Source organism: Delftia lacustris (genome assembly GCF_040267515.1).
Lineage (GTDB): Bacteria > Pseudomonadota > Gammaproteobacteria > Burkholderiales > Burkholderiaceae_C > Comamonas > Comamonas tsuruhatensis.
The window spans coordinates 3,903,272-4,132,081 of record NZ_CP141274.1; the positions used below are offsets into that span (position 1 = coordinate 3,903,272).

Below are 228,810 nucleotides of genomic sequence, written 5' to 3' on the forward strand. Positions count from 1 at the left end.
TTCTGCATCCATATGCCCCAGACCCCACCCCAGAAGCCCTACACCCCTCCCAGCAACTGCTATCAGGGCATCGAGCTCAAGCCTCACCCCGGCCTGCCCGCAGCGCGCATGTATGCCTACACGCTACCCAGCCGCGTCGGCGGCCAGCTGTATTACCCCGCGCCCGCACGCCGCATCGAGCCTTTCCCCGCCTGAACTGGAGTTCCGCCATGACGATGATCAACACCCCTCTCGTGCTGCTGGCACAGCAGTGCGGCGGCACCTTCCACACGCCCGGGCCGACGCGCGCCATTCGCGGCATGTGCTTCACCTTCGAGCAGTTGGAAACACTGGCGCAGCAGCTGCGCTCGAAAGCAGCTGCGTCGCCCAATACCCACCAAGCCCAGGCACCGGAACTGGCCGCGATGCCGAATGAGTGAAACCGCGCTCACCCTAAAACAGGCAGCCGAACGACTGCAGGTTTCCTACGGAACCATCTTCGAAAGGCGGCATGAGATCGCCTTTCGCCTACCCGGATCGCGCATATGGCGCATCTGGCCATCCGCCCTTGCTGCTCTCAACAAACCTCGCAACAATGTCACCCGGCTATCGTTGCGGAACCAGGATAGTGAATGCCCATCCGCAAAGATCAAACTTCCGGAATCTGGTGGATCGATCTACGCACGCCAAGCGGCGAAAGAGTTAGGGCTACGCTGATTAAGGTCAGCCTTGCGGGTTGATCGGGTGGCAAGGCAAGCGGTGCTTCGCGATGATGCCTGCATGAAGCAAGCAACACTCGCAGCAGCAGCCGATCAGGGCGCGGAGTTCGAGCGATTTCGCAGGCCAACGCGGCGCGATGTGTTCCTGCAGACGATGGACACCATCGTGCCGTGGGCTGAGCTGTGCGAAGTCATCGAGCCCCACTACCCGAAGGCCGGCAGGGGCCGTCCGCCCATTGGCCTGGAGCGCATGCTGCGCATGTACTTCGTGCAGCACTGGTTCAACCTCGCCGACGAGGCCTGCGAGGAGGCGCTGCTGGACAGCACGGCGCTGCGCCGCTTCGTGGGCATTGACCTGGGCCGCGAGCGCGTTCCCGACGGCACCACCTTGCTGAAGTTCCGCCGGCTGCTGGAGGACGACAAGCACAAGCTGGGCGCCGCACTGTTCACCAAGGTCGGTGAAGTGCTGCAGAGCAAGGGCATGAAGGTTGGCACCGGCACCATCGTGGATGCCACCATCATCTCGGCGCCGAGCTCGACCAAGAATGACAAGGGCGAGCGCGATCCCGAGATGCACCAGACCAAGAAGGGGCAGCAGTACTTCTTCGGCATGAAGCTGCACATCGGCGTGGACAGCGAGACGGGCCTTGCGCATAGCGCGGTGGTGACGGCGGCTAACGTTCACGACAAGCACCCGCTGCCCGAACTGCTGCACGGCCAGGAGCTGGAAGTCTTCGGCGACAGTGCCTACGCCTCCCAGCAGGCGTTGATCGCGGCCAAGGCACCGAAGGCCAAGGACCAGACGAATCAGAGGGTCCGAGGCACAGGGTATCTGGCCGACTTGGAGCGCATCGTCAACCGCATCAAGTCCAAGACGCGCTCTCGGGTGGAACACGTGTTTGCCGTGGTGAAGCGCCAGTTCGGCTTCAGCAAGGTCCGCTACAAGGGCCTGGCGAAAAACGCGACGCGAGCGTTCGTGGCGCTGGGTTTGGCGAACATCTACCTGGCGCGCAAGCGTCTGGTGGCATGAGTGCGTCCACAGTGGGCGTGCGACGCGCCTGCCACCTTGAAAAGGCTGAAGAATGCGGCGTTGACTTGGAGCAACCGGATCACGTCAGCCAAGTCGGGCGTCAGCACGACGCAGTGTCGAAATCTCAGGCTTGTTCAGCGTAGCCCTAGACGATCTTCTAAAACGACCGAGCGCAAGGCAGCTCAGGAGTACCACGACCGCCTGAAAGCGGAGATGTGGCGGCAGGACAAGCTGGGGGAGCAGCCGCAGCGGCTTTTCGAGGAAGCTGCCGTTCAATTCCTCCGCGCCTCTGCTGGACAGAGCGACTACGACACCAAGGTTCGGCACGTCGCGTATTGGCGCACCGTCTTCGGCGGCAGGCCCATCAGCTCTTTAACAAGCGACGTCATCCTTGACAACCTGCCCACGCACTTCGTGCGCCACGGCTCCACGGTGCAGCGGCCCACATCGCAGAGCACCAAGAATCGGTACATCGCCACCCTGCGGACCCTGCTCAACATGTGCGAGAAGATGCAGTGGCTGGCGCGCGCGCCCATTCTCAGCAACTACCGGGAGCCAGCGGTTCGCATTCGGTTCCTGACCCGCCAGCAGGCCCGAGCCTTCATCATGGCCTTGTCTCAGGACTGGATGCGGGACATCTGCCGCTTTGCCCTTGCCACGGGCATGCGAAGCGCGGAGATCCTCACGCTCACCTGGGACAAGGTAGACCTCAAGCGCTCCACTGCCTGGGTCAGCGCCGACGCCTCCAAATCGGGTTCCGCGCGAGTGGTCCCACTCAACAGCGAAGCGCTCGACGTGCTGAACGCGCGCCCCAAAGGCGTCAACGTCTTCACGCGGCCTACCGGGGCACCTGTGAAGCAGGTCGATGCGCGAATTCTTGCCCGGGCCTTCGCCGCTGCCGGCGTCGAAAACTTCCGCTTCCATGACCTGCGGCACACCTGGGCGAGCTGGCATGTCCAATCCGGCACACCGCTGTTCGTGCTGAAGGAGCTGGGAGGCTGGAAGACGCTGGAGATGGTGAAGAAATATGCCCACTTGGCGCCGGAGCATCTGGCCCAGTACGCAAACGCGGTCATGTTTTGGTCAGAGCAGACCCCCGACAACAAGAAAAAAGCCCCTACGCTTGTGGCGTAAGGGCTTGATTTCATTGGTATTTAGTTGGTGGGTCCTGCGAGATTCGAACTCGCGACCAACGGATTAAAAGTCAGACTCTCAACCGTTAAAAATCAAAGGGTTACGCTATTTTCCGGGAATATTCCATGGAAGCAAAGTGAACGTTGAAGCGCCTGCCAACGATTTATTCCCACACATATCTCAGATCGTCTTTTTAGCAAAACCTCAGCGATCAGGGCGCATATCTTTGTGGTAGCACTATCGAAGAAGCCACCTGTTGGCAGAGCGGCCGGAGATTTTTGAAAGACGCACGAGCGTGTGACATATCATTTGATCCCGCCATACAGTTCAGCACAAACATATGAGTCTTTGTGAAAACAGCATATATGCTGGCCGATGAATAAATAGTATCTCCAACTCGTTCTGTGGGAATTTCATATTCAATATGATATCCAGGATACGTTTCAATAGTAATCGCCTGAGCCTTTATTATTTTCGTTCTTTCTGGAACTAAAGTTTTTTGACCTTCAGGGGTTTTTATAGTCTCCAGAATGTCATCTTTGGTAATGTTGTTCGGCACAATCTTCACCATTGCAGACATACTCTCCAGACCAGTGCCATTGGCGCTAGTCCAGGATTGAACAATATTGGGTCTGTCTCCATCCTTGCCCTTCCAAGACAAAGGAATTTGAAGATTAAAAAATAACCCCTTTGCTTTCCCTTTCCCATCTCCCACATAATTCTGCCTGTATCCTTGCAGAAACTCGCTCACTGGACTTTTCTCAAACTGAACAGCGAGTAAGTATTGAAGCATCGGCGATGAGATGACTCCATCCGCTCGACCTTGTAGTTCTTTGAGGAAAACTCCAGCGACCTCCGGAGTCACATTCAAACCATCGAGTTGAGTCCTCAGGCTTTCACGGGCTACCCTTTGCAGCTCTATCCATTGATCCTCGGTAAGTTCTTCTTTCAATATAGCTTCAAGCTTTTTTTGAACGCCAGGAAAATTAGCATCGAATTTTAGTTGCGCCAAACGATATTGATGAGCGAGTTCTGGCGCTGCTTTTTTTCCAAGTTCGATTGCAGCAGATTGACCCACCAGAAACCCATACAACTGTTTCAATCCCTTTGAGGAAACCTCATTCACATTAAAAGCAAAAGCTTGAAATGAGAAAATTGAACCGATAAATAAAACAAGAAATCTATAATACATACGCACTCCTCATTAAAAGCTAATTATTATCACGTGTACCTGGCAAGTATCTCAAACATTCATCGACACAACTACTTGTGGCAGACGCACGATGCACTGATAAAATTCCAAGCCAGCGCAGTGGTTCCAGCCAAGCAACTGGCGGAATCTTGCCATATCAACTTGAAGGATGGAGATTGGCATGAGGTGGAGCTTGCTTATGTTCGCCGGTCTTCCATTCGCGGCGCAGGCCGCAATTGACCAGCCTTCTGGCCCTGCTGGCTCCATCGGGGTCGAGAACCTCATCTGGCTGGTTGTGCTGTCTTGTGCCGTGGGCTGGGTGACGAGAGAGGTGGTGCAGTCCACAGGTCGCTACACCCCCGAAGAAGAAGCCATGTTCACAGGAACTGCCGCCTTGATAGGTGGCCCAATTCTGACTTGGCTGTTTTTCTTCTAAGACTGGCTAACACCACCGATCCACGAAGCGCGCGCAGATGATCGCTGCCGCCAATTTCAGCAGCGCTTCGTGGATATCCAGCCGTCGTTCAAAGCGGATTCGCAGCTTGCCAAAGCCTGCAAACCAGCTGTGCGTCCTCTCCACCACCCACCGGTGTTTGCCCAGCCGCTCGCTGCTCTCAATGCCTCGTCTGGCAATTCGGCCAATGATGCCCCGCTGCCTCAGGTGGGCTCGGCATCGCTTGAAGTCGTAGCCTTTGTCGGCGTGCAGCTTTGCCGGTCTTCTACGGGGACGTCCTGGCAGGCCAGCAATCGCAGGAATCGCGTCCACGCACCTCTCGAACATCTTGGAGTCGTGCCGGTTCGCGCCGCTGACCAAGATCACCAGCGGGATGCCTCTGGCATCTACGACGATGTGCCGCTTGGAGCCGAGCTTGCCTCTGTCCGTGGGGTTTGGGCCCGTTTCCTGGCCCCCCGGGGGCTTGGTACCGAGGAGCCATCAATGCTGGCCCGGCTCCAATCGATTTGGTCATGTTCACGCAAGCGAGTCAGCATGGCCTGGTGCAGCTGCTCCCAGACACCAGCGGCGTTCCAGTCGCGTAGGCGCCGCCAGCAAGTCATGCCGCTGCCGTAGCCCAGGGATTGGGGAAGGTCTTCCCATGGAATGCCTGTTTGCAGCACGAACAAGATGCCGTTGAGGGCGGCCTCATCGCTGACTGCGAGCTTGCGCGCACCGCCTTTGGCAGAAGGCACGAAGGCTGGGATCAGGGGTTGTAGCTGTCGCCACAGTTCTTTGCTAACGGGTCGTCTTGCCATGAGGGCAGCGAGCATAACTGCTCTGCGGGGGCCTGTGACGAAGTGGTGTTAGCCACTCTAAGTCGAGGCACGAACGCAGTCCGACCACCCCTGGCACTCTGCCAGAGTTGAACAAAATCAAGTAGTTACCGCCGTCCTGCAGGCCCAGCGAAGGGCATCTCCGGTTCTGTGCCGGAATTAAATAAAAACAAGGACTTACGCAGTCCGGCCGCCTGCAAGATGCGCGAGCCAGCATCTCCTGCGTTCTGCAGGAGATTAAAGAAATCAAAGGGTTAGAAGGGGGCAGGTCCTGCCCCCTTCCCCTACTCCTCAACCGCGAACCGCCCAGCGTCCATGGCATCGCGCCGCTTTTTCGGCAGATAGACCCCATCCTCGGCCTCCCGGATTCGCTTCTCGCGCATGCGCACGCTCTGGGCCAGCTGCATCGGCTGGATGCGGCGTGCCGGGTTCTTCTCGTTGAAGCGCTGGATAGCCTCCCGCGCCTCGGCCTTGCCCTCCTCGTCCTTCGCCATCGCAGCCATGGCGAACTGCTCCACCAGCGCACTGCGCCGCGCCTGCAACGCACGGTCCTGGCCCACGATGGCGGCCTTGCCTTCGTAGGCGTTGCGCACGCTGGACGGCGAGAAACCCACGGCCTGCCCGGCCACGGCGGCCGCGTCCACCTGGTCCTGCACCACGATGCCGGTCTTGTCCTTGACGCCCTCCGTCTCGTAGCGCCAGGCCTTGAGCGGCCCGCGCAGCACGCTGGGCGCCATGGTCTCCAGCCCGCGCTGGTACCGGCCCTCGCTCATCTCCTGCAAACCCTTCAAGGCGTTGATGCCGATGCCGGCCACGGGGCCCAGAGCAGCAGCCATCGACGACTCACCCAGGCGCTGCCCTTCCAGCCCCTCCTGCACGTCCGGCAGGATCAGGCGGTCCAGCCCGACGCGGCCCGAGATGTCCCAGGGCGTCAGGCGGGACAGGCCATGGGACAGCACCTCGGCCGGCTTCTGCCCGAAGGCGTCAGCCAGCATGTTCTGCATGGCCACCTGTGCGTCCCAGGGCTCATCGTCATCGCCACCCAGCATCGAGGCCGCGGCCAGGAGCGTGGTCACCATGGGTAGTCCCAGCACGCCGGCTGCCATGGCATGCGTGGTCAGTAGGCCGGCCAGCGCCTTGCGCGCGGCGGCGCGGTCTTCGGGCTTGGCAGCGGCCAGGGCCTGCTGAGCGTTGCGCACCAGGGTGTAGACCATGTTCTGGCCGTACTGCTTGAACAGCAGCAGCACCCGGGCCACGTTGCCCTGCATGACGCGCGGGCGGTTGTTCGCGCTGTAGTCGAAGTGGCCGTCGTAGGTGGCCTGCACGGCCTGCTGGTAGCCCTGGTGCTGGTCGGCGCCTGCCTCGCGCGCCAGGCGGTACGCGGCCACGAAGGTCACCTGGCGGTTGAACTTCTCGGCGTGGTGGAACATCCAGCTGGCCGCGTTCATGACCGGCCGCAGCTTGTGCGACACGTTGCGGTCCTCGCCCTGGGCGATGCCGGCCAAGTCGTGCGCCATGGTCACGTCGATGACGCCCGAGCGCACGGCCTCGTCGTAGGCGGCTTTCTCATCGGGGCTCAGCGATCCGGTGATGTCGTTCTTGCCGCGCACTGCTTCCTGGCTGGCCTTGAGCAGCGCGGCGGCCGACTTGCGGAACCCCCAGCGCGCGCCCATGACCGGGTAGGCCACCAGGGCAGTCTGGGTCAGGTTGACCATGGCAGAGGCCGGGGACAGGCCCAGGTGGAACATGAAGCCCACGCTGGTCAGTGCCGTGGACAGCGCATTGGTCTTGGGGTTCATGGCCGCGTCGTGGCGCTTGACCATCTCGTCCACGACCTGCTGGCCCTTCACGGAATCGAAGCCTGCATCGCCCGCGCCCTGGTCCACGCGCCGCTGCATCTCGCCGAGCTGGTCCTGCAGCTGATCGCCATACCGCAGCTTGGCCAGGTAGCTGGCCCCGTGGAAGACGTTCTGAGCGAAGGCCCGGCGCGCATCCTGGCTGAAGCCGGCCGTGCCCTTGCGGTGGATCCCGTGCTTGGCCCAGGACAGGTCCGGCAGCGAGGACAGGTACAGCTGGCCCAGCGCATCCTCGAGCTCGGCCCGCTGGGCAGCGTCCATGCCCTGCTTGTCCAGCACGCCGTACAGCTGCTCCATGAAGCCCCTGCCCACGGTGTCGCGCTCGGCCACGAAGTCCTTGGCCTTGAGCACCTTGCCCACGCTGAAGCCCTTGTCCTTGGGGAAGGCTGCGACCATCTGGCCGCGCATGGCATCCGCCTCGGCCATGGTCTCGGCTCGGCTGACGCTGGCGGTCTTGCCCTCGGCGTCCTTGACCACCACCACGTACTGTCCGAAGCGCGCCAGGGGGAAGTACACGCCCTTGATGTGCCCGAAGAACTCGTCGTCCATGCGCTTGAGCATGGCGGCCTTGCGGTCGCTGCTCATGCCGGCGCGCTCGATGCGCTCCTTGATGGCCGAGCGAACGTCACGCATGTGCTGGCGGTAGGTGTCCCGGGCCTTGGTGTAGACCTCGCGCGCCTCGGGCGTCAGGGCCTCGAAGCGGCGGCGCAGCGCGCCGTACTGCACGCGGTTGTCGTCGGCCACGTAGTCGGCGGCCGGGTCCATCTGCGCCAGGGTCGAATCGTGCATCAGCTCGGCCAGAGCCCGCTCGTCGGCCAGCTTGGCCCAGTTCTGGGCCAGCTGGTCCGCGCCTGCGCCGGCCTCGTTCTTGTCGGCATCCATCCTGGCCATGAGGTCGCTGTACGTGCGCAGCTCGGGCAGCATGTCGCCGTACACGTCCACCAGCTGCCGGCGGCCCAGGAAGCCCAGGCCCAGGGGTCGCAGGTCCGTCGCCTTGTGGCCGACCAGCTTCTTGACGTTGGTCGCCGTCATGGCCTGCAGCGTGGCGCCCACGCGCTGGCTGGCCGGGTTGTCGCCCAGGGTGCGGTAGCGCGCCAGGCCTGCTGGGCCACCAGCCGGCGCAGAGGTGCGGCCCTCGCCCGCGCTGTCGATGGCGCGCAGCACGAAGCGCTCGGCCTCGTTGTAGGTCATGTTGCGGATGCGGCCGGCCAGGCGCTGCATGCCCATGCGCTCGGCCACGCCGGCCAGCCAGTTGGCCAGGGCGCGGATGCGCAGGCCCATCCTGGTGCCGGCCTGCTGCTGGGCGCGCAGCTCCTGAGCCACCACGGCCAGGCCCTCCTCGATGGCCAGGGCCTCGTAGCGGGCGGTCAGGTCGGAGCCACGCAAGCCCATGTCGCGCAGCACCTGCAGCTGCAGCGGCGCATCGGGGGCCTGCTCTTTCCAGTCGATGGCATACTGCCGCACCCTGGCATCGCGCTTTGCCAGATCCAGCATGGCCTGCACATAATCGGAGCCTGGCAAGATATTGCGCACACCCATGTGGAACATCTCATGAAACAGGGTCTCGACAACAGCGTCAGCACTGCGATGGGCGGAAGCCACGATGACGATGCGGCCCTCCCCGGGTATCGCCGCCCCCATTACACCGTCGGGCGCATCGACCCCAAGCTCATCGCTCCGAAGCACGACGCGAACTGGTGGCGGGGTCCGCAGACCCGAAAGGGCATCGTCCACCGCTTTCTGGGCCTGTTCAAGCGTCAGGCCTGAGCCCGGCGGCACTTCGCTGGTCGCGCTGAACAGCATCACCGAACCGTCCTCGCCGCGGCGCGTGTCCACCGTCTGGAAGAAGCGGTCGAAGGCCTCGCGGACCTGGGGCAGTTCTCCAGCCGTCGGATAGGGATAGGCGCCCTCCAGCGCGAACGCGCCGGCCGGCACCACGTTGGCCAGGAAGTCGTTGCCGGCGCTCTGGTCCTGCAGCTTGGCGATCAGGTAGCTCTCGAAGGCCCGCGCCGACATCTCGCGGCCGGTGGTCCAGTAGTCCTTGGTGCGCCGGTCGTCCAGCTTGCGTGAGCGCTCCTGCATGCCCGTGGCGTTGATGGTGTTGCGCAGGTCCCGGAAGGCGGCGCGCATCTCCTCGCGCACGCCATCGCCACCACGCTCCCCCTCCGTCATGAAGCCGGCGCCGTCGCCGCGCTGGCGGGAGAAGTAGTTGTCCATGGCGTGCCACCATTCGTGGCCCAGGGCGCCGGCCGCCTGGCGCTTGGTGAGGTTGATCACCACCTGGCCCGGCTCGTAGTGCGCTGCTGCAGCGTCCACGCCGCCCGAGCCGCGCGCGCCGAAGGCCAGGCCCAGCCGGCCGCCCAGCGACAGCGCCCGGGGCGGCAGGTTCAGCACGCCGGCCATGTCCATCAGCGCGTCATAGGCCTGGTTCAGGTCCTGCTGCCGGCGCGGCCCCTCGACATAGTTGCCGAACTGCACGCCCCGGAAGCCGAAGGCATCCTGGAACTGCTGGGGCGACACGTCGGCGCCCTTGCGGTAGTCCTCGCCGATGCGTGGCGCATTGCTGGCCGAGCGCACGGGCGGCACGGCCTTGTAGTCGGTCAGCAGGCGCTCCAGCTCGGCCTGGTTGTCGGCCAGGTACTGGCGTGCAGCCTTGATGTCCTGGAAGCCCGCCTTCAGCTCGGCAACGTTGCGCCCGATCTTCTTGCCGATGAAGAAGGCGCGGGCGCCGCCGGCGCGCTTGGCGTAGATCTCGAACGTGGCGCCACGGGCCGGCGCATCCTGCTCTGCCGCCAGCTGCGCGGCGCGGCGCTTGAAGGCCTCGATGGCCGCCTCGCGCGTGTCGCCCTTGGCCAGCTCGCGCGGCCAGGTCCCGAAGGCCGAGGCCTTGGCCTGGCGCGAGACGGTCCAGATGCTGCGCGGCGGGTCGTAGCGCACGCCGTCATACATGGAGAAGCTGCCTGCGTGCAACTCGATTCCCTTCAGCGAACGCTCGTGGCCCAGGGCCTCGTACAGCGCTGCCTGGTTGGCGATACCGGTGGGCAGGCTGGAGTTGTTCAGCTGCGTGCGTACCGCCTGCGGGTCCAGCCGGCCAGCCAGCAGCTCGTCGGCGGAATCGCGCAGCGTGGCTACGCGCTCGGACCAGCCGCGCAGCTTCCAGGAGGACTGAGGCTTGGTGGGCACGGCATCGCGCATGGCGCGCACCAGGGCCACGGTCTGGGGCTGGGTGCCGCCGTCCAGCAGCTTCTGGTAGTCGGGCTCGGGCCAGGTCTTGGAAAGCGGGTGCGCCTTCACGTCCAGCGCCTTGGCCTTGGCCATGCCGTCGGCGTAGGCCTCGGCATAGAGCATCTTGCGGGCGCCGGACAGGGTCTCGCCGAAGTCCTCGATGCGGCCCTGCTGCTGGGCGACGCGTGCGGCTGGCGAACCCGGGTTTTCCCGGTTTGGCGCAAATGTGGGATTTTCCCGTATTTGGCTCGGCGCACCCTGGCCAGCGGCCTCCGCAGCCAGGGTGGACGCGGCGGTGCTGGTTGATGCCGGATTTTCCGGCATCAAACCACGCCGGTCTTGTGCTCCTGCTTCAGTAGCACCAATGTCAGCAGTTTCCGGCTGGCGCGCGGGCTCGGGCATAGGCGGAGTGGTTGGCGTCGAAACTGCCGGTCCGCCCGTTTCCGGTGCGGGCTGCGCAGCTCGCGCGTCGTCTGCCGCATCGATGTCGGCCACTATCTGCGCCAGGCGCTTGCCACGCGGCTCCAGACCCAGGCCCCGGGCAACGCGGCCGGCCTGCATGGCGTTGGTGCGCCAGTTCGCTGGCCTGGCAGCACTACGCTGCTGGCCCACGAACCCCAGGGACGGGTCGCCCTGGGCGGGCGCAGCTTCGTGGGTGTCGCTCAGCCCCTGGCGCTGCAGCTCCGCCTGCGCCTGCTCGCGCGTGGCGAACGGGCGGCCGTCGGGCATGGCTATCGTGCTGGCCGGGCCGGCGCCGACCTCGCGCGTGGGCGTATCGATGGCTTCAGGCCCACGCAGGCGCGCTTGCTGCGCACCGGGCACTGCCCCATCCTGCTGGTCGCCCAGGGGCGTGATGCGTGTCAGGTTGCTCAGGCCCAGGTCGGCGCGGCGCGCACGCTCTGCCTCAAGCTCCTGGCGCTGCTGCCGCTGCTGGTTGATCAGCGCGACGGCCTCAGCGCGGCTCTCTGGGCGCACGCCCTCGGCGCCGGCCACCATGCGGCCCGAAGGACCGGCCTCGAACCCCAGCACCGCAGGGCCAGCCTGGGGCACCGCCGCGCGCTGTTCCTCGGGCAGGCGCACGGTGGGCTGCACGTCGTAGCCCCGGCCGCTGGGGTGCGGCACCACCGACACAGGAATGCCGGCGGCGGCAGCCTGGCGGCGCAGGCCGTGGGCCTGGTCCAGGCGCAGCGGCGCGCCGGGCTGCAGTTGCTGCGCGAGGGCCAGCTGGTTGATCTGCTCGGCCGCCGGGTCAACGATGGCCAGTGCAGCAGCGGGCGCGAAGTCGATCTCGTTGCCGAAGGCCTGGCGCTCGGCCGGGGTCAGCGTCAGCCGTTCATCCGGCCGGGCAGCGCGCGACGCCATGAAATCGTCCGGGGAGAAGGTCGCATGCAGCGCCTGTGCGGCGGCTGCACGCGCGCCGGGCGCCAGGTTCTCGTTCAAGGCGTCGGCCAGCAGGCGCCGGTACTGCGGCTGCCGCTCGGGCGTGATGGCCTGCTCGATCAGCGGGGCGTACTCGGCCACATCGGGCAGCGGCCCACGCGGCTCGAAGGTCCGCAGGATGCGCCCCTGCTCCATGTCGGCGGGGCCCAGGTCCACCGCTGCAGCAGGCACGGCGGCGGCAAGGTCGCGCGCCTCAGCCTCGCGCGCTGCTCGCACGCCTGCCGGGATGTCACGGGCCAGGTCGGCATCCACAATACGCGCTGCACGCTGCTGAGCCTCGTTCATGCGCGGCAGGGCCTCGGCCATCGTTTCCTGCGCGCTGATGGGCTGCGGAGCTGTGGGCATGGGCGCCAGGCCCAGGTCGCCGGCCATGGCAGCAGCCTTGGACAGCGGGCCAGCGTTGGGGTCGATAGCCGGAGCACCAGCAGCTGTGGGCTGGGCCGCATTGCCGGCAGCCTGGACAGCCTCGGGCGTTTCGCCAACGTTGCCAGCCTCGTCAGCAAAGAGCGGCTGGCCAGCATCCGGCACGGCCATGGTGCCAGGCTGCGCGCCGGCCTGTGCGGGAGAAGCCGTTGCTGTGGCCGCCCCTGCGCCGCCAGCTGCATCCGTCTGCAGCTGCCCTCCGGGCTCAGACTGGGGTTGCCCGACCGCACCATGACCACCGCGCATTGCAGCGCCTGTGCCGGCGCCCAGCAGGCCTCCGGCCACACCTTCGGCCACAGCCTGGCCGGCAACGCCCTGCCAGGTCGGCACGTCGCCACCTTCGCGCTGCTGAGCCACGTTGGAAGCAAAGCGCTCCTGGCCGCCCTGCACCGCCTCGGGGAGGCCTTCGGTCACGGCGCCCGTGGCCGCCCGGCGCAGCAGTGCCTGATTCGTGGCCCGGCCAGCCAGCGCGCCGCTCACCAGGCGCTCCACGCCGGTCGTGCCCGTCACCAGGCCCAAGCCGGCGCCCAAGGCCACGTTGTCCGCGTTCGGCCCGGTGTAGGCCTGAGCACGGTCGGCAGTTTGGCGCGCAGCGTCCGGCGTAGCGCCCTGATCTCGCTGCTGCTGTTCAACCGCGTCATAGATGCTGCCCTTCACAGAACCAGCTCCCTGGGCCGCGCCAAGTCCAGCGCCCAGCAGTGTCCGCGCTGCAGCGCTGCGCCCTACCGGCGTGAACATCGACGCGACGATGGGCACAACCGATCCCGCAGCCTCAGCCACCGTGCTGACCGGCGCCTCTGAGATGCCGCCCAACTGCGCGCCGACCTCACGCAGCACCGAGCCGGACTGCTCTGCCTCGCGGATGGTCTGTGCGCGCGCCGCCTTCTCGGCCTGCCGCTGCGGGCTCAGCAAGCCCTGCACAGCGTCCTGAGCCTTGCCCAGGCGCTGCGACGCCGCATTGCCTGCCCCGCCAGCATCGGCGATTGCCTTCGTCGCGCCAACGGCCCCGCCAGCGAAGGAGGCCGCGATGTCAGCCAACTTGCGGCCGGAGCTGGCGGGCTTGATCTCCTCGAACTGTGACCAGTCCACGGAAACAGGTGCCGGGGCCGGCGCAGCGCCGCTGTCCACCGGGGTGAAGTCGTTCCAGTTCACGTCTGCCATAACTCAGTTCCCCAACGGCACGGGCTGGCCGCCGCGCACCTCGTAAAGCCTGCCGTCCTTGCCACGCACCCGCGTGCCTTCCGCCGGTGCCTGTGCTGCGGGGGCAGGCGCGCCCATGCGCCGCATCTCGCCGGTGCCTTCGTTGACGGCGCCCAGGATGCTGTCGGTCTTGTTGCCCAGGGCGTCCGTGCCGCCCTGCAGCGCGACGGCTTTCCATCGGCCCTCATCCTTGCCGCCGAGGGCCAGCAGACGCTGCCGCGCTGTGCGCATCTGCTCCGGCGTCTTCGCAGCAGCCACATCGTTCTGGGCGGTCTCCAGTCGTTCGGCCGACCGGTTCTGAAACCCTGCTGCGGTTTGCTTCAGGCCGAACTCCTGGCGCGCCAGGTTGTCGGCTGAAGTGTTGCGCTGTGCATCTGCCGCGTCGCGGGAGCGCTGTGTGGCATTGGCGTCCATGCTGTTGGCGGCGCCCAGCAGCAGCTCAGCTGCACGACGGCTTCCGATTTGGCGGCTGGCCAACGTGTCCATGGCGCGCTGTCGCAGCGCCTCGGGGCTGTTGCGCGCGGCCACCTCTGCCCTGTACTGCGCAGCCTGCACGCGCTGCAGCGATTCATCCTGCTGCCGGCCCGCCAGCGCATCTGCTGCAGCCATGTTCTGGGCAGAGGGTCCGCCTGCTGGCCGTGCCGTGAAGCTCTGCAGGTCCGAACTGGAATCGGCCAGGTTCGTGTACAGAGGGGACTGGCCTGGGCGGTCGATGCGGCGAATGCCACCTGCGCCGCCCGGCTGGGCAGGTTGAGCGGTCGTGTCTGCCCCGGGCGATGCGGTGCCAGCAGGCGCGGGCGTGCTGGCCGTGGGATCTGTCGGGCGAGCCGGCGTGGCAGGCTGGGCCACATTCAGCCCGCCCGGCTCTGCCCCCATAGCGGCCGATGCGGCGGAGGAGCCTGCTCCAGCGGCCAATAGCCTGGTGGCTGCATCGATCCCGCCGCTGATCGCCCCGCCCGTCCGCGTCACCATGGGCATGAAAGCGCCCGCAGAACCAGGCAGCGCCGAGGCGATGTTGGCGAAGTTCCGGCCTGCCTCGGTGTTGCTCCAGCGGTCCTGGGAGCCGTCGGCGGCTGGGGCCGCGCGCTGACCATCGGTCGGGATCTGGGCCACTGCGCTGGAACGATCCACGGCGGACATGCCTGCGGATGCGGCGGTGGGCGGCGTCGCTGCGATTCGTGCTGCCTGGCTGGCTGGCATACCACTCGCGCCACTGCTGCCCTGCATCTGGTTCCCGGGGAAGGTGTTCGAGGGTGAGGCCATCACGTTGCCAGAGGCGCTGACCTGCGCCACGGAACTGTCTTTCGCAGCTGCGGCGGCATCGCCGAAGCTATTGGGCTTGGCGGTCTTGTCATCCATGACCGCCCCGCCATCGGCATATCGCCCGCGCCGCGCTGGCCGCCCGGTGGGCTCATGCGTGCGGGCCACCAAGTCCCGGAGGCTTTTCACGCCCACGGCCTTCACGGTGTCAGCCGGCAGGATGAACTCGCCGTCGGAGGCGCGGATGTCGATGGAATCGGAAGTGGCGGAGCCAGGGCCGCGGATGTGGCCACCGTTGCCGAGGGCCAGCAGTCGGCGCGCCGCCGGGGAATGAGTTTGTGCCATGGGAGACCTCTTGGGTGTTACCCAATGCAGTCTCTATGGCACCCGTGGAAACAGGAAACCCCAGAGGGGGCATCCAGCTACCAGGAACTGCGAATGATCGGGGGCGCCTTGTCTCGGTGTTTCCGCTGCACGTTTGCATCTGGGCGCTCGCCGAACGCCTGCTCAAACAGGCCCAGCGAAACCGCCGCCTTGTTCTCGTTGAAGATCTCGGCATCCTGGCGGAGATAGGCCCGGTGCAGGATCCAGTCCAGCAGGCGCAGGTGGTAGCGCTCGGGGATCTCGGGCTCGCTGTGGCAGGCATGTACCGGAAGATCATTCAGCGCGCCACGGTAAACAGTCATGGCAACGGTGTCAGCCTCCAACGGCTCGGGCACGAATCGAACGTGGGGGGCACCTCGGCCAGCAGCCTGCTCGAAAACGAAGTGGCGTGGCATGCCCTGGCGTGTCTCCCACCTGGAGTGGGTGCAGTCCAGTTCCTCGACGCTGGTCTCATGCAGAGGCCGTCCGCGCAGGCTCAGCCTCTTGATCTCCAGCACGCTGGGGTGCAGGGCATATGTGGATTTGCCGGGCTCCAGGGTGATGGAGCACACGGCGGGGGTGGTGCGGTCTTCCAGGAGCTTGGCCCGCTCGCAGGCCTCCTGCACGGCTTCGTTGAGGTAGCCGATGACATCTTCATCGGTCCAGAAATGCGGGGCCTCGAGGTCATCGACCGCCCGACGAAACCGCTCGATGAACTCTCCGACCCTCATGACGATTACGCCTGGGCAGCGTCGGTGATTTCGGCGAAGACTTGATCGGCCTCCTCGCGGGTGACCGGGATGCCGGTGAGAGACTTCAGGCGCACCAGATTCGGCTTGCCGTCCGCCGTGAAATCTTCCTTGCCACCGCTGGCGATCATGGTCTTCACCGCGTCCTGAATTGCCAGTTGACGCGCCATGATCTGCGTCTTCACTTCAGCGGTCCCGCCGTCGGCCAACACGGCGCCGCGCGCCATGGCCTCGCGCTGAAACTTCTGGGGCACATCGATGCCTTCGGGCGAGGCCGGCACCACCATGGTGTGGCCGGAGGTAAGGGAGACGTGCAGGGGTTGATCGCCAGGGGCGCGGAATTTCGTGTTCATGATGTTGTCCTTCGGGAGAAAAGGCCCGGCAGCTGAAAGCCGCCGGGCAAAGGGGCCACCACAGCCACCACAGAGAAGGTTCAGGTTTGGGAGAACGCAGAGCGGCCCGCGACGTAGTAGTGGATGGCGACGCGCGCCTTTCCAGCTGTGGCCGCCGCGCCAGCCTGGGCCAGCAGGGCCTTCAGGCTTTCAGCGATGGGGTGGCGGAAGCCGGTGATGGTCAGCGCCGTGCGCCCTGCAGTCTTCAGGTCGATGGGCGTGGCGGTGTAGCGGTCGTCGTCGGCCGTGTCGCCCAGCTTCAGCGTTGCGCTCGTTGCCGAGTTCCAGGCGGTCAGCACGGTGACGTCGCCGCCGACCAGGATGGCGTTGCCAGGCAGGTCGATGGCTGCTTCAGCTGTGCCGTAGGCAGCAGGATCAGCGAAGCCGATGTCCAGGTGAGCAACGATCAGCTCCTGGCGGGAGGGGTTCTTTTTGATGGTCATGGTGCGCTCCTTCAGCAACAAGGGGAGTAAGCGCCGGGGCCTCGCGGTCCCGGCAAAGGGCCGCTCAGGGCAGGTAGTGGTCGATGGAGAAGAGACCGAAGTCTTCGACCGACTTGTCGTAGATCGAATAGAACTGCGGCTTCAGGAAGCCGATGAACTTGTCGATGTTCAGGCCCACCTGGCTGTTGTACTGGAACGTCTTTTCGTCCCATTCGGCAGGGCCCAGGTCGGCCATGCCCAGCGCCTGCGCGCCGCACACCAGGGTGCGAGTGCCGTTGACGTTGCCGCCAGCACCCCACTTCTGGCCAGCGGCCGCGCCCTTGGTGTTGAACACCAGGTTGTAGTCGCAGATCACAGCGCCATCGATGGTGACCGTCGCGCCGGTGAACCAGGGCGAATCCGTGCCGTCCTTGGCGGCGACCTGAGTCACGGCCGCCAGATAGTCCTTGTCCTGCTTCAACATGGCCACGGTGCCAGGCTGCACGAACATCACGTAGTACGGCTTGCCGCCAGCCATCAGCGGCTTGACGCGATGCTCCTTGGCGTAGGCAGTCGCCTGCGTGATCATCTTGTAGCTGGGCACGAAGGACGAAGCGATGGCCCCGGTATTCGACAGGTCCAGCGTGGTGCCATCCCACATCAGCGAGCGCTTGGAGCTGGGCGCGCGCACGTCGGGCGCAAAGTCCAGGCTCGGGAAGACCGAGCCGGCATCGCGCAGGGAGCCGTCGTTGTTGAACTCGTAGCCGATGCCCGACATGGTCAGGAAGGCCAGCTGGTCACAGCGGTTGGCCAGCCAGTAGGCCAGGGCATCGCGGCCCTTCACGCGGAAGTTGATCACCGAGCGCTGGTCGGACAGCTTGCCGGTGTTCTTCACGCCGTGGCTCAGCAGGTCATAGGTGATGATCTGGCTGAAGGACTTCATGGCCTCTTCATTGCCTTCGCGCTCGTTGTCGCCGCGAACGCCATCGCCCACCAGGTCGGCGACCAGTTGGATCACGCAGGCCTCGACGCCTTTGTCGGTCTTGGTCAGTTCCTTGACCACCTGGATTACGTTGTTCTCGCCCTTGCCCGAGAACTTCTTGATGAACATCTGGTCGCGGGCTGCGGACCAGAGTTCGCGGGACCAGGCCAGCTTCTGGTCCGGGCTCAATGCTGCAAAGTTGGTTTCCATTTTCTGCTCCTGGAAGGTGTTTCACGTTTCGGGACATGACGCCGCCCAGTTGCGAGAGACATGGCTTTGGCGGCCAAGAGCGCCAGACTGCTTAACGCCCGTCCAAGGCGACAACCCGTTGAGACTTGGCCGGCAAGGAGGGTGAGGCCTTGCCGGCAGGAGGAGCCGTGATCAGTCGCCGCGCAGACGCTTGCGCTCGGCCTCAGGAAGCCTCATGTATTCGTCGTCGGTGATCTTCTTGGGGTCGATCGCCGCCGCCGTGGTGCGGTTTCCAAGGCCTGCCTGCACGTTGGGCGGCTGCAGCATCGAGTGCTCAGCCCCGCGACGTACGGCTCGCTCAGTCCGTATATCACCAGAACCACCCTGCCCCTGCATACCCCCAGGGGGGTGACCGGCCGGAGCGAAGCGCGGCGCAATGGCGTGCACAGCCTCGGTCATGGCCTGTTGAGGGGGAATCCCCCGGCCAACCTTCATCGCCACGGAAGCTTCAATCAGCTCCAACGCTTCCGCGCCCTCAGGCTCATCGAGCCACGGATAGGTCTGGATCAAGGTGACCGCAGTCTCGGCGTGCTGTGCATGCGCTGCGCTGGCTGCATTGGCTTGCTGGTAGCGCTCGAAGGCGGAGTCCTCAATGGCTGCATTGATCTGCATGCGCAGCTTGGCGGCCTCCTTGGTGTCGCCGTCCAGCATCAGCTGCGCGTACTGCTCCTCGGCCTCGGCAAGATCGAGCTGCTGGCGACTGTTGGCAGGCGCCGAGGCTGCACCAGTAGAGGCCGCCTGTCCCTGGTGGCCGCCGCGTAGCTGGGCAAGCTCGGCTTCAAGTGCAGCATTCCGCTCCAGCGCGGCCTTGCGCTCATCGTTGACAGCGTTGAAGCGAGCCCGGGGAATGCCCCCCCCGCGCGTGCCCTGGCCGCCAGTTCCATCGTCTTCGACACCGTGGGCAGCTTCGCCTTCGCTGGGCGGCTGGCCACCGCCACCACCGCCACCACCGTCCCCGCCCTCGCTGGCCACCAAGGCCTGCAGGGTTTCGGCGCTCAGGTCGTCGGCGGTCGTGTCGCCTCGCAGCTGGCGACGCTCCTCTTCTGGCAGGGCCAGGTAATCGGCCTCCGGGTCAGCCACAGCCGTGCCGGTGTCAGCACCTGTGGTATCGGTTCCGTTGTCGCCGGCAGGTGCCATGTAGCAGAACAGGATCTTCTTCAGCAGCGGGTTCATGGTGCTTCCTCTTCAGTGGTGGATTGGTGAGTCACTTCTTGCCGGGGGTCTGCAGGCTCTGCAGCTCGGCGATCTTTTCCCTGGCCTTGGCCAGGGCTGCCTTCAGGCGCTTGGGGTCCTTGCGGATCTCCTCCGCGCGCGCCAGGGTGCGCATGTCTTCTTCCACGCGCCAGTCGTCGTCCGATGAGATGGATGTGGTGCTGGCCTTGGCCATGGGGTGCTCCTTCAGTTCGTAGGGGTGTCGTAGCCCAGATCAGGGCCGGGTCGCTCGATGCCACCCTCCTGGCCAGCAGCAGGGCTGGCTGGGCCGGCGGGTGTCAGCGGGTCGGTGTTGCGCTGTGGCTCATCCAGGCCAGGCAGCGCTTGGCCGGGCTGCGGCACGATCGGCCCGGCGTCGCGGTCCACGTAGCCGGCTGAGCGCAGCATGGAGTCGGCGATGGGCGCCGCGCCCGGGTTGCGCGCGATCTCCAGGGCGGCCTGCGTACCGCTGTACTGCGACTTGATGGCCACGTCCACAGCCTGCGCATCGGTCTTGCGCGCCTGCGCGTCGATCAGCCGCGCGCGCGCTTCTGCCATAGGGTCGGCGGCCGCCCGCTGACGCTGTTGCATGCTGGCCAGAATGTCCTGCTTGTCAGCCAGATTGGAGTGCTTGATCAGCGTTGGATCGGGGATGGCGACACCGGCCTGGCGCATCTCCAGCGCCTGCTTGAACTGCGAGTTCTCGAAGGTGACCTGGGCAGGTTGCTCGGTGACCACCACGTCGTATGTTCCGATGGTCACGTCATTGATGTAGTTGCCCGTGAGAGGGTCGAAGCGGTTTATCTCCAGTTGCCGGTCAATTGGCTTGCCAGTCTCGGGATCGGTCTCGGTGATCCTGAAAACGCGGTAGCTGTCGTAGTACCGCTGGATCAGCTTCAGGATGCGCCTGGCCAGCAACCTGCGGGTATAGGCCAGGTTGTCCAGCGGCACGGCCAGCTGCTGCTGCGCCGCGAACTGCTTCGACTGGATGGCGATGCCTGGCTCGTTGGCGCCGCCAATGCCGCGCATGGCCTCGGGCACGGTGACGTCCTTCAGGGCGCGGTCTGCGCGGTCGATCAGACGATCCACGCCCGTGGGCACCTGGTTCGGCTGGATCTTCTGGGGCCGGTTCTTGGTGCCCTTGGCGACCTCGATGTGGAGCCCAGTTGCTGCCCCACGCTTCTCCAGCTCCTCCGACGTCATGTTCGTGATGCTGCCCTGCTCAGTGATCCAGCCACTGTTCGCAGAACTGCTCAGGATGTGCACGAACTGGGACATCGCTTTGTTGACGATCTCCTGCGGGCCGATGGCGTCATCCACCATGCCGCCGGTCCTGCCGCGCCGGAAGTAGGCGAAATACGGCACCACGGTGTAGTGCTCATACGGGCTGAGGGTGTCGTGCAGCGTCGCGGTCAGCGTGGTGACGGTCCACTTCACCCGGCGGCGCATGCGCTTGGCACGCACCGCGCCCTGGGCCAATGCATCGGCGATGGAGTCAGGCGCCATGTGTGCCTCGGTCTGGACATCTCCAGAGCGCGGGAAGACCAAGCAGGCGGTCGGCTCGTAGACAAAGCGCTGGCGGTCGATGATGCGGTACCGCAGCAGCCCGTCTTCAGCGATCGAGCCCGCGTCATAGGCGCCCAGGCGATTGCGGCTGGCGAACTTGTTGCGCTCGGTCTCGTCGTCCAGCTCCCCGAAGTCCACGCCAGCGTCGTGGCTCTGCTCGGCTTTTTGCCGCGCCTCCTTCCCGTACAGCTGTTCGATCTCGTCCAGCGTGAGCCACGCGTGTCACCAGCACGTCGCTCCAGTCGTCAGGGTCGTAGCTCTTCGCATCCGGGTCCGGGATCACATCCATGGGATCAAGCGTGCCGATGGCAATCTCTCCCTTGATGTTGTCGTCGAAGTTCATGCGGAGGTCGAAGTACCCACGCTGCTGGATCACGCCGTCGCTGAACACCTGGGTTTCATGCCAGTGCAGGCCCGCCATGTCGGCCACCTGCATGGCGACCTTGGACAGGATCGTGGCGCGATTCAGGTCAGCATCGCCGCCACGCGGCTTGAAGGCGATGTCGGCCCGGTTCTGGATCTGGTAGCCAAGGGCAGCATTGATCGAGGGCTTGATCTCGTTGAGTTCGTAGCAGGGCCGGCGCTCCTCCTCGAGCTGCGCGCGTGCAGCCAGCGTCCACTGTTTGCCCTGGCCCATGTACATGTCCTCGCAGCGCTGCGCCTGGGGCAGGTACTCGTCGTTGTGGCCACGGTCCTTGCCGTACTGGTAACGATTCCAGTTGGCGCGGGCCGCGTCGTCCAGGCTGCTGGTGATGGAGATGATGTTGGTCATGGTCATGCTGCTGATTGATCCCACCGACCGCTGCCGCCGCGCGCTCTGGCACGCATACGGTCATGCAGGCTCTGGCGAGGGCCGTGGCCAGGAATCAGGGGGATGGGGGCCGGCAGGTCATCCACGAAGGTCATGGCCACGCTGTCGCCCTTGTCGGGGGAGCGGCCCAGCACCTCGCGGATCTCGTCCTTGCTGTTGATCTGGATTGCCGTGCCCTTGCCCATGGTCACGACCTTGAACCGGGGCGCAGCCAGGTCACCCTCCAGCTCGGGGTCCGGCGGCAGCGCGATGGGCTCCGGGCCGTGTGGGTCCAGGGCCTCGCGCAAGCGCCAGTACATCTCGGCACGCTTGTTCCGGAAGCGCAGCTGGCCGGCCTTGTCCATCTGCTCGCTGGCGTTGGATGCGACCACAGGATGGATGTGCAGGCCCAGGCCCACCAGGAAGTCGTAGGCGCTGGAGCCGCAGCCGATGCTGTCCACCGCGATGGGCGCGCCGTCACGCACCAGGGGTGTCACGAAACCTGCGGCCGTGGGGCCGTCGTGCGTGACCACGCCCGGCGCCGTGACCAGCTTGTCGAACCAGCGGCCGTGGCGCCGCGCCGCAGAGGACTTATCCAGGCCCCCGCGCGACGGGTCGAACCCCATGGCTGTCATCGGCCCCTTCTTCTCGGGCTCCTTCCAGCGCGCCTGCGCTGCCTTGATCCACTCCGTGGGGATCAGCTGCCACACCGGGTCGGCCGCGCCCGCACTGAAGTCGCCACGCAGCATCTGGGAGCGCAAAGGCTCCTGCAGCGCCTGCAGCTGGGCCTTGTAGCCGGTGGCCATCAGGAACAGGTTGTCATCCACGCGCGAGGGGATGAACGTGCGGCTCTTGGGCTGCATCAGCTCGCCGGACACCATCACGGGCTCGGGGCCAGACACCTCCTGGTCCTCGCCCTTCTCGTTGGAGATGTACCAGCGCAGCTCGCCGGGCTTCGCTGGATTCGGGTGGCGCGGGTCCAGCCACGGCGCCCAGAAGCGCTTCACCCACTCGCCCTCCGGCCCCGTGGGCGGGTTGCCGGCGCAGACGATGCGCTGGCGCACCTTCGGGTTGTCCGTGCGCATCCAGGCGTTGAGCGTCCGGAACTGCGTCTCCGTGAAGTGGCAGATCTCGTCGTAGAGCTTGGCGTCGTGCGGGCGGCCGGCGTACTTCTCCCAGTCCTCGGGCTCGTTCACGCTACCCAGCTCGAGCAGGCGGTCGCCAGGCAGGCGCCAGAGCTTGTCCTGGCTGTTGTAGCCGTCGCGCGTGCCCAGGATCTTGGCCATGCGCGTCACCAGGCCCTTGAGCTGCACACCCTGGCGCCGGAAGATGATGGCGTGCTCCTGGGCTGTCAGAGCCAGGCCCAGCAGCAGCTCGGTCTTGCCGCCGCCGGCCGCGCCGCCGTAGAAGAGGATGTCGGCCAAGCAGTTGTAGGCCATGGTCTGCGGGCCAGGCTGGGGGACCCAGATGCCCGGATCAGCCTCGCGCAGGAACACGTCCAGTTGCGCGCGCTGGGCCTCGGGCAGCAGCTTCAGGCGGCGCAGGATCTCGGCCGAGGTGGGGATGCCCGGCGCCGTCATTCGGGCAGCCCTCCGCCCAGCACCAGGCCCAGCGTGGACATCAGCTCGGGGTTGGCGGCCAGGACACGCTGCATGCGCATCGCGCGCTCTGCGTCCGACATGTCGCGCAGCGAGAGCGGATCGGAGCGCTGGTAGTTGTCCCGGGCGTACAGGCCCAGGTTCTTGGCCAGCTTCTCCCAGGCCTCCAGCTGCGAGTGCATCTGGATCTCCACGCCGTACTTGGTCTGCTTGGCGCCGGCGTAGAGGGCCGCCGCACGCTGGCTCAGGTGGCGCGTGTCCTTCAGCACGGTGCGCGGCTCGCCGCAACCACCGCAGCCTGGGCACTCTGGATGGGGCAACAGGTGAGGGCTGTACCCCACCCCGCCCTGCTCGTCGAATTCTTCAGCCGGCTTGCCTGCCACAGCCCAGCGCTTGCGGTCCTCGGCCATCTCCAGCTCAGTGCGCTGGAACCTGTGGCCCTGGCCATGGCAGCACCTGCAGCAGCCGACACGCACCTCGATCAGTTCCCGGGGGTCAGCCGTGGCGATCAGGGCCAGCTGGCGCACAACGTGCTCGGCCTTGAGGTCCAGCTTGTCCTGCAGCTTCTTCTGGCCCGCCTGGATGGCGTCCTTGATGTGAGGTTTTCTGAGGAGGTCGTAGGCCTGCTCTGCCGCCGTGTTCTCGCTGTAGCCGGCCTTGATGACAGCCTGCGTGCCATTGGGCTCAATCAGGTACTCGCGGACAAAGCGCTGCTGCCGGGGATCCAGCTTGGCGATAGCTGGCGGCGTGGCTGCAGGCTTGTTCGGCCTGGTCCACCCCTCCCGCTTCGCACGCTTGTTGATGGTCACATGGGCGATGCCATGGCGTTGGCCAATATCGCGCAAAGACAGGTTCGTGGTGCGATAGACGTGCTCGATCCCCGCCCAGTCTATGCTGGCCGGTGCTGAGCACTCTTGGTGGGAGGCATTCGAGGAGGAGGGGGTAACAGGGGGTTCCACAGCCACGATGTTTCCCGGCTTGGTAGCGGAATGGAAACCCCAGAGGGGTGATGACACAATGCGAAAACGCAGTCGCCACCAGAGGTAGGGATGATGGACTCAGAAAAGCCGAAACACGACGCAAGCGATACAGGCGCAATCACAAGCTTGGCCCAGCTTCAAGCGGCGCTGCAGAAGCACACCGTGCCCCTTGCGGTTGATCAAACGAAGGGTGTAGCGGATGTGCTGCGCGATGACGCCGCCACGCGACTGCCGGACCTTTTCACTGCGGCCTATCCATCCGAAAGCCATCGAGCTGCTTATGAAGAAGCGCTCAAAGGTGCTTTTGCCACTTTTGACCAGAGAAAGACAGTTTCAGAATTCATCACTCGGCAATTCGATACGGATGAGAGCAGGCGTAAGGCGCTCAAATCACTATCAGACCCCTTAAACCTAAAAAGTGCGGCAGCAACTGCATTCCAGACTTCGCTGCCCGGGTTCGATCCCGCGGAGACTTTTGAAAAGAAAGCGGCAGCGTTGTACGAAGCGCAGCATGGCTTAGAAAATCTTGGAAGAGTGGCAACGGGAAACACTCCAAAGGATGCTGCGGCCATGTTTGGTCTTCGCCCTGAAGACCACGCTGCGTTGACTGCAGATGAGCTTCTACGAAGCTCAAACTGGGCTGCGGGCCACGGCGCAGGCATCGCACCTTCCGAATGGGCTGATGCGATAACTGGTGCGGCCCTATCCAAAAATGCAGCCGATATCTTCAATGATCAACATCTAAACAGTCCAGAGGCGATCCAGAAAGCAGCCGATCAAATGCTCTCGGCCATCACTGATGTGCCAGCTTTAGATTCAAAAGAATTTCAAGTCAAGCGCGAGGCCGATTTCATTCAGCAGCAGATGGATCACGCCAAATACGTAGAAGAAACCATCCACAAGCCCCAGCGCGAAAGAGTGCGGCGGGAACAGGAGCAATTGGCGCTATTGCGTCGCAGTGTGGAAATCTCAGAAGAACAGGTTGCAGAGGCCAAAGCAGATGCAAGCAAAGCCCAAAGCAATGTTCGGATATCACTGTGGATAGCCTTCGCTTCGCTCTTGGTTTCTGCGTGGCAGTTTTTGAAAGACTATTTTTAGCACCCCGGCCGCACAGCAGTAGGCATACCTCTTCAGCGGCTCCCCTTGTGCCAGTAGCCAAGCGAGGCTCCGATGCGCGAGGCTGGTGCCAGACGGGGCACGTTGTGCCCCGCTGACTCAGATCTTTCCGGCCTTCGCCAGCCGATTCAGAAATGTCGCCTTGCCAGGATCGATCCCCGGGATGCGCCGGTTCGTGCGCTCCAAGGTTACAGCGGACTTCGTTCGACCAGTTCTCCGGCCGATCTCCGCGTCCGAAAGCTTGCCGAACAGCGCTATTTCCTCCGGCGTCCACGGCCTGCGCTTGGCAAAAGCAGTGATCCCGTGAGCCTTTCTCACCTTGTAGACTGCATGCAAGCTCACTCCCAACTCCCGGCCAATCTGCGAGTCTGGCTTGGTTCCCAGAATCTCCAGGCTTTCCTCAGCCTTCGCCTTCGGCCGCCCCAGGCTGGGTATGCCTCTTTTTTTTCGAGCGCGAATAACCGCATTCACAGATTTACCAACTAATAGAGCAATTCGGCTATCCGGGATAACTCCCAACTGCTCCAATACCGCATCCACCCAGGTGTCCGATTTCCAAGGCGCAATTCCCCTGCTTCGACGTGCGTAGGCGACAGTGTCTTCTTTGAGTCCAATTTGCTTGCTTATTTCAAAATCTGGAGCTGTCCCAAGCAAGGCAACCATTTCCGCAGTCCACTGGCATCTTCCCTGATTTGCAGGTATCCCCAAGCTCTCCCGTTTCGCCTTTACTGTCCTTCTGTTGGCACCGATCAATCTTCCTAACTTAGCATCGGACATCTTGCCGAGCAATTCAATGAAATCAGGAGTCCATTTATCACTCAATCGCTCATATGGCGGAATGCCCAGCATCCGCCTCTTCATATTCACAATGTACCGGCCCACGCCCAACTTCTTTGCGATCTCGATCTCTGGCTCTTTCCCCAGCAAAGCTATCATTTCAGAAGTCCAAAATTCATCCACCGCCGGCTTACTGTGTATTTGGCTAGGTGGAATATTTCTGGCATTCCGCTCAACAAAAACTGTCCTGGCAGATAACCCCACCCTATAAGCCACCTTCTCATCGCTCATAGTGCCGAGTAATGCAATCTCTTCGGGCGTCCACAGATGATTTCTACCCATTTTTATTCTCCCTGACGATCGCGCTTGATCTTCTTCAAATCACGCATTACCTCGTTTAGAAGCATATTTACGTTTTCCCCAGCTTGGATATTGCTCAGCTGCATCGCATCCCCGGCAAGCCGAGTGGCAAGTGCCCTGCGCTCGCGTGGGTAAACTCTCGCAACCAGCTCCCCGATTTCGATAACTGATGTGCCGTCTGGAAGGTCTGTCACCGACACTGCGCGCGGCTCCGGCGGAGGTTCACACGGCACGTAAACGCCCGCCCGCACCCGGCGGAGCGTGCCGTCGTCGCTCACCATTCGGCTGACGTGATCGTCGATGACGTGATAGGACAGGCCTGTCAGCTCCATCAGCGTCTCGCGTGTAACCACCTGGTTCTGCTGAACCAACTCCTCGATCGTGTCCAGTATTCGTTGCCGCGTGGGATGCGTTGGGCGCGCAGGCTTTTGCGCGTCAGCAGGATGGGAAGGGGTCCTGGTCATGGTTGCTCCTTTTCGCGGTCTTGCCAGTGCTTGGAAACAGGTGTGGACGGCCCGCCGGCCATGCGGCGCGGCAGAGGCTCGTCCCAATCGGTGATGTGCTGGTGGCGGCCGATGAACCGCAGCGGCACCAGGCCCTGGGGGCCATTGCGGTGCGCCACGATCTCCAGCTCGCTGTAGCCCTGCAGCTCGGGCAGGCGTTTGCTCTGCGGGTGCGCCCAGTCCGTGAACAGCAGCGCGATCTGGTCGGCTGCAGCCTCGATGGCGCCCGACTCGCGCAGGTGGGACATGTTGGGCCGGCCATAGGCCTCGTCGGCCTTGCGGTTCATCTGGCTCAGCACCACGGCCGCCATGTCCAGGTCCATGGCCAGGTCCTTGATGCCGTTCACGATCAGGTCCAAGTCGCGCGAGCGGTTGTCCTTCTCGGATGCCGCCATGCGCTGGAGGAAGTCCACGAAGATCACGTCCAGGCCGGCCTCGCGCTTGACCTTGAGGGCCTTGCGCCGGATGTCACCCAGCGTGAGGCTGGTCTGGTCGTCGTGGTGCAGGTGCAGCTGCTCCAGGTGGTGGGCAGCAGCCGTCACCGCTGGCCACATGTCCGCGTCCTCGGGATCCGCAGCCAGGATGCGGCTCAGGTCGAAGGCAGCGGCCGCCGCCGTGTGCCGGTGCATCAGTTGCGCAATGGGCATCTCCTGGCTCAGGAACAACACGCTCTGGCGCTGGGCCAGGTGGCGGGCGATGGCCAGGGCCAGCGCGGTCTTTCCGTGCTTGGGGCGCGCGCCCAGCACCAGGAGCTCGCCGCGGCGCAGGCCGCCGTTCAGCAGCTTGTCCAGGCCTCGGATGCCCGTGGCCATGGCCGGGTTGCCCCCGTCGCTCAGTTGCTGCAGCAGCACCAGGTACTCGGTCACCGAATCGCTGATGCGCCTGGGGTCGCGCCGGCCCCGGCTGGTGGCCAGTTGGGCCAGCAGCATCTGGGCCTTGTCGATCTCGGTCGCCGCCAGTGCCCCCGGCTCCATGGCCGCGTCCACCATGGCCGTGCCGGCCTGGATCAGCTGCCGCAGGCGGTGCTGGTCCAGGATCTCGTCGGCGTAGCGCCGCATGCTGGCCTGGCCCGGCAGGAACTGAGCGAGGTCGGTCAGCTGCGGCAGCGTGGTGTCTGCCGCCTGGCGCCGCAGCTCCTCGAAGACCGACACCGGATCCGTGGGCGCGCCGGCCGTGGCCAGGGCCCTGACGGCACGGAACACCTCGCGGTGCATGGGCGCGTAGAACGCCATGGCGTCCAGCTCAGGCAGCGCTGCCCACGCCTCCGGGTCCAGCATCAGGCCGCCCAGAAGCGCGGCTTCCGACGCCACGCTGGCAGGCATGCGGCGCTCGGTGGGACGACTGCGCAATTCTGCGCGGTCCTGCTCGTCGGGTGGAAACTCGTCCATCAGCATTCGACAGCGCCCCCGCGGTGGCTGGGCCAGTTGCACTTCAGCGACCTCGCCCCTTCGCGCAGCCGGTCAAACGAGCGCTCGCCGACCGAGGCCTTGATGTCGTTGATCGCCAGGTTGGACAGCAACACCGTGGGCCGCTGCATGGCGTAGCGACTGTCGATCACCTCGAACAGCTGCAGGCGCTCTGCGTCCGTGCCCATGCTGGCCCCGACTTCATCGATGACCAGCAGAGCATCGCTCCCGAGGCTGGCGATCAGTTCGCTCTCAGTCTCCGGCCGGTCCCAGGAACTGGCCTGGAACCCGCTGCTGCCCCACGTAGCGCGCAGCATGCGCACGATCTGCCGGCTGCTGAGGATCCGGGCGCCCAGATCGCGCTCTTGGATGACGTGGTTCACCATGGCGCAGCCGAGGTGGGTCTTGCCAGTGCCCACCGGGCCGATCATCCACAGGCCACCACCCGAGCGGAAGTCGTTCTCCTCGGCGAACTTGCGGCACGCGGCCAGCACGTCTGCCTGGCCGGGATGGAACGGGCGATAGTTGGCAAACGAGCACTCCAGCATCCGGCCCACTAGGCCACTGCGGGCCATCCGGCTGCTCAGCCGGTCCTTTCGCTCTGCCTCTTTTTGCTCACGCATCGCTGCGGCAATGCGCTCATCGCGCTCATGCTGGAATTGATCCGTCATCGGGGACACCTTGGTCGTAGTAATCGCTGTGTTCATGGGTAAAGCCGCTGTGGCGGCCGGCATTGCTTCGGGGCTGGCCGTGGCCACCAGACGGTGCGCGGCCGCTTCCCTCCCGGTTGGCGTACCAGCCGGCGTTGAACCCCTGCCAACCAGCGGAGCAGGAGTAAGCGATGGCGTCGTTCAGCGAAAGGCCGGCCGCTTTCGCTTCTTTGGCAATGCCCTCCAGGGCGATGTCGGTGAGCGGGGCGCGTTTGGCCTTGCGTTGGGCCAGAAATGCGTTCCAGACTCGTTCTTCAACGTCGTCGGGTCGTGTCGCCTCTGCGCTGCTGCGCTTGCGTGCTCCGTCGCCCGCAGACGCGCCTTGCCTGGAGACGCGGGATGGAGGGGCCGTACCGTCAGGTACGGGAGGTATTAACTCTCCCTGTCTCTCTCCCTGTCCCTGTCCCTCTCCCTTATTAGCCGTCTCATGTGCGTCTCTGGTAGACGGTGCATGAGACGCTTTGGTAGACGGTTGAGCGTCTACATGACCGTCTACATGTAGTGAGATGAGACGTTCAAGTTCGGTCTTTGATGCATTGGCGGGAGGCGTCACGCCAGCGTCTCGCAGCCGGGCGGACAGTTCCTTGAGCTGCTCTCGCCAGCGCTGCTGGCGGGACTTCTTGGCATCCACGCCTTCCATGTGAACCTGCCGGCCGTCCCAGGCCTGGACCGCCAAGTCAGCGATCACGGGGTGATAGAGGCGGCCGTCTGAGCACTTCACCCAGCCGCGCATGGCCATGTCGCGCACCTTCTTCCAGCTGCGCGATCCGGACAGGGCCTCGAGCAGGCGCTCATCACTGGGCAGGCTGCCGCCGGGGATCTGGTTCCAGCTCTTGCACCACAGGGCCACAGCAGCCTTGAACTCATCCCCGGTGCTGAGCAAAAACAGGTCGGAGTCGAGCAGGCGCCCGGTCTCCAGGGGCATCCATGGCAGGCCGCGCAGGTTGCAGTCGGGCGGCGTCATGGGTGGGGGTAGATCTGTGCTCATCGTTTTCGAGCTCCCTTTTTCCGAGCCATCCCTCATTCAGAAACACCCGCCTGTTTCAGCAGGGCCTGGATCTGCGGGGCCAGCTTGGCCAAGGCTGCGAGTGCCTCGCGCTGCTTCACCCTGGGGTCAGCACAGAATTTCTGCACCAGATAGAGAACCGGTTGCACATCACCTGTGGAATGGATGTAGGCCTCCAAGTCATGCACCGTGAAGCGGCGCGGATCATCAGGGTTGTTGGCCAGCTTGCGTGACAGGTCAGAGGGGCTCACATCCATGTCGGCCGCGATAGTCTTCAGAGGCTTGCGGTGGCTGTACGCTCCAGCCCTGACCACCTCCAGCATGGTGGAATAGCGCTCGGACAGACCGTCAGGAATTTCGAGCTCTACGGGGCTAGTGGAAACTTGCGGATTCATTGTTTGCACTACTTTCCTGTAGGAAAAACGGGCGAAAAAAAACAATGGAGGCCATGAACACATCACGCCCCATCCATGCGAATTCGCCGGCAGCGCCGACGCCCTTCCACCGCTCCAGCCACACCGTATTGCGGGAGAACATCAACCCAGAAACCGGACGACGCATGCAGGTCATGACGACCTCGCGTCTGGAATTGGCTTGGGCCAGCGGGGAACTGGTGATCACGGCCGGGGGTGGGCGTGTCGTTGTGGATGCCGAAGCAGAACTGCGACGCGCAAAGAGACCGCCGCAAGCACGGTCCTGAAAACGGGAGGTACACAACTCAGTCACAGGCAGCACCTGCGACCACCGCCTCCATGCGGTAGGAGGGGAGCGGAAGGTCGCCGTAGACGTGATCGAACGTCAGCCTGCATCCTTTGGTCGCAGCGAACTCAATGAGCTTCTCAGCTCGTTTGCGCGGGAGATCTCTCCCACTCTCGTAGGCCGCGATCCCTCCTTGCACGCAACCGAGGGCTTGGCCAAGCACCGTTTGTGTCACGCCAAGGTGCTGGCGGATGAGTTTCAGTCTGGTCATGCAGCAAATTATCACTGATACCAATAAAAAACACCACCTTCAGTGTTTTGAAAAACCACTGATCAGCAGGATCATCACGACCATGGAAACTGAAACATCAAGGACGCAGCGCGGTGCGCTGCAAAAAGAAGAGGCCGCCAAGCTACGCGCCATCTGGGATGCGACGCCCAACCGCCCCAGCCAGGCCGAGTTCGGGGAGCTCTACAACATCGGCGGGCAGAGCGCGGTTGGAAATTTTTTGAACGGCACTTCGCCGCTGAGCCTCAAGGCAGCTACTGGCTTCGCCAAAGGCTTGGGCGTTGCGATACGTGATTTCAGCCCTCGACTCGCTGCGGAGGTTCAAGCCATCGCTCAGACGTTGCAGAGCAGTGTGCCGGCTGGAAGCCCTGTCGCACGGGAAGCGCTCACCTCTTCACCGTCTTCGGGAAAAAGGAAGTACATGGTTGCGATACACGATGCAACCACAGAGGAGCAGATTGGAATGGTGCTGCTTCAGGCCGGAGGCTTGTCAGAAGCACATGACCGAGGCGTGCGCTTGATCCAGAAGCACCAAGGCACCCTTCACATTGACATTGAAGAAGTTCAGACCGTTGTCTTTGAACTGTTCTCGCTGAGGCCAGCGCGATGGGACTGAAATTTATCCCTCAAAAATCACCAACAGTGTTGCATTGATAAACACTTGATGTGATACTTCGCCTCGACGCCCACTTCACGGGCGTATGGAGCGAAGATGTCCCCCACAGAGATCGCCGCCCTCCTCAAGGCGGCTCCCGAACGGCACGGCCAGCAATGCATGCTGGCAGCTGATGCAATCCAAGGTCGTCGCTGGCCGACTGCGGCCGCCCTGCTCAGGACCCAGGCAACGATGGTCCAGGAATGGGCTGATCAAGCCCGCGTCCTGGCCACCTGGTGCGAAGCAGAGGCCGAAAGCGGCCGCGTGCATTCCACCGTACCCACGGCGCTGGAATGCCATGCCCCGGCAGACCTGCTGGGCCCGGCCGGAGCCCCCACCCTCGAATCCCTGGAAGCCGGCTTGCTGGCCTTGGCGCATGGCCTGGGCCGCGAGCACGCCGCCCGCGTCCGCCGCGCAATGAACGGCGTGCTGCAGGCCGCCCACGCCCCCGCTGCTCTGCCGCCCCAAGCCGCCCCAAGCCGCCGCGCTCGGCGCCGCGCTGGACAGCAGCAGCCTCGAACAGGCGGACCTGTCATGAGCCGCCAATCGATTCGCTGCCTCTGGCGCCTGATGGTCATGCGCCGCAGCACTGGCGCAGGCCCCATCGCGGCGCTGCGCTGGGCCGCCGGCCTGCTGTGGCGCAACCACCTGACCAGCCAGCGTCGAAAGCACCTGGACCGCCGCGCCGAGGTTGAGCGCGCCGCCCGTCAACGTCTCTAACTCCCAGGAGCTGCAATGCCCGAAGCAAAGCTCAACGTGGCCACCTGCCCCGGCCACCCCACCCTGCTCACATCCTTCACAGCCGACGGTCCTGTCATGGCGCTGGACCTGGCCACCGTGCCGCGCGAGATCTTGGAGCGCATCACTGCACGCGCTCTGAGCGTGGAAGCCGAATGGCAGAGCGGCTCGATCACGACCGAATACCTGGGCGGGAAGGCCGCGCTGGAATGCCTCACCATCGCCGCGAATGCGCTGGACCAGCACTTCCTGCCACTGGTGCCGCGCGTCCGCGACCTGGCGTCCCACGGCATGACCTTCGAGGCCGAGGGGCAGACCTATCCCGTCATCCGTGGCGGCGAGGTGGTCTGCGTCGCCCAGACCGACCTTTCGCCCCTGGAGCTGGCCGCCGTCCGGTCATGGTTGCGGTTGAACGTAGCTGCCGCCACCGAGCGGTCTGTCACCTTTCAGCTGCGTCTGGAGCAGTTCGAGCGGGAAGGCCCAGCCCATCGCTGCCTGCAACCCACTCAGATTTGAAATCCGATCATGACCAAAAAGCCCATGTTCAAGCTGCACCCCGATGGCGAGCAGTACATCCTCAACCTCGCAGGGGTCGTGCTCATCTGCGGCAACACAATTTTCGGCGATCCAACCGAGACCACGCCTCAGGGACGCACCAACGCCATGCGATTGGTCGAGCGTTTCCTGCAGGAGGCCGAGAAGCGCGGCTTCAAGCACACCTCCACCGTGTGGGCGCTCATGCGTCGCAACACACCCAATCCGCGCCTGGCTAATTTGGTGCAGGAGGCAATGGGCCTGCTGCCGAACGATGTGCAAGTCCAGATCATCGCCAGCACAAAGGCGACGGCCAGCACTCCCGCGCCGGCCATTCAGTTGGTCACGGCAACGAGGCACCCGGGCCAGCATGAGCCCGAGACCAATCCGCATCTGCTGCGCCCCGGGCCTGATGGCATCGATCCTCGCTTCTGGGCCGCCGGCAACGAATTGAAGCGCATCGCTGAGGAGGAAGGTGAGGACGCGATCCACAAGCCAGAGCATGCCCATCTGTACGCCAAGATGCTCCGGTACGCGCCGAAGGATCTGCGCGCGGAAATGGAAGCCAAAGCCAACGAGTTGGGCATCATCCCCAAAGCCACGCACGTCAAGGCGGACGGTTCGCCGGTCTACTCGAAGGAGCAGTTGGCTGCAGCCCACGGGGTGAGCATCGAAGAAGTGGACCGCTTTCTCGCCCAGACCCAGATTGACCCGGACGACCTGTATGACGGCCCGGTGTTCCCGGTGCAGTGAGGCAACCATGGCGATTTCCACCACGGATCTTCTCCAGCGAGCCATCGCGTTCCACCTGCGTAAGCCTGGCGCCCAGCAGCCCGCGGCAGACCTCAGCGGCCCGGCCACAGCCGGCGGCTTCGACTACATCGTGCTGCGCAATCTGGGCGGCGTGCTGGCCGTCTACCACGTCATGACCCACAGCCGCACGCTCAAGCGCCTGCGCCGCTGGCCGAAGGCGGTGGAGTGATGGCAACCGTCATGATTTCCGTGATGGTTCCTGCACATGGCCCCGTTCTGGACCATGGTGTGGCTTCACGCCATGTGCGCAGACTTTTCGCCAATTTTGGCGAAAAGGTGCCGACCGCCTGTGACTCGCTCGAAGATAGCCGCACGCGCGTCCGAATTTCGGACGCGCTGGTGATGGTGCAGAACCACACCATCACCACCTTCGTCCGGAAAACGGACGAAGAGTGCCAAGGTCTGCCAGTTGGGCACTTCGTACGAAAAACGTACGAAGTGGGTTCCGATGAAATTCGTCGGAACACCCAGCAGCAGGCCATGGACCAAGCGTACGTTTTGCGTACGGCTGGGGTTCCCGGATTCGAGCCGGGAAACTGCACGACCCGAGGAGGCGACGAAATTCGTCGGCGCCTGCGGTCAGGCCTTGGGCTTGCGAGTCCGCTTCACAACAGGCGCCTGCTTCTCCGCACTGCTCGTATCCACCGCATTTCCGGACTCCACGATTTCATAGGGTGGAAGATGAGTTCTGCGACGGTATTCGTAGGTCGTTGCCTTGGGATGCGTGGGCGGCGACATGCCTTTGCTGGCGTACAGGCTGGCCACACCCGCGCGCCATATCGTTGTAGCGAAGTCGCGCAAGCTTTCGTCGTCTGCAGGCCGGCCCAGATCCTCCGCCAAGGAGGCCTGAATCTTCTCGAAGTCGGCATGGGCCACGGCGGAGGCCATAGCGGCGGTGCTCGCATCGGCCCCAGTCTCGTACCTGCGCTCATCGATGTAGGCAGCCAAGCGACCGATCACCCCTGTCAGGCGGATCCAGTCCATCACGCTGACTGCATCCAGGTTGGGAGCGAAGGATTCCTCCAAGCGCGCCGAGATCTCGGCGTTCATGGATCTCCCGTTGGCCTTCGCCGCGGCTTCGACTTTCGCCTTGAGCTCAGGGAGCATGCGCAGGCCCAGCGGGGCGATGCTTCCGGTGGGGGCGGTGGTGGTTTTGGGTGTGCGTGCCATAGCTACGCAGTGTAGTAAAAAATCGATTGCAGGCAATGGCTACAGCGCGTAATAATGACAGCGCGTAGCAATACAAGGAGGTTTGATGCAAGGAAATGGAAAGTTGGCACCGTCGCCGATCCGGCTACCGCAGCCCCTCAAGGACTGGCTGAAGCACCAGGCCATCGACAACCACCGCTCCTTCAACAGCGAGGTCTTGGCCCGCCTTGAGGAGAGCAGAGCCCGACAGGAGAAGGACACCATACAGTGACCGCCCCACACCCACCGCCCTGGCCGCAGCAGGCCACAAAAGGCGAAGCCCCGAAGCAGGTGAGAGCGCTTCAGGGCTTCTTGATCCCGAACCCTTACCAGGACTGAATCATGACCGAGATTATCGCGCGCCCAGCTACGGGCGCAAGGCCAAGCCACGCCCGCAAAAAGGCCAGGCCGGCGGAAACCACGCCCCCGCAGCCCACCAATGAGGCCGAAGCTCTGTGCCGCCAGGCAGTCGGCGTAGTCTCCACGCTTGTGGCGCGCGCTGCTGAAACCAGCAATATCCCGGCGCTTGCCCCGCCAGAATTTCTGGACGAGGCGGACTGCCTGCTGATGGAGATTCGCGACAACGGCGCAAAAACCCGTGGGCTGGTCGGTGCGCTGCAGCGGGCATACACCCTCCTGGACGGCGCGGCGTCGGAAACACCGGAGCGCTTGAGCACCGCTGTTGGACAAGCGGTGTTGGCCAGCTTGACCATCAGCAGCGCCCTGACCCTCACCAAGGCGCTGGAAACGGCTTACCAAGCAGGCGACCTACAGCGGCTGCGCGCACTGGGCACATACCAGGGCGCAATGGAGGTGGCAGTGCAAGGCCGTGCGGGAGCGTCGGCCGCGCCATCGCCCCACGCCCGCACGCAGGTCCATGAGTCCTTGGGCCAACTTGCCGCGCTGCTGAAACAGGCCGCGCGCACCGATGAACCCCACGCCCATAGCGGCGACTCCGACCGCCTACTGCGAATCGGAGGGGAACTCGCGGAGCGGGGGGCCGCTGCCGTGGGGACGCCCGACTGCGAAGACCTCGCCTTCGACATCGCCGCATGCGTCAGCGCATCCAGCCGCGTGCCAGGAGACACCCAGTCACCAAAGCGTGCGGAATTCATCAAGCTGGCAGCGGAAGTCCTGGCCGTCCTGGCCGATACGCCCATCACCGACATACTGAGGGCCGGGCTCGCCCAAAGCTCAAACCCCACGGCCAAGACAGGCCCGTCCATGCCGGGGCTGAACCTGGACCAGTTGCGGAAGGTCCTTGGACGTGTCGCGCGAGACGCCTCCACGTTGAACAATCTGCTCATGGCTGCCCAGGCCACTGATGACGGCACCATGCTGGCTTACTTGGTGGATGGAGCCCAGGCCCTGACCGAGAAAATCGGCGGAATGGCAGATCAAGCAGTTGAAGGCGATGTCATCGGGGACTATGACAGCTGGTTCTTCGGCCCCAACTTCGGCCAGCGTGGGGGTGCAGCATGATCACCGTCGCACAAAAGCCTAAGGCTCGCACGCAACAACCAGCCACGGCAACCCGGCCGGCAGCCGCATCCACCGCCCCAACCCGGACCCCGGCCAGCCTGTTGGCCGCGTTCATCAGCATGGGCGACTCCCTCGAAGTTTCAGCCAACACCTGGGCGCAGGCCGGTGGCCATCGTGATGCAGCCCGGCTCCTACTCACCGCGAAGGCGGACATCGAACACTTCGCCGAGCGCACCACCCACGCACAGGACATGGCTGGCGATTTCGCCCTGGATATCGCGGCCCTGATCAAGGCAGCTCGCCGTACTCCAGGCCCAGCAGCACCTGCCGAAGCCGCGAAGCTCTTGGATGAAGCCATGACCGATTTGGCCTGGATCGCGGACATGCCCGTGGCCGAGCTGATGGAAGACGCAGCACCATCAGCGGCGCAGCAGCAGGACCAGGAAGAACGCCTCAAGCTCGCACGCGGCGCCAACTACCAGATCGAGCGTCTGGCCCAGACCCTGATCCTGCTGGCTGACCAGCTGGACGCTGATGCACAGCCCGTCTTCCATGGAATGGCGGCTCGCATTGCCCAGCTCTCCGGGATCGTCTACTTCGCGGGCCAGCTCCACGGGGAAGACCCGGCCACCGTGGGCACCCCGCCCCAGCGCGACCTGCAGAGCGCCTTCGAGGGAGGGCTGCGCTGTGGCTGAAGCACGCAAACCCAAGAGCAGCGCCCAGGCCCTCCTGGCCACGGCGCCGCGCACGCTCAACGGAGCCGCCTGGCTGGAGCAGCATGAGGACCTGACCCACCACCTGCTGCACATGATGGCGCGCGCCCTGGCCAAGCCGGCTGGCCGTGCCACGGACGGAGCGCTGCAGCCCATTGCCCAGGCATACACGGCCCTGCGCGCGCACGCCAAGGAGGTGATGGGCGATGCAGTGCCCGTGGTGCTGGCCGCCGACGGCCGCCATGAAATCCCGTTCGAGAAGCTGTCCGAGGCTCGCGCCAAGGTGGCAGTGCTGCAGGCCGAGCTTCAGGCGGCGCACATCGCGGGCGCCCAGGCCCGGGATCTGCTGGCCATGGTGCAGTCCTGCATGGCTCAAGGCACGGAGCCTTCGGCCGAGCTGGTGGCCCGCATCCAGCAGGCCGTGAGCCAGACGGCCAGCACCACAGAACCACAGCCCGGCGAAGGCCAGGAAGCGGTCCAGGACCTGGTACGCGGGCTCGCCAGCCATGAGTTCAACGCCGGCAGGCAGGCCATGCGCACCGACATCATGTCGTTGCTGTCGCGCCGGCTGGGGGAAATGGCGGCCGCCTCGAAGCGTTACCCGCAAACAGCCGGCACGTTGAACCAGGCAGCCGGGGTGCTCAGGGTGGCACGCAAGCAGATCCAGGAGATTCAGCCATGACCTGTCTTTATGCAGGCCAGCCCCTGCACTCAGCCGGGAATTCAGTCGAATTCTTCAAAGTAACTGGTGGGCACGTCGATCACATGCGCGTAAGGAGCGCAGACTGGCCGGTACTGGAGCGCGACACTCAAGCGGATCGAGTCCAAGGCACGTTCGCGCTGCTCTTCGTTCGCGGCTTGGAAGCGCTCCCAGAAATCAGGCGGGAAAGAGGCAACGGTTCCGGATGCGCCATCTGCATCTTCAAATCTGAGGGAGCCTCGCACCCAGTTCATCGTCACGCCTTCCGCCTGCGCCCATTGAGCCAAGCGGGCAGTCAACAGCTGTTGTCCGTTCATTTGCATGATCTTGCTGTGGGGGACTCTGAAGTATGCGCGCGTAGGCATTCTCCTACCAGGGAAAAACCTGACGACAGCGCTTCATCAAGCCCGAGGCATCACCAAGTGTCGCCCCGGGCCAATGCTCAGGAGGCCTTGAAAACATGACTGCTGAAGCCATCACCACCAGCCTCTACCTGACCGAGGAAGAGATCGACGGCCTCTGCAAGCCCCTGAAACAGCGCTTCGCCCAGCGCCGGTACATCGAGCAGGTGCTGGGCCTCCCGATAGCCGGCATTCGTCCCGACGGGCTGCCCCTGGTGGGGCGCACCATGGTGGACGAAAAGCTCAACAACAAAAAGCCCTCCGCGTCCGAGCGCGGAGTCAAATGGAGTAAGTGATGGGTCGCAGAAGAGAGCGGGCATCAGGCTTCGGCCTGTTGCCCAGGATGGAAGCCAGGCCGCGCAAGAACGGGCTTGTCACCTACCGGTATCACCCCGTGGGTGGCAAGCCCATCAACCTGGGCACCGACCGCACGGCGGCCATGCAGGCCGTGCTGGAGATGAACCACGCGCCCAACTCCCAGGGCACGATCCGCGAGCTCTGGGACCTGTATCAGAAGACCGCCCGCTGGACGGCCTTGGCCGAGCGCACGAAGCAGGACTACGAGTCGTACAGCCTGAAGCTCATCGAGGTCATGGGCGAGGTGCCTGCCGCCGCGGTGCGCCCTACAGACATCGCCAGGTTCCTCCGCGTGGAGCGTGCAGACGCGCCCGTGCGGGGCAACCGAGAGATAGCCCTGCTCTCGAACCTGATGAACGTGGCCATCGAGCGCGGGCTGATCGACGCCAATCCATGCAAGCAGGTCAAGAAGAACAGCGAGCGGGCCCGGACGGAAGCGCCGGAGCCGGCCGAGCTGCGCGCATTCCTGGACTGGCTGGAGGCCGGCAGCCCAGCGCGCAAGACACTGGCCCTGATGGCGGAGTTTGCCGCCTTGGCTGGCTCGCGCCGCGTGGAGTTCCTGGCCCTGCAGGTGCCTCAGATCGACATGCAGGCCGGCGAGATCCGGCTGATGCGCGCAAAGCAGCACGGCGGCACCAAGCGTGCCGAGAACATCGCCATGGGCCCGGCCATGCTGGACCTGGCCAAGAGGCTACTGCAGCTGCCGCGTCCCGAGACATCGCTGCATGTCTTCATCAATCAGCACGGCAGCCCACTCACGGAATCGGGATTCACCACGGGCTGGCAGCGGGCCATGGTCGAAGCCCTGGAGACCAAGGTGATCAGCAGACGCTTCACCTTCCACGACCTGCGGGCGTACTACACGACCCAGCACAAGGCACGGTATGGTGCCCTGCCCGAGCTTCACGCCAGCTCGGCCACCACGGCCCGGGTCTACGACCGCTCGAAGGTCTCAAAACGGCAGTCCCTGGGCTGACCTCTATTCCCAAATTGGGAATAAAACAAAAGCCGCGCTACCTTTACGATAGCGCGGCTTCCGCGTGTTTGTTGGTGGGTCCTGCGAGATTCGAACTCGCGACCAACGGATTAAAAGTCCGCTGCTCTACCGACTGAGCTAAAGACCCGAACCACGCTTTGCATGCATCAGATGCTGCTCAGCGAAGACATAGATTCTAGCACCAAATTTTACGCCTCAATTCTTGATGCGGCTCAGTTGATCGATGACCCAGCCTGCGGCGCACTGGCCGAAGGTGGCGGTGACGGCTACCACCGAGCCGTAGCCGTGGCAGTTGAGCGTGCCGTCGCCTTCGATGGCGCAAGAGGCATCGGGCGGGGCGACGGCCTCGCGGCTGAAGACGCAGGCGATACCGATGCGCTTGCCTTCCTTGGGTGCGCCATGCTCGCGGCGCAGGCGGTAGCGCAGTTGGGCCAGCAAAGGGTCGTGCGTGGTGGCGCTGAGGTCTTCGATGTCCACCTTGTGCGCCAGGCGCTTGCCGCCGGCCGCTCCGACCGAAATGAAGCACTGGCGCGTGGCGCGCGCATGGGCGGCCATGGCAGTCTTGGCCTTGACCTGGTCACAGGCGTCGATGACGGCGTCCGCGTTCTGGGGCAGCAGGCGCAGCCAGTTGTCCGGATCCACGAAGTCGTCGATGCAGTGCACGCGGCAGGCCGGGTTGATCTGGGCAATGCGCTCGCGCATGGCTTCGATCTTGGCCTGGCCCACGGTGGTGGAGAGCGCGTGAATCTGGCGGTTGATGTTGGACTCGGCGACATGGTCCATGTCGATGAGTGTGAGCTCGCCCACACCGCTGCGCGCCAGCGCCTCGGCGGTCCACGAACCCACGCCGCCGATGCCCACCACGACGACGTGTGCGGCGCGGATGCGCGCGGCGCCCGGCACGCCATACAAGCGCTCCAGGCCGCCGAAGCGGCGCTGCAGGTCGGCATCAGAAAAAACAGCGCCTGCTTCAGGCGCTGTCTTGTCTTCTCCCGGAAGGGATGAAGAGACCGTGTCGTTCATCACTTGAGACTGGCGAGACGGTTCTTGGCCGCGGCTGCGGCTTCGGCGTTGGGATAGGCCTTGATCAGGTCTTCCAGCGTCTTGCGCGCGCCCTTGGTGTCCTTCATCTCGATCTGGCAGTTGGCGATGGACAGCGCCGCCTCCGGCGCCCGGCCATGCATGGGGGCTGCCGCCAGCAGCGCGCGGAAGTTGGAGATCGCGTCCTTGTAGTTGCGATTGGCGTACTGCGCGTTGCCCAGCCAAAAGCGTGCCGAGGGCACGTAGCCGCTCTTGGGCCACTGGTTCAGGAAGGACGAGAATGCCGTGCCGGCTTCGGCAAAGCTGCCTGCGCGGAACTGCGCCAGCGCGGCTTCGAAGTCGCGCTTCTCTGCCGGGTCGGCCGCGAATTCCTGGCCGTCCACCGTCACCGTGACCGGCTCGAACTGGCGCAGGCGCTCGTCCACGCCCTTGGCGATGTCGCGCTGGCCGCGCTGCAGCTCGGCCACATCGCGCAGCAGCTGCTCGTTCTGGCCGCGCAGCTTGGCTTGCTCGGACTTGAGCTGCTCGATCTGCGACTGCAGTTCGAGCAGGCCACGGCGCGTTTGCGCGCTTTCCTCGGTCATGCGCTGCTGCGACTGCTGCATGCTGTCGACACGCTGGCGCATTTCGAGGATGGCGCGGCGCGCCTCGTCATCGCCGAACAGCGCGGCATGGCCGCTGGCGGCGTAGCCGACCATCAGGCCGGCAGCCAGCAGCGTGCGCAGCGCGGTGCGATGCAGGATCGGGGAGCGCTGCATGTTCATCAACGGTAGGACAGTTCAGCGCGGCGGTTTTGCGCGTAGGCGTCTTCGGAATGGCCTTCGGAGGCAGGCTTTTCCTTGCCGTAGCTCACGGCTTCCATCTGCGCGTCGCTCACGCCCAGCAGGCCCAGCGAGCGGCGCACGGCTTCAGCGCGCTTTTGGCCCAGGGCCAGGTTGTATTCGCGGCCGCCGCGCTCGTCGGTGTGGCCTTCGATCTGGACCTTGCGTGCAGAAGACGCCTTCAGGAAGCGTGCATGGGCTTCTATCTGGGGCTGGGCGTCGGCCTTGACGACGTAGCTGTCGAAGTCGAAGTAGACGATGCGGCTGACGCCCTGGGGACCTGCCTTGTCGGCAGCCGAGCCGGTCAGGTCCACGCCCGAGATGCCGCTTTGCGAGGTGCTGCCGGTGCCGGCACCGCTGCCCTGGCCCGTGCTGGAGGCGCCCGCGTCGGTGACCGGGGTTTCGTCGAGCTTGACGCCCGAGCTGCAACCTGCCATGAGTGCGGTGACTGCAAGTGCCAGGGAAAGTCGTTTGATGGTGATCATGAAAAATCTCCGTATGTCCGGATGGACTTCGTGCTGAGTTGACTTGTTGACTGAAAAGAAATCGAGGAAGCCGGGCTATCACTGGCGCTGGAACGGACCCCAGTCGGGCTCGCGGATGTCTCCGCCCTGCCCTGCCAGCCGCGCCTTGATCTTGCCGTCCAGCGTGGTGGTCATCAGGGACTCGCGGCCCTGCTGCAGCGTGGCGTAGACGATCAGGCGGCTGTTGGGAGCGAAGCTGGGGCTTTCGTCCGCCGTGGTGTCGGTGATGGCATTCACGGTGCCGGTGCCCAGGTCCATGACGTGGAGCTTGAAGCCGCCGCCCACGCGCGAGATGTACGCAAGCCACTTTCCATCGGGGCTGACACTGGGCGAGATGTTGTAGTTGCCGGTGAAGGTGACGCGCTCCGCGCTTCCGCCGGAAGCCGGCACCTTGTAGATCTGCGGGGCGCCGCCACGGTCGCTGACGAAGTAGATGGAGCGGCCGTCGCTGGAGAAGTTCGGCTCGGTGTCGATGCCGCTGCTTTGCATCAGGCGGCGGGGCTCGCCGCCCTGGGCGCTGATCAGGTACAGCTGCGAACCACCATCACGGCTGAGCGTGACGGCCAGCGAGTTGCCATCGGGCGCCCAGGCCGGCGCGCTGTTGGAGCCCCGGAAGTTGGCGACCAGACGACGGCGGCCGCTGGCCACATCGTGCACATAGACCACGGGCTTGCGCGACTCGAAGGACACATAGGCCAGCTGGGTGCCGGTGGGCGACCAGGCGGGCGAGATGATGGGTTCCGGGCTGGACAGGGCGGACTGCGCGTTCTCGCCATCGGCATCGGCCACCCACAGGCGGTAGTTGCTTCCTGCCTTGGTCACGTAGGCGATGCGTGTGGAGAACACGCCTTTCTCGCCCGTGAGTTTCTCGTAGATGTAGTCGGAGATGCGGTGGGCCACCAGGCGCAGGTCGCCGGTGGTGACGGCAAAGCCCTGGCCGCCCAGGTCCTGGCCCTTGACCACGTCCCAGAGGCGAAAGCGCACGTCGTAGCGGCCATCGGCCAGGCGCGTGATGCTGCCCACGGCCAGGGAATCTGCGCTTTTCTGGCGCCACATGGCGACATCGGGGCGCGAGGTTTCATCGAGTTGCACGCCGGCCGTGTCCACGGCGCGGAACTGACCGCTGCGCTCCAGGTCGGCCTGGATGATGGCCGAGATCTTCTGGGGCGCCTGCCCTTCTCCCTTGAATGCTGCAATGGCGATGGGCAACTGGGTCAGGCCCACGCCCGTCACTTCGACGCGGAACTGGGCCAGCGCGGGAATTGCGGGAGTGGAGGCAAGAGCGGCCAGCAGGGTTCGGCGCGAAGGGCGCGGCACGGCCGCCAGGGAGGAAGGAGAAAGGAGTCGGTCAATAGTCATTGGCATTCATCAATATCTACGGGAAGACCCCGGTACTTGCACAGGTGCGAATGTTACACACACTGGATGCGTCACGATGTAAGAACGTGCACTGTAGGGTCTGTCGGCCCAGGCTTTGTCGATCCCCGCCAGCCGCATCGGTTCCCCATGGGGCAGCCCCAGGCAAGCCCGCCGTAAAATCCGCGCTTCATGCACGCACCATCCTCACCGCCGCCGGCCCCTGCGCCGTCCGCCGCACCGGCGGCCCATGATCTCGCCAGCACCCTGACCCTGTCGCAGCGCCTGAAGCGCCTGTCCCCCTATTTTGGTGGTCAGCGCCTGGCCTGGACGATGGCCGTGGCCGCCACGCTGGTGGGTGCGGTCACCGAGCCGTTGATACCGGCATTGCTGCAGCCGCTGCTGGACAGCGGCTTCACCGACGGCACGCTGCCCCTGTGGTCGGTGCCGCTGGCCATCATCGGCGTGTTCCTGGTGCGGGGCCTGTCGCAGTTCGTGGGCCAGTACGCGCTGGCGCGCATTGCCAACGAGGGCATGCTGGCGCTGCGCAGGCGCCTGTTCGAGCGGCTGCTGGCGGCCGACATGGCCTTGTTCTCGCGCCAGTCGGCCTCATCGCTGTCCAACACCGTGGTCTATGAGGTGCAGACCGGCTCCACCCTGCTGGTGCAGGCCATGCTGGGCATCTCGCGCGATGGCTTCACCCTGGTGGCGCTGCTGGGCTACCTGCTGTATCTGAACTGGCAGCTGACGCTGGTGGTGGCCGCCGTGGTGCCGGGCGTGGCCTGGATCATGAAGACGCTGTCGCGCCGCCTGTACCGCATCACCAAGATCAGCCAGGAAGCCACGGACTCCCTGGCCTATGTGGTGGAGGAGAACGTGCTGGCCCACCGCATGGTGCGCCTGCATGGCGCGCAGCAGGGCCAGCAAAAGCGCTTTGGCGGCCTGAGCGGGCAACTGCGCAAGCTGGCCATCAAGGCCACCATCGCCTCTGCGGCGATGACGCCGCTGACCCAACTGCTGGCCGCTGCTGCCCTGTCGGCCGTGATCTGCATCGCGCTGTGGCAAAGCCGGGGCACGGGAGCCGCCGCGGCCAATGTGCAGGATGTGACGGTGGGCAGCTTCGCGGCCTTCATCACGGCCATGCTGATGCTGATTGCCCCCATCCGCCGCCTGGCCGATGTGGCCAACCCCATCACGCGCGGCGTGGCGGCGCTGGAGCGCGGCCTGCACCTGCTGGAGGGCTCGGGCGACGAGACCGGCGGCACCCAGGTGCCCGGCAAGGCGCGTGGCGAGATCGAGCTGCGCGACGTGTCCGTTCAGTTTGGCGAGGACAAGGCGCCCGCCCTGAGCCATGTGGACCTGCGCGTGCGCCCCGGCGAGGTGGTGGCCCTGGTGGGGCCGTCCGGCGCCGGCAAGACCACGCTGGTGAACCTGCTGCCGCGCTTTCTGCAGCCCACGGATGGGCAGTTGCTGCTGGACGGCACCCCCCTGCCCGAATGGGATCTGGCCGCCCTGCGCCAGCAGTTCGCCATGGTCAGCCAGGATGTGGTGATGTTCAACGACACCATTGCCGCCAATGTGGCGCTGGGTGGCGTGGAAGACGAGGCACTGCTGTGGGCGGCGCTGGACGCCGCCAACCTGGGCTCGCACGTGCGCGGCCTGCCCCAGGGCCTGCAGACGGTGGTGGGACACAACGCCAGCCAGCTGTCCGGCGGCCAGCGCCAGCGGCTGGCGATTGCGCGGGCGCTGTACAAGGATGCGCCGGTCCTGATTCTGGACGAGGCCACCTCGGCACTGGACAACGAATCCGAGCGCCTGGTGCAGGAGGCGCTGACACGGCTGATGCAGGGCCGCACGACCCTGGTCATCGCCCACCGGCTGTCCACCATCGAGCATGCCGACCGTGTGGTGGTGATGGAGCGCGGCCGCATCGCCGAGCAAGGCACGCATGCCGAACTGCTGGCGCGCGACGGGCTGTATGCCAGGTTGAGCAGGAACCACGCCACCTGAGCGGACAGGATTGGGGGCGGCCATGCCGCTTTCGCTTGCGGCTTGCAGCTGGCGGCTACCAGCTCCCGCGCGATGGCTGGGTCTTGCGTTCGGCCTTGATGGCCTTGGTGAGTTTGTCGACCATGTATTGGCGGTCCACCTGCCTGGCGAAGTCGGCGGCGGTGAAGCCGCGCTGGTTGCGCAGGATGACGTCGGCGCCTTCGGCGATGAGCAGGTCCACCACGGCTTCGCTGCTGTACTGGGCAGCCAGCATCAGCGGCGTGGTGCCGTTGGGCGATTCGGCGTCGATGTAGGCGCTTTTGTCCAGCAGCAGCTTGATGATGTCCAGCGTTTGGGGCAGGTCGGCCGAGGTGGCGTAGTGCAGCGGTGTCCAGCCGGGGCGGTTGACATCGGCGCCCCGGCGGATGAGTTCCTTGGCCAGGTCCAGGTGGCCCTTGATGCAGGCCATCATCAGCGGCGTTTCGCCCTGCTGCGAGGCTTCGTTGACCTTGATGCCGGGGGACTTGAGCAGCACGTCGAAGACGCCCAGGGAGCCCTGGTGCAGGGCCGCAACCAGGCCCGGGCGGCCGCGCGTGTCGCGCGTGTTGGGATCGAAGCCGCGAAAGATCAGGTTGACCATGGCGCGCTCGTTGTCGCTGACGATGGCACGCACGTAGTCGTCGTACTGGCTGGCGTGCGCCAGCCCGGCACCGGCTGCAGCCACGGCCGTCAGGGCGCGGCCGGCCCGGGCCAGCCAGCGGCGACGGTCCACGCGGCCGACGGCCGCAGCATTCAGTCTCATGCGACAACCCCCTTGAAAAGCTGATCGAAGTTGGCACTGGTCAGGGCCGCCACCTCCTCGACCGGAATGCCGCGCACCTGTGCAATCTGCTGGGCCACGTACGGCACATACGACGGATTGTTGGTCTTGCCGCGATAGGGAACGGGCGCCAGATAAGGGCTGTCGGTCTCGATCAGCAGGCGGTCGGCCGGCACGAAGGCGGCCACGTCGCGCAGGTGCTGGGCGTTCTTGAAGGTGACGATGCCCGACATCGAGATGTAGTAGCCCAGGTCCAGCGCCGCGCGCGCGACCTCCATGGTCTCGGTGAAGCAGTGGAAGACACCGCCGGCCTGGCCTGCCGAGCCGTCCTCGCCTTCTTCACGCAGGATGGCCAGCGTGTCGTCCGAGGCACTGCGGGTATGGATGACCAGGGGCTTTTGCGTCTGGCGCGCCGCGCGGATGTGCACGCGAAAGCGCTCGCGCTGCCACTCCATGTCGGCAATGGTGCGGCCGCCTTTGCGGTCTTCCATGCCGTAGTAGTCCAGGCCCGTCTCGCCGATGGCGACCACGCGCGCCAGCGCGGCGCGCTCCACCAGGTCGCCCACGCTGGGCTCGGTCATGTGTTCAGTATCGGGGTGCACGCCCACGGTAGCCCAGAAGTTGTCGTGGTCCAGCGCCAGCTGGTGCACATCGCCGAACTCCTCCATCGTGGTGCAGATGCACAGCGCACGCGTGACACGCGCGGCCGCCATGGCCTCGCGGATCTCGGGCAGGCGGCTTTGCAGCTCGGGGAAGTTCAGATGGCAGTGGGAATCGGTAAACATGGAATCTCGTGGTTCAGAAACAGCCATGCCGACCCGGGAGCTGTCCTCCCTGTCGGCATGCATGGCAGGCAGGTGCACCTGAAACAGGTGCAGCCATCAGACCGTCTGCGTGGCCTTGTCCGAGCTCAGCGCCGCGCCCAGGATGTTCTCGATCTTGGCCTTGAGCTCGGCGGATTTCTCGTCCTTGGGAAACTGTATGCCTATGCCCTGCGTGCGGTTGCCCGAGGCGCGTGCGGGCGTGATCCACGCCACGCGGCCGGCCACGGGATAGCGCTGGGGCTCGTCGGGCAGGGTCAGCAGCACGTAGACATCATCGCCAAGACGGTACTCGCGCTGCGTGGGCACGAAAACGCCCCCTTCTGCGAACATGGGAATGTAGGCGGCGTACAGCGCGGCCTTTTCCTTGATCGCCAGTTGCATCACGCTGGGACGGGGTGTGGAGGGTGCGGTGCTCATGGATGGTTTGCAGACATTGGTTCGGTGAGCGGCCGGCGCAATCGGCACCGGGCCCAGGGCCGTAGGTTAACAGGCCGGGCTTTCATGTGGCGAAAAGCGCCTGGCCATATTCTCCCGTGCCCCGCCCTTCATGCCCGGCGCTGGCGGGCAGGCTGGCCGGACATGAGCACGCGCCGCGCCTCTGCGGCCAGGGCTTCTGCCATGAGGCCTGCGTTGAAGGGATGGTCGGCCGTGCGCGCGGCCTGGGCCAGGGTTCGCGACCATTCGGAAAGCAGGCCCATGTCCAGCGGCCGCGAAGGCAGGTCGGCCGGTGTGAAGTAGCGCGGCGCGGCGCCTGCGGCCAGTGCCATCAGGTCGTGGCAGATCTTTTGCAAGGCCTCCACGGCATGGGGCGGCGCGTAGGCGGCCAGGGCCGCCACATCGCCCTTGGCCAGCGCACGCGGCAGCTGTGACCACGACGCCATGTCGCTGCCGCCACCGCTTTGCGCCAATGCCAGTGCATCGCCGGGCCGCCCGCCTGCTGCGCGCAGCGCCACGGCGGCCGCTTCAGGGGGCACGCCCTGCGTGTCCAGCCAGGAAAGGGCCTCTTGCTGATCCGGCCAGGCCATGGTGTGGATCAGGCAGCGGCTGCGAATGGTGGGCAGCAGCTGGTGCGATGCCTCGCTGGCGAGCACGAAACGCGCATCGCCGGGCGGCTCCTCCAGCGTCTTGAGCAGCGCATTGGCCGTGATGGCATTCATCTGCTCGGCCGGATAGACCAGCACGGCCTTGCCGCGCCCGCGCGCGCTGGTGCGCTGGCAGAACTCCACGGCGTCGCGCATGGCCTCGACACGGATTTCCTTGCTGGGCTTGCGCTTCTTGTCGTCGATGTCGGCCTGGGCCTTCTCGGGCAGGGGCCAGCCCAGCGCCATCATCTGCACCTCGGGCATGAGCACGCACAGGTCGGCATGGGCGCGCACGTCGATGGCATGGCAGCTGCCGCAGTGGCCGCAGGCGCCCTGCGGCGACGGCGACTCGCAGAGCCAGGCACGCACCAGTGACAGCGACAGCGCGTACTGCCCCAGGCCCGAAGGCCCCTGCAGCAGCCAGGCATGGCCGCGCTGTGCGAGCAGGCGTGTGCGCTGTTCGGCAATCCAGGAGGTGTCGGTCTCGGCCGGCTGTGGCAGGGCTTCGTTCATGCCGCACCTCCCTGGCCGCCGACCATGATGGCCAGCCAGCCCCGGCGCACCATGACCTGCGTGATCTGCTGCCAGACCGCATGCCGGCTGGCGTTGGAGTCGATGCGGGCAAAGCGCTGGGGCGCTGCTGCAGCGCGCGACGCATAGCCCTGGGCCACGCGGGCGAAGAAGCTGCCGGGTTCGGACTCGAAGCGGTCCGGCACGCGGGCCGAGGCCAGGCGCTCGGCGGCCACCTCGGCGGGCAGGTCGAACCAGAGCGTCAGGTGGGGCTCGCGCAGCAGATCGGGCTGGGGGGCGGTGCCCGTCTGCACCATGCGCTCCAGCGTGGCCAGCGGCTGCAGGTCGAAGCCACGGCCTGCGCCCTGGTAGGCAAAGGTGGCATCAGTGAAGCGGTCGCAGAGCACGACCTCGCCGCGCGCCAACGCGGGCTCGATCACCTGCACCAGGTGGTCGCGTCGCGCGGCAAAGGCGATCAGCGCCTCGGTCAGCGGGTCCATGGCGTCGTGCAGCATCAGCGCGCGCAGCTTTTCGGCCAGCGGCGTGCCGCCGGGCTCGCGCGTGAGCGTCACCGTGCGGCCCTGGTCACGGAAAGCCTGGGCCAGCGACGCGATGTGCGAGGACTTGCCGGCGCCATCGATGCCTTCGAAGCTGATGAACAGGCCGGCGGGGGTTGCATTGGTCATATGGAAAGAGAGGATACGCAAGCGCCGCGGGAACCGCAGCAGCCCTGGGGAATATCTCAGGGCTTTTGCTCAGGGCTTTTGCTGGCCGCGCTGGTAGCGGTTGACGGCGCGGTTGTGCTCGTCCAGCGAGGCACTGAAATGGCTGGTGCCGTCTCCGCGCGCCACGAAATACAGCGCCTTGGTCTGGCTGGGCTGCACGGCGGCCATGAGGGCGGCCTTGCCGGGCATGGCGATGGGCGTGGGCGGCAGGCCCGCGCGGGTGTAGGTGTTCCAGGGCGTGTCGGTCTGCAGGTCGCGGCGGCGCAGGTTGCCGTCGAATTTCTCGCCCAGGCCGTAGATCACGGTGGGATCGGTCTGCAGCAGCATGCCGATGCGCAGGCGGTTGGTGAACACGCCTGCGATCTGGGCACGGTCGGCCGCGCGGCCGGTTTCCTTCTCGACGATGCTGGCCAGGGTCAGGGCCTCGTCGGGGCTCTTGAGTGGCGTGTCGGCCGAGCGCAGCGCCCAGACATCGGCCAGGCGCCGGTCCATGGCATGCAGGGCCCGGCGCAGCACGGCCAGGTCGGAGCTGCCCTTGGCGTAGGTATAGGTATCGGGGAAGAAGCGGCCCTCCGGCGCCACCCCGGGACGGCCCAGGGCCTGCATCAGGGCCGCATCGTCCATGCCCGCGCTTTCCTGGCGCAGGAATTCCTCGCGGGCCAGGGCTGCGCGCACCTGGCGCCAGTTCCAGCCCTCGACCAGGGTCAGCGCCTTGAGCGATTCCTCGCCACGCGCGAGCTTTTGCAGCAGCACATAGGGGGTCAGGCCCGTGGTCAGTTCATAGTTGCCGGCCTTGATCTGCCGGTCCTGCCCCGAGACGCGGAACCAGGCGTACAGCAGCCGCGCATCGGTCTGCACCCCGGCCTTGACCACTTCGCGGGCGACGCCGCGCGGCGTGGTGCCGGGTTCGACCTCCAGCTCCAGCGTGGGCTGGGACAGCGGCAGGGGCTGGTTCAGCCACCACCAGCCGGCACCGGCCAGCACGGCTGCCAGCACCAGCAGCATCATCAAAGCGCGAAAGATAAAGCGCACAACCTCGGTCCAAGCAAGCAATAGAGCGGCTGATCATAATTCAGCCATGACCCAGCCTTTACTGAACGGCATCGCCCCCGTTTCCCATCTCGGCGTGATACGCGCCCTCGGCGAAGACGCCGCCCCATTCCTGCATGGCCAGCTGACCAACGATTTCGCGCTGCTCGATCTGCAGCATGCGCGTCTGGCGGCGTTCTGCACGGCCAAGGGCCGCATGCTGGCCAGCTTCATCGGCTTCAAGCGCAGCAAGGACGAGATCCTGCTGCTGTGCGACCGCAGCCTGCTGGCACCCACGCTCAAGCGCCTGTCCATGTTCGTGCTGCGCGCCAAGTGCAAGCTCAGCGATGCCACGGCCGACTTCACCGTGCTCGGCCTGGCTGGCGATGCCGCCGTGCAGGCCCTGGGCGCGGCCGCCGCACCCTGGACCAAGACGGACGACGGGGCAGCCAGCCTGATCGCCCTGCACCCGGCCGCCGGCCAGCCGCGCGCCCTGCGCGTGGCCCCTGTCGGTGCGCCCCTGCCCGAAGGCCCCGCACTCAGTGAGGCCGATTGGCTCTGGAGCGAAGTCGCCAGCGGCATCGCCACGCTGTCGGCACCCGTGGTCGATGCCTTCGTGCCGCAGATGCTCAACTACGAATCGGTGGAAGGCGTGAATTTCAAGAAGGGCTGCTACCCGGGCCAGGAGGTGGTGGCCCGCAGCCAGTTCCGGGGCACGCTCAAGCGCCGCGCCTACATCGCCCATGCCCAGCAGCCGCTGGCAGCCGGCATGGAAGTCTTCACGCCCGAGGATCTGGAGCAGGCCACCGGCACCGTGGTCCAGGCCGCCCCGGCGCCCGGCGGCGGCTGGGACGCCATTGTCTCCATGCAGATCAGCTCGGCTGAGCAGCGCCTGCTGGCCCACGCCGCCCTGGGCGAGGGCCAGCGCGCCGATGCCGCGCAGGCCGTGGCGCTGCAGCTCAAGCCCCTGCCCTACGCGCTGCGCGAGGACATTTGAGATTTGGGCCTTGCACCGCCTGAGCTGCCTGCAGCTCAGGCGGTGAGCACTTTCCTCATGGTGATGTGGGGAATGCCGGCCTCTTCATAGGGCTCGCCCTCGGGCGTGAAGCCCGCGCGCAGGTAGAACGACTCGGCATGGCGCTGCGCGTGCAGCACGATTTCGCGGTCGCCGCGCTGGCGGGAGGCCTCCACCAGGCTGTCCAGCACGATGCGGCCCCAGCGGCCGCCGCGCACGCTGCGGTCCACGGCCATGCGGCCGATCCTGCCCGCGCCGGGGCTGTCGCTGACCAGGCGGCCGGTGGCAATGGGCTGGCCCAGGCCGTTGTAGACCACGGCGTGGCGGGCCACGGGGTCGAACTCGTCGATCTCGATCTCGCGCGGCACGCCCTGCTCGTGCACGAACACGGCCAGGCGCAGGCGCTCGGCGTCGCGGCCCAGGTCGTTCCAGCTGCCCGATGCCACGCGCACCACGCTCTGGCCGGCCTCATAGGCCGTGAGCACGTCGCGCAGCTGCTGCGGCACGGGCAGCGGCTGGCGCGTGGTGGCATCGGCGAACACATAGACCAGTTCCACGGTGTTGAGCAGTTCCATGCCCCGGAAGATGCCGGCCTCGAACAACAGCGAGGTATTGCCCTGCCTGGCACAGCGTATGCCCACATGCAGCACGTCGCCCAGCGTGGCCGATGCGTGGTAGGTGGTGGTGGCCTTCTTGACGAACAGCTCGCCGCCCAGGGCCGCGAAGGATGACTCATAGGGCATGCCCAGCTGGCGCCAGTAGTCGGTGACGGCCACGTCGGCGTACATCAGGTAGTGGGCGTTGAAGACGATCTTCTGGGCGTCCACTTCGGACCAGCGCACTTCGATGCGTTGCAGCGTGCGGAAATCTTGGCGTTGCATGGGTTTTTCTCTCCTGTTGTCTTGGGTGTCTTGGGTGCCCTGGCTCTCAGGCCGCGAAGGCGTCGGCCAAGGCGCGCGCCATGTCGGCATGTGCACGGCGCGCTTCGGCAATGGCGCGGCCCATCTTGACGAATTCATGGGTCACGCCCCGGTAGATCTCCAGATCCACGGGCACGCCCGACATGCGCAGCTTGTCGGCGTATTCCACGCCCTCGTCCACCAGCGGGTCGCATTCGGCCAGGCCTATCCAGGCCGGGGCCACGCCGTCCACGTCAGGCGCCAGCAGCGGGGCGAAGCGCCAGTCCTCGCGGTCGGCAGGGCTGTTGAGGTACTGGGCAAAGAACCAGGTGATGGCCGGCTCGTCAATGACCAGCCCGTGGGCGAAACGGCGGTGCGAGTCAGTGTCCTGGTGGGCCGTCGTGCCCGGGTAGATCAGCAGTTGCAGGGCCAGCTTCAGGCCTGCATCGCGCGCATGGATGGCGCAGGCTGCGGCCAGCGTACCGCCCGCGCTGTCGCCGCCCACGGCCAGGCGTGCAGGGTCGGCGCCCAGCAAGGCGGCCTGCGAAGCCAGCCATTGCAGCGCATCCCAGGCGTCGTTGTGGGCCGTGGGGAATTTGTGCTCGGGCGCACGCCGGTAGTCCAGCGAGACCACCATGGCGCCCGAGAGGTGGGCCAACTGGCGGCACAGCACGTCATGCGTGGCCACGCTGCCCACGGTGAAGCCGCCGCCATGCAGGTACAACAGCACGGGCAGGCCAGAGGCCGGTGCCTGGGCACGCTCCTCAGGCGCATAGAGCCGAGCGGGCAGCAAGGCGCCATCGCGCGCGGGAATCTGCAGGTCCTCGACACGCGGCAGGACGGGCTTGGGAATTTCGAGCACGCCGGCGCCCGCCTCATAGGCGGCGCGCGCACCCTCGGCGCCCAGCTGGTGCATGGGCGTGCGTGCGGCGCGCTCCATGCGGCGCAGCACATCGCGCATCTGGTGGGTCAGGGACGCCGGCAGCGGCGTGGCGTGGGGGCGGGATTCGGGCTGGGGCACGTTCAGGAGCAAGTTCAGGGACAGGTTCGATCGGAGCCATCTGGCAAGGCAATGCGGCGCGGCCGGCAAGGCACGGCAGGCGCCGCGCAGCAGGCATTGTGCCGCGAGCACAAGGCCCTGGCAGCCATGCGATGGCAGTGCACGCCCGTGCTGTCGCCCCCGTGACCGCGCAGGCGCCCTCTCAGGGTTTGCTTTGTTTGCAGTGCAGCACGCGCGGTCTAGATTCGGCGCACTCCCCCTGATCCCCACCACGGGCCGCAGCGGCCCGCAACGAGTCACCGACCATGGCTTTCATCAACTACGTCACCCAGATCCAGTTTGACTTCGGCGCCGTGCGCCTGTTGCGCCAGGAGTGCGAGCGCGTGGGCATCACGCGGCCGCTGATCGTCACCGACCAGGGCGTCAAGGCGGCCGGCGTGCTGCAAAAGGCGCTGGATGGGCTGGGCGACATGCCGCACGCAGTGTTCGACCAGACGCCCTCCAACCCCACCGAGGCCGCCGTGCGTGCGGCCGCTGCAATCTACCAGGAGCAGCGCTGCGACGGCCTGATCGCCGTGGGCGGCGGCAGCGCCATCGACTGCGCCAAGGGCGTGGCGATTGCGGCCACGCACGAAGGGCCGCTGTCGCACTACGCCACCATCGAGGGCGGCTCGCCGCGCATCACCGAGCGCGTGGCACCGCTGATTGCCGTGCCCACCACCAGCGGCACGGGCAGCGAGGTGGCGCGCGGCGCCATCATCATCGTGGACGACCACCGCAAGCTGGGCTTTCACAGCTGGCACCTGGTGCCGCGCGCCGCCATCTGCGATCCGGAACTGACCTACGGCCTGCCCGCCATGCTGACGGCCGCCACGGGCATGGACGCCATCGCCCACTGCATGGAAACCTTCATGGCAGCCGCCTTCAATCCGCCTGCCGACGGCATTGCGCTGGACGGCCTCACGCGCGGCTGGGCACACATAGAACGCGCCACCCGCAATGGCCAGGACGCCGAGGCACGCCGCCAGCTGATGAGCGCCAGCATGCAGGGCGCCATGGCCTTCCAGAAGGGCCTGGGCTGCGTGCACAGCCTCAGCCACAGCCTGGGCGGCGTGAACCCGCGCCTGCACCACGGCACGCTCAACGCCATGTTCCTGCCCGCCGTGGTGCGCTTCAATGCCGAGGCCGAGAGCGTGCGCGCCGAACAGCGCCTGCAGCGAATGGCCCACGCCATGGGCCTGGCCTCGGGCAGCGACATTCCCGAAGCCATACGCGACATGAACGCCCGCCTGGGCCTGCCCACGGGCCTGGCCGCCATGGGCGTGGAGCGCGCCCAGTTCGCGACCGTGATCGGCGGGGCGCTCAAGGACCATTGCCACGGCACCAACCCGCGCCTGGCCAGCGCCGACGACTACGAGCAGATGCTGGCCACCTCGCTGTGAGCCGCCGTAGCCGCTGTGAGCGGGCTCAGTGGCCGGGCGGTGACTGCTCCGGTGACTGGGCGGGTGGCGGCGCCGGTACAGACGCGGAAGCGGGAGCGGGAGCGGGAGCCGGCGCCGGCACTGCGCCGCTTTCCATCATGCGGCGCACTTCCACGGTCTGCATCAGCTGCTCGGCCATGACGGCCAGCAGCTCCAGATCTGCCGGCGAGACCTCGCGCGGTGCGTCGTCCATGATGCAGAAGCTGCCCAGCACCGCGCCGTGGCGGTTCCTGAGCGGCACGCCTGCGTAAAAGCGCAGCCGCATGGCCTGCAGTGCGGGGTTGCCGGCAAACCGGGGGTCGCGCGCTGCGTCGTGCACCACCAGGGGCTCGCCGCCGTGCACCACATACGAGCAGATGGACTGCCCGCGCGGCATCCCGGCCGATGCGGGGTCGCCCTGGTCCGCCACCAGCAGGCTGCCGGGCGTGTGCACGCGGTCGGCATCGACCCATGAGACCTGGGCCCATTTCACGTCGAAGGCATTGGCGGCCTGCTGGGCTGCCTCGTGGTACAGCGGCGGCAGGCCGGGCCCGAGCACGCCGCTGTCGCGCAGCTGGCGCACGCGCTGCTCATCGTCATCGGGAATGGGCGCGGCCAGGCCCTGGCCTGCCGCGTCGGGCAGGCGCAAGGCGTCCACCCACAACTGCAGCTCGCGCAGGCTGGACACGCAGGCGGCGGCGCCGCAGCGGCGCGCGAACTCGGGGTCGGACACCACGGCCGGCGCATTCCACAGCGCCAGCACCACGCGCAGATGCGGCCAGTGGCGGCGCACCCGCCGCATGATCTGGCGCGCCACGGTCTGGGGCTGGGCGCTGAAGACCGAGAGCACCAGCAATTGCGCCTCGGCAAGGGCCTGTGCGCCTGCATGGCCCTGCGGCAGGCCGCCGCCCTCGCCCTGCCCCAGCTGGCGCCATTGCGGATCGGCCGCCAGCGCCCAGTCCGAGCAGCTGACCACGTGGCCGCGCAGCGCCTCGCTGTGCGCCACCATGGCCGCTGCCAGGGCATCGACCTCCCAGCGCGCGCCCACGCAATGGATGCGCAGGGCCCGCGAGGACAGGTCTGCGGGCGCGGGATGGCTTTCCCGCAGCTCCTCGACCAAGGCATCCATGCCGCTGGACAGGCGCAGCCGGTGCTCGGCCGTGGCCGACTCCAGGTGCTGCTGGGTGGCCAGGCGCAGCGCGGGGATCGCCACCTCGTCATAGAAGCCGGCCACTGCGGCCGAGCGTTCGTCCGCCGAGGCCCGCGCCGGCAGCCTTGCGTCCACCAGTTCATGCGCCAGCGTGACAGCATCTTCCACATCGTCGGCCAGCAGGCGCTGGTACAGCCGCTGGGCCGGACCCAGCACGGGGGAGCTGCCCAGCAGCACCTCCATGAACTGCAGCGCCGGTATGTAGCGGCCCAGCACCAGCAGGCAGACCGTGAGCGGCGTGGACAGGATCAGCCCTATCGGCCCCCACAGCGCCGTCCAGAAGGTCGCGGCCGCAATGATGGACAGCGTGGACAGGCCCGTGCTGCTGCCATACAGCCAGGGCTCGATGAGGTTGTTGCTGATCAGCTCCAGCGCCATGATCAGCCCCAGCGTCATCAGCAGCATCTGCCAGCCCGGATCCACCGCAAAGGCCAGCGCCAGCGGGAAGGCGGCAGAGATCATGGCGCCCACATAGGGAACGAACCGCATGATGGCCGCCAGCACCCCCCAGAGAATGGCGCCCGGCACGCCGATGAACCACAGCCCCGCCGCCATGGGCAGTCCATAGGTGATGTTGACCACGAACTGCATGCGCAGGTACTTGCCTATGCGCTGCGAGGCCTCGTCCAGCGCGTCGGTGGCCACATGCAGGTTGCCGCCCATCAGGCGCAGCAGCCGGTCGCGCAGGTCATCGCGGTCCAGCAGGATGAGGATCACGAAAAGCAGCACGATGCCGGCCGTGGTCACGGGCTCGGCCACTCGGCCCAGCCACTGCAGCATGCGCGCCGTGGGCTTTTGCTCGGGCGACTGGATCTCCACCTTCTGCACGCGGGGCGTGGTGGCGCCGCGGGAGATCTCACGCTCCACCGTGTCATAGGTGCGCAGGGCGCCGTCCCAGGCGCTGGGCATGTTGGCATTCCTGCGCAGGCTGCGCAGCTTGTCGCGGATGGTGCTCTGGTAGGTGGGCAGGTCGGCGCTGAGCTGCTGCACCTGGCTGCCCAGATAGGTACCCATTCCGGCCAGCGTTGCCAGCGCCATGACCACCACCAGCAGCGTCGCCGCCATGCGCGGCAGGCCCCAGCGCCTGAGCCGGGAGACCGCAGGATCGAGCAAAAAGCCGAACAGCAGCGCCAGGGCCAGCGGAATCAGCAGTCCCTGCCCGAAATACAGGCCCGCGATGATGATGCTGGCCACCAGCAGGCCGGTGAGCAGGCGCAGCGCAGGCACCATGTCGGCCAGCTGTGCCAGGCCCGGCAGGGCCGAACGCACGCTGCGTGCGAAAGCCGCGTCGGCAGCGGCCGCGTTGCCGGCCGCATCGGCTGCGGCGTTCTCAGCGCCTGGTTTTCTGGAAGGCGCTGGTGTGAGGTCGGGATGTGGATTCATGGGGGGACAGGCATCAGGGCTTGGATACGTGCGTGGATGCTGCCGCACTTGCGCCCATCGTGGGATTGCACAGCGCGCTGCGGGCCGGCCCTGTCAGCGGGCACCGCAATCGCTGGAACTCCGCCGCCGCCGCTGCCACAGCGCGCCAGCTCACCAGCTCACCAGCGCACACGCACCACCGTGCCGCCGCCAGCACGCGGCGCCAGGTCCAGCGTAGCCCCTATGGCGTGGGCACGGCGGTGCATGCCTGCCAGGCCCATGCCCTGCGCCTCATCGGGTGTACGGGGCGGCAGGCCGCGGCCGTCGTCTTCCACGCGCAACTCCCAGCGCAGCTCGCGGCGCGCGCCGGGATGGGCGCCGTTCGCCCGCGCAATACCCGGCGCCAGGGGCTGCAGCACCAGCCACAGCGTGCTGGCCTGTGCGTGCTGCAGCACATTGCTCACGGCCTCCTGGGTGATGGCAAGCAGGTGCTGGGACGACTGGCCTCGAGGAAGATCGGGCAGATCGGGCAGGCCCGGCTCGGACTGCGGATCGGCCACGCTCCAGCGGATCTGCATGCCACGGCGGTCCAGCACGGGCTGCAGCCGGTGGCGCAGGCGCGCCAGGCGCACGGGCAAGGCGTCCTCCACGGCGTCCATGGCGTCCACCAGCAGGCGCAGGTCCAGCAAGGCCTGCTCCAGCAACTCCTGCGCCTGGCGCTGCCGGGTTTCGCTCGGCTCCAGCAAGGCCATGGCATTCACCAGAAGGCCGCCCACGCCGTCGTGCAGATCGGCGGCAATGCGCCGGCGCTCGGCCTGCACCTCGCGCGAAGGCCGGGGGCTGCGCCTGCGCCGCCACAGCAGCAGCCTGCGCAGGCGCGAGGCACCCATCGCACACAGCAAGGCCGTCAAGACCAGCAGGGCCAGGCTGCACAGGCGAAGCCACAGCGGAGCCTGGTCGCCCTGCTGCCAAAGCCAGGCGCAAAGCGCCAGCATCTGCAGCAGGCCCAGTGCCAGGCAGACTGCCAATGCGCGAAGGGAGTCCTTCATGGCCATGCGGTGGGAAGCGGCGGCGGGGCGGGCCGCACGGGCCCCTGCGGCGCCAGCCAATCAGAACAGGCCGCGCAGCGATGCAAAGCGCACCGCCTGGGCGCGTGTGCGCACCTGCAGCTTGCGGTAGATGTTCTTGATGTGCGTGTTGACCGTCATGGCGCTGATCATCAGGCGCGAGCCGATCTCGGCGCTGGTGTAGCCGCTGGCGACCATGCGCAGCACCTCGCGCTCGCGGGTGGACAGGCGGTCCGCCTCGTCGGGCGAGCGGCGCTTGGGCTCGGCGCCCTGGGTCTTGTCGAAGCGCTGCAGCAACCTGCGCGCCAGGCTGGGAGTGACGGATGCGCCGCCATTGGCCACCTGCAGCACGGCCTGCGGGTAGTTGCCGAACCAGGAGTTCTTGACGAGGTAGCCCGTGGCACCCAGCTCGAAGGCGCGCAGCACCTGCTCGTCGTTTTCCATCACGGAGATGATGACGGCCTCGGCCGTGGGCCGCACGGTCTTCATCATGTCCAGCAGCTCGAAGCCCTCGCCGTCGCCCAGGTTCAGGTCGACCAGCATCACGTCAAACTCGTGCTGGCGAATGGCCTTTCGACCCTCTCGAACACTTCCGGCCTGGGCCACGACCAGGGTGCGCGGGTCGTTCATGATTTCCTGGGCAATGACCATGCGGATGTGGGCATCGTCATCGACCAGCAGCACGCGCACGGGCTTGTCGGGCTGGCCGGCCAGATAGTCTGGCCACATGGCGGAACTCAGGCCCGTGCCCAGCATGGCCTGGGCGCGCGAGGAATCGGCGATCAGGGGACGGGCATCGGCGGGAACGTCGGATGGATTCATGCTGTTCTCCTCAAATGTCACGTCATGTATATGACGCAACCGATCACATACGCGCCTTTCACATTAAGAGAAATCGCCACCGATATCCACAATCTTTGACGAAGTTTGTGAAAGATTGCGTAGCTTGCAAATTAACACATTTGTGTGAGAAGCCGGGTCCGTACTTTCTTGATCACCTGACCGGCAGGCCTGTCGGGCCTGGCAGGCCATGCCCTTGCCGATGCCCGCCATCCTCCCCTGGATCCGGCCCCATGACAGCCGCCGGTCCAACGCCTTCCTCCGGCGCCTGAACCAAGCGTATGCAATTCGATACACCAGGTTGTCTGGATGGCCCCATGCCCGCCGGATCAACGGCCTGAAGCGAAGCTGCAACTGCAAATTTTCTGTCGTTACACCTTGAAACTACCCAACTTCATTCACCTCCCAATGCCGCTGCTTTAACGCGATGCAGCCCGCCAGCCAAAGGTTTGGACGGGTAAGTACCCGCCACGTGGCTCAGCGCTCACGGCTACCCCGTACAAGAGATGGAACGGCAGGGGCACCCCAAGCACATTGGAGTCCAGACAACGAGCTGGGGTCCAGGGAGACAAGGCCGGAAACCTCCGCAAAGTGTCTGAAAAACGGGTGCTTACACACCTCTTCCTGATAGTCCGATCCTTCCAAGGAGCCATCATGAAATCGCTTGCAATTCTTTCCCTGTGCCTGATCGCAACCGCCGCCATGGCAGATCAAGACAACCGCTACAGCAGCAGCTCCAAGATCGAAATCGACGGACCCAGCGTCCAGGTCACGGTGCTGAACAGAAGCGGGGTGCTGAACATGGCAACGGGTGGCGGCAAGGCCTCCCAGAATCTGGCCAGCAATGCGGGCAATGTGTCCATCGACAACGGCGGCAGCTCTCTGCAGATCGTGGCAGCCTCGGGAACCGGCATCATGAACGTCGCCAATGGCTGGGGCGCCGTGGCCGTCAACAACCTCGCCTCCAACTACGGCGAAGTCGACGTGAATGACCTGTCGATTCAGGTCGTGGCGGCCAAGAACTCTGGCATCGTCAACTATGCCGGCAACGGCTCCACCGCAGTGCAGAACATCTCCAGCAACAACGGCTGCGTGACCTGCTACAACAATCGCTGAGCCTGGCTGCCGGGTGAAGGCAACTGCCGGACGGCCCCCGGCCAACCGGCATAGCCTTCCCGGCACCGACCCAGCCCTCCGCACCAGGAGAGCCCACCATGCATAACGCCGCCATTCTCTGCTCGGCTGCCCTGTTGGCCTGGCTCGCCCTCGGAGCGTCCTCCATCCACGCAGCCGCTCCGGGCGAAGACCCGGTGGTACTGAACAAGCCCGTGGACTATCTGAGGCTGCCGACGGCCAAGCCCACGACATCGACGGGGCTGGAAACCGTGACCGACATACCCATCAACATCAAGGCCAAGATAGCGCGCTATGAAGCCATGTCGATGAACAATGCTCCGGGCGTCGCCACAGATGCCGACGTGGTGACCACCACCACGATGAGCAGTGCCGGCATGAAGCGCACCTGCACGCAGGACATTGCCAGCAATACCAACGCAAGCGCATTCAATCGCTACGGGCCACAGACCGCCAAGGACCAGATCGTGGTTCTCAAGGGTGATCTGGTCAACGTCTGCCGATAGCGCGGCCGGCGGCCAGCCATCGGGCTGTGGGCCGCCCCGCCACTCTCGTCCCATATTTCCGGCGCCGGCGCCTGTGCGCGCCTGTGCCCTGGCTCGCCGTTTTCCAGCAGAGGTCCATCATGCGCAACAGCCTCCCATCGCCAGGACTTCCCCGCCACGATGCCGCGCCCCGGCCGGCAGACAGCGGCCACGCGGACTACCGAGGGGCTTGGCGCCAGCGATGGTCTGGCAGACAGGGCTGCATGCGGGTTGTCGCCAGCGCCGTTTCAGCCTCCATCGTGCTGCTGTCGGGTTGCGCGCCGCTGGATGCGCGCAAGGATTCCAAATACCTGGAAAAAGTCTATGCAGCCGACCGCCCGGTGGTGCGGCCGGTGCGCTCCATATCGAGCTTCTCCGATTCGCTGATGTGCATGGACAGGATGTTCCGCAACAGCCACATGCCCACGGTGCTGATCACCAGCAAGCAGTTGCCCGACTACACGGGCCGCGTGGCCGTGGCCGCCAAGGAGATGGTGGTCACCGCCCTGTCCCAGATGTCGCGCGTCAGCAGCGCCTTCCGCTACGTGGACTATGAGGTGGACATCGCCCGCCAGGACACGGTGCAGAACCTCACCACCATCTTGCTCAACAACAACCAGATCCAGCTGCAGCGCCCGGCCCTGTATGTGTCGGGCGCCGTGTCCTTCATGGACCAGAACGTGCTGCGCAACAACGTGGACATAGGCACCAGCGCCTCGCGCCTGGAAACCGGCTACAGCGCCAACCGCAGCGGCGCCGTGCTGGGCATGGAGCTGCACCTGGGCGACTTCCGCACGCGCACCATCATTCCGGGCCTGGATTCGGCCAACGAAGTCGTCATCGGCAACGGCAGCCAGGGTCTGGATCTGGCCGGCCGCATCGGCTCCTACGGCGTGCAGTTCAGCGTGGGCCGCGACTATGCCCAGGGCTCGGGCCCGGCCGTGCGCACCCTGGTCGAGCTGGGCATGATCGAACTGCTGGGCAAATGGTCACGCCTGCCCTACTGGCAGTGCCTGACGCTGGACCAGACCCATCCCGACTTCCAGCGCCAGCTGCGCGACTGGTATGAAGAAGGCGGGGCCGGCATCCACCAGGAGCTGGTGCGCCAGTCGCTGATCAGCAAGGGCTATCTGCCTCCCGACGCACCGGCCTTCACCGCAGGCAACCCGCAGTGGCGCGAGGCCATAGGGCGCTTCCAGGCCGACAGCGGCATGGTGGTCAATGGCGTGGTGGACTTCAGCACCTACGAGCGCGCACTGCGAGACTTCGTGGCCGTCAGCGCCGATGGACACATGACGCGCATCGGCTGGAACACCAAGAGCGCGGCACCGGTCACCACCGCCGCCGAGAACGTGGCCGTGGCCACGGGCGACTACCGCTACGGCGCCCCCGCGCCCGACCGCAAGCTGGACCTGTGGCTGGAGAACATCACGCCCACGCGCACCTCCTTCGAGACGGGTGAGCAACTGTTCCTGTCCGCCACCGTGTCGCGCGCCTCTTATCTGTCGTGCTTCATGGCGGGTGCCGACGGCGAGGTGGTAAGGCTCTTGCCCAACGATGTGAACCGCTCGGGCTGGATCACGGCCGCCCAGTCCGTGCGCCTGCCCGACTGGATGAGCCCCAACCCCGGCTATGTGATCAATGCCGGCCCGGCAGGCAAGGAAGGCGTGGCCTGCTTTGCCACCGAGCAGAACATGAGCGACAAGCTGCCCCAACTGCTGCAGAACAAGGCCTTCATCGCCATCCCGGGCATGCGCACACTGGAGGATGTCAACCAGGCCATGGCTAGCGGACTGGGCGCCGACCAGTACACAGGCATGGCCCGCTTCTGGCAAGTGGTTCCGGCCCTGGCCAAGCGCTGATGCGCCTGACAACCGCCCCGTCCACGAACCCACCGGAGGCACACGCCATGCCGTCCCACGCCCACGAACCGCTGTGCGCCGCCCGTGCGCAGCGGCTCGCAACTGCGCTGCGGTTGTCCGTCAGGCTCGTGCTGGCGGGCCTGCTGGTCCTGCCGCCCGGCGTGACGCCCGCCATGCCGGCGCATGTGCAGGCTGCCGCACGCTTCACGCCGGTGGCCCCCATCCGGGTGGCAACCACCGGCCTGTTCAGCGCACAGCCCGGCACCAGCAATATCTCATCCACCTCCGACACCGCCCAGCAACGGGCCCTGTCCCAGCTGCGCAGCCGCGCCGAAGGCAAGGGCGTGAGCCTGGCCACGCAGCGCGAGGCGCAATGGGTGATGGGCCTGCTGGCACTGCATGGCATTGCCATGGCGCAGGACGGGCCGCAGGCCAGGCAATGGTTCGAGCGCGCGCAGCGCGCCGGCCATCCGCTGGCCAGTGCGGGACTGGCCTGGTGCGCCATGGACGGCTGCGGCCAGCCGCCCGACCCACCGGCCGCAAGACCCTGGATCGCCCAGCTGGCCAAGACCGACCCGGCCCGCGCCCAGTACCTGGAATGGCTGCTGGCGCGGCGCCTGGCACCGCTGTCCACGGCCGAACCCGTGGGCGAGGCCTTGGCCGTGGCAGGCACGCCCGACCAGGAACTGCTGCAGCGCGCAGCGCGCTCCGGCAGCCCCGGCGCCCAATTGGAATGGGGCCTGGCCCTGCTCGCGCAGGACGAGCCCGAGGCAGCGCTGCGCCAGTTCCGCGCGGCAGCGGCGCGCTCATCCAGCGCCGCGACCAATGCACAGATGCTGGGCGAGCGCCTGCGGCCCGCAGGCCAGCTGGTGTCGGCGCAGGGCAGCTCCACGCCTGCAGCGCAGGGACCGCAGGCCATGCAGCGCACGCCGCAGCTGAGTGGAGCGCCCAGCGAGCAGGACATCCAGGTGCGCCAGCCCGTCACGGCCCAGCAGCAATGGGAGCAGGCGCAGCGCTACCACCGCGGCGACGGCGTGCCGGCCAACTACACCGAGGCGCTGCGCCTGTACCAGCAGGCCGCATCCCACGGCCATGTGGCATCGCGTCGCATGCTGGAGCTGATCTACTCGCGCCCCGCACCGGGCGGCGGCGTGGACATCGGATGGATGCAGCAGCTGGCGCGCATAGACCCCATGACCATGCAGCCCATGGCGCCCGTCAGCCCCGCGCCCTACCGGCGCGATCCCACGCCGCTGTTCGACATGGTGCCGGCGCCCTGGCACAGGCACTGAGGCAGGAGCGAGGCGCTACAGCACCACGTCCAGGCCGGTGTCGGCCATCCAGTCCACCGGGTCCTGGCGCAGGACCATGTCGATGTCCAGGCCCAGGGCCACGCCCACTTCGCCGGGAAAGCTCACGGCCAGGGCACGCTCGTCCCACTGCGCCTCGCGCGAGCGGGCGCGCCAGGCAGCGATGTGCAGCACGCAGGCCAGCGGATCGAAGCCCGGCTGGGCCAGCGGCGCGTACAGGTGCTGCAGCGCATCGGCCAGCAGCGGCGGAAGGTTCCAGCGGCGGGCCAGGCCCGCACTGACATGGCTGTATGTGTAGCCGCACAGCCGCATTTCCAGCTCGGCGCGACGCGGGTCCAGCGGGCCGACCAGTTCGGTGATGGTGGCGGCGCGGCCGGGGTCGATCATGTGCATGGCCAGCTCCCCCAGGCCATGCATCAGCCCTGCGGCATAGGCCGCCGTGGGGCTGGCCTGCACGGTGCCGGCCAGCGCGCGCGCCACGCGGGCGGCTTCCACGCTGTAGCGCCAGAAGGCCGGCATGGCCATGCCCGGCACGGCATGGGCGCCCACGCCCAGCGGTATGCCCCGCACGATCTGGCGCAGCTGCGCGGGCGCCAGCAGGGCCAGCGCCTCGGGAATGCCGGTGACACGGCCCGCCATGCCGAACACCGGGCCGTTGGCCTGGGCCAGCAGCCCGGCGGCCAGCGCAGGGTCGGCTGCGAAGAGCTGGCTCAGCCGGCGCAGGCTGGGCTGCTCGGGCACCAGCTCGCGCAGCAGCAAGGCCACGATGCGCGGCTGCGCCGGCAGGGCCAGGGCCTGTGTCAACAGCGTCTGCAGGTCCAGTGCATGCGCAGCCATCGCGTTTCCTGCCTTGCCGTGCGCGGGACTACTTGCGGGTCTGCAGCTTGGCGAAGGCCGAGGCCATGGCCGATTGCTGCACCGGCTCGGGCGCACGGCGCTGCCCGCCCTGGCTGCCGCGGCCTGCGCTCTCGAAGCGGTTGTCACGGGGGCCGTCGCGCCGCGCCGGTGCCGCATCCAGCTTCATGGTCAGGCTGATGCGCTTGCGCGCCACATCGACCTCCAGCACCTTGACCTTGACGATCTGGCCGGTCTTGACCACCTCGCGCGCGTCCTCGACGAACTTGTGGCTCATCTGGCTGACGTGGACCAGGCCGTCCTGGTGCACGCCCAGGTCCACGAAGGCGCCGAACTGGGCCACGTTGCTGACCGTGCCCTCCAGCGTCATGCCTTCCTTGAGGTCCTTGATGTCCTCCACCCCGTCATTGAAACGGGCCACGACGAAGTCCGGACGCGGATCACGGCCGGGCTTTTCCAGCTCGCCCAGGATGTCCTTGACGGTGATGGCACCGAACTGCTCGCTCACGAACTGCTCGGCCTTCAGGCCCTTGAGCACTTCGGAGCGGCCCATGAGCTGGTCCACGCTCTTGCCCGTGGTGGCAATGATGCGTTCGACCACCGGGTAGGTTTCCGGGTGCACGCCCGTCATGTCCAGCGGATTGTCGCCGCCGCGGATGCGCAGAAAGCCCGCCGCCTGCTCGAAGGTCTTGGCGCCCAGGCCGGCCACGTCCATCAGCTGCTTGCGGCTCCTGAAGGAGCCGTTGGCATCGCGCCAGCGCACCACCGACTTGGCCACGCTGCCCGACAGGCCCGAGACGCGCGACAGCAGCGGCGCCGAGGCCGTGTTCAGGTCCACGCCCACGGAGTTCACGCAGTCCTCGACCACGGCGTCGAGCTGGCGCGCCAGCTCGCTCTGGTTCACGTCGTGCTGGTACTGGCCCACGCCAATGCTCTTGGGGTCGATCTTGACCAGCTCGGCCAGCGGGTCCTGCAGGCGGCGCGCAATGCTGGCGGCCCCGCGCAGGCTCACGTCCACGTCGGGCATTTCCTGCGAGGCGAACTCGCTGGCGGAATACACAGAAGCGCCAGCCTCGCTGACCACGACCTTCTCGATCTGGCGGTCGGCCTTGCTGGCGATCTTGATCAGGTCGGCGGCCAGCTTGTCGGTCTCGCGGCTGGCCGTGCCGTTGCCGATGGCGATCAGGTTGATCTGGTGCTTTTCGACCAGGCGGGCCAGCACGGCCAGCGAGCCGTCCCAGTCGCGGCGCGGCTCGTGCGGGTAGATGGTGGTGGTGTCCACCAGCTTGCCCGTGCTGTCCACCACGGCCACCTTGACGCCCGTGCGGATGCCCGGGTCCAGGCCGATGACGGCGCGCTGCCCCGCAGGGGCGGCCAGCAGCAGGTCGCGCAGGTTGTCGCCAAAGACCTTGATGGCCACCTTCTCGGCGTCTTCGCGCAGGCGCGAGAACAGGTCGCGCTCGGTGGACAGGCTGAGCTTGACGCGCCAGGTCCAGGCCACGCACTTGCGGATCAGGTCGTCGCTGGCGCGCTTGGCGTGGCTCCAGCCCAGGTGCAGGGCAATCTTGCCTTCGGCCAGGCTGGGCTGGCCGGGCTCGGGCTCCACGGGCTGGACCAGCTTGGCCTCGAGGATTTCCAGCGCGCGGCCGCGGAACACCGCCAGCGCGCGGTGCGAAGGCACGCGGCCAATGGGCTCGTCGTATTCGAAATAGTCGCGGAACTTGGCGACCTCGGGGTCGTTCTCGTTCTTGGATTCGACCTTCTTGGAGCGCAGCAGGCCGTCTTCCCACAGCCATTCGCGCAGCTTCTGCACCAGGGCCGGGTCTTCGGCCCAGCGCTCCGACAGGATGTCGCGCACACCATCGAGCACGGCCAACGTGGTCGAGAAATCGGGGCCCGGCTTGCCGTCGTCCAGGGTGGTGGCCGGCTTGCAGAAGGCCTCGGCCTCGTTGTGCGGGTCCAGCGTGGGGTCGGCAAACAGCTTGTCGGCCAGCGGCTCGATGCCGAATTCCTTGGCGATCTGTCCCTTGGTGCGGCGCTTTTGCTTGAAAGGCAGGTAGATGTCCTCCAGCTCCTGCTTGGTGGGCGCATTGGCAATGGCCAGGCGCAGCGCGTCGGTCAGCTTGCCCTGCTCGTCGATGGCCTTGAGCACCGCGCCCCGGCGGTCCTCCAGCTCGCGCAGGTAGCCCAGGCGTTCGTCGAGCTGGCGCAGCTGCGCGTCGTCCAGTCCGCCCGTGACTTCCTTGCGGTAGCGCGCGACGAACGGAACCGTGGCTCCGCCATCAAGCAATTCGACCGCGGCACCCACCTGCTGCGGCTTGACATTCAGTTCTGCGGCGATTTGGGCAATGATTTTTTGCATTCGAGAGGCGCCCCGTGGCGTGGAATCCGGTAAAGCGGCCAAGTGTGCCACACGCGATTCGGGCCGGGCCGCTCACGGCCGCCCCGCAAATGCAAGCATTTCTTGCAGGCCAATGAATTCAAGGGCTTGCAAAATCAATCCACTGCCTGCTTTTGCCGGGGCCCTGCGGCAGGCAGGCGCCCTCTGCCACAATCACCAGCTTCGAATGCAAGACGATCTGTTCGGTTCTCCCCCACCATCGGCCCCTGCCCCGCCGCCCGCGCCTGCCGGCCGCACACCGGCACCGCGCAAGGCCGCCGGCGCCGTGCAGCTGGCGCCCCAGGCCCTGCTATGGCAGGCGCTGGCGGACCAGCTTGCGCAGGGCCTGCGCATGGGAGTCTCCACCTGGTCCTACCCGGGCTGGGAAGGTTTGATCTGGGATGGCGCCTATGACAAAAGCGTGCTGGCCAAGAAGGGACTGGAGGCCTATGGCCGGCATCCGTTGATGCGAACGGTCTGCGTGGACCGCAGCTTCTGGAGGCCGTTGACGGCCAGCCAGTACCTGGCCTTCGCGGGCCAGGTGCCGGCTGATTTCCGCTTCGTGGTCAAGTGCCCATCCGTGGTTACCGACGCGCAGGTGCGTGACGAGGACGGCAAGGGCATGTCGCTGAACCCGGTGTTCCTTCAACCCGATCTGGCCGTCACCAGCTTCGTCGAGCCCACGCTCGAAGGGCTGGGCGAGCGGCTGGGCGTGCTGGTGTTCCAGCTCAGCCCGATGACCTGGGGCCTGCTCAGCCGCCCCACCGAACTGCTGGCGCGGCTTCAGGCCATGCTGGAGGCGGTGCGCGCTGCGCTGGCCGCCCATCCGCTGGGCGCGCAGATCATCGTGGCGGTGGAGGTGCGCGACCCGGAGCTGCTGACGCCGCAGTTGGCCGACACCCTGCGCGCCAGTGGCACCACCTTCTGCCTGGGACTGCACGGCAAGATGCCCCCCATCGAGGAGCAACTGGTTTTTCTGCGCGGGCTGTGGCCCACCCCGCTGGTCTGCCGCTGGAACCTGAACCGCGAGTTCGGTGCCTACGGCTATCCCGATGCGCAAAAGAAGCACGACCCCTTCGACGAGATCCGCACGCCCGATGCGCACACGCGCGCCATCCTCGCCAAGACCATCGATGGCATCACCAGCCGCGGGCTGCCCGCCTTTGTGACGGTGAGCAACGATGCCGAAGGCTGCGCGCCGCGCTCCATCGCGCTGCTGGCCGAGGCCGTGGTCCAGGCGGAGGCGGCCCGGGTTCAGCGCTTGCCGTAGGCGCGCTCCACGCGGGCCACGCGCAATTCATAGTGCTCGTACCAGGCGTCCTTGCCCAGTTGCTGGGCGACCAGGTGCTCGGCATCCTGCTTCCAGCGCGCGATGGATTCGGCCGTGGACCAGTAGGACACGGTGATGCCGAAACCGTCCTCGCCGCGCGTGCTTTCCGCACCCAGGAAACCCTGCTGCTGCGCGGCCAGGTCCACCATGCGCTGGGCCATGAAGCCGTAGCCATCATCGTCGTCCGGCGTTCTGCGCGACGAGAAGATGACGGCGTAGTAAGGCGGCTCGGGGGTGTTGGCAAAGGGGCTCATCGTGGTCGGGCGGCAAGTTCTGCGGGCCCGCAGAATACACCGCCCGCGCTCAGGAATTCGCCGGCTCAGAGGCGGACGGCGCCTGCACCTGCTCTCCGCCCAGCACCTTCCACAGCGTGACGCGGTTGAGCTGCTCGGACAGGCGCAGGCCGATCAGGGTCTGCTGGGCCGTGTAGAGGCTGCGCTGCGCATCCAGCACGGTGAGGTAGTTGTCCACGCCGGCCTTGAAGCGTGCCTCCGACAGGTCGAAGGCCTTCTGCGTGGCCGCGACCATGCTGGTCTGGGCGGCCAGGCGCTCGTCCCACTGCGCGCGGTCGGCCAGCACGTCGGCGGTCTCGCGGAAGGCCGTCTGCACGGCCTTCTCGTACTGGGCGATGGCGATGCGCTGGTTGGCCTCGGCCACCTGCACGCCCGCACGGTTGCGGCCACCGTCGAAGATGGGCAGGCGCACCAGGGGGATGAAGCTCCAGGTGCTGCTGCTGCCGCCAAAGAGGCCATCGAGCTCGCGGCTGCCCGATCCCACGCTGGCCGTGAGGCTGATGGTGGGGAACATGGCTGCGCGGGCGGCGCCGATGTTGGCCTCCATGGCGCGCAGGTTGTTCTCGGCGGCCTGGATATCGGGGCGCACCAGCAGCACGCTGGAGGGCAGCGGTGCAGGCACGGGCTGCAGCGCCGCCGCAGGCTGGGCGCCGGCGCGCAGCGTGGCGGCGCCGGGCAGCAGGCTGTCGGGCAGCGGACCGCCCACCAGCAACTGCAAGGCGTTGCGGTCACGCTCCACCTGGGAGGTGAAGCTGGCCACGTCGCCGCGCGCCGTGTCCACCGTGGTCTGGTTCTGGGCCAGCACCAGGCCCGAGGTCGAACCTATCTCATGCATGCGCCGCGTCAGCTCGTAGGCCTTCTCGCGGCTGGCCAGGGTGTCGCGTGCCAGCTGCAGGCGGGCCTGGTCGGCGGCCAGCGTGAGCCAGGCGTTGGCCACGTCGGCCACCAGGCCTATCTGCACATTGCGCCGGTTCTGCTCGCTTTGCAGGAACTGCTGCAGCGCGGCCTCGCTGAGGTTGCGCACGCGGCCCCAGAGGTCGATCTCGTAGCTGGCAAAGCCCAGCTGGGCCGTGTACTGGGTGCTGACCGATGCCGATTGCGTGGCGCTGGTCATGCCGGCGGCCGTGCGCGCACGGCTGGCCTGGGCCTGGGCGTTGACGCTGGGCAGCAGGTCGGCGCGCGTGATGCCGTACTGGGCACGCGCGCGCTCGATGTTCTCCACCGCCACGCGCAGGTCGCGGTTGTTGGCCAGGGCCAGCGCAATGACCTCGCGCAGCTGCCGGGACTGCACCCAGTCCAGCGCGGCGGCCGCCTGCAGGCTGGCCTCGTCGGCCTGTGCCGGATTGGCTGCGGTGCTGCCCACCGTGTCGGGCACGGGCATGTCCGGCGTGCGGTGCTGCGGCGCAAGATTGCAGCCGGACAGCAGGGCCGCCAGCGCGGCCGCAGCGGCGAGGGTGGAACGGTGCATTCGGCGCCTCATGCTGCGCTCTCCTTGGTGGTATGGGGTGAGTCGGTTGCCTGCTGCGGGCTTTCTTCATCCGTGCGCGAGTGGCTCTTGAACCAGCTGCGGATCAGCAGGAAGAACACCGGCACCAGGAAGATGCCCAGCACCGTGGAGGCCAGCATGCCGCCGAGCACGGCCGTGCCGATGGCATTGCGCCCGCCCGCGCCGGCACCCGTGCCGATGGCCAGCGGAATGACGCCGAAGCCGAAGGCCAGCGAGGTCATCAAAATGGGCCGCAGGCGCAGGCGCACGGCCGAGACCACGGCGTCGAAGATACTCTTGCCCTGCTCCTGCAGCTGCACGGTAAATTCCACGATCAGGATGGCGTTCTTGGATGCCAGGCCCACCGTGGTCAGCAGGCCCACCTGGAAGTACACGTCATTGGTCAGCCCGCGCGTATAGGTGGCGGCCAGCGCGCCCACCACGCCCAGCGGCACGGCCAGCATCACGGACAGCGGCACGGTCCAGCTCTCGTACAGCGCCGCCAGGCACAGGAACACGAAGAGGATGGAGATGGCGTACAGCAGCGGCGCCTGCGCGCCCGACTGGCGCTCCTGCAGCGAGGCCCCCGTCCACTCGTAGCCTATGCCGGCCGGCAGCGTGCGCAGGATGTCCTCGACGATCTGCATGGCCGTGCCCGAGCTGACGCCCGGCGCGGCGCGGCCTTCCATTTCGTAGGCCGGGTTGCCGTTGTAGCGCATGAGCTGGGGCGAACCGTAGGCCCAATAGCTGCTGGAGAAGGCGCTGAACGGCACCATCTCGCCCTTGCCGTTGCGCACCGTCCATTTGGCGATGTCCTGGGGCAGCATGCGGTGCGGCGCATCGCCCTGGATGTAGACGCGCTTGACGCGCTCGTTGTTCAGGAAGTCGTTGACATAGGTGCCGCCCATGGCGCTGGACAGCACGCTGTTGATGTCGGTGTACGACAGGCCGAGCGCGGCGGCCTTGCGGTCGTCGATGTCCAGGCGCAGCTCGCTGGCGTCCTCCAGGTTGGTCATGCGCAGATTGGTGAGCTCGGGGCGCTTGCGGGCCTCGGTCAGGAATTTTTCCTTGGCCTGCAGCAGCGCCTGGTGGCCCAGGCCGTTCATGTCCTTGATCATAAAGTTGAAGCCCGAGCTGGAGCCCAGGCCGCGCACGGCCGGCGGCAGCATGACCAGCACGCGCGCATCGCGGATGGAGGCCAGCTCCCGGGTCGCCCGGTGCGCGATCTCGGAGGCCGACTGGCCCGGCAGCGGGCGCTCCTCCCAGGTCTTCAGCCGCACGAAGGCGCGTGCCGAGGCCTGGTCGCCGTTCAGGCCCGAGACCTGGTAGAAGCTCAGCACGTCGGGCTGCCTGGCAAAGTAGTCGCGCACCTCGTCGAGCACGCCCTGCAGCCGCGTGTCGGCCGCGCCCGAGGGCAGGTTGATGTTGACGAAGACAAAGCCCTGGTCCTCGTCGGGCAGGAAGGACGTGGGCAGGCGCGCCATCAGCAGCCAGACCACGCCGCAGACGGCCAGGAAGATCAGCATCATGCGCTTGGCGCGGCGCAGCGAGTACGCCACCGTGCCCTGGTAGCGCGCGGCCGTGGCATCGAAATGGTGGTTGAACCAGCGGAAGAACCGGTCGTTCACCCCCAGGATGCCGCTGCGGATCGGGCGGTCATGCCCTGTCCCGCCCGCTGCGGGCGGCTTGAGCAGGGTGGCGCACAGCGCCGGCGTGAGCGTCAGCGCCACGAACACCGACAGCGCCATGGCCGCGACGATGGTGATGGAGAACTGCCGGTAGATCACGCCCGTGGAGCCGCCGAAGAAGGCCATGGGCACGAACACGGCCGACAGCGTCACGCCGATGCCCACCAGGGCCGGCGTGATCTCGCGCATGGACTGGCGCGTGGCCTGCTTGGGCGACATGCCCGTCTCGTGCATCACGCGCTCGACGTTCTCCACCACGACGATGGCATCGTCCACCAGCAGGCCGATGGCCAGCACCATGGCGAACATGGTCAGCGTATTGATCGAGTACCCGGCCAGCGACAGCACGCCGAAGGTGCCCAGCAGCACCACGGGCACGGCGATGGCGGGGATCATCGTGGCGCGGAAGTTCTGCAGGAAGATGAACATCACGATGACCACGAGGATCATGGCCTCGCCCAGCGCGCTGACCACTTCCTTGATGGAGGCGCGCACGAAGGGCGTGGAGTCCGAGCTGACGAAGTAGTCGATCTCGTTGGGAAAGAAGGGCTTGAGCTCGGCCAGCTTGGCGGCGATGGTGTCGGCCACGTTCATGGCGTTGGCACCATCGGCCAGCACGATGCCCATGCCCGCGCCCGGCAGGCCGTTGAGCTTGGCCTTGATGGTCAGGTTGTCGGCGCCCAGCTCCACGCGGGCCACGTCCTTCATGAGCACCACCGAGCCGTCCACGGACGACTTCAGGACGATGTCCTCGAACTGCTCCACCGTCTTGAGCTTGGTGCGCGCCGTGATGGTGGCGTTCAGCTGCTGGTCCGCCACGGCAGGCAGCGCGCCCAGCTGGCCGGCCGAGACCTGGGCGTTCTGCGAGTTCAGCGCATTGACCAGGTCCGACGGCATCAGCGCGTACTTCTCCATCTTGGCCGGGTCCATCCAGATGCGCATCGCATAGTTGGTGCCGAAGACGTTGACATCGCCCACGCCGTCCAGCCGGCCGATCACGTCGACCAAGTTGCTGGTCAGGTAGTCGCCGATATCGACCGCGGTCATGGCCGGGTCCTTGGAGAAGAAGCTGTAGGTGACCAGGAAGTCCTGGCCGCCCTTGTTCACGAACACGCCCCGGCTCTTGACGGCGTCGGGCAGGCGGTTCACGGCGGACTGCAGCTTGTTTTGCACCTGCACCTGGGCCACGTCGATGTTGGTGCCCGGCGCAAAGGTCAGCGTGGTGCGCGCGCGGCCCGAGGCGTCGGACGTGGAGCTCATGTAGAGCATGTTGTCGATGCCCTTGAGCTGCTGCTCAATGATCTGGGTCACCGAGTTCTCGACCGTCTCGGCCGAGGCGCCCGTGTACTGCGCGCCGATGGTCACGCGCGGCGGCGCGATGTCGGGGTATTGCTCCAGCGGCAGCGTGAAGATGGACAGCGCGCCGCCCAGCATGATGACGATGGCGATGACCCACGCGAAGATGGGCCGGTTGATGAAGAACTGAGCCATGTGACGGGTTCCTGCGGCTTACCGGGCCGCAGGGGCCGGAGCCGCTGCGGGTGCAGGAGCAGGTTCAGCGGCCGCGGAAGCCTGGTCGGCAGCGCCAGGCGCGGCCGCCGCTGCCGGGCCATCAGCGGGCTTGCCCTTGCGGGCCTGGGCCTTGGCGCGCAGGTCCACCTCCACGGCGCGCACCTTGTCGCCGGGCTTGATGCGCTGGAAGCCATCGACCACCACGCGCTCGCCGGCCGACAGGCCGTCCTGCAGCAGCCACATATTGCCCACGGCGCGGTCGATGTTCACGGGCCTGCGCTCGATCACGTCGTCGGCCTTGGCCACCAGCACGCTGGCCTTGCCGGTCAGGTCGCGCGTCACCGACTGCTGGGGCACCAGCAGCGCCTCGGGCGCCAGGCCCGTGGGCAGCAGCGCCTGCACATACATGCCGGGCATGAGCAGGCCCTGCGGGTTGGGCACCACGGCGCGCAGCGTGACGCTGCCCGTGGTGGCATTGACGATCACGCCGGCAAACTGCAGCTTGCCCTGGTGGCCGTATTCCGTGCCATCGTCCAGGCGGATACGCACGGCGACCTTGTCGCCCTCCACCTTCTGGAAGCGCCCGGCATCCCAGTCGCGCTTGAGCTGCAGCAGCTCGCTGGTGGACTGGGTGAAGTCCACATACATGGGGTCCAGCTGCACGATGGAGGTCAGCGCCTCCGTCTGGTTGGCCGTCACCAGCGCGCCCGGCGTCACCGTGGACAGGCTGATGCGCCCGCCGATGGGCGCCTCGATGCGGCTGTACTTGAGGTTGATGCGCGCGGTCTCCAGATTGGCCTTGGCCACGGCCACGTCCGAGCGCGACTGGGCTGCGGCGGCCTGGCTTTCCTCGAAGGCCTGCTGGCTGATGGCATCGATCTTGACCAGTTCGGCGTTGCGCCGCGCCGTGGCCTCCAGCGTGCGGGCGCTGGCCTCGGCCTTGGCCAGGGCCGCCTGGGCGCTGGCCTCGGTGGCGCGCAGCGAGGCCGCGTCGATCTGGTAGAGCTGCTGGCCCTGGCGCACCAGGGCGCCTTCGGTGAACAGGCGCTTTTGCACGATGCCCGAGACCTGGGGCCGCACCTCGGCGGTCAGCGAGGCGCGTGTGCGGCCCGGCAGCGTGGCCTCCAACTGCTGGCTCTGCTTTTGCAGCGTGACCACGCCCACCTCGGGCGCAGCCTTGGCTGCGGCGGCGGGCGCTGCATCCTGCCTGGAGCAGGCGGCCAGGCTGGCGGCCAGTGCCAGCGCGCACAGCACGGCAGCACCGGGGCGCTTGCTGCGTGCAAGCGAGGCAGAAGGTTGTGCGTGCCCTGCGCCGGGCTGGGAATCGAAAGGCGCCGCAAGGCGCGTACTCGGCGAAAGAGGCACGTCAAAATTCATAGGAACAGCGAAGTCGTTGGGGGCATCGCACGATTGTGCAGTGCCCATATTTCTTGTTTGTAAAGTGGATGGCATGCCACCGCAGTCTCGCGGCAAGACCATCCAGGATGATGCAGGTGTCGGAGCGCGCCGACACATGCAAGTTCAATGCCATTTGCCGGTCTGTTCAGTGCCTGGCGGCGGGCGCCGTGCGCACGCGCAGCATGCTGAACACGCCCGCCATGGCCGCAAAGCAGCCCGCCACGGCCAGGGCCACGATTTCGGCATGGCCGCCATGCCCGCCCGAGACGGTGAAGATGGTGGCCAGCACCACGGCCCCCAGCGTCTGCCCCGTGAGCCGCGCCGAGCTCAGCATGCCGCCGGCCGCGCCGCTGCGTGCCAGCGGCGCCGAGGTCACGATGGTGTGGTTGTTGGGCGACTGGTACAGCGCAAAGCCGCTGCCCGCCAGCAGCATGCGCCAGACCATGTCCAGGGTCGAGGGCGCATCGGGCATGGCCGCCAGCGCCCACAGGCCGCAGGCGAACATGGCCATGCCGATGCCGCCCAGCAGCCCGTCCGCATAGCGGCCGATGAGCCGGCCCGCGATGGGAGCCGTCATCACCGTGGCCAGCGGCCAGGCCGTGATCAGCAGCCCGGCCTCGATGGGCGACATGCCGTGCGACTCCAGCAGCAGGAAAGGCAGGGCCAGGTAGGCCAGCATCTGCGCGCAAAAGGCGCTGACCGATCCGCACATGGACAGCGCGAACACCGGAATGCGCAGCAGGTCCACCGGCAGCAGCGGCGCAGGCAGGCGCCACTGGCGGCGCACATACCACAGCCCCACCAGCAGGCCCGCGCCCAGCAGCCACCAGCCCGAAGGCAGGGACGACTGGGCACCGCCGGCGCGCATGCCCAACTGCTCGCCGCCCAGGAAGATCAGGCTGAACATGAGGATGTTGAGCAGCACATCCAGCGGCGACAGCCGCGCGCCCGCGTGTGCCGGCACCGCATTGGCCGGCAGCGCCCGGCGTCCCAGCCACAGCGTGAACAGGCCCAGCGGCAGGTTGGCCGCAAACAGCCAGGGCCAGCTGGCCACCGACAAAATGGCCGCCGCCACCGAAGGCCCGGCCATGGATGCCGTGGCCACCACCAGCGAATTGACGGCCATGCCCCGGCCCAGCAAGGCACGCGGATAGATCAGCCGCACCAGGGCGGCGTTGACGCTCATCACGCCCGCAGCGCCCAGGCCCTGCAGCGCCCGCGCCGCCACCAGCGTGGGCAGCGATGTGGCCAGCATGGCTGCCAGCGAGGCCAGGGAGAACACCAGCATGCCCACCAAATACACGCGGCGGTAGCCCAGGCGTTCGCCCAGGGCCGCCAGCGGCAGCAGCAGCACCAGGCTGGCAAGCTGGTAGGAATTGACCACCCACAGCGTATGGGCCGAGCTGGCCTGCAGCTCGCGCGCCATGGCAGGCAGTGCCAGATTGACCAGGGTGCTGTCCAGCACCGACAGCGTCAGCCCCAGGATGATGACCAGCATCGCCTGGCCGCGAGGGCCTGACGGAAGTCCATCGTGGACAGGCGCAGCCTCTGCCGCGGGTGCCAGGCTCATGAATGGCCCTTTGCACCCACGCGGTGGGCACGTGTGCCGCCCAGCGTGATCCAGGCCAGCGCCACGCCGATCAGCGCGCCCGTGGCCATGCCCACCACCATGGGCAGGGGCTTGCCCGTGGAGAACAGGCCCACGATCTGCATGGCCGCCGCACCCGACAGCATCTGCAGCGTGCCCAGCAGCGCCGAGGCCGTGCCGGCGATGGCGCCATGCTCCTCCAGCGCCAGCACCGAGGTCGTCGGAATCACCAGCCCCATCAGCGCGCTGGCCACGAAGTACAGGCCGATCAGCACGGCCAGCCGCTCACCGCCCAGCAGGTAGTACGACAGCAGCGACAGCATCACCAGGCCCGAGCCGGTGGCCGCCACCTTGACCACGCGCACCAGGCCGAAACGCTGGCCCAGCCAGCCCGTGAACTGCGCCGCGCCGATGAAGGCGATGGCGTTGAGCCCGAAGGCCAGGCTGTACTGGGTGGAGCTGAGCCCGTAGTAGTTGATCAGCACAAAGGGAGAGCCAGCCAGGTAGACGAAAAAGCCCGCCATGGCGCAGCCGCCGATGAAGACCAGGCCCAGGTAATGCCAATCGCGCAGCAGCACGCCGTAGGCGCGCAGTGCGCCGGCCACGCTGCTGTCCAGCCGCGCGGCGGCCCCGCGCGTTTCCTTCAGGCCCATGAACACGGCCGCCAGGCCGATCACGGCCGCCACGGCCACGGCCCAGAACACGCCGCGCCAGCTGCTCACGGCGATCACGCCGCTGCCGGCCAGCGGCGCCAGGATGGGAGAGACGCTGAACACCAGCATCAGCAGCGACATCATGCGGGCCGCCGCATGGCCGGTGTGCAGGTCGCGCACCACGGCGCGCGGCACGGCCATGCCGGCGGCCGCGCCCAGGCCCTGGATGAAGCGCAGCACCACCAGCGTCTCGATGCTGGTGGCCATGGCGCAGCCCACGCTGGCCAGCGCGAACACGGTCAGGCCGAAGTACAGCGGCGGCTTGCGCCCCACCATGTCCGAGACCGGCCCGTACAGCAGCTGGCCCACGCCCAGCGAGAGGAAGAAGGCCGTCAGGCTGGCCTGCACCGCGCCCACCTGGGCGCCCAGGCTGCTGCCGATCTGGGGCAGCGCGGGCAGGTACATGTCGATGGCAAACGGGCCGATGGCCGAGAGCAGGCCCAGGATCAGCACCAGGCGCAGCGTGTGGGAATCAGGGGAAGCGGGAGAAGAAGAGGGAGAAGGCATAGACGCAGACATAGACGCGCCATTGTGGCGGCAAGCGCTGCGGGCTGCAGGGCGGTGCTCACATTTCCTGGGCAGGCAGGCCGGCGCGTGCGGCGCTGGCGGCTTGCCGTGGCACAAGTTTGCGGGGCCGCAACCCTGTTACGCTCAGATACGAGATTGCCAACACAGCAGCATAGACACCCCATGCACTCAACCATGCCCCTCTTCCTGCCGACCCTCAACGCATTGCCAAGGCCCCTGCTCGCCGCCCTGCTGCTGGGCACGTGCATGCAGGGCCCGGCCCATGCGGCGCCGCCGCAGGCCCGCGGTGACGCCAAGACCGGCGCCACTGCCATGCTGGAAGTGTCCGAAGACGGCCGCGACGTGATCGACCGCCGCGCCCGCCTGCTGTGGCCGCGCTGCGTGGAAGGCATGCACTGGAATGGCAAGACCTGCGCGGGCCTGCCGGAGCTGTTCACGCACAAGCAGGCGCAGGCCCTGGCCGCCGAGCGGGCCAAGCAGGACGGCGTGCGCTGGCGCCTGCCGCGCGTCAACGAGATGCGCCGGCTGATCTCGCGCGATATACGGCCGCAAGGCCTGTCGCCCGAGCTGTTCCCGGGCGCGCCGCGCGGCTGGCACTGGACGGGCACGGCAGCGGTGAACGCACGGCCCGTCAATCCCTACAACTACAGCAACATCTCGGGCAGCGCCGGTACGCAGCTGTCGGCCCAGCAGGCCTGGGCGATTGACCTCGACAGCCTGGAGACGCGGCCCGACATGGGGCGCGGCAACCAGCTCATGGTGCGGCTGGTGCGGCCCCTGCCCTCCGCGCCGCCAGAGGAAAAGGCCGAGGCTCCCGCCAGGCCAGCCCCCCACAGGCCGGACCCGGACGAAGAGGACTGACGCTCAGGCCGCGCGCAGCGAGGCCTTGAGGCTGGCGCCCAGTTCGGGCTTGTGCGCGAACGGGTCGGTGGGGTTGCGGCCCTGCACCACATCCTCCATGCGGGTCTGGACCGAACCCAGGGCTTGCGGATGGCTGTAGATGTAGAAATGGTTGGCCGCAATGGCGTCGAAGACCTTCTGCGCCACATCGGTGGCCGTGACCTTGCCCGAGCCCACGGCCTTCTCGCTCATGGCCTGGCCGATCTTCTGGCTGGCCGTCAGCGGCTGCGCGGCCAGATGGCTGGGCCGGTTGCGCTCGCTGTGGCTGATGCCCGTAGGCACGAAGAAGGGGCACAGCACGCTGGCGCTGATCTGGTCGGAGACCAGGGCCAGGTCCTGGTACAGCGTCTCGGTCAGGCTGACCACGGCATGCTTGCTGACGTTGTAGATGCCCATGTTGGGAGGCGCCAGCAGCCCGGCCATGCTGGCCGTGTTGACGATGTGGCCCTCGAAGGACGGATCGGCCTTGGCGGCCTCCAGCATCATGGGCGTGAACAGCCGCACGCCGTGGATCACGCCCCAGAGGTTGACGCCCAGCACCCACTGCCAATCTTCCAGCGTGTTCTCCCAGACCAGCCCGCCCGCGCCCACGCCTGCGTTGTTGAACACGAAGTGCGGCGCGCCGAACTGCTGGCGCACCTCGTCGGCCAGGGCCTGCATCTGGGCTGCGTCGGACACATCCACGCGGCGTGCCAGCACACGCACGCCCTGCCCTTCGAACTCGGCGGCAGCCTTGTCCAGCGCCTCCTGCTGCACATCGACCAGCACCAGGTTCATGCCCAGCTTCGCGCCAATGCGCGCGCACTCCAGGCCGAAACCCGAGCCCGCGCCCGTCAGCACGGCCGTCTTGCCCTTGAAGTTCTTGATCATTCCCTTGTCTCCTGGTTTTTTGTGGTGGTTCAGATCAATTTGACGAGTTGCTTTCCGAAGTTCTTGCCCTTGAGCAAGCCCAGGAAGGCCGAGGGTGCGGAGGCAATGCCTTCGGCAATGCTCTCGCGCGGGCGCAGCTTGCCGGTGCCCACCAGGCGGCCCAGTTCCTGCAGCGCCTCGGGCCAGACTTCCATGTGCTCGCTGACGATGAAGCCTTCGATGCGGATGCGGTTGACGAGGATGAGCGCGGGATTGGTCATGGGCAGCGGCTTGCCGTCGTAGCCCGCGATCATTCCGCACAGCGCGATCCGCGCAAAGGCGTTGGTGCGCAGCAGCACGGCGTCGAGGATGTAGCCGCCCACGTTCTCGAAGTAGCCGTCGATGCCCTGCGGGCAGGCGTCCTTGAGCGCCTTGGCCATGGTCTTGGTGTCGGGGTGCTCGCGGTAGTCGATGCAGGCATCGAAGCCCAGCTCCTCGGTGGCGTAGCGGCACTTCTCGGGGCCGCCCGCAATGCCTACCACGCGGCAGCCGCGCGCCTTGGCCAGGGCCGCGAACGCGCTGCCCACGGCGCCCGTGGCGGCGCTGACCACCACGGTCTCGCCGGCCTTGGGGGCGATGATCTTGACCAGGCCGTACCAGGCCGTCACGCCGGGCATGCCCACGGCGCCCAGGTAGTGCGACAGCGGCACATGGGTGGTGTCCACCTTGCGCAGCATGCCGGGCGCATCGCCATCGACCACGCTGTATTCCTGCCAGCCGCCCATGCCCACGACCTTGTCGCCAACGGCAAACTTGGGATGGCGGCTTTCCACCACCTCGCCCACGGTGCCGCCGATCATGACCTCGCCCAGCGGCTGGGGCTGGGCATAGCTCTTGCTGTCATTCATGCGGCCGCGCATGTAGGGGTCCAGGCTCAGGTAGTGGTGGCGCACCAGCACCTGGCCTTCGGCCAGCGCCGGGGTCTCGGTACTGACAAGGCGGAAATTGCTTTCCACGGCTTCGCCCTCGGGGCGGTTGTCGAGCAGGATCTGCTGGTTCACGGGCATGGGAAAACCTCCGGTGGCATCACAAACAATGGAACCAGCTCCCGGTGCTGCCGGGGCTGGCGTGTGGCATTGGGTATCTGGCAAATTCGCCATGCGGATCAGTCCGTGGCGAGGGTTGTCTCGGCGGCGGCCGGCTTGGCCACGCGCGGCATGTACTTGAACGTTCCGGTCGCATGGCTGCACAGCCGGCCCGAGGCATCGAACACGCGCGCCTCGGTATAGGCCATGGAACGCGTGCGGTGCAGCACCACGCCCTTGGCCACCAGGGGGCCGCGCGCCGGCTGCATGAAGCTGGTCTTCATCTCTATGGTCACGCAGCCCATGTCGCGCTGCAGGCTGCGTGCGGCCACGGCCATGGTCACGTCCAGCAGGGTCATGGTGGCGCCGCCGTGGGTCACGTCAAAGGTGTTCAGGTGCTCGGGACGCGCCTCGAAGCGCAGTTCGGACTCCCCGTCCTCCATGCGGTGCAGGGTGAAACCCAGGTGGTCGACGAAGGGGATGGGGTGGCCAAAATCCAGCACGAAATTCTCCAGTTCAGATCGCAATGCAGGCGAGCATAAGGGCGCCCGAAGGCACCATGGCGCGCGGCGGCACGATCTGCGGGAAAAACTGTCACCTCGGCAGCAGCGCCGCCGCGTTCAGCCGCCCACCAGGGCGCTGACGCCGCCGTCCACGGCCATCCACTGGCCCGTGATGTGCTTGCCCGCGTCGCTGGCGTACAGCAGGGTCAGGCCCTTGAGGTCCTCGTCGTCGCCCAGGCGGCGCAGCGGGGCATGGGATTTCATCTCGTCCTCGCCCAGGGTCTCGATCAGCACGCTGGCCATCTTGGTCTTGAAAAAGCCCGGGCAGATGGCGTTGACGGTGATGCCATGCACGCCCCACTCGCCGGCCAGCGCGCGCGTGAAGTTGATGACGGCTCCCTTGGAGGTGTTGTAGGCAATGGTCTTCATGCCCAGCGGGTTGCCGCCCAGGCCTGCGATGGAGGCCAGGTTGATGATGCGCCCGGTCTTGCGCGGGATCATGCTGCGCCGCGCGATCTGCTGGCTCAGCAGGAAGTAGCCGCGCACGTTGAGGTTCATCACCTTGTCCCAGGCGGCCACCGGGTGCTCCTCGGCCGGCGCGCCCCAGCTGGCGCCCGCGTTGTTGATGAGGATGTCCACCTGGCCCAGGCGCTCCAGGGTCTCGGCGGCCAGGCGCTCGATGTCGGCCTCGTTGGCGCAGTCGGCGGCAATCCAGCGGGCGTCGATGCCTGCGGCCTGCAGCTCGGCGGCGGCTTCCTCCAGGTCGGCGGCCTTGCGCGAACTCAGCATGATCCTGGCGCCCGCCTCGCCCAACGCATGGGCCATCTGCAGGCCCAGGCCGCGCGAGCCGCCGGTCACCAGGGCGGTCTTGCCGGTGAGGTCGAAAAGTTGCTGCACATTGCGAGTCATTCGTCTGTCTCCTGGTCCGGGTCTTGTGTGCCGGTCATGGGTGGAATGGAGGGCGGCCCTCCCTTGCCGGGACGGCCTGCAGCGGCGATTGTGCAAGCCGCCCCGCCGTGCCGCATGTCACATGCGTGTCCGGCCCGTCAATCCCCGAACAGCGAGCGCGTGCCGCCCCAGGCCGCACCCTCGATCTCCAGCATGCGCAGCTTGGTCAGCGCACCTGCGCCGCCCGAAAAACCGCCCGGCTGGGCGCCGGCGGCCAGCACGCGGTGGCAGGGAATCACGGGCGCGAAGGGGTTGAGGCCCAGCGCCTGTCCCACGGCGCGCGACAGGCCCACCTCGCCCAACTCGCGCGCGATCTCGCCGTAGGTGCGCGTATGGCCGGGAGCAATGGCACGCGTCAGCTCATAGACGCGGCGGTGAAATTCCGACACACCGTGCCAGTCCAGCGCCAGCTCGGCCAGATCCGGCAATGCCTGGCCTGCGGGCAGCATGCGCCGTGCCCGCAGGTCGGGCAGCACCGGGCCGTCACGCAACTGCTGCGCGCTGGGCGCGGAAGGCTCCACGGTCCATTCGCCATGGCCCGCCATGAGCACCTGCACGCCGGTGATGGCCTGCGCCACGGCGGCCGGCAGGTCCTCGGCGCGCACCGCTGCCGCATAGCTGCCGGGCCTGCGCAATTGCACGCCGCGCAGCATGCGCGTGCGCGTGGCAGCCGGGCCGTCCACCTCGGGCAACTGAAAGGCCGCAAGGCCGCAGTCGCCCCAGGCCACGCCGCAGGGCCCCAAGCGCGTGGCAAACAGCGCATGGCCCGTGGCTTCGGGGTCCCAGGCCGGGCTGCCCGTGGTCGATTCGTTCGTCATGGCGGTGGTTTTCTCCTTGCAGGCGATTGTGGCCGCATGGCTGCCACCGCTGCCCGCAGCGACCCCACCGGCACGACACTGTAAAAAAACACTGGAAAAATACTGGATGTGCAGCCAGTTATTACTGTATATTTCGCCAGTCATCATCCTCATCTCATGAACCATGGACATGCAAGAAGCCGCCTTCACCGTCACCTTGTGTGACTACCCCAACCTGCCCGAGCAGGAACGCAACAAGGCCGAGGCACGCTATGCCCGCGTGCTGGAACGCCAGCTCGGCAGTGCCGAGCAGGTCAGCGAAACCCTGTCGCTCGTACAGGGGCTGGAGGACATGCCTCCAGAGGAAATCAGCGAAGACGCCAAGCTCGCCTTCACCCGCTGGATGAAAGCCGCCCGCGCCGCCACCGAGGCCGGCATGCAGGGCCTGGGCGATGGCGAGTGCAGCTTCTTCGAGGTGCGCCGCGGCTGGCGGCATTGAGCCTGCCCGCGGCACCGCTGAATGGGGCCTGAGCCCGGGTTTGCCTGGGCTGGGCCCCAAACTGCATACACTGGCAGACCTTTTCGTCGGCCCCTGCCTGGTTCCAAGCGGTTCCACCGGGCATGCCCGGCGCCCCTGCCAGATCCAGCCTTTCCCATGCAAGCCCTGCTCGACGCCATCGCCCGGATGGCCCTGCCCTCCGACGCCCAACGCATCTTCCACGGCCGTGGCGGCCTGTACCCGGGCTGCGAGCATCTGGTGCTCGATGCCTTTCCGCCCGTGCTGGTGCTCACCAGCTTCCAGCCGCTGGACGAAGACGCCCTGGCCGCCATCGGCACGGCGCTGTCACTGCGCTGGAGCGAACTGGCACCGGGCCAGCCCCTGAACTGGGTCTACCAGCTGCGCCAGCCCGCCGCGCCCGCCGAAACCCGGCTCATGGCCGGCGAAGTGCCAGACCCGCACATCGTCACCGAGGCCGGCACGCGCTACCGCGTGCAGGTGCTGCGCGGCCAGAACCATGGCCTGTTCCTGGACATGGCCGAAGGCCGGCGCTGGGTGCACACGCATGTCGCCAACCATCCCGAGCACCGCCATGGCATCAAGGTGCTCAACCTGTTCGCCTACACCTGCGCCTTTTCGGTGGTGGCCCTGCAGGCCGGGGCGCGCCATGTGATGAACATGGACATGGCCCAGGGCGCGCTGGCCACGGGCCAGCAGAACCACCGGCTCAACGATCTGTCGGGCGCCAGCTTCCTGGCCCACGACATCTTCAGCAGCTGGGGCAAGATCACGCGCGGCGGGCCGTACCACCTGATCGTGGTGGACCCGCCCAGCTACCAGAAGGGCAGCTTCGTCGCCACCAAGGACTATGCCCGCCTGATGCGCCGCCTGCCCGACCTGCTGCGCCCCGGCGGCCATGTGCTGCTGTGCCTGAACGCGCCCGAGATGGGCACGCAGTTCCTGACATCGCAGATGCAGGAAGTGGCCCCCGAGCTGGAGTTCGTCGAGCGCCTGGCCAATCCGGCCACCTTCGCCGACATCGACGCCGAGCGCAGCCTCAAGGTGCTGGTCTACAGGGCGCCCGCAACCCCCGCAACACCCGCAGCGGCCGACACGGCTTCCTGACCCGCCCGGCCCTTGAGCGCACGGCGCCCCGCATAGACGGCAGCCGGGCCCAGTTCGCGCTCGATGCGCAGCAGCCGGTTGTACTTGGCCGTGCGGTCGGCGCGCGACAGCGAGCCGGTCTTGATCATGGCGCACTGGGCCGCCACGGCCAGGTCGGCAATGCTGGTGTCCTCGGTCTCGCCCGAGCGGTGCGACATCACCACGCCGTAGCCGGCGCCATGCGCCAGGCGCAGCACGTCCCAGGTTTCGGTCAGCGTGCCGATCTGGTTGATCTTGACCAGGATGGCGTTGCCCACGCCCCGAGCAATGCCGCTCTCGAACAGGCCGGGGTTCGTGCAGAACACATCGTCGCCCACCAGCTGGCAGCGTCCGCCCAGGCGCCGGCCCAGGGCCTGCCAGCCCTCGATATCGTCCTCGGCCATGCCGTCCTCGATGGAGACGATGGGGTAGTGCTCCACCAGTTGCGCCAGGTAGTCCACCTGCTGCTGGCGGCTGCGCACCAAGCCCTCGCCCGCGTAGCGGTAGCCGTCCTCGCCATGGAATTCACTGGCCGCAGGGTCCAGGGCCAGGGCGATGTCCCTGCCGGGGCGCAGGCCGGCGCGCTCGATGGCGGCCATCAGGTGGTCCAGCGCCTCGGGCGCGCTGCGCAGGGCGGGCGCAAAGCCGCCCTCGTCGCCCACGTTGACGCTGTGGCCTGCGGCCTTGAGCGCATGGCGCAGCGTGTGGAAGACCTCGGCGCCCATGCGCAGCGCCTCACCGAAGCTGTCCGCCCCCACCGGCAGCAGCATGAACTCCTGGAAGTCCAGCGGATTGTCGGCATGGGCGCCACCGTTGATGACATTGATCATGGGCACGGGCAGCACGCGCGCCTGGGCACCGCCCATGTGCCGCCACAGCGGCATGCGCTGGCTGGCCGCCGCCGCGCGCGCCACGGCCAGCGACACGCCCAGCAGCGCGTTGGCGCCCAGCCGGCTTTTGCCGGGAGTGCCGTCCAGCTCCATCATGGCCGTGTCGATACAGCCCTGGGCGTCGGCCTGCATGCCGCGCAGCAGATCGCGCAGCTCGGTGTTGACGGCCTGCACCGCCCCCAGCACGCCCTTGCCCAGGTGGCGCGAGGCATCGCCGTCGCGCCGCTCCAGCGCCTCATGCCGCCCCGTGGAGGCGCCCGAGGGCACCAGGGCCAGGCCGCGTGCGCCGTCCTCCAGCTCGATCTCGACCTCCACGGTGGGATGGCCCCGGCTGTCCAGCGCCTCATGGGCCGCGATATCGGTGATCTGCATGGAAACTCCTTTTCGTCAAGAAATTGAACTGTGCAAAAGAGCTGGCAAGCCTGCACAACTCCAATGAACAGGCCTTCATGCTAGAAATCACGGCGATGCGGGACAATGCAGTTTTTCTGCCCATGCGTCAGTTTTTCTGACGAATTGATTGCCATGAGACAACTGCCGCCGCTGGCCGCCCTGCGCGCCTTCGAGGCCATTGCCCGCACCGGCTCGGTGACCCGCGCGGCCGAGGAACTGTGCCGCAGCCACGGCGCCATCAGCCGCCACCTGCGCCTGCTGCAGGAGCACGCGGGCGCGGCGCTGTTCGAGAAAGAAGGCACGGGCCTGCGCCTGACCGAGGCCGGCGCCGCCTTCCATGCCTCGGTGCGCACGGCCTTCGACCAGCTGGAGGCCGCCTATGCCCAGCTGGCGCGCGACGCCCAGGCGCCGGGGCTGCATGTGGCCTGCAGCGCCACCTTTGCCATGCGCTGGCTGGTGCCGCAGCTGGCGGTGTTCTACCGCAGCCACCCGCATATCCGCATCCGTCTGTCCATGACCTCGGCGCGCGAGATGCGCAATGAAGGCGCCGACCTGATCATTGCCTGGGACCTGTCCACCTACGGCGAGGCAGACCGCCGCCGCGCCATCGAACTGGCGCCCGTGCACTTCGGCGCAGTCTGCACGCCGGCCTATGCCCGGCGCCGGCCCGCCAACCGCGCGCGCATTGCACATGAGTACACGGCCAGCGCCTGGAACCAGTGGGAAGCCCTGACGGGCCAGCCCGTGGCCCTGGGCGAGACGCTGGCGTTCCCGCACACCCACCTGTGCATAGAGGCAGCACTGTCGGGCCTGGGCGTTGCCCTCGTGGAGCAGCGGCTGATCGCACGCGAGCTCCAGGAGGGGCTGCTGGTGGCGCCCCATGGCTTCGTGCCCTTCGAGGGCGGCCTGCGCGCCGTGCCCGCCGCAGGGCGTGCGCTGCCCGCCCAGGCAGGGGTCTTCATCGAATGGATGCGCAGCGCGCTGGCCAGCTAAAGCCGCCCCCACTCCCGCAGGCGCCGGTACAGCAGCCCGCGGGAGACGCCCAGCATGCGGGCGGCCTGCGAGATATTGCCCTGGCAGCGGGCCAGGGCCTGCTCGATCAGCTCGCGGCTGGCCTCGCCCAGGGAGGACGGTGCCTCGGACGGCGCCTCGGCGGGCGGCGGCAGGGCCTCGATGGCCGGTAGTACCTCCTCGACCTGGGAAGATGCCTCATCCAGCCTCGCCTCCATCCACAGCGTCAGCCCCGTGGGCAGCATCTGCGGGCGCGCCTGGCCGTGGTGGGCCAGCTCCAGCAACTGGTTCAGGCCCAGGCCGAAGACTTCCTCTGCCGCCATCCCCTCGGCGGGCCGGCGCGGGCTATCGAACAGTTGGGCACCCACGCCGTTGAACCAGCGCACCATGCCGTCGCCATCCACAGCGGCCAGCCCTTCCAGCGGCGTGCCGAACATGCTGCGGCTGGACTGGAAGCGCAGCAGCAGGTGCCTGCGGGCGGCACCCACCAGCAGCCGGTTCTCGATGCAGGTGGCGTACATGTGGGCCATGGCGCCTGCGTCGAAGCGAAAGGGGCCCGCCTCGCTGCTCAGGTCCAGCATGGCCACGGTGCGCCCGCTGGCATCGCGCACGGGCGCGGCCGCGCAGTGCAGCGAGGCCAGGCAGCGAAAGAAATGCTCGCCGCCACGCACATGGCAGACCTCGCCCGTGCGCACGGCCACGCCGGGTGCGCCCGTGCCCACGGCATCCTCGGCAATGTTCACGCCCACGCGCGCGGCCGTCAGCAGCAGCGGGCCGTCGCCCGGCGTGGGGCGCGAGGCGATCAGCACCACGCCCTCGCTGCAGGTGAGCATGGCGCGCGCCTGGCTGCCCGCGATCACGGTTTCGAGTTCGGCGATGGGGTCGCGCGCCGCCTCGATCAGCGCGCGGTTGTGGGTCAGCAAGGTGGCCGTGCGGATCTTGCTGACCGGGTCGAAGCTGATCTTCTCGTCGGGGCTGCGGCTGGCGCCCAGGCAGCGTGTCCAGGACTGCAGCACGGGCTCGGACACCAGGCCCGATGGGCGCTCGCCGCGCTCGAAATAGCGCTCGCGCGCCAGGGCCACCCGGTCCTGGCGCGAGGCATAGAAGGGGTTGGAGGGCAGTGGGGCGGGAGGCGGCTGTTGCATGACGGACATCAAAACTGCCGCGATTGTTGTTCCGCCACGGCACAGGACAGCACTAGGGAAATCACCCGTGTTGGAACGGCTTGCCGGGCTCGGTAACCTCGGGCATCGCCACAGGCCCGCCCGCAATGACACGCTCCCCACACAGCACAAGACACCCCCGGCCCGCCCTGCCCACCCTGGGCGCCGCACTGGCCTGCACGCTGCACGCCCTGCCCGCCCAGGCGGCAAACGCAGCGCAGGACTCCAGCGAGGCCCTGCTCGCCCCCGTGGTCATCACGGCCAGCCAGCCCGGCGCCGGCCCCGACCTGTGGCGCGCCACCGCCGCCATCGATAGCGTGGACGGCACGGTGCTGCGCGAGGGGCAGATGCAGGTCAACCTGTCCGAAAGCCTGGCGCGCGTGCCGGGCCTGGTGGTGCTGAACCGCCAGAACTTCGCCCAGGACCTGCAGATCTCGGTGCGCGGCTTCGGTGCGCGCTCCACCTTTGGCGTGCGCGGCCTGCGCCTGTACGTGGACGGCATCCCGGCCGGCGCGCCCGACGGCCAGGGCCAGGCCGCCAACTTCACGCTGGGCAACGCCGCGCGCCTGGACGTGGTGCGCGGCCCGGCCGCCGTGCTCTACGGCAACAGCGCAGGCGGTGCACTGCTGCTGTACACCGAAGACGGCGAGGAACCGGGCCTGTGGCGCAGCGGCATGGCCATGGGGCCGGACGGGCTGTGGCGCCTGTCCACCCAGCTGCGCGGAACGATCGGGGGCGGAAAGCCGGACCAGGCGGATGGCGGCTCCGCCCCATGGCGCTATGCCATCCACATCGAGCGCTTCGCCACTGACGGCATGCGCCCCCAATCGGCCGCAGACCGCAGCACGGCTCACATGAAGCTGTCACGCAAGCAGGGCGACGACCAGTGGCTGCTGCAGTACCAGGAGCAGCGCGCCAGCGCCCAGGACCCGCTGGGCCTGACACGCGCCGAGTTCGAGGCCGACCCCGGCCAGACCACGGCCAGCGCGCTGCGCTTCAATACGCGCAAAAGCGTGCGCCAGCGCCAGCTGGGCGCCGCCTGGCAGCACCAGTTCGGCGCGGGCCAGCGCCTGGAACTCATGGCCTATGCGGGCACGCGCTCCGTGCTGCAGTACCAGTCCATTCCCGTGGCCACGCAGGCGCCGCCCTCGCATTCAGGCGGCGTGATCGACCTGGACCGCGACTACGCGGGCATGAACCTGCGCTGGCGCAGCACCCATGAGGACGTGGCCGGCGGCCGGCTGGACTGGTCGGCGGGCCTGGCCTACGACTGGCAGGGCGAGACCCGGCGCGGCTACGAGAACTTCATCGGCAGCCAGCTCGGCGTGCAGGGCCGGCTGCGCCGCGACGAACGCAACCAGGCGCGCTCCGCCGACCCCTATCTGCAGGCCGAGTGGAGCACGCAGAGCCTGGCCCTGAGCGCCGGCCTGCGCCAGGCGCGCGTGCGCTACCGCTCCGAGGACCACTACATCACAGCCGGCAATGGCGACGACAGCGGCAGCATGGCCTGGCGCGGCTGGCTGCCCTCGCTGGGCCTGCGCGTGAACCTGCTGCCGGACCTGGTGGCGCACGCATCGGTGGGCCGGGGCATGGAGACGCCCACGCTCAACGAAGTGGCCTACCGGCCCGGCGGCCAAAATGGCATGAACAGCGGCCTGAACACCGGCCTGGCCGCCAGCGCCCACAACACCGTCGAGGTCGGCCTGCGCGGGCGCCACGGCAACGCGGGCTGGAACCTCACGCTGTTCGAGACCCATACCCAGCGCGAACTCACCGTGCTGTCCAACACGGGCGGGCGCGCCACCTACCAGAACGCAGGCCGCACGCTGCGCCGGGGGCTGGAATTCTCGGGCAACGCCCAATGGGGATCGCTCACGGCCAGCACCGCCCTGACCCTGCTGCAAGCCCGCTACCGCGACAGCTTCCTGACCTGCGAGGCCACGCCCTGCACCACGCCCACCGCCCCGGTGGATGCCGGCGCACGCCTGGCCGGCACCGCGCCGCGCCGCCTGTGGAGCGAGCTGGCCTGGCAGCTGTCGCCGCAATGGACCTGGACCGTGGACATGCTGCACAGCGGCCCCGTGGCCGTGAACGACCGCAACACCGACCGCGCGGCCGGCTACACCGTCTGGGGCTCCAGCCTGCGCTGGTCACGGCAATGGCAGCAGTGGAGCGCCCAGACCTTTGTGCGGCTGGACAACCTGTTCGACCGGCGCTTTGCAGGGTCGGTCATCGTCAACGAGGGCAACCAGCGGTACTTCGAGCCGGGTGCCGGACGCGGGCTATCGGCCGGGGTGACGGTCAGCCGGACGTTCTGAGCTGTTCCACGGCGGTACACATCCGCCCCCGGGAAAGTCCGAATGTTGTGACCGAAGGCCGCTTTTTTTATCGTCTCCCCCATGGTGCCCTTGCCCCCAGCGCCATGCACGCAAAAACAAACCACACAGGAGACGAGACAACATGAAGACCCACGTGCTTTCCTCCACGCTGCTGGCCGCCGGCCTGGTGCTGGCCCTGCCGGGCGCCGCGCTGGCACAGGCCGGCCTGCCAAGCAAAGGCTCGCCCGAGCACATACGCGCCGTCACCTCGCGCATCGACTCGCAGAGCATCCGCGACAACGCGCGCAGTTCCAAGGACTGGCCCAGCTACGGCATGGACTACAGCGAGACGCGCTTTTCCAAACTCAGGCAGCTGGACACGGCCAATGTGAAGCGGCTGGGCCTGGTCTGGTCGTATGACCTGGAATCCACGCGCGGCGTGGAGTCCACGCCCGTGGTGGTCGATGGAATCATGTACGTCACGGCCAGCTGGAGCGTGGTGCATGCGGTGGACGTGCGCACCGGCAAGCGCCTGTGGAGCTACGACCCCGGCGTGGACCGTGCCAACGGCTTCAAGGGCTGCTGCGACGTGGTCAACCGCGGCGTGGCGGTCTACAAGGGCAAGGTGTATGTGGGCGCCTTCGATGGCCGCCTGGTGGCGCTGGACGCGGCCACGGGCCAGAAGGTCTGGGAGCAGGACACCATCATCGACCGCGCCTACTCGTACACCATCACGGGCGCACCGCGCGTCATCAAGGGCAAGGTGCTGATCGGCAACGGCGGCGCCGAGTACGGGGTGCGCGGCTATGTCACGGCCTATGACGCCGAGACCGGTGCCCAGCAGTGGCGCTGGTTCACCGTGCCCGGCGATCCGTCCAAGCCGTTCGAGAACGAGGCCATGGCCCGCGCCGCCAAGACCTGGGACCCGGCCGGCAAGTGGTGGGAGGCCGGTGGCGGCGGCACGGCCTGGGACACCATGGCCTATGACCCCGAGCTCAACCTCATGTACATCGGCACGGGCAACGGCTCGCCCTGGGCGCAAGCCAAGCGCAGCCCGGCCGGTGGCGACAACCTGTACCTGGCCAGCATCGTGGCGCTGAACCCCGATACGGGCGAGTACGTCTGGCACTACCAGGAAACGCCGGGCGACAGCTGGGACTTCACCTCCACCCAGCCCATGGTGCTGGCCGACATCAAGATCGGCGGCAAGCCGCGCAAGGTCATCCTGCATGCGCCCAAGAACGGCTTCTTCTTCGTCATCGACCGCACCAACGGCCAGTTCATCTCGGCCAAGAACTTCGTCGACGTGAACTGGGCCAGCGGCTACGACGCCAAGGGCCGCCCCATCGAGACACCGATTGCGCGCAGCGGCGACCGCGCCCGAGACGTGATCCCCAGCCCCTTCGGCGCGCACAACTGGCATTCCATGTCCTACAGCCCCGACACGGGCCTGGCCTACCTGCCGGCCCAGCATGTGCCTCTGACCCTGCAGGACAACAAGAACTGGAAGTTCAACGGCGGCTCCCTGCCCGAGCCGCACAGCAATATCGGCTGGAATACGGCCACGCTGGTCAACATGGAGCCGCCCAAGAGCACGCCCTTCGGCCGCCTGATCGCCTGGGACCCGGTGGCACAGAAGGAGCGCTGGCGCGTGGAGCATGCCTCGCCCTGGAACGGCGGCACGCTGGCCACGGCGGGCAACCTGGTGTTCCAGGGCACGGCCGACGGCCGCTTCGTGGCCTATGACGCGCGCAACGGCAAGAAGCTCTGGGAGAAGCCCACGGGCACGGGCGTGGTGGCCGCACCCATCACCTATGAGGTCGATGGCCGCCAGTACGTCTCCATCGCCGTGGGCTGGGGCGGCGTCTACGGCCTGGCCGCGCGCCACACCGAGCGCAAGGGCCCGGGCACGGTCTACACCTTCGCGCTGGACGGCAAGGCCGAGGCGCCTGCCTTCGTCGCCTACCAGCAGGGCAAGCTGCTGCAGGGCGTGCCCTACGACAAGAGCCTGGTGGCCGAAGGCACGGCCCTGTACGTCAGCAACTGCGCCTTCTGCCACGGCGTGCCCGGCGTGGACCGGGGGGGCAACCTGCCCAATCTGGGCTACCTGGACCCGGCCTATATCGAGCACCTGGACAAGTTCATCTTCAAGGGCCCGGCCATGTCGCGCGGCATGCCCGACTTCACGGGCAAGCTGAGCATGGACGACGTGGAAAAGATCAAGGCCTTCATCCAGGGCACGGCTGACGCGGTGCGGCCCAAGTAGCCAACGCGAGCCGCCCTCCCCCTCCCCCTCCCCCAACCTCCCATCCCCCTCCCCGGCCCTGCTGTCCTGCAGCAGGCCTGGGCAGGGCTTTGCCTGAAAACACCGGACCGGACTCTTCGCCATGCCATCCAAGCCCTTCACCCGCGCATCCCTGGCCCTTGCAGCCATGGCCGCATGCGCCACCTTCAATGCCCACGCCGTCGATATCGACGCGGGCGACTACACCGCCCTGCCGCCCGGCACCACGCTGGGCATGGTCTATTACCAGCACGCCACGCGGGACAGCCTCTATGCCAATGGCGACCAGGCGCCCATGGGGCCGAGGCTGACCTCGGACATCGGCATAGCGCGCGGCGTGCACTTCATGAAGCTGGGCGACTACGTGATCGACCCGCAGTTCCTGCTGCCCTTCGGGCGCCTGTCGGCATCGCGCGATATCGCGGCCATGGGCAGCAACACCGGCGTGGGCGACCTGATGCTGGCCGCCACCCTGTGGCTGACCAAGCCCGGCGACAAGGAGCACTTCGGCATCACCCCCTTTGTCTGGCTGCCCACGGGCCAGTACAGCCGCAACGACCCGCTGAGCCTGGGCGAGAACCGCTGGAAGGCGGCCCTGCAGGCCGGCTGGATCAAGCCGCTGGGCAAGCGCGTGACCATGGACCTGGCGGCCGATGTCACCGTCTTCGGCAAGAACGACGACTTCGGCGCCCAAAGCGCCACGCTCAAGCAAAAGGCGCAGTTCCAGTTCCAGGGCCTGCTGCGCTACCACCTGTCGGACACATCGGACCTGCGCCTGGGCCTGTCGCACCTGACGGGCGGCGAGACCCAGGTCAACGGCGTGTCGCAAGGCGACCGCCAGTCCACCACCAAGGTCTCTTTCGGCGGCGCGGTCTTTGTCGCGCCGAAGACGCAGTTGCTGGCCACCGTGGGCCGCGATCTGCATGTGCGCCAGGGCTTCAAGGAGAACGCCCGCATCAACCTGCGCCTGCTGCAGGTTTTCTGATCCCACACCCCCCTTTCTCCCGTTCACCCCCAAGGAGCACACCATGAACCTCAGCGACATCCAGCACCAGATCACCGAGCGCGCCAGCGCCTTCCTCAACCGGGGCACGCATGACCTCTTCATCGACGGCCAATGGGTGGCGGCCCGGACCGGCCAGCGCCTGTCCACCGTCAACCCGGCCACCGAAGCCGTGATCGCCGAAGTCGCCAGCGCCGGCCCGGCGGACGTGGACCTGGCCGTGCGCGCCGCGCACCGCGCGCTGCACCTGGGCCCCTGGGGCCGCATGCGCCCCGTGGAGCGCGAGCGCCTGATGCTGCGCCTGGCCGACCTCATGGAGACCCATGCCCAGGCCCTGGCCGAGGTCGAATCGCTGGACAACGGCAAGTCCGCCGCCATTGCGCGCGCCGTGGACATCGCCATGGCCATAGACTCCATCCGCTACATGGCCGGCTGGGCCACCAAGATCGAGGGCATGACGCACGAGCACTCCGTGCCCTTCGCGCCCGAGGCCCAGATGTTCACCTACACCCGGCGCGAGCCCGTGGGCGTGGTCGCCGCCGTCGTGCCCTGGAACTTCCCCCTGCTCATGGCCAGCTGGAAGCTGGCGCCCGCGCTGGCCGCAGGCTGCACCCTGGTGCTCAAGCCCGCCGAACAGACGCCGCTGACCGCGCTGATGCTGGCCGAGCTGATCCAGGAAGCGGGCTTTCCGCCCGGCGTGTTCAACGTGGTCACGGGCGACGGCCCCGGTACCGGCGCGCCCCTGGTCTCGCACCCGCTGGTCAACAAGGTCAGCTTCACGGGCTCGACCGAGGTGGGCAAGCTCATCGGCCATGCCTGCATGGACAACATGACGCGCATCACGCTGGAGCTGGGCGGCAAGTCCCCCGTCATCGTGCTGGATGACTGCGACCCGGCCACGGCTGCGGCGGGTGCGGCCAATGCCATCTTCTTCAACCATGGCCAGGTCTGCTGCGCGGGCTCGCGCCTGTACGTGCACAAGAGCATGTTCGACCGCGTGGTGGCCGACGTGGCCGACCAGGCCGCCCGGCTCACCCTGGGCCATGGCCTGGACCCCCGCGCGCAGATGGGCCCGCTGGTCTCGCAGGAGCAGATGGAGCGTGTCTGCAGCTACATCGACATAGGCCGCAGCCAGGGCGCCGAGGTGGTGACGGGCGGCGCCCGCGCCGGCCAGCGCGGCTACTTCGTGCAGCCCACGGTGATGACCGGCGTGCAGCACGACCACCGCGTGGCCCGCGAGGAAATCTTCGGCCCCGTGCTCGTGGCCATGCCCTATGACGACCTCGACGAAGTCGCCGCCTGGGCCAACGACACGCCCTACGGCCTGGGCGCCAGCATCTGGTCCAACAACCTGTCCAATGTCCACCGACTGATCCCCAAGATCCAGTCCGGCACGGTCTGGGTCAACTGCCACAGCACCCTGGACCCGGGCATGCCCTTCGGCGGCTACAAGCAGTCCGGCATGGGCCGCGACATGGGCCGCACCGCGCTGGATGCCTACCTGGAGACCAAGTCGGTGTTCATCAATCTGTGAGGGGGTGCGGCGGGCTGCCCCCGGGCCCGCCTGCTCCTGCTCTACGGCGTTTCCGAATACCCCTTGGGCCATCCCCCCGGCCGGTCACAACACTCCTCCCAGCCCAGCTTGCGCGAGGTGTGGCCTATGCCGGGGTTGAAGGTGTTGGTGGGGTCCAGTTCGCGGTAGAAGCCCGCCAGGGCAGGCTTGGCCACGTAGAGGTGGCCCACGTTGTGCTCGGCCGGGTACTCGGCGCGGCGCGCGTCCAGCAGTTCCCACATGCGGTGCTCCATGGCCAGCGGGTCCACGCCCTTCTTGACGATGTAGTCCTGGTGGAAGACATGGCAGAAGAAGTGGCCGTAGTAGAGCTTGTGGACCATGTCGCGCTCGACCTCGGCGGGCAGCTGCTCCACCCATTCGCGGTCGTTGCGGCGCAGGGCCACGTCCAGGGCCACGATGTCCTCGACCTGGGCGCGGTGCACCTCGCGGTAGCGGATGGCCGCGCCCGCGATGGCGAAGCGGTGCAGGAAGGCCTTGCGCCCCTCGTCGGCATCGCACTCGAACCAGCCGCCCGTGGTGCTGCCGCTGAAGTGCCGCGTGAGGAATTCACGCGTGGCCTCGGCCGTATCGTTGGACACGCGCACCAGCAGGTGGTGCTCATAGCGGTCGCGCCACTGGCGCATGCGCGCGGGCAGGTGGCTGGGCAGCAGGTTGGTCAGCGCCTGGATCACGCGGTCGGTGACGCCGCGCAGGCCGAAGCGCTCGAAGAAGCCGTCCACGCGGCTCTTGAGGGCGAAGGCGGCCGGCACCCTGGCCGTGCCGAAGCGGTCGATCAGCAGGAAGGTGTCCTTGCCGTATTTCTCGCCGATGTCGTAGGCCGTGCGGTGGATGTACTCGCCAGCGATCGGCAGGCGCGGCAGCGCGGTCAGCAGCTCGCGGCGCACGGCCGTGAGGTCGTCGGGCGCATTGCTGCCTATATAGAAGACGGTGCTGGGCTCCTTGGGAAAGGTGTCCAGCCGCACGGCAAACAGGCACAGCTTGCCGGCCGAGCCCGAGGCCTCGAACAGGCGCGAGGGGTCGGCGTTGAAGCGCGCGGGCGTGTCCTCGTCCACGGCGCGCACGGCCTCGGCATAGCGCGGGTCGGAGGCGGCACGCTGCGCATCGTGGGCGATGTCGGACTCGGCGTAGTCGCCGTTTTGCAGCCGCGTGAGGATTTCCTCGGGCGTGCGGCCCAGGGCGATGCCCAGGTGGTTGACGAGTTCCAGCGAGCCGTCGTCGCAGACGCGCGCGTAGAGCGCCAGCTCGGTGTAAGCCGGGCCGCGCCGCACCAGGGCGCCGCCCGAGTTGTTGCAGATGCCGCCCAGCACCGAGGCGCCGATGCACGACGAGCCGATCACCGAATGCGGCTCGCGGCCCAGCGGCGCCAGCGCCTGCTCCAGCCGGTCCAGCGTGGCGCCGGGCAGGCAGACCACCTGGGCGCCCCCGCCAATGACCTGCACGCCGGTGATGCGCAAGGTATTGATGAGCACGATCTCGCGGTCGTAGTCCGCGCCGTCGGGCGTGGAGCCGCCCGTCAGGCCCGTGTTGGCGGCCTGCATGATGACGATGCGCCCGGCCGCCACGGCGGCCTGCACCACCTTCCACTGCTCCAGCAGCGTCGCGGGCCGCACCACGGCCAGCACCGGGCCCTCGCCCGTGCGGTGGCCCTTGCGGAAGCGGCGCGTGGCCTGGTCGTCGGTGAGCACATGGGCGGCGCCCACGGCTTCGCGCAACTGCAGCAGCAGGGCCTCGCGGGAGACGACCGGAGTCTGCAGCGCGCTCATGGCTGGCGCACCAGCAGGTCGCCGGTGATGTCGGATACCTTGCTCACGCTGGTCAGCGTCATGGCCACGCGCATTTCCTTTTCCAATAGTTCCAGCAGGTGCTTGACGCCCGCCTCGCCGGAGGTGGCCAGGGCGTAGATGAAGGCGCGGCCGATCATGGCGCAGTCGGCGCCCAGGGCGATGGCGCGCACCACGTCCAGGCCGTTGCGGATGCCGGAGTCGGCCAGGATCTTGATCTGGCCCTTGACCGCATCGGCGATGGCCGGCAGCGCGCGGGCCGAGGACAGCACGCCGTCGAGCTGGCGGCCGCCATGGTTGGAGACGATGATGCCGTCGGCGCCAAAGCGCACCGCGTCCTTGGCGTCCTCGGGGTCCAGGATGCCCTTGATGACCATGGGCCCCTTCCAGAAGGCGCGTATCCATTCGAGGTCCTTCCAGGAAATGGAGGGATCGAAATTGGCACCCAGCCAGCCGATGTAGTCGGCCAGGCCCGTGGGGCTGCCCCGGTAGGCCGAGATGTTGCCCAGGTCATGCGGGCGGCCCAGCAGGCCCACGTCCATGGACCAGGCCGGGTGCGTGACCGACTGCCAGTAGCGGCGCATGGCGGCATTCGGGCCGCTCATGCCCGAATGCGCATCGCGGTAGCGCGCGCCGGGCACGGGCATGTCCACGGTGAAGACCAGGGTGGAGCAGCCGGCCGCCTGGGCACGCTCCAGCGCGTTCTGCATGAAGCCCCGGTCCTTGAGCACGTAGAGCTGGAACCACATGGGGCGCTTGATCTTGGGCGCCACCTCTTCGATGGGGCAGACCGATACCGTGGACATGGTGAACGGAATGCCATGGGCGTCGGCCGCGCGTGCGGCCTGCACCTCGCCGCGGCGGCGGTACATGCCCGTCAGGCCCACGGGCGACAGCGCCACGGGAATGGACAGCTTCTCGCCAAACAGCTCGATGCTGGTGTCCAGCCGGCTCATGTCCTTGAGCACGCGCTGGCGCAGCGCCACGGCGGCCAGGTCTTCCACGTTGCGGCGCAGCGTCTGCTCGGCATAGGCGCCGCCGTCGATGTAGTGGAACAGGAAAGGCGGCAGGCGCTTTTGCGCCGCTGCGCGGTAGTCGGAGGTGGAGGAGATGATCATGATGGTGGTCTCATGTCTTTCGTATCAGGTCTGAAGTGGGCAGCAGCGCAGGCGCGGCGTCCAGAGGCAGCCGCATGGAGCGCTCGCGCCGCGCGCGGTCCTCGTCCAGGCGCTGGATGGTGGTGCGAACATGCTCCAGGTGCTCGCCGATGCATTCGCGGGCGCGCTGCGGGTCGCCGTCCAGGATGGCCTGCATCAGGCTCTGGTGCTGCACGGTCAGCTCCTGCAGGGTCTGGGGTGCGCTCAGGCGGAACATGTCATGGCGGTTGCGCTCCACCGTGGACAGCACCACGGTGAACAGGCTGTGCATGACCTGCACCAGCACCAGGTTGTGCGAAGCCTCGGCAATGGCCAGGTGGAACTGCGCGTCGGCGCGCGCCGCCAGCTCGGCGTGGCCGCTTTGCTGGTGCTGGATCATCACCTCGAAGCAGCGCTGGATATGGTCCTTGTCCTGCGGCGTGGCGCGCTGGGCGGCCAGCCAGGCCGTGCTGGTCTCCAGCGCATGGCGGGTTTCCAGCACGTCATAGCGGTAGTGGGAGTCGGACTCCATCAGGCCGGCCAGCGGCCGCATGGCGTCCTTGAGCCAGTCCGCAGGCTCGGCAGCCGGCGCCGGCTCCTGCAGGTAGGTGCCATCGCCGCGCCGCGCCACCAGCACGCCCTGGCTGGTGAGTTTCTGTATGGCCTCGCGCACCGAGGTGCGCGAGACACCCAGCTCGGCCGCCAGTTGCCGTTCCGCGGGCAGCCGCTGTCCGGGCTGCACTCCGCTGGCCTGCACCAGGGCAAGCAATTTCTCGACAACTTGATCGGCAACGCGCATGGGGATTCTCAGAATTGGTTTTCAGTGATTCACGGCGCTATGCGCCAGCCTCATCGCATGAAACCCGCACTGCCCAAGCCAGGGACACCGAGCAAGGGCCGCCCCGCCGCGAGGGTGTCGTCCCCCTCCCCCGCGAAGCGGGTAGAGAGGGGGAAGGCGCGCAGCGACTCAGGGGGTGTTTCATGTCAATAACCAGGAATCATCCACGTAAACACATAGGCTTGCAGCGTCGTGATCACCCCGATGATCACGGCGAACATCAGGCTGTGCTTGACCGTGAAGCGGAACAGGTCCGACTCGCGCCCTGCCAGGCCCACGGCCGCGCAGGCAATGGCGATGGACTGGGGCGAGATCATCTTGCCCGTCACGCCGCCCGTGGTGTTGGCCGCTACCGTGAGCACCTGGGGCAGGCCCAGCTGCTGCGCCGTGGTGGCCTGCAGCGCGGCGAACAGCGCGTTGGCCGAAGTGTCCGAGCCCGTGAGGAACACGCCGATCCAGCCCAGGAAGGGCGAGAAGAACGTGAACGCCTGGCCCGTGTGTGCCAGCGCCAGGGCCAGCGTGGCCGACAGGCCCGAGTAGTTGGCCACGAAGGCGAAGGCCAGCACCATGCCGATGGAGTAGATCGGCACGGCCAGTTCCCTGAAGGTCTCGCCCAGCGTGGCCACGGCCTTGGCCGGCGACAGGCGCGTGAAGGTGATGGTGATCAGCGCCGCGATCAGGATGGCCGTGCCGGTGGCCAGCAGCCAGTTGAAGGTGTAGACCGCGCCGTAGGGCGCAGCGGCGGCCACGACGGGGGGCGTCTTCTCCACCAGGTTGTGCAGGAAGGGCACGGGGATGTTGATGACGGTGGAGGCCAGCGGGCCACCTGCGGCGAACAGCGCCTTGAAGGGCTTGATGCTCCAGATCGTCACCATGGCCGTGAGGATGATGAAGGGCGACCAGGCCTTGATGACGGCGCCGGCCGTCAGCGGTGCACCGGAAGCGGCGGCGGGAGCCTTGACCGCCGTGGCTGTCTTCGCAATGGCAGCAGCCTTGCCGCCCTCGCCTTCCGTGTCGAACCGGAAGATGCGCTTGGGCTGCCAGACCTTGAGGAACAGCGTCAGCGCCACCAGCGAGACGATGGCCGAGGTGATGTCCGGCAGCTCGGGGCCGATGTAGTTCGCCGTGAGGAACTGCACCACGGCGAAGGAGCCGCCGCCCACCAGCACGGCAGGCCAGGTTTCCTTGACGCCGCGCCAGCCGTCCATGATGGCCATCAGCCAGAACAGCACGAGCACGGTCATGAAGGGCAGCTGGCGGCCGGCCATCTGGCCGATGGCGAAGGCATCCACGCCCGAGACCTGCCCCGCCACGATGATGGGAATGCCCATGGCGCCGAAGGCCACGGGCGCCGTGTTGGCGATCAGGCACAGGCCCGCCGCATAGAGCGGCTTGAAGCCCAGGCCCACCAGCAGCGCGGCCGTGATGGCCACGGGCGCGCCGAAGCCGGCCGCGCCCTCCAGGAAGGCGCCGAAGCAAAAGCCCACCAGGATGAGCTGCAGCCGCTGGTCGGGCGTGACCGACAGGATGGACGAGCGGATCACGTCGAACTGCCCCGTCTTGACCGAGATCTTGTAGAGGAACACGGCCGCCACGATGATCCAGGCGATGGGCCACAGGCCGTAGAAGAAGCCGTACACGGCCGAGGCCAGTGCCGCGCTCACGGGCATCTTGTAGAACAGCAGTGCCACGCCCAGCGCCAGCGCCACGGTGACGGTGCCAGCCTGGTAGCCCTTGAGACGGAACCTGGTCAGCGCCAGGAAGAAAAAGATGATGGGAATCAGCGCGATCAGCGCCGAGATCCAGATGTTCCCGGCGGGATCGTAGTTCTGCTGCCAGATGGTTTGCATGACCGTGTCTCTAGATGATGGGGAGGGCGCGGTAAGCGCCCCTTGTCGGCCACTCCCTCTCGTTGCAGCGTTGGCATGCGGTGCGATCCGCACAGGATGTCTGCTGGCTGGCTGCAACGGTGTCTGGGAGTGTTCCCCGCGCTGGCGCCTTGTGGGCCATTGGCAAATTGGTCCAACCAATTAAACCAAAATTCAGACCATTGCGCGAAGTGGTGCGATTCTCAGAGCTTTCAAGTGGGCAGATGAACAGGGTAAACACCTAAAAGAGTGCAGATAGTGCACCAGGATATTTATTGGTCATACCAATAATTGATATTTTGGTGCAACGCATGTTCAAGTCCCCGGCCAGGCAAGGTCCCAGGCGGTGCACAAACGCAGCGCACGCGGGAAAAAGATCGGCGGCCGCGCTGTGCCGGCAGGTCCGCCGCTCAAGCCTGACGCTCCCCAACGGAAAAGCCCGCTCCCTACAATGCAGCCTCAGCGGTCGGTGTACCGCCCTTGTACCTTCGGCGCCCGTGTCAACCCCGGGCGCCTTATTAAACCGCCGTGTATCCGGACGGCGGTGGCTGATTGAACGGAGCCCATCCATGAACCACATTCCTGCGCGCCGCTCGGCGCTGCGCCAGGCGGCTGCCTGCGTGCTGGCCGCCTCCACCCTGTCCAGCCTGCCTGCGCTGGCCGCCGAACCCGCCGTGCTGCGCGTCTCGGCCATCCCGGATGAAGCCCCCACCGAGCTGCAGCGCAAGTTCGAGCCGCTGGGCAAGTACCTCTCGGCACAGACCGGCATGAAGGTGGTGTTCACGCCCGTGACCGACTACGCCGCCGTGGTCGAGTCGCTGGCCACGCGCAAGCTGGACCTGGCCTGGCTGGGCGGCTTCACCTTCGTGCAGGCCAAGATCCGCACCAACGGCACGGCCATCCCCATCGTGCAGCGCGAGGAAGACGCCAGGTTCACCTCCAAGTTCATCACGGCCAACCCCGCCATCAAGACCCTGGCCGACCTCAAGGGCAAGAGCTTTGCCTTTGGCGCGCCCTCGTCCACCTCGGGCAGCCTGATGCCGCGCTTTTTCCTGCAGCAGGACGGTATCAACCCCGAGAAGGACTTCAAGACCGTGGCCTTCTCCGGCGCGCATGACGCCACCGTGGCCTTCGTGGCCGCAGGCAAGGCCGAGGCCGGCGTGCTCAACGCATCGGTCTGGGACAAGCTGGTGGAGACCAAGAAGGTCGATACCAGCAAGGTGCGCGTGTTCGCCACCACGCCGCCCTACTTCGACTACAACTGGACCGTGCGCGGCGACCTGGACCCGGCCCTGGTCAAGAAGCTGACCGACGCCTTCCTGGCGCTGGACCCGGCCAAGCCAGAGCACAAGGCCATCCTGGAGCTGCAGCGTGCCGCGCGCTTCATTCCCACCCAGGCCTCGAACTACGAAGGCATCGAGGCCGCCGCCAAGTCGGCCGGCCTGCTCAAGTAAGCCGCGGCAGGCGCAATCCATGAGCTTTGAACTGCAAGGCGTGGGCCTGACCCACGCCGGCGGCGGCATTGCGCTGCGCGGCGTGACGCTGGCCGCACGCCAGGGCGAAGCCATTGCGCTGATCGGCCCCTCGGGCGCGGGCAAGACCACGCTGCTGTCCGTCATCGGCACGGCGCTGGCGCCCAGCCAGGGCCGGCACAGCGTGCTGGGCAACGAGGTGCCTGCGTCCAGCGCGGGGGCTCCCCGGCTGCTGCGCGCGCGCATCGGCACGGTGCACCAGGCGCCGCCCATACCGCCGCGCCAGCGCGTGGTCACGGCCGTGCTGGCCGGGCGGCTGGGCCGCTGGCCGGCTTGGAAGGCGCTGGCCTCGCTGCTGTACCCACAGGACACCGCTGGCGCGCGCGAGGCCCTTGCCCGCGTGCAGCTGGCAGACAAGCTGTTCGCGCGCTGCGACCAGCTCTCGGGCGGGCAGCTGCAGCGCGTGGGCATTGCCCGCGTGCTCTACCAGCAGGCCGAGCTGATCCTGGCCGACGAGCCCGTGGCCGCGCTGGACCCGGCCCTGGCCCTGTCCACCGTGCAACTGCTGGTGCACGAAGCCGCCGCGCGCGGCGCCACCCTGGTGGCCAGCCTGCATGCCGTGGACCTGGCGCTGGCCTGCTTTGCGCGCATCGTGGGCATCCGCGATGGCGCCATCGCCTTCGACCTGCCGGCGGCAGAAGTCACGCAGGAACACCTGCGTGCGCTGTATGGGTCCGAGCATGCTGGCGATGATCCCTCCCGCCCCGCGTGGACACCCGCGCCCGCCGCCTTTGCCGCACCGCTGTCCGCATCCGCATGCCGTTGAGTTCCGATCTGCACGCGCTGCGTGATCCCGCCGCGCCCCGCCGCCTCGGCGCCCTGGTGCTGGCCGCCGTCGTGCTGTGGCCGCTGTTCCAGGGCGCGGGCTTCAGCCTGGGCGCGCTGTTCGATCCCGGCAACCTGCAGGTCATCGGCCGCTTTCTGGCCACGTTTCTGCCGCCCGAGACCGGGCGCGACTTCCTGGGCTACCTGGGCCGCGCCACGCTGGAGACCCTGGCCATTGCCACGGCCGGCATGGCCCTGGCCTTTGTGCTGGCCGTGCCGCTGGCCTACCTGGTCACGGGCGCCGCGCGCGAGCGGCGGGCGCTCAACCCCGTCACGCGCGGCCTGCTCACCATCCTGCGCGGCGTGCCCGAACTGGTCTGGGCCCTGGTCTTCGTGCGCGTCTTCGGCCTGGGGCCGGCCGCTGGCGTGCTGGCCCTGGGCCTGACCTATGGCGGCATGCTGGCCAAGGTCTATGCGGAAATCCTGGAATCGGCCGACCCCGCACCCGCGCGTGCCCTGGCGCAGGCCGGCGCGCGCCGGCCGCTGGCCATGCTGTACGGCCTGCTGCCCCAGGCCGCGCGCGAGCTGACCTCGTACACCGTCTACCGCTGGGAGTGCGCCATACGCGCCTCGGTGGTCATGGGCTTTGTGGGCGCGGGCGGCCTGGGCCAGCTCATGGACCAGGCCATGAAGATGCTCAACGGCGGCGAGGCCAGCACCATCTTGCTGACCTTCATGCTGCTGGTCTGGGGCGCCGACCTGCTCTCGCGCGGCCTGCGCCGCGCGCTGGACACGCCACCTGCCGCGCGTGCCAGCGCGTGGGGCTGGCGCAGCGCCCTCACCTGCGCCGCCCTGGCGCTGGGCGTGGCCGCCAGCTTTGCCATGCTGGAGATGGACCTGCCCTCGCTGTTCACCGGCGCGGCGGGCCGGTCCATGCTGGAGTTCGTCATCAGCTTCTTCCCGCCCGACACCAGCGCCGAATGGCTGCGCAAGGTGGCCGTGGGCGTGTGGGAGACGCTGGCCATTTCCGTGGTCGGCACCTTGCTGGCGGCCGTGCTGGGCCTGCTGCTGGCGCTGCCGCGCTGGCGCGCCCCCTGGAGCCTGGTGCTCAACGTGCTGCGCTCCGTGCCCGAGCTGGTCTGGGCCACCATCACCGCCCTGGCCGTGGGCCTGGGCCCGTTCGCAGGCGCGCTGGCGCTGGCGCTGCACACGGCGGGCGTGCTGGGGCGCCTGTATGCCGAGGCCCTGCAGAACCAGCCCGCCGCCCCCACCCAAGCGCTGCGCCTGTCCGGCAGCGGCCGTGCCATGGCCTTCCTCTACGCGACGCTGCCCGGTGCCGCGCCTCAATTGCTGGCCTACACGCTGTACCGCTGGGAGATGAACATCCGCATGGCCGCCATCCTGGGCTTCGTGGGCGCGGGCGGGCTGGGGCAGCTGCTGTACTTCGAGCTGTCGCTGTTCCACTATGCCCAGGCCAGCACCGTCATCATCGCCATGCTGGCGCTGTCCGTGGCCGTGGACTGGGCCAGCGCGGCGCTGCGAAGGCGCATGGGTTAGGTGGCGGGGGCCGCGGCGCCGTCACCCTCCACCTCGACCAGGTAGTCGATCAGCGCCCGCAGCTTCAGCGGCACATGGCGCGTGGGCGCATAGACCGCATGCACCACGCGCGGCGCGTACTTGCCGCACAGCGCCCAGCCCGGCAGAACGGGTGCCAGTTGCCCGGCCTGCAGCGCCGCCTGCGCCGCAAAGTCCGCTACCACGCCGATGCCTGGCCCCTGCTGCAGCGCGTGGATGATGCCCAGGCTGCTGGCAATGGTGATGGGCGTATCTACCAGCAGCCGCGTGGCGGGCGCGGCCGCAGGGTGGAGCGGGCGCAACTCCACCTCGTTCTGGAACTGCCCGTAGCCCAGGCTGATGAAGGGATGCGCCAGCAGTTGCCCGGGCTCCGTGATCTGCGCATGCCGCGCCAGATAGCCGGGCGTGGCCACCAGCACATAGCGGATGGTCTTGAGCGGCCGCGCCACCAGCCCCGGCGCGATCTGGCCCGGCACGCTGATGCGCAGGCCCAGGTCCAGCCCCTCGGCCACCAGGTCCACCATGCGGTCCGTCATGTCCACCTGCACCTGCACCTCGGGCCAGCGCGCACAAAAGCCCGGCAGCAGTGGCGACAGCCAGATATCACCCAGCACGGCCGGCGCGCTGATCTTCAGCAGCCCGCGCGGCTGCTGGCGCAGCTGACCGGCCAGCGCCTGCACGGCCTGGGCATCCGCCACCAGCCGAAGGCAGGCCTGGTGAATCTCGGCACCCGCCTCGGTCAGCGACAGCGAGCGCGTGGTGCGCTGCAGCAGCCGCAGCCCGAAGTGCGCCTCCAGCCGCCCCACGCTGCGGCTCACGGCCGAGGTCGTCAGCCCCAGCTGCCGGGCCGCTCCCGCAAAGCTCTGGTGCTCCACCACGCGGGCGAAGACCAGCATTTCATCCAGGGGCATGGCGGTATCGGGCAAGGCGCTACTCCGGTCTTTGTTGCATGGCAGGCAATATTAATTTGAATGACTCATGGATTGTTGATTGATTGCAAGGTCCGCAAGATACGGCCATGCGCTCCATACCGAAGCGCGCCCAGGAATCGACACCATGTCCCACAGCCCCAGCCTCACCTCTGCAACCTCAACCACGCGGCCCCGAGCCAGCCAGGGCGGCACCTGGCGCATGCTGCTGGCCATGGCGCTGTCGGGCACCATCGGCCTGCTGGTCGTGGAAAGCGCGCTGCCGCCGCTGCTGGTCGTATTCGCCCGGTGCGTGCTGGGCGCACTGGGCCTGGGCCTGTGGCTGGCCTGGCGGCGCGAATGGGTCGCCCCTCAAGGCCGTGAATGGCTGTGGCTGGCCGGCGGCGGCATCGCCCTGGTGCTCAACTGGGTCGCCCTCTTCAGCGCCTACCACTACAGCTCCATCGCCGTGGCCACCGTGGTCTACCACGTGCAGCCCTTCATGCTGCTGGCCCTGTCGGCGCTGCAGGGCGAGCCCGTCGAACGCCGCAAGCTGCCCTGGCTGCTGCTGGCCCTGCTGGGGGTGGCGCTGAGCAGCGGCCTGGTCGGGCTGGATGGCGTGGATGCATCGCATGCTGGAACAGGCGCCTGGATAGGCGTCGCCCTCGCCCTGCTGGCCGCCGCTCTCTACGCAGGCACCACGGTCGCCACGCGCCGCCTGGGCCACATGCCCTCGGCCCAGATCGCCATGCTGCAGATGCTGGCGGGCGGACTGGTGCTGAGCCTGTGGGCCCTGCCGCTGCTCACCCATATCGCCGCAGCCAGCCCTCAATTGCTGTCAGCGCGCGCCGCCTCCATGGTGCTGACCCTGGGACTGGTCCATACGGCCTTCATGTACACGGTGATGTATGCCGCATTCCAGCGGCTGCCGGCGCCCGCCATTGCGGCACTGTCCTTCGTCTACCCCGCCATGGCCTTGCTGGTGGACCTGGCCTGGTTTGGCGCTGTTCCGTCGGCGGCGCAGTGGGTCGGGATGGGCTGCATCCTTGTCGCAGTCGTGGGCCATCGCGCAGGCATTGCATTGCGCCGCCATTGAGCCCCTGTGAATTCCGGGGATTTCCGGAATTCATACATCCTTCATGAACCCCACCCAATTGTTTCAATATATTTCCAACAAAGAGGTGCACAGTACATTTCGAATTATTTTTATCCCTTCCGCCCGTATGCTCTCCCGGCTTTCCGCCATTCGCATTCATTCAGCCGGAATATAGAGGGAGAAATAATTGGCCACTATCGAAAAAGGATTGATGGTAGACAAAAGCGTCGAAGTCAAGACCTATCCGTCCATAGAGCACGGCGCCTTGCTGTCCGTCACCTCCATCGTGCTGCACCGCACTGACTCGTCCACGGCCGCCAGCGTGCTCAATGCCTACAAGAGCGGCCAGAAGACAGGGGCGCACTTCCTGATCGAGAAGGACGGCAAGATCTACCAGACGGCCAGCCTTGAGCGCATCTGCTGGCATGTGGGAATTCTTCAGCCGCGCTGCGTCAACGAGAGCGCCTGCGATCCCACGGAACTCAAGAACATCAATGCCCTGCTGCACCAAAAGGGCCTGAGCTTCAGCAAGCGGGCCAAGAATGTGTCATCGCACGAGAACACAAAGGCCTATCCGTTGCGTTATCCGGCCAACAGCGACTCCGTGGGCATCGAGGTGGTGGGCCGTTTTCTGCCATCGACCAAGGACTACGAGGCGCCCACCCAATCGCAGCTGTTCCAGACCAAATGGCTGACCCAGCAATTGGTGGACCACTACAAGCTCAAACTGCTGTCCGATGTCTACTCCCACGGCGCCATTGCCCGCAAGGAAGCGACCGAAGGCGCCCAATTGCTGCGCTACATCTTCACGGGAGCCTGAGCCATGCCATCCAGCCAGCTTTTCAACAATCCCTCTCGCAGCCTGCGCATTGCCGCCTGGGCTGCCGTGATGCTGTGCCTGCATGCGCCGTTGCAGGCCTCATCCACATCCACGCCCACGCCCAAACACGCGGCCAAGGCGGCACCCATTTCCGTCATCGGCCCGGTCACCCGTTCCGTAGGCTCGGGCGAGACCATGGGATGCGAGAAAGTCAGCCTGGACGCCGCCGACGTGGCCCGCTATTTCGCGACGGCAAAGCAAGTCTCGGCTGGCAGCTTCCATGAGGAATCCATCATCCTGCCCTGCAGTTTCAGCGGACGGCTGCTGCGCTCGGGCAAGGTCTATGAATGGAACATCAACGCCGCCGGCGCCGGCTACCTGCGCAGTGAAGATGGTGAACAGGACCTGCGCTACCTGTGCCGCAAGGCCTGCGAGAAGGCATTGCCGCAGTTGACGGGGCTTTGACCTGTTGTTCAGACATTGTCTGCACGGGCGTCTTATCGCTCCCATTGAGTGGTGCCCCATCCTCCTGTCAAACACAGCGGATACGATGGCGCCTCCCACAATATTCCCAACAGACCATGGAACGACTGATTTCCCAAGGAATGCATGCCTTCAGCCAGGGCGACCACGCGCGAATGCATGCGCTATGGTCTGGCACCACGGTTTTCAGCCATCTGGACAATGAAGCGATTGCCAGCCTCTTGGCCAGCATTCAGGCCACTGCCGAATCAGGCCAGGGTAGCGAATGGTCATGGCTGATGCTGTGCCTGGTGTATCTCGATTCCAGTGACCAATTCACCGAGGACCGCGGTATGGCATTGCGCCAGGTCGGCGAATGGGCGCAGCGCGCACTGGCAATGTCACCAGGCAATGCCTATGGACACCGCTATTTGGGCAGTGCCCACTATTGGCTGGACGAACCCGAGCCCGCGCTGGCCGCCTACCGCAAGTCTCATGCCTTGCAGTCCCAGGTGGACTTGCAAGCCCGCATTTTCGAGATGGAGCATGCCGTGCCCTGGCGCAGCATCTTTTCCTATCCCGAGTTGGCTGATAGCCCGGCGGCACCCGACTACTACACGGCCGGCGTGACCGTGGGCAAGTGGAAGCGCCCCGACACGGATGCAGCAGCCCTGCAGGAAATCGAGCGCCTGCAGACCACACTCTACGAACGCTGTCTGGAGCGCTTCGCCAGCGCCGGCACGCCGGCAAACGGCCAGGAGGCCGCGCCCACCGCGCTGGACATCCACACCTATGCCATGTGCTGCAACAACCTGGGCGTGCTGTACAACGCACATGAACAGTACGAGCAGGCGGCCGCCGTCCTCGAAGCCGGGCTGCAGCAGACCTGTTTCCGGGCCCTGCTGGAAAACCTGCGCCATGCCTATCGGCAACTGGGGAACCGCAAGCAAGCCACCGACCTGTCCCTGCTGCTGATGGAGGACTACGCGCTTGACACCGGCCTGTATCTGGACTGCGCGCAGACCGCGTGCGCCTATCTCAACGAGACCAGCCACCACCAGGACGTCCTCGACATCGTGGCCGAAGCCGAGCGCCGCTATGCGCAGCTTTCGTCTCAGCAACAGCAAGCGCCATGGGAAGTTCGCAGCATGAGCTTCGTTCATGCGCACAAGGTCACCGCCCTCAGGGCCCTGGGCCAGCTCAAGGCCTCGCACCTTCAGCCTGAACTGGTCGAGATCGCCCTGCGCCACGATCCGGACGATGCCCAACTGCTCGGCATACGCGCCCACATGCAGGGAGCCCGGCAGCAGGTGGATGGAAAAGGCGGATTCTGGTCGCGCCTGTTCGGCTGAACCACACCGGGCGACCGAGCCACCAAGAAATGTAGGGCACCCAAGATGCTGGCAACCCTCAAAAGACCCCCAGCGCCAGCCCGGCCCCCATTGCCTCCCCCAGCGCCCGGCACTGTTCCAGCTCAGCTGCGGCAATCTGCTTGGGCGCCAGGATGGCTTCGGTGGTCTGGGCGTGGGTGCAGATGATCAGGGGCTCGGCCACGGGCTTGAGGCGCCAGCCGGTGGCGATGCGGGCGATCTGGCGGGCGGCGTTCTGGCCGTCGCTGCCGGCGCAGATGAGGCTGGCATAGGGCCGACCGTTGATGCGGTCCAGCGCCGCGTAGTAGCTGCGGTCGAAGAAGTCCTTGAGCTGGCCGCTGATGGCGGCCAGGTTTTCCGGGGTGGCGAAGAGGTAGCCGTCGGCGGACAGCACATCGTCCGGGCCGGCCTCTGAGGCATGCAGCAGGCGCACCTGCACGCCCTGGCCTTCGGCCGCTGCGCCGTCGCGCGCGGCCTCGGCCATCTGGCGAGTGCCGCCGGTCATGGAGTGGTAGACGATCAGCAGGGTCTTGCTTGCGTTCATGCCTCAAGCATAGAGCGCGGCCCGCCCAGCCACCGCGCCGACCTCAGAAATCCATCGATGCCGACACCACGAAGGTGCGCGGAATCATCGGCGAGACAGCGCCCCAGGACGTGACACCGGCCCAGGCCTTGCGGTCGGCCACGTTCTGCACCGTGGCGCGCAGCGTGGTCTTGCGGCCCGCGATGCGGGTGGCATAGCGCAGGCCCAGGTCGGTGCGTGTCCAACCCGGGATGCGCAGGCGGTTGGCCTGGTCCACGAACTGGGCGCCGGTGTAGGCAAGGTCGCCGACCAGGGTCAAGCCTTCCGCGGCGGGCACATCCCATTCCACGCCCAGGTTGGCCAGCAGGCGCGAAGTGCCGATGGGCCGGTTGCCCACCAGCGCAGGCGTGGCCGAGCGCGTGATCTCGGGCTTGAGCCAGGTCACGCCACCGAGCAGGCGCAGGCCGCGTGCGGCCTCGCCGTAGGCATACAGCTCCATGCCCAGGTTGCGCTGCTCGCCGTTGGTCTTGTAGACGCCCTGGTCCAGGCCACCGCTGGGTTTTTCAATGCTGAACAGGGCGGCCGTGGCCATGAAGCTGCCGAAGTCGTACTTGCTGCCCACTTCGTACTGGCGGCTCTTGTAGGGGCGCAGCACCTCGCCGTAGTTGCTGGCGGCGGGCGGGGCGATGTCGCCCTTGCTCAGGCCTTCGATGTAGTTGGCGTAGAGGCTCCAGTTGGGCGCCTGGCGCCAGACCACGCCCACGGCGGGCGTGGTCACGCTCTCGTCGTAGACATTGGCGGTGCCGCCTGTGAGCACGTTGTAGTTGGTGGACTTGATGGCCTGGTGGCGCAGGCCCAGCGACAGTTGCAGCCTGTCCTGAAGCAGCGAAAGCGTGTCCACCAGGGCCAGGCTGGTGTTGCGGTTGTCATGAATGCGCGGAATGGCCGAAGGCCGCGCAATGCTCTGCGGCGCATGGGCAACAGGCGCATAGATGTTGGACGCCACCGCCGAGCCCGCCTGCAGCGCACGATGGAAATCCTCGCGGTAGCTGGCCAGCTGCAGCGTGACCGAATGCTTGACACCGGCCAGCGCAAAGCGCGAGCGCAGGCCTGCGTCGATGGTGCTGCGGTCCACGTCGAACACCGCATAGGTGGGCGTGATGCTGGTGGCACCCGCAGCACTGGTCAGGCGCGGGGCGGAGTCATAGATGCGGTCCACATTGGCGCGCGACTGGCCGATGTTGGCGAACAGCGTGAGCTGCTGCGTGAGGTCCAGCTCGGTGCGCAGCAGCACGGCGCGCTCGCGATTCCTGGACCATTCCCAGGGCTGGGTCACGTTGAGTATGCCGTCGGGCGCAGCAGGCATGGAGGAGAGCCCCGTGGGCATGATGGGCCGGCCCACGCCGTCGATGCGCTCGTCCTGCGAGAGCAGGTCCAACGTGGCGCGGAAGCGCTCCACCTCGTAGTCCAGCGCCACGGCCAGCACATGGCCGTCGGTGCTTTGATGGTCCATGGACGTATCGCCGCCGTACTTGCTGGCGTTGACGCGGATGCCGTACTGGGCCTCGTCGCCAAAGCGCCGGCCCACGTCGGCATGGGCACGCCAGAGGCTGTCCGAAGTCCAGCCCGTGGTCAGCCGCGCCACGTCTTCGTTGGCGCGCTTGGGAGCGATGTTGATCACGCCGCCCACCGAGCCGTTGGGCGACATGCCGAACAGCAGCGCGCCCGGCCCCTTGACCACCTCGATGCGGTCCACGTACTCGGTGCGCACGCGGTAGTTGGGGGCAATGCCGTAGATGCCGTCAAAGGCGATCTCGCCCGAGTTGCCCTCCCAGATCGGAAAGCCCCGGATATAGAGGTTGTCCACGTTGCCGCCCGGCAGCACGGTGTAGCGCACGGAAGGGTCGCGGTTCACCGCCTCGGCAATGGTGCCGGCCTGCTGGTTGCGCACGGCCTCGGACGTGTAGCTGGTGGTGCTGAACGGCGCCTGCATGTTGCCGGTATTGCCCAGCACGCCCAGGCGCACGCCCTTGGCCACCTGCCCGCCGGCGTAGGGTGCGGGCAGCAGGCTCACATACTGGTCGCCGGCCGTCACGGTGATCTCGGACAGGCGGTGTGCATTCTCAGGCGCGTTGGCCGCAGCGGGAAGCAGCGTCAGCGTGCCGCCCTCGATGCGCCCCTGCAGGCCGCTGCCCTGCAGCAATGCCGCCAGGCCTTGGCGCACATCGTGGCTGCCGTTGAGCGCCGGGGCCTGCCGGCCCTGCACCAGTTCGGAGGAGTAGGTGAGCTGCAGCCCCGCCTGGCGCGCAAACAGGCTCAGCGCCTGGGCCAGCGGCTGGGCCGGCACGTCGAAGGACACCGATTGCGCGGCGGCCAACTGCAGTTGCAGGCCCAGCACCAGGCCTGCACATGCATGAAAAACCGCTGTGCGGCGGAGACGGAGGCGGAATGGGAATCGGGAGGACTTGGGAGCGGACATAAGGACTTTCTGGAAGACAGGCTCATTGCGAATCGCCGGCACAGGCAGGGCGCCCGGCCTTTCATATGCAAATACGAGTCACTCCCAAAAACCCTGAAAAAAACTTCACGGCTCCGCGCGCCCGCCGCGCCGCGCAATCCGCAGCCCGCCGTCGTCCAGCACGCTGACCTGCACCGGGGCGAACTGCGGCAGCCCGCGCAACCATCGCTCGGTCTGGGCAATGCGCACATGGCCGCTGATGGCCAGTTGCGCCGCGCCCTCCTCCACCACCAGGCGGCGCCGCGTGTAGCGGCCCAGACGGTGCACGACGCGGCCCAGCGGTTCCTGCTCGAAGACCAGTTCGCCCTCGCGCCAGGCCGCGGGCCGTTGCTGGAGCTGCGGCTGCCAGGCAGCGCCGTCGGTATCTCCTGCCCCGCCGTCCAGGGGAATGCGCAGCGACTGGCTGTCCTGCAGCAACTGGCTGCGCCCGGTGGCCGCATGCTCCACCCGCACCTGGCCCGACTCCACCTGCACGCGCACCGCATCGGGCTCCAGTTCCACACCAAAGCGCGTTCCCAGCACGGTCACGCGCAAGGGGCCGGCCTCCACCACAAAGGGCCGTGCCGCATCGCGCGCCACGGCAAAGAAGGCGGCGCCTTCCAGCAGCCGCGCCTGTCGCAGGTCAGCACGGTAGGCCAGCGCCACGCGGCTGGCGGCGTCCACGCGCAGCACGCTGCCATCGGGCAGCTCCAGGCTGCGCTGCACGCCCGTGGCGCTGGCCAGTTCACCTTGCCACAGCACGCGGCGGCTCCACATCTGCCAGGCGGGCCAGGCCGCGCAGGCCATGCCAGCCACGCCCAGCAGTGCGCCAAGGGCACGCCGCCGCCGCTTCCTGGAAGAGGCCTGCAAGCCCGCCTCCACCCCGCCGCGCCAGCGCAGCAAGGCGGCTTCCAGGCAGGCATCGGCCTGCATCAGGTCGCGCTCCACGGTATTCAGGGAGACCTGCAGACGCTGGGCGATGTCGGCCTGCCGCTCGCCATGCAGGCGGTGGGCCAGCAAGGCGGCCTGCATGCGCTCGGGCAAGTCTGCAATCGTGCGCTCCACCACGGCCAGTGCCTGCCGGTACATGGCGCGGTCGGCCACATCGCCTTCGGCCTCGGGCTGCAATTGCGCCCAGTCGTCCATGCAGCGTTGCTGCGCACCGCGCTGGCGCAGCCTGTCTATCGCCAGATGCTTGGCCGTGGCAAACAGGTAGGCCCGTGCGGCTTCGAGCGTGGGCGAGCTGCCATCGGGCAGCTGCGGCGGCGCATCGGCCAGGCGCAGCCAGGTTTCCTGGGCCAGCTCCTGCGCCTCATCACGGCTGCCGGTCTTGCCGGCCAGATAGGACACCAGTTGCTGCTGGCAGGCACTGAAAAGCTGGTGCCAGCGCGCAGCGGTCCAGGAGGCGGAAGGGGTGGGCATGGCCGGGGGGAGGAGAACCATCGAAAACGAGAATGACTATCATTCTAGTTTTGTTTGATCCAGGCCGGCCCGGCCGCCGGGCCATCGAAGGCAAACTGTCCCCCATCAACATCCGGACCACATGCCCATGATCTTCCTGGCGATCACACCTACCGGCCTGGCACAGGCACTTCGCGCCGCCACCGAAAACGACGCCATCTGGAGCGGCAGCGACGCGATTTCCGAGGCCGACTACGCCGCCCGACAATGGCCCAACCTCAGCCGCTTTGCCTACTCGCTGGAGGACCGCGTTTTGATCGACGATGCCGTGTCCACCATTGAGGAACACCATCCGGAGCAGACGGTCTGGGTCGAGGCCACGGCCGTGCGGTAGCGAAGTCTCGGCCCCGCTACCACTTCAACGCCGCCACCCGCAGCGCATCCACCGCCATGTCGATGAACGCCCTCACGCGGTGCGCGGCATGGCGCCCTTCCCTGTGCACCACATGAATCGGTAGCGGCGGCCGCTCGAAGGGCTCCAGCACCAGGCGCAGTGCGCCGTCCTGCACGGGCTTGGCGATCTGGTAGAGCGGCAGGCGCGTGATGCCTTGCCCGGCCAGGGCGCAGTCTGCCGCAGCCTCGTTGGTCATGGACATGAGGCGCGGCTGCAGGCGCACGGCCAGGGCCTTGTCGCCTTCGAGAAACCGCCATTCGGGCGTGGAGGTGAGGCCGGATGCGGTGATGGTGGTGTGCTGCGCAAGCTCCTCGGGCCGCTGGGGCACGCCGTGGCTGGCCAGGTATGCGGGCGAGGCGCATAGCACCTGTCGCACGCTGCCCACGCGGATGGCCTGCAGCGAGGAGTCGGGCAGATCGCCGATGCGCACGGCCACGTCCACGCCCTCGTCCACCAGGCTGACCACGCGGTCCACAAACCAGCAGTTGACGTCCACCTCGGGAAACCGGCCCAGGTAGTCGTGCACCACGGGCAGCACGTGCATGCGCCCGAAGTTGACCGGCGCCGTGAGCGTGAGCCGGCCGCGCGGTGCGGCATGGGCGCTGGCGGCATGCTCGTCGGCCTCTTCCAGCTCGGCCAGGATGCGGCGGCAGCTGTCGGCGTAGGCCGTGCCGGCCTCGGTCACGCGCACGAAGCGTGTGGTGCGCGTGAGCAGGCGCACGCCCAGGCGCTCCTCCAGGTCGGAGACCGCCCGCGTCACCACCGAGGGCGAGACCTTGAGCCGACGTGCGGCCGAGGCGAAGCCGCCCGTGTCCACCACTGCGAGAAATGCCGTCATGGACTGGAAGCGATCCATCTGTGCCTGCCTTGTCTGTGTCGTGTATCTGCCCGGCTGCGAGCGGCCCGCGCAGGACTGCCCAGGTTTGCCCAGGTTTGCGCCGGCGCTTTGTTCGCGTTCCCGCAAGAGTGACTTGCCGCCGCCAGGGATTCTAAAGATGCGGGCGGGGAAGGAGGATACGTCCCGTGGCACCGACAACCGGCGCCTTCACCAACCCCAAGGAACCGCAATGAAGCTCTACCACTTCCCCTTGTCCGGCCACGCCCACCGCGCCCGCCTCTTCCTCGGCCTGCTGGGCGTGGAGCATGAGCTGGTCCATGTGGACCTGACCAACGGCGCGCAGAAGAAACCCGAATTCCTGGCGCTGAACCCGCTGGGCCAGGTGCCGGTGCTGGATGACAACGGTACGGTGATTGCCGACTCCAACGCCATCCTGGTCTACCTGGCGCGCAAGCTGGACCGCCAGGACTGGATGCCCCTGGGCGCCCGGGCCGAGGCCGAGATCCAGAAATGGCTGAGCATTGCCGCCGGCCCCATTGCCTTCGGCCCGGCGGCGGCCCGGCTGGTCACGGTGTTCAAGGCCTCCTTCCAGGCCGAGGAAGTGATAGCCCGCGCCCACGCCATCCTCGGCAAGATCGAGGCGCAATTGACCACCCGCCCCTTTCTCACCGGCAGCGCGCCCACGATTGCCGACGTGGCCCTGTACAGCTACATCGCCAGCGCGCCCGAGGGCAATGTGGACCTGCAACCCTACCGCGAGGTGCGCGCCTGGCTGGGCCGCATCGAGGCGCTGCCGGGCTTCGTGGCATTCGCCCAGACACCGGCCGGCCTGCGGGCCTGAGTGCCTGAGCCACACCTCCCCTGAAACCCCGGCAAAGGAGCGCACCATGCACCCGCAACCCCTGCAAAACCCCGCCTCGCCCTGGCATGCGGGCGAACTGGCGATCCAGCAAAGCGTTGGCGTCGTGGGCCGCATGGACATGCCGGGCCGCAAGTTCCTGCGCCCCTTCCTGCTGGACCAGCACCGCGAGTTCTACCCGCTGCTGCATTTCGTGGTGCTGGGCAGCGTGGATGCGCAAGGCGACGCCTGGGCCACGGTACGGGTCGGCGAGCCGGGCTTCCTGCACTCTCCCGATCCATCGACCCTGCATGTGGCGGCGGGCCGCGATGCGGCCGACCCGGCCGAGCCGGGCCTGGGCGACGGCCATGCCGTGGGCCTGCTGGGCATGGACCCCATGACGCGCCGGCGAAACCGGCTCAACGGCACGGTGCGGCGCAAGGCGGGCGTTGATGGGGCGGGCGCCTTCGACATCGGTGTGGTCCAGAGTTTCGGCAACTGCCCGCGCTATATCCAGAACCGCAGCGTCCGGTTTGTCCGGCCTGCCGGGGAGCCTACGCAGGTGCCGGCGGTCGAACTGGCATCGCTGGACCCGCGCGCACAGGCCCTGATTACGCAGGCGGATACGTTCTACGTGGCGTCCTACGTTGATGGGGAGGATGGCCTGCGCCAGGTCGATGTCTCCCACCGTGGCGGCAAGCCGGGCTTTGTGCGGATCGACGCCGATGGAACGCTGACCATCCCCGACTTCTCGGGCAACCTGTTCTTCATGACCCTGGGCAACTTCCTGGTCAATCCCAAGGCGGGCCTGCTGTTCATCGACTCCGAAACCGGGGAAATGCTGCAGATGACGGGCGAGGCCAGCGTCATCCTTGACTCCCCGGAAATCGCCGCCTTCGAGGGCGCCGAGCGCCTGTGGACCTTCAAGCCCCGCCGCATCGTGCGCCGGCCCGACGCCCTGCCGCTGCGCTGGAGCATGGCGGCCGACGGCTGGTCGCCCCACCTGCAGATGACCGGAAGCTGGGCCGATGCCAGCCAGCGCCTGGCCGCCGCCCGGCTGGGGCGGCAGTGGCGACCGTTCCGGGTGGCGCAGGCCGTGGATGAGAGTTCCACCATCCGCTCGCTCTACCTGGAGCCGGCCGATGGCATGGCCACGGTGGCTCCCCTGGCCGGCCAGCACCTGCCGCTGCGCCTCACGCTGGCGGACGGCAGCCATCTGCAGCGCACCTATACGCTGTCGCTGGCGCCTTCGGACGGGCGCTTGCGCATCAGCGTCAAGAGGCAAGGCCGCGCATCCAGCCATCTGCATGGCCTGAAGCCCGGCGATCTGGTCGAGGCCCGCCCGCCCGCTGGCAGCTTCACCGCCGATGCGGCCCTGCGCCGCCCCGCCGTGCTGCTGGCCGCGGGCATAGGCATCACGCCCTTGCTGGCCATGCTGCGCCACATCGTCCACGAAGGCCGGCGCACCCGCAGCCTGCGGCCCACCTGGCTGTTCCAGGCGGCTCGCACGCGCAGCGAACGGGCCTTTGACACGGAGATTGCCGAACTGGTGAAGGCCGGCAATGCCGAAGTGCACTGGGTGCGCACGCTCAGCCAGCCCGGCACGGCAAAGGCCGGCCGCGACTACGACCATGAGGGCCACATCGACATGGCCCTGCTGAAAGCCACCCTGCCCTGGGACGACTACGACTTCTACCTCTGCGGCCCGGACGCCTTCATGCAGGCCACCTATGACGGCCTGCGCGAACGCAATGTGCCCGACGAGCGCATCCACGCAGAAGCCTTCGGTCCCTCGGCCCTGAAGCGCTCCATGGCCGGTGCAGCCCCCGCCGCCGAACTGCCTGCACCCGCCACACGGCCTGTCCGCATCATCTTTGCCGACTCGGCCAAGGAAGCGCGCTGGAAGCCCGGCGACGGCAGCCTGCTCGAAGTGGCCGAGGCCCGGGGGCTGGAGCCCGCCTTCGGTTGCCGAGGGGGGAACTGCGGCGACTGCCGCGTGCGTGTGCTGCAGGGCGGGGTGACCTATGCCTCGCCACCTTCCTTCGCCGTGCCAGCGGGCGAGGCCCTGATCTGCTGCGCCGTGCCTGCGCAGGGGCCGGGGGAGGCTTTGCATCTGGCGTTGTGAGGAGCCTGTCTCTGCGCGCTTTCCACATCAGGACATGCCGACGGCAAAAGGCACATCAGCGATTGCTGCCCAATGCCTCGCTGCATCTAGCTTTCTATCTGGACGAGTATCGATTCATCAAGCTCTATGACTTCAAACAGGCCCTGACCCCGCTCATAGACCTCCCCTGACAGGAACCGAACCACTTTCTGGCCGATGTGCATGCACATCTCCACGACAAAGCCATCTGCATCCCGGCGCATGTCTTTTATCCGCACAAGACCCAAGGGCAACTCAGCCAGCAGTCGGTCACGGTAACCAATGGATGCAGGCACGCCGGGACCCGACTCAGACGCCTCTGGAGTCACAAGGTACAGGCCGTGAAACCCGCTGCCATCGTCGATACGGGAAAGCAATGACCAGACACGTCCGTCCATCAGTTGGATCCAAATCTCGATGAACTGGAGATAGGGCACCTGCGGATGGCTCCAGACTGCTTCGCCAGGTACCCAGTGATGCCTACCTGATTCATTCATATCCCAGCGGCCGCCTACGGCCAACGCCATCTCGCAAGCTCGCCAGCCCACAATCACCTGCTGGTCGAGATCCTGAAAGGACGGGAACTGGCGCGGCCCCATGGGCTGGATGGAGCTCCCGGGGGCCGGCTCGTTGTCGTCGATATGGACTACCGCGAACCCTTCCTGCTCACTCGGCGGCTCGAACATGGCAAACACGCTGCGAATGGCCTGCTCCGGCACTTGGTGATCGGCTCGCCGCTGCGTGTTCCTCCGCAAGGCGGTCTGCAAATCGGCTTTGAGCCAAATACAGACTACGGGCACGCCATGTGATCTGGCAATCTGAATGGCACGCTCACGATGCACCGTCTTCGGAAGGGCGGCATCAAAGAACACCGCATCACCACCCAACGCTGCGGCGTTCTGTTGAATCCAGCTGCTCTTGCCTGCAGCTTGCACCCCCACCACCACATAGAGCTTGGTCGCGGGCGAGCTGACAGACAGTGCTTTGTCCAAGTCCCGGTACGCCAACTCCCATGCGGCAGCACTGCGTTCCGTGGTGAACAGGCGACCTTGTTCTGTTTCCAGATAGTGGTCTGGATTGATGTGCTTTGTAGTGTCCATGGTGAGCTGCAAGATTCTGGATCACTGTAGCTGGGCACTGCGCCGTACCGTCCGCAGACAAACGAACCCGCCATGCAAAACGGCCTTGATCGATACACTCGCTGCAATTCCTGCGCCCTCGTACACGCCGCAAATCCAAAGCCCTGCCCATGCAACTCACCAACTGCCTGCTCCGCCTGTCGCCCTTGGTCCTCACCTGCCACATAGGCCTGGCCTGCGCACAGATCACCACGCCCTCAGCAGGCACCTATGTGCGCAAGGGCGGGGGTGGCGATCTGGTGGTGCGGGCCAATGGCAAGTTCCATATCCAGACCGTCGGTGCCAACGGCCATACCTGTGAGCTGGAAGGCACCATCACCAACGGCCGGGCCAGGATGGCGAATTCGGCCTGCGCCGTGGACTTCACGCCTGCCGGTCAGCGCGTCGGGGTCGACACGGCCACCGTCGAGGCATGCCGGGACTTCTGCGGCATGCGGGCCTGGTTTGGCGGCGATTACCTTCGGCCCACACCCGGCTGCACGGACAAGGCCATTGCCGCATCGCGCAGAAACTTCAAGCGCGCGTACGACGCCAAGGACTACCGCCTGGCGCTGACCACGCTGGCGCCGGTGCTGCAGGACTGCGATGAGGTGCTGACCGGCGTTACCAAGGGCTGGCTGCGCAACGACCTGGCGCTGGCGCAGCTTCGCTCGGGCGATGCAGCCGCCTGCCGCCAGACCCTGGCCCCGCTGGCCGAGGAAGCCGGCAAGACGGATCAGGAACTGCGCGAGGCCTATCCACCCACCGATGCCGATGTGGTGCTGCCCATGCTCAAGGCTGCGCGCACCAATCTGCGCTTGTGCAGTTGAGGCGGTGCCATCGCCATGAAAGATCCCGCATCGCCCAACGCAGGAATCTCCGGGCATTTCCGGCGTGAGGCGAAGTGGATGCTGTGGGTGCTGGTGGTGCTGCCCTTGGCGCTGACAGCATTGGCGGTTTGGCTGGGTCCGCTGGTCCTGAACCATGTGGAGAGAAGCAAGTGCTTGGATGCGGGCATGCAGGCTTCCCAGGAAAAGCGCAAGTGCGAGCAACGATAGAGAGAAGGAGCTGCCGCTCAAAGCCTGATCGAACCAAATCCCTGAAATACTGGCCTACTCTTGGCCCCTTTTTTGTTTGCACGACAGGGCCCTTCATCAGGGCCATGCACACGCCTTTACATGACCGATATCCGCCCCGCCCACTTTCCCGAAGACCTCGACGCCGTGGTCCGCATCTTCCGGGAGTACGTGGCCAGTCCCACCGTGAGCCTGGACTTCCAGGACTTCGAGACCGAGTTCGCCGCCCTGCCCGGCAAGTACGCCGCACCCGAAGGCTGCGTACTGCTGGCCTGGAAAGACGGCCAGCCCGTGGGCTGCGCCGCCCTGCGCCAGGTGGATGCGCAGACAGGCGAAATGAAGCGTGTCTACGTGCGCCCCACGGTACGCGGCGAGAACCTGGGGCGGCGACTGGTGGAAGGCATCCTGGACGCTGCGCGCCACGCAGGCTACAGCCGCATCTGCCTGGACGTGCTGCCCGAGTTCCAGGCTGCGCAGCGGCTGTATGAAAACCTGGGTTTTGTGGATGCGGAACCGGTGAGCTTCAATCCCGTGCCGGGCACGCGTTATCTCGGACTGGATCTTTGAGGCATGCACCCTCCGGCAGGCGGCCTTCAGCGCCTGCACGGCTTCCGATGCGCTGACACCCGGTCCCTGAGTCCTCGTCTGCAAGCATTCAGCACGGTGAGACCGTAGCCCATACCCCGGTCCAACAGCCTGCCCGCAAGCGCAGCGGCGGTACGGACCACCTCTCCCCGCATCCTTCATCCGCAAATGCCCGTGGCCGAGCCGGGCAGCCTGCGCTTGTGCCCCGTGAATACCACCCATGGCGAATGGCGCTGCCTGGGACCCAACGCTTATTGGCAGCATCTCTATTCACCTGGAATTTCAAACCTGATTTTAGGAATTGTCCTAAGGATAATTCTGAAAATGATCTGCGGGCGACTTCTTTGATTGACCTCGTGCAGGCCATGAAATCAAATGAGGACTCTTCCCACAGCAAACATCAGAAACCCGCTTGGGCACTGACAGCGGATTATTCTCATGCTTGCAACCACTCATTTCCGTCAAATTGCCTTTATTGATCAAGGCGCATTGGCTGGAAACCTCGATTCCGCTTCTGAGCCAGCGTCTCCATACACCATGCCAGCCTCCATTGCCGCCACCTTCTATCAGATCGGCTATGCCGACATGCTTGCTCGCCAAATGGAGCAAAAACAGATCGATGCCATTGTGCTCAAGCCACAGGAATATGCAGACATACTGAGCGACAAGGCGCGCAACAATCCTCGCCTGGCGGCCACGCTGCATGCCATGCTGGCCCACAGTGCGCTTGGGCGATACTGGACACACACCGCCAGCCCGAATGCAGGCAAACCCTGGGTCGCTCCCGCCTCCCTGATGGTCAGCGACGCGTACCTGATCACCAAAACGCTGATTGCATTGGGCCTGGCCGGTGCCCGCTCCTATATCAAGACAACCGCCACAGGCACCTATATCATCATCACGGGCTACGCGGGACTTCGCCGCCAGCTGCTGCAAGGTACGCGATTCCTTGCCGCCAATCCACGCATGGTCCAGATGGGCCTGGGTATTCGCGGTCTGCAGAATGTGGCCAAGGGCGGGTTTCTCCTGAGCCTGGTGGTGGGCACCGGCATAGAGACACTGGACTTCATCTTCAATGATGAGAAGACCATGCATGATCTGGTGGGGGGAATTGGAGTGGAGGCGGTCAAGGCGGGATTGGCGACGATGGTGGGCCTTGGCTTGGGAATAAAGCTTGCAACGGCAACGTCCCTTGCAATTCTTCCTTTGGCTGCTGTGGCAGTGGCCGTAGTTGTCACAGGAATCATCTTGAATCAAATAGACGATGATTTAAAAATCAAACAACGTGTGATCCATATGCTGCGCATTTCCACCAGCAGCATACCTCAAGGCATATATCGGATAAATATCGACAAACTCAATTTTGATAATCAGAAAACTTATCAGCAGATAGAGTATAAATTTAACAACTGTTCCACAGAAATTTTCAAAAATGAATTTATGTGCCGCACAAATCGTAAAAACTAATTAAGAAAATGTTGGACGCAAAAAAAATAAGGAAAACCTTGATATGGGGCATTCCATTAAATGTTTTCATTTTTATTCTCTGCATTTGGTACATTAAGCATGCAATATTTAATGATATCAAAGATCTCATTGAACTATCAGCATCAATAAGAATAACACCCGGAGCACCAGTCGTAGCATATTTTCCCGTAATATTGGCAGTTGGTCTAATTTCTTCATTATCCAAGGCAATACCATGCAAAACATCAATTTTAAAGGTAACTGAACGCAGCTTTAACGCAACCATGCTGGCAGGATTAATAATCATGGCTTCTTGCCTTGCCCTCATAGCTCCCTTGCAATACTATGCAATGCCCAAACTTGGCTATACACGCTGTAATATCCTGGAAGGGCACCCCACCATATATTTCACGGACTGGGTCAAAAACCCCGAGTGGTGCGTTCGCGGAAAAACCAGGGAATGGGTCAAAGAGCAGGCCAGGCTCTCCGGCAACCTTGAAAATCCCTGAAATAAAAAAAGCGCAGACCACATGGTCCGCGCTTTTTTTGCATCCTCCGGCAGCCGTGCTGCCAACTCCCTCAGAACGCCTCTTCACTCATCTGCGCGCAAGTCATGTCGCGCTCACGCACGACTTTGAGCCAGGCGCCGATCTTCGGCAGTTCGTAGCCGAAGAAGTAGCGCATGGCGGCCATGCGGCCAGCGTTGGCGGGGGCGGTCAGGCCCGGGTCTTTGTCCAGCACGGCCAGGGACACGTCCAGCCAGGTCCAGGCCAGTACCGTGTGGCCGAAGGCCTGCATGTAGGGCACGGCATTGGCCAGGGCCTGTTGCGGGTCGTCGGTGGCCCATGCGGCCTTGGTGGTGGCGCCGACTTCCTGCAGCGCCTTGGCCAGTTCATTGGCATGGCCGGCCAGTTCGGGCCGGGCCATGGCGCGCTGGATGGTGTCGTTGATGCGCGTGGCCAGCAGTTGCAGGCCCTTGCCGCCTTCCATGAGCACCTTGCGGCCCAGCAGGTCCATGGCCTGGATGCCGTGCGTGCCTTCGTGGATCATGTTCAGGCGGTTGTCGCGCCAGTATTGCTCCACGGGAAAGTCGCGCGTATAGCCGTAGCCGCCGTGGATCTGGATGGCCAGGGAGTTGGCCTCCAGGCAGAACTCGCTGGGCCAGCTCTTGGAGATGGGGGTCAGCACTTCCAGCAGCAGCCGGGCCTCGGCCACGGATTCGGGCGTGCCGGTGTGCTGCTCATCGACCAGGCGCGCGCAGAACAGGTTCAGCGCCAGCGCGCCTTCGCAATAGGACTTCTGCGCCAGCAGCATGCGCTTGACGTCGGCGTGCTCGATGATGCGCGACTGGGGCCGCGTGGCATCCTTGCCGGCTGCACCCGGCGCCCCCTTGATCGGCCGGCCCTGCGGGCGGTTCTGCGCGTAGTCCAGGCTGGCGTGGTAGCCCGCCATGCCCAGCATGGTGGCGGCCATGCCGATGGAGATGCGGGCCTCGTTCATCATGTGGAACATGCATTTGAGGCCCTCGCCGGGCTTGCCGACCAGGTAGCCCACGGCCCCGGCGCCGCCGCGCACGGGAAAGCGCCCTTCCCCGAAGTTCAGCAGCGTGTTGGTGGTGCCGCGCCAGCCCAGCTTGTGGTTGAGGCCGGCCAGGGCCACGTCGTTGCGCTCGCCGGTCAGCTGGCCTTCGGTGTCCACGAGCTTCTTGGGCACGATGAACAGCGAGATGCCCTTGACGCCGGGCACGGGCTTGCCGTCCGGCCCCGGGATCTTGGCCAGCACGAGGTGGACGATGTTCTCCGTCAGCTCATGATCGCCCGCGCTGATCCACATCTTGTTGCCCTTGAGGCGGTAGCGCGGGCCCAGCGCATCGCTCTCGAAGTCGGCGCCATCGGGCTCGGCACGGGTGGCGATATCGCTCAGCGAGGAGCCGGCCTGGGGCTCCGACAGGCACATGGTGCCGGCCCAGCGGCCGTTGAATTCGTTGGCGGCGAAGACCTGTTTTTGCATGTCCGTGCCGTGGGCCATGATGGCGTTGGCATTGCCCGAGGTCAGCATGTTGGAGCCGATGCTGATGGAGGCCGCCGCGAAGAAGCTGTTGGCGGCCGCCTCCACGGTATAGGGCAGCTGCATGCCGCCGATGTCGTAGTCCTGGGAGGCGCTGAGCATGCCCGAGTCGGCATAGGCCTGGCGCGCATCGTGGGTGCACCGGGGCAGGATGACTTTCTCGCCATCGAACTGCGGCTCCTGCGTGTCCACGGTGCGGTTGAAGGGGGCGTATTTCTCGCGGGCGATGCGCTCGCAGGTGTCGAGCACGGCATCGAAGGTGTCGCGCGAATGGTCGGCAAAGCGCTCGCGCTCGCCCAGCGCATCGGCGCGCAGCCATTCATAGAGCAGGAAATCGATGGTGGAACGCAGGCGCATGGTGGGGTCCGGAATCAAAAAAGAAGCCGCAGGCGCCGCCAGAGGGAGCGCGTGCGGCCAACAGGAGTAACGGGAACAGGCGGTGGCGGCCGCAGCCGCCACCTGTACTTACAGCACTTCGAACACGCCGGCGGCACCCATGCCGCCGCCGATGCACATGGTCACGCAGACACGCTTGGCACCGCGGCGCTTGCCTTCGATCAGGGCGTGGCCCGTCAGGCGCTGACCCGACACGCCATAGGGATGGCCCAGGGCAATGGCGCCGCCGTTGACATTGAGGCGATCGTTGGGGATGCCCAGCTTGTCCCGGCAGTACAGCACCTGCACGGCAAAGGCTTCATTGAGCTCCCACAGGTCGATGTCCTGCACCGTCAGGCCCAGCTTCTTGAGCACCTTGGGCACCGCGAAGACGGGGCCGATGCCCATTTCGTCGGGCTCGCAGCCGGCCACGGCAAAGCCCAGGAAGCGGCCGATGGGCTTGAGGTTGTTGCGCGATGCATAGTCCTCGCTCACCACCACGCAGGCGCCTGCGCCGTCGGAGAACTGGCTGGCATTGCCGGCCGAGATCACACCGCCGGGCAGCGCGGGGCGGATGCCCGAGATGCCTTCCTTGGTCGTGCCCTCGCGCACGCCCTCGTCCTTGCTGCAGGTCACTTCCTTGGTGATCAGGCCGCGCACCTTGTCGGCCACGCCCATGGTCACGGTGATGGGGGCGATCTCGGCATCCAGCAGGCCGGCCGCCTGGGCCGCGCAGGCCTTTTGCTGGCTGGCGGCGCCGTATTCGTCCATGGCGTCACGGCCGATGCCGTAGCGCTTGGCGACCTGTTCGGCGGTCTGCAGCATGCTCCAGTAGATCTCGGGCTTTTGCTTGGCCAGGGCCAGGTCCTGGATCATGTGCAGGTTCATTTCCTGCTGCACGCAGGAGATGGATTCCACGCCGCCGGCCACGTAGACATCGCCCTCGCCCGCGATGATGCGCTGCGATGCGGTGGCAATGGTCTGCAGGCCCGAGGAGCAGAAGCGGTTGATGGTCATGCCCGATGCGGTGATGGGCAGGCCGGCCTTGAGCGCGATCTGGCGCGCGATGTTCATGCCGGTGGCGCCTTCGGGGTTGGCGCAGCCCATGATCACGTCATCGACGGCGGCGGGGTCAACGCCTGCGCGCTGCACGGCGTGCTGCACGGCATGGCCGCCCAGCGTGGCGCCATGGGTCATGTTGAAGGCACCCTTCCAGCTCTTGGCCAGGGGGGTGCGGGCGGTGGAAACGATCACGGCGGATGTCATGGATATTCCTTGTATGGCGGGTTTGCGGTGGTTCGCAAAAAGTTCGTGCGCCGCACGTCTCAGCTGAATTGCTTGCCTTCGGCCGCCAGCTTTGCCAGCAGCGGGGCCGGCTGCCAGAAATCGGCGTCGTCGTTGGGGTTCCTGGCGAAGCGGTTCATGGCCTGGACCACGTTGAACAGACCGACCTCGCCCGCATAGTGCATGGGGCCGCCGCGCCAGATGGGAAAGCCGTAGCCGGTCAGGTAGACCATGTCGATATCGCCCGACTTGCCGGCGATGCCGTCTTCCAGGATGTGGGCGCCTTCGTTGACCAAGGCGAAGACCAGGCGCTGGACGATTTCCTCATCGGAGATCTTGCGCGGGGTGATGCCCAGCTCCTTGCGATGCGACTCGATCATCTGGTTGACCAGCTCGGACGGGATGGCGTCGCGCTTGCCCGCCTGGTAGTCGTACCAGCCCGCACCGGTCTTCTGGCCGAAGCGGCCCAGCTCGCACAGCTTGTCGGCCGTGCGGCTGTACTTCATGTCGGCGCGCTCGACAGCGCGGCGCTTGCGGATGGCCCAGCCGATGTCGTTGCCGGCCAGGTCGCCCATGCGGAACGGGCCCATGGCGAAGCCGAACTTCTCGATGGCCTTGTCCACCTGGGCGGGCGTGGCGCCTTCGTCCAGCAGGAATCCGGCCTGGCGCGAGTACTGCTCAATCATGCGGTTGCCGATGAAGCCGTCGCACACGCCAGAGACCACGGCGGTCTTCTTGATCTTCTTGGCCAGCTTCATCACGGTGGCCAGCACGTCCTTGGCGGTATGCTTGCCGCGCACCACTTCCAGCAGCTTCATCACGTTGGCGGGGCTGAAGAAGTGCATGCCCACCACGTCCTGCGGGCGCTTGGTGAAGGCGGCGATCTTGTCCACGTCCAGCGTGGAGGTGTTGGAGGCCAGGATGGCGCCGGGCTTGGCCACTTCGTCCAGCTGCTTGAACACGGTTTCCTTGACGCCCAGTTCCTCGAATACCGCCTCGATGATGAGATCGGCATTCTTGAGCGCGTCATACGACAGCGTGGTGCTCAGCAGGGCCATGCGCTGGTCGTACTTTTCCTGGGTGAGCTTGCCCTTCTTGACCTGGGCTTCGTAGTTCTTGCGGATGGTGGCCACGCCACGGTCCAGCGCTTCCTGCTTGGTCTCCAGGATGGTCACGGGGATGCCCGCGTTCAGGAAGTTCATGGAGATGCCGCCGCCCATGGTGCCCGCACCGATGACGCCCACGGTCTTGATCTCGCGCACTGGCGTGTCCGAGGGCACGTCGGCGATCTTGGAGGCCGCGCGCTCGGCCATGAACAGGTGGCGCAGTGCGCGCGACTCGGGCGACCACATCAGTTGCATGAAGGCTTCGCGCTCCAGAGCCATGCCTTCGTCGAACTTCTTGCGCGCGGCGTTCTCCACCGTGTCCACGCAGCGGGCCGGGGCCGGGTAGTTCTTGGCCATGCCCTTGACCATGTTGCGTGCGAACTGGAAGTAGGCATCGCCCTGGGGATGCTTGCAAGGCAGGTCGCGCACGCGCGGCAGCTGGGCACCCGCCGCGTGCTTGTCGGCCACTTCCAACGCAAAGGCCTTGGCCTCGTCCAGCAGGGACTCGGGCGAGGCGGCCATCTTGTCGAACAGCTTCTGGCCGGGGATGGAGGCCAGCAGCTCGCTCTTGACGGGTTCGCCGCTGACGATCATGTTCAGCGCGGTCTCCACGCCCAGCACGCGCGGCAGGCGCTGCGTGCCGCCTGCACCGGGCAGCAGGCCCAGCTTGACTTCAGGCAGGGCCACCAGGGTGCCGGGAGCGGCCACGCGGTAGTTGCAGCCCAGCGCCAGCTCCAGCCCGCCGCCCATGCAGACGGTATGGATGGCGGCCACCACGGGCTTGCTGCCCTGGTCCAGGGAGTTGATCAGCGAGACCAGGTGCGGCTCGCGATACGCCTCTTCCTTGCCGAACTCGTTGATATCGGCACCGCCCGAAAAAGCCTTGCCGGCGCCCGTGATGACGATGGCCTTGACGGCTGGGTCGGCGTACGCTTTGTCCAGCCCCTCGACGATGCCCCGCCGCGTGGATAGTCCCAGGCCGTTGACCGGCGGATTGTTCAAGGTGATGACGGCGATGGCACCGTCCACTTTGTATTCAGCAGTCATGCTGTTGTCCCCTATGCGATAGAAAAAGAACGATCGTGCGATTTTGATTGTAAAAAAAACGCGGGCCGGCGCCACTGCGGTTTGTCCCAAGCGGGACAAGCGCCGTGGCCCGGGCCGCCTGCAGGGCAGCATGCCCAGCCTTGTACGGCATCAGACCTCCAGCCACTCCTTGCGCACCTTCTGGTCGGCGCGCAGCCCGTCGGGCGTGCCGTCGAAGACGATGCGCCCATGACCCATGACCAGGGCCCGGTCCGAGATGCTCATGGCAATGGTGAGCTTTTGCTCGATCAGCAGCACGGACACGCCGCGCTGCTTGATCTTTTGCAGGTACTCGCCCACCAGCTCGACGATCTTGGGAGCCAGGCCCTCGGTGGGCTCGTCGATGATGATCAGGTCCGGGTCGCCCATCAGCGTGCGGCACAAGGTCAGCATCTGCTGCTCGCCGCCCGACATCACGCCGGCCTCGGTGTGCTGGCGCTCCTTCAGGCGCGGGAACATGGCGTACATGTCGTCGAAGCCCCAGCGGCTGTCCCGGCCCTTTCCCTTCTGTCCCAGCAGCAGGTTCTGGTGCACGGTGAGATTGGGGAACACGTCGCGGCTCTCGGGCACGTAGCCCAGGCCCAGGTGAGCGATCTCGTAGGCCTTTCTGCCAGTCAGGCTCTGGCCCTTCCACTCCAGCGCGCCCTCCCAGTGCACCAGTCCCATGATGGCCTTGGCCGTGGTGGAGCGGCCCGAGCCATTGCGCCCCAGCAGCGCGACGATCTCGCCGGGCTGTACGGAAAATTCCACGCCATGCAGCACATGGCTTTTGCCGTAGTAGGCATGCAGGTTGTTGATGTTCAGCATCCGCGCTCCCTCAATGTGCACCAGCTTGTTGATCCGCCACGGACGAGCCCAGATAGGCCTCCTGCACGCGTGGATTGGCACGCACGGCCTCGGGCGTGTCGTAGGCGATGACTTCGCCGTAGACCACGACGGCGATCTTGTCGGCCAGGCCGAAGACCACGCCCATGTCGTGCTCCACGGTCAGCAGCGTCTTGCCTTCGGTGACCTTCTTGATCAGCTGGATGAAGTGGGCCGTCTCGCTGTTGCTCATGCCGGCCGTGGGTTCGTCCAGCAGGATGACGCCGGCGCCGCCGCCGATGGTGATGCCGATCTCCAGCGCGCGCTGTTCGGCATAGGTCAGGTTCACCGCCAGCGTGTCGCGCTTTCTGTGCAGGCCGATCATCTCCATCAGCTCATCGGCGCGGGCGTTGGCATCGCGCAGCTTGGACAGGAAGCGCCAGCAGCTGTAGCGGTAGCCCAGGCTCCACAGCACGCTGCAGCGCAGGTTCTCGAACACGCTGAGCTTGGGAAAGATGTTGGTGATCTGGAAACTGCGCGACAGCCCCATGCGGTTGATTTCATAGGGTTTCTTGCCGTCGATGCGCTGGCCGTTGAGCAGCACCTGGCCGCTGGTGGGCTCGAAGCGGCCGCTGATCAGGTTGAACAGCGTGCTCTTGCCCGCGCCGTTGGGGCCGATGATGGCCACGCGCTCGCCGGGCTTCACGGCCAGTTGGGCGCCGCGGATGATCTCGGCCTTGCCGAAGCGCTTGTACAGGTCGCGCAGCTCCAGCGCGTAGGTGGCCTCGCCGGTCGCGGCAGCGGCGGCAGTGCCTGGTCGTTCGATTGCAATGCTGGACATGGTTCAGCCCTCCCCGCGCTTGATGGCTTCTTCGATCTCTTCCTGGATACGCTCCCAGCGCCGCAGGCACCAGCGCCGGGCCACTTCCAGCAGGCCCAGGCCCACGACGAAGACGGCAACGGCCAGAGTCCAGGTGGAGGCCGAGCTGGTATCGAGCTGCACGCCCATGAACGAGACCTGGGAACCCAGGGCCGCGTTGAGCTGCAGGTGGTAGATCATCTCGACGATGGCGGCGCCGCCCACGATCATGACCAGGGCGCTGGCGGCGATGGCCAGGTAGGGCTGGGCCAGCCGGCGCCATTTGCCGAACCGCGCCACGCGCAGGTTCATCATGATCAGGCTGGCAACGCCACCGGGCGCATACATGACCATCAGCAGGAACACCAGGCCCAGGTACAGCAGCCAGGCCTTGGTCAGCTCCGACAGCAGCACCGAGGCCAGCACCAGCAGCACGGCGCCGATGATGGGTCCGAAGAAGAAGGTGGCACCGCCCAGGAAGGTGAACAGCAGGTACGAGCCCGAGCGCATGACGCTCACGCTGTCCATGGCCGTGATGATCTCGAAGTTGATGGCCGCAAGCCCCCCGCCCACGCCCGCGAAGAAGCCCGCGATGATGAAGGCGAAGTAGCGCACGCGCTGCGTGTTGTAGCCCACGAACTCCACGCGCTCGGGGTTGTCGCGCACGGCGTTGAGCATGCGCCCCAGCGGCGTGCCCGTGAAGGCGAACATGGCGGCCGTGCAGACGAAGCAGTAGGCGGCGATCAGGTAGTACACCTCCATGCCCGAGCCGAAGGTCAGCCCGAAGAAGGGCTTGCCGTAGACGCGGTCGGTGGTGATGCCGCCCTCGCCCCCGAAGAACTCGGGGAACATCAGCGCCATGGACGCCACCAGCTCGCCGATGCCCATGGTGATCATGGCGAAGGTGGTGCCCGACTTCTTGGTGGTCACATAGCCCAGCAGGGCCGCGAAGAACATGCCGCCCAGGCCGCCGATGACGGGAATCAGCACCAGCGGAATGCCCCAGTCGCCGGAGCTGGCCCGGTTCATCGCATGGATGGCGATGAACGAGCCCAGCCCCGTGTAGACCGCATGGCCGAAGCTCAGCATGCCGCCCTGCCCCAGCAGGATGTTGTAGGACAGGCAGATGATGATGAGATAGCCGATCTGGCTGAGCATGGTCAGCGCCAGGCTGCTGGTGAACACCAGCGGCGCGACGATCAGCGCCAGGGCGAAGGCGCCCCAGATCAGGATGCGGCCGATGTTGAGCGGCTGGAAGCTGTAGTGGCGCCCCGCGCCCGCAGCCCCTGAAGCGCCCGAAGCGCCTTTTGCGGCAGTGGATGTCATGGTCGTTTTGGTGATCGAGGACATGGTGTCAATCTCCCCGCGTGCCCAGGAGGCCCTTGGGCCGGAAGATGAGGATCAGCACCAGGAACAGGTAGGGCAGGATGGGCGCGACCTGGGAAATGGTGAGCTTGAGCAGCGGCCAGCCGAAGGTCTGCTCGCCGACCGGGCTGCCCAGCGAGGTCAGCAGGCTGGCCAGCGACCAGTCGATGGCCACGGCAAAGGTCTGCACGACGCCGATCAGCAGCGAGGCCACGAAGGCCCCCGCCAGCGAGCCCATGCCGCCGACCACCACCACCACGAAGATGATGGAGCCGACCGACATGGCCATGGCCGGCTCGGTCACATACGTGTTGCCGCCGATCACGCCGGCCAGCCCCGCCAGCGCGCAGCCGCCGCCGAACACCATCATGAACACGCGCGGCACGTTGTGGCCCAGCGCCTCCACCATCTCGGGGTTCTTGAGCGCGGCCTGGATGACCAGGCCGATGCGCGTGCGCGTCAGCAGCAGCCAGACGGCCACCAGCATCAGCATTGCCACCAGCATCACGAAGGAGCGCGAGCGCGGGAACTGCGTGCCGTACAGCGTGAACAGCGGGCCCTGCAGCGCGGGCGGCAGGCCGTAGGGCACGGTGCCCCGGCCCCAGACCAGCTGCACCACCTCGAGGATGAGGTAGGACAGGCCGAAGGTCACGAGCAGTTCTGGCACATGGCCGTACTTGTGCACGCGGCGCAGGCTGTAGCGCTCGAACATGGCGCCCAGCACGCCCACCAGCAGGGGCGCGACGAACAGCGCGCCCCAGAAGCCGATGATGCCGCTGAGCGTGTATCCGAAGTACGCGCCCAGCATGTAGAAGCTGGTGTGGGCGAAGTTGAGCACGCCCATCATGCTGAAGATCAGCGTCAGCCCCGAGCTGAGCATGAACAGCAGCAGTCCATAGCTCACGCCGTTGAGCAGCGATATGGTGAAGAACTCAAGCGTCATCGAAAGGCCTTGGTTTCGGTGCGTTGGGGACAGGAGGCGGTGCGTGCCGGTCTCAGGACGGGCGCTTCATCTGGCAGGACGTGGGCGTGCTGGCCACGTAGGGCTCGTAGTACTTCACCGGGGCGAAGGTGTAGCCCGTGTTCTCGGCGTCATAGGGGTTCTTGCCGCCGGCCTTTTCCCAGCGCGTGATGTACAGGCCCTGCTGCAGTTGGTGGTCGGTCTTGCGCATCTCCACTTCGCCGTTGAAGCTCTTGAGCTTCATGCCCTCCAGCGCGGCGGCCACCTTGACGGGGTCAGTGCCGCCGGTCTTGGCAAAGGCCGCATCCAGCAGCGCGAACACGTGGTAGATCGAGCTTTGCGTGAGGTCGTCGTTCATCTTCTTCTTGAACTCGGCCATCAGCGGCTGGATGGGCCCCCCCATGTTGTAGTGGCCGTAGCCCACGGTGTAGACCTTGCCGTCGGAGGCCGCGCCCATGGCCGTGGGCGAGCCCGAGCCGAAGGCGTAGTAGGTGTAGAACTTGACGTTGTTCAGGCCCGCGTCGTTGGCCGCCTTGAGCAGCAGCGACAGGTCCGATCCCCAGTTGCCCGTGATCACCGTGTCGGCGCCCGATTGCTTGATCTTGGCGATGTAGGGCGCGAAGTCGCGCACCTGGGCCAGCGGCGCGAAGTCATCGCCCACCACCTGCACGTCGGGCCGCTTGGCCTTGAGCATTTCCTTGGCGTACTTGGAGACCTGCTGGCCGTGCGAGTAGTTCTGGTTGATCAGGTAGACCTTCTTGACCTCCGGCACGTCCTTCATATAGGTCGTCAGCGCTTCCATCTTCATGGAGGTGTCCGCATCCAGGCGGAAGTGCCAGTAGCTGCACTTGCTGTTGGTCAGGTCCGGGTCCACGGCCGCGTAGTTGAGGTAGACGACTTCCTTGCCCTTGTTGCGCGCGTTGTGCTTTTCCAGCGCATCCATGATGGCCAGGGCCGGGCCCGAGCCGTTGCCCTGCACCACGTAGCGTGCGCCCTGGTCCATGGCCGAGCGCAGCACGGCCGTGGTCTCCTGCGGGCTGAGCTTGTTGTCCAGCGGGATGATCTCGAACTTCACGCCCGAGGCATTTTTCTTGTTGAACTCCTCGGCCATCAGCTGGAAGGTCTTGAGCTGGTTCGTGCCCACGGCGGCCATCAGGCCCGACAGCGGGTCGATCCAGCCGATCTTCACCGTCTCGCCCTTTTGCGCCCAGGCGCCCGAGGCACAGGCCAGCATGGCCGAGGCGGCCACCGAATGCACGATCCACTTCATTTTTCTGTCTCCTTTTTCCGGTTGATTCGGATATCTGTATTGGCGCCAGACTAACGCCTGAATGACAATTTCCCTTCGGGGAATGCCTTAGAAACTATCGCGCATGCGACTTCGCCGCAGTCCGGGACACATTGGCGACAGATCGTCATCGATCAGCCCATGAACCCGTGTTTTGACCGATTTCAGGCAAAAGAAAGGGGCGCCTCGCGCCCCTTGCGAAGTCAGCCTGCCTGCCTGGGCGTCATGAAGGACGCTTCATCTGGCATGAGGTGGGGGTACTGGCCACATAGGGCTCGTAATATTTCACGGGCACAAAGGTGTAGCCGGTGTTCTCCGAGTCCATCGGGTACTTGCCGCCGGCCTTTTCCCAGCGCGAGATGAACAGGCCCTGCTGCAGCTGGTGGTCGGTCTTGCGCATCTCGACTTCGCCGTTGAGGCTGTTGAACTTCATGCCCTCCATGGTGGCCGCCACCTTGGCCGGGTCCGTGGTCTTGGCGCGCAGGAAGGCCTGGTCCAGCATGGTCAGGCCCGAGTACAGCGAGCCCGTGTACATGTCGTCGTTGAACTTGGCCTTGTAGCCCTTGGTGATGCGGTCCAGCGGGCCGGGCAGGTTCAGGTGGCCGTAGCCCACCATGTAGACCTTGTCGGCGGCGGCCGCGCCCATGGCCGTGGGCGCGCCCGTGGCAATGGCGTAGTAGGTATAGAACTTGACGTTATTCAGGCCCGCGTCGCTGGCGGCCTTGATCAGCAGCGCCAGATCCGAGCCCCAGTTGCCCGTGATCACCGAGTCGGCGCCCGATTGCTTGATCTTGGCGATGTAGGGCGCGAAGTCGCGCACCTGGGCCAGCGGCGAGAAGTCGTCGCCCACGATCTCCACATCGGGGCGCTTGCGCTTGAGCATCTCCTTGGCGTACTTGGAGACCTGCTGGCCATGCGAGTAGTTCTGGTTGATCAGGTAGACCTTCTTGACCTCGGGCACGTCCTTCATGTACGTGGTCAGGGCCTCCATCTTCATGGAGGTGTCCGCATCCAGGCGGAAGTGCCAGTAGCTGCACTTGCTGTTGGTCAGGTCCGGGTCCACCGCCGCATAGTTCAGGTAGACGACTTCCTTGCCCTTGTTGCGCGCGTTGTGCTTTTCCAGTGCGTCCATGATGGCCAGAGCCGGGCCCGAGCCATTGCCCTGGAAGACGTAGCGCACGCCCTGGTCCATGGCCGAGCGCAGGGCCGCCGTGGTTTCCTGCGGGCTGAGCTTGTTGTCGATGCCGATGATCTCGAACTTCACGCCCGAGGCCGTGCCCTTGTTGAGCTCCTCGGCGATGTACTGCAGGCTCTTGAGCTGGTTGGAACCCAGCGCGGCCATGAGGCCGGACAGCGGGTCGATCCACGCAACCTTCACCGTCTCGCCCTTCTGGGCCATGGCGCCCGTGGCGCAAGCCAGGGCCAGGGATGCCGTCAATGCCTTGATCGCAAACTTCATGAAGCGTCTCCTCTTGTGGTGGTTTCTGGGCGAGGCTCAGGGTAATGGTCCCCTTGCCCCGCACCGATCGGTGATTGCCCCTAGCGGCTATCGCCGACGAGACTCGGACCGGCCGCCCCTATCAGCACATGCCCCCGCATGCCCTGGCACGGCGGCTGGCCCGCAGCGGCTCACAGCCCCGGCAGCCGATAGCCGGCCAGTTGCTCGCGCAACCGGGTCTTGAGCATTTTTCCGGTGGCGCCCAGCGGAATGGCATCGACGAAGACCACGTCGTCGGGGATCTGCCACTTGGCGGTCTTGCCCTCGTAGAACTTGAGCAGTTCCTCGCGCGTGACCTCGGCACCGGGCCTCTTCGCCACGGCGACGATGGGGCGCTCGTCCCACTTGGGATGCGGCATGCCGATGCAGGCGGCCATGGCCACGGCCGGATGGGCCATGGCGATGTTCTCGATGTCGATGGAGCTGATCCACTCCCCGCCGGACTTGATCACGTCCTTGCTGCGGTCGGTGATCTGCATGAAGCCGTCCGGGTCGATGGTGGCCACGTCACCCGTGGGGAACCAGCCGCGGCCCTGCGCGTCCTTGATGAGCGGGCTTTCGCCCTTGAAGTAGCTGTCCACGATCCAGGGGCCGCGCACCAGCAGGTCGCCGTAGCTCTTGCCGTCCCAGGGCTGGTCCGTTCCATCGCTGCCCACGATGCGCATGTCCACGCCGTAGATGGCGCGGCCCTGCTTTTGCAGGATCTTCATCTGCTCGTCCTTGGGCAGCTGCAGCTGCTTGTTCTTGAGCGTGCACAGCGTGCCCAGCGGGCTCATCTCGGTCATGCCCCAGGCATGCAGCACCTCCACGCCGAACTCGTCCTGGAAGGCCGTGATCATGGCCGGCGGGCAGGCGGAGCCGCCGATGACCGTGCGCTTGAGCGTGGAAAACCGCAGGCCGCCCGGCCTGATGTGGCCCAGCAGCATCTGCCAGACCGTGGGCACGCCGGCCGCGTAGGTGACGCCCTCGGCCTCGATCAGCTCGTACAGCGACTTGCCGTCCAGCGCCGGGCCGGGGAACACCAGCTTGCAGCCCGTGAGCGCGGCCGAGTAGGGAATGCCCCAGGCGTTGACGTGGAACATGGGCACGACGGGCAGCACCGAGTCGCGCGCCGATATGCACATCACATCGGGCAGCGCGGCCGCGTAGGCGTGCAGCGTGGTGGAACGGTGGCTGTAGAGCACCGCCTTCGGGTTGCCCGTGGTGCCGCTGGTGTAGCACATGCTGGAGGCCGTGTTCTCGTCGAATTCGGGCCACTGGTACTGGTCGGACTGGCCGGCAATCCAGGCCTCGTAGCTGACCAGGCCCGGAACGCCGCTGTCGGCAGGCAGGCGGTCCGCATCGCACAGCGCCACCCACTGGCGCACCGTGGGGCACTTGGCATGCACGGCCTGGATGATGGGCAGGAAGGTCAGGTCAAAGCACATGACGCGGTCTTCCGCGTGGTTGATGATCCACGCCACCTGGTCGGGGTGCAGGCGAGGATTGACCGTGTGCAGCACGCGGCCCGAGCCGCTGACGCCGAAGTACATCTCCATGTGGCGGTAGCCGTTCCAGGCCAGCGACGCCACGCGGTCGCCAGGCTGCAGGCCCAGGCCGTCCAGCGTGTTCGCCAGCTGGCGCGAGCGCCGTGCCAGGTCGCGGTACGTATAGCGATGGATATCGCCCTCCACCCTGCGCGAGACGATCTGCGCATCGCCATGGTGGCGGTCGGCGAAATCGATCAGCGACGAGATCAACAGTGGTTGGCTTTGCATCAGACCCAGCATCTATAGGCTCCTAAGGTGATTGAACTTCGTGAACGTCGTGAACTGCGGACCGCGGATTCGCGCAAGGCCAAGGCCCTGGTGCGCGATGCCGCTGCCCGCATGGAGGGTGGCTCAGGCCGGCGCCCTGGGTCCGATCCCCGCAGGGACAGGCGCATCGTTTTTCCGGCATGGTTGACGCATTGTCTTGTCGCAACTCGGCAGCGTCTTCGCATGCTCGTATGGGATATACCCTAGGACGATGCTGGAGGCATGCGCTGCGTCATGCCACAGCGTGTTCGTGGACGGCGTCTTGTCGTTGCCGAAGATCCAGTATCCGGTCTGCGATGGCGAATCCACTGTCACGCGAATGCTTGAACCGGCGCGGAACACATGCGCGAATTTCTGGATCTCTACGCGCAACAGTTCGGGCTTGCCCGACACCATGGGCACGTCCTTGTCCCGCGTGAACGCGCCCCACGGCCTCAGCGTCGTGGAGCGCGCCGTGTCCAGGGCACGCTTGGACGCACGCAGCCAGCCACGCTGCACGAACATCTCCTGCCCGTCCGGCCGCACCTCGGACACGGTGACCTGGATGTCGGTGTTGGCGGCCGTGGCGCTGAGCCACAGGTCGGCCGAGCCTTCGCCATAGAAGCTCAGGTCCTGCGGCAGGGCTGCCGTGGTGAAGACCAGCTGGCCATCCTTTTCCGACGCGGGCACGGCAGGCCAGCCCTCGGCCGCCGGGTTGTTCACCTGCGGACTCAGGGCCGGATAGCGGTAGCTGGACGAAGCCGTGCCTGAGGCGGGTGCGCTGTCGCCCAGGGCCTGGCCGGGCTGCATCCACAGGCGCAGGGGCTTGACCTGGACAGGCAGCCGGTCAAACCGTGCCTCGCCCGTGGGCATGAGCTTGGCGCCGCCATTGGGGGCCTTGGCGTCCGTGGTCTGCATCTCCTGCAGCAGGCGCACGCGCGGCTCCTTGTCGAAGCCGTTGTCCTCGCCCTTGACGAAGCGCGCCAGGAAGCGCTTCAGCGTCTGGTCGATATGGTCCGAGGTGATGTTCGTGTGGTGGTCGCCGTTGGAGCTGACCAGCCACATCCTGTCGGGCGCAATGGTGTCCTCGTAGTAGCCCGAGCGCGGGCCGATCTGCTCGTCCTGCCAGGACTGCGTGCCCAGCGTGGGGATATTGATCTTGCCGCTTTGCAGCATGGCGCTGCGCTCCAGGTACAGGCCATCGGCATAGGGGTTGTCCAGCCACTTGATGAGGTCCAGCTCGGGCCGCTTGATCTTCTCGATGTTGTCGGCCACGGTCTTGGCGCATTCCGTGTCGCCGCCGTTCTTCACGGCCAGGTCGGCGGCCGTGCGCCAGATGCGCGGGAAGCCGTTCCACCACTGCGCCGGAAAACCGATGTTGGCAATGCCGCCCGGATAGCCCACGTCGCGGTAGGGATCGCCCACATTCTTGCTGGGCGTGATGGCCATCAGCCCCTTGGGCCGGTGCGCCGCCACCCACAGCTGGTTGTAGCCCGAGTACGAGTAGCCGATCATGCCGATGCGGCCGTTGGACCAGGCCTGCCGCCCGGCCCACTCGATGGCGAAGGCTCCGGCCGCACCTACGCTGGCGTCAAACACCTTGTCATCCCCCGTGGAGCAGCCCGTGCCCGGCACGTTCAGCCCCATGACCGCATAGCCTTCCTTGGTCCAGGGACTGCTGATGTTGGGGTACGAGCCCGAGATATAGCCGTCGTACTCGACCAGCAGCGGGAACGGACCCTGTCCCTCGGGCAGCAGCAGCGAGTAGCGCATCCTGCTGCCGTCCGGCAGGGTGATGTAGCCCGATTGCTGGCCCGGCCCCATGGGCGCGGGCATGCCGGACGATCCCCCTCCGCAGGCGGCCAGGCCCACGGCGGCGGCCGCAATGGCCCCCGCCAGCGGCCAGCGCCAGGCCTGTGTGAAAACGGTCTTGGCTGTCATGGGTACCTGTCTCCTTCGTTGTTGTTGGCTATCTCTCGGGGCTTGCCGCGGCAAGCCCCTGCTCGCTCATCTACTCGCTCACCTGATCGCTCACTGCAGCCGGATGCTGGTCGCGCCCAGTTCGGCGTCGAAGACCAGGCTGGACGGCCAGGGCTTCCATGTCTGGCCCAGGGCCGCGTTCTGCGGGTCGCCCGTCTGCATGAAGGCCTTGAGGCTGGCCATCATGGCGTTCGACAGCGCCAGCCGCCCCGGTGCATTGGCCGTGCTGTTGGTCACGCGGGAGAACACGGATGGCCCGAAGTTGCCGAAGAGAAACGGCAGATCGAACGCATGGGCCGCACCGTAGACCGTGTTCCAGGGCGCGGGCTGGCGCGCCCAGTCGAAGCGGTAGCTCCAGACCTCGGCCTGCCGGGTGCGCAGCGTATTGAGCAACTGGTCGCGGCTGGGATCGGCGAACAGATGGGTCAGCTGCGCCATGCGGGCGTTGTAGCCGGTGACCGGCGTATCGACGGGCAGGTAGGCAGCATCGATGATGTCGGCCAGGCCCGGCGCGTTGGGCGACTGCGCGTCGAAGGACTGCATCATGCGAAAGCGCGCCGCATCATCGATCCTGAAGCCCGGCTTGCCGCCCAGCGCAGCCAGCAGGGGCGCGAACAGCTTGCCCTCCTCGGCCGTGTAGCCGGCCATCACGGGCATGCGGTTGTATTGGCCCGCAGCCAGCGCGGCCATGGGATCGGTGGGCAGCAGCAGGCCGTCGGGAATCGGCCCCGCGCCCGTCAGGCCCTTGGCCACCAGGGTCTGCAGCAGCACGCGCGCATCCTTGCCGCGCAGGTAGGCCGCAATCTGCGCCGGTGTCCAGCCGGCAGCCACCGTGGCCGCAGCCGCCACATCGGCAGCCAGCCCATCGGCCACCATCAGATGGGCCAGCAGCAGCGCGGACTGGGTGGCGTAGGCCGAAGCCGGCTTGAGCGTGGCCAGCACGCCGGCCGGCAGGTTGGACGGCAGCGACAGCCCGCCGCTGATGGGCACCAGCCTGTGGAACAGGCCGCGCGCCGACTCGGCCGCCAGCAGCGCCAGCACATTGGTGGCACCCGCCGACTGGCCCATGAGCGTGACATTGCCCGGATCACCGCCAAAGCCCGCGATATTGCGCTGCACAAAACGCAACGCCTGCAGGTTGTCCAGCAGCGCGAAGTTGCCCGTGGCCGGCGCGCCGGCCTGCATCTGCGGCATGTGCATGTAGCCCAGGATGTCCAGCCGGTAGTTGGCCGTGACCACCACGGCATTGGCGGCGCGCGCCAGGGCCGCGCCGTCATACAGCGGATCGGCCGTATAGCCCGAGATGGCGCTGCCGCCATGGATGAACACCAGCACCGGCAGCTTCTCGGCGCCGCTGGCCGGGCGCCAGATGTTGAGCGTCAGGCAGTCCTCGCTGCCCACGGGCTGGCCCAGGGCGGAGGCGATGGTGTCATCGAAGCGGTTGTTGGCGCCCGGGCCGTACATGCGCCCGATCTGCAGGCAGGCATTGCCGAACTGGCGCGCCTCGCGCACGCCCTCCCAGGCCTTGGGCTCGGCCGGCGGCTGCCAGCGCAGCGCGCCCACGGGGGCCTGGGCAAAGGGCACGCCCTTCCAGTAATAGGTGCCCGTGGCGGCGCCGTCGTCCACGCCGCGCAAGGGGCCGTAGGCCGTCTCGCGCAGCTCGGGGCCGCCGCCGCCCGAGCCGCCGCAGGCCGCGAGCCACAAGGCCATTGAAGCCACGGCCAGGCGTATGCCGCCAGCCATCCACCGCTGTCCTGTGCGCATGCTTGTCTCCTATGATTTTGGGGTTTCCCGTATGGGCCGTGCCCGGCCCTTGGGCCACACTGCGCAGTCGTTCGCCGCGCTGCAAAAATTCTAGGAACAGCGCGCCCGCACGCCGCTATCGCAACCAAGCCAAAAAAGTGACTTCAGAACGCAAAAGGCGCCCCGGACGGCCCAGGAAAACCCGGCCATGACAACGCAGCGCAGCAGCTCCGCCGCATGGGTGCGGGGCATCCTGGACATGATGGCCGCCGAGGGGCTGGCCGTGGAAAGGCTGAGTGAGGAGGCCAACATCGACCTTGCCGCACTGCAGCATTCGCAGACCCGCATCGATGTGGACCGCGTGAGCCGGCTGTGGGAGCTGGCAGTGGCGCAGTCGGCCAATCCCACGCTGGGCCTGGACCGGCAGCTGGCCGCGCGCCACGGCAACATCGACCTGGTGGGCTACTCGCTGGCTTCGAGCCCGCACCTGCTGGCGGGCTTTCGTGACCTGGAGCGCCACATGGCCGTGATCTCGGACGCCACCGCCTTCACGCTGGAGCGCGATGCGCGCGGCCACTGGCTGTCCATACACCACATCGGCGCCACGCGCGCCGTGCCGCGCCAGCGCGTGGAGTTCGCCGTGCTCACGCTGCTGGTGCTGTGCAGCTGGCTGACGCGGCGCGAAGTCCAGCCGCTGGCCGTGGAATTCATGGCCCAGGCGCCCTCGCCTCTGCACGAGGCCCGCTACCGACAGGCCTTCGGCCTGCTGCCGCGCTTTGGCGAGCGCGCCAACCGCTTCCTGCTGTCGCAAGACGACCTGCTCGCGCCCATCCCGACGCACAACCCCGAACTGCTGGCCCTGCACGAAAAACTGGTCGAGTCCGAGCTGGACCAGCTGGGCCAGGCCGGCGTGGGCGCCCGCGTGCGCCATGAGATTGCGCGCCTGCTGCCCCAGGGCGAGCCGCGCCGCGAGGAAGTGGCCGCAGTGCTGGGCCTGACCGACCGTACCTTGCAGCGCCGCCTGCAGGCCGAGAGCACCAGCTACCAGCAATTGCTGGATGACACCCGCCGCGAGCTGGCCCGGCAGTACCTGGGCGAGCCGCGCCACAGCCTGGCCGAGGTGGCCGACCTGCTGGGCTTCGTGGACCAGAGCAACCTCTTTCGCGCCTGCCGCCGATGGTTCGGCATGCCGCCGGGCCAGTACCGGCAGCAACTGCGTGCGTGAATGCATGCGGTGAATGCGCGCATGAACCTTGCGTCCCACGGGGCATAGGCGCTGGGGGACAATTCCCGCATGAACCTGCACGCTGCCGCCGAAGGCCGGGCTCCGGCGACCTCCCCGCGCCTTCCCATCTCCTGGCAGGATGGCTTTGCCGCCCTGGGCCCCGACTTCTTCACCCATCTGCGCCCCACGCCGCTACCCGAGCCGCACTGGATCGCCACCAGCACCGGCACTGCCAAGCTGCTGGGCCTGGACCCGCAGTGGCTGGCCTCCGATGAGGCCCTGCAGGCGCTCACCGGCAATGCCGTGCTGCCCGGCAGCCATCCGCTGGCCAGCGTCTACAGCGGCCACCAGCTCGGTGTCTGGGCCGGCCAGCTTGGCGACGGCCGTGCCATCTTGCTGGGCGAGACCGCCTCGGGCCACGAGATTCAGCTCAAGGGCGCGGGCCGCACGCCCTACTCGCGCATGGGCGACGGGCGCGCCGTGCTGCGCTCTTCCATCCGCGAGTTCCTGTGCAGCGAGGCCATGCACGCCCTGGGCATTCCCACCACGCGCGCGCTGAGCGTGACCGGATCGCCCGCCCCCATTCGCCGCGAAGAGATCGAGACCGCCGCCGTGGTGGCGCGCGTGGCGCCCAGCTTCATACGCTTTGGCCACTTCGAGCACTTTGCGGCGCGCGACCAGATGGCGCCGCTGCGCCAGCTGGCCGACTACGTGATCGACCGCTACTACCCCGAATGCCGCACGGCCGAGGCACTGGCCGGCAACGCCTACGCCAACTTCCTGCAGGCCGTGAGCGAGCGCACGGCGCGGCTGCTGGCGCACTGGCAGGCGGTGGGCTTTTGCCATGGCGTGATGAACACGGACAACATGAGCATCCTGGGCCTGACCATCGACTACGGTCCCTTCCAGTTCCTCGACGCCTTCGACCCCGGCCATATCTGCAACCACAGCGACACCCAGGGCCGCTACGCCTTCAACCGCCAGCCCCAGGTCGCGTACTGGAACCTGTACTGCCTGGGCCAGGCCCTGCTGCCGCTGATCGGCGAAGAGGAGCTGACCATTGCGGCGCTGGAGTCGTACAAGCAGGTGTTTCCGCAGGCCTATGGCTCTCTCATGCTGCGCAAGCTGGGCCTGCCCGAAGATGCTCCCGGCACGCCGCCTGCCGAGGCGCGCTTCGCCGCCCTGGTGAACCCGCTGCTGCAGCTCATGGCCGACAACGCCGTGGACTACACCATCTTCTTCAGCCGCCTGACCGATGCCGTGGCCACAGCCGGCGGCACCGAGCCCGACCTGGAGCCCGTGCGCGACCTGGTGCTGGACCGGCCCGCCTTCGACGCCTGGGCGGCAGGCTACGTACGGCAGCTTGCGACCGTGGATGGCACGGCAGCGGCCGCGCTGATGCAAGAATCGAATCCGCGCTTCGTGCTGCGCAACCACCTGGGAGAAATCACCATCCGCGCAGCCAAGGCGGGCGACTTCACTGCGGTGCGCCAGCTGCTGGCCGTGCTGCAGACCCCGTTCGCACCCCACGCCGAGCATGCCGAATGGGCAGGCTTCCCGCCCGACTGGGCTTCCTCCATCGAGATCAGCTGTTCATCATGAGCTTTCCCATCCAAAAGACCGAGCAGGAATGGCAGGCCGAGCTGCAGGCCAAGGGCGCCGAGCCCGCCGCCTTCCAGGTGACGCGCCACGCGGCCACCGAGCGCCCCTTCACAGGCCGCTATGAGCAGTTCTGGGCCGATGGCAGCTACCACTGCATCTGCTGCGGCGCCAAGCTTTTCGACTCCGATACCAAGTTCGACGCCGGCTGCGGCTGGCCCAGCTTCGACCGCGCCATCCCAGGCGCCATCACCGAAATCGTGGACCGCAGCCATGGCATGGTGCGCACCGAGACTGTCTGCAGCCAGTGCGGTGCCCACCTCGGCCATGTATTCCCCGATGGTCCCTCCGACACAGGGCTGCGCTACTGCATGAATTCCGCGTCGCTGGAATTCGAGCCGCCCAAGGCCTAGGCCCCAGGCCCGCAAAAACCCCAGCCGGCGCGGCCCTGCACCGATGCCGGGCCGCGCCGGCTGCGCCACAATGCGCCTGCCAAGCGCTCAGGCACCATGCCTGACTCCAAGCCAATCGAAATCTTCCAATGAAGTTACTGATCGACTTTTTCCCCATCATCCTGTTCTTCGTCGCCTTCAAGGTCTGGGGCATCTACACGGCCACGGCCGTGGCCATCGTCGCCACCATCGCGCAGATCGCCTACCTGCGCGTGCGCCATGGCAAGGTCGAGCCCATGCAATGGGTCAGCCTGGGCGTGATCGTGCTGTTCGGCGGCGCCACCTTGCTCGCCCACAACGACACCTTCATCAAGTGGAAGCCCACGGTGCTGTACTGGCTCATGGGCGGCGCCCTGGTGATTGGCCAGCTGGTATTTCGCAAGAACCTGCTGCGCTCCGTCATGGGCGCGCAACTGCAACTGCCGGACAACGCCTGGCGCACCATGAACTGGAGCTGGGCAGCCTTCTTCGCGGTGATGGGCGCGCTCAACCTGGTCATCGCCTACCGCTTCGACACCGACACCTGGGTCAACTTCAAGCTGTTCGGCGGCATGGGGCTGATGCTGGTCTTCGTGATCGGACAGGCCATCTACATGAGCCGCTTCATGCAGGAAGACAAGGGCGAGGCAGCCGCCGCCACGCCCGACGCCCTGCCCCCGTCCGGCGTGCAACAGGACAAGCAGCCATGAGCGCACCCGCCCATCCACTGCCCATCACCGCCGAAGCCATGCAGGCCGTGCTGCGCGAGCGCCTCGCCCCCGATCACCTGGAAGTGATCGACGAAAGCCACCAGCACGCCGGCCATGTGGGAGCCAACGGCACCGGCTTCGGCACGCATTTCCGCGTGCGCATTGCGTCACCTTTGTTTCAAGGCAAGCCGCGCGTGGCACGCCACCGCCTTGTGTATGATGCGCTGCAAGAATTCATTGACCAGGGCGCTCACGCCATCGCCATCGAGGTTCTTTGAACTTTTACAGGCTCCGAAGATTCGGAGCCTGTTGCGTATCCACGCTATAGAATCAATTTTTCCTTCATCTCTGGAATTCGCATGAAAAAACAGCTTCTGACCAGCCTGGTGACTGCCGCCGTGCTGAGCACCGCAGCCCTGTCCGCCTCGGCCCAGAACATCGCCGTCGTCAACGGCAAGGCTGTGCCCAAGGCACGCGCCGAAGTGCTCAAGCAGCAGATCGAGCAAAGCGGCCGCCCCGTCACGCCCGAGATGGAAGGGCAGATCAAGGAAGAAGTCATCGCCCGCGAGATCTTCATGCAGGAAGCCAACAAGCGCGGCCTGGCCAACAGCGAAGCCTACAAGCAGCAGATGGAACTGGCCCGCCAGACCATCCTGATCCGCTCGCTGTTCGAAGACTTCCAGAAGAAGAACCCCGTGACCGACGCCGAAGCCAAGGCCGAGTACGACAAGGCCGTCGCTGCCAACAGCGGCAAGGAATACAAGGCCAGCCACATCCTGGTCGAGTCGGAAGACCGCGCCAAGGCCATCATTGCCGAGATCAAGGCCGGCAAGAAGTTCGAAGACATCGCCAAGAAGGAGTCCAAGGACCCCGGATCCGGCGCCCGTGGCGGTGACCTCGACTGGGCCAACCCCGGCAACTACGTGCCCGAGTTCTCCGAAGCCCTGATCAAGCTCGAAAAGGGCGGCATGACACAGGAGCCGGTCAAGAGCCAGTTCGGCTACCACATCATCCGCCAGGACGACGTGCGCCAGGCAGAACTGCCCAAGTTCGAGGAAGTCAAGCCCCAGATCGTGCAGCAGCTGCAACAGCAAAAGCTGGCGCAATTCCAGGAATCGCTGCGCGAAAAGGCCAAGATCCAGTAAGATGCTTGCGTGTCGGCGGTTTTTGCCGTCGGCCTGACCATCACCAGCCCGCCTTGTGCGGGCTCTTTTTTTGCCCCAGGCAAGGTGGCCGCCAAAGAAAAGAGCTGCCCCTGGGAGCAGCCCGATTCAAGCCTGATTCATCCTGTCCCGGCGCCCACGGCACCGGAGACCAGGCCATCGTGCTTCTCAGAACTGGTAGAGCGCGGTCAATCTGACCGTGCGACCCTCTCCGTACTCCACGGCCGAGGAACGCGACTGCTCGCCCAGGCGCTGGCGCACGCCGGCCACATAGGCCTTGTTGCCGATGTTGTCGAGATTGAGCCGGAGCTTCCATTGGCGGTTGAGTTCATAGCCGACCATGGCGCTGTGCACCCAGTAAGCGGACAGCTTGCCGTCGCCGGCCGAGGTGACATTGCGCGTGCCCACGAAGCGCACCCCATAGCCCACCGTCCAGCCTTGGGGCAATGCATAGGTGGTCCACAGGTTCAGCGAATGGCGCGGCGTATTGCCCAGCGCCTGGCCCACACGCGCAGGCTCGTTCAATGACTTGAGGGTCTTACTGGCCATGAAGGTGTAGTTGGCGAAGAGGTCCCATTGCGGAGTCACCTTGCCTGCAGCCCCGAGTTCCAGCCCGCGCACGCGCTGCTCACCGGCCAGCAGATAGCTGCCATCGGCCATCTGCTCTCGGGCATTGGTCTTGTCCACCTGGAACAGCGCGGCTGTCAGCGCCAGCTGGCGGTCCCGCACATCCCACTTGGTTCCCAGCTCCAGGCTGGTGTTCTTCTCGGGCGCCAGCGAGGCCGTGGCCGCATCCAGGCCGGAACCATTGGAGACCAGGAATTCCGCGGAGGGGTTGAAGGCCGTGCCATAGGCCAGGTAGATGCGGCCGTTGTCGGCGGGCTTGAAGCTCAGGGCGGTGCGGCCGCTGAGCCGGCCGTCGGAACTGTCCACCGAGGTGCGCACGCCAGCGGCCGTTGCGGCGTTGGAGCGCCCGTCGATCCAGTCATAGCGCAGGCCCAGGTTCAGATCCCAGCGCGGACCCAGCGCAATGGAGTCGGTGGCATACAGCGCGCGGGTGTCCAGGCGGGTTTCGTTCCTTCCGCTGTTTTGCAAGTCCGTGGTGCCCGTCCAGTATCCGGGCGGACGGGCCAGCGGATAGCCGCCGGCCGGGAACTGCCGGTTGATGCTGTAGGAAGAGGTGGTGCGGTCATAGGTCTCGCGTGCGATCTCGAAGCCCGTGACCAGCGTATGCCCCAGCACGCCTGTGTCGAAGCGCTGGGTCAGGTTGGTCTGGTTGATCCACAGGGTGGTGGCCGCATCGCGGCCATAGGCCTGCGGACCTGCGGGCCGGTAGTAGCCAGGCTGCATACCCCGGAGATCGACATGCGAGGCCGAGATCACGGTATCGCGGCTCAGCCGCGAGTAGCGCGAGAGGTTCTGCAGCTTGGCGCCCGAGGCGAAGTCATGCTCGATCTTCGCGGTCAGGGCATCCTGGCCGATCTTTTCCCGATCAAGGTTGCGCCAGCCGAAATAGGCATTGCGCGAGACGCCATCGAGCATCTTGCCGCGAAAGGCCGGCACGCCATAGTCGGGAAGATTGTCATCGCTCTGATGGAAGAAGCCGAGGGTCAGGCGCGTGGGCGAATTCAGCCCCAGGGCCAGCGAGGGCGCCACGCCCCAGCGCCGCTTGAAGATGGTGTCGCGCCCGGCCACGTCGCTGTCATGGCCCATGAGGTTCAGGCGCATGGCAGCCTTGCCGCCAGCCAGCACCCTGTTGGCGTCGAGCGTGACGCGCCGGTAGCTGGCCGTGCCCAGGCCTGCGTCGGCCTCGGTGAAGTCATGGGCTTTGGGCTGCTTGCTGATCATGTTGATGCTGCCGCCCGAGGTGCCCGCGCCGCCGAAGACCGAGTTGGGTCCCTTGATGACCTCGACGGATTGCGTGTTGAAGAGATCGCTTCGGCTCTTCTGCCCGCTGTCGCGCAGCCCGTCGATCTGCAGGTTGGCGTTGGCGCTGAAGCCGCGGATGTTGATGCTGTCGCCCGAGCCTGCACCGCCCTCGCCCGCATTGAAGGTGATGCCGGACACATTGGACAGCGCCTGCTGCAGGCTCAGGGCGTTTTGCTCCTGCAGCACCTGCCCGGGCACCACGGTGATGGTCTGCGGCACATCCAGCAGCGGCTTGGCGTATTTGGCCGATTCGGATGCCTCGGTGCGCGAGCCGGTGGAGCGCTGCCCGGAGACGGTCAAGGGCGCCAACTGCACCTGACGCTCATCGGCAGTGGCGTCCTGCGCATAAGCGGGCGTGACCAGCGCCGCAGCGAACACCGAAAAAAGGCACGACTGGGGGCCGGAGACGAAGGGTCGAGATAGCAAATGTGCTGTGCGCATGGCAAAGATCCACGTTGAAAATGGGAATCATTTGCAACGCAGCCTTTCCAAAGCAATCAGACCCGTCTGAATCTGGCGCATCACCCCTGGTTTCAGGCGTTTTCACTTGTTTTCACTTGCGCCGATCAGCGCGCTCCCGCCTCCTGCAGCAGGCGCTCCACCTCATGCTGGCTGCGCTGGCGGGCGTGGACGACGGCGGTCACGCCATCCTTGTCGGGCAGATTGAGATCGGCCCTGGCCGCGATCAGCTGGCGGACGATGTCCTGGTAGCGCGGGCCTCCGTCGCCCAGCAAAACGGCTTCGAGCAGGCAGGTCCAGCCCAGCCGGTTCACATGGTCGGCCCGTACACCGGCAGCCAGCAAGGCCTGCACGGTATCGACGTGGCCGCGCTCGCAGGCCGGGATCAGCGCCGTGCCGCCGTAGCGGTTGGTGCTTTGCAGATCGGCGCCGTACGACAGCGTCATGCGCAGTATCTCCAGGCGGCCCAGGGCACCGGCCAGCAGATAGGCACTGTCCTGCAGGTCATTCTTGAGATTGGGGTTGGCCCCATGGACCAGCAGCGAGCGCGCGACCTCGACATGGTTGCCGCGCACGGCCAGCAGCAGCGGCGTATTGCCCTGCCGGTCACGCACATCGACAGGTGCGCCGCGCTTGAGCCAGTCGCGTACCTGCAGCGCTTCGCCGGCCTGCGCGGCCGCCAGCAGCGCGGGTCCGAATTCCGGGCGATTCACCGCACCCTCCTGCGCCCTGGCCGCATCGCGGCCCTCGGCGGCTGTGGCCACAGCCTGCGCCTCCTGCGCCTGCGTCTCTTGTCCCTGCGCATCCGCCAGTCCCGCGGCAAGACAGGCCGTCAGGATTGCAGCGTGCCGGACATGGGCGCCGGATCGGGAAACAGCATGGTGCATACAAGCCCTCCTGGAAAACACGGTTGTGCGGCAAGCGTAAGGCAAGCTTGCCCGGTTGCGCATGAAGCCGGGGCGTCGCACGTCAGTTTCATTCAGGAACTATAGCTACATCGCCTGATCCCACGCGCTTTCCCCGGGCTTGCGCCGGAAAGTCTTCGCGCGCCAGCCTTTCTCAAACGAAAGGAGACCTGTTCCCGTGTCTTGCAACAAAAGCCGTGCCGCCCGCTGGATGGCCGCAGCCGCCACCGCCCTCGCCGTCCTCACCACCACCCTGGCCCCGGCCGCCGCCCATGCGCGCGAGTTCGTCAGCGTCAAGGGCGCCAGCGTCAATGTGCGGCAGCAGCCCACCACGCGCTCGGCCACGCTGTGGGAACTGGGCAAGGGCTATCCGCTGCAGGTGGTGCAGCGCAAGGGCCAGTGGCTGCGCGTCAGGGACAACGAGAGCACGCTGGGCTGGGTGCATGCGCCGCTGACCGGCAAGACCCCGCACATGGTGGTGACCGGGCGCACCGCCAATCTGCGCGCAGGCCCGGGCCAGAAACACCGCGTGGTGGGCAAGCTGGCTGAGCTGGAGGTGGTGCGCACGCTCAAGAAGCAGGGCTCCTGGGCGCATGTCCAGCGCGACAACGGCCAAAAGGGCTGGGTGGCGCGCAGCCTGACCTGGGGCTGGTGAACCAGGCGCTGCGCCGAACGTTCAGCCGTTGACCACGACCTGCGCGCGCGGCGCATAGCCGTGGTTCAGCGGACCGTGGCCGGCGCCCGTGAACACATCGGCACCGGCCGCAATCGCGCCCAGGATGTACTCGCGCGCCTGGGCCACGGCCGCCTCCAGCGGCAGGCCCAGCGCCAGGTGCGAGGCAATCGCCGAAGACAGCGTGCAGCCCGTGCCATGGCCGTTGTGCGTGGCAATGCGCTGCGACTGCAGGCGCAGCCGCTGGCCGTTGCCATGGCCCAGCAGGTCTACCACCAGATCGCCGGACAGATGCCCGCCCTTGAGCAATGCGGCCGGCGCGCCCAGCGCCAGCAGTTCCTGCACGGCGCCGTCCAGTGCGTCTATGCCATCAATGGAGTGGCCCAGCAGCAGCGCCGCCTCGTCCAGATTGGGCGTGACCACGGTGGCCAGGGGGAACAGTTCGCGCACCAGCACGGAGGCGGTTTCCGGCGCGATCAGCCGGTCGCCGCTGGTGGCCACCATCACGGGGTCGAGCACCACGTTGCGCAGCTGGTGGCGGCGGATGGCATCGGCCACCACCTGCACCACCTCGGGCGTGGCCAGCATGCCGATCTTGACGGCGTCGGCGCCGATGTCCTCGACCACCGCATCGATCTGGCCGCGCAGTATGTCCACGGGAATGCCGTGGATGCCGCTGACGCCCAGCGTGTTCTGCACGGTGATGGCCGTGATGGCCGTCATGCCGTAGCAGCCCAGGGCGCTGCAGGTCTTGAGGTCGGCCTGTATGCCGGCGCCGCCGCCGCTGTCGGAGCCCGCGATGATGAGCACGCGTGCATAGCGCTTGCGCGCGGCGGGAGCCGGTTCGGTGGATGCGGCGGTCGAAGGGGAGTGGTCGGCAGTCATGGGCGAAAATTATCACCCATGCGCATGGTCAATACCGGCAGCTGCGGGATGTGCTGTAATGCCTGCTGACGGACGAAACAGGGGTGTCCCGTCGGTGAAACAGGGCCTGGCCCGCCTCACCGATGCGTGACTGAGAAACACCCTGGGGCCCCGGGGCGACCAGCCCCCTGCCGCACAAGCCTGCACCACAGGCACCTTGCCGCGCAGCGCCCCTGCACCCGATCCAGGTCATGCTGGCGTGGGGAGTTTCAATCAATCGGGGTGGTACGCCGCGTTTTGTCCAGCACATGCCCTGTGCGCGGACAGCCGGCCGGCAGTCCCACGGGCATGGGCGCACTTGACCACCAGATGCACATGTCCGTTCTACAAGCTTCTTCCCGCATCGCCATTCTGGGCGGCGGCCTCATGGGCCGGCTGCTGGCATTGGCGCTGGCCCGTCGCGGCCACGGCATTGCCGTATATGACGCCCACGGCCCCGAAGGCGATGGCGCAGCGGCCCGCGTGGCCGCCGCCATGCTCGCGCCCCTGGCCGAATCGGCCATCACCGAGCCCGGCGTGGTGCGCATGGGCCAGCACGGCCTGACGCGCTGGCCCGAACTGCTGGCCCAGCTCGATGCGCCCGTGTTCTTCCAGCAAAACGGCACCCTCATCCTCTGGCACCGCCAGGACGCGGGCGATGCCCAGCGCTTTTTCGGCCTGCTGGAGAAAAACCGCCGCATCAACCCCAGCCTTCCCGCGCTGCAGCCGCTGGCCGACCAGGCCCTGCACGACTGCGAGCCCGCGCTTGAGCGGCGCTTTGCCCAGGCCATGTACCTGCAGGGCGAAGGCCAGCTGGACAACCGCCAGCTGCTGGCCGCGCTCCACGCCACGCTGACCCGCCTGGGCGTGGAGCAGCACTGGAACCAGCCGCGCGAGCTGGCCGACTTCCGTCCCGGCACGCCGGGCCAGCCCGACTGGGTGCTGGACTGCCGGGGCCTGGGCGCACGCGGCCAGTGGCCTGCGCTGCGCGGCGTGCGCGGCGAGGTGGTGCGCATCCATGCGCCCGAGGTCACGCTGCAGCGGCCCACGCGCCTGATCCATCCGCGCTACCCGATCTACATTGCGCCCAAGGAGGACCACCTCTTCGTCATCGGCGCCACCGAGATCGAGTCCGACGACATGTCGCCGGCCAGCGTGCGCTCCACGCTGGAGCTGCTGAGTGCCGCCTACACCGTGCATCCGGGTTTTGCCGAGGGCCGCATCGTCGAGATCGCCACCCAGTGCCGCCCCACCCTGCCCGACAATCTGCCGGCCGTGCGCTGGAGCGCGCCGCGCGTGATGGAGGTCAACGGCCTGTACCGCCATGGCTTCATGATCGCGCCGGCCATGCTGGACGTGGTGCTGGAGCTGCTCGACAGCGGTGATTCCGAACTGGCCCGCCGCTTCGATGTTGCCGTCGAGCATGCGCCATCGCAGCACAAGGCAGCCGCCTGAACGGCACGCACGGCACTTTCACGCACAACAGACCGGACATGCATGCAGGGCCGACAAGACCGGCCCTGCCTAAGATCGAACAAGCCCCCGTACCCGCCTTTCGTTTCCCCTCAGCCGCCATGAACATCACCATCAACCAGCAAGCGACCGAACTGAGCGACGGAGCCACCGTGGCCGACGCGCTGGCCCAGCTTGCGCCGCGCCCGCCCTTTGCCGTGGCCATCAACACCGTCTTCGTGCCCAAGGCCCGCTATGCCGAACAGGCGCTGAACGACGGCGACCGCCTCGAAGTGATCTCGCCGGTGACCGGCGGCTGATGCCCCATCCGACTCTCCCATTGCCTCACGCCATGACGACTTCCGCCCCTTCCTCCGACGACAGCTTGGTCCTGTACGGCCAGCGCTTTGACAGCCGCCTGCTGCTGGGCACCTCCCGCTACCCCTCGCCCGCCGTGCTGGAAGCTGCCGTGCAGCGTGCCCGCCCCGCCATGGTCACGGCCTCGCTGCGCCGCCAGGGCAGCAATGCCGCCGAGACCGGTGCCAGCTTCTGGGAATTGCTCAAGAAGCTGGCCGTGCCCGTGCTGCCCAACACGGCCGGCTGCATGACCGTGCAGGAAGCCGTGACCACGGCCCAGATGGCACGCGAAGTCTTCGAGACCCCCTGGATCAAGCTGGAGCTGATCGGCGACGACTACACCCTGCAACCCGACACGCTGAACCTGGTCGAGGCCGCCTCCATCCTCATCAAGGACGGCTTCCAGGTCCTGCCCTACACCACCGAGGACCTGGTGCTGTGCCAGCGCCTGGTGGATGTGGGCTGCCAGGCCGTCATGCCCTGGGCAGCGCCCATCGGCACGGGCCGCGGCCCCGTCAACCCCTATGCCATGCAGACGCTGCGCGAGCGCCTGAAGGTGCCGCTGATCGTGGATGCGGGCCTGGGCCGCCCCTCGCACGCCTGCCAGGTCATGGAATGGGGCTATGACGCCGTGCTGCTGAACACGGCCGTGGCCTTGTCCGAAGATCCCGTCGCCATGGCCGGCGCCTTCGCCGACGCCGTGAACGCCGGCCACGCCGCCCTCCGCGCCGGCGCCATGGCCGAGCAATCGGCCGCCCAGCCCAGCACGCCCGTGCTGGGCACGCCGTTCTGGCACCACGGCTGAGGAGACCGGCCATGAGCAACGACTCCATCCAGTCCTGGGCAGATGCCATCGTGCGCCTGCACGGCGCCACCTTTGCCCCTGAAGGCTCCGCCCTGCCCTCGCAGCCCGTGCCGCAGGCACAGCGCCAGGAGCCGGCCTATATTGCGGCGCTGCAGGCCTGCAGCGCCCTGGGTTTCATCGCCATCGACGCCGAGACGCTGGCCTGTGCCTGGCAGGCGCAGACGCTGCGCAGGGGCCGCTTCGAGGCCACGCTATGGCCCGACGATCCGCGCGACTTCGGCCTGGAGGGCGCCGATCCCGCACTGGCCTTCCCGGAGTGCCCAAGGTCCCTGGGCCTGTACGGCGTGCTGCCCGACGCGCAATGGGTGGGCCGCATGGCCCGCGCCGGTGTGCCCACCGTGCAATTGCGCTTCAAGTCCGAGGACCGCGACGCCATCGCGCGCGAAGTGCGCGCCGCCGTGGCCGCCGTGGAAGGTACGGGCGCCCTGCTCTTCATCAACGACCACTGGCGCGAGGCCATCGATGCCGGCGCCTATGGCGTGCATGTGGGCCAGGAGGACCTGGACGCGCTGGCCGGCGCCGACTTGCAGGCCATCCACGCCTCGGGCCTGCGCCTGGGCGTGAGCACGCATGGCTATGCCGAAATGGTGCGCGCCCATGCCGTGCAGCCCAGCTACATCGCGCTGGGCGCCGTCTTTCCCACCACGCTCAAGAAAATGGCCACGGCTCCGCAGGGCCTGGCGCGCCTGGGCGCCTATGTGCGCCTGATGCAGCGCTATCCGCTGGTGGCCATCGGCGGCATCTCGGCCGACCAATTCCCGGCCGTGCGCGCCACGGGCGTGGGCTCGGTGGCCGTGGTGCGGGCACTGGTCAATGCCGAGGACCCGGAAGCGGCGGCGCAGCAGTTGCTTGCCAGCATGCAGGCTGCGAACTGATCCTTTGCGGGACCACACATCAAAAAAGGGAGCATCTGCTCCCTTTTTTGCATGTGCACCTGGCTCAGTCCTTGGACGGCTCCTTGCCGTCACCCTGCGGCGACGGAGCCTGTGGCGTGGTCCGAAAGGCCGGGTCGGTCTCGCGCGACAGCAGCATGTCCACCGAGCGGCTCAAGGGCTCGTCCAGGCCGCGGTGATCGCGAAGGGTTTCGGGCGGTTGCAGTTCCCAGTTCTCCAGCGCCAGATCCATGCTCAGCGGAGCCTTGAGATTGTGCTCGCTGAAGCCCACGGGGCCTGAGCCGGGCGCCGACAGCACCACGGGCGGAAAGCGCGAAGGCACGTCCACCGTGGGCAGTTCATCCTCGCCCAGCGCGGTGAGGTCTATGTCCAGCAGCGGTGCCGCCGCATCGTGGATGAAGGACGGCGTCTCGCTCAGCGGAACGGCACGCACCTGGCCGGCAGGCAGCTGGCCTGCCTGATCCAGGTCGAAGTCCAGCGGCTGCATTTCAAACTGCAGCGGCGCGGACAGGGAGTCCGGCGCGCGGCTGTCGGCAGCCTTCTCACCGGCTGTACCGGAGACCGTGGACAGCGCCTGCGTGTCCATGGGCGTGAACTCCAGGCCCGGATCCTGCGGCGCCAGGGAAGAGGCAGCCTGCTGCGGTGCGGCCTCTACCGGAGGCGGTTGCAGCTCGGCCATCCAATCCACATCCATGAAGGCGGCAGCGGCGGCCGGTGCAGGAGCGGGTTCCGCGGCCGATGCGAGGACGGCTGCGCCGGCCGTGGCTGCGCCGGCTGCGGCCGTGCCCGCCACCATGCGCGGCGTGGTGCGCTCGCGCGGGCCGGGCTCGCCGCGCGTTCCGGCGGGCGAGGTGCGCGCGATGGACAGCAGCAGCAGCAGGTCATCGAAAGCGGCCAGGTCGAAGGGGGCAGGCGCATCGGGGTCGGGTGCACCGTCCTGCTTGAACAGGTAGTGCGCCAGGCAGTCCTCGACCTCGTCCACAGGCCACAGCGCCTCGATGCGTGCCAGCTGCTCGGGATAGCCCTGCAGCAGGCTGCTGCCCTTGTCGGTGAAGCCCGGCATGGCCGGCACGCGGGCGTTGAAATGCTTGGCAAAGCGGGCGCGCAGCTGGTCGAAGTCGTCTCGGCGGCTCAGCGTGTAGTACAGGTGCAGCAGCTCCAGATAGGCCAGCGGCGAGGAATCCTCATGCGTGGCGATGTGCGAGCGCAGCAGCTCGATGGCCTGCTGGTGCTCGCCCACCGAGATGAAGAATTCCGCCTGCTGCTGCACGTCGAACATTTCGCCGGGCTGCACCATGCGCCGGGCCTTGATGGCCTCGGGCGCAGGCGAGCGCGCTGCGGTCTTCTCGCCCTCCGGCTCGGGCAGCTCGGCCTGCACGGACACAGGCACGGGAATGGTGGCCGGGCCGAAATCGCCGGGGTCCACGTCCTCATGCAGCTCGTACGTCACGCCAGGGCGCATCTGCGCGCCGCGCTGCACATAGGGCGAGGCCAGCGTATCCGGGCCACGGCGATCATCCGGCGACGGCGCAGGCCGGTGTTCACGCAGGCTGGGTGCCATGGGCCGCGTGGGCCGATGGGGGTCCAGGGAATGCGGCAGGGTGTTGATCCCGTCATCGTGCGAATGCGGCGGGCTCGACGGCACGGGGTCCTGCGACGAACGCTCCACCGATTCCCGCCAGGCATCCGGCTCGCGCGAGAACAGCGAGGCGCCCGAGCGCATTTTCCAGGCCATCCATGCGATCACGGCCACGGCGGCGATCAGCGCCAGCAGCAGCGCATTGAACAGCCACGACGAGCCGCCCGACTCCTGGCGCATGGCCTCCAGTTCGGCCCGTAGCTGGGCCAGTTGCCCACGGTCGGCGGTGTCGCGCTTCTTGAAGGCCGCCATTTCGGCCTCCAGCGCCTGCACGCGCTTGTTGGCCTCGGCCAGCTGCTCGCTGCCCGCATCGAACATGGGAGCCGCAGATGCGGCGCCGCCTTCGGGTGTCCCGGGTGTTCCGGCTGCGCCAGCGGCGCCCGGGGTGCCGCCCGTGCCCAGCCATTCCTCCACCGGCTCCATGCGCAGGCGCGGTTCTATGCGCAGGCCCGCCTGCAACTGCCCGGCCTGGGCCTGGGCGGTCACGCCCACGGGCGGCCTGGATTTCTCGGCCGCCGCCTTGGGTTTGGCCTGGGGCCTTGGCTGTGTCTTTGGCTTGGACTGGGGTTTCGGTTCCTTGGCAACGGGCACCGCTGCGGACCTGGAATCGGCCCGGGCGCTGCGGCCAGCGGCCGGGCGGGAGGAAGTCGAAGATGGGTCGGAAGCAGCACCCGCTGCCCCCGCTGCACCTGCAGCACCGGAGCCCGCAGCCGCCAGCGCCGGCTGGGCTGCCGCCAGCTCCCGCACATTGATGGGCTGATTGCCCGTGGCATCCACCGACTCGGGCAGCTGCGCCAACAGCGTGTAGCTGCGGCTGATGCCGCCGCCTTCGCAGCCGGCCCAGAGCTTGAGCGTCACCACAGGCTCGTCCACTGTGTAGCTGGCCTGCACACGAACGGCCTTGCCCGATGTGGTCGGGCTGACGCGCACACGCGAGGATTCGATGGGCCTGTCACCGGCCAGAAGCTCGGCGCGCACGCAGGAGCTGCCGGCGTCATTTCCGCTATCGGGCTGCAAGCCCACCACCAGGTCGAACGGAGCGCCCAGCACCACGTTGCCCCGGGGACTGCCCAACGACAATGCGGACGCGTTCCAGGCCATGGAGGACAGGGCGACGCCGAGAATGGTGCTACAAATTCTCACATCAGCCTTTCTTTGAACGCTTGCATTTTTGCATAGACACCTGTAGGACACCTCCTCTATGTACATGATCCAAAACAACATTTCTCCTATCAGGAACGTCGGATTGATAGGCGCAGGCATCATGGGGCAAGGCATTGCCCAGCTGGCCGCCCAGGCAGGCGCCGGCGTGCTGCTGCAGGACGCTCGCCCGGGCGCCGCCGCGCAAGCGCAGCAACAGCTGTTTGCGCTGTGGGACCTGCTTGAGAAGAAACAAAAAATAACAAGTGAGCAGGCCGCAGATTGCAAGGCCCGGGTGACGGTGGCGGACGGTCTCGATGCGTTCAGGAACTGCGACCTGGTGATCGAGGCCATCGTCGAGCGCATGGATGCCAAGCAGGCGCTGCTGCGCGAGCTGGAGGCCATCGTTGCGCCCGGGACCCTCATCGCCAGCAATACCTCGGCCCTGTCCATCACCACGCTGGCCACGGCGCTCGAGCACCCGCAGCGCTTTGCCGGCTTTCACTTCTTCAACCCGGCGCCGCTGATGAAGGTGGTGGAGATCGTGCGCGGCCTGGCCACGGACGAGGCCACCTGCGCCACGCTGGCGCAGTTCGCGCGCAGCTTCGGCCACACGCCCGTGCGCGCGCAGGACACGCCGGGCTTTCTGGTCAACCACCTGGGCCGCAGCTATGTGACCGAGGCGCTGCGCATCGTGCAGGAAGGCATTGCCGACTTCGCCACCATCGACCGCATCCTGCGCGAGCAGGTGGGCTTCAAGCTCGGCCCGTTCGAGCTGATGGATCTCACCGGCCTGGATGTCACCCATGCCGTGATGGAGCACATCTACCACCAGTACTACCAGGAGCCGCGCTACCGCCCCAGCCCCATTGCCGCGCAGCGCGTGGCGGCCGGCCTGCTGGGCCGCAAGACCGGCCAGGGCTTTTACCGCTATGCCGAAGGCCGCGCCGAGCAGCCTGCCGAGCCTGCCGTGCCGCAGGTGCAGACGCTGCCACCGGTCTGGGTGTCGGCACGCGCGGCCCGGCGCAACGAGATCTACCAGTTGCTCAAGAGCCTGGGCGCACGCATTGAAACCGCGCAGGCACCGACCGAGCAGGCCTTGATCCTGGTGGCGCCGCTGGGCCTGGACGTGACCACGGTGGCTGCCGTGGAGCGGCTGGACTGCACGCGCACCATGGGCATCGACATGCTGATCGCCGACGCCGACACGCGCCGCCGCGTGCTGGCCACCACGCCGGCCACGCGCACCGACATGCGCGACGCCGCCCATGCGCTTTTTGCGAGCGACGGCAAGGCCGTGAGCGTGATCCGCGACAGCGGCGGCTTCGTCACGCAGCGCGTGGTGGGCTCCATCGTCAACATCGCCAGCGACATCTGCCAGCAGGGCATCGGCAGCCCGGCCGACCTGGAAAAGGCCGTGACCCTGGGCCTGGGCTATCCCATGGGCCCGCTGGCCATGGGCGACCGCTGGGGGCCCACCAACATGCTGGAGGTCCTGTTCAACCTGCAGACCGTCTACGGCGATCCGCGCTACCGCCCCAGCCCCTGGCTGCGCCGCCGTGGCGCGCTGGGGCTGAGCCTCACGCACGAGGAGCCATAAGCCCTGCAAAGCCGGCGACCCGACGCACGACGGGTCGCCTTTTTTTCGCCGCCCTGCCCCGTTTTCGGCAGGCCCAGACACCGAAGTGACAGGCGCGCCGGCGGCATGCTGCGCCGCGGCGGTCCCACACGCGACAATGTGACCGTCATCAGTCACGCAAAAGACAGGCCATGGACGACCCGATTCTTACCATCGAAGAACGTGAAGCGATCAATTCCGGTCGCTGGTTTTCATCACTTTCTCCATCGCTTCGGCACGACATTCTTCGATGCGCTTACGTCAAACGGTTCAAAGATGGCACGCTCATCTGCGCACGCGGAGAACCGCCCGAGGAATGGATCGCCTGCGCCCGGGGTGCGGTGCGCGTGAGCTCGACCTCGATCACGGGCAAGCAGATCACGCTGGACTACGTGGAGCCGGGCATCTGGTTCGGCGACGTGGCCATCCTGGACGGGGACAAGCGCACGCACGATGCCTATGCGCACGGCGAGACCACGCTGCTGTGCGTGTCCAAGACCGACTTCAAGAAAATCCTGTCCATGCATGTGGAGTTCTCGGAAGCCATGCTGCGCCTGCATGCGCGGCGCATCCGCCAGCTCTACGGCCTGGTCGAGGACCTCAACACCCTGCCGCTGCGCGCGCGCCTGGCCAAGCAGCTGCTGCACCTGGTGCGCAGCTATGGCGTGACCAGCCTGTCGGATGGCAGCGAGATCCGCATCGGCCTGCACCTGGCGCAGGAGGAACTGGCGCAGTTGCTGGGCGCCTCGCGCCAGCGCGTGAACCAGGAACTCAAGGCCATGGAGCGCGAGAACGCCATCCGCATCGAGCCGGGCGGCCTGGTGGTCTGCGACCGCGACACGCTGCTGCGCATCGCCGCGCCCGACGCCTGAACCTGCGCGGCCCGCGCCGCGCCCCCTCCCCTTTTCTTGCACCGACCGGACGTTCGCGCCGGCCGGTGCCTTGCCGCGCCCGTGCTGCGCGGCTGTTCCCGTTTGTTGAACCGATTCTCGAACCGATCACAGGACTGACTGCCCCATGAGCACTTTCGACCATTTCGTAGGCACACGCGCCGTCTCCGACCAGCACGCATTCGACGTGCCCGCGCTCACCGCCTGGATGCAGGGCCATGTGCAGGGCTTTGCCGGCCCGCTGCAGGTGGAGATGTTCAAGGGCGGCCAGTCCAACCCCACCTACAAGCTGATCACCCCGGGACGCAGCTACGTGATGCGCTCCAAGCCCGGCCCCGTGGCCAAGCTGCTGCCCTCGGCCCATGCCATCGAGCGCGAGTTCCGCGTGATGAAGGGCCTGGCCGGCACCGACGTGCCCGTGCCCCACATGTATGCGCTGTGCGAGGACGAGTCCATCATCGGCCGCGCCTTCTACATCATGGAATGCATGGAAGGCCGCGTGCTCTGGGACCAGTCCCTGCCCGGCATGGAGCCGGCCCAGCGCGCCACCATCTACGACGAGATGAACCGCGTGATCTCGGCCCTGCACACCGTGGACTTCGCTGCCCAGGGCCTGGCCGACTACGGCAAGAGCGGCAACTACTTCGAGCGCCAGATCGGCCGCTGGAGCAAGCAGTACGTGGCCTCGGTCACCCAGCCCATCCCCGAGATGGACCAGCTCATGCAGTGGCTGCCCGCCCACATGCCGGCCAGCGCGCTGGATGCCTCGCGCGTGTCCATCGTGCACGGCGACTTCCGCCTGGACAACCTGATGTTCCACCCCACCGAGCCGCGCGTCATCGCCGTGCTGGACTGGGAGCTGTCCACCCTGGGCCACCCGCTGGCCGACTTCAGCTACCACTGCATGAGCTGGCACATCCCGGCCACGCTGGGCCGGGGCATCGCAGGCAAGGACCTGGCGGCCCTGGGCATTCCGGGCGAAGAGGAATACATCCGCCGCTACTGCGAGCGCACGGGCCTCAAGGACGTGGACACGCTGCGCGCCGACTGGAACTTCTACATGGCCTACAACATGTTCCGCATCGCGGCCATCCTGCAGGGCATCGCCAAGCGCGTGGAGGCCGGCACGGCCTCCAGCGCCCAGGCCAAGGCCTCGGGCGACACCGCCCGGCCCATGGCCGAGCTGGCCTGGTCCTTCGCCCAGCGCAGCTGAGCCATCCAGACCGCCCCCATCACTCACCGATCACCCCGTTTCCACCACAAGCGACAAGCCAAGAGAAGGAGCGCATCCATGGACTTTGAATATTCGCCCAAGACCAAGGACCTGCAGGAACGCCTGCTGAAGTTCATGGACGAGCACATCTATCCCGGCGAAAAGGACTATGCCGCCGAGATGGAAGCCAACACCGCCGCAGGCAAGCGCTGGACGCCGCTGCAGACCATCGAGAAGCTCAAGGTCAAGGCCCGGGAGCAAGGCCTGTGGAACCTGTTCCTGCCCGTGGACAGCGCCGAGGCCGCAGGCTACAAGGGCGGCGGCCTGACCAACCAGGAATACGCGCCGCTGGCCGAAATCATGGGCCGCGTGCCATGGTCCAGCGAGGTGTTCAACTGCTCGGCGCCCGACACCGGCAACATGGAGACCATTGCGCGCTACGGCAGCACCGAACTCAAGGAGCGCTGGCTCAAGCCGCTGCTGGACGGCAAGATCCGCTCGGCCTTCGCCATGACCGAGCCCGAGGTGGCCTCCTCCGACGCCACCAACATCTGCACGCGCATCGAGCGCCAGGGCGACGAGTACGTGATCAACGGCCACAAGTGGTGGATCTCGGGTGCCGGCGATCCGCGCTGCCAGGTCTTCATCACCATGGGCAAGACCGACCCCGACGCGCCCAAGCACTCGCAGCAAAGCATGATCATCGTGCCCGGCGACGCGCCCGGCATCCGCATCGTGCGTCCGCTCAACGTCATGGGCTATGACGATGCGCCGCACGGCCACATGGAGATGTACTTCGAGAACGTGCGCGTGCCCGTGGGCAACATCCTGCTGGGCGAGGGCCGTGGCTTCGAGATCGCCCAGGGCCGCCTTGGCCCCGGCCGCATCCACCACTGCATGCGCCTGATCGGCCTGGCCGAGCGCGCGCTGGAGCTGATGTGCAAGCGCGCCAGCTCGCGCATCGCCTTCGGCAAGAGCGTGGCCCAGCAGACCGTGACGCAGGAACGCATCGCCGAGGCACGCTGCCGCATCGACATGGCGCGCCTGCTCACGCTCAAGGCCGCCTGGCTGATGGACATCGCCGGCAACAAGGTGGCACGCAGCGAGATCGCCATGATCAAGGTCGTGGCCCCCAGCATGGCCTGCCAGGTCATCGACTGGGCCATGCAGGTGCACGGCGGCGGCGGCATGAGCGACGACTTCCCGCTGGCCAGCGCCTACGCCCACGCGCGCACGCTGCGCTTTGCCGACGGCCCGGACGAAGTGCACCGCAACGCCATCGCCAAGTGGGAGCTGGGCAAGTACGGCGCCTACGGCAAGGATGCCGGCGTGCCCATCACGCGCGGCAGCTGAGCAGGCTTCAAGCCTGAGGTCTCAGGCCGCACACCCGGCAGGACCGGGTGGCGGCCCTGGCCCTTCCCTCTCAGCCAGGTGGCAATGCCCCCTGGCTTTTTTGTGCCTGCCTTTCCGGCATTTCAGCGCCCATGGCAGGCGCCTCCCACCCCCCGCCCAGCGCGCGGTACAGCGCCACGCGCGCCTGCAGCTGCAGCAGGCGCTGCAGCACGGCCTCGTCCTGGGCCGCGTACAGCGTGGTCTGGGCCTGCAGCAGGGACAGCAGGCTTTCCGCCCCGGCCTTGTAGCGCAGCTCGGCCAGCGACACGGCCTGGCGGGCCTGGGCCAGCACCTCGGCCTGGGCCTCGGCCTGGGCCTTCAGGCCGTGGACGGCGTTGAGCGCCAGGTCCACATCGCCATAGGCCGCGACGATGGACTTGTAATAGCCGGCCAGCAGCTCCTCGCGCCGGGCCTGGGCGCCATCGCGCTCGGCCGCCAGCCGGCCGCCGTCGAAGATGGGGCCGGCGAGGCCAGCCAGCAGCGAATACACGGGCTCGCGCAGCCAGTCGCTGGCGCGCCCAGCGCTGGTGCCTGCACTGCCCGTAAGGGTCAGCCGGGGCCACAGCGCTACGCGGGCGGCCTGCAGGTTGGCGCTGGCGGCGGTCAGTTGCGCCTCAGCACTGGCAATGTCAGGCCGGCGCTGCAGCAGCTGCGTGGGCAGGCCTGCGCCGATCTCGGGCAGCTGCAGGGCCTGCAGCGAATCCGTGGCCAGCGCGGGGCGGCGGGCCTGGCCCAGCAGCACGGCCAGCGTGGCATCGGCATCCTCGCCCTGGCGGCGCAGCGTGGCCAGGGCCTGGCGCTGGCTGGCCACCAGGCCGCGCTGCTGGGCCAACTCCAGCTGGGTGGCGGCGCCTGCGCGCGCGCGGGACTCCACCAGGCCCAGCAGCCGCTCGGCATTGGCCACGTTGCGCGCCGCAATGGCCTGGCGCTCGCGCAGCGCCACGGCCTGCAGCCAGCCATGGGCCACCTGGGCGGTGACCGTGAGGCGCACCGTGTCCTGGTCAAACCGGCTGGCCTGCCAGGCCGCCGCCGCCGCATCGCGCGTGGCGCGGTTGCGGCCCCAGAAGTCCACCTCATACGAGGCCGTCAGCGCAGCGCCGTAGACGCTGGCCTGCCCGCCCGCCGCCTGTGCATGGTTCATGCGCTGGGCACGCAGCTCGCCATTGAGCGACGGCAGCAGCGCCGCGCCTGCCTGGCGCGTGGCCGCCTCGGCCTGGCGCACGCGGGCCATGGCGGCAGCCATGTCCAGGCTCTGGTCCTGGGCGGCCTGCACCATGCCGCCCAGCTCCGCACTGCCAAAGGCCTGCCACCACTGGGTTGAGACGGAGGCAGGGACGGCTTCGCCCTGCTGCTTCCACGAAGCGGCCAGCGCAGGCGCTGTCCTGTCCGGCACCGTCTGCTGCGCGGCGCAGCCGCCCAGCGCAGCCAGGGCCAGGGCCATGCAGCCCAGGCGCGCCGGCGCCCGGCGCATCGGCGCCCGGCGCATCGGCGCCCGGCGCGTCGGCATCGTCTTGTCGTTCATGTCTTTCATCTCACTCTCCCGCCAGCGCGCGCACCGGGTCCAGCCGCGCCGCCGTCTTGGCCGGCATGTAGCCGAACACCAGGCCCGTCACCACGGCGCAGGCAAAGGCGCCCAGCATGGCGCGCACCGAAAACACCACGGGCACGCCCGCCACGATGAGCACCACGCCCACGGCCAGCCCGGCCAGCAGGCCCACCGTGCCGCCCACGAAGGTGACCAGGCTGGCCTCGGTCAGGAACTGGCGCAGGATGTCGCGCTGGCGCGCGCCCGTGGCCATGCGGATGCCGATCTCGCGCGTGCGCTCGCGCACCGTCATCAGCATCACGTTCATCACGCCGATACCGCCCACCACCAGGGAGACGGCGGCAATCAGGCCCAGCATCACCGCCATGCTCTGGCGCGTGGCCGCCTCGGCCTGGATGCGCGCGGCCGCGTTGCCGATGCCGAAGTCCTCGCGCCCGCCGTGGCGCGCCAGCAGCAGCTTGCGCATGGCCTCCTCCGCCTCGTGCACCACGTCGGAGGACATGGCCTCGATCACCACATAGTCGGGCTGGGTCTGCGACTGGTAGACGCGCGCCCGGCCCGAGCGGTAGGGAATGAAGACCATGTCGTCATAGTTCTGCGCGCCCGAGTCCGCGCCGCGCTCGCTCATCACGCCGATGACCTCGAAGGCCGATGTACCGATGATCAGCTGGCGCCCCAGCGGGTTGGGCGTGTCGGGGAAGAAATGCTGGTGCGCCTTGTGGCCCAGGACCACCAGGGGCGCCAGGTCGCGGTCCTCGGCCTCGGTGTAGTAGCGGCCCTGGGCCACCTTCCAGTGGTGCACCAGGGGCATCTCCTCGCTGGCCGCGAACACGTAGATCTGCTTGTCGGCCTTGCCGTAGCGCACGGTGATGGGGTCGCCGATCACGGGCATGACGCGCCGTATCTCGGGCAGTTCACGCACGGCGGCCAGGTCTTCCTCGGTCATCTGCCCGGCCGGCCCGCCCGTGGCCGGCGGCTTGCTGCCCATGTAGAGGATGGCCGTTCCCATGGTCCCCATCTGCTCGACCACCTTGCGCCGCGCGCCCTCGCCAATGGCCAGCATCACGATGACCGAGGCCACGCCGATGACGATGCCCAGCAAGGTCAGGCTGGTGCGCACGCGGTTCATGCGCATGCCGCGCCAGGCGCTGCGCGCGGCCTCGAACAGTTCGGCCAGCCAGGGCGCACCGGCGCTGCCGCGCTGCGGCGTGAGCGGCAGGGCAGCGGCGCCCGCATTCGCCGCATTTGCCGCATTCACCGCCTTGGCTGCATCGTCGCGCCGGCTGTCGCTGGTGATGCGGCCGTCGCTGATCTCGATCACGCGGCGCGCCTGGGAGGCCACCGCGCGGTCGTGGGTGATGAGGATGATGGTGTGGCCCGCGTCGGCCAGCTCGCGCAGCAGGGCCATGACCTCGGCGCCGCTGTGCGAGTCCAGCGCGCCCGTGGGCTCGTCGGCCAGGATGATCTGGCCGCCGTTCATCAGCGCGCGCGCAATCGACACGCGCTGCTGCTGCCCGCCCGACAGCTGGTTGGGCCGGTTGCCCAGGCGCGAGCCCAGGCCCAGGCGCTCCAGCAGCGCACGGGCGCGCCGCACGCGCTCTTCCTTGGGCAGGCCCGCGTAGATGGCGGGCATTTCCACGTTCTCGCTGGCGCTTTCGCTGGCGATCAGGTGGTAGCCCTGGAAGACGAAGCCGAAGGCCTCGCGCCGCAGCCAGGCCAGCGCGTCCGAGTCCAGCGTGGCCACGTCCTGGCCCTGGAAGTGGTAGCTGCCCTCGCTGGGCCGGTCCAGGCAGCCCAGGATGTTCATCAGCGTGGACTTGCCCGAGCCCGAGCTGCCCACCACGGCCACGAACTCGCCCGCGCGAATCTCCAGGTCGATGCCGTGCAGCACGGTGACGGCGGGCTGGCCGCTGTCGCCGCCGCCGTAGTGCTTGGTGATGCCGCGCAGCTCTATCAACGGTGCGGTCAGCGGCGCGCCGGCCTGCATGCCCTGCGCCATCACCATTGCAGCCACCGCGGGCCACGGTCCAGAGGCGTCTCGCCGACGATGACGCGCTCGCCTTCCTGCAGGCCCTCCAGCACCTCGGCCTGGTGGCGGCTGCGCACGCCCAGGCGCACGGTGCGCTGCTCGGGCTGACCCTTGGCGTCCAGCACGCGCACGGTCTGCGTGCTGCCTGCCTTCTCGGCCTTTTCTGCCTTGTCGGCCACGGCCATCAGCGGCACGGTGAGTGCCTGCGCGGCCTGGCCGGTGACGAAGACCACCTGGGCCGTCATCTGGGGCATCAGCTCGGCGTCCTCGTTGTCCACATCGAACAGCACGGTATAGGCCACGGCCTTGGTGGCGGGCGCAGGCGCCTGGCCCGCATTGCCGCCGGCCGGCGCCTGGCTGGTAGAGGGCGAAGGCAGCACCTGGCGCACCTTGCTGGACCAGCGCCGGGGCCTGGCCTGGTCGGCGCCGCCCAGCGTGGTGAAGTACACCGGCATGTCGTCGCGCACGCGGCGCACGTCGGCCTCGGACACTTCGGTCCACACCGTCATGGCCGACAGGTCGGCAATGCGCAGGATGTTGGGCGTCTGGTAGGTGGCGTTCAGCGTCTGGCCTTCGCGCGCCTCCACCGACACCACGGTACCGGCCATGGGCGCGTAGATGCGCGTATAGCCCAGGCGCGCCTCGTCGGCCTTGAGCGTGGCCTGGGTCTGGTCGATCTGGGCCTTCAGGTGCTCCATGCGGGCGCCGGCTGCGGCCAGGTTGGCTTCTGCGGTCTGCAGGTCTTCCTCGCGCGTGGCCCCGTCGCGGGCCAGCTGGCGCTGGCGCGTGAGCTGCTGCTCGGCCAGCTTGCGCAGCGCCTGCTGCTCGGCCAGCTGGGCGCGCAGGCCCGCCAGCGAGGCACGCCCCGCATCCACCGTGGCGCGCTGCACGCTGGGGTCGATCTCCACCAGCAGCGCGCCCTTCTCCACCTGGGCGCCGGGCTCCACGCGCAGCCGGGTGACCTGGCCCGACACCTGGGCGCCCACGTCCACATAGCGGCGCGGCTGCAGCGTGCCGATGGCCGTGACGGTGGACTCGATATCGGTGCGCGCCACGGTCTCGGTCTGGTAGGCCACGGCAGGCCGGCTGGACCACCAGGCGGCCGCGCCCCCGGCCGTCGCCAACAGGACCACCGCCACGGCGATGGCTTTCCAGCGTTGCTGCGTGCGCGTCATGCTTGCCTCCCGACCACACACACCCCGAACTGGAACGAAAGCAGGAAACTCATCTGAAAAACCCCGTAATGCCGAAACTGAAAACAATCCACGCCAAATCCGCCACGGCAAGCACGCCAGCCAACCAGGCCAGCCGCGCCGCCCAGCGCGCATGGGCGCTGATCAGGGCCACGGCCATCAGCGCGCCGGCGGACACAAAGCCCAGCCAGGCCACCGTGCCCACCGTGCCGCCCCAGCCCGAGACAACGGGCACAAGGGCCAGCGCCAGCAGCGCCGTGCCCAGGCCGCGCAACTGCGGGCCACGGCGGGCCGGCAGCTCGTGCGCGCCGGTCAATTGTTCGTAGTGGCGGTCCATGGCAAAGGCCAGGGCCGCCATGCCTGCAAAGGCCAGGGCCAGTGCGGCCAGGGATGCGTGCAACGTGCTCATGCCTGCACCTCCGAGGGGCCGGCTACGGCGGCCTGCCCCTTGGCCGCCTTTTGCCTGGTGGCGGCACCCTCGCCGCGCCGCGCCAGCCAGCGCCAGGCCCAGGCGGCCGCCAGCCCCGTGGCCAGGCAGAACAGCTCCACCCCGGCGCTTTCCCAGTCGCCCTCCAGCATGTGGGCCGACAGCGGCTCGCCCACGGTGATCCAGTTGAGCAGCGGCAGCAGCAGGCACAGCATGGCCAGCAGGCCCATCTGCTGGCGCCAGGCCGTGGCTGGCGCGCAGGCCAGCGCATGCACCAGCGCCAGGCCCCACAGCCCGAAGAACACGGCCAGCTCCCAGTCAGCGCGGTGCGCCAGGCCCACGGGCACCAGGCGGTTGGCCCACAGGTAGCCGATGCAGCCCAGGCCCAGCCCGGCGATGGCCGCCACGTTCAGGCCCTCGATCAGCCGGTACACGCGCGCCGTGGCGCTGCCGAACTCGCCCTGGTGGCGGCTGCGGCGCTTGACCATGAAGAGGATGGCGCCCGTGGCCATCATGGCCGCGCCCGCCAGGCCGCACAGGAAGTACAGCCACTTCATGGCCAGCCCGCCGAACTTGACCATGTGCAGCCCGCCCATGACCGCCTGGGCCAGCGAGGGGGCGCCGCCGTCGGCACCGCCGGGCAGGCGTACCTGCAGCACCTCGCCCGTGGCGGCCGAGAACATGGCCATGCCCGAATTGGGGCTCAGGCGCTGATGCGCACGGTCATCGCTGTTCCAGCCGTAGACGCCGATGCGTGCCGAGGCATCGCCGGGATGGTCGATGACCACCGCGCGCACCGCCTGGCCCATCAGCTCCTGGCCGCGCCGTGCAAAGGGCTCCAGATCGGGCACCGCCAGGGGCTTGCCGGACAGCGCGGGCGGCCCGGCCTCGTTCATGTCGGCGATGAAGGCCGTGCGGGCGGCCTGGTCCGTGCCATAGACCGTCCAGACGCCAACAGGCATGAAGCTCAGGCTGGAGATGGCGATGCCGGTATAGGCAATCATGAACTGGAAGGGCAGCGTCAGCACCGCCACGGCGTTGTGCGCGTCCAGCCAGCTGCGCTGGCCCTTGCGTGCGCGAAAGGTGAAGAAGTCCTTGAAGATGCGCTTGTGCGTGATCACGCCGCTGACCAGGGCCACCAGCATGGCCATGGCGGCAATGCCGATCACCCACAGCCCCACCTGCCCTGCATGCAGTTCATAGTGGAAGTCCACGAAATGGTTGCCGCCCATGGTGGCGCGCGCGGCGCCGTGGCCGTGGCCGGCCCCCATTTCCTCGCCCGTGGCGGTGTCCAGCTCGGCATCGGCGTACTGGCGGTTGGCGTCGAACCAGTAGACACGCAGGTCGCCACCGCCCTTGTCGTCGGACGGCCAGATCTCCCACATCTGCGCGCCCTGGTGGTGCTTTTGCATATAGGCCGCGCCCCAGGCCAGGCGCTGGCCCAGGTCCGCCCCCTGCCCGGCCGGCGCGGCGGCGCGCGCTGCCGCCTCGGCCGCCTCCTCGGCATGGTGCTCGGGCGTCATCCAGTGCGTGATGGCTTCCTGGAACACGGCCAGCGAACCCGTGAGGAACACCGCGAACAGCAGCCACGAAAACCACAGCCCGCACCAGGTATGCAGCCAGGCCTGGGCCTGGCGGAAACCGCCCGTGGCAGCGCCGCTGCCGGGGACCTTGCTGATCTGCGCCTTGGCCATCTCAGCCTCCCGCGCCATTGCGCGCCAGCAGCAGCGCGGCGCCGCCCATCAGCGCCGCAGGCACCAGCAACCCCAGCCAGACCCGGCCCGCCGAAACCGGCGAGAACGCCCAGATCACCGCCAGCGCGTGCAGCGCAAAGCTCCACTGCATGCCGGCGATCACGGCATCGACACGCGCGCCGGGCAGCGCAGCGGCCAGGAAGGCCGCCAGCGCGCTGGCCAGCGCATAGCCGCCGAAGACGGCGGCCAGCAGGCGGGACAGGACAAGCAGGCCCGGATGGACGGGCCTGTCGGCCTGGGTGATATCTGCAGGATCAGCGGGTTGGGATTGGGGCATGTAATGGGTATTCGGATAAGCACAGGAACGCACGAATGCGTGCAAACAAGGGGCCAAAACGGATGCCGTGATGCGGCGGCCTCAAGGCCCTCCTCATACATGACAAACGAGATCGAAAAAAAGGCCAGCCGCAATGGTTTTCGCCATTGCGGCCAGTGGCCTGGGTCGGACTGGGGTGGGCCCTCCTGGACCCCGCCCCGGCCCTCAGAAGGTGCCGCGCAGCGTCAGCACCGCATTGCGCGGCTTTCCATAGAAATTGCCGCCGCTCGCATAGCCCACGGTCTGGTAGTACGTCTTGTCAAAGATATTGTTGAGATTCAGGGAAACCGTCCAGCGCGGATCGATCCGGTACTGCACCATCGCATTGATGACCGAATAGCCGCCCTGGGTGAAGTTGTAGCGGCCGACTTCATTCCAGTCGGCGTCATACAGCGTATCGCGCACATGGTGCTTGCTCTGGATATGGGCGCTGCCGCCAATCTTCCAGCGCGACAGCTCGCCCGGCAGCACATAGGCCGTGGACAGCTTGAGCAGATGGCGCGGCGTGATGCTGCTGTAGGGCGCATCCTCGGTCTTGTCGCGCGTGGTGGTGTAGGTGTAGCCGGCCGCGATTTGCCAGCCCGGGCGCAGCTCGCCGCCGATCTCGGCGTCAAAGCCGCGGCTGGTCACCTTGCCCTGCGGCAGAAAGCAGCAATTGCCCGACCATTCCTCGTGATTGCTCGGATAGCGCGTATCCGTCACCGCCGTGCCCGTGCGCACCACGTTGAAAAGGCTGAATGTGGCATTGAGCCGGCCATCGGCCAATTCGCCCTTGAAACCGGCCTCATAGCTCTTGCCCTTGACCGGGTCCAGCGAATTGCCCGGAGGAGGCCCCGACTTGGACAGCGCCTGCGGCTTGAGAATCGAGGAATAGCTCAGATACGCCGACCATTGGTTGTTCAGGTCATAGATCACCCCGCCATACGGCGTGAACTTGGCCGGCTCGGAAAAGCGGCTGCCCGATGCCAATTCCCACTGGCCCGCCGCATTCAGCGACTCATAGACCTGGTTGAAGCGGTACTTGGCATAGCGCGCGCCCACGATCACATGCAGGCGGTCCGTCGGATGCAGGCGCAATACGCCATAGCCGCCCGACTGGTCCTGGCCCCAGGGGTTGTAGCGGCGCGAGATCTCGCCGGCCGGCGCGGGGCGCCAGGCGCCGGGGTTGTAGACATCGATGGGCTCCACGCCCGTGGCATCGGTGGAATAGCCCACGTTCCAGAAGCTCTCCACCTTCTGCCGGTCCATGCCCAGCAGGATCTCGTGCGTGCGCCCGCCCAGGTCGAAGCTGCCGGCCAGGCTGGCGTCCAGCACGGTCTGCCGGTTCTCGTAGAGGTAGTGGCCGCCGCCGTTCCAGTTCACGCCCAGGCCGGTTGCGGGGTCCAGCGCGCCGTAGCCGAACACCGTGGAGCCGTCATAGCTGGACTTGCTGCGGGTCAGGTTGAGCTTGCCCTTCCAGCGCGCGGAAAAGCGGTGCTCCAGCGCGCCGAACAGCTCGCTGTTGTCCTTGCGGCCCGTGGCCCAGGGCTGGGTGAAGCTGGTGTGGCGCGGCAGGCCGATATCGCTGCCGTCGCTGTAGCGCGGCACGTCGCCGCCGCCATCGCCGCGCGTGCGGATCTTGCTGCGGCTCATGCCCACGGTCAGCAGGGTGTCTGGCGTCAGGTCCGCCTCGACCACGCCGTAGAACTGGGGAGCGCGCGTGTGCTTGATGTCCACGAACTGGTCCGTGTCCTGGTAGGACAGCACGGCCCGGCCGCGCACCCGGCCATCGAGGGCCAGCGGCCCCGTGGCATCCACCATGGTCTGGTAGTTGTTCCAGCTGCCGATGGACTGCTGCACCACGAAGCGCGGCTCGGCCAGCGGCTTCTTGCGCACGATGTTGATGATGCCGCCCGGATCGCCCACGCCGCCCAGCAGGCCCGAGGCGCCGCGCATCACCTCCACGCGGTCGTAGAAGTCCATGCTCTGGTTGACGCTGTAGGTGTACTGGGCGATGTTCAGCGGCGCGCCGCCGTCGATCTGCATGCTGTCGATCTGGAAGCCGCGCGAATAGAAATAGGTGGAGTCGAAATTGATCTGGCTGGTGGTGATGCCGGGCGTGGCGGCCAGCGCGTCGCGGATGTCGGTCATGCGGCGGTCGTCGAGCTGCTGGCGCGTGATCACCGACACCGATTGCGGGATCTCGCGGAACGACTGGTCCGTCTTGGAGGCGATGCTGGTCACGCGGCTGGTGTACGAGCCCGTGCCCTCGGTCGTGCCGTCGATGGCCCGGCGCGCGCTCACCCGCACTTCGGCCAGCGTCTTTTCGATGGCGGCGACGGGCTGCACGGTCAGCGTGCCCTCTTGCACATGGCCCTGCAGGCCGCTGCCGGCCAGCAAATCATCCAGCGCCTGGCGCAGCGGCAGCTCGCCCCGTACGGCCGGCGCCTGCCGCTGGGCGGCCAGCGAGGGCGTGAACACCAGCTGCAGACCGGCCTGCCGCGCGAACTGGTCCAGCGCGCTGGCCAGCGGCTGCGCCGCTATGTCGAAGCGCAGCGTCTGTGCGGCCGGCTGGGCCAGCGCCGCCTGCAGCGGCATGGCCAGGCCCAGGCAGAGCACGGCATGGGCCAGCGGATGGAGGGCGGCGCGGCAGGCGCCCGAAGAAGGGAAAAGCGGATGCATGGAAATCGTCCTTGGCAGTGATGGAAGGGACCCACAGGGATCACTGCCATGACGACTGGCCAGGAAAACTCCTGAAAAATAATGTGCGCCCCGCTGCCGTGCGCATGCAGTTGCTCTTGCCACCGTCACGCCTCAGCCCGCCGCGGCCACCAGCAGGCCGCCATCGGCCTGCCTGCGCACCTGCACCGGCAGCGCATGGGGCAGCGCCCGCACCCAGGCATGGGCCTTGGCGATGCGCACGCGCCCGCTCAGGGGCAGGCGCGCGGCCTCGGGCGTGGCCTGCAGGTCGAACGGCGCATAGCGTGACAGCCGCGCCAGGGCCTCGCCCAGCGTGGCATCGGCAAACACCAGCTCGCCATGCCGCCAGGAGGCTGCCTGCCCGGCATCGCCCCGGGTCTGGGTGGCCACCGTGCCTTCAATGCGCAGGCCCTGGCCTGCAGACAATTCATAGAAGCGCCCGCCATCCGCGTCGGATTGCACGCGCACACGCCCCGACTCCACCTGCACCGTGACCCGCTCCTGCCCCTGGGCGCCCGTGGCCAGTTCCACGCCGAAGCGCGTGCCCAGCACGGTGACGCGCACGCCGCCGGCCTGCACGGTGAAGGGCCGGTCCTCGTCCCGCTCCACCTCGAAGAAGGCCGCGCCCTGCGTCAGCTGCACCACGCGCCGCGTGGCGAAATACTCCACCTGCGCGCTGCTGAGCGCGTCCAGCAGCAGGCTGGAGCCATCGGGCAGGCCATGGCGCACCTGCTGGCCGCGCAGGCTGGACCAGCCGGCCTGCCACTGCACATGCGTGTCGCGGTAGTGCCGCCATTGCTGCCAGCCCAGGCTGCCGCCCAGGCCGAAACCGGCCACGCCCAGCAGCGCGGCCAGGCTGCGCCGCCGACCCGCATGTCGCGCAACGGCGCTGCCGGGCCGCGTACCGCGCCAGCGGTGCAGCGCATCCTCTATGCAGGCACTGGCCTGGATCAGGTCGCGCTCCACGGTGTTGAGGCTGACGCCCAGGCGCTCGGCAATCTCGGGCTGGCGCTCGCCCTGCACGCGGTGGGCGATGAAGGCGGCCCGGCAGCGCTCGGGCAGGCTGTGCAAGGCGGACTCCAGCACGGCCAGCGCCTGGCGGTACATGACGGAGTCGGCCACATCGGGCGCATGGCTGGGCGCCAGTTGTTCATGGACTGCCGCCTCGCCCAGGTAGCGGGCATGGCGCTGGCGGCGGCGGTGCGCATCCAGCGCCATGTGCTGGGCCATCACGGCCAGATAGGCCGTGGCGTCGCGCGGCATCTGGGCCGGATTCGCGGCCCCGGCCAGGTCTGCGGCCTCGGCCGGGGCGCTGCGCGCGTGTTCCGCCAGCCGCAGCCAGGTGTCGTGCACCAGGTCGCCCGCCTCCTCGCGGCTGCCCGTGCTGCGCGTGGCGGCACGCACCAGGTCGGCATAGGCCCGGTCAAAGCCGGAAAGCAGAGCGCGGGTGAAGGAGGCGGACAAATCCATGGGGCTGGATCATAACCGCGCAAAGAAGAATCATTCTCAATAAAAGCAATGCATGCCGGGCTCTTTCAGCGGTTCCTGGGCCATCCCTGAAAGGCCGCGATCGCAAGGTGCAACGGGCCGCCAAGCGACTTTGCGCACGCCGCACGCGCTATCATCCGCACCAGCCCCCTGTTCCGGGGCCGGTGCTTCAAAACACCCATTTAGTAAGCGGTGCTGCCTCCCCGAAAGCGAGGCCTTGTCACGTCTGGATTCCGGGCTGTGGACGCTCGTCCACGCCCCTGCGGTTTCGGGCGGGATGGGGCTACCCGTAAGGGCGTCCGCACATCTTGCTGTGTGTTTTGAACATCCCGTCCACCTGTTTCGTGCTTCAAAACGCGGAGTCGGTGGTTTCAGTCTCAGTAAGGAGCACGGAAACATGACTGCCGTTTCTCTGGCACTCGCCTGCGCGCCCTCTTTTGGCGCCGCCCCTTCCACACGGAGGGCCCAGGCATGAACCCCGCCCAGCCCAAATCCGCCACGGACAGCCACAGCACCCGGCAGCTGTCCAATGCCCTCACCCAGGTGGACCATCTCGTGCAGCAAGGCTGTGCAGAGATTTCCTCCATCGCCCAACTCGCCCTGGCATGGCTGGAGACGCCCAAGGGCCATCGCCACATGGACGTGGTGGCCCGCGCCCTGCAAAGCATCCGCGACAGCGCCGAGACACTGGCCGACTACGCAGGGACCGAGGCCCAGGCCATGGGCTGCGGATTCGAAGACGCGGCCGAGATGCGCCGCGCCGAAGCGGCCGAGGCGGCTGCCAAGGCCATGGCGCAACTGCTCGACTGCCGCACCCATGAGCCGGTGCGCCCGCAGGGCTGAGGCATGGCCATGGACAAGGAGAAGGACAAGGGCACCCCCAGGACACAGCCCCCCAGCCTGCACCAGTTGACCAGCGCCATCACCGAGATCCACAGCAGCGTGCAGGAAAACTGCACCGAGATCTCGGCCCTGGCGCAACTGGCCCTGGCGGCAGTGCATGCACCGCAGGAGCACCACAGCCAGCAGGCCCTGGCCCATGCGCTGCGCGCCATCCGCGACAGCGCCGACCTGCTGGCCGGCCATGTGAAGGTGGAGGCCCGGCGCGTGGTGTGATCCGCCGCAAGGCCGCTGACTGCACAACGGCGGCCCGAACGCCTGCGCCGCCGTCCTCAGAAGCTGCCGCGCAGCGTGAGCATGGCGTGGCGCGGTGCGCCATACAGGTTGTTGCTGAACGTTGTGCCCAGGGTCTGGTAGTAGGTCTTGTCGAGCAGGTTGTTGATGTTCAGCGTGACCGTCCAGCGCGGGTCGATGCGGTACTGCACCATGGCATTCCACAGCGCGTAGCCGCCCTGCGTGAAGTCAAAGGGCACGGACGTGCCCGCCGCCGACAGCGCCGTGCCGCTGACGTAGTGCGTGCTCTGGATCTGGGCGCTGCCGCCCACTTTCCAGCGCGACAGCTCGCCCGGCAGCGTATAGGCCGTGGACAGCTTGAACAGGTGGCGCGGCGTGATGCTGCTGTAGGTCTTTTCGGTGCTGCGGTCGCGGGTGTTGTTGAAGGTGTAGCCCGCTGCCAACTGCCAGCCGGGCTGCAGCTCGCCGCCCAGCTCCATGTCGAAGCCCCGGCTGGTGACCTTGCCCTGTGCCAGGTAGCAGCAGTTGCCGCTCCAGCGGCTGTTGCTGGTCTCGTAGCGCGGGTCCACCACGGCCGTGCCCGTGCGCTCCACATTGAAGAGGCTGAAGGTGGCGTTCAGCCGCCCGTCCATCAGCTCGCCCTTGAGGCCGGCCTCGTAGCTGGCGCCCTTGACCGGCGGCAGCGAGGTGCCCGGCGCCGGGCCGGCCATGCTCAGCGCCTGCGGCTTGAAGATGGACGAATAGCTGGCATAGGCCGACCACTGGCTGTTCAGGTCATAGATCACCCCGCCATAGGGCGTGATCTTGGTGGGTTCCTTGAACGGCGTGTTCGACCAGGGCGTGCGGTTGCCCTGCGCATCCAGGTTCCAGATCGACTGCTGGAAGTCGTAGCGGCTGGCGCGCGCACCCAGGATGAGGTGCAGCCTGTCCGTGGGATGCAGGCGCAGCACGCCATAGCCGCCCATCTGCTTTTGGCCCCAGGGGCCGTAGCGGGTGTTGAAGTAGGTTTCCGTGGGCGGCGTCCAGATGCTGGGAGCAAACGGATTGCTGGCCACGGTGCCGCTGCCCGTGAAATTGGCGCTTTGCCAGAAGCTTTCCACGCGCTGCCAGTCCGCGCCCAGCAGCAATTCATGCGTGCGGCCCATGAGCTGGAAGGGACCGCCCAGGCTCAGGTCCACCACCTCCTGCGTATTGCCGGACTGGATGTGGCCGCCGCGCCAGACCGCACCCGCCAGGGTCTGCGGGTTGATGGCGCCGCCCATGTAGACCCAGAAGCGGTCCAGCTCGGTCTCCACGCGCGAGACGTTGAGCTTGGCCTTCCAGCGGTTTTCGAACTTGTGCTCGAGCTGGGCGAACAGCTCCTTGGTCTCGTAGTCGTAATAGGCCCAGGGCTGGGTGAAGTTGGTGTGGCGCGGCAGGCCCAGGCTGCTGCCATCGGCAAAGCGCGGCAGGCCGGCATAGTCGCCGTTCTCATGGGTCTTTCCGTAGCTGCCGCCCACGGTCAGCAGGGTGTCTGGCGTGAGGTCCGCCTCCAGCACGCCGTAGAGCGAGGGCTTTTCGCTGCTGCGCAGGTCCATGTAGGAGTCACCCTTTTGGTAGGACAGCACGGCGCGGCCGCGCACGCGGCCGTCGTCGGCCAGCGGCGCGCTGGCATCGAGCTCCACGCCGCGCCGGCTCCAGGAGCCGGCCGACAGCGCGGCCTTGAACTGCCGCTGGGCCAGCGGCTTCTTGCGCACCAGGTTGATGATGCCGCCCGGATCGCCCACGCCGCCCAGCAGGCCCGAGGCGCCGCGCATGACTTCGACGCGGTCGTAGAAGGCCATGTCCTGCTGCGGCGAATAGGTGTAGGCGCCCAAAGCCAGCGGCGCGCCGCCGTCGATCTGCATGCTGGTGATCTGAAAGCCGCGCGAATAGAAGTCGCCCACGGTATTGGCCACGACCACGCCGGGCGTGAGCTTGAGGGCCTCGGTCACATCGGTCACGCGCTGGTCGTCGAGCTGTTCGCGTGTGACCACCGATACCGACTGCGCAATCTCGCGGAACGACTGGTCCGTCTTGGAGGCAATGCTGGTCACGCGGCTGGTGTAGGAGCCCGTGCCTTCGGTCGTGCCGTCACCGGCGCGACGCGCGGCCACGCGCACCTCGGCCAGCGACACCGCGCGCGGGGCAACGTCTGGCGCCCGGGCATCGGGCACGGCGCGCTGGCGCAGCACATAGCCGCCTTGCGGCTGCACCGCCGCCTCCAGCCCCGTGCCCTGCAGCAGCGCGGCCAGGCCGGCCTGCGCGGTGTGGCTGCCCTGCAGCCCCGGGCTGCGCAGGCCCTGGACCTGGTCCTGGGTGAAGGACAGCAGCAAACCCGAGTCGCGCCCGAATCGGTTGAGCGCGTCCTCCAGCGTGCCCGCCGGAATCTGGTAGCTGCGTGTGGCTGCTGTGGCGGCCGTGGTGTTGACGGAAGGCGAAGGCGCCTGCGCCCACAGGTTGCTGCCCAGCCCCGCGCAGGCCAAAGCCAGCAACAGGCCACGGGACGGGACGACGGAGGGGCGCAAGGCGCAGGGAAAGCGCCGGGGCGCTGCGGGATATGCCATGGTGTGCGAAGGACTGGGCCTGGAAGGAAAGGACAAATGGATGGATGGACGAATCGATGGGCGGGCCCGGCATGGCAAGCCCCCCCTCTTCCTCCATGTCCCGCGAGTTCTCGAAACAGACCACCCCGGGCGCAGATTTCTTCAAAAAAGTGCGCAGATCCCCCTCAAACCCCTGCCGCCTTCTTGCCCACCACCACCTCGCGCCAGCCCCACCAGCGCGTCATGGAGCGCAGCTCCAGTCCCGGCAGCGCACCGATCACGGCCAGCACGCGCGGCACATCGGCCAGCGGATAGGTGCCTGAGATGCGCAGGTTGGCCACTTCGGGCTCGCAGGCCAGGGCCGCATCGCTGTACGGCTGCAGCGCCTCCAGCATCCGGGCCAGCGGCATGCCGCGCGCCACCAGCATGCCCTCGGTCCAGGCGGTGCTGTCCTCATGCACGGCGGTGGCTGGCGAGACGCCATCGGCCCGCAGCGTGGCCTGCTCGCCCGCCCTGAGCACCAGCACACTGTGGCCGGCCAGCCGGGGAGTCAGGCGCACGGCACCCTCGAACACACCCACCTGGAAATCACCATCCGCGAGCGCACGCACGGAAAACCGCGTCCCCAGGGCCAGCGCCTCGCCCGCAGTGGTCTGCACGGCAAAGGGCCGGGCGGGCTGCTCGGTGTCCTGTGCCGTGGTGACCAGCACCTCGCCCTGCAGCAGGCGCAGACGGCGGTGCCGGGGACCGTATTCGATGTCCAGCGCGCTGGCGCCGTTGAGCACGATCTGCGTGCCGTCCGGCAACGCCATCTGCCGACGCTCGCCCCGCGCCGTGCGTGCATCGGCCACCCAGCCCTGCCAGGGCAGGCGCTGCTCCAGCTGCCAGGCAATGCCGACACCAAAGGCCGCAACGGCCAGGGACCGGATCACGCGCCGGCGAGCGGAACCACGCGGAGCCAGCGCAGCCCGGGCTATCGGTGACTGCGGCGGCGCCACCAGCCCAGCCAGCCGCTGGTTGACTGCAGTGATGCGCTGCCAAGCCTGCTCGTGCAGCGGATCGGCCGCGCGCCAGGCCTGCCAGGCTTGCCATTCGCGGGCCAACTCATCGGACAGGCCGCCCTCCTGGTGCTTCAGCCACCACTCGATGGCGCTGCGCGCTACCTCGGGCGGCAGGCCGGCTCCCGGCGCCGTCATGCATCCACCGCGAAATAGCAGTGCATGCCCGCCTGCACCAGGTAGCGCTTGATGGTGGTCAGCGACAGGCCCAGCTCGCGCGCAATGTCGGCCTGCTTCATGCCGTCCAGCTGGGCCATCAGAAAGGCCCGCCGCACGGGAGCAGGCAGGCCGTCGAGCATGCGGTCGATCTCGTCCAGCGCCTCCAGCAGCAGCGCGCGCTCCTCGGGCGAGATGGCAAAGGACTGCGGCGCCTGGGCCAGCGCCTCCAGATACGCGCGCTCCAGTTGCTGGCGCCGGTAGTGGTTGGCCAGCACGCGCTGCGCCACCGTGGTCAGAAAGGCGCGCGGCTCACGCGCCTGCACAGGCTCGTCGCGCGCCAGCAGGCGCACAAAGGTGTCGTGCGCCAGATCGGCCGCCTGGTGCACATCGCCCAGCTTCTTGCGCAGCCAGCCCTGCAGCCAGCCGTGGTGGTCGGTGTAGAGCGTGGCGACTTCGCGGTGAAGGGAGGTTTCGGCGGCAGGCATGGCGCGGGAGGAGGAATGCGTGGGCGGCTGGCCCGAAATATGAGATCAATTCTCATTTGCATTCTAACGGTTGGCCTGCGCTGCGTTGCCACGGTGATGCCGACCCAGCACCCATCACCTGCTGCCTTGCGAGGTGTTGCCGCTCTCAGCCGTGGTGCTGGCCGCATCCTTGCGCACCGGCACGGCGATCTGCTCGAACACATTGCCTTCGATCACTACGTCCCTGGACTCCAGCAGGTTGATGCCGGCCTGGGGTTCCTCTTCCTTCTTCCTGAACAGCCCGCTGCGCTTCACGATGAAGCGGTTGTTGCGGATGATGGAACCATCGGCATCGCGCAGCTTGAGGATGGCGGGCAGCGGCGCCTTATCGCGCAGGTCCATGTGCACGATGAAGGTGTTGCCCTCCACCAGCGAGCGCGGGCCGTACAGGTAGACGGCGGTGCGGCCATCGACCTCGATGGTGTTGTTGCGCACCACGTTGTCGGAGCCCGCCATGATGATGGCGCGGCCGCCGGATTTGATTTGGAGGTTTTCTGCGGTGTAGAAGGTGGGTGGGGTGTAATCCCAGGGGATTTCGTTGAAGTTCTGGTTCTCGCTATTCCAATTTGTTTTAATAATTATTGAAATATCTTCCTTCATCATTTCTATTCTTTCCCTAATATTTGAATCTCCAGAAACCATTTCTACACTTATTCCCAATCTTCCAGGTGTTTCAATCTTTCCATTATGAACCTTTAGAAAACATAATTGAATCCCCTTAGTTCCAATGCCACGAGCATCTTCAAAAGGAGATCCCGATACGAGATGATTTTGCAAGTCGAGATCCACATTACTGCTTTCGAAGAACGTTAATATATTTCCGGTTCCAGCATCATTTATTGGAGACCCTCTTTGTCTACCAGATATGATGTCACGAGATTTTCGCTGAACGAAATCATGAACAACGCAGTGCTTACCAGAGCCTTTGATTGACTCTGATATTGGAACTCTCTGACCTCTATATTTCACAGCCTTGCACCATATGGGTGGAAGTTTTGCGTCAACAGGAGGGTGTTGGCTCTCGGTCCATTTTTCCCATTGCTGTTTTTCTGCATGTCCAGTCCGCCAAAAAGCTAGCAGCACAAATATTATTAAAATGCACACTATACGGGTTTGCATAACAAACTCCTTGGCAAACACACACCTGGATAGTCTTTCTCCCTACCCACTAGACCACCAAGAAAGACCTCTCTATTGTTTTCTGCTTTCTCAAAGTCATATTCCTCTGAATTTTTATCTTTCAAATCTATTTTTGTTATTTTGATCTGACTTTTATTGTCTTTCGTTAAATTCAATTTTCCCTCATTAATCCATTTATTTAGATGGTTTTGTAGCAAATCAAATTTATCTGGAGAATTGCTCCCACTCTCCCGCGTGGCATTGAATCTCTCCAGCACTTTTTCTATCTCTTTAAAACTGACCGACGGCTTGCTCCCATACCGCGTCAGAAACTCATAAACCGCCTTCTCTCCTTGCAGCGATCGATACTCCCGCTTGTCCCAATAAGGCATATCTGGATCAGGCATATTCCCCAGTATTGGCATGTCCTCGTCATAGGTGTAATCCGGCTCGGACCCCGCAAACCCATGCCCTATGCCCAGCTTCGCGCTGATGGCATCGAACGGCCGGTTGTCCTTGTCCCGGTGGCTGAAGGTGTCCAGGTAGGAGTGCAGGAATTCGCCCAGGAACTGGTATTCGGCACAGGGCTGGGCCGGGTTGCCCAGCCGGCTGGCGTTGAGCAGGTTGTTCAGTTGCGGGCTCAGGTTGCCCACCACGCTGTTGACGTTGTCGTTGGCGTACTGGGGCAGCGTGGTGCCCTTGTCGTCGGACAGCGTGAAGTGGTACCACAGCAGTTGCCGGTGGTTCTTGAAGATCGAGCCCACCGTGGTGAGGGTGTTGGCATCGTCCAGCGGCTTGGTGATGGGGTTGTCATCCACGTACTGCGAAGCCAGCGCCGTGATGCGCGCAGGTTCGTAGTCCAGGCCGGCGGCCAGGGCCAGGAAGAAGACCATGTAGTAGTGCATGTCCTCCTGGTACAGCCCGGTGGGATCGATGCGGTTGAGCGGGTCGCCGCCGGCATACAGGTAGGCATCGGGCCCGTCCGGGTAGCCCAGCGGGTCCGGCTGCAGGTAGCGGCCGCTGGCCGGGTCGTAGCTGCGGTGCCAGTTGTCGTGCAGTCCGCTTTCCTCGTCGAAGTACTGGCCCGGCAGGCGCAGGTTGAGCACGGCCTGCTGCCGGGGCAGGCTTGTGTGGCCGGCCTGATGCATGGCCGGCGCTCCCCAGGGCGTCTGGCGGGCACGCCAGACCACGCGCTGGCCTGCGTCCGTCATGGCCTGCGGACTGCCCCGGTGGTCGTTGTGGATGTGCAGCATGCGCGCCTTGCCGCTGGCGTTGTCCCGGTTGTGCGCGGATTCCAGCTTGGCGATGGGCAGGGTGCGAGTCCCCTCGCTCAGGTACAGGTACTGGCTGGTGATGCGGCCTTCGCCATCCATTTCCGCGACGAGCCGGTTGTCCTGCCACAGGTAGTGGCTGTGCGTTTGCCTGTCGCCCTGGTGCACGGTCTTGCCCACGCGCTGGCCCAGGCTGTTGTAGCGGTAGCTGGCGATGGGCCGGTCCTGGTGGTCGCTGATGCCCTGGAGCTGTCCTGCCTCGGTGTAGGTGTAGCGGTGCAACGCGTCCTGGACGGTGCGGCCCTGGCTGTCGCGCTGCACGGGCGCTGGTGCTGACGGTGCGTTGTCCTGCACCAGCCTGCCGAAGCCCTGGTAGCGGTAGTCGGTCTTGTGCAGGCCCGCTGGTGGCCACTCCTGCTCGATGGCGCGGATGCGCGGGCCCACGCCGTAGCGGTAGCGCTGGCTGAGGATGGGTGCGCTGCCTTGTGATGTGCCTTGCCCGGTGGTCTGCTGCGTGAGGCGCCCGGCAATGTCGTATTGGCGCGAGGTGGCCAGGCCATTGCCTGCCGTGTAGTGCTGCAGGCCGTTGAAGGCGTCTGTTTGGATGTCGCCGACCACCGTCTGCGCGGGCAGCAGGCGTTCGAGCAAGCCTGTGGCGCCGGCGCCCAGCCAGTGGTCGCTGGCCTGCAGCAGGCCGGCCACCCAGGCGCTTTGCAGTTGCAGCCCTTGCACGCTGGCGCCGTCGCTGGCGGGGCCGCGCCGGGTGACGAGCACGCGACCATCGGCCAGGGTGCGGCTGTGGACCCGGCCGTCCGGGCCATAGCGCGTGGCGGTGCGGTAGGTATGTTCGGCCTGGCCGTCGGGCGTGGCCAGCGCAATGGTGCGTGCCAAGGGGCGGCCCAGGGCGTCGTATTCGATGGACTCGCGCTGCCAGTTGCTGTCGATGGTCTGCAGCAGCCGGCCCTGGTAGTGCAGCCGGGTTTGCGAGGAAGAGCGACGATCTGCACCGGGCGCCGGCTCGTAGGTCTTGGACAGCAGACGCCCGCTGGGAGCGTACTGGTAGTGGGTGCTGCTGCCGTCGGCGCGGGTGTGCACCCGCAATTGATCGGCTTCGTTGTAGCGTGCGCTTTGGCGGCCATGATCGGCAAGCTGGAGCCAGACGGTGCGGCCGAAGTCGTCGTGCAGGGCCTGGCGGCGTTCGGCGGGTTGGGTGCTCCGGGATTTGCTGGTGATCTGCTCCATCGCCGCGCTGGCCGGGCCTTGCAATGCCAGCCGTACCGCCCCATCGGGCGTTTGCGACAGGCTGGCATGGAGACTGCCGTTGTCCAGCCAGCGCGTGCGGGTGTCGTCGCCATCGGTGTGCTGGAGCAGCTCGCCCGCGTCGCCGTAGGTGTAGCTGTCCAGGCGCCCATCGGGCAGCAGGCGGTGGCTCAGGCGCCCTTGCGCATTCCAGCCGTAGTAGGCCGCACGTTCGGGGAGGTCCTGGCCTTCGCGGTACAGGCCCAGCCGCTTGATGCGGCCTTCGCTGTCGCGTTCAATCTGGCCCCGGTTGCCCAGGCCATCGAGCCTGGCCTGGGTGCTGCCCTGGTAGGCCCAGGTGGTGCTGCGGCCTGCCGTGTCGATGGCCTGGCTGGGGCGGCCCAGGGCGTCGTGGCGGATGCGGTATGGATTCAGGCTCAGCTGGCTGCTGGCGCGGGGCTGGCCGTCGGCGTCCAGCAGCCAGCCGCTGGTGGTGATTTCTTCGGCCTGCAGGGCGTTGGCGGACAAGGCGCTGTAGCGCATCTGGCGCTGAAGGCGCCGCACGCCGTCGTCTTCGGTGCGGGTCGTGATGCGCCCGGCCTGGTCATGCTCCAGCGCCACGGTGGTGCCATCGGGCTGCAGCACGCGCGTGACGTGGCTGCTGCTGCGATCCCAGCGCAGCCGCGTGAGGTCGTTCTGCGCCGGGCTTCCATCGTCATAGCCTGCCAGCGAGGTGGGCAGCGGCCCGTCGATGTCCACCAGCACGCTGCGGCCGTTGATCTCGGTGTAGCGGTAGCGCGTGCTGCGCTCGATGGGCGTGGCGCCGTCCGCATTGCCTGCGGGCTGGCCCTGGGCATCCAATGGGCTGAAGCCCGTCTCGGTGATCTGCAGCGGCTGGCGGCTGCTGTTGTAGCGGATGCGGATCTGGTGTTCGTGCCCGGGCACGACGCTGGGCCGGGCGATGAGTTCGGGCGCGTATTGCTTCCAGGGGTCCTTGCCGTAGCCGTAGCGCACCTGCAGCTGCGGGGCCTGGGCTTGGCCTTGTGTGTAGGCGATGCGGTACACGGCCAGCGGGCGGCCGAAGGGGTCCAGCTCGGTGCGCGTGCCTTCCAGCGGGCGGCCTGCGGGATCGAGCCGCGTGGCGTCGGTCAGGCGCCCTTGCGCGTCGTACCGGTAGCGCATGTCGCCGGGGCCGCAGCTGGCGCAGCCCGGGCCGCGCACTTCAAGCAATCGCCATTGCCCGCCGATGGTGTCGTAGTGGTAGGTGGTTGTTTGCCCAAGGCTGTTGGTGAGGGTGTTCTTCCAGGGCTGGCTGAGGTCCAGGGTGACTTTTTCCTGCTGGCTGTCCGGCGGGCCGCGCACGCTCAAGATAGCGCGGCCGGTGTCGCCGTAGGCGTAGCTGGCGATGCGCTCGTCCATGGGCTTGCCGTCGCTGCCCTGGCCATGGACGCTGATGCCGGTGAGCAAGGTGGGGTGGCGCGGGTTCTCATAGTGGTAGTGGCGCTGGACCGGGGCTTGGCCATCGGCCGATGGGAGGCTGACTTGCACGAGGCTGGCGTTCAGCTTGGCCTGGGGCTGGGTGCTGCCGGGCAACGGTGCGCTGCCGTGGCGGTAGTCGATGCGGCCCAGCGGGGTGTCGATGGCCTGCACGCCGGTGAAGCTGCCCTCGCCCGAAGATTGGGCGTAGTGCAGGCGCAGGCTGCGGCCCTGCGGGTCGGTGACCTTGAGCAGGCGGTTGCCCTTGGCGTTGTAGTCCAGGCGGACCTGTTCGCCCGAGGGCAGGCTGATGCGGGTCAGGCGCCCCCGGTGGTTGAAGCGCAGCTCGCGCCCGTCCATCCATTGCCAGGTGTAGTGCCGTTCCTGGCCGGGCTTGGTTTCCTTGGTGCCCTTTGTATCCGTGCCTTCGATGCGCACGATGCCGTTGCCCGGCTGCTCGCTGGCGCACAGGCTGGGGTGCTCGCGCAGCTTGCTGAAGATGATGCGGGTGCCGTCGGCCTGCACGATCTGCAGGTTGGTGGGGTGGTCGTACAGGCGGGCCTCGTAGCTGAGCAGCCAGCCGCGGCCGAGCAGGCCTGGCGGCACGTAGGCCCGGCTGTAGCTGCTGTTGTAGTGGCGCACGACTTCCAGGCCGAGCACGCCTGGCAAGGCGGGCATGTCCACTTCGCGCTGGTATTTGTTGCCGTTGATGAGGTGGATGGGGTTGCCTGCGCCCTGGTTGGTGCTGCTGGAGTTGCCCTGGGTGGCGGGGCCGGCGCCGCCGCAGGGGCTGCCGCCGGGCGTGGGGGTGCAGGTGCCGCCGCCCGAGCCGCCACCGCCACCGCCGAGGTCGATGCCGCCGCCCGTGCCGGGGGCGCAGCTTTGCACGGTGGGGTCGCATTTGCTGGTGCCGCCGCCCAGGTTGGGGGCGGCAGTCGCCAGGGTGGGCGTGGCCTGGGCCAGCAGTGCGGCGAGGCATAGCAAGGCGCTGCGCAGCAGGGTGTGCCATGGGTGCATGTGAGTTTCTCCCTCGGGATTTTTAGGAATCTCGGGCAGGAGGCGGCCATGCGTCTGGCGGGGAGCTGGTGGAGGCAAGCCTGTGTCCGGGTTGTCGGTCAATCTAGGCAGCTGCGGCGTGCTTGTCTCTAGGAATAGTCTGTTTCTGCGGCCCAAAGGGAGGAATGGGGCGGAAAAGGGGCCGGCGTGGGGCTGTGGCGCAACGGAATGCGCCCCGCCCCAACGCAACCACTCAGAACTTGTAGTTCAGCACCGCCATGGCCTGGCGCGGCGTGCCGAACTGGCCCTGGCCGTCGATGTTGACGTAGTACTTCTTGTTGAAGAGGTTGTTCAGGTTCAGCTGCAGCGAGAGCCTGGGGCTGAAGGCGTAGCGCGCCATGAGGCTGGCGGTGGCGAAGGATTTCTGCTCGAAGACCAGGTCATTGCCCGCCACGAAGACGCTGGCGCGGGTGCGGCTTTGCCATTGCAGGCCGCCGCCCACGGTGAGCTGATTCCATCCACCGGGCAGGCGGTAGGAAGTGAACAGCTGGGCCTGGGTCTTGGGCGCCCAGGCGTTGATGGACAGGCCCTGGGCGTCACGCGCGACGGTGTGGGCAATGCCGGCCGACAGGTTCCAGCCCGTGGCCAGCTCGCCCGAGACCTGAGCCTCGAAGCCCTTGCTGGTCACGCCCTTGGCGCCGTAGTAGGCGAAGTCGGTGGTGCCGGGCACGACCTGGCCTTCGTCCAGCTGGGCCACGTTGTCCTGCTGGATGCGGAAGACGGACAGGGAGCTGTTGAGCCTGCCGTTGAGGTGCTCGCCCTTGATGCCGATCTCGAAGCTCTTGCCCGCCACGGGGTCCAGGTAGCTGCCGCCACGGTCGCGGTAGTTCTGGGGCTGGAAGATGTCGGTGTAGCTGGCATAGGCCGAGAAGCCTTCGCTCAGGTCCAGCACCAGGCCTGCGTAGGGGATGAAGACGTTGTGGTCGCGCACCTCGCTGAGGCTGCGCACCTTCCAGCTGCTCTGGCGCCCGCCCACGATGAGCTTGACCGGATCGGCCAGCGACAGGCGCAGCGCGCCGTACAGCGCGTCCTGGCGCGTGTGGTCCAGGCTGCTGGTGGTCAGCGGCCCCCAGGTGGGCTCGGCATAGGAGCCGTCCCATTGGTAGTAGTTGCCCACGTCCTGCAGGGGGCTGGTGCGCGCATGGCCGGCCTTGTGTTCGCGGGCACGGCTGCTGGTCAGGCCGACCACGGCCTCATGGCGGCGCCCGCCCAGTTCCCAGCCGCCCGTCACCTGCAGGTCGGCGCTGTTTTGCTGGAAGCTGTATTCGGAGTAGTTGGGCAGGGCCGCCATGCCCAGGCCGGTGGTGATGTCGGGCTGGCGCATGAGGTACAGCAGCTTGGCGTCGTAGGCGCTGTCGCGGTGCACGAAGTTGGCCTTGAGCTTCCAGTCGTTGCCGAAGCGGTGCTGCAGATTGGCGAAGATGCTTTTGTTGGTGCTGTTCCAGCGCGTCCAGTTCGCGGCCGTGGTCTTGGAGGTGCTCCAGTCGGCCGGCATGCCGTTCATGAAGACCAGCGGCAGACCGCCCCAGGTCGAGCCGGTGGGCCGGTTGGCCTGGTAGTCGGCGCCCACGCTGAGCGTGGTGTCGGGCGTGAGGTCGGCATCGATCACGCCGTAGAAGACCTGCTTGCGCGCGTGGTAGAGATCCACATGGGAGTCGCGCTCTTCGGCCATGCCGGCGACGCGTGCGCGGATGCGGCCGTCCTGCGTCAGCGGCATGGACAGGTCCACCGTGCCGCGATGGTGGTTCCACGAGCCCACGCTGGCCGAGGCCGAGCCCGTGAACACCTTGCTGTTGGCGTGCTTGCGCACCATGTTGATGGAGGCCGACGGATTGCCCGCGCCCGTGAGCAGGCCCGTGGCGCCGCGCACCACTTCGACGCGGTCATAGATGGTGGTGTCGTTGCCCGATTCGCCGTAGAACGACAGGCCGATGGAGGTGGGCACGCCGTCGTACTGCAGGTTGTCCACGTAGAAGCCGCGCGAGTAGAAGTCCGAGCGGTCGCTGTCCGAGCTGACGACATGGATGCCGGTGACGCTGCGCATGGCGTCGTTGAGCGATAGCAGGCCCTGGTCCTCGATCTGCTGGCGCGTGAGCACGCTGACGGACTGCGGCGTGTCGCGCAGCGACAGGCTCAGGCCCGTGGCCGCCGCCGTGGCCGGCGTGGTGTAGGAGCCCGAGCCTTCGGTGGTGGGGCTGGCCTGGGCAGAGGCCGTGACCAGCACGGTCCGGAGTGTCTGGGAGGACGGCGCGCCTGCCGCACCCGCAGCACCCGCCGCGCCGGAGGTGGCAGGCACCACGGGCATCTCGCGCAGGGTGTAGCCCCCACCGGCCGAGCGCACGGCCGCCAGCGGCGTGCCCAGCAAGGCGCGGTCCAGCGCCTGCTCCACGGTGAAGCGCCCGTTCACGCCGCCGCTGCGCAGCCCTTCGGTGACGGCCGAGCCGAAGGTGACCAGCACGCCGGCCTCGCGCCCGAGCTGGTTGAGCACGCTTTCGAGCGGGCCGGCAGCAATGTCGTACTGGCGTTGCTGCGAAGCACCGGCAGCCGGCTGCGCCCAGGCCTGTGCCGGAGCCAGGGCGCCTGCGGCGGCCAGCCCCGCCAGCGTGCCCGCGCACAGCACCTGCAGCGCCAGCGCCACCGGACGTAATGCCGGGGCCGCCGGGGATGGGCGGACGGTGGAGGCGGCAGTCTGCCGCATGGAGTTCTGGCGCATGGTCTGAGGGCGCATGGAAAGGCCTTGTTGCAATGGTTGTAGAGAAGCGTTGGCGCACGCTGCGGTGCGCTCCTGTCTCTGTTGACAGCCATCGCCGGCAAATCAGCTCACATTTTTTTCAGGAAAGTGCGAAGGCCTTCATGCAGCCCGTGCCGCTCATGCCTTGCCCGCCCCGGCAGGCCGCACCATCACCCAGTAGCGCGAGAAGGAGTGGATTTCCACGGGCAGCGAGGAAGTCAGCGCGGCCAGCACGCGGTCGGTGTCGGCCAGCGGATAGGCGCCGGAGACGTGCAGGCCGGCCACGGCCGGGTCGCAGCCCAGGCGCCCGCGCCGGTAGCGGCCCAGCTCGGCCAGGAAATCCTCCAGCCGCATGCGCGAGGCCACCAGCATGCCTTCGGCCCAGGCGCTGGCCGCCGTGTCCAGCGCGCCGGAGTGCACGGCCTGCTGGGCCGTGAACGTGCCCTGCTCTCCCGCATTGATGCGCTGCGCGGCATGCAGGGCATGCGCGGGCCGCAGTTGCACGGCGCCTTGCAGCACGCCCACTTCGATGCCGGGCTCGCGCTCGCGCACCGTGAAGCGCGTGCCCAGGGCCTGGACGGCGCCCATGGCGGTCTGCACGATGAAGGGCCGGTGCAGGCTGTCCGGCGCGGTCTGCACGAGGATTTCGCCACGCACCAGCTCCAGCACGCGCTCGGCCGCGCCGTAGCGCAGATTGAGGGCGCTGCCGGTGTTGAGCACCACGCTGCCGCCATCGGGCAGCGGCAGCCGGCGCTGCTCTCCCACGGCCGCGACCTGGTCGGCCGTCCAGCCGCGCCAGGCCTGCGAGCGCACGACGGCCGCGGAGCCTGCGCCCGAGACCAGCAGCACGGCCAGCGCCTGCACCGCACGGCGCCTGCCGGCCGAGCCGGGTGCGGCCAATGCGGCCCGCGCCAGCGGCATGGGGATGCCGGCCATCTGGCTGCCCATGGATTCGATGCGCTGCCAGGCGGCCTCATGCTCGGGGCTGGCCGCACGCCAGCGCTGCAGGCCATCGTGCTGCCGGGCCTGGGCCTGGCCGGAGTTCAGTTGCAGCCACCATTGCACGGCCTGGCGGGCCACTTCGGCAGAAATGGGGGAAGAAGCGGAAGGGAACGCCTGCATGCCGCCTACTCCGGGAAGAAGCAGCGCATGGCCGCCTTGGCCAGATGCCGCTTGACCGTGGAGATGGAGATGCCCAGCTCGGCCGCGATCTCGCCATGGCCGAGCCCTTCGAGCTGGGCCAGCAGGAAGGCCTGCTTGGCCAGCGCGGGCAGGCGGCCCAGGCGCCGGTCTATCTCCACCAGGGTCTCCAGCACCATGAGCCGGACCTCGGGCGGCGGCGCCACGGGCTCGGGCATGGCGGCCAGGGCATCGAGATAGGCCTGCTCGATGGCGCGGCGCCGCACCTGGTTGATCAGCAGGTTGCGGGCAATGGTGGTCAGGTAGGCGCGCGGCTCCTGGAGCTGGTCCAGCCCCTTGGCGCCCAGCACCTTGAGGAAGGTGCTCTGCGCCAGATCGGCCGCGTCGAAGGCATTGCCCACCTTCTTGCGCAGCCAGCCCTGCAGCCAGCCGTGGTGGGCCAGGTACAGGGATTCGACATGGGCGGACAAGGAAGGCGATGAGCTGGACACGCGACGACCCGAGATTGAGAATAATTCTCAATTATAGGCAACTGCGACCCTCTTGCGACCCTGCTCTACCGCCTGCTGCTGCAGTCCGTTCCTCCTGGCCGCGTTTCAGAACTTGCCGCGCAGGGTGAGCGTCGCGCTGCGCGGTGCGCCGTAGACATTGCCCCAGGCCGGCGCGCCTATGGTCTGGTAGTAGGTCTTGTCGAACAGGTTGGCCACGCTCAGTGCCACGGACCAGTTGCGGTCGATCCGGTAGCCCAGGCGGGCAGACCACACGGCATAGGCTGGCTGCACATCGGTGATGGCGCCCACCGCGCGCGAGCTGGCGGTCTGGAAGTTGACGCCGCCGCCCACGTTCCAGGCGCTCCATTCGCCCGGCAGGCGGTAGTCGCTCCAGACCCGCAGCATGTGCTTGGGCGTGTAGGTGCTGGCGAACTCCACGCCGGCATTGGAGGTGTTGTCCAGGTACTTGAAATGGCTGAAGGTGTAGCCGGCAAACAGCTGCCAGCCGCGCGCCACCTCGCCGCTGATCTCGGCATCCAGCCCCTGGCTGCGGACCTTGCCCGCGGAGACATAGCAGTAGGTGCTGGCCGAGCAGGGGTTGACCAGGTCCTCTTCGGCGCGGTTCTTCTGGTCGATGCGGAACAGGGCCACGGCCGCGTTCACCCTGCCGTCCAGCAATTCGCCCTTCATGCCCACTTCCAGATTGCGCCCCTTGATGGGAGCCAGCAGGTCGCCGGCCGCCGTCACGGCGTTCTGGGCCTGGAAGATGTCGGAGTAGCTGGCATAGGCCGACCACTGGTCATTGAGCGCATAGACCAGGCCGCCATAGGGCGTGAGGACGCCGCTTTCCTTGTACGGGTCGTTGTAGGCCTCGCCCGTGTTGCGGTAGTTGCTGCTGCCCGTGAAGCGGGTGATGCGGGCGCCGCCGATCAGGGTCAGTGCATCGGTGAGGCCCAGCCGCGCCACGCCATAGGCGCCGGACTGGGTCATGCGGGTGCGGCTTTCATCGCCGCGATAGCGGTTGGCCAGGAATTCCGCGCGGGACGGCTCGCGGATGGCGGCGCTCGGGTCGAACACGTTGTTGGGCAGGCCCATGCGGATCAGCGAATAGTCGCTGTCGTTGACCATGCGGCCCGTGTTGGCGCCAAAGCTCAGCGAATGCCGGCGGCCGAAGGCGTCGAATTTGCCGTCCACCGCCACGTCCAGGGTCTTGTTGTCGGTGGTGACATCGAACAGGCCGGCATACATCTCGTTGCCCGCCAGCGTGGCGGGATTGATGGCCCCCAGGGCAAAGGCGTACTTCATGTCGTGCTTTTCCCGGGTGTAGCCTGCCGTGGCCTTGACGGTCCAGTCCGCGTTGAAGCGGTGCTGCAGCTCGGCAAACAGCGATGTCTGCTCGCTGTCCCAGCGGTTCCAGTCCGCGCCCAGGAAGGTGGAGCGCGGCAGCCGCAGGTCCGCCCCGTCGGCATAGCGCGGCAGGCCCTGGAAGAACGGCGTGGAGCGCAGCCGCTCGTGGGTGGCGCCCACCGTCAGCCGGGTCTGGGAGCTGAGGTCGTACTCCAGCACGCCGTAGAGCACGCCGGTGCGGCTGCTGGCCACGTCGTAGAAATAGTCGCGGCTATTGAGGCTGGCGACCACGCGCCCGCGCAGCGTGCCGGCCTCGTTGAGCGGGCCCGTGGCATCGATCTCGCTACGCAGGTTGTTCCAAGAGCCCACACCGGCCGAGACCTCCAACTGGCGCTCTGCCAGGGGGCGCTTGCGCACCATGTTGATGGCCGCGCTGGGAGAGCCCGCCCCCTGCAGCAGCCCCGTGGCACCGCGCACCACTTCCACGCGGTCCAGCGTGGCGGCGTTGCTGGTGAAGTTGTCGGCCTGCGGGTAGTAGAAGGCGCGGTTCACACCATCGAACTGGTAGGTATCCACGCGGAAGCCGCGCGAGTAGACATAGCGCCCGCCCATGGGGCTGTCGTACATGGTGATGCCCGTGGTGCTGGCCAGCACGTCGTCCACGGTGTGGAGGTTCTGGTCGTCCATGCGCTGGCGCGTGATCACGCTGATGGACTGGGGGATGTACTTGATCGCCTGCTCGCCCTTGCCCACCGTGACCGCGCGGGCCACGTAGCTGCCCGTGCCTTCGCTGGTGGCGCTGCGCTCGGCGCGGGCCGTCACCTGCACTTCGTTCAGGACCGTGGTGGAACCGGCACCAGCGCCGGCCGGTGCGGCCTGCCTGCGCAGCGTGTAGCTGCCATCGCTGCGCGCCACCATGTCCAGCCCGCTGCCGGCCAGCAGGCGCTGCAGCGCCTGCTGCGGCGCGTAGTGGCCGGACAGGGCCGGGCTGGTCAGCCCTTCGGTCAGCGCAGGATCGAAGGACAGCGAAATGCCCGCCGCCGTGGCCACGCCAGCCAGCGTGCGGCCCAGCGGCCCGGGCGCGATCTGGTAGGTCTGGGCTGCGGGGGCCGGTTCGGCCGCCTGCCCGGCGCCTGCGGCCAATGCCATGCCCAGCAGGGCCAGTCGGGCGGCATGCGCCAGGGGATGGAAAACGGGATGCGGCATGGGTACGGCAGGCATGGAAATCGGTCCTTGGAGGCGGTGAAGAAAGAAGCTCTTTCCCCGTTGCCAGCCGAGATCCGAAAAAGTGTCACCCTGCCTCGATTTTTTTAGTTCCTGGCGACCACGGTGATCCAGTAGCCGCGCATGCGCGTCTGCACGTCGACGGGATAGGTGGAGGCCAGCATGGTCAGCGTCCGGTCCGTATCGCCCAGCGGGAAGGAGCCGGACACGCGCAGCGCGCGCACCTCGGGCGCGCACTGCAGCAGGCCGGGCCGGTAGCGCGACAGTTCGGCGCAGAACGCGGCCAGCGGCATGGCGTCGGCCATCAGCATGCCGTGGGTCCAGGCCGTGGCCTCGGGCTGCAGGGGCTGGGGCGCGGTCACCTCCCCCGCTCGCAATACCGTTTGCTGACCGGCTTGAACGACCAGCGCCGGGCTGGCGGCGCCGCGCAGCGTGACCTCCACGGCGCCCTCGGTCACGGCCAGGCGCACGGGGCCGCCGTCCGCCCTCTCGCCCTCTTGCCGCACGGTGAAGCGGGTGCCCAGGGCGCGCAGCCGGCCATGGGCGGTGTCCACGACAAAGGGACGGTGCGGCGTGGCGGTATCGGCCGCCGTTTCTATGGAAATCGCGCCCTGGCGCAGGGTGAGCAGGCGCAGTGCGCCATCAAACCGGATGTCCACCGCGCTGGCCGTGTCCAGCAGGAGGCGGCTGCCATCGGCCAGATGCTCGGTGCGGCGCTCGCCGGTGGCGGTGCGCAGGTCGGCGCCCCAGCCGCGCTGGTCCGCCGCACTCCATACCAGCCAGCCTGCCGGCGCCACGGCCAGCAGCGCGGCCAGCCGGGCCACGGCGGCGCGGCGCTGGGCGCGGTGGCTTCGGGGCCGGTCCAGCGCCGGCATGGCCAGCGCTGCAGGCAGGCCGCCCAACTTGCCCAGCAGCCGCTCGGCGCGCTCCCAGGCCAGGGCATGCTGTGGGTCGGCCTGGCGCCAGCGCTCGCAGGCGGCGCGGTCGGCGTCGGTGGCGCCGCTGTCGTGCAGGCGCATCAGCCATTCGGCGGCCTCGTCGAGCACGCGCGCTTGCAGGGGCGTCTCCATCACGCCATTGCCACCAGGCATTGGCGAAACGCCTGGGCCATGTAGCGCTTGACGCTGGTGAGCGAGACCTCCAGCTGCTGCGCGATGTCCTCGTACTTCATGCCGTCCAGCTGGGACAGCAAAAACGTGCGCCGCACGATGGGCGGCAGCGCGTCCAGCATGGCGTCTATCTCGTGCAGGGTCTCCAGCACCAGGGCGCGCTGCTCGGGCGAAGGCGCCACGGGCTCGGGCAAGGCGGCCAGGGCTTCGAGGTAGGCCCGTTCCAGCGCCTGGCGCTTGTACCAGTTGACGAGCACGCCCTTGGCCACCGTGGTCAGGTAGGCACGCGGCTCCTGCACACCAGCCAGGTCGCGCACGCCCAGGATGCGCACGAAGGTGTCCTGCGCCAGGTCCGCCGCATCCGCCCCGTTGCCCAACCTGCGGCGCAGCCAGCCCTGCAGCCAGCCATGGTGGCCGGCATAGAGGGCAGAGATTTCGCGGTGCAAAGGGCTGGAGGCGACGTTGGAGGCTGGGGCGGATGGCATGGTAGGACCCGATGGCTTGAAGGCGGGAGTCACCATCAAACAAGAATCATTCTCAAATCATTGTAACCAGCGGAATCACTTGCCTAAGAGTGCCATCAGGCGGACCATCCAAAGGCGAACAGTGGGAGCAAGTGCGACCAGAGTGGCTGACATCCAGCTGCTGCGCCGGATCGGTATCATTTAGAAACAATCAATCATCAGCTCAGCATCCATCAGGAGAGCGAACCATGTTCGAAACGCGGGTAGCAGGCACGGCAGGACAACAGGCGCTGTGGAGCACGCTGGACAAGGCCATGGCGCTGGCGGAATTCACGCCCGAAGGCCGGCTGATGCGCGCCAATGCCAATTACGAGGCCATCCTCGGCTATCCGGCCACGGGCGCTGAAGGTCTGCTTCACAGCGATCTGTGCACGCAGGCCCAGGCCGACCCGGCCGCCTACGGTCAGTGGCGCCAGCGCTGGGGCGCGGGCGAGACGGTTTCGCGCGTGGGAGAGCACCGGCGCCGCGACGGAAGCACGTGCTGGCTGGAGGCCACCTATGCGCCCGTGCTCGATGCGGCCGGCGCCCTCAGCCATGTGCTGTGCATTGCCACCGATGTCTCGGCCCGCATGCTGGCCGACCGCCGGCGGCAGGAGCACATGCGGCGCCTGTCCCTGGTGGCAGACGCCACCGACGCGGCCGTGGTGATCGCCGATGGCAACTGGACCATCAGCTATGTGAATGCGGGCTTCAGCCGCATGTTCGGCTGGACCAGCGAGGAAGTGGTGGGCCGTGCGCCCATCGCCCTGCTGGTGCCCCATGCCTCGCCCGAGTTCACGGCCGCCTACCGTGCCGAGCTGGACGCGGGCAAGCCCGTGTACCGTGAGGAGATCCTGGTGGGCAAGGACGGCGAGCGCTACTGGGTCAGCGCCCAGGCCAATCCCGTGATGGGGCCGGACGGGCGGCTGCAGACCACGGTGACGGTGATCACCGACATTACCGAAGCCAAGATGCATGAGGTGCTGCAGCGGCGCGCCCTGGAGGCCATGGCCCGCGACCAGCCGCTGACCGAGGTGCTGGACCTGGTGTGCCGCGAGGTCGAGCGCATTGCGCCCGATATCGCGGTCTCGGTGCTGGAAGTCGATGACCAGAACCGCCTGCATCCGCTGGCCGCGCCCAGCCTGCCGGCCTCCTATTCGGCGGCGCTGGACGGCGTGCCCATCGGCCCCAATGTCGGCTCCTGCGGCGCGGCGGCCTTTCACAACCGGCCCGTGCTGGTGGGCGACATCGCCACCGACCCGCTGTGGGCCGACTACAAGCACCTCATCCTGCCGCTGGGGTATACGGCCTGCTGGTCCACGCCCATCTGCGGGCTGCAGGGCGGCGTGGCCGGCACCTTTGCCTTCTACTACCGCCATTTCAACCGGCCCGGCCCCGATCCCTTCCACCAGCGGCTGGTGGAGGCCTGCACCGACCTGTGCGCGCTGGCGCTGGAGCGCGAGCAGGCACGCCGCCGCATCCGGCAGCTGGCCTTCTACGACGGGCTGACCACCCTGCCCAACCGCAGCCTGCTGCTGGCCCAGGCCGAGCAGGCGCTGTCCGTGGCTTCGCACGAGGGCCACGAGCTGGCCGTGGTCTTCATCGACCTGGACCGTTTCAAGCAGGTCAACGATTCGCTGGGCCACCCGGCCGGCGACCGGCTGCTGTGCAGCGTGGCCCAGCGCATTCAGGCGGAGCTGCGCACGGGCGACATTGCCGGACGGCTGTCGGGCGACGAGTTCGTCATCGTGCTGCCACACTGCGGCGGTGCGCAGGCGGCCGAGGTGATAGAGCGGCTGCAGTCGGCACTTGGCGAGCCCTGCATGATCGACGACGTGTCCCTGGCCAGCACGGCCAGTTGCGGCATTGCCGTGTTTCCCGCCGACGGGCGCGACATGGAGACCCTGCTGCACCGCGCCGACATGGCCATGTACCAGGCCAAGTCGGGCGGGCGCGGGCTCTACAGCTTCTTCAGCCCCGAGATGAACCGCCTGGCCCAGGAGCGCCTGGTGCTGGAGACGGCGCTGCGCGATGCCCTGCGCAGCGGCGGCCTGCGACTGCACTACCAGCCCCAGCTCGACCTGAAGGACGGGCGCCTCTACGGCGTGGAGGCCCTGGCGCGCTGGAGCCATGCGGAATTCGGCGAGATCTCGCCCGCACGCTTCATTCCGCTGGCCGAGGAATGCGGCCTGATCGGCGAGCTGGGCACCTGGGCACTGCGCGAGGCCTGCCGCCAGCTGGGCGAGTGGCGCAGCCGGGGCATCGACGTGCCGGCCATGTCGGTCAACCTCTCGCCCACCAGCTTTCACAACCTGGACCTGCCGCGCATGATTGCCGACACGCTGGAGCACAACGCGCTCAAGCCGCAGGACCTCACGCTGGAGATCACCGAAAGCCTGCTGCTGGACACCAACCCGGGCACCATGCGCACGCTGCAGGCCGTGCATTCCCAGGGCGTGCGCCTGTCCATGGACGACTTCGGCACGGGCTACTCCAGCCTCAGCTACCTGCGGCGCCTGCCGGTCAGCGAGCTCAAGCTGGACCGCAGCTTCGTCGCCGACCTGGAGCACGACGAGGCCGCCCAGGCGCTGAGCAACGCCATCCTGGGCATAGGCCGCAGCCTGCACCTGACCGTGGTGGCCGAGGGCGTGGAGACGGCAGCGCAGAACACCATCCTGCGCGAACAGGGCTATCCGGTGGCACAGGGCTATCTGTTTTCTCGCCCGCTGCCGGCCGCTGATCTGGAGCGGTGGCTGCAGGCATCGAGCGCGCCGGCCGGCCTGGCGACGGACGTGTGAGCGGACGTGTGAACGGGCATGTGAACGGGCATGTGAGCGGACCAGGCCATGCGCGCGGAGACCTTGGCCGGCAAAAGTAACAATCCGCAATAAATATTCGGACTGGACCTATTTTTCCCTAAGCCTCGCCGGCAAGTGACCGATATCTGCGGCATGGCGGCGGCTGAGTGTCGGCCCCGCTGATCGCCACAGATCGCCACCGTTTCCGCCGACTCCCAGCCCCAGCCGCTCATCCGCTTTCGCTCTTCGCCATACGGCACTCCCCCACCATGATGTTTTTCCGCAATCTGAAGCTGGCCCCCAAGCTGCTGGCCTCCTTCATCGCCCTGCTGCTGCTGACCGCAGGCCTGGGCCTGTTCTCCGTGGTCCAGCTGGACCGCGTCAACCAGACCGCCACCGACCTGGCCCACCATTGGATGCCTGCCGAGCGCGTGCTCCTGGAGATGCGCTACCAGCTGCAGCGCTACCGCTCGCAGACCATGCAGCATGTGCTGGCCACCTCCATGGAAGAGATGGCCGTCTACGACAAGAACATGCCCGCGCTGTGGTCCGAGCTGCTGAAGAACCAGCAGGCCTTCGAGCGCTATGCCAATACGGCACGCGAGCGCGAGCTGATGGCCGGCATCAAGGACGATCTGGGCCAGTACGCGCAGCACACGGCAAAGATCGTGGACCTGTCCCACGCCCTGCGCACCGACGAGGCGTCCGAGCTGCTGCGCGGCGATTCGGTCAAGACCAGCCGCGCCATCAACAGCAAGCTCGATGAACTGATCAAGCTCAACGCCCAAGGCATCGAAGATGCCAACCAGGCCGGTGACGACATCTTCACGGCTGCGCGCTGGTGGGTGATCGCCCTGCTGGTGGGCGCCGTGGTCTTCGGCCTGGCCATGGCCCTGCTGATCGCCCGCAGCGTGGCGCGCCCCCTGCAGCAGGCCGTGAGCCTGGCGCAGGCCGTGGCCGCAGGCGACCTGGGCAGCCGCATCGAGGTGCATGGCAAGGACGAGACCGGCCAGCTGCTGCTGGCCCTGCAGCACATGAACGAAAGCCTGCAACGCATCGTGGGCCAGGTGCGCCAGGGCACGGACTCCATCGCCACGGCCAGCGGCCAGATCGCATCGGGCAACCAGGACCTGTCGGCCCGCACCGAGGAGCAGGCCAGCTCGCTGGAGCAGACCGCCGCCTCCATGGAGGAGCTGACCTCCACCGTCAAGCAAAACGGCGCCAACGCCCAGCAGGCCAACCAGCTGGCCGCCGCCGCGTCCCAGGTCGCCGTGCGCGGCGGAACGGCCGTGGCCCAGGTGGTGCAGACCATGTCCGCCATCAACGATGCCTCGCGCAAGATCGTGGACATCATCGGCGTCATCGACTCCATCGCCTTCCAGACCAACATCCTGGCGCTGAATGCCGCCGTGGAAGCGGCCCGCGCCGGCGACCAGGGCCGGGGCTTTGCCGTCGTCGCCTCGGAAGTGCGCACCCTGGCCCAGCGCTCGGCCGCCGCCGCCAAGGAGATCAAGCAGCTCATCGACGACTCGGTGGGCAAGGTCGAGGAAGGCAGCGCCCAGGTCGATTCGGCCGGCAAGACCATGGAGGAGATCGTGGCCAGCGTGCGCCGCGTGACCGACATCATGGGCGAGATCTCGGCCGCCAGCCATGAGCAGACGGCCGGTATCGAGCAGGTCAACCAGGCCGTCACGCAGATGGACCAGATGACCCAGCAGAACGCGGCCCTGGTCGAGGAATCGGCGGCGGCCACCGGCGCCCTGCAGGCCCAGGCCAAGGCGCTGGCCGAGGTGGTGAGCGTGTTCAAGCTCTCGCCGTCCACCGGCATGCTGGGCAGCAGCCGCGGTGTCAGCCACGCCGCCGCCGTGGCAGCGCCCCGCCAAACACCGGCGGCGCCCCGTCCGCATCTGGCGCCTGCCGCTCCCAAAGGCGCTGTGCCGGCACGCGCTTCGGCCGCCCTGCCTTCTGCAACTGGTGCGGCCGGTGCAGCCGGCCCGGCCTGCCGTGACCGCACCTGCCAGGGCCAAGGCCAAGGCGGCCAGCACGGCCTCCGACGACGATTGGGAAACCTTCTGAACCAGGTTTTCACCCGCCCCGCCCGGGGGCGGACACACCGGCCAAGGCCCGACCAGCTCCTGCTGGCCGGGCCTTTTTTCCGGGCGCCTCGCAGGCGGATCACGCCCCTGCCATGGCCAAGCCCTTCAAATCTGCCATGATCGACCGCTGCAAGCCCTTGTTTTGAAAGCCCTCGCCAGTCTGCCGCCCTCCCGCAGCCCCGCGCGACAGGCGCTTGGCCCGGCACGGTGCCCCAGCATGAGAAAATCGGCGATTCAGCCAAGAACACATTCATCAGAAGACGGAACACATCATGGAAGCAGAACGCATCAACCTCATCGGCAACACCCTCGAAGATCTGTCGCAGCGGACGGCAGATCTACGGAGGTATCTTTGACTACGATGCAAAGTACGAACGACTGCGCACGGTAAATGCCTCGCTGGAAGATCCCAGCGTCTGGAACGACCCCAAGAAGGCCCAGGAACTGGGCAAGGAAAAGAAGCTGCTCGACGGCGTCGTGCTGACGCTGCAAAAGCTCACCACCGAGCTGGCCGACAACGCCGAGCTGTTCGAGATGAGCAAGGAAGAAGGCGATGAGACCGGCCTGCTCACCATCGAGGGCGAGACCGCCAAGCTGCAGCCCCTGATCGAGGAACTGGAGTTCCGCCGCATGTTCGGCAAGGAAGCCGATCCGCTGAACTGCTTCGTGGACATCCAGGCCGGCGCCGGCGGCACCGAAGCCTGCGACTGGGCCGGCATGCTGCTGCGCCAGTACCTGAAGTACGCCGAACGCAAGGGCTTCAAGGCCACGGTCGAGGAAGAGACGCCGGGCGACATCGCCGGCATCAAGAGCGCGACCATCCACATCGAAGGCGAGTACGCCTACGGCCTGCTGCGCACCGAAACCGGCGTGCACCGCCTGGTGCGCAAGTCGCCCTTCGACAGCTCGGGCGGCCGCCACACCAGCTTTGCCTCGCTGTTCGTCTATCCCGAGATCGACGACTCGATCCAGATCGAGATCAACCCCTCGGACGTGCGCACCGACACCTACCGCGCATCGGGCGCCGGCGGCCAGCACATCAACAAGACCGACTCGGCCGTGCGCCTGACGCACATCCCGACCGGCATCGTCGTGCAATGCCAGGATGGCCGCAGCCAGCACAGCAACCGCGACGTCGCATGGCAGCGCCTGCGCTCCAAGCTCTACGAGCACGAGATGCAAAAGCGCATGGTGGAGCAGCAAAAGCTGGAGGACACCAAGACCGATGTGGGCTGGGGCCACCAGATCCGCTCGTACGTGCTGGACAACAGCCGCATCAAGGATTTGCGCACCAACGTCGAAATCTCGGCCACCCAGAAGGTGCTGGACGGCGACCTCGACGCTTTCATCGAAGCCTCGCTCAAGCAAGGCCTCTGAGTTCCAAGCCCCTGGGCGGCACCCGCCGCACAGGGGCTTGGACTCTGTCCCCTGATATTGGCATAGGAAGGAATCTGTATGCTGCAACTGCGTGACGGGCAGGCCCCTGCCACCGCCATCCACCGCGCCGACTACCAGGCTCCTGCCTGGTGGATCGACACCGTGGACCTGACCTTCGATCTCGATCCGGCCAAGACCCGCGTGCTCAACAAGATGCGCGTGCGCCGCAACACCGAGGTGCCGGCGCAGCCGCTGCGCCTGGACGGCGATGAACTGAACCTTGCGCGCGTGCTGGTCAACGGCGGCGGCACCTCGTTCAAGATGGACGGCGACCAGCTCGTGCTGGAGAACCTGCCCGAGGGCGGCGACCCCGTCGATCTGGAAATCTTCACCACCTGCGCGCCCGCCAAGAACACCAAGCTCATGGGCCTGTATGTGAGCCAGGGCACGTTCTTCACCCAGTGCGAGGCCGAGGGTTTCCGCCGCATCACCTATTTCCTGGACCGTCCCGACGTGATGGCCATGTATACCGTGACGCTGCGCGCCGACAAGACCGCGTACCCGGTGCTGCTGTCCAACGGCAACCTGGTCGAGCAAGGCGCGCTGGAAGACGGCCGCCACTTCGCCAAGTGGGCCGATCCGCACCGCAAGCCCAGCTACCTGTTCGCCCTGGTGGCCGGCAACCTGGTTGCGCGCGAGCAAAAGATCAAGAGCCGCGCAGGCCGCGACCACCTGCTGCAGGTCTTCGTGCGCCCCGGCGACCTGGAGAAGACCGAGCACGCCATGAACTCCCTCATGGCCAGCGTGGCCTGGGACGAGGCCCGCTTCGGCCTGTCCCTGGACCTGGACCGCTTCATGATCGTCGCCACCAGCGACTTCAACATGGGCGCCATGGAGAACAAGGGCCTGAACGTCTTCAATACCAAGTACGTCCTGGCCAGCCAGTCCACGGCCACCGACACCGACTACGCCAACATCGAGTCCGTCGTCGGCCACGAGTACTTCCACAACTGGACCGGCAACCGCGTCACCTGCCGCGACTGGTTCCAGCTGTCGCTCAAGGAAGGCCTGACCGTCTTCCGCGACCAGGAATTCAGCATGGACATGGCGGGCAGCCCCTCGGCGCGCGCCGTCAAGCGCATCGAGGACGTGCGCGTGCTGCGCACCGCCCAGTTCCCCGAGGATGCAGGCCCCATGGCCCACCCGGTGCGACCCGACAGCTACATCGAGATCAACAACTTCTACACCGTCACCATCTACGAAAAAGGTGCCGAGGTCGTGCGCATGCAGCACAACCTGGTGGGCCGCGAAGGCTTCGCCAAGGGCATGAAGCTGTATTTCGAGCGCCATGACGGCCACGCAGTGACCTGCGACGACTTCGCCCAGGCCATGGCCGACGCCAACCCCGACAGCGAACTGGCCCGGCGCCTGGACCAGTTCAAGCGCTGGTACAGCCAGGCCGGCACGCCACAGCTGCGCGCCGAAGGCAGCTATGACGCGGCCGCCCGCACCTACACGCTGACGCTGAGCCAAAGCTGCGCGCCCACGCCCGGCCAGGCCGAGAAGCTGCCCTTCGTCATCCCCGTGCAGATGGGCCTGCTGGGCCAGGACGGCCGCGCGCTGACCCTGCGCCTGCAGGGCGAAGATGCGCAGGCAGCCGGCGACAGCCGCCTGTTGGTGCTGTCCGAACCCAGCCACAGCTTCGTCTTCACCGACGTGGACCAGGAGCCCGTGCCCTCGCTGCTGCGCGGCTTCAGCGCCCCCGTGGTGCTGCAGCACAGCGACAGCGATGCCGCCTTGCTGACCCTGCTGGCCCATGACAGCGATGCCTTCAACCGCTGGGAAGCCGGCCAGCGCCTGGGCCTGCGCATCGCGCTGCAGGCCATTGGCGACACCTCCATCACGGCAGACGCCAGCGGCCAGATCGCCGCTGCCCTGCTGCCGGCCTCCTTTGTCGAAGCCATGCGCGGCGTGCTGCGCCATCCGCAGCTGGATGCGGCCTTCAAGGAACTGATGCTGACCCTGCCCGGCGAAAGCTACATTGCCGAGCAGCTGGCCGTGGTCGATCCTCAGCGCGTGCACGCCGTGCGCGAAGCCATGCGCCAGCAACTGGCCACCGAGCTGCAGGCCGACTGGCAGCAGGCATGGCAGGAGCACAGCGACACCGGCGCCTACCGCCCCGACCCCGTCAGCTCCGGCCGCCGCGCCCTGTCCGGCATGGCACTGTCCATGCTGTGCCTGGCCGCGCGCGCCTCGGGCGACACGGTCTGGCCCGGCAAGGCGCTGCAGCGCTTCAAGGACGCAGGCAACATGACCGACCGCATGAGCGCCCTGACGGCACTGGTGCAAAGCGGCCACCCGCTGGCCGCCCAGGCCCTGGCACGTTTCCACAAGCTGTTCCAGCACGATGCACTGGTCCTGGACAAGTGGTTCGCGCTGCAGGGCGGCGCCTGCGACCGTGGCGGCAACGTGCTGCCGGCCGTCAAGCAGCTGATGAAGCACCCCGACTTCCAGATCAAGAACCCCAACCGCGCGCGCAGCCTGATCTTCAGCTACTGCAGCGCCAATCCCGGCGCCTTCCACCGCGCCGACGCGGCGGGCTACGTGTTCTGGAGCGAGCGCGTCATCGAGCTGGACGCCATCAACCCCCAGGTCGCCGCCCGCCTGGCGCGTGCCCTGGACCGCTGGAGCAAGCTGGCCGAGCCCTACCGCACCGCTGCACGTGAAGCCATCGCCCGCGTGGCGGCTCGCGCCGAACTCAGCAACGACGTGCGTGAAGTCGTCACCCGCGCCCTCGCGGATTGACGAGCCACCCCCTGAGTCGCTTCGCGCCTTCCCCCTTGCAGGGGGACGACACCCTCGGTGCGAGGCGGCTCTTCCTCGGTGTCCCTGGCTTGAGCAGCGCCGGTTTTATGCTGCAAGCCAGGAATCACTGAAATGCTGTTCATCAGCAGATGCATACGCCATGCCGCATCTGCTCCCGGATTTTTAGGAGTTGAACCCATGAAGAAAAACGTCAGCCTGACCCGCTACCTGGTCGAGCAGCAACGCGTGGACGGCCTCATCCCCGGCCAGCTGCGCCTGCTGCTGGAAGTCGTGGCACGCGCCTGCAAGCGCATCAGCCAATCCGTCAACAAGGGCGCCATCGGCGACGTGCTGGGCACGGCCGGCAGCGAGAACGTGCAGGGCGAAGTCCAGAAGAAGCTGGACATCATCGCCAACGAGGTGCTGATCGAGGCCAACGAATGGGGCGGCCACCTGGCGGCCATGGCCTCCGAGGAAATGGAAGGCATCTACCTGGTGCCCAACCGCTACCCGCACGGCGAGTACCTGCTGATGTTCGATCCGCTGGACGGCTCGTCCAACATCGACGTCAACGTCTCCATCGGCACCATCTTCAGCGTGCTCAAGAAGCCCGAAGGCCACCCCGGCGTGACCGAGGAAGACTTCATGCAGCCCGGCACCCAGCAGGTCGCCGCCGGCTACTGCATCTACGGCCCGCAGACCACCCTGGTGCTGACCGTGGGCGACGGCGTCTCCATGTTCACGCTGGACCGCGAGCAAGGCTCCTTCGTGCTGGTGCAGGAAAACATCCGCATCCCTGAAGACACCAAGGAATTCGCCATCAACATGTCCAACATGCGCCACTGGGACACCCCCGTCAAGCGCTACGTGGACGAATGCCTGGCCGGCGTGGAAGGCCCGCGCGGCAAGGACTTCAACATGCGCTGGATCGCCTCCATGGTGGCCGACGTGCACCGCATCATGACCCGCGGCGGCATCTTCATGTACCCCTGGGACCGCCGCGAGCCCAACAAGCCCGGCAAGCTGCGCCTGATGTATGAAGCCAACCCCATGGCCTGGCTGGTCGAACAGGCCGGCGGCGCCGCCACCAACGGCAAGCAGCGCATCCTCGACATCCAGCCCACGCAGCTGCACGAACGTGTGAGCGTCATCCTCGGCTCGAAGAACGAAGTCGAAAAAGTGACGCAATACCATTCCGAGGCATGAATTTGCCGTTATAATTTTTGTCTGTCGCCGGTGTAGCTCAGTTGGTAGAGCAGCTCATTCGTAATGAGAAGGTCGAGGGTTCGATTCCTTTCTCCGGCACCAAACAAGAAGCCCCTGGTTCGCAAGAGCCAGGGGCTTTTTCGTTGGGTACTCTGAGTGCATTCCGGCAACAATGATCAGGTGCGGATAGGCTGAGCCACCAGACGCACGCCAAGAGCGCCACAGACGCGACGGATGGTGTCAAACCGAGGCTGGCTGCCCGGCCGCAGTGCCTTGTACAAAGCCTCCCGGGTCAGACCGCTGGCACTGGCTATCTCGCTCATGCCGCGCGTGCGTGCGATCACGCCAAGGGCATGGGCCAGTTCGGAGGGGTCATCTTCTTCCAGCACCAAGGACAGATAGGCAGCCACGTCCTCATCGGTTTTCAGGTGCTCGGCCATGTCAAAGGTGGGAAGGTCAGCAATCTTGGTCATGGTCAGTTCTCCAGGGTCTTGGACAGGGCAATTGCAGCCGCAATGTCCACCTGCTGGGTTGCCTTGTCGCCACCACCCAACATAGCTACCAGCACGTAACACGCAAAGCTAACGGCGAAACCACCTCAGTGGTCAGAATTTCTGCAGCTGGACATGGGTCTTGTGCCATCAGGCCAGCACGACAAGTCGCCAATCCGCAGCGGGCTGCCAATGCACTTCTTCGCTTCCTGATATAGCCACCTCGGGCAGGGGCCCAGGCATGCAAAGCGCCAGGCACACGGCCTGTGCATCGCAATCCCGGCCTTGCCACAGGCGGCCGTGGGCCAGGGGCGGCCCAGCCATGTCGAGCGCAGCGCAGACGGGTATCCACGCAAGCTGCCGCATCCGGACAAAGTCCAGGCCCTGGCCCAGGCTCTTGAAATAGGCCTCCTTCAGGCTCCACAGCTGCACCAGGCTGTGCTGCAGGCGGGCTCCGTCCTGCGCCTGAAGCCATGCGCGTTCGGGCGGGGAGCACACCATCTCGGCCATGGCATGCACGTCGCGCTGGCGGTGCGCAGCCCTTCGCTCAAGGTCCACGCCTACCGGGCCTTGTGCGGCGGCGCAGGCCAGCCAGCCGGCGCTGTGCGAGAGGCTCAAACGGGGCTTCGCTCCAAAAATGCCACCCTCCCCGCCTTGCTCCACGTGGGGGGCAGCATTGCGGGGCGCTGCCAGCCGCCAGGTCGATGCGGCATCGTGCCCGCCGGCCAGCAGCAGGCGCATGGCATAGCGGCAGGCGATGAATTCGCGCTGGCGCGCCTCGCGCATGCCGGCATGGCGCTCCCGCTCCGAGTCCGTCAGCCAGCCCGCAGCCAGCGACTGCGCATTGGCCCACAAGGGCGCCTGCGCCCCCAACAGCAAGGCGCAGGCGGCCGGCGCGCTCAAATCACCGGCCTACGCGGGCATAGGTGCCCTTGAAGGTCACGCCGGCCATCACATTGCCTGCGCGGCATTCGAAATTGACCGGGTCCCGGGTGGATTGCTTCTTGTTGAAGCTGTGCAGGTCCACCACGGCGTTGGCGCCCTTTTGCTTGGCCTTGGCCTCGAAGGCCATCAGGGCAGACAGCGCTGCCCAGTTGCAGGCCGTGGCATCGTCCTTGCCCACGCCGTTGGTTTTCTTGTTGGACACGTCATCGCCCAGCTTTTCGGAGATGGCGGGCGTGCTGGCACCGGACAGGTGAAAGCTCACGCTGCCGTCGAGCTTGCCCTGCTCCAGGCCGAGCTTCACCACGTCGGCCAGCGGCAGCATCACTGCTTCATTGCGGGCATGTACCGCCGTTGCGGCCACCAGCGCCATGGCTGCCAAGATCATCTTTCTCATGGAAACTCCCTCTCTGTAAAAAAGCATGGAACAGGGACAGCGATGGATTACGGGGCACTGATTTTCTTCATCAGATTCCGGACCCAGCGGTTGTAGTTGGGATGGATCTCCCGCTTGCCATCGCCTTCCGAGTAATTCAGATTCACGCTGTGCAGATAGCTGATCCGGTAGGTATCTGTGTTGTAGTGCACCGCGATGTTGACCTGGTGCTTGCCTTGCTTGTCGTAGTGCAGCTCCAGGCGGCCCGGCTCGTCGCCGACCACCACCCAGCCCAGCGACTTCGACGCCACCACGATGCGATCGTGCAACTGCTGCGTCGTAGTCTCGGGCGAGGCGGTCCACATGACCGCCGGGGGTTCATAGATGTCCGTGCTTCGTGCCACCGCGCTGCCTGCGGCCAGGGCAAGGACCAGGACAATGGCGGCGGTTCTCGTCTGTTTCATTTCACTGGCTCCTGTTGCTTCCAACGTCGAAAAATCAATGAGGTGTTGATGCCGCCAAAGGCAAAGTTGTTGCTCATGACGATATCGGTGTGCAAGGCACGCGGCTCGCCCATGACGTAGTCCAGATCGGCGCAGCGCGGATCGGGTTGCTGCAGATTGGCGTTGGCTGCAAACCAGCCTTCACGCATCATCTCGATGCTCATCCAGGCTTCCAGCGCGCCGCAGGCGCCCAGCGTGTGGCCCATGTAACCCTTGAGGCTGCTGATGGGCACCTGGCTGCCGAGCACTTCGCGGGTGGCCTGCGATTCGGCAATGTCCCCCTGGTCCGTGGCCGTGCCGTGGGCGTTGACGTAGCCGACCTCCGAAGGTTCGATCCCCGCGTCATCAAGCGCCATGCGCATGGCCTGGGCCATGGTGGCGGCGTTGGGCTGCGTCACATGGGTGCCATCGGAGTTGCTGGCAAAGCCGATCAACTCGGCCCGGATGCAGGCGCCCCGGGCAAGTGCATGCTCCAGCTCTTCGAGCACCAAGGTGCAGGCGCCCTCGCCCAGCACCAGGCCGTCGCGCCGGGCGTCGAAGGGACGTGGCGTGCACTCGGGGCTGTCGTTCTTGACGCTGGTCGCAAACAGGGTGTCGAACACTGCCGCCTGCGTGGCATCCAGCTCCTCGGCCCCGCCGGCCAGCATGGCAAGCTGCTTGCCGCTCTGAATGGCCTCGAAGGCATAGCCCAGGCCCTGGCTGCCCGAGGTGCAGGCGCTGGACGTCGTGATGACGCGGCCCGTGGTTCCGAAGAACACGCCGATGTTCACCGCCGCCGTGTGCGACATCATCTTGATGTAGGTGTTGGCGTTGATGCCCTCGGTGCTCTTGTCGGCCATCATGCGGCCGAAGTCGCCGATGGCCGAGGGCGTCCCCGCAGAAGACCCATAGGACACGCCCATGTGCCCGCTTTTGACGAAGGCATCGCCCAGCAGGCCGGCATCGGCCAGTGCCAGCTCGCTGGCGCGCGTGGCCATCAGGGCAACGCGGCCCATGCTGCGCATGGTCTTGCGGTTGTAGTGCGCCGGCAGATCGAAGGATGGCACGGTGCTGCCCAGCCGGGTGCTCAGGCCCTCATAGGCAGCCCACTCGTCCATCACCCGGATGGCGGTTTTGCCGGAGCGCAGTCGCTCCCGCACCGTGGCCCAGTCGTGGCCCAGGGGACTCAAGGCGCCCACGCCCGTGACGACCACACGCCGTTTGCTTGCTGCGCTCATCCCACCATCCCTCCATTGACGGAGATGACCTGGCGCGTGACGTACGAGGCCTCGCCGCCCATGAGGAAGGCGACCGCACCTGCCACCTCGTCCACCGTGCCCATGCGGCGCATGGGAACCAGCGCCAAGGCATGTTCGAGCACTTCCTCGCTGACCATTTCCGTGTCGATCAGGCCGGGCGCCACGCAATTGACCGTGATCTCGCGCTTGGCCAGCTCCACGGCCAGGGACTTGGTGGCTGCGATCACCCCGGCCTTGGCCGCGCTGTAGTTGGCCTGGCCCCGGTTGCCCATCAGGGCGGAGACCGAAGCCAGCGTCACGATGCGCCCCGGCTTGCGGCGGCGCACCATGGGCATGACCACCGGGTGCAGCACGTTGTAGAACGCATCCAGGTTGGTATGCACCACGGCATCCCACTCTTCGCCCGTCATGGCGGGAAAGGCGTTGTCCCGGGCGATGCCGGCATTGCAGACCACGCCGTAGTAGGCGCCGTGCTGTTCCATGTCGGCCTCAAGCGCCAGAGCGCAGGCAGCGCGGTCTGCCACATCGAACTGCAGCACGCGGGCCTGCCGGCCCAGCGCGGCAATGTCGGCCACCGTCTGCAGGGCCTGCTCGCGGCCGCTGCGGCAATGGACCACGATGTCGAAACCATCGCGCGCCAGGCGCAGGGCGATGGCCCGGCCTATGCCCCGGCTCGACCCGGTCACCAGCACCGTGGCTGGCTGGGCGATTGCACTCATGCTTGTCCAACTCCTTCTTGCTCCAGCGCCTGTATGAATGCGCTGCCATTGTCTGGTTCGTAAACGGATATGCGGGCCTGGGCGAGCACGCGGTCCTCGCCCAGGGGCTGGATGCGGCAATCGAACATGCCCAGGCCATTGGTGCCCACCAGTTCGCAGTGCACGCTCACGCGCAGCACGCTGCCCGGGGAAAAATGTGCGCAGGCCGCCTGGAACTTGCGCGTGCCCAGCAAAAAACCCAGCTTGACGGGCCGCCCGGCCTGCACCGCCTGCCAGCCGGCCCAGGCGGCCACGGTCTGGGCCATGTACTCCAGCCCCACCCAGGCGGGCATGCCGGCGTCCTGCAGAAACAGGCCATCACGCGGCACGGTGACCTGCGCATGGGCGCTGTCGGCAGATGCATCGAGCAGGCAGTCCAGCAGCAGCATCACGCCGCGATGGGGCACGTAGTTTTCAATCGGTAGAAATGCGTTCATCTCGATGGCTCCTCAGGCAGCGGCCAGCAGCAGGGCGCAGTTGCTGCCGCCAAAGGCAAAGGAATTGCTGAGCACGGCCCGGGGCGCACGCCCCAGCGCCATGCCCGGGCGGACCACGGCCAGGGCGGGCAGTTCGGGCGCCTGCTCGCCATCCCACCAGTGCGCAGGAAGCCGGCCCTGCGGGTTGTCGTGCAGCAGGTGCCAGGCCATGGCCGCTTCCAGCGCCCCGGCCGCCGCCAGGGTGTGGCCGGTCAGCGGCTTGGTGGAGCTCACGGGCGTTGCTTCGCCGAACACGCTGTGAATGGCCAGGCTTTCCATGGCGTCGTTGTGCACCGTGGCCGTGCCGTGCAGGTTGATGTAGTCCACGTCACCGGGCCGCATGGCCGCACGCCGCAGCGCCTGCTCCATGGCCTGGATGGCGCCCTGGCCGGATGGGTCGGGGGCCGACATGTGGTGGGCATCCTGGGTCTCGCCCCAACCGGCCAGACGCACGGGGCCTGGCTCTCGCGTCAGCAGGAAGAACGCCGCGCCCTCGCCCAGGTTGATGCCGCTGCGCCGGGCAGACAGCGGGTTGCAGCGCTGGTCCGACACGGCCTGCAGCGCGCTGAAACCGGCCACGGTGAAAGCGCACAGCGCATCCACCCCGCCGGCCAGCACGGCATCGACCAGGCCGGCCTGCAGCCAGCGCGCGGCAGATGCCAACGCCTTGGCCCCGGAGGAGCAGGCGGTGGAGAGGGTGTGCGCCGGCCCCTGGATGCCCAGGTGCTGGGCCAGGAACTCCGACACATTGCCCATTTCCTGCAAGGCGTAGTCAAAGTCCTGCGGGAACCGGCCCTGTGCATGCCAATGGGCGGCGGCGGCTTCGCCCTCCTGCACGCCGGCCGTGCTGGTGCCCACCACCACGCCCACACGCGCCGGGCCCCAGCGCGACAGGGCCTGCTCCACCGAGCCGCGCACGCCCTGGGCGGTGTGCCATGCCAGGGCGTTGTTGCGCGATCGCTGCGGCGGCGGTGCCCAGTCCAGCGTGGGGAGCACCACATGGGGCGGCAGGCAGCCCAGCGGCAGGTGCCGGCCCGGGCTGTAGCGGTCGCTGCACTGCAGGCTGTCGGGGGCCTGGGTGGCGAACAATGCGGCGCGCAGGCTGGCCGCATCGGCACCCAGGGCGCTGGTGGCTGAAAGGGTTTGCACAAACACGGCCTGTGCCGTCGGGGTGACTACGGTCATGCGCCCTCCCCTGCATTGGCACAGGGACGCATGCCGCCGGGCGAGGCAACGCGCAGTTGCCAGGCGCCTGCGGCATACACGATCTCGAACCCGTCGCTGCCGGCAGGCCGGATCTCGACGCGCGTCTGCCCTTGGTGAGACAGGTGTCTGGCCGATCCACCGGACATTCCGACCTCTTCCAACACCCAGGATGCAGGCAAGGCCTGCGCAATGGCATCCACCGGCCACAGCGCCAGCTGCATGTCGCCGAGCACCTGCGCCGGCGCCAGTTGCGCCGGCCACCAGCGTGACAGCTCGGCCTGCAGCTGCCGCCCATCCCAGACGATCACGCCCACGCGCTGCCCCAGGTGGACCAGCGCCAGGCGCACCGTCTGCGCATCGACCTCCAGCAGCGCGTCCAGTTCCTGCGCGGGCTGGCCAGGCGCCTGCACCACCAGATGCTGCTGCAGAGCCAGCGCGCAGCCCAGCGCAGCCGGCGGCAATGCCAGCCGCGGCGGCGTGGCATTGCCCTGCGGTGCACGCGCCTCTGGTGCGGTGGAGCAGCCTGCCAACGCGCTGGCCGTGATGATGGCAGCGCTCACGGAGCACACCGCGAACAAGGCTGGCGCACGCTGGCACGCAAGGGCCGGGAAAAGACGCAGCCGCCTCATGCCATCACCCCCTGCCCCGGCTGGCAAAGCTGGCTCAGCACGTTCAGGCGGCGCTCCGGCTCGGCCACATAGGGGTTGCGTCCATCCCAGGCGTAGCCGGCGAGGATGGACGAGATCATGCGGCGGATGTCCGGCGCATGCGACGGGTGGAAGATCACGTCCTGGAAGCTGCCGTCGTACCAGCCCTGCACGAAGGCACGGAAGGTATCGACACCTGCCTGCAGCGGCTGGGCATAGTCCTGTTGCCAGTCCACCGCCTCGCCCTGCCAGCTGCGGGCGATGCAGTCGGCGGCCAGGCTGGCCGACTTCAGGGCAATGGTCACGCCGCTGGAGAACACCGGGTCCAGAAACTCGCCCGCATTGCCCAGCAAGGCATAGCCCGGGCCCCACAGCGCCATCACATTGGCCGAGTAGCCCGTGAGCGAACGCCCGGGCGTGTCCCACCGGGCATTGCGCAGCACTTGCGCGAGGCTGGGCGTCTCGGCAATGATGGCGCGCAGGCGCTCGACCTCGGAGCCCGCATGGCGCTCCAGGAATTCGGGCGTGGCGACAACGCCCTGCGAGCTGCGGCCATTGGAAAACGGAATGGTCCAGAACCACACATGCCGGTGCTCGGGATGCACGGAAATCAGGATCTTGTCGCGGTCCATGTCCTGTGCCGCGATGCGATCCTCGACATGCGTGAACAGGGCCGCACGCACGGGAAAACCGGAGGGCCGCTCCAGCCCCAGCATGCGCGGCAAGATGCGCGCAAAGCCGCTGGCATCCAGCAGATGGCGGGCCTGCACCACATATTCCTCGCCTTGCGGCGTGCGGGCCGTGACCTGCGGCTGGGCGCCTGCCACGTCCACGCCGGTCACCGTATGGCGATAGCGGATCTCGGCGCCCGCCTTCTGGGCGGCATCGGCAAGCACCTTGTCGAAATGGGCGCGCTGCACCTGGTACGTCGTGCCCCATCCGCAGGAGAACTTGTCACGGAAGTCGAAGGCCGTGCGCAGATCGCCCCGGGCGAAGGCCGCGCCGTTCTTGTGCTGGAAGCCCGCCTCCACCACGTCCTGCAGCATGCCGGCCTGCTCGATGTAGGCCATGCTTTGCGGCAGCAGGCTCTCGCCAATGGAAAAGCGCGGGAACTCTTCCTTCTCCAGGATGAGCACCCGGCGCCCCTGCCGGCGCAGCAGGCCCGCCGCCACGGCGCCGGAGGGGCCGGCGCCAATGATCAGGATTTCAGTCTGTTCGGTACGTTGCATGTACGGTGTCTTTTTCAGAGAGAGGTGCCGGCAGGCGCCTGCGGCGGCGCGCGAAACAGCGGCGCCAGCACCAGCACCAGCGGCAGGCCCAGCATCAGCGTGACGCCAAAGGCCCGCAAGGCCGGCGTCTGGGACAGGCCCAGCAGGCCGAACGACAGCCAGGTGCTGGCCGCGCCGATCACCACGGCCAGCCAGGCGTGGGGATCGTCCTCGTGCTCCTGCAGGAAGATGCCGTAGTCGATGCCCACGCCCAGCAACAGCATCAGCGCCAGCACGTTGAAAAGCTGCCAGGGCTGGCCCCAGACGGACAGGACCACCGCCACCGCCAGACTGGCCAGCACGGTGGGCAGCCAGGCTCGCCAGGCCTGGCTGCCAAAGCGCAGCCACAGAGCCGCCAGCACCAGGCCGTGGCCCAGCACCAGCAGTTGCGTCATCGACAGGCGGTAGCGCTGCAGCAGGCCGGAGATCTCGGCGGGCTTGTCCACCCAGACCACGCCCTCCAGCCCATGCGCTGCCTGCGCCAGCCCCGGCAGTGCGGCCTGACCGGCCACGCCGCGCAGCATGAGCATGCTGCGCCAACGGCCATCGCGCTCGCCCAGCCACAGGGGGCCGGCCGCCGCAGAGATGGACTGCTCCAGCCAGGCCTGCACGGTCAGGGGCTGCACCGGTGCGGCGGCAGGCGCACTGAAAGACTCGCCCAATTGGGCATTGATCCCTTGCCGCACCTGGTCCTCGACACGGCGCACCAGGGCCAGATCCTCGCTCTGGCGCCGGGCGGAAGGCACCCAGTCGGACACAGCCGTGTAACCGGCAAGCTGACCATGCTGCACCAGCACATCAAGCCGCTGCTTGAGCAGCTCCTCGCGCTGCAGCAGCTCCTGGTCGCTGGCCCCGTCGAGCAGGTAGAACTGGGCCGGGCTGGGCAGGCCCAGCATGTCACCCACCTGGCGCTGCTGGGCAACCAGGGCAGGCGCGCCGTTTTGCAGCTGGCGCACATCGTCCTGGATGTTCAGGCGCCCACCCCACGCCAGCCAGGCCGCCATGGCGGCACACAGCACCACCGAACCCGGCAGCGCTGCGCGCCAGCGCGGCCAGGCCACCAGGCTCAGGCCTATGCGCCGTGCAGCGGGGCTGGCGGGCATGTGGCCCCGGTCCAGCCAGGGGAACCAGCAGACCACGGTCAACATGGCGGCGGCCAGTCCCACCACGGAGAAAACGGCCATCTGCCGCAGTCCCGGGAAAGCCGCGACGCCCAGTGCCAGATAGGCAATCACGCTGGTGCCCAGCGCCAGCCACAGTGCCGGCAGCAGGGAACGCATCAGCGCATGCGGCGTGCGCCGTGGGGCGCCCTGCCGGGCAGCAAAGTAGTGAATGCCATAGTCCTCGGCCACACCCACCAGACTGGCGCCGAACACCAGGGTCAGCAAATGCACCTGGCCGAACAGGGCCGCCGTCACGCTCAGTGCCACCGCCGTGCCGATCAGCAGGGACAGGCCCACCAGGGCCATCGGGCGCACGGCGCGAAATGCCAGCCACGCCAGCAACAGGACAGCGGCAAGGGAGCCCCAGCCGATGGTGTTGATCTCGCCATGCGCCTGCGTGGCCGCTGCCTCGGCATGCAGCGGTACGCCGGCCACCAGCAGTTGCGCATCGGGCCATTGCCGGCGCACATCGGCCAGGGCCTGCTGCAGCGCATCCTGCAGCACGGGTTCGCCTGACAGGCGAAACGCCGAGCCCGACAGCGCGTACTGCAGCAGCACCCACTGCTGCCCCTGCCCGGACACCCACAGCTCACCGTCGCGCGGCCGCGCATGGCTTTGCGCAGCGCGCGCCGTCCACCAGGGGGTCCACAGGCCCAGGGGATCACGAATCCAGTCGGTCAACCGCGCCTGCAGGCCGGGCTGGTACAGGTCCTGCAGGACCTGCTGCACCAGGACCTCACCCGGCGTGTGCTGCAGCCGGTCGCGCTGCTGCGGCGTAAGCAGGGACTGGCGCCAGGGCTGGTAGAAATCCAGGGCCGCCTGCATGGAGACCTGCTGCGCCAGCGCCTGTTCGCGCAGCGGCGCGGCCGCCTGACGTGAAAGGCTTTGCCGCAACTGCTGTGCAGCCTGTCGGCTGCCGGCCCAGTCGGGCGTACCCAGCAGCACGGTGACCTGGCGCGACAACTGGTCGGCCAGCTGCTGCGTGGCGCGCGTCACCTCGGGCGCCTGTTCATTGACCGGCAGCAGTGCCAGCACATCGGTGTCCATGCGCTGGCCATGCCAGAAATGCCATTGGTGCACGGCCACCACCAGCACGGCCAGCAGCCAGGCCAATGCGGCTGCACGCCACAGAAGGCCGGGACGGTCCTGGCTGCCGGTGTCGTGCGCGGGGGATGGACTGGTGCTCATGGCGCTGGCTCAGTCAAACAGGGCGGCATCCTGCGCACGCAGCGCCTGCTCGGCAATGGGGTTCGCCATCTGGATCTGGCTGCGGTCGCCGCGCGCCTCCTGCAATTGCACGGACTGCACAAACTGCTGGCCGCTCAGGTCCACAGCCTGCAGCCACTGGGCCAGCACGGGGTCGCGCGGCACGAGGTGGAGCCTCCAGCCGGCACCCTGCACCTGGCCGCTGACATCGAAGTAGTGGGTGAGCTGCGCCAGGTCCGCCGACACCACGGCAAACAGCATGGCATTGATGGTGCGCAGCACGGGCTCGTCCTGCGCGCGCATCTGCACGGCCGTGCTGCCATCGGCGCCGCGCGACAGCAGGCTGTCGGGCCTGACGATCAGCGTCGAGGCAAAGGGCTGGCGCACCTGCCAGGCGATGCCCTTGCCACGTGCCACGACGAAGTCGCCCGAGGATTTGAGCGGCTGCCTGAAGCCCTGCACGGTCTTGAGCTGCGTGAACTGACCACGCACCACAGGCGCGCTCTGCACGCGCTCACGCACCTGGGCCAACAGGGCCTGCTGTGACACTTGGGAGGCCGGGGCGGTCTGGGAACCGTCGCCAACGCCGGAAACACCGGCAGCAGGCGCGGCCTGCAAGGCAGCCGGAAGAGACAAGGTGCAGGCCAGGGCGCAGGCCATGCCCCATGCAGCCAGGCGCGTCCCTCGGGCAGTCATGGCTGCACCCCCAGCCGTTCCCACAGCACGGGAGGGCAGACAAAGCACATCTCGCGCGTGCGCATGTCCACGGCCACCTGGGTGGTGTGGGCCGTGTTCACTTTCTCGCCCGTGGCGGCATCGCTGATCAGGTAGTCGATGCGCAGGCGGTTTTCCCACTCGGTGATGGTGGCCTTGATCCGGAGCTTTTGTCCGAACAGCGCCGGGCGCACGTATTTGAGACGCATGTCCACCACGGGCCAGCCGTAGCCGGAGTCGCGCATGCGGGGATAGTCGTAGTCGAAGTGGGCCAGCAAGGCGCTGCGAGCCAGTTCGAGATAGCGCACGTAGTGGCCGTGGTAGACGATTTCCATCACGTCGATGTCGTAGAACGCCGGCGTGACTTCGATCTCGTAGCTCAGCCGCTCGCGCGAGGCGATTTCCTGGTCAGTGGCCATGAAGGCTCCGCGTGAAGGGCAAATTACCCATGGTTGAGAGGATGCGTGGGTGCAGGTGCAGGCATGCCCTGCTCCCAGAACGGGAAGAAGTTGAACCAGTCATAAGGCGCCTTGCACAGCAGGCGTTCAAGCTGCCGGGCATAGAGCCGGGCATAGCCGGCCAGCGCCTGCGCGCGCCGCGCGCGCGGCAGTTCAACCTGGGCGGCAAGCGGCACGAACTCGACGGCATAGCCCCGCCCCTCATGCACGCAGCCCATGAAATACAGCGGGCACTTGAGCAGGGCAGACAGGATGTAGGGCCCGCAAGGGAAGGCGGCCTCATGGCCCAGAAACAGGGCCTGCGTGGTCTTGCTCTCATGCACAGGAACGCGGTCACCGGCAATGGCGATGAACTCCCCGCGCGCCACGCGGTCGGCCAGTGCCATGGCGGTGGCCATGTTGAAGTCCAAGACCTGCAGCAGCTGCACCCCGCTGTCCGGCGCCATGCGGCGCAGCAGGCGGTTGAAGCGCTCGGCATGCCGGGTATGCACCAGGATGGTCAGTTGCAGGCCAGAGCATTGCCGGGCCAGGGCCTGGCACAGCTCGATGCAGCCCATGTGCGCGGTCACCAGCACGGCCCCCTGCCCGCGGTCCATCAGGTCCAGCAAGGGCTGTTGCCCCTCCAAACGCACGTGCTCGGTGCGGTAGCTGTTCGTTACGGCAAGCAGCTTGTCCAGGATCACCTGGGCAAAGACACCAAAGTGCCGCAGGCCGTGCACCCAGCCCGGCCCGCGCGGCCACAGGCCATGCGCCTGTTGCAGGCGCTGCAGGTACTGCAGGGAAGCGCGCCGCGCCACCGGGCGCGTGAGCCAGTAGTAGCCGACGACCGGATACAGGCACAGCAAAAAGGGCCAGCGGCCCAGCCAGCGGTGAAGCTGGTAGAGCAGCCACATGCCGCCCACGCAGGTGCTTTCGCCGATCTGCGCCCAGTGGTGCGGGCTGCGTGTGGAAGGCCCGCTCATGACGCCCCCCGCGTTCGCAGTCGGCGCGCCAACAGTTGCGGGCTGCGCAGCAGCATGCCGCCGAACAGGCGCGCGTGCATGCCGGAGATCCGAAGGTTGTCGCTCCAGACCCTGAAGTGCGACAGCCCATCGGCGGGATAGGTCACGGGCGTGGGCAAGGTCACGAAGGCCACGCCGCGCCAGTGCAGGTGCACCAGCACTTCGGTGTCGAATTCCATGCGCCGCCCCATGCGGGAGCGGTCCAGCACCGCCACCGTGGTCTTCAGCGGATACACGCGGTAGCCGCACATGGAATCGCGAATGTCCAACGACAAGGTGTTGATCCACACCCACACATGGGTGAGGTACCGGCCATAAAGACGCGCCTTGGGCACGCTGGCGTCATAGGCGGGTGCCCCGCAGACCATGCTCCCCGGGTGGGCACGGGCCAGCGCCAGGAAGGCGGGAATGTCACTGACGGCGTGCTGGCCATCGGCATCGATCTGCAGCGCATGCGTGCAGCCCTGGGCCAGCGCGGCGCGCAGGCCGGCCATCACGGCGGCACCCTTGCCCTGGTTGCTTGCCAGGCGCAGCACCTGGACCTGCCCTGCGTGCTGCGCTGCCAGCGCATCCAGCACGGCGGCGCAGCGCGGCTCCGAGCCGTCGTCCACCAGCAGGCAGGGCAGGCCTGCGCGCAGGCAGCCCCGAACCATCCCCCCCACCGTGTCGGGGTGGTTGTAGACGGGGATCAGGGCCGTGGGGCGAAAGCCAGGTGCCGTCATGGCCTGCGCTCCAGCAGGCGGCCGCTGGCATGCACGCCCCGCGCGGAACTCAACTCGAACTGCAGCCAGCCTTTCTCGGGCTGCCACTGCAGCTGCATCTGCACCGTATCGCCGGGCAGGATGGGCTGCTGGAACTTGAGCAGTTGCGCGTCGGCAAATCCGTGCTCCAGGCCGAAGGCCTGGGTCGCCAGGCTCACCACCCAATGCAGTTGCGCCACGCCGGGCACCAGGGATGCCTCGGGAAAATGCCCCTCCAGCACGCGCAGCCGGGGCTGCACCAGCAATTGCGCCGTGGCGCGCTGCGCGCTGCGCTCCTGCCATGCCGGCAAGGGAATCACGGGATTGAACAAGGTCAGCAGGCTGTGATGCGTAGTCTTTCCCTGCGCATTCATGGGCATGCGCTCCACATAACGCCAGTGGCGCGGCAAGGCCACGCGGTCCACGCAGGGTTGCAGCAGCAAGCGCAGCGCCTGACCCATGCCGCGGCGGCCCTGCTGCTGCAACGCCTGCCAGCCCGCTTCGGACAGCTCCACCACCATGCCCACGCGCTGCGGCGCGCCGCCAGCCATGCCGCTGACGCCGAGCGGCTGCTCCAGCACCACGGCCCTGGCCTGCCGGACGTCACCATGGGTTTCCAGAACACGCTCCATGGCGGTCAGGGACACCCGCTTTTCGGCAATCTTCACAATGCGGTCTGCACGCCCCTGCAGCACGAAGCCCAGGCCGTCGGTGCCGGGCAAGGCACGGTCGGCCGTCTCCCACCAAAGCTGCGCATCAGGCAGATGGCGCGAGCGCACGGCAAGAAGCCCGTTGTCCGACAGGCGCAGCTCCACGCCAGGCAGGGCCTGCCAGGATTCGCCGTGTTCTGCGCGTCGGCGCCAGGCGATACCGCCCGTTTCAGAGCTGCCGAAGACTTCGGTGGGCGAATGGCCCAGCAGCTGCAGCGTGTGCTGCGCGGCGCTCTCGGCCAGTGGACCGCCGGAGGAAAACACGCCGCCCAGCCGCTCCATCGCCTGCGACCAGTCCAGGTGCGCCGGCAAGCGGCCGAGCATGGCGGGGCTCGATACCAGCAGGCTGCGCGGCGCCTGCTGCAGTGGCTGCACCAGATCCTCGGGATAGTGCGCCAGATGCGTGCCCATGGTGCGGCCCGCCGCCAGCGGCCACAGAATGCGGAACAGCAGGCCGTAGATGTGATGGTGCGCCACGGTGGAGAGCACCTGCACGTGCGGCCCCTGCGCCATGCCGGCACCGAACACGGCCTGCAGGGCCTGCACTTCGGCATCCAGCTGCGACAGCCGCTTTTCAATGCGCTCGGGCACCCCCGTGGAGCCGGACGTGAACAGCACGACGCGCGCCTTGTGCATGTCCAGGGGCTGCAGTACCACGCCGTCCGCGCCAGCGGCATCAGGCACCAGGGCCTGGGGCAACTCGCCCGCGCAGGCCGCCACCTGGGGCAGCAGCGCCGACAGCGTGTGCGCATGCAGGTCACTGGCCAGCACCGGCGTCTTGCCCGCGTGCCAGGCACCCCATAGCGCAGCGGCAAAGGTCAGCGGATTGCCACAGTACAAGGCCACTTCCGCCCCTTGCACACGCTGGAAGGCCGCGCACCACGCCCGGACAGCATCGACCCATTGCGCGTGCGTGACCGGCGCATCCTGCGGCCTTGCCACCACATGCCCTGCGTCCCTGGACTGCGGCAGTGCCACCTGCGCCAATGCCACCCATGCCAGTGCCAGACCTTGTTCGCTCTTTGTGGCCGTCATCCTTGCCTCACACATGTCCATGGCGCCTGCGCACACGCTGGCGCACCAGCCACTCCACCGCCATCAGCAGCCCCATGGCCCCATAGGCGATCAAACCGTTGTACAAGGCCCAGGCCTCGTCGCTGCCATACAGAGCCGTACCGGCCGCCACTGCGCCATTGCAGACAAAGAAGACGCACCAAACGGCCGTCACCCGGGCGGTGTAGCGCACGGCCGGCGCAGGCAGATCAGGCTGCCGCAGCCGGGCCAGGCGCTCCACCACCGACGGCGGAAACCACAGGCTCCAACCAAAGCCGGCCAGCAGCACGGCATTGACCAGCACCGGATAGAACTTGAGCGCCAGGCCATGGCCCTGCCACCACGAGACGGCAGACAGCGCCGCCGCCCCCGCAGCGACAACCCACCAAAATCCTTCGCGGCTGCTGCAGGCACGCGCCAGCGCCAGCACCACCAATGCGGCGGCAATCCAGTGCGCAGCCACACGCCCCAGCGCGGCATAGACGGCCAGCGGATAGAGCACCGTGGCCAGCAGCACAAGGCCTGTCGCGGTTTTGCGCATGGCAGGCGTGTTCCTCAGGCGACGGCGCTGTCTTCTTGCATCAGCTGATGCAGCGCATCCACCACGTCCTGGATGGTGCGCACCGACTTGAAGGCCTCGGCATTGAGCCGCCTGCCGACCAGAGGCTTCAGTTGGACGATCAGATCCACGGCATCAATGCTGTCGATGTCCAGGTCGTCATGGAGCCGGGCTTCGGGCGTGATGCGCTCCGCCTCGATATCGAAGGTTTCCGTCAGGATTTCGACGATGCGTTCGTAGATGGTTTCTTTGTTCATGAAAATGTCTTTGCTGCGGTCTGCGCGGAGGGCCGCACTCAGTGCGTGCGCTGGGCTGCCACGAAGGCAGCAAGCGCCTGGACGCTGCGGAAATGCTGGCGCGTCTGTTCCGAGTCCCCGGACAGGCTCACGCCGAAACGCTTTTGCAGCGCCAGGCCCAGCTCCAGCGCATCGATGGAGTCCAGCCCCAGGCCCTCGACAAACAGGGGCTCGCCCGCATCGATCTGCTGCGGCGTGATGTCCTCCAGCGCCAGGGACTCGATGATGAGTTCTTTGATTTCTTGCTCAAGCTCAGGCACGGGACGGTTCCTTGAATAGTTGTGCGGACAGATGGTCCGTGACATGTCGGGCCGCCACGGAGTCGCTGGCAGCGCCCTGGCAAAAGGCCTCGATACCGATGTCGTCACGGACTTCGATGAAAAAGTGGGGCTTGCGCGGCGGCACCTGCCACCACGGCGCGCCCTTGGTCAGCATGGGCAGGCTGCAATGGATGTGCACCGGCGTGATATCGATGCGGCCTCTGACCGCCACATGGGCCGCGCCGCGCTGCAGCCGGACTTTGCCGTGCAGCGGTGTTCGCGTGCCTTCGGGAAAGATGATCAGGTTGTTGCCGGATGCCAGCGAGCGCAGGCAGTCCTGCAGCAGGCCCTCGCCACGGCTGTTGGCAATGAAGCCGGCCGCCCGGATGGGGCCGCGCGTGAAAGGGTTGCCTGCCAGCGCCGCCTTGACGATGCAATCGGCATGGCGAACGAAGGAGATCAGGAACACCACGTCGATCAGCGATGGGTGATTGGCAAGAATCAGCAGGCCGCGCCGCTGCAGACGTTCACGGCCGTGCACTTCATAGGACAGAACGCCGACGCCCGCCATCAGGGCCACGAACCAGCGCAGGCTGTGATGGATCACCGACTGGGCCGCCCACTGGCGCGACTGCGGCTGGCGCACGGTCAGCAGCAAGGCCGGATAGACCACGCAGCGCACCACCAGCCCACCCAGGCCGAACACGGCAAAGCAAAGGCCGGTGGCCGCCAGGCGCCACTGACGATTGAGCCACTCAGCCATGAGCGCGCTCCCATCGCCATGTACCTGCGCCACGGCGCTGTGCCGGGCGCTGCGGGCCTGTCAGGGATGCCTGGCCGTCGTGCAACAGAAACTGCAACACCTGCAACCCGTGCGGTAAATGCTGCAAATGCGGCGCGTGGTCCGGTTCCGGCTGCGCGGCGTCCATGCCGGGCTGCCTGCTCAACTGGAAACCGGACTCCCCGGGTACTGCCCATTGCACCAAGACCGCCCAGGCGAATACCACCTGGGGCTCTGTGCGGAAGCCGTCATACGGAGCAGGCAGTGGCGCGTCATAGCAGACCAGCATGACTTGCGGCGCGCCTTCGTGCAGCAAGCCCAATGCTTCGACCATGCCCGCTTCCGGCGCGCAATCGGTGGACGCCACGCACAAGGCATTGGCACGCATGCCTCGCAAAATGGAATGCTGGGCGCCAATGCCGTTATGCACCGCCAGGCCGAATGCCGTGGGAGACAAAGCCTGCCCCAGGGCCTGCGCTTGCAGCAAGTCAAGGGACTTTTCGGCATCGCCGTAGCGCGAAGCCCAGACCACGGGCAGGTCAGCCAATGCAGCCTGCGCCGCAACGGTATCGGCGGGAACAACGGCACATCTGGCCAATAGGCCGAGGCGCCTGCGGGCGATTGGGGGGATATGGGCAAGATCCGGGCGGACCTCGCCCTGTGGCAAGACGGGCTGCCTTGCCCACTGCCGCCACTGGACAGGCTCCTGCAGTCCGGGCGCAAGCGCAGACCACGCCCGAATCGCAAAAACGCGGCGCACGAAAATCCCCCCCGATGCCTATGTTTGAATGTCACGCCCAGTAGCTACTGGCCGCTGGCTTTAAAAAAACGATGCATTGTAGCTATCGAAGGTAAAAAAATTCTTGTATCTGTTATTTAAATTTGTTACTTGATGCATATTGACAACAGTGACGCGGCCATGATAGCCACCAACGACTGATCGGTGCTTCGCCTGGAGGCGGCGCCTTCCCTCTGCACCGGAACCGCGCAGCCTCTCACCTTCAAAGTCAGCCCCGAGCGCCCCCCCCCCTTCAGGCATGCGGGACAGCGCCGGGTGCCGGACATCTGGAATCTGCCGCCAGTACCTGGTTTCAGTGATATGTCGCGCATATGCATTGAACAGGTTTTCCAACCATTCTTATCAGACGCAGATTTTTCTGTCTTGCATTCTTGATCCGCACAATGCTATTGATAACAACAAATCAATCACCCATCAAAAACCGACAGCAGCATGCTCAATCGACATAATCAACGACTATTGCAAATTAATTATCAAGAACTATGAAAAATATAAGCATTCGCTGATAACTACCAGAACCACACCTACCATCCACCTTCCTCCTCTGAAGAAGAAAATAAATGGCCAATGAAAGCGCTTGAATACGGCCACACAACGAAAAACCGCTTCAGCAATTTCTTCTTGAAAATTTCTTACAATCCATCGACATTCCCGCCTACCTGATGCGCTCAGCATCCACTCCAGACCTTTCCTTCCCGTATTGAATACATGCTGTTTTCCGGCCAGAATCCGCCGCCCGACATACATGACCAACTGTCTTCCGTTTCAAGGCAAGACCGGGAGATACTCCATGGTCATAAAGCCGTTGCGATATGGCTGACCGGTCTTTCGGGGTCCGGCAAATCGACCATCGCCAATGCGCTGCAGGCGCATCTGCACGTGGCCGGCCGGCGTACCTATGTGCTGGACGGAGACAACATCCGCAGCCGGTTGAACCGCGATCTGGGCTTTTCCGAAGAAGACCGGGCGGAGAACATACGCAGGGTCTCGGAGGTTGCCCGGCTTTTCGTGGATGCGGGCACGATCGTGATCGCGGCCTTCATTTCCCCTTTCCGTAGCGAGCGCGACACTGCCAGGGCCTTGTTCGACAAGGGTGACTTCCTGGAGGTGTTCGTGGATGTTCCCCTGTCCGTTGCCGAGCGGCGGGACCCCAAGGGCCTGTACAGAAAAGCGCGCCGTGGCGAACTGCTTCAGTTCACCGGAATCGACTCGCCCTATGAACCCCCTGTGGCAGCGGAGCTGACCCTGCGCACGGACCAGCTCAGCGTGGCCGCATGTGTTTCGCGCCTGCAGGCGTTGCTGCTGCAGGGGCAGCCGACTGCGCCGGGCACGCCCGCCCAGGGCAGGCGCCGCTGATGACCTGTCCCCTGCCACTGGCCAAGGCGCTGCAATGAATGCCATGCCCGCCCTGACCTGCGCGCATGAAGACGCCTGTGCCGGCACGCCCCTGTTTGCGCGGCTTGATGCCAGGGTTGCGCTGCAGGCGCTGCGCGAGGAGGTGGATGCGCTGCTGTCCTCGCCATGGTGCGACCACGTGAACCACGGCGGCTACGAAGGCGTATGGCGTGTGATGCCGCTGCGCTGCCAGCGCCAGCATGTGGCGGCCCACCCCATTCTCCAGAGCTTCTCCATCGAGGAACCCGAGGAGGATTGGGAGGACCTGCCCCTGCTGCAACACTGCCCCGCCATACGCCAGGTGCTGGAGCAACTGCAGTGCCCGCTGCGCTCTGTGCGCCTGATGCAGCTGAAGGCCGGCTCATCCATCAAGCCGCATCGCGACCGTGGGCTGGGCCTGGCGCATAGCCAGGCCCGGCTGCATGTGCCCGTGCACACACATCCCGATGTGCAGTTCATCGTGGAAGGCCGCACGATCCCCATGGCCGCAGGGGAGCTCTGGTATTTCAATGCCGATGCCACGCATGAAGTGGTGAACCGGGGCAACCGGGACCGCACCCACCTGGTCATCGACTGCCTTGCCAACGCCTGGCTGGCAGACAGCATCGGCAAGGGACACGCCCATGCATGAGTTGCAGGCGGCCTTTGCCGAACTGATCGCAAGCCCCCGGCAGCACACCCTGTTCCAGCAGGCCAGGAGCATGGAGTCGCTACTGGTGCAGCTGCGCCTGCTGTGGTGTCTTCCCGCCTGGAACGATGGCCGGCTCATGCAGGCGCTGCAGCAGTTGAACCAGGCGGCCGCCGTGCCAACTGCCGCACTGCTGGCCGGTGGCTGGCTGCCACACAGGTATGAGGCACGCACGCGCAGCATCCTTTGGTGCCTGCCGGACGGCGCTGCCACCGAGCCGTTTCATGACGAGTACATCAGCCGCTGCCTGCAGCGCAGGCTGCTGAACCAGTTCATCCGGCCGCGCACGCCGCTGGCCGGCCTGTGCGCGGAATCCCTTCCCAGGCCCGGGGGCCACCCGCCTGCCGGCTTCATCTTCCACCTCTCGCGCTGCGGCTCCACCCTGGTCTCGGGCTGCCTTTCCGAACTGGACGGCACGCTGGTCCTGTCGGAGCCACCTGTCTTCACCGAGCTGCTGCTGGACAGCTCGCTGGACCGGGCGCAAAAGCGCGATGGCATTGCCGGCCTGGTGTCGGCCATCACCGTGGCCGTGCCGGGGCGCCGCAACCTGGTGGTCAAGTGGAATGCCTGGGACATTTTCCAGTGGGAGCTGCTGCACGATCTCTACCCCGAGGTGCCCGGCCTGATGCTGGTCCGCGATCCTGTGGAGATCCTGGCCTCACACCACAGGCAGGCCGGCCGGCACATGTCGGGCGACCCGTCGCTGGCTGGCGCTGGTCCGGTTTTCTGTTCCGGCAGTGGCTGCCAACCCTTTGTCTCCGTGCTCGACCACCGCATGCGCGTGCTGCAGGCAATGATGGAGCGGATGCGGGATCTGCACGAAAGCCAGGGCGTTCCTGTGCTGCACTACCGCCAGCTGGATGCCGAAGCCATGGAGCAGATAGCCCGGCGCTTCGACCTGCATGCAGGCGAGGCAGCGCGCCAGCGCATCGCCGCACGCCTTCGCCAGCATGCCAAGGCGCTGGACCAGCGCTTCGAGCCTGACGGGCGGGACAAGGCGGCCGTCTTTGGCGAAAGCGAACGCCAGCGCATCGAAGAGCGCCTGGGTCCGCTGCACGCACAGCTGCTGCGGCGCGCACAACCCGTGCACGAATAGGCCGCGCCAAAGATCAACGCCAACAGCACATGGACAGCGCCCACGATGTGCCAGCCCCAGAAAAACGGCGAGTCGATCTGCGGCTTTGCCCGTTCCTTTGATTTGCGCAGCACAGATCCTTTGGTAGTCCGCGCTGTGTATGCACGGCTTCAGTCTGAAGCGACACCGCAGGCTGCCGCACTTCACTGACGACAGCGCCTTGCCCAAAGCACGGCACAGACCGCTGCAGCGCCCTCAGGAAATCACATTCCGAATGAACCGCGTCACGCCTTCGTGCAGGTTCACGTAGGCGTAGTCCTGGGCGCTGCCGTAGATGGCGTAGTCGCCGGCCTCGATGGTCATGGGGCCTTCGCTCAGGTCCACCAGCAGGCGGCCTTCGACCACGACGATCATTTCATGCCAGCCTTCCGGGTCGGGTTCGGCCTGGTAGCGTTCGCCGGGGCCCAGGGACCAGGACCACAGCTGAACCTCGCGCGTGGCAGGCACGCTGCCCAGCAGCATGGCCTGGCTTTCGGGCCGGGTGCCGCGCCAGGCCATGGCGTTCATGCGCAGGCGCTGCGCGGCCGGGTCGCTGACGATTTCTATGAAGCTGGCGCCCAGCGCATCGGCCAGCCGGTCCAGGCTGGAGAGGCTGATGTTGGTGTCGCCGCCCTCGAGCTGGACAACCATGCGTCGGCTCAGGCCTGCGGCCTCGGCCAGGGCCGCCTGGCTCAGTCCTGCACGCTGGCGAAGGCGGCGCAGGTTTTCGCTGACGAAAGCCAGGACATCGGAGCGCTCGCCAGCGCTGTGCAATATATTTCTCATATGATCTGCGCAATATGTTGCACACGTCATCTTCTCACAGTTCGCGCACGCCGCTGCTCAGCCGGCAGGAGCTGGCCCTGATCGCCGTCACCATGGTCTGGGGCGGCACTTTTCTCGTGGTCCATCTGGCCATGCAGCAGAGCGGGCCGCTGTTCTTTGTGGGCCTACGCTTCGTCACGGCGGGTCTGATCGGGCTGCTGGTGTTCCGCAAGGTCATGGCCGGGCTCACGCGCACCGAGCTGGTCGCAGGCACGGCCATCGGCGCCAGCATCTTTCTGGGCTATGGCCTGCAGACCTTCGGCCTGCAGACCATCAGCAGCAGCAAGTCGGCGTTTCTGACCGCCTTGTATGTGCCCATCGTGCCCCTGCTGCAATGGCTGGTGATGGGCAAGCCGCCGCGATTGATGAGCTGGATAGGCATCGGCCTGGCCTTCACGGGCCTGATGCTGGTGGCGGGGCCCGAGTCCGGGGGAATGGAGTTGAACGTGGGCGAGATGGCGACCATGCTGAGCACGCTGGCGATTGCGGCCGAGGTGCTCCTGATCGGGCATTTCGCGGGCAAGGTCGATGCGCGGCGCGTGACCACGGTGCAGTTGCTGGCGGCCGGCACCATGGCGCTGCTGGCCATGCCCGTGGCTGGCGAGTCGGTGCCGGATTTCTCGTGGATCTGGCTGACGGCCGCCGTGGCCATGGCCTGCGCCAGCATCCTGATCCAGCTGACCATGAACTGGGCCCAGAAGTCCCTGTCGCCCACGCGCGCCACCGTGATCTATGCCAGCGAGCCGGTCTGGGCCGGCATCGTGGGGCGCATGGCAGGCGACCGGCTGCCGGGGCTGGCCATCCTGGGGGCAGTGCTGATCGTGGGCGGGGTGCTGGTCAGCGAGCTGCGCCTGGGCAGGCAAGCAACCGAGCGGTAACGCCATCCGGCTGCGGCCCCCCACGCCCTGGGCCGCACCATCTCCAGCGTCGTCTTGCCGCAGGCTGGCCCTCGCCCCGCCTGCGGCCAATTCCCCCGCGCCGCCCGGTACCTTGCGGACGGATCTATAGCAGGCCGGCGCAAGACAAATTCCAGGAACAAGCAAAAACCTTTCCTTGAAAACAAGGAAAAGGTCATTTTCTGCCGCTCTAGAGAAAACAATGATTTATCAAAGTCAATCGGAAATATCCGAGATTAAATGACTTGTAACCCGGAACAATCCTATCGAACATTAATTCCTAGGAATAATCTGAAAATTCCAATCTTCACCAATTAACCACCACAACCCTCCATTCGCCCTTTAGATTTCGCCTTTGAAATCCATCGCGCCATTCATCGGTCCGATGGACATCAATTCTGTTGAAATCTTGAAAGGGAGATGGCATGCAAAAGCTTGGTATAGGCGGCATAGGCGGAATAGGCAATCGGCCCAAAATAGTCCGCATTGCTGCAGCAATAGCCGCCAGTTGCTCGGTGCTTGTGGGAGCAGGCAGTACGGCGTGGGCCGCCTCGGCAGGGCAAGGCCGCGGCTATGCATTGGAGGTCGAGGCCAGCATTGCGTTGGCAGGCCTGGGACTGGATGTCCCGCTTGCAGATACTGGCGCGCAAAGCGCCCCGCCGACATTCAATGTCTCCAGACAGGTGCTTTCTGCAGACACCGGGACCGGCGGCCTGATCTCATTGCAAGCTGGCGTGCTCACGGGAAGCACCGAAAGCTCGCTGGGGCAAAACACCGTCACCTCTGCCGCAAGCATCAGCAACGTCAACCTGTCCATAGCTAGTAGCGTGACCTTGAAGGCCGATGCCTTGGAATCCCGTGCGCAAATGGCCTGCGTCAACGGCACTATTCAGTCCACCGGAACCGCGAATCTGGTGAATCTGACCATCTCCGCACTTGGGCTCCCTGTATCAATACCCGCCAATCCGGCCCCCAACACCGGCCTCGATGCCGGAATCCTGGCGATCGTGCTCAACGAGCAAAAAACCACGGGCAAAATATTCACAGTCAATGCCCTTCGCATTGGTGTGAACATCCCCCTTGTCAAAGCAAACCTCGTCTTCGGCCATTCGGAGGCATCGATTGAAGACTGTGCCACGGTCGCGGGCGATACCACATCCCCCTCGGTGGCCATAACCACCTTCCCGGTGATCAATGCCGGCAACCAGAACGCCTATACCGTCGCAGGCAGCTGCACGGCAGGCGATGGCGATGTGAAGGTGGCCATCGGCACGGCCCCGAAGTCCGTGACCATGACGACGGCCTGCAATGCGGCCGGCGCCTGGACGGCACCGGCGGCCAATGTGGCCGGCCTTCCCCAGGGTATGGTGACCATCACCGCCGTCCAGACTGATGCTGCGGGCAACGTCGGCACGCAAAGCGTCATCACCAGCAAGACGACGGGCGCGGTCACGGATACGACGGCACCGGCGATCGCCGTGTTGAACCCGGCCGCAATCAACGCCGGCAACCAGGGCGCCTACGTCCTGTCCGGCACCTGCACAGCCGGCGATGGTGACATCAAGGTGAGTATCGGCACGGCGCCCAACGCCATCGTGGCAACCGCAGCCTGTGATGGCGGTGGGCGCTGGACCATTCCCGCCACCAACGTGAGCAGCCTGCCTGCGGGCACGGTAGCCGTTCAGGCCTCCCAGACCGACGCCGCTGGCAATACGGGAACGGTCAGCATCATCGTCAACAAGGCAGATACCACGCCGCCGACAGTCACAATGGTCACCGCGCCCCAGATCAATGCCGGCAACCAGGGCGCCTACATCCTCTCTGGCACCTGTACAGTCGGCGCAGGCAACGTCACGGTGACCATAGGCACGGCGCCCGACGCGGTGGTGGCCACTGCGCCCTGCGACAGCAATGGCGATTGGACCACCCCCGCCACCGACGTGAGCGTACTTCCTGCGGGCACGGTGGGCATCCATGTGGCTCAGACCAATGCCGCCGGCAATTCGGGCACGGCCGATGCCACGGTCACCAAGGTCGATACCACGCCGCCCACCACGCCCTCGGTCACGGTAGTGAATCCTCCCCCGATAGACGCGGGCAACCAGGGCGGCTACATCCTCTCTGGCTCCTGCACGGCCGGCGGTGGCAGCGTGACGGTGACCATCGGCACGGCACCCAAGGCCGTGGTGGTGACCGTGCCCTGCGATGGCAATGGCCACTGGACCACTCCTGCCACGGACGTGAGCGGCCTGCCCAAGGGATCGGTGACCATCACGGTCACCCAGACCCAGGCGACGGGCGATGTCGACTCAAGCACTGCGACCACCACCAAGACCACGCCTGGCGCGGGCGATGCCCCAGGCAGCGACTCCGTCGCAGCGATCCCCGTGGGCGGGGCCTGGGCCTCCCTGCTCCTGCTGGGCGCGGCGGCGCTGGGACTGCGCCGCCGTGGCAGGCAGCCGGGCCCGCAGTGCTCCGGGCGGCATCACGATTGACGTAGTTGCCACCATCAAAGGCGCCACGGCCGTGGCGCCTTTTTGCATTGGGCCTGCGCAAGGCATGGGGCGGCCTTGATGCGGCCTTGATGGCGTTGTGCGCAAACACAATCCGCCCTTGAGGCAGCCGTCCCTAGAGTCAAGGCCTCACAACAAATGGCTTCCCGA

195 protein-coding genes, 2 tRNA genes and 1 pseudogene are annotated in these 228,810 nt (G+C 66.9%); 77 read left to right on the plus strand and 121 right to left on the minus strand.

Features of this window, described 5'->3' with window-relative positions; translation table 11 throughout:
• The first annotated feature begins 12 nt into the window (after positions 1 to 12).
• From U6958_RS19240 to U6958_RS19255, 4 genes are all read left to right on the plus strand, one after another.
• Positions 13 to 195 carry a hypothetical protein gene (locus U6958_RS19240; RefSeq protein ID WP_017404878.1) on the plus strand — a complete coding sequence of 61 codons (183 nt, stop codon included), beginning with the start codon at positions 13 to 15 and terminating at the stop codon, positions 193 to 195.
• Between the two features lie 14 nt (positions 196 to 209).
• The gene (locus U6958_RS19245) at positions 210 to 419 is read left to right on the plus strand and encodes a hypothetical protein (protein ID WP_074924391.1); all 210 of its coding nucleotides are present in this window, start codon (positions 210 to 212) and stop codon (positions 417 to 419) included.
• 340 nt (positions 420 to 759) lie between these two features.
• Positions 760 to 1,728: an IS5 family transposase gene (locus U6958_RS19250; RefSeq protein WP_016445619.1), complete on the plus strand. Its 969-nt coding sequence runs from the start codon at positions 760 to 762 to the stop codon at positions 1,726 to 1,728.
• Between the two features lie 36 nt (positions 1,729 to 1,764).
• Positions 1,765 to 2,862, plus strand: coding sequence for a site-specific integrase (locus U6958_RS19255; RefSeq protein WP_350337279.1), 1,098 nt, complete (start codon positions 1,765 to 1,767; stop codon positions 2,860 to 2,862).
• Between the two features lie 211 nt (positions 2,863 to 3,073).
• Here U6958_RS19255 and U6958_RS19260 read toward each other — a convergent pair whose 3' ends face one another.
• Complete coding sequence (locus U6958_RS19260) at positions 3,074 to 4,054, minus strand: hypothetical protein (protein WP_143044740.1); 981 nt, start codon at positions 4,052 to 4,054, stop codon at positions 3,074 to 3,076.
• Between the two features lie 199 nt (positions 4,055 to 4,253).
• Here U6958_RS19260 and U6958_RS19265 point away from each other — a divergent pair, with 199 nt between their 5' ends.
• Positions 4,254 to 4,490 (plus strand): hypothetical protein, encoded by a 237-nt coding sequence (locus U6958_RS19265; RefSeq protein ID WP_143044739.1) that lies wholly within the window; start codon positions 4,254 to 4,256, stop codon positions 4,488 to 4,490.
• 6 nt (positions 4,491 to 4,496) lie between these two features.
• On the opposite strand, the gene U6958_RS19270 is transcribed toward U6958_RS19265, so the two are convergent.
• The 13 genes from U6958_RS19270 to U6958_RS19330 form a co-directional block, all read right to left on the minus strand.
• Positions 4,497 to 5,305, minus strand: a protein-coding gene (locus U6958_RS19270) for an IS5 family transposase (protein WP_085930546.1) whose coding sequence is annotated in 2 segments (ribosomal slippage) — positions 4,497 to 4,975 and positions 4,975 to 5,305 — 810 coding nt in all. Because the reading frame shifts where the segments join, the coding sequence is not laid out codon by codon here.
• A 302-nt stretch (positions 5,306 to 5,607) separates the two neighbouring features.
• The gene (locus tag U6958_RS19275; RefSeq protein WP_074922881.1) at positions 5,608 to 13,428 is read right to left on the minus strand and encodes a PLxRFG domain-containing protein; all 7,821 of its coding nucleotides are present in this window, start codon (positions 13,426 to 13,428) and stop codon (positions 5,608 to 5,610) included.
• 3 nt (positions 13,429 to 13,431) lie between these two features.
• A complete protein-coding gene (locus U6958_RS19280) occupies positions 13,432 to 15,072 on the minus strand; it encodes a hypothetical protein (protein ID WP_074922880.1) in 1,641 nt (546 codons plus the stop codon).
• A 77-nt stretch (positions 15,073 to 15,149) separates the two neighbouring features.
• The gene (locus U6958_RS19285) at positions 15,150 to 15,821 is read right to left on the minus strand and encodes a DUF6682 family protein (protein ID WP_074922879.1); all 672 of its coding nucleotides are present in this window, start codon (positions 15,819 to 15,821) and stop codon (positions 15,150 to 15,152) included.
• Positions 15,822 to 15,826: 5 nt separating this feature from the next.
• Positions 15,827 to 16,192, minus strand: a complete 366-nt coding sequence (locus U6958_RS19290) for a hypothetical protein (protein WP_074922878.1) — start codon at positions 16,190 to 16,192, stop codon at positions 15,827 to 15,829.
• An 80-nt stretch (positions 16,193 to 16,272) separates the two neighbouring features.
• A complete protein-coding gene (locus tag U6958_RS19295; protein ID WP_074922877.1) occupies positions 16,273 to 16,674 on the minus strand; it encodes a hypothetical protein in 402 nt (133 codons plus the stop codon).
• 64 nt (positions 16,675 to 16,738) lie between these two features.
• Complete coding sequence (locus U6958_RS19300) at positions 16,739 to 17,845, minus strand: DUF4043 family protein (protein ID WP_074922876.1); 1,107 nt, start codon at positions 17,843 to 17,845, stop codon at positions 16,739 to 16,741.
• A gap of 171 nt (positions 17,846 to 18,016) precedes the next feature.
• Positions 18,017 to 19,057: a hypothetical protein gene (locus tag U6958_RS19305; RefSeq protein WP_074922875.1), complete on the minus strand. Its 1,041-nt coding sequence runs from the start codon at positions 19,055 to 19,057 to the stop codon at positions 18,017 to 18,019.
• A 31-nt stretch (positions 19,058 to 19,088) separates the two neighbouring features.
• Positions 19,089 to 19,271: a hypothetical protein gene (locus U6958_RS19310; protein WP_074922874.1), complete on the minus strand. Its 183-nt coding sequence runs from the start codon at positions 19,269 to 19,271 to the stop codon at positions 19,089 to 19,091.
• Between the two features lie 11 nt (positions 19,272 to 19,282).
• The gene (locus U6958_RS19315; RefSeq protein ID WP_244160507.1) at positions 19,283 to 20,779 is read right to left on the minus strand and encodes a hypothetical protein; all 1,497 of its coding nucleotides are present in this window, start codon (positions 20,777 to 20,779) and stop codon (positions 19,283 to 19,285) included.
• The gene (locus U6958_RS19320; protein ID WP_244160506.1) at positions 20,706 to 21,413 is read right to left on the minus strand and encodes a hypothetical protein; all 708 of its coding nucleotides are present in this window, start codon (positions 21,411 to 21,413) and stop codon (positions 20,706 to 20,708) included. Before U6958_RS19320 ends, U6958_RS19315 begins: the two co-directional genes overlap by 74 nt.
• A gap of 2 nt (positions 21,414 to 21,415) precedes the next feature.
• Positions 21,416 to 23,011, minus strand: coding sequence for a terminase (locus U6958_RS19325; protein WP_074922873.1), 1,596 nt, complete (start codon positions 23,009 to 23,011; stop codon positions 21,416 to 21,418).
• Positions 23,008 to 23,874, minus strand: a complete 867-nt coding sequence (locus U6958_RS19330) for a terminase small subunit (protein WP_074922872.1) — start codon at positions 23,872 to 23,874, stop codon at positions 23,008 to 23,010. Before U6958_RS19330 ends, U6958_RS19325 begins: the two co-directional genes overlap by 4 nt.
• Positions 23,875 to 24,078: 204 nt before the next feature.
• Between U6958_RS19330 and U6958_RS19335 the strand changes: the two genes are divergently transcribed.
• Positions 24,079 to 25,107, plus strand: coding sequence for a hypothetical protein (locus U6958_RS19335; protein WP_143044615.1), 1,029 nt, complete (start codon positions 24,079 to 24,081; stop codon positions 25,105 to 25,107).
• Between the two features lie 117 nt (positions 25,108 to 25,224).
• On the opposite strand, the gene U6958_RS19340 is transcribed toward U6958_RS19335, so the two are convergent.
• From U6958_RS19340 to U6958_RS19365, 6 genes are read right to left on the minus strand one after another with little or no spacing between them, the layout of a single operon-like run.
• Positions 25,225 to 26,244, minus strand: a complete 1,020-nt coding sequence (locus U6958_RS19340) for a hypothetical protein (RefSeq protein ID WP_143044614.1) — start codon at positions 26,242 to 26,244, stop codon at positions 25,225 to 25,227.
• A gap of 2 nt (positions 26,245 to 26,246) precedes the next feature.
• Complete coding sequence (locus U6958_RS19345) at positions 26,247 to 26,726, minus strand: hypothetical protein (RefSeq protein WP_083393628.1); 480 nt, start codon at positions 26,724 to 26,726, stop codon at positions 26,247 to 26,249.
• On the minus strand, positions 26,723 to 28,153 hold the full coding sequence (locus tag U6958_RS19350) for a DnaB-like helicase C-terminal domain-containing protein (protein WP_244160505.1): 1,431 nt from the start codon (positions 28,151 to 28,153) through the stop codon (positions 26,723 to 26,725). Before U6958_RS19350 ends, U6958_RS19345 begins: the two co-directional genes overlap by 4 nt.
• Positions 28,153 to 28,842 carry an ATP-binding protein gene (locus tag U6958_RS19355; RefSeq protein ID WP_074922867.1) on the minus strand — a complete coding sequence of 230 codons (690 nt, stop codon included), beginning with the start codon at positions 28,840 to 28,842 and terminating at the stop codon, positions 28,153 to 28,155. The genes U6958_RS19350 and U6958_RS19355 overlap by 1 nt, the downstream gene beginning before the upstream one ends.
• Positions 28,820 to 29,845 carry a DUF1376 domain-containing protein gene (locus tag U6958_RS19360; RefSeq protein WP_167368416.1) on the minus strand — a complete coding sequence of 342 codons (1,026 nt, stop codon included), beginning with the start codon at positions 29,843 to 29,845 and terminating at the stop codon, positions 28,820 to 28,822. The genes U6958_RS19355 and U6958_RS19360 overlap by 23 nt, the downstream gene beginning before the upstream one ends.
• 56 nt (positions 29,846 to 29,901) lie before the next feature.
• A complete protein-coding gene (locus tag U6958_RS19365; protein WP_074922865.1) occupies positions 29,902 to 30,282 on the minus strand; it encodes a hypothetical protein in 381 nt (126 codons plus the stop codon).
• 53 nt (positions 30,283 to 30,335) lie between these two features.
• On the opposite strand from U6958_RS19365, the gene U6958_RS19370 reads away from it, so the two are divergent.
• Complete coding sequence (locus U6958_RS19370; RefSeq protein ID WP_167368415.1) at positions 30,336 to 30,587, plus strand: hypothetical protein; 252 nt, start codon at positions 30,336 to 30,338, stop codon at positions 30,585 to 30,587.
• 18 nt (positions 30,588 to 30,605) lie between these two features.
• Here U6958_RS19370 and U6958_RS19375 read toward each other — a convergent pair whose 3' ends face one another.
• Positions 30,606 to 30,857, minus strand: coding sequence for a helix-turn-helix transcriptional regulator (locus U6958_RS19375; RefSeq protein WP_074922864.1), 252 nt, complete (start codon positions 30,855 to 30,857; stop codon positions 30,606 to 30,608).
• Here U6958_RS19375 and U6958_RS19380 point away from each other — a divergent pair.
• The 5 genes from U6958_RS19380 (at position 30,838) to U6958_RS19400 (ending at position 33,784) form a co-directional block, all read left to right on the plus strand.
• A complete protein-coding gene (locus U6958_RS19380) occupies positions 30,838 to 31,491 on the plus strand; it encodes a hypothetical protein (RefSeq protein ID WP_143044612.1) in 654 nt (217 codons plus the stop codon). The two genes, U6958_RS19375 and U6958_RS19380, sit on opposite strands and share 20 nt — an antisense overlap.
• 96 nt (positions 31,492 to 31,587) lie before the next feature.
• On the plus strand, positions 31,588 to 32,250 hold the full coding sequence (locus U6958_RS19385) for a hypothetical protein (protein ID WP_244160504.1): 663 nt from the start codon (positions 31,588 to 31,590) through the stop codon (positions 32,248 to 32,250).
• Positions 32,251 to 32,265: 15 nt separating this feature from the next.
• Positions 32,266 to 32,784 carry a hypothetical protein gene (locus tag U6958_RS19390; RefSeq protein WP_074922862.1) on the plus strand — a complete coding sequence of 173 codons (519 nt, stop codon included), beginning with the start codon at positions 32,266 to 32,268 and terminating at the stop codon, positions 32,782 to 32,784.
• 9 nt (positions 32,785 to 32,793) lie between these two features.
• A complete protein-coding gene (locus U6958_RS19395) occupies positions 32,794 to 33,555 on the plus strand; it encodes a hypothetical protein (protein WP_074922861.1) in 762 nt (253 codons plus the stop codon).
• A gap of 7 nt (positions 33,556 to 33,562) precedes the next feature.
• Positions 33,563 to 33,784 (plus strand): hypothetical protein, encoded by a 222-nt coding sequence (locus U6958_RS19400; protein WP_074922860.1) that lies wholly within the window; start codon positions 33,563 to 33,565, stop codon positions 33,782 to 33,784.
• 410 nt (positions 33,785 to 34,194) lie between these two features.
• Here the strand turns inward: U6958_RS19400 and U6958_RS19405 are convergent, their stop codons facing one another.
• A complete protein-coding gene (locus U6958_RS19405) occupies positions 34,195 to 34,785 on the minus strand; it encodes an Arc family DNA-binding protein (RefSeq protein WP_074922859.1) in 591 nt (196 codons plus the stop codon).
• Positions 34,786 to 34,870: 85 nt separating this feature from the next.
• Between U6958_RS19405 and U6958_RS19410 the strand changes: the two genes are divergently transcribed.
• The 4 genes from U6958_RS19410 to U6958_RS19425 all read left to right on the plus strand — a co-directional run bounded on the left by U6958_RS19410 (position 34,871) and on the right by U6958_RS19425 (position 37,680).
• On the plus strand, positions 34,871 to 35,035 hold the full coding sequence (locus U6958_RS19410; protein WP_083393626.1) for an Arc family DNA-binding protein: 165 nt from the start codon (positions 34,871 to 34,873) through the stop codon (positions 35,033 to 35,035).
• Between the two features lie 110 nt (positions 35,036 to 35,145).
• Positions 35,146 to 36,285, plus strand: a complete 1,140-nt coding sequence (locus tag U6958_RS19415) for a hypothetical protein (protein WP_074922858.1) — start codon at positions 35,146 to 35,148, stop codon at positions 36,283 to 36,285.
• Entirely contained in the window at positions 36,282 to 36,980 is a 699-nt protein-coding gene (locus U6958_RS19420; protein WP_143044611.1) for a hypothetical protein, read from the plus strand. Before U6958_RS19415 ends, U6958_RS19420 begins: the two co-directional genes overlap by 4 nt.
• A complete protein-coding gene (locus U6958_RS19425) occupies positions 36,973 to 37,680 on the plus strand; it encodes a hypothetical protein (protein ID WP_074922856.1) in 708 nt (235 codons plus the stop codon). The genes U6958_RS19420 and U6958_RS19425 overlap by 8 nt, the downstream gene beginning before the upstream one ends.
• A 41-nt stretch (positions 37,681 to 37,721) precedes the next feature.
• On the opposite strand, the gene U6958_RS19430 is transcribed toward U6958_RS19425, so the two are convergent.
• Complete coding sequence (locus U6958_RS19430) at positions 37,722 to 38,015, minus strand: hypothetical protein (RefSeq protein WP_143044610.1); 294 nt, start codon at positions 38,013 to 38,015, stop codon at positions 37,722 to 37,724.
• A gap of 143 nt (positions 38,016 to 38,158) precedes the next feature.
• On the opposite strand from U6958_RS19430, the gene U6958_RS19435 reads away from it, so the two are divergent.
• A complete protein-coding gene (locus tag U6958_RS19435; RefSeq protein ID WP_074922854.1) occupies positions 38,159 to 38,395 on the plus strand; it encodes a hypothetical protein in 237 nt (78 codons plus the stop codon).
• Positions 38,395 to 39,432 carry a tyrosine-type recombinase/integrase gene (locus U6958_RS19440; protein ID WP_074922853.1) on the plus strand — a complete coding sequence of 346 codons (1,038 nt, stop codon included), beginning with the start codon at positions 38,395 to 38,397 and terminating at the stop codon, positions 39,430 to 39,432. The genes U6958_RS19435 and U6958_RS19440 overlap by 1 nt, the downstream gene beginning before the upstream one ends.
• 72 nt (positions 39,433 to 39,504) lie before the next feature.
• On the opposite strand, the gene U6958_RS19445 is transcribed toward U6958_RS19440, so the two are convergent.
• The 5 genes from U6958_RS19445 to tolB form a co-directional block, all read right to left on the minus strand.
• Positions 39,505 to 39,580 (minus strand) — tRNA-Lys (locus U6958_RS19445).
• Positions 39,581 to 39,648: 68 nt separating this feature from the next.
• The gene (locus U6958_RS19450) at positions 39,649 to 40,476 is read right to left on the minus strand and encodes a ThiF family adenylyltransferase (protein WP_046238572.1); all 828 of its coding nucleotides are present in this window, start codon (positions 40,474 to 40,476) and stop codon (positions 39,649 to 39,651) included.
• A complete protein-coding gene (gene ybgF, locus U6958_RS19455; protein ID WP_016446825.1) occupies positions 40,476 to 41,258 on the minus strand; it encodes a tol-pal system protein YbgF in 783 nt (260 codons plus the stop codon). The genes U6958_RS19450 and ybgF overlap by 1 nt, the downstream gene beginning before the upstream one ends.
• Positions 41,258 to 41,800, minus strand: coding sequence for a peptidoglycan-associated lipoprotein Pal (pal, locus tag U6958_RS19460; RefSeq protein ID WP_016446824.1), 543 nt, complete (start codon positions 41,798 to 41,800; stop codon positions 41,258 to 41,260). Before pal ends, ybgF begins: the two co-directional genes overlap by 1 nt.
• Before the next feature lie 78 nt (positions 41,801 to 41,878).
• Positions 41,879 to 43,198, minus strand: coding sequence for a Tol-Pal system beta propeller repeat protein TolB (tolB, locus tag U6958_RS19465; protein WP_016446823.1), 1,320 nt, complete (start codon positions 43,196 to 43,198; stop codon positions 41,879 to 41,881).
• Positions 43,199 to 43,387: 189 nt separating this feature from the next.
• Between tolB and msbA the strand changes: the two genes are divergently transcribed.
• Complete coding sequence (gene msbA, locus U6958_RS19470) at positions 43,388 to 45,205, plus strand: lipid A export permease/ATP-binding protein MsbA (protein ID WP_016452860.1); 1,818 nt, start codon at positions 43,388 to 43,390, stop codon at positions 45,203 to 45,205.
• A gap of 55 nt (positions 45,206 to 45,260) precedes the next feature.
• Here the strand turns inward: msbA and U6958_RS19475 are convergent, their stop codons facing one another.
• The 6 genes from U6958_RS19475 to mltG form a co-directional block, all read right to left on the minus strand.
• On the minus strand, positions 45,261 to 45,986 hold the full coding sequence (locus U6958_RS19475; protein ID WP_016446821.1) for an ankyrin repeat domain-containing protein: 726 nt from the start codon (positions 45,984 to 45,986) through the stop codon (positions 45,261 to 45,263).
• Positions 45,983 to 46,789, minus strand: coding sequence for a TatD family hydrolase (locus tag U6958_RS19480; RefSeq protein ID WP_074922852.1), 807 nt, complete (start codon positions 46,787 to 46,789; stop codon positions 45,983 to 45,985). Before U6958_RS19480 ends, U6958_RS19475 begins: the two co-directional genes overlap by 4 nt.
• 96 nt (positions 46,790 to 46,885) lie before the next feature.
• Positions 46,886 to 47,245 carry a PilZ domain-containing protein gene (locus tag U6958_RS19485; protein WP_016446819.1) on the minus strand — a complete coding sequence of 120 codons (360 nt, stop codon included), beginning with the start codon at positions 47,243 to 47,245 and terminating at the stop codon, positions 46,886 to 46,888.
• Positions 47,246 to 47,373: 128 nt separating this feature from the next.
• Positions 47,374 to 48,423 (minus strand): DNA polymerase, encoded by a 1,050-nt coding sequence (locus tag U6958_RS19490; protein ID WP_043790344.1) that lies wholly within the window; start codon positions 48,421 to 48,423, stop codon positions 47,374 to 47,376.
• Positions 48,420 to 49,106: a dTMP kinase gene (gene tmk / locus U6958_RS19495; protein ID WP_016446817.1), complete on the minus strand. Its 687-nt coding sequence runs from the start codon at positions 49,104 to 49,106 to the stop codon at positions 48,420 to 48,422. The genes U6958_RS19490 and tmk overlap by 4 nt, the downstream gene beginning before the upstream one ends.
• 69 nt (positions 49,107 to 49,175) lie before the next feature.
• Positions 49,176 to 50,177 carry an endolytic transglycosylase MltG gene (mltG, locus tag U6958_RS19500; RefSeq protein ID WP_016446816.1) on the minus strand — a complete coding sequence of 334 codons (1,002 nt, stop codon included), beginning with the start codon at positions 50,175 to 50,177 and terminating at the stop codon, positions 49,176 to 49,178.
• Between the two features lie 46 nt (positions 50,178 to 50,223).
• On the opposite strand from mltG, the gene U6958_RS19505 reads away from it, so the two are divergent.
• Positions 50,224 to 51,171 (plus strand): folate-binding protein YgfZ, encoded by a 948-nt coding sequence (locus U6958_RS19505; RefSeq protein WP_074922851.1) that lies wholly within the window; start codon positions 50,224 to 50,226, stop codon positions 51,169 to 51,171.
• Between the two features lie 35 nt (positions 51,172 to 51,206).
• On the opposite strand, the gene U6958_RS19510 is transcribed toward U6958_RS19505, so the two are convergent.
• Positions 51,207 to 52,070, minus strand: a complete 864-nt coding sequence (locus tag U6958_RS19510) for a YbgC/FadM family acyl-CoA thioesterase (RefSeq protein WP_046987602.1) — start codon at positions 52,068 to 52,070, stop codon at positions 51,207 to 51,209.
• A gap of 46 nt (positions 52,071 to 52,116) precedes the next feature.
• Positions 52,117 to 53,121, minus strand: a complete 1,005-nt coding sequence (locus tag U6958_RS19515; RefSeq protein WP_074922850.1) for an alpha/beta hydrolase — start codon at positions 53,119 to 53,121, stop codon at positions 52,117 to 52,119.
• A gap of 272 nt (positions 53,122 to 53,393) precedes the next feature.
• On the opposite strand from U6958_RS19515, the gene U6958_RS19520 reads away from it, so the two are divergent.
• Complete coding sequence (locus U6958_RS19520; protein WP_074922849.1) at positions 53,394 to 54,530, plus strand: iron-containing alcohol dehydrogenase; 1,137 nt, start codon at positions 53,394 to 53,396, stop codon at positions 54,528 to 54,530.
• Positions 54,531 to 54,555: 25 nt separating this feature from the next.
• Here U6958_RS19520 and U6958_RS19525 read toward each other — a convergent pair whose 3' ends face one another.
• From U6958_RS19525 to U6958_RS19535, 3 genes are all read right to left on the minus strand, one after another.
• The gene (locus tag U6958_RS19525; RefSeq protein WP_016452864.1) at positions 54,556 to 57,141 is read right to left on the minus strand and encodes an AI-2E family transporter; all 2,586 of its coding nucleotides are present in this window, start codon (positions 57,139 to 57,141) and stop codon (positions 54,556 to 54,558) included.
• Positions 57,142 to 57,299: 158 nt separating this feature from the next.
• The gene (locus U6958_RS19530) at positions 57,300 to 58,169 is read right to left on the minus strand and encodes a sensor histidine kinase (RefSeq protein WP_244160503.1); all 870 of its coding nucleotides are present in this window, start codon (positions 58,167 to 58,169) and stop codon (positions 57,300 to 57,302) included.
• A gap of 60 nt (positions 58,170 to 58,229) precedes the next feature.
• Complete coding sequence (locus U6958_RS19535; RefSeq protein WP_016446810.1) at positions 58,230 to 59,009, minus strand: response regulator transcription factor; 780 nt, start codon at positions 59,007 to 59,009, stop codon at positions 58,230 to 58,232.
• Between the two features lie 672 nt (positions 59,010 to 59,681).
• Between U6958_RS19535 and U6958_RS19540 the strand changes: the two genes are divergently transcribed.
• The 4 genes from U6958_RS19540 to U6958_RS19555 all read left to right on the plus strand — a co-directional run bounded on the left by U6958_RS19540 (position 59,682) and on the right by U6958_RS19555 (position 63,839).
• Positions 59,682 to 60,143, plus strand: a complete 462-nt coding sequence (locus U6958_RS19540) for a hypothetical protein (protein WP_016446809.1) — start codon at positions 59,682 to 59,684, stop codon at positions 60,141 to 60,143.
• 98 nt (positions 60,144 to 60,241) lie between these two features.
• The gene (locus tag U6958_RS19545; protein ID WP_074922848.1) at positions 60,242 to 60,667 is read left to right on the plus strand and encodes a hypothetical protein; all 426 of its coding nucleotides are present in this window, start codon (positions 60,242 to 60,244) and stop codon (positions 60,665 to 60,667) included.
• Between the two features lie 242 nt (positions 60,668 to 60,909).
• Positions 60,910 to 62,547: a DUF4384 domain-containing protein gene (locus U6958_RS19550; protein ID WP_074922847.1), complete on the plus strand. Its 1,638-nt coding sequence runs from the start codon at positions 60,910 to 60,912 to the stop codon at positions 62,545 to 62,547.
• Between the two features lie 47 nt (positions 62,548 to 62,594).
• Positions 62,595 to 63,839 (plus strand): SEL1-like repeat protein, encoded by a 1,245-nt coding sequence (locus U6958_RS19555; RefSeq protein WP_016446806.1) that lies wholly within the window; start codon positions 62,595 to 62,597, stop codon positions 63,837 to 63,839.
• A 15-nt stretch (positions 63,840 to 63,854) separates the two neighbouring features.
• Here U6958_RS19555 and U6958_RS19560 read toward each other — a convergent pair whose 3' ends face one another.
• Together U6958_RS19560 and U6958_RS19565 are read right to left on the minus strand one after the other, a co-directional pair.
• Positions 63,855 to 64,694, minus strand: a complete 840-nt coding sequence (locus tag U6958_RS19560; protein ID WP_074922846.1) for an HDOD domain-containing protein — start codon at positions 64,692 to 64,694, stop codon at positions 63,855 to 63,857.
• Between the two features lie 28 nt (positions 64,695 to 64,722).
• On the minus strand, positions 64,723 to 67,074 hold the full coding sequence (locus tag U6958_RS19565; RefSeq protein ID WP_074922845.1) for a Tex family protein: 2,352 nt from the start codon (positions 67,072 to 67,074) through the stop codon (positions 64,723 to 64,725).
• Positions 67,075 to 67,279: 205 nt separating this feature from the next.
• On the opposite strand from U6958_RS19565, the gene U6958_RS19570 reads away from it, so the two are divergent.
• Entirely contained in the window at positions 67,280 to 68,362 is a 1,083-nt protein-coding gene (locus U6958_RS19570) for a DUF72 domain-containing protein (RefSeq protein WP_074922844.1), read from the plus strand.
• Here U6958_RS19570 and U6958_RS19575 read toward each other — a convergent pair.
• The 6 genes from U6958_RS19575 to U6958_RS19600 all read right to left on the minus strand — a co-directional run bounded on the left by U6958_RS19575 (position 68,347) and on the right by U6958_RS19600 (position 77,607).
• Positions 68,347 to 68,676 carry an antibiotic biosynthesis monooxygenase gene (locus tag U6958_RS19575; protein ID WP_074922843.1) on the minus strand — a complete coding sequence of 110 codons (330 nt, stop codon included), beginning with the start codon at positions 68,674 to 68,676 and terminating at the stop codon, positions 68,347 to 68,349. The two genes, U6958_RS19570 and U6958_RS19575, sit on opposite strands and share 16 nt — an antisense overlap.
• A 49-nt stretch (positions 68,677 to 68,725) precedes the next feature.
• Positions 68,726 to 70,183: an efflux transporter outer membrane subunit gene (locus U6958_RS19580; RefSeq protein ID WP_392413012.1), complete on the minus strand. Its 1,458-nt coding sequence runs from the start codon at positions 70,181 to 70,183 to the stop codon at positions 68,726 to 68,728.
• A gap of 8 nt (positions 70,184 to 70,191) precedes the next feature.
• Positions 70,192 to 73,380, minus strand: coding sequence for an efflux RND transporter permease subunit (locus tag U6958_RS19585; RefSeq protein WP_074922842.1), 3,189 nt, complete (start codon positions 73,378 to 73,380; stop codon positions 70,192 to 70,194).
• Positions 73,381 to 73,398: 18 nt separating this feature from the next.
• Positions 73,399 to 74,778, minus strand: a complete 1,380-nt coding sequence (locus U6958_RS19590; RefSeq protein WP_074922841.1) for an efflux RND transporter periplasmic adaptor subunit — start codon at positions 74,776 to 74,778, stop codon at positions 73,399 to 73,401.
• A gap of 166 nt (positions 74,779 to 74,944) precedes the next feature.
• Positions 74,945 to 76,369 carry an MFS transporter gene (locus U6958_RS19595; protein ID WP_074922840.1) on the minus strand — a complete coding sequence of 475 codons (1,425 nt, stop codon included), beginning with the start codon at positions 76,367 to 76,369 and terminating at the stop codon, positions 74,945 to 74,947.
• A complete protein-coding gene (locus U6958_RS19600) occupies positions 76,366 to 77,607 on the minus strand; it encodes a multidrug effflux MFS transporter (protein WP_074922839.1) in 1,242 nt (413 codons plus the stop codon). Before U6958_RS19600 ends, U6958_RS19595 begins: the two co-directional genes overlap by 4 nt.
• Before the next feature lie 183 nt (positions 77,608 to 77,790).
• Between U6958_RS19600 and U6958_RS19605 the strand changes: the two genes are divergently transcribed.
• Positions 77,791 to 78,489, plus strand: a complete 699-nt coding sequence (locus tag U6958_RS19605; protein ID WP_074922838.1) for a DUF1566 domain-containing protein — start codon at positions 77,791 to 77,793, stop codon at positions 78,487 to 78,489.
• A 3-nt stretch (positions 78,490 to 78,492) separates the two neighbouring features.
• Here U6958_RS19605 and U6958_RS19610 read toward each other — a convergent pair whose 3' ends face one another.
• From U6958_RS19610 to U6958_RS19630, 5 genes are all read right to left on the minus strand, one after another.
• Positions 78,493 to 79,398 carry an SDR family oxidoreductase gene (locus U6958_RS19610; RefSeq protein ID WP_047218264.1) on the minus strand — a complete coding sequence of 302 codons (906 nt, stop codon included), beginning with the start codon at positions 79,396 to 79,398 and terminating at the stop codon, positions 78,493 to 78,495.
• A 29-nt stretch (positions 79,399 to 79,427) separates the two neighbouring features.
• Positions 79,428 to 80,444, minus strand: coding sequence for an NADP-dependent oxidoreductase (locus U6958_RS19615; RefSeq protein ID WP_047327659.1), 1,017 nt, complete (start codon positions 80,442 to 80,444; stop codon positions 79,428 to 79,430).
• Between the two features lie 98 nt (positions 80,445 to 80,542).
• On the minus strand, positions 80,543 to 80,965 hold the full coding sequence (locus U6958_RS19620) for a PaaI family thioesterase (protein WP_016446794.1): 423 nt from the start codon (positions 80,963 to 80,965) through the stop codon (positions 80,543 to 80,545).
• Positions 80,966 to 81,082: 117 nt separating this feature from the next.
• Positions 81,083 to 81,874 carry an SDR family oxidoreductase gene (locus tag U6958_RS19625; protein WP_016452876.1) on the minus strand — a complete coding sequence of 264 codons (792 nt, stop codon included), beginning with the start codon at positions 81,872 to 81,874 and terminating at the stop codon, positions 81,083 to 81,085.
• A 137-nt stretch (positions 81,875 to 82,011) separates the two neighbouring features.
• Positions 82,012 to 82,731, minus strand: coding sequence for a methylated-DNA--[protein]-cysteine S-methyltransferase (locus U6958_RS19630; RefSeq protein WP_043790352.1), 720 nt, complete (start codon positions 82,729 to 82,731; stop codon positions 82,012 to 82,014).
• Between the two features lie 163 nt (positions 82,732 to 82,894).
• Here U6958_RS19630 and U6958_RS19635 point away from each other — a divergent pair, with 163 nt between their 5' ends.
• Both U6958_RS19635 and U6958_RS19640 read left to right on the plus strand, forming a co-directional pair.
• Complete coding sequence (locus U6958_RS19635) at positions 82,895 to 83,209, plus strand: hypothetical protein (RefSeq protein WP_016446792.1); 315 nt, start codon at positions 82,895 to 82,897, stop codon at positions 83,207 to 83,209.
• 156 nt (positions 83,210 to 83,365) lie between these two features.
• Positions 83,366 to 84,334, plus strand: coding sequence for a class I SAM-dependent methyltransferase (locus tag U6958_RS19640; RefSeq protein WP_074922837.1), 969 nt, complete (start codon positions 83,366 to 83,368; stop codon positions 84,332 to 84,334).
• Here U6958_RS19640 and eno read toward each other — a convergent pair.
• Entirely contained in the window at positions 84,280 to 85,614 is a 1,335-nt protein-coding gene (eno, locus tag U6958_RS19645; RefSeq protein WP_074922836.1) for a phosphopyruvate hydratase, read from the minus strand. The genes U6958_RS19640 and eno overlap by 55 nt on opposite strands.
• Positions 85,615 to 85,719: 105 nt before the next feature.
• Between eno and U6958_RS19650 the strand changes: the two genes are divergently transcribed.
• On the plus strand, positions 85,720 to 86,628 hold the full coding sequence (locus tag U6958_RS19650; RefSeq protein ID WP_016446789.1) for a LysR substrate-binding domain-containing protein: 909 nt from the start codon (positions 85,720 to 85,722) through the stop codon (positions 86,626 to 86,628).
• Here U6958_RS19650 and U6958_RS19655 read toward each other — a convergent pair.
• Positions 86,625 to 87,791, minus strand: a complete 1,167-nt coding sequence (locus U6958_RS19655; protein ID WP_244160501.1) for a helix-turn-helix domain-containing protein — start codon at positions 87,789 to 87,791, stop codon at positions 86,625 to 86,627. The genes U6958_RS19650 and U6958_RS19655 overlap by 4 nt on opposite strands.
• Before the next feature lie 125 nt (positions 87,792 to 87,916).
• On the opposite strand from U6958_RS19655, the gene U6958_RS19660 reads away from it, so the two are divergent.
• The 4 genes from U6958_RS19660 to U6958_RS19675 all read left to right on the plus strand — a co-directional run bounded on the left by U6958_RS19660 (position 87,917) and on the right by U6958_RS19675 (position 94,948).
• Positions 87,917 to 90,127 carry a TonB-dependent receptor domain-containing protein gene (locus U6958_RS19660; RefSeq protein ID WP_074922834.1) on the plus strand — a complete coding sequence of 737 codons (2,211 nt, stop codon included), beginning with the start codon at positions 87,917 to 87,919 and terminating at the stop codon, positions 90,125 to 90,127.
• A gap of 142 nt (positions 90,128 to 90,269) precedes the next feature.
• Positions 90,270 to 92,393: a PQQ-dependent dehydrogenase, methanol/ethanol family gene (locus U6958_RS19665; protein ID WP_074922833.1), complete on the plus strand. Its 2,124-nt coding sequence runs from the start codon at positions 90,270 to 90,272 to the stop codon at positions 92,391 to 92,393.
• Between the two features lie 121 nt (positions 92,394 to 92,514).
• Positions 92,515 to 93,396, plus strand: coding sequence for a transporter (locus U6958_RS19670; RefSeq protein ID WP_074922832.1), 882 nt, complete (start codon positions 92,515 to 92,517; stop codon positions 93,394 to 93,396).
• A 43-nt stretch (positions 93,397 to 93,439) separates the two neighbouring features.
• Complete coding sequence (locus U6958_RS19675; protein ID WP_074922831.1) at positions 93,440 to 94,948, plus strand: aldehyde dehydrogenase family protein; 1,509 nt, start codon at positions 93,440 to 93,442, stop codon at positions 94,946 to 94,948.
• A 41-nt stretch (positions 94,949 to 94,989) separates the two neighbouring features.
• On the opposite strand, the gene dld is transcribed toward U6958_RS19675, so the two are convergent.
• The 4 genes from dld to lldP all read right to left on the minus strand — a co-directional run bounded on the left by dld (position 94,990) and on the right by lldP (position 100,592).
• Positions 94,990 to 96,750 (minus strand): D-lactate dehydrogenase, encoded by a 1,761-nt coding sequence (gene dld, locus U6958_RS19680; RefSeq protein ID WP_074922830.1) that lies wholly within the window; start codon positions 96,748 to 96,750, stop codon positions 94,990 to 94,992.
• Positions 96,747 to 97,886 carry an FMN-dependent L-lactate dehydrogenase LldD gene (gene lldD / locus U6958_RS19685; protein WP_012205184.1) on the minus strand — a complete coding sequence of 380 codons (1,140 nt, stop codon included), beginning with the start codon at positions 97,884 to 97,886 and terminating at the stop codon, positions 96,747 to 96,749. Before lldD ends, dld begins: the two co-directional genes overlap by 4 nt.
• Before the next feature lie 10 nt (positions 97,887 to 97,896).
• Positions 97,897 to 98,703, minus strand: a complete 807-nt coding sequence (lldR, locus tag U6958_RS19690; RefSeq protein WP_016446781.1) for a transcriptional regulator LldR — start codon at positions 98,701 to 98,703, stop codon at positions 97,897 to 97,899.
• 185 nt (positions 98,704 to 98,888) lie between these two features.
• Entirely contained in the window at positions 98,889 to 100,592 is a 1,704-nt protein-coding gene (gene lldP, locus U6958_RS19695; protein ID WP_047218252.1) for an L-lactate permease, read from the minus strand.
• 587 nt (positions 100,593 to 101,179) lie between these two features.
• Here lldP and U6958_RS19700 point away from each other — a divergent pair.
• From U6958_RS19700 to U6958_RS19710, 3 genes are read left to right on the plus strand one after another with little or no spacing between them, the layout of a single operon-like run.
• Positions 101,180 to 102,064, plus strand: a complete 885-nt coding sequence (locus tag U6958_RS19700; protein ID WP_016452887.1) for a putative selenate ABC transporter substrate-binding protein — start codon at positions 101,180 to 101,182, stop codon at positions 102,062 to 102,064.
• 19 nt (positions 102,065 to 102,083) lie between these two features.
• Complete coding sequence (locus U6958_RS19705) at positions 102,084 to 102,908, plus strand: phosphonate ABC transporter ATP-binding protein (protein ID WP_074922829.1); 825 nt, start codon at positions 102,084 to 102,086, stop codon at positions 102,906 to 102,908.
• Positions 102,899 to 104,464: an ABC transporter permease gene (locus tag U6958_RS19710; protein ID WP_016446777.1), complete on the plus strand. Its 1,566-nt coding sequence runs from the start codon at positions 102,899 to 102,901 to the stop codon at positions 104,462 to 104,464. The genes U6958_RS19705 and U6958_RS19710 overlap by 10 nt, the downstream gene beginning before the upstream one ends.
• On the opposite strand, the gene U6958_RS19715 is transcribed toward U6958_RS19710, so the two are convergent.
• Positions 104,461 to 105,393, minus strand: coding sequence for a LysR family transcriptional regulator (locus U6958_RS19715; RefSeq protein WP_074922888.1), 933 nt, complete (start codon positions 105,391 to 105,393; stop codon positions 104,461 to 104,463). The two genes, U6958_RS19710 and U6958_RS19715, sit on opposite strands and share 4 nt — an antisense overlap.
• Positions 105,394 to 105,538: 145 nt before the next feature.
• Between U6958_RS19715 and U6958_RS19720 the strand changes: the two genes are divergently transcribed.
• From U6958_RS19720 to U6958_RS19735, 4 genes are all read left to right on the plus strand, one after another.
• Entirely contained in the window at positions 105,539 to 106,486 is a 948-nt protein-coding gene (locus U6958_RS19720; protein WP_046238387.1) for a DMT family transporter, read from the plus strand.
• A gap of 211 nt (positions 106,487 to 106,697) precedes the next feature.
• Entirely contained in the window at positions 106,698 to 107,306 is a 609-nt protein-coding gene (locus U6958_RS19725) for a peptidoglycan recognition family protein (RefSeq protein ID WP_074922828.1), read from the plus strand.
• Positions 107,307 to 107,309: 3 nt separating this feature from the next.
• Entirely contained in the window at positions 107,310 to 107,771 is a 462-nt protein-coding gene (locus tag U6958_RS19730) for a hypothetical protein (RefSeq protein ID WP_074922827.1), read from the plus strand.
• Between the two features lie 350 nt (positions 107,772 to 108,121).
• Positions 108,122 to 109,120, plus strand: a complete 999-nt coding sequence (locus U6958_RS19735) for a hypothetical protein (RefSeq protein ID WP_244160500.1) — start codon at positions 108,122 to 108,124, stop codon at positions 109,118 to 109,120.
• A 58-nt stretch (positions 109,121 to 109,178) separates the two neighbouring features.
• Here the strand turns inward: U6958_RS19735 and U6958_RS19740 are convergent, their stop codons facing one another.
• The 3 genes from U6958_RS19740 to U6958_RS19750 all read right to left on the minus strand — a co-directional run bounded on the left by U6958_RS19740 (position 109,179) and on the right by U6958_RS19750 (position 113,580).
• Positions 109,179 to 109,682, minus strand: a complete 504-nt coding sequence (locus U6958_RS19740) for a flavodoxin family protein (protein ID WP_074922825.1) — start codon at positions 109,680 to 109,682, stop codon at positions 109,179 to 109,181.
• Between the two features lie 43 nt (positions 109,683 to 109,725).
• Positions 109,726 to 112,059, minus strand: coding sequence for a TonB-dependent receptor (locus tag U6958_RS19745; RefSeq protein ID WP_244160499.1), 2,334 nt, complete (start codon positions 112,057 to 112,059; stop codon positions 109,726 to 109,728).
• Positions 112,060 to 112,245: 186 nt separating this feature from the next.
• Positions 112,246 to 113,580 (minus strand): sigma-70 family RNA polymerase sigma factor, encoded by a 1,335-nt coding sequence (locus U6958_RS19750; RefSeq protein WP_074922887.1) that lies wholly within the window; start codon positions 113,578 to 113,580, stop codon positions 112,246 to 112,248.
• 121 nt (positions 113,581 to 113,701) lie between these two features.
• Between U6958_RS19750 and U6958_RS19755 the strand changes: the two genes are divergently transcribed.
• A complete protein-coding gene (locus U6958_RS19755; RefSeq protein ID WP_244160498.1) occupies positions 113,702 to 113,953 on the plus strand; it encodes a hypothetical protein in 252 nt (83 codons plus the stop codon).
• Between the two features lie 16 nt (positions 113,954 to 113,969).
• On the opposite strand, the gene U6958_RS19760 is transcribed toward U6958_RS19755, so the two are convergent.
• Positions 113,970 to 114,869 (minus strand): LysR family transcriptional regulator, encoded by a 900-nt coding sequence (locus U6958_RS19760; protein WP_046987936.1) that lies wholly within the window; start codon positions 114,867 to 114,869, stop codon positions 113,970 to 113,972.
• A 211-nt stretch (positions 114,870 to 115,080) separates the two neighbouring features.
• On the opposite strand from U6958_RS19760, the gene U6958_RS19765 reads away from it, so the two are divergent.
• Both U6958_RS19765 and U6958_RS19770 read left to right on the plus strand, forming a co-directional pair.
• Entirely contained in the window at positions 115,081 to 115,692 is a 612-nt protein-coding gene (locus U6958_RS19765) for a glutathione S-transferase family protein (protein WP_017405234.1), read from the plus strand.
• 46 nt (positions 115,693 to 115,738) lie between these two features.
• A complete protein-coding gene (locus U6958_RS19770; RefSeq protein WP_074922823.1) occupies positions 115,739 to 117,814 on the plus strand; it encodes a pyridoxamine 5'-phosphate oxidase family protein in 2,076 nt (691 codons plus the stop codon).
• Positions 117,815 to 117,900: 86 nt separating this feature from the next.
• Here the strand turns inward: U6958_RS19770 and U6958_RS19775 are convergent, their stop codons facing one another.
• Entirely contained in the window at positions 117,901 to 118,932 is a 1,032-nt protein-coding gene (locus tag U6958_RS19775; RefSeq protein ID WP_208607066.1) for an AAA family ATPase, read from the minus strand.
• 149 nt (positions 118,933 to 119,081) lie between these two features.
• On the opposite strand from U6958_RS19775, the gene U6958_RS19780 reads away from it, so the two are divergent.
• The 5 genes from U6958_RS19780 (at position 119,082) to U6958_RS19800 (ending at position 122,587) form a co-directional block, all read left to right on the plus strand.
• Complete coding sequence (locus U6958_RS19780) at positions 119,082 to 119,780, plus strand: hypothetical protein (protein WP_046238377.1); 699 nt, start codon at positions 119,082 to 119,084, stop codon at positions 119,778 to 119,780.
• A gap of 15 nt (positions 119,781 to 119,795) precedes the next feature.
• Entirely contained in the window at positions 119,796 to 120,008 is a 213-nt protein-coding gene (locus U6958_RS19785) for a hypothetical protein (protein WP_026062350.1), read from the plus strand.
• Positions 120,009 to 120,128: 120 nt separating this feature from the next.
• Positions 120,129 to 120,593: a GNAT family N-acetyltransferase gene (locus U6958_RS19790; protein ID WP_013802764.1), complete on the plus strand. Its 465-nt coding sequence runs from the start codon at positions 120,129 to 120,131 to the stop codon at positions 120,591 to 120,593.
• 555 nt (positions 120,594 to 121,148) lie between these two features.
• Entirely contained in the window at positions 121,149 to 122,078 is a 930-nt protein-coding gene (locus tag U6958_RS19795) for a hypothetical protein (RefSeq protein ID WP_074922821.1), read from the plus strand.
• A gap of 8 nt (positions 122,079 to 122,086) precedes the next feature.
• Positions 122,087 to 122,587: a hypothetical protein gene (locus U6958_RS19800; protein ID WP_227469637.1), complete on the plus strand. Its 501-nt coding sequence runs from the start codon at positions 122,087 to 122,089 to the stop codon at positions 122,585 to 122,587.
• Between the two features lie 70 nt (positions 122,588 to 122,657).
• On the opposite strand, the gene U6958_RS19805 is transcribed toward U6958_RS19800, so the two are convergent.
• The 12 genes from U6958_RS19805 to U6958_RS19860 all read right to left on the minus strand — a co-directional run bounded on the left by U6958_RS19805 (position 122,658) and on the right by U6958_RS19860 (position 140,290).
• Complete coding sequence (locus U6958_RS19805; protein WP_016452906.1) at positions 122,658 to 124,502, minus strand: acyl-CoA dehydrogenase; 1,845 nt, start codon at positions 124,500 to 124,502, stop codon at positions 122,658 to 122,660.
• Between the two features lie 108 nt (positions 124,503 to 124,610).
• Positions 124,611 to 125,786 (minus strand): acetyl-CoA C-acyltransferase, encoded by a 1,176-nt coding sequence (locus U6958_RS19810; protein ID WP_016446755.1) that lies wholly within the window; start codon positions 125,784 to 125,786, stop codon positions 124,611 to 124,613.
• 59 nt (positions 125,787 to 125,845) lie between these two features.
• The gene (locus U6958_RS19815; protein ID WP_074922820.1) at positions 125,846 to 127,957 is read right to left on the minus strand and encodes a 3-hydroxyacyl-CoA dehydrogenase NAD-binding domain-containing protein; all 2,112 of its coding nucleotides are present in this window, start codon (positions 127,955 to 127,957) and stop codon (positions 125,846 to 125,848) included.
• Between the two features lie 150 nt (positions 127,958 to 128,107).
• Positions 128,108 to 128,803 (minus strand): ABC transporter ATP-binding protein, encoded by a 696-nt coding sequence (locus U6958_RS19820; protein ID WP_016446753.1) that lies wholly within the window; start codon positions 128,801 to 128,803, stop codon positions 128,108 to 128,110.
• Positions 128,804 to 128,813: 10 nt separating this feature from the next.
• Positions 128,814 to 129,641 (minus strand): ABC transporter ATP-binding protein, encoded by an 828-nt coding sequence (locus U6958_RS19825; RefSeq protein WP_013802770.1) that lies wholly within the window; start codon positions 129,639 to 129,641, stop codon positions 128,814 to 128,816.
• A gap of 3 nt (positions 129,642 to 129,644) precedes the next feature.
• Positions 129,645 to 131,009: a branched-chain amino acid ABC transporter permease gene (locus U6958_RS19830; protein WP_016446752.1), complete on the minus strand. Its 1,365-nt coding sequence runs from the start codon at positions 131,007 to 131,009 to the stop codon at positions 129,645 to 129,647.
• 4 nt (positions 131,010 to 131,013) lie between these two features.
• The gene (locus U6958_RS19835; protein ID WP_016452908.1) at positions 131,014 to 131,967 is read right to left on the minus strand and encodes a branched-chain amino acid ABC transporter permease; all 954 of its coding nucleotides are present in this window, start codon (positions 131,965 to 131,967) and stop codon (positions 131,014 to 131,016) included.
• 52 nt (positions 131,968 to 132,019) lie between these two features.
• Positions 132,020 to 133,255 carry a branched-chain amino acid ABC transporter substrate-binding protein gene (locus tag U6958_RS19840; RefSeq protein ID WP_074922819.1) on the minus strand — a complete coding sequence of 412 codons (1,236 nt, stop codon included), beginning with the start codon at positions 133,253 to 133,255 and terminating at the stop codon, positions 132,020 to 132,022.
• Between the two features lie 241 nt (positions 133,256 to 133,496).
• Positions 133,497 to 134,732: a branched-chain amino acid ABC transporter substrate-binding protein gene (locus U6958_RS19845; protein WP_016452910.1), complete on the minus strand. Its 1,236-nt coding sequence runs from the start codon at positions 134,730 to 134,732 to the stop codon at positions 133,497 to 133,499.
• Between the two features lie 170 nt (positions 134,733 to 134,902).
• The gene (locus tag U6958_RS19850; RefSeq protein ID WP_016446749.1) at positions 134,903 to 136,540 is read right to left on the minus strand and encodes a 3-(methylthio)propionyl-CoA ligase; all 1,638 of its coding nucleotides are present in this window, start codon (positions 136,538 to 136,540) and stop codon (positions 134,903 to 134,905) included.
• A 111-nt stretch (positions 136,541 to 136,651) separates the two neighbouring features.
• Positions 136,652 to 138,487 carry a CocE/NonD family hydrolase gene (locus U6958_RS19855; RefSeq protein ID WP_017406451.1) on the minus strand — a complete coding sequence of 612 codons (1,836 nt, stop codon included), beginning with the start codon at positions 138,485 to 138,487 and terminating at the stop codon, positions 136,652 to 136,654.
• A 90-nt stretch (positions 138,488 to 138,577) separates the two neighbouring features.
• On the minus strand, positions 138,578 to 140,290 hold the full coding sequence (locus U6958_RS19860; RefSeq protein WP_074922818.1) for a carboxylesterase/lipase family protein: 1,713 nt from the start codon (positions 140,288 to 140,290) through the stop codon (positions 138,578 to 138,580).
• Positions 140,291 to 140,477: 187 nt separating this feature from the next.
• On the opposite strand from U6958_RS19860, the gene U6958_RS19865 reads away from it, so the two are divergent.
• From U6958_RS19865 to U6958_RS19890, 6 genes are all read left to right on the plus strand, one after another.
• Positions 140,478 to 141,494 (plus strand): AraC family transcriptional regulator, encoded by a 1,017-nt coding sequence (locus U6958_RS19865; protein ID WP_047327614.1) that lies wholly within the window; start codon positions 140,478 to 140,480, stop codon positions 141,492 to 141,494.
• Positions 141,495 to 141,563: 69 nt separating this feature from the next.
• Positions 141,564 to 143,096 (plus strand): YdiU family protein, encoded by a 1,533-nt coding sequence (locus tag U6958_RS19870; RefSeq protein ID WP_074922817.1) that lies wholly within the window; start codon positions 141,564 to 141,566, stop codon positions 143,094 to 143,096.
• Entirely contained in the window at positions 143,093 to 143,506 is a 414-nt protein-coding gene (gene msrB, locus U6958_RS19875; RefSeq protein ID WP_047327613.1) for a peptide-methionine (R)-S-oxide reductase MsrB, read from the plus strand. Before U6958_RS19870 ends, msrB begins: the two co-directional genes overlap by 4 nt.
• Positions 143,507 to 143,634: 128 nt before the next feature.
• Positions 143,635 to 144,234, plus strand: a complete 600-nt coding sequence (locus U6958_RS19880) for a septation protein A (RefSeq protein WP_017406454.1) — start codon at positions 143,635 to 143,637, stop codon at positions 144,232 to 144,234.
• Positions 144,231 to 144,512 (plus strand): BolA family transcriptional regulator, encoded by a 282-nt coding sequence (locus tag U6958_RS19885; protein WP_013802780.1) that lies wholly within the window; start codon positions 144,231 to 144,233, stop codon positions 144,510 to 144,512. The genes U6958_RS19880 and U6958_RS19885 overlap by 4 nt, the downstream gene beginning before the upstream one ends.
• A gap of 81 nt (positions 144,513 to 144,593) precedes the next feature.
• On the plus strand, positions 144,594 to 145,379 hold the full coding sequence (locus U6958_RS19890; protein WP_016446742.1) for a peptidylprolyl isomerase: 786 nt from the start codon (positions 144,594 to 144,596) through the stop codon (positions 145,377 to 145,379).
• Between the two features lie 186 nt (positions 145,380 to 145,565).
• Here the strand turns inward: U6958_RS19890 and U6958_RS19895 are convergent, their stop codons facing one another.
• Together U6958_RS19895 and U6958_RS19900 are read right to left on the minus strand one after the other, a co-directional pair.
• Entirely contained in the window at positions 145,566 to 147,767 is a 2,202-nt protein-coding gene (locus tag U6958_RS19895) for a TonB-dependent siderophore receptor (RefSeq protein WP_074922816.1), read from the minus strand.
• A gap of 125 nt (positions 147,768 to 147,892) precedes the next feature.
• A complete protein-coding gene (locus U6958_RS19900) occupies positions 147,893 to 148,672 on the minus strand; it encodes an ankyrin repeat domain-containing protein (RefSeq protein WP_017406456.1) in 780 nt (259 codons plus the stop codon).
• 196 nt (positions 148,673 to 148,868) lie between these two features.
• On the opposite strand from U6958_RS19900, the gene U6958_RS19905 reads away from it, so the two are divergent.
• The gene (locus U6958_RS19905; RefSeq protein WP_026062660.1) at positions 148,869 to 149,345 is read left to right on the plus strand and encodes an SH3 domain-containing protein; all 477 of its coding nucleotides are present in this window, start codon (positions 148,869 to 148,871) and stop codon (positions 149,343 to 149,345) included.
• Between the two features lie 21 nt (positions 149,346 to 149,366).
• Here the strand turns inward: U6958_RS19905 and thiD are convergent, their stop codons facing one another.
• On the minus strand, positions 149,367 to 150,248 hold the full coding sequence (gene thiD / locus U6958_RS19910) for a bifunctional hydroxymethylpyrimidine kinase/phosphomethylpyrimidine kinase (protein WP_047219567.1): 882 nt from the start codon (positions 150,246 to 150,248) through the stop codon (positions 149,367 to 149,369).
• A gap of 354 nt (positions 150,249 to 150,602) precedes the next feature.
• On the opposite strand from thiD, the gene U6958_RS19915 reads away from it, so the two are divergent.
• The 4 genes from U6958_RS19915 to thiE all read left to right on the plus strand — a co-directional run bounded on the left by U6958_RS19915 (position 150,603) and on the right by thiE (position 153,815).
• Positions 150,603 to 151,721 (plus strand): FAD-dependent oxidoreductase, encoded by a 1,119-nt coding sequence (locus U6958_RS19915; RefSeq protein WP_074922885.1) that lies wholly within the window; start codon positions 150,603 to 150,605, stop codon positions 151,719 to 151,721.
• Positions 151,722 to 151,840: 119 nt separating this feature from the next.
• A complete protein-coding gene (thiS, locus tag U6958_RS19920; protein ID WP_012205130.1) occupies positions 151,841 to 152,038 on the plus strand; it encodes a sulfur carrier protein ThiS in 198 nt (65 codons plus the stop codon).
• Between the two features lie 32 nt (positions 152,039 to 152,070).
• Complete coding sequence (locus U6958_RS19925) at positions 152,071 to 152,880, plus strand: thiazole synthase (protein ID WP_074922815.1); 810 nt, start codon at positions 152,071 to 152,073, stop codon at positions 152,878 to 152,880.
• An 11-nt stretch (positions 152,881 to 152,891) separates the two neighbouring features.
• Entirely contained in the window at positions 152,892 to 153,815 is a 924-nt protein-coding gene (thiE, locus tag U6958_RS19930; protein WP_074922814.1) for a thiamine phosphate synthase, read from the plus strand.
• A 64-nt stretch (positions 153,816 to 153,879) separates the two neighbouring features.
• Here the strand turns inward: thiE and U6958_RS19935 are convergent, their stop codons facing one another.
• Positions 153,880 to 156,552, minus strand: coding sequence for a FimV family protein (locus U6958_RS19935; RefSeq protein WP_244160497.1), 2,673 nt, complete (start codon positions 156,550 to 156,552; stop codon positions 153,880 to 153,882).
• A 121-nt stretch (positions 156,553 to 156,673) separates the two neighbouring features.
• Between U6958_RS19935 and U6958_RS19940 the strand changes: the two genes are divergently transcribed.
• The 4 genes from U6958_RS19940 (at position 156,674) to U6958_RS19955 (ending at position 161,686) form a co-directional block, all read left to right on the plus strand.
• On the plus strand, positions 156,674 to 158,212 hold the full coding sequence (locus U6958_RS19940; RefSeq protein WP_074922812.1) for a 3-hydroxyacyl-CoA dehydrogenase: 1,539 nt from the start codon (positions 156,674 to 156,676) through the stop codon (positions 158,210 to 158,212).
• A 170-nt stretch (positions 158,213 to 158,382) separates the two neighbouring features.
• Positions 158,383 to 159,102 (plus strand): Crp/Fnr family transcriptional regulator, encoded by a 720-nt coding sequence (locus tag U6958_RS19945; protein WP_012205125.1) that lies wholly within the window; start codon positions 158,383 to 158,385, stop codon positions 159,100 to 159,102.
• A 145-nt stretch (positions 159,103 to 159,247) separates the two neighbouring features.
• Positions 159,248 to 160,333: a phosphotransferase gene (locus U6958_RS19950; protein WP_046238236.1), complete on the plus strand. Its 1,086-nt coding sequence runs from the start codon at positions 159,248 to 159,250 to the stop codon at positions 160,331 to 160,333.
• 78 nt (positions 160,334 to 160,411) lie between these two features.
• Positions 160,412 to 161,686, plus strand: a complete 1,275-nt coding sequence (locus U6958_RS19955) for an acyl-CoA dehydrogenase family protein (RefSeq protein WP_016446718.1) — start codon at positions 160,412 to 160,414, stop codon at positions 161,684 to 161,686.
• A gap of 70 nt (positions 161,687 to 161,756) precedes the next feature.
• On the opposite strand, the gene U6958_RS19960 is transcribed toward U6958_RS19955, so the two are convergent.
• The 8 genes from U6958_RS19960 to U6958_RS19995 all read right to left on the minus strand — a co-directional run bounded on the left by U6958_RS19960 (position 161,757) and on the right by U6958_RS19995 (position 173,139).
• Entirely contained in the window at positions 161,757 to 163,256 is a 1,500-nt protein-coding gene (locus U6958_RS19960) for an efflux transporter outer membrane subunit (protein WP_404997196.1), read from the minus strand.
• Between the two features lies 1 nt (position 163,257).
• The gene (locus U6958_RS19965) at positions 163,258 to 165,270 is read right to left on the minus strand and encodes an ABC transporter permease (protein WP_074922883.1); all 2,013 of its coding nucleotides are present in this window, start codon (positions 165,268 to 165,270) and stop codon (positions 163,258 to 163,260) included.
• Complete coding sequence (locus tag U6958_RS19970; protein ID WP_074922811.1) at positions 165,270 to 166,475, minus strand: efflux RND transporter periplasmic adaptor subunit; 1,206 nt, start codon at positions 166,473 to 166,475, stop codon at positions 165,270 to 165,272. Before U6958_RS19970 ends, U6958_RS19965 begins: the two co-directional genes overlap by 1 nt.
• 49 nt (positions 166,476 to 166,524) lie before the next feature.
• A complete protein-coding gene (locus U6958_RS19975; protein WP_074922810.1) occupies positions 166,525 to 166,902 on the minus strand; it encodes a DUF3325 domain-containing protein in 378 nt (125 codons plus the stop codon).
• Complete coding sequence (locus tag U6958_RS19980; protein ID WP_074922882.1) at positions 166,899 to 168,614, minus strand: PepSY domain-containing protein; 1,716 nt, start codon at positions 168,612 to 168,614, stop codon at positions 166,899 to 166,901. Before U6958_RS19980 ends, U6958_RS19975 begins: the two co-directional genes overlap by 4 nt.
• Before the next feature lies 1 nt (position 168,615).
• Positions 168,616 to 168,951, minus strand: a complete 336-nt coding sequence (locus U6958_RS19985) for a DUF3649 domain-containing protein (protein ID WP_049801421.1) — start codon at positions 168,949 to 168,951, stop codon at positions 168,616 to 168,618.
• A 204-nt stretch (positions 168,952 to 169,155) separates the two neighbouring features.
• Positions 169,156 to 171,651 carry a TonB-dependent receptor gene (locus tag U6958_RS19990; RefSeq protein ID WP_047473137.1) on the minus strand — a complete coding sequence of 832 codons (2,496 nt, stop codon included), beginning with the start codon at positions 171,649 to 171,651 and terminating at the stop codon, positions 169,156 to 169,158.
• 132 nt (positions 171,652 to 171,783) lie between these two features.
• Positions 171,784 to 173,139 carry a sigma-70 family RNA polymerase sigma factor gene (locus U6958_RS19995; protein ID WP_074922809.1) on the minus strand — a complete coding sequence of 452 codons (1,356 nt, stop codon included), beginning with the start codon at positions 173,137 to 173,139 and terminating at the stop codon, positions 171,784 to 171,786.
• Positions 173,140 to 173,628: 489 nt separating this feature from the next.
• Here U6958_RS19995 and U6958_RS20000 point away from each other — a divergent pair, with 489 nt between their 5' ends.
• Together U6958_RS20000 and U6958_RS20005 are read left to right on the plus strand one after the other, a co-directional pair.
• Positions 173,629 to 174,000 carry a hypothetical protein gene (locus U6958_RS20000; protein WP_016450746.1) on the plus strand — a complete coding sequence of 124 codons (372 nt, stop codon included), beginning with the start codon at positions 173,629 to 173,631 and terminating at the stop codon, positions 173,998 to 174,000.
• 3 nt (positions 174,001 to 174,003) lie between these two features.
• Positions 174,004 to 174,273 (plus strand): hypothetical protein, encoded by a 270-nt coding sequence (locus U6958_RS20005; RefSeq protein WP_074922808.1) that lies wholly within the window; start codon positions 174,004 to 174,006, stop codon positions 174,271 to 174,273.
• A 56-nt stretch (positions 174,274 to 174,329) separates the two neighbouring features.
• Here U6958_RS20005 and U6958_RS20010 read toward each other — a convergent pair whose 3' ends face one another.
• From U6958_RS20010 to U6958_RS20060, 11 genes are all read right to left on the minus strand, one after another.
• Entirely contained in the window at positions 174,330 to 176,876 is a 2,547-nt protein-coding gene (locus tag U6958_RS20010) for a TonB-dependent receptor (protein WP_083393625.1), read from the minus strand.
• 164 nt (positions 176,877 to 177,040) lie between these two features.
• Entirely contained in the window at positions 177,041 to 178,051 is a 1,011-nt protein-coding gene (locus tag U6958_RS20015; RefSeq protein WP_074922806.1) for a FecR domain-containing protein, read from the minus strand.
• Complete coding sequence (locus U6958_RS20020) at positions 178,048 to 178,557, minus strand: sigma-70 family RNA polymerase sigma factor (RefSeq protein WP_047327597.1); 510 nt, start codon at positions 178,555 to 178,557, stop codon at positions 178,048 to 178,050. Before U6958_RS20020 ends, U6958_RS20015 begins: the two co-directional genes overlap by 4 nt.
• Before the next feature lie 114 nt (positions 178,558 to 178,671).
• Entirely contained in the window at positions 178,672 to 179,199 is a 528-nt protein-coding gene (locus tag U6958_RS20025; protein ID WP_074922805.1) for a right-handed parallel beta-helix repeat-containing protein, read from the minus strand.
• Between the two features lie 500 nt (positions 179,200 to 179,699).
• A complete protein-coding gene (locus tag U6958_RS20030) occupies positions 179,700 to 184,718 on the minus strand; it encodes a DUF6765 family protein (RefSeq protein WP_350337280.1) in 5,019 nt (1,672 codons plus the stop codon).
• 232 nt (positions 184,719 to 184,950) lie between these two features.
• Positions 184,951 to 187,485 carry a ferric-rhodotorulic acid/ferric-coprogen receptor FhuE gene (gene fhuE, locus U6958_RS20035; RefSeq protein ID WP_074923605.1) on the minus strand — a complete coding sequence of 845 codons (2,535 nt, stop codon included), beginning with the start codon at positions 187,483 to 187,485 and terminating at the stop codon, positions 184,951 to 184,953.
• 141 nt (positions 187,486 to 187,626) lie between these two features.
• On the minus strand, positions 187,627 to 188,610 hold the full coding sequence (locus tag U6958_RS20040) for a FecR domain-containing protein (RefSeq protein ID WP_074923606.1): 984 nt from the start codon (positions 188,608 to 188,610) through the stop codon (positions 187,627 to 187,629).
• Between the two features lie 5 nt (positions 188,611 to 188,615).
• Entirely contained in the window at positions 188,616 to 189,098 is a 483-nt protein-coding gene (locus U6958_RS20045) for a sigma-70 family RNA polymerase sigma factor (protein ID WP_016450750.1), read from the minus strand.
• 126 nt (positions 189,099 to 189,224) lie between these two features.
• Entirely contained in the window at positions 189,225 to 191,687 is a 2,463-nt protein-coding gene (locus tag U6958_RS20050) for a TonB-dependent receptor (protein ID WP_074923607.1), read from the minus strand.
• 89 nt (positions 191,688 to 191,776) lie between these two features.
• Positions 191,777 to 192,781, minus strand: coding sequence for a FecR domain-containing protein (locus tag U6958_RS20055; protein WP_074923608.1), 1,005 nt, complete (start codon positions 192,779 to 192,781; stop codon positions 191,777 to 191,779).
• On the minus strand, positions 192,760 to 193,284 hold the full coding sequence (locus U6958_RS20060; RefSeq protein ID WP_074923609.1) for a sigma-70 family RNA polymerase sigma factor: 525 nt from the start codon (positions 193,282 to 193,284) through the stop codon (positions 192,760 to 192,762). Before U6958_RS20060 ends, U6958_RS20055 begins: the two co-directional genes overlap by 22 nt.
• A gap of 227 nt (positions 193,285 to 193,511) precedes the next feature.
• Between U6958_RS20060 and U6958_RS20065 the strand changes: the two genes are divergently transcribed.
• From U6958_RS20065 to U6958_RS20090, 6 genes and pseudogenes are all read left to right on the plus strand, one after another.
• Entirely contained in the window at positions 193,512 to 196,100 is a 2,589-nt protein-coding gene (locus U6958_RS20065; protein WP_074923610.1) for a GGDEF and EAL domain-containing protein, read from the plus strand.
• Between the two features lie 269 nt (positions 196,101 to 196,369).
• A pseudogene (locus U6958_RS20070) lies at positions 196,370 to 198,176 on the plus strand (methyl-accepting chemotaxis protein).
• 292 nt (positions 198,177 to 198,468) lie between these two features.
• Positions 198,469 to 199,573 (plus strand): peptide chain release factor 2 gene (gene prfB / locus U6958_RS20075; RefSeq protein WP_126312227.1). Its coding sequence is split into 2 segments (ribosomal slippage): positions 198,469 to 198,549 and positions 198,551 to 199,573, totalling 1,104 coding nucleotides; the frame shifts between segments, so codons are not numbered across the junction.
• A 78-nt stretch (positions 199,574 to 199,651) separates the two neighbouring features.
• On the plus strand, positions 199,652 to 202,378 hold the full coding sequence (gene pepN, locus U6958_RS20080; RefSeq protein ID WP_016450620.1) for an aminopeptidase N: 2,727 nt from the start codon (positions 199,652 to 199,654) through the stop codon (positions 202,376 to 202,378).
• Between the two features lie 198 nt (positions 202,379 to 202,576).
• Entirely contained in the window at positions 202,577 to 203,584 is a 1,008-nt protein-coding gene (locus tag U6958_RS20085; protein WP_016452944.1) for a class 1 fructose-bisphosphatase, read from the plus strand.
• Between the two features lie 26 nt (positions 203,585 to 203,610).
• A tRNA-Thr gene (locus U6958_RS20090) sits at positions 203,611 to 203,686 on the plus strand.
• A 74-nt stretch (positions 203,687 to 203,760) separates the two neighbouring features.
• Here U6958_RS20090 and U6958_RS20095 read toward each other — a convergent pair.
• The 21 genes from U6958_RS20095 to U6958_RS20195 all read right to left on the minus strand — a co-directional run bounded on the left by U6958_RS20095 (position 203,761) and on the right by U6958_RS20195 (position 221,190).
• Entirely contained in the window at positions 203,761 to 204,057 is a 297-nt protein-coding gene (locus U6958_RS20095; protein WP_017406814.1) for an addiction module antidote protein, read from the minus strand.
• A 168-nt stretch (positions 204,058 to 204,225) separates the two neighbouring features.
• The gene (locus tag U6958_RS20100; RefSeq protein WP_074923611.1) at positions 204,226 to 204,978 is read right to left on the minus strand and encodes a 4'-phosphopantetheinyl transferase superfamily protein; all 753 of its coding nucleotides are present in this window, start codon (positions 204,976 to 204,978) and stop codon (positions 204,226 to 204,228) included.
• A 1-nt stretch (position 204,979) separates the two neighbouring features.
• Positions 204,980 to 205,414: a hypothetical protein gene (locus U6958_RS20105; protein ID WP_026062752.1), complete on the minus strand. Its 435-nt coding sequence runs from the start codon at positions 205,412 to 205,414 to the stop codon at positions 204,980 to 204,982.
• A 47-nt stretch (positions 205,415 to 205,461) separates the two neighbouring features.
• Entirely contained in the window at positions 205,462 to 205,857 is a 396-nt protein-coding gene (locus U6958_RS20110; protein WP_046239896.1) for a hypothetical protein, read from the minus strand.
• Positions 205,854 to 207,113, minus strand: coding sequence for a beta-ketoacyl-ACP synthase (locus U6958_RS20115; protein ID WP_074923612.1), 1,260 nt, complete (start codon positions 207,111 to 207,113; stop codon positions 205,854 to 205,856). Before U6958_RS20115 ends, U6958_RS20110 begins: the two co-directional genes overlap by 4 nt.
• The gene (locus tag U6958_RS20120; RefSeq protein ID WP_074923613.1) at positions 207,110 to 207,853 is read right to left on the minus strand and encodes a 3-ketoacyl-ACP reductase FabG2; all 744 of its coding nucleotides are present in this window, start codon (positions 207,851 to 207,853) and stop codon (positions 207,110 to 207,112) included. The genes U6958_RS20115 and U6958_RS20120 overlap by 4 nt, the downstream gene beginning before the upstream one ends.
• Positions 207,850 to 208,329, minus strand: coding sequence for a hotdog family protein (locus tag U6958_RS20125; protein WP_061287592.1), 480 nt, complete (start codon positions 208,327 to 208,329; stop codon positions 207,850 to 207,852). The genes U6958_RS20120 and U6958_RS20125 overlap by 4 nt, the downstream gene beginning before the upstream one ends.
• 12 nt (positions 208,330 to 208,341) lie before the next feature.
• On the minus strand, positions 208,342 to 209,553 hold the full coding sequence (locus U6958_RS20130) for a beta-ketoacyl-ACP synthase (protein WP_074923614.1): 1,212 nt from the start codon (positions 209,551 to 209,553) through the stop codon (positions 208,342 to 208,344).
• Positions 209,550 to 210,134 (minus strand): DUF3261 domain-containing protein, encoded by a 585-nt coding sequence (locus U6958_RS20135; protein WP_167368428.1) that lies wholly within the window; start codon positions 210,132 to 210,134, stop codon positions 209,550 to 209,552. The genes U6958_RS20130 and U6958_RS20135 overlap by 4 nt, the downstream gene beginning before the upstream one ends.
• 65 nt (positions 210,135 to 210,199) lie before the next feature.
• A complete protein-coding gene (locus tag U6958_RS20140; RefSeq protein WP_074923616.1) occupies positions 210,200 to 211,450 on the minus strand; it encodes an NAD(P)/FAD-dependent oxidoreductase in 1,251 nt (416 codons plus the stop codon).
• A gap of 14 nt (positions 211,451 to 211,464) precedes the next feature.
• A complete protein-coding gene (locus U6958_RS20145; protein ID WP_074923617.1) occupies positions 211,465 to 213,840 on the minus strand; it encodes an MMPL family transporter in 2,376 nt (791 codons plus the stop codon).
• Between the two features lie 9 nt (positions 213,841 to 213,849).
• On the minus strand, positions 213,850 to 214,554 hold the full coding sequence (locus U6958_RS20150) for an outer membrane lipoprotein carrier protein LolA (protein WP_244160557.1): 705 nt from the start codon (positions 214,552 to 214,554) through the stop codon (positions 213,850 to 213,852).
• Positions 214,551 to 214,991: a thioesterase family protein gene (locus U6958_RS20155; RefSeq protein ID WP_017406826.1), complete on the minus strand. Its 441-nt coding sequence runs from the start codon at positions 214,989 to 214,991 to the stop codon at positions 214,551 to 214,553. The genes U6958_RS20150 and U6958_RS20155 overlap by 4 nt, the downstream gene beginning before the upstream one ends.
• Positions 214,992 to 215,014: 23 nt before the next feature.
• Positions 215,015 to 215,992: an acyltransferase gene (locus U6958_RS20160; protein WP_074923618.1), complete on the minus strand. Its 978-nt coding sequence runs from the start codon at positions 215,990 to 215,992 to the stop codon at positions 215,015 to 215,017.
• Positions 215,989 to 216,753 carry a glycosyltransferase family 2 protein gene (locus U6958_RS20165; RefSeq protein WP_074923619.1) on the minus strand — a complete coding sequence of 255 codons (765 nt, stop codon included), beginning with the start codon at positions 216,751 to 216,753 and terminating at the stop codon, positions 215,989 to 215,991. Before U6958_RS20165 ends, U6958_RS20160 begins: the two co-directional genes overlap by 4 nt.
• Positions 216,750 to 218,516 (minus strand): AMP-binding protein, encoded by a 1,767-nt coding sequence (locus U6958_RS20170; protein ID WP_074923620.1) that lies wholly within the window; start codon positions 218,514 to 218,516, stop codon positions 216,750 to 216,752. The genes U6958_RS20165 and U6958_RS20170 overlap by 4 nt, the downstream gene beginning before the upstream one ends.
• Positions 218,517 to 218,523: 7 nt before the next feature.
• The gene (locus tag U6958_RS20175) at positions 218,524 to 219,075 is read right to left on the minus strand and encodes a membrane protein (RefSeq protein ID WP_046239885.1); all 552 of its coding nucleotides are present in this window, start codon (positions 219,073 to 219,075) and stop codon (positions 218,524 to 218,526) included.
• Positions 219,076 to 219,089: 14 nt separating this feature from the next.
• The gene (locus tag U6958_RS20180; protein WP_017406831.1) at positions 219,090 to 219,350 is read right to left on the minus strand and encodes an acyl carrier protein; all 261 of its coding nucleotides are present in this window, start codon (positions 219,348 to 219,350) and stop codon (positions 219,090 to 219,092) included.
• 38 nt (positions 219,351 to 219,388) lie between these two features.
• A complete protein-coding gene (locus U6958_RS20185; protein WP_128422704.1) occupies positions 219,389 to 219,649 on the minus strand; it encodes a phosphopantetheine-binding protein in 261 nt (86 codons plus the stop codon).
• The gene (locus tag U6958_RS20190; RefSeq protein ID WP_017406833.1) at positions 219,642 to 220,412 is read right to left on the minus strand and encodes a 1-acyl-sn-glycerol-3-phosphate acyltransferase; all 771 of its coding nucleotides are present in this window, start codon (positions 220,410 to 220,412) and stop codon (positions 219,642 to 219,644) included. Before U6958_RS20190 ends, U6958_RS20185 begins: the two co-directional genes overlap by 8 nt.
• Complete coding sequence (locus tag U6958_RS20195; RefSeq protein ID WP_074923621.1) at positions 220,405 to 221,190, minus strand: beta-ketoacyl synthase chain length factor; 786 nt, start codon at positions 221,188 to 221,190, stop codon at positions 220,405 to 220,407. Before U6958_RS20195 ends, U6958_RS20190 begins: the two co-directional genes overlap by 8 nt.
• Before the next feature lie 747 nt (positions 221,191 to 221,937).
• Here U6958_RS20195 and cysC point away from each other — a divergent pair.
• From cysC to U6958_RS20210, 3 genes are read left to right on the plus strand one after another with little or no spacing between them, the layout of a single operon-like run.
• Entirely contained in the window at positions 221,938 to 222,585 is a 648-nt protein-coding gene (gene cysC, locus U6958_RS20200; protein ID WP_074923622.1) for an adenylyl-sulfate kinase, read from the plus strand.
• A 34-nt stretch (positions 222,586 to 222,619) separates the two neighbouring features.
• On the plus strand, positions 222,620 to 223,255 hold the full coding sequence (locus U6958_RS20205; protein ID WP_074923623.1) for an aspartyl/asparaginyl beta-hydroxylase domain-containing protein: 636 nt from the start codon (positions 222,620 to 222,622) through the stop codon (positions 223,253 to 223,255).
• Positions 223,248 to 224,408, plus strand: a complete 1,161-nt coding sequence (locus U6958_RS20210) for a hypothetical protein (protein ID WP_046239880.1) — start codon at positions 223,248 to 223,250, stop codon at positions 224,406 to 224,408. Before U6958_RS20205 ends, U6958_RS20210 begins: the two co-directional genes overlap by 8 nt.
• A 234-nt stretch (positions 224,409 to 224,642) precedes the next feature.
• Here the strand turns inward: U6958_RS20210 and U6958_RS20215 are convergent, their stop codons facing one another.
• Entirely contained in the window at positions 224,643 to 225,212 is a 570-nt protein-coding gene (locus U6958_RS20215; protein WP_074923624.1) for a helix-turn-helix domain-containing protein, read from the minus strand.
• Positions 225,213 to 225,226: 14 nt separating this feature from the next.
• Between U6958_RS20215 and U6958_RS20220 the strand changes: the two genes are divergently transcribed.
• Entirely contained in the window at positions 225,227 to 226,129 is a 903-nt protein-coding gene (locus U6958_RS20220; protein WP_074923625.1) for a DMT family transporter, read from the plus strand.
• Between the two features lie 443 nt (positions 226,130 to 226,572).
• Complete coding sequence (locus U6958_RS20225) at positions 226,573 to 228,642, plus strand: choice-of-anchor P family protein (RefSeq protein ID WP_074923626.1); 2,070 nt, start codon at positions 226,573 to 226,575, stop codon at positions 228,640 to 228,642.
• The last annotated feature ends 168 nt before the right edge of the window (positions 228,643 to 228,810 follow it).

Excerpts from the sequence above, each read along its gene's own strand:
- U6958_RS19240 (WP_017404878.1), top strand. The coding sequence starts at position 13 with ATGCCCCAGACCCCACCCCAGAAGCCCTACACCCCTCCCAGCAACTGC.
- U6958_RS19245 (WP_074924391.1), top strand. The coding sequence starts at position 210 with ATGACGATGATCAACACCCCTCTCGTGCTGCTGGCACAGCAGTGCGGC.
- U6958_RS19250 (WP_016445619.1), top strand. The coding sequence starts at position 760 with ATGAAGCAAGCAACACTCGCAGCAGCAGCCGATCAGGGCGCGGAGTTC.
- U6958_RS19260 (WP_143044740.1), bottom strand. The coding sequence starts at position 4,054 with ATGTATTATAGATTTCTTGTTTTATTTATCGGTTCAATTTTCTCATTT.
- U6958_RS19265 (WP_143044739.1), top strand. The coding sequence starts at position 4,254 with ATGTTCGCCGGTCTTCCATTCGCGGCGCAGGCCGCAATTGACCAGCCT.
- U6958_RS19275 (WP_074922881.1), bottom strand. The coding sequence starts at position 13,428 with ATGGCAGACGTGAACTGGAACGACTTCACCCCGGTGGACAGCGGCGCT.
- U6958_RS19280 (WP_074922880.1), bottom strand. The coding sequence starts at position 15,072 with ATGGCACAAACTCATTCCCCGGCGGCGCGCCGACTGCTGGCCCTCGGC.
- U6958_RS19285 (WP_074922879.1), bottom strand. The coding sequence starts at position 15,821 with ATGAGGGTCGGAGAGTTCATCGAGCGGTTTCGTCGGGCGGTCGATGAC.
- U6958_RS19290 (WP_074922878.1), bottom strand. The coding sequence starts at position 16,192 with ATGAACACGAAATTCCGCGCCCCTGGCGATCAACCCCTGCACGTCTCC.
- U6958_RS19295 (WP_074922877.1), bottom strand. The coding sequence starts at position 16,674 with ATGACCATCAAAAAGAACCCCTCCCGCCAGGAGCTGATCGTTGCTCAC.
- U6958_RS19300 (WP_074922876.1), bottom strand. The coding sequence starts at position 17,845 with ATGGAAACCAACTTTGCAGCATTGAGCCCGGACCAGAAGCTGGCCTGG.
- U6958_RS19305 (WP_074922875.1), bottom strand. The coding sequence starts at position 19,057 with ATGAACCCGCTGCTGAAGAAGATCCTGTTCTGCTACATGGCACCTGCC.
- U6958_RS19310 (WP_074922874.1), bottom strand. The coding sequence starts at position 19,271 with ATGGCCAAGGCCAGCACCACATCCATCTCATCGGACGACGACTGGCGC.
- U6958_RS19320 (WP_244160506.1), bottom strand. The coding sequence starts at position 21,413 with ATGACCAACATCATCTCCATCACCAGCAGCCTGGACGACGCGGCCCGC.
- U6958_RS19325 (WP_074922873.1), bottom strand. The coding sequence starts at position 23,011 with ATGACGGCGCCGGGCATCCCCACCTCGGCCGAGATCCTGCGCCGCCTG.
- U6958_RS19335 (WP_143044615.1), top strand. The coding sequence starts at position 24,079 with ATGATGGACTCAGAAAAGCCGAAACACGACGCAAGCGATACAGGCGCA.
- U6958_RS19340 (WP_143044614.1), bottom strand. The coding sequence starts at position 26,244 with ATGGGTAGAAATCATCTGTGGACGCCCGAAGAGATTGCATTACTCGGC.
- U6958_RS19345 (WP_083393628.1), bottom strand. The coding sequence starts at position 26,726 with ATGACCAGGACCCCTTCCCATCCTGCTGACGCGCAAAAGCCTGCGCGC.
- U6958_RS19350 (WP_244160505.1), bottom strand. The coding sequence starts at position 28,153 with ATGGACGAGTTTCCACCCGACGAGCAGGACCGCGCAGAATTGCGCAGT.
- U6958_RS19355 (WP_074922867.1), bottom strand. The coding sequence starts at position 28,842 with ATGACGGATCAATTCCAGCATGAGCGCGATGAGCGCATTGCCGCAGCG.
- U6958_RS19360 (WP_167368416.1), bottom strand. The coding sequence starts at position 29,845 with ATGACGCCGCCCGACTGCAACCTGCGCGGCCTGCCATGGATGCCCCTG.
- U6958_RS19365 (WP_074922865.1), bottom strand. The coding sequence starts at position 30,282 with ATGAATCCGCAAGTTTCCACTAGCCCCGTAGAGCTCGAAATTCCTGAC.
- U6958_RS19370 (WP_167368415.1), top strand. The coding sequence starts at position 30,336 with ATGAACACATCACGCCCCATCCATGCGAATTCGCCGGCAGCGCCGACG.
- U6958_RS19380 (WP_143044612.1), top strand. The coding sequence starts at position 30,838 with ATGAGTTTCAGTCTGGTCATGCAGCAAATTATCACTGATACCAATAAA.
- U6958_RS19375 (WP_074922864.1), bottom strand. The coding sequence starts at position 30,857 with ATGACCAGACTGAAACTCATCCGCCAGCACCTTGGCGTGACACAAACG.
- U6958_RS19385 (WP_244160504.1), top strand. The coding sequence starts at position 31,588 with ATGTCCCCCACAGAGATCGCCGCCCTCCTCAAGGCGGCTCCCGAACGG.
- U6958_RS19390 (WP_074922862.1), top strand. The coding sequence starts at position 32,266 with ATGCCCGAAGCAAAGCTCAACGTGGCCACCTGCCCCGGCCACCCCACC.
- U6958_RS19395 (WP_074922861.1), top strand. The coding sequence starts at position 32,794 with ATGACCAAAAAGCCCATGTTCAAGCTGCACCCCGATGGCGAGCAGTAC.
- U6958_RS19400 (WP_074922860.1), top strand. The coding sequence starts at position 33,563 with ATGGCGATTTCCACCACGGATCTTCTCCAGCGAGCCATCGCGTTCCAC.
- U6958_RS19405 (WP_074922859.1), bottom strand. The coding sequence starts at position 34,785 with ATGGCACGCACACCCAAAACCACCACCGCCCCCACCGGAAGCATCGCC.
- U6958_RS19410 (WP_083393626.1), top strand. The coding sequence starts at position 34,871 with ATGCAAGGAAATGGAAAGTTGGCACCGTCGCCGATCCGGCTACCGCAG.
- U6958_RS19415 (WP_074922858.1), top strand. The coding sequence starts at position 35,146 with ATGACCGAGATTATCGCGCGCCCAGCTACGGGCGCAAGGCCAAGCCAC.
- U6958_RS19420 (WP_143044611.1), top strand. The coding sequence starts at position 36,282 with ATGATCACCGTCGCACAAAAGCCTAAGGCTCGCACGCAACAACCAGCC.
- U6958_RS19430 (WP_143044610.1), bottom strand. The coding sequence starts at position 38,015 with ATGAACGGACAACAGCTGTTGACTGCCCGCTTGGCTCAATGGGCGCAG.
- U6958_RS19435 (WP_074922854.1), top strand. The coding sequence starts at position 38,159 with ATGACTGCTGAAGCCATCACCACCAGCCTCTACCTGACCGAGGAAGAG.
- U6958_RS19440 (WP_074922853.1), top strand. The coding sequence starts at position 38,395 with ATGGGTCGCAGAAGAGAGCGGGCATCAGGCTTCGGCCTGTTGCCCAGG.
- U6958_RS19450 (WP_046238572.1), bottom strand. The coding sequence starts at position 40,476 with ATGAACGACACGGTCTCTTCATCCCTTCCGGGAGAAGACAAGACAGCG.
- ybgF (WP_016446825.1), bottom strand. The coding sequence starts at position 41,258 with ATGAACATGCAGCGCTCCCCGATCCTGCATCGCACCGCGCTGCGCACG.
- pal (WP_016446824.1), bottom strand. The coding sequence starts at position 41,800 with ATGATCACCATCAAACGACTTTCCCTGGCACTTGCAGTCACCGCACTC.
- tolB (WP_016446823.1), bottom strand. The coding sequence starts at position 43,198 with ATGACTATTGACCGACTCCTTTCTCCTTCCTCCCTGGCGGCCGTGCCG.
- msbA (WP_016452860.1), top strand. The coding sequence starts at position 43,388 with ATGCACGCACCATCCTCACCGCCGCCGGCCCCTGCGCCGTCCGCCGCA.
- U6958_RS19475 (WP_016446821.1), bottom strand. The coding sequence starts at position 45,986 with ATGAGACTGAATGCTGCGGCCGTCGGCCGCGTGGACCGTCGCCGCTGG.
- U6958_RS19480 (WP_074922852.1), bottom strand. The coding sequence starts at position 46,789 with ATGTTTACCGATTCCCACTGCCATCTGAACTTCCCCGAGCTGCAAAGC.
- U6958_RS19485 (WP_016446819.1), bottom strand. The coding sequence starts at position 47,245 with ATGAGCACCGCACCCTCCACACCCCGTCCCAGCGTGATGCAACTGGCG.
- U6958_RS19490 (WP_043790344.1), bottom strand. The coding sequence starts at position 48,423 with ATGAACGAAGCCCTGCCACAGCCGGCCGAGACCGACACCTCCTGGATT.
- tmk (WP_016446817.1), bottom strand. The coding sequence starts at position 49,106 with ATGACCAATGCAACCCCCGCCGGCCTGTTCATCAGCTTCGAAGGCATC.
- U6958_RS19505 (WP_074922851.1), top strand. The coding sequence starts at position 50,224 with ATGACCCAGCCTTTACTGAACGGCATCGCCCCCGTTTCCCATCTCGGC.
- U6958_RS19510 (WP_046987602.1), bottom strand. The coding sequence starts at position 52,070 with ATGCAACGCCAAGATTTCCGCACGCTGCAACGCATCGAAGTGCGCTGG.
- U6958_RS19520 (WP_074922849.1), top strand. The coding sequence starts at position 53,394 with ATGGCTTTCATCAACTACGTCACCCAGATCCAGTTTGACTTCGGCGCC.
- U6958_RS19525 (WP_016452864.1), bottom strand. The coding sequence starts at position 57,141 with ATGAATCCACATCCCGACCTCACACCAGCGCCTTCCAGAAAACCAGGC.
- U6958_RS19530 (WP_244160503.1), bottom strand. The coding sequence starts at position 58,169 with ATGAAGGACTCCCTTCGCGCATTGGCAGTCTGCCTGGCACTGGGCCTG.
- U6958_RS19535 (WP_016446810.1), bottom strand. The coding sequence starts at position 59,009 with ATGAATCCATCCGACGTTCCCGCCGATGCCCGTCCCCTGATCGCCGAT.
- U6958_RS19540 (WP_016446809.1), top strand. The coding sequence starts at position 59,682 with ATGAAATCGCTTGCAATTCTTTCCCTGTGCCTGATCGCAACCGCCGCC.
- U6958_RS19545 (WP_074922848.1), top strand. The coding sequence starts at position 60,242 with ATGCATAACGCCGCCATTCTCTGCTCGGCTGCCCTGTTGGCCTGGCTC.
- U6958_RS19550 (WP_074922847.1), top strand. The coding sequence starts at position 60,910 with ATGCGGGTTGTCGCCAGCGCCGTTTCAGCCTCCATCGTGCTGCTGTCG.
- U6958_RS19555 (WP_016446806.1), top strand. The coding sequence starts at position 62,595 with ATGCCGTCCCACGCCCACGAACCGCTGTGCGCCGCCCGTGCGCAGCGG.
- U6958_RS19560 (WP_074922846.1), bottom strand. The coding sequence starts at position 64,694 with ATGGCTGCGCATGCACTGGACCTGCAGACGCTGTTGACACAGGCCCTG.
- U6958_RS19565 (WP_074922845.1), bottom strand. The coding sequence starts at position 67,074 with ATGCAAAAAATCATTGCCCAAATCGCCGCAGAACTGAATGTCAAGCCG.
- U6958_RS19570 (WP_074922844.1), top strand. The coding sequence starts at position 67,280 with ATGCAAGACGATCTGTTCGGTTCTCCCCCACCATCGGCCCCTGCCCCG.
- U6958_RS19575 (WP_074922843.1), bottom strand. The coding sequence starts at position 68,676 with ATGAGCCCCTTTGCCAACACCCCCGAGCCGCCTTACTACGCCGTCATC.
- U6958_RS19580 (WP_392413012.1), bottom strand. The coding sequence starts at position 70,183 with ATGCACCGTTCCACCCTCGCCGCTGCGGCCGCGCTGGCGGCCCTGCTG.
- U6958_RS19585 (WP_074922842.1), bottom strand. The coding sequence starts at position 73,380 with ATGGCTCAGTTCTTCATCAACCGGCCCATCTTCGCGTGGGTCATCGCC.
- U6958_RS19590 (WP_074922841.1), bottom strand. The coding sequence starts at position 74,778 with ATGAATTTTGACGTGCCTCTTTCGCCGAGTACGCGCCTTGCGGCGCCT.
- U6958_RS19595 (WP_074922840.1), bottom strand. The coding sequence starts at position 76,369 with ATGAGCCTGGCACCCGCGGCAGAGGCTGCGCCTGTCCACGATGGACTT.
- U6958_RS19600 (WP_074922839.1), bottom strand. The coding sequence starts at position 77,607 with ATGCCTTCTCCCTCTTCTTCTCCCGCTTCCCCTGATTCCCACACGCTG.
- U6958_RS19605 (WP_074922838.1), top strand. The coding sequence starts at position 77,791 with ATGCACTCAACCATGCCCCTCTTCCTGCCGACCCTCAACGCATTGCCA.
- U6958_RS19610 (WP_047218264.1), bottom strand. The coding sequence starts at position 79,398 with ATGATCAAGAACTTCAAGGGCAAGACGGCCGTGCTGACGGGCGCGGGC.
- U6958_RS19615 (WP_047327659.1), bottom strand. The coding sequence starts at position 80,444 with ATGCCCGTGAACCAGCAGATCCTGCTCGACAACCGCCCCGAGGGCGAA.
- U6958_RS19625 (WP_016452876.1), bottom strand. The coding sequence starts at position 81,874 with ATGACTCGCAATGTGCAGCAACTTTTCGACCTCACCGGCAAGACCGCC.
- U6958_RS19630 (WP_043790352.1), bottom strand. The coding sequence starts at position 82,731 with ATGACGAACGAATCGACCACGGGCAGCCCGGCCTGGGACCCCGAAGCC.
- U6958_RS19635 (WP_016446792.1), top strand. The coding sequence starts at position 82,895 with ATGGACATGCAAGAAGCCGCCTTCACCGTCACCTTGTGTGACTACCCC.
- U6958_RS19640 (WP_074922837.1), top strand. The coding sequence starts at position 83,366 with ATGCAAGCCCTGCTCGACGCCATCGCCCGGATGGCCCTGCCCTCCGAC.
- eno (WP_074922836.1), bottom strand. The coding sequence starts at position 85,614 with ATGCAGATCACCGATATCGCGGCCCATGAGGCGCTGGACAGCCGGGGC.
- U6958_RS19650 (WP_016446789.1), top strand. The coding sequence starts at position 85,720 with ATGCAGTTTTTCTGCCCATGCGTCAGTTTTTCTGACGAATTGATTGCC.
- U6958_RS19655 (WP_244160501.1), bottom strand. The coding sequence starts at position 87,791 with ATGCAACAGCCGCCTCCCGCCCCACTGCCCTCCAACCCCTTCTATGCC.
- U6958_RS19660 (WP_074922834.1), top strand. The coding sequence starts at position 87,917 with ATGACACGCTCCCCACACAGCACAAGACACCCCCGGCCCGCCCTGCCC.
- U6958_RS19665 (WP_074922833.1), top strand. The coding sequence starts at position 90,270 with ATGAAGACCCACGTGCTTTCCTCCACGCTGCTGGCCGCCGGCCTGGTG.
- U6958_RS19670 (WP_074922832.1), top strand. The coding sequence starts at position 92,515 with ATGCCATCCAAGCCCTTCACCCGCGCATCCCTGGCCCTTGCAGCCATG.
- U6958_RS19675 (WP_074922831.1), top strand. The coding sequence starts at position 93,440 with ATGAACCTCAGCGACATCCAGCACCAGATCACCGAGCGCGCCAGCGCC.
- dld (WP_074922830.1), bottom strand. The coding sequence starts at position 96,750 with ATGAGCGCGCTGCAGACTCCGGTCGTCTCCCGCGAGGCCCTGCTGCTG.
- lldD (WP_012205184.1), bottom strand. The coding sequence starts at position 97,886 with ATGATCATCTCCTCCACCTCCGACTACCGCGCAGCGGCGCAAAAGCGC.
- lldR (WP_016446781.1), bottom strand. The coding sequence starts at position 98,703 with ATGCGCGTTGCCGATCAAGTTGTCGAGAAATTGCTTGCCCTGGTGCAG.
- lldP (WP_047218252.1), bottom strand. The coding sequence starts at position 100,592 with ATGCAAACCATCTGGCAGCAGAACTACGATCCCGCCGGGAACATCTGG.
- U6958_RS19700 (WP_016452887.1), top strand. The coding sequence starts at position 101,180 with ATGAACCACATTCCTGCGCGCCGCTCGGCGCTGCGCCAGGCGGCTGCC.
- U6958_RS19705 (WP_074922829.1), top strand. The coding sequence starts at position 102,084 with ATGAGCTTTGAACTGCAAGGCGTGGGCCTGACCCACGCCGGCGGCGGC.
- U6958_RS19710 (WP_016446777.1), top strand. The coding sequence starts at position 102,899 with ATGCCGTTGAGTTCCGATCTGCACGCGCTGCGTGATCCCGCCGCGCCC.
- U6958_RS19715 (WP_074922888.1), bottom strand. The coding sequence starts at position 105,393 with ATGCCCCTGGATGAAATGCTGGTCTTCGCCCGCGTGGTGGAGCACCAG.
- U6958_RS19720 (WP_046238387.1), top strand. The coding sequence starts at position 105,539 with ATGTCCCACAGCCCCAGCCTCACCTCTGCAACCTCAACCACGCGGCCC.
- U6958_RS19725 (WP_074922828.1), top strand. The coding sequence starts at position 106,698 with ATGGTAGACAAAAGCGTCGAAGTCAAGACCTATCCGTCCATAGAGCAC.
- U6958_RS19730 (WP_074922827.1), top strand. The coding sequence starts at position 107,310 with ATGCCATCCAGCCAGCTTTTCAACAATCCCTCTCGCAGCCTGCGCATT.
- U6958_RS19735 (WP_244160500.1), top strand. The coding sequence starts at position 108,122 with ATGGCATTGCGCCAGGTCGGCGAATGGGCGCAGCGCGCACTGGCAATG.
- U6958_RS19740 (WP_074922825.1), bottom strand. The coding sequence starts at position 109,682 with ATGAACGCAAGCAAGACCCTGCTGATCGTCTACCACTCCATGACCGGC.
- U6958_RS19750 (WP_074922887.1), bottom strand. The coding sequence starts at position 113,580 with ATGCCCACCCCTTCCGCCTCCTGGACCGCTGCGCGCTGGCACCAGCTT.
- U6958_RS19755 (WP_244160498.1), top strand. The coding sequence starts at position 113,702 with ATGCCCATGATCTTCCTGGCGATCACACCTACCGGCCTGGCACAGGCA.
- U6958_RS19760 (WP_046987936.1), bottom strand. The coding sequence starts at position 114,869 with ATGGATCGCTTCCAGTCCATGACGGCATTTCTCGCAGTGGTGGACACG.
- U6958_RS19765 (WP_017405234.1), top strand. The coding sequence starts at position 115,081 with ATGAAGCTCTACCACTTCCCCTTGTCCGGCCACGCCCACCGCGCCCGC.
- U6958_RS19770 (WP_074922823.1), top strand. The coding sequence starts at position 115,739 with ATGCACCCGCAACCCCTGCAAAACCCCGCCTCGCCCTGGCATGCGGGC.
- U6958_RS19775 (WP_208607066.1), bottom strand. The coding sequence starts at position 118,932 with ATGGACACTACAAAGCACATCAATCCAGACCACTATCTGGAAACAGAA.
- U6958_RS19780 (WP_046238377.1), top strand. The coding sequence starts at position 119,082 with ATGCAACTCACCAACTGCCTGCTCCGCCTGTCGCCCTTGGTCCTCACC.
- U6958_RS19785 (WP_026062350.1), top strand. The coding sequence starts at position 119,796 with ATGAAAGATCCCGCATCGCCCAACGCAGGAATCTCCGGGCATTTCCGG.
- U6958_RS19790 (WP_013802764.1), top strand. The coding sequence starts at position 120,129 with ATGACCGATATCCGCCCCGCCCACTTTCCCGAAGACCTCGACGCCGTG.
- U6958_RS19795 (WP_074922821.1), top strand. The coding sequence starts at position 121,149 with ATGCCAGCCTCCATTGCCGCCACCTTCTATCAGATCGGCTATGCCGAC.
- U6958_RS19800 (WP_227469637.1), top strand. The coding sequence starts at position 122,087 with ATGTTGGACGCAAAAAAAATAAGGAAAACCTTGATATGGGGCATTCCA.
- U6958_RS19805 (WP_016452906.1), bottom strand. The coding sequence starts at position 124,502 with ATGCGCCTGCGTTCCACCATCGATTTCCTGCTCTATGAATGGCTGCGC.
- U6958_RS19810 (WP_016446755.1), bottom strand. The coding sequence starts at position 125,786 with ATGACATCCGCCGTGATCGTTTCCACCGCCCGCACCCCCCTGGCCAAG.
- U6958_RS19815 (WP_074922820.1), bottom strand. The coding sequence starts at position 127,957 with ATGACTGCTGAATACAAAGTGGACGGTGCCATCGCCGTCATCACCTTG.
- U6958_RS19820 (WP_016446753.1), bottom strand. The coding sequence starts at position 128,803 with ATGCTGAACATCAACAACCTGCATGCCTACTACGGCAAAAGCCATGTG.
- U6958_RS19825 (WP_013802770.1), bottom strand. The coding sequence starts at position 129,641 with ATGTCCAGCATTGCAATCGAACGACCAGGCACTGCCGCCGCTGCCGCG.
- U6958_RS19830 (WP_016446752.1), bottom strand. The coding sequence starts at position 131,009 with ATGTCCTCGATCACCAAAACGACCATGACATCCACTGCCGCAAAAGGC.
- U6958_RS19835 (WP_016452908.1), bottom strand. The coding sequence starts at position 131,967 with ATGACGCTTGAGTTCTTCACCATATCGCTGCTCAACGGCGTGAGCTAT.
- U6958_RS19840 (WP_074922819.1), bottom strand. The coding sequence starts at position 133,255 with ATGAAGTGGATCGTGCATTCGGTGGCCGCCTCGGCCATGCTGGCCTGT.
- U6958_RS19845 (WP_016452910.1), bottom strand. The coding sequence starts at position 134,732 with ATGAAGTTTGCGATCAAGGCATTGACGGCATCCCTGGCCCTGGCTTGC.
- U6958_RS19850 (WP_016446749.1), bottom strand. The coding sequence starts at position 136,540 with ATGCTGGGTCTGATGCAAAGCCAACCACTGTTGATCTCGTCGCTGATC.
- U6958_RS19855 (WP_017406451.1), bottom strand. The coding sequence starts at position 138,487 with ATGACAGCCAAGACCGTTTTCACACAGGCCTGGCGCTGGCCGCTGGCG.
- U6958_RS19860 (WP_074922818.1), bottom strand. The coding sequence starts at position 140,290 with ATGCGCACAGGACAGCGGTGGATGGCTGGCGGCATACGCCTGGCCGTG.
- U6958_RS19865 (WP_047327614.1), top strand. The coding sequence starts at position 140,478 with ATGACAACGCAGCGCAGCAGCTCCGCCGCATGGGTGCGGGGCATCCTG.
- U6958_RS19870 (WP_074922817.1), top strand. The coding sequence starts at position 141,564 with ATGAACCTGCACGCTGCCGCCGAAGGCCGGGCTCCGGCGACCTCCCCG.
- msrB (WP_047327613.1), top strand. The coding sequence starts at position 143,093 with ATGAGCTTTCCCATCCAAAAGACCGAGCAGGAATGGCAGGCCGAGCTG.
- U6958_RS19880 (WP_017406454.1), top strand. The coding sequence starts at position 143,635 with ATGAAGTTACTGATCGACTTTTTCCCCATCATCCTGTTCTTCGTCGCC.
- U6958_RS19885 (WP_013802780.1), top strand. The coding sequence starts at position 144,231 with ATGAGCGCACCCGCCCATCCACTGCCCATCACCGCCGAAGCCATGCAG.
- U6958_RS19890 (WP_016446742.1), top strand. The coding sequence starts at position 144,594 with ATGAAAAAACAGCTTCTGACCAGCCTGGTGACTGCCGCCGTGCTGAGC.
- U6958_RS19895 (WP_074922816.1), bottom strand. The coding sequence starts at position 147,767 with ATGCGCACAGCACATTTGCTATCTCGACCCTTCGTCTCCGGCCCCCAG.
- U6958_RS19900 (WP_017406456.1), bottom strand. The coding sequence starts at position 148,672 with ATGCACCATGCTGTTTCCCGATCCGGCGCCCATGTCCGGCACGCTGCA.
- thiD (WP_047219567.1), bottom strand. The coding sequence starts at position 150,248 with ATGACTGCCGACCACTCCCCTTCGACCGCCGCATCCACCGAACCGGCT.
- U6958_RS19915 (WP_074922885.1), top strand. The coding sequence starts at position 150,603 with ATGTCCGTTCTACAAGCTTCTTCCCGCATCGCCATTCTGGGCGGCGGC.
- thiS (WP_012205130.1), top strand. The coding sequence starts at position 151,841 with ATGAACATCACCATCAACCAGCAAGCGACCGAACTGAGCGACGGAGCC.
- U6958_RS19925 (WP_074922815.1), top strand. The coding sequence starts at position 152,071 with ATGACGACTTCCGCCCCTTCCTCCGACGACAGCTTGGTCCTGTACGGC.
- thiE (WP_074922814.1), top strand. The coding sequence starts at position 152,892 with ATGAGCAACGACTCCATCCAGTCCTGGGCAGATGCCATCGTGCGCCTG.
- U6958_RS19940 (WP_074922812.1), top strand. The coding sequence starts at position 156,674 with ATGTACATGATCCAAAACAACATTTCTCCTATCAGGAACGTCGGATTG.
- U6958_RS19945 (WP_012205125.1), top strand. The coding sequence starts at position 158,383 with ATGGACGACCCGATTCTTACCATCGAAGAACGTGAAGCGATCAATTCC.
- U6958_RS19950 (WP_046238236.1), top strand. The coding sequence starts at position 159,248 with ATGAGCACTTTCGACCATTTCGTAGGCACACGCGCCGTCTCCGACCAG.
- U6958_RS19955 (WP_016446718.1), top strand. The coding sequence starts at position 160,412 with ATGGACTTTGAATATTCGCCCAAGACCAAGGACCTGCAGGAACGCCTG.
- U6958_RS19960 (WP_404997196.1), bottom strand. The coding sequence starts at position 163,256 with ATGAAAGACATGAACGACAAGACGATGCCGACGCGCCGGGCGCCGATG.
- U6958_RS19965 (WP_074922883.1), bottom strand. The coding sequence starts at position 165,270 with ATGGCGCAGGGCATGCAGGCCGGCGCGCCGCTGACCGCACCGTTGATA.
- U6958_RS19970 (WP_074922811.1), bottom strand. The coding sequence starts at position 166,475 with ATGACGCGCACGCAGCAACGCTGGAAAGCCATCGCCGTGGCGGTGGTC.
- U6958_RS19975 (WP_074922810.1), bottom strand. The coding sequence starts at position 166,902 with ATGAGCACGTTGCACGCATCCCTGGCCGCACTGGCCCTGGCCTTTGCA.
- U6958_RS19980 (WP_074922882.1), bottom strand. The coding sequence starts at position 168,614 with ATGGCCAAGGCGCAGATCAGCAAGGTCCCCGGCAGCGGCGCTGCCACG.
- U6958_RS19985 (WP_049801421.1), bottom strand. The coding sequence starts at position 168,951 with ATGCCCCAATCCCAACCCGCTGATCCTGCAGATATCACCCAGGCCGAC.
- U6958_RS19990 (WP_047473137.1), bottom strand. The coding sequence starts at position 171,651 with ATGCATCCGCTTTTCCCTTCTTCGGGCGCCTGCCGCGCCGCCCTCCAT.
- U6958_RS19995 (WP_074922809.1), bottom strand. The coding sequence starts at position 173,139 with ATGGATTTGTCCGCCTCCTTCACCCGCGCTCTGCTTTCCGGCTTTGAC.
- U6958_RS20000 (WP_016450746.1), top strand. The coding sequence starts at position 173,629 with ATGAACCCCGCCCAGCCCAAATCCGCCACGGACAGCCACAGCACCCGG.
- U6958_RS20005 (WP_074922808.1), top strand. The coding sequence starts at position 174,004 with ATGGCCATGGACAAGGAGAAGGACAAGGGCACCCCCAGGACACAGCCC.
- U6958_RS20010 (WP_083393625.1), bottom strand. The coding sequence starts at position 176,876 with ATGGCATATCCCGCAGCGCCCCGGCGCTTTCCCTGCGCCTTGCGCCCC.
- U6958_RS20015 (WP_074922806.1), bottom strand. The coding sequence starts at position 178,051 with ATGACGGCGCCGGGAGCCGGCCTGCCGCCCGAGGTAGCGCGCAGCGCC.
- U6958_RS20020 (WP_047327597.1), bottom strand. The coding sequence starts at position 178,557 with ATGCCTGCCGCCGAAACCTCCCTTCACCGCGAAGTCGCCACGCTCTAC.
- U6958_RS20025 (WP_074922805.1), bottom strand. The coding sequence starts at position 179,199 with ATGATGAAGGAAGATATTTCAATAATTATTAAAACAAATTGGAATAGC.
- U6958_RS20030 (WP_350337280.1), bottom strand. The coding sequence starts at position 184,718 with ATGCACCCATGGCACACCCTGCTGCGCAGCGCCTTGCTATGCCTCGCC.
- fhuE (WP_074923605.1), bottom strand. The coding sequence starts at position 187,485 with ATGCGCCCTCAGACCATGCGCCAGAACTCCATGCGGCAGACTGCCGCC.
- U6958_RS20040 (WP_074923606.1), bottom strand. The coding sequence starts at position 188,610 with ATGCAGGCGTTCCCTTCCGCTTCTTCCCCCATTTCTGCCGAAGTGGCC.
- U6958_RS20050 (WP_074923607.1), bottom strand. The coding sequence starts at position 191,687 with ATGCCTGCCGTACCCATGCCGCATCCCGTTTTCCATCCCCTGGCGCAT.
- U6958_RS20055 (WP_074923608.1), bottom strand. The coding sequence starts at position 192,781 with ATGCCTGGTGGCAATGGCGTGATGGAGACGCCCCTGCAAGCGCGCGTG.
- U6958_RS20060 (WP_074923609.1), bottom strand. The coding sequence starts at position 193,284 with ATGCCATCCGCCCCAGCCTCCAACGTCGCCTCCAGCCCTTTGCACCGC.
- U6958_RS20065 (WP_074923610.1), top strand. The coding sequence starts at position 193,512 with ATGTTCGAAACGCGGGTAGCAGGCACGGCAGGACAACAGGCGCTGTGG.
- pepN (WP_016450620.1), top strand. The coding sequence starts at position 199,652 with ATGCTGCAACTGCGTGACGGGCAGGCCCCTGCCACCGCCATCCACCGC.
- U6958_RS20085 (WP_016452944.1), top strand. The coding sequence starts at position 202,577 with ATGAAGAAAAACGTCAGCCTGACCCGCTACCTGGTCGAGCAGCAACGC.
- U6958_RS20095 (WP_017406814.1), bottom strand. The coding sequence starts at position 204,057 with ATGACCAAGATTGCTGACCTTCCCACCTTTGACATGGCCGAGCACCTG.
- U6958_RS20105 (WP_026062752.1), bottom strand. The coding sequence starts at position 205,414 with ATGAGAAAGATGATCTTGGCAGCCATGGCGCTGGTGGCCGCAACGGCG.
- U6958_RS20110 (WP_046239896.1), bottom strand. The coding sequence starts at position 205,857 with ATGAAACAGACGAGAACCGCCGCCATTGTCCTGGTCCTTGCCCTGGCC.
- U6958_RS20115 (WP_074923612.1), bottom strand. The coding sequence starts at position 207,113 with ATGAGCGCAGCAAGCAAACGGCGTGTGGTCGTCACGGGCGTGGGCGCC.
- U6958_RS20120 (WP_074923613.1), bottom strand. The coding sequence starts at position 207,853 with ATGAGTGCAATCGCCCAGCCAGCCACGGTGCTGGTGACCGGGTCGAGC.
- U6958_RS20125 (WP_061287592.1), bottom strand. The coding sequence starts at position 208,329 with ATGAACGCATTTCTACCGATTGAAAACTACGTGCCCCATCGCGGCGTG.
- U6958_RS20130 (WP_074923614.1), bottom strand. The coding sequence starts at position 209,553 with ATGACCGTAGTCACCCCGACGGCACAGGCCGTGTTTGTGCAAACCCTT.
- U6958_RS20140 (WP_074923616.1), bottom strand. The coding sequence starts at position 211,450 with ATGCAACGTACCGAACAGACTGAAATCCTGATCATTGGCGCCGGCCCC.
- U6958_RS20145 (WP_074923617.1), bottom strand. The coding sequence starts at position 213,840 with ATGAGCACCAGTCCATCCCCCGCGCACGACACCGGCAGCCAGGACCGT.
- U6958_RS20150 (WP_244160557.1), bottom strand. The coding sequence starts at position 214,554 with ATGACTGCCCGAGGGACGCGCCTGGCTGCATGGGGCATGGCCTGCGCC.
- U6958_RS20155 (WP_017406826.1), bottom strand. The coding sequence starts at position 214,991 with ATGGCCACTGACCAGGAAATCGCCTCGCGCGAGCGGCTGAGCTACGAG.
- U6958_RS20160 (WP_074923618.1), bottom strand. The coding sequence starts at position 215,992 with ATGAGCGGGCCTTCCACACGCAGCCCGCACCACTGGGCGCAGATCGGC.
- U6958_RS20165 (WP_074923619.1), bottom strand. The coding sequence starts at position 216,753 with ATGACGGCACCTGGCTTTCGCCCCACGGCCCTGATCCCCGTCTACAAC.
- U6958_RS20170 (WP_074923620.1), bottom strand. The coding sequence starts at position 218,516 with ATGACGGCCACAAAGAGCGAACAAGGTCTGGCACTGGCATGGGTGGCA.
- U6958_RS20175 (WP_046239885.1), bottom strand. The coding sequence starts at position 219,075 with ATGCGCAAAACCGCGACAGGCCTTGTGCTGCTGGCCACGGTGCTCTAT.
- U6958_RS20180 (WP_017406831.1), bottom strand. The coding sequence starts at position 219,350 with ATGAACAAAGAAACCATCTACGAACGCATCGTCGAAATCCTGACGGAA.
- U6958_RS20190 (WP_017406833.1), bottom strand. The coding sequence starts at position 220,412 with ATGGCTGAGTGGCTCAATCGTCAGTGGCGCCTGGCGGCCACCGGCCTT.
- cysC (WP_074923622.1), top strand. The coding sequence starts at position 221,938 with ATGCTGTTTTCCGGCCAGAATCCGCCGCCCGACATACATGACCAACTG.
- U6958_RS20205 (WP_074923623.1), top strand. The coding sequence starts at position 222,620 with ATGAATGCCATGCCCGCCCTGACCTGCGCGCATGAAGACGCCTGTGCC.
- U6958_RS20210 (WP_046239880.1), top strand. The coding sequence starts at position 223,248 with ATGCATGAGTTGCAGGCGGCCTTTGCCGAACTGATCGCAAGCCCCCGG.
- U6958_RS20215 (WP_074923624.1), bottom strand. The coding sequence starts at position 225,212 with ATGAGAAATATATTGCACAGCGCTGGCGAGCGCTCCGATGTCCTGGCT.
- U6958_RS20220 (WP_074923625.1), top strand. The coding sequence starts at position 225,227 with ATGTTGCACACGTCATCTTCTCACAGTTCGCGCACGCCGCTGCTCAGC.
- U6958_RS20225 (WP_074923626.1), top strand. The coding sequence starts at position 226,573 with ATGCAAAAGCTTGGTATAGGCGGCATAGGCGGAATAGGCAATCGGCCC.